The sequence below is a fragment of the Mesorhizobium sp. M2E.F.Ca.ET.219.01.1.1 genome (assembly GCF_004016445.2).
In the GTDB taxonomy this organism is placed as follows: Bacteria; Pseudomonadota; Alphaproteobacteria; order Rhizobiales; family Rhizobiaceae; genus Mesorhizobium.
In genome coordinates this window covers 1,120,407-1,351,092 of the sequence record NZ_SADT02000001.1, presented here as the reverse complement: position 1 = coordinate 1,351,092, position 230,686 = coordinate 1,120,407, and the positions used below count along the sequence as shown (strand labels likewise).

Sequence of the window (230,686 nt, the reverse complement as noted above, 5' to 3'; positions counted from 1 at the left end):
GTGCTGTGCTGCTCGATTTCAGTGTGGCTCGACTGGTCGGCGGGTTCTGCGTCTGCACCACCACCATTGGCAAGGGCCATGGACGACACTCCGATAAAACGCGCGGTGCTCTACGCTTGCTGCAGTGCAATATCAAGTGCCCTGGCGTTAGGGCTCCCATGCGGCCCGTGCACGGGTTTCGGCATACGGAACGGCCAGACCTCTTCATCCGGCAGAAGATCCGGTTTCGTCAGATCGCAACCTGCGTGCCGATCTCGACCACGCGTCCGGTGGGAATCTGGAAGTACTCCGTGGCATCCGCAGCCGAGCGCGCCAGGCTGATGAATAGCCGGTCCTGCCAGACCGGCATGCCGGAATTGGGTGAAGCCTTCAGCGAGCGCCGCGACAGGAAGAAAGACGTCGTCATGATGTCGAACTTCCAGCCCTGCTTGCGGCAGATGGCCAGCGCGCGCGGAATGTTGGGCTGCTCCATATAGCCGAAGGTCAGCGTCACGCGCATGAAAAGCTCGTTGACGGCCTCCAGCTTGACGCGCTCGCTGTCGGGCACCACCGGCTGGGGCGCGGTCACTACCGACAGGATGACGTTTTTCTCATGCAGCACCTTGTAGTGCTTGAGGCTGTGCATCAGCGCCGTCGGCGCGCTCAGCGGATCGCTGGTCAGGAACACGGCGGTGCCCGACACCAGCTGCGGCTTCTTCTTCAGGAGGTTCGCCGCCAGGAAATCGAGCGGGATCTCGTTGCGGCGCGTCTTGTCGAACAGATAGCGGGTGCCGCGGATCCAGGTCCACATGACCAATCCCATGATCGAGGCGACCGTGATCGAGACCCAGCCGCCCTCGACGACCTTGACGACATTGGCCGAGAAGAAGCCGAGATCGATGACGCCGAAGAGCACCACCAGGGCCAGCGCGGTCGCAACCTGCCATTTCCACAGCCAGCGCATGACGACGAACAGAAGCACCGTCGTCATCAGCATCTCGCCGGTGACCGAAATGCCGTAGGCGGAGGCAAGCGCGCTTGAGCTGCCGAAGCCGACGACCAGAAGCATCACGCCGAGCGCGACCAAAAGGTTGACCCTTGGCATATAGATCTGGCCGCTCTGCATCTCGGATGTGTGCTGCACTTCGATGCGCGGCAGAAGGTTGAGCTGCACAGCCTGCCTGGTCAGTGAGAAGGCGCCGGAGATCACCGCCTGGCTGGCGATGACGGTGGCTGCCGTTGCCAGGCCAACCATCGGCATCAGCGCCCATTCGGGCAGCATCTGGAAGAACGGGTTGGTCGGCTTGCCGCCATGCGAGAGCACGAAGGCGCCTTGGCCGAAATAGTTGAGCAGCAGACAGGGAAACACAATCGCGAACCAGGCCATCACAATCGGCTTGCGGCCGAAATGGCCGAGGTCGACATAGAGCGCCTCGGCGCCCGTGACCGCCAGGAACACGGCGCCGACGGTGACGAAGGCGCCTGTCGGCGTGGTGGCGAGGTAGTAGATCGCGTAATACGGATTGATCGCCAGAAAGACGGATGGATCGTCGACGATGTGGTAGACGCCGGCTGCGCCGATCGCCACGAACCATGTCGCCGTCACCGGCCCGAACACCGCCGCCACCTTGCCGGTGCCGAAGCGCTGCACGGCGAATAGCACCGCCAAGATGATCAGAGTGATCGGCACCACGAAGGCATCGAGCGCCGGCGTGACGACCTCCAGGCCTTCGACCGCCGACAGCACCGATATCGCCGGGGTGATGATTGAATCGCCGAAGAACAGCGCGGCGCCGCAAAGGCCAATCACCAGGATGAGCTTGGAACCCGGCGGGTAGGCGCTGCGCGCCAGCGCCATCAGCGACAGCGTGCCGCCCTCGCCCTTGTTGTCGGCCCTGAGCACGAAGGCGACATATTTGATCGTGACGATGATCGTTAGCGCCCAGACGATCAGCGACAGCACGCCGAGCACGTCATTGCGGGCAACCGAGCTCGAAGACGCGTGCAGCGCTTCGCGAAACGCATAGATCGGGCTCGTGCCGATATCGCCATAGACGACGCCCAGCGCCCCAAGCATGAGCACCTTGGTGCTGTGCTGCCGCTCGTTTTCGGCATGGCCCGCACGTTCGAGGGATTCTGTTTCGCCGACGTTGGCTAGCACCATGAACCCCATTTCACCGGATTCGCCACGTTCCGAGGTCGCCGCGACGCGCGGAATGCACCGGAATTGCCGAAACTACGCAAGGCGCCCTACCATCCGCAGGCCTTCAGAAACCGCCCCACCGTCCCGGCCATGCCATACTCCAATGCATCGGCTGTCAACCCATGTCCGATCGATACTTCGGCCAATGCCGGGATGCGCCTAGCCAGCGCCGGCAGGTTCTCTACGGTCAGATCGTGGCCGGCATTGACGCCGAGCCCGGCCTTGAATGCGGCGTCGGCGGTTTTCCCCAGCCTTTCCAACTCTTTCGCCGCCTTTTCGGAATCGGAATGGAAACCTCCATACGGCCCGGTATAGAGCTCGATGCGGTCGGCGCCGGTATCGCGTGCCGCATTCACACCCGCAGGGTCCGCATCGGAAAACAGCGACACCCTGAATCCGCCCCTCTTCAAACGCTTGACGATCGGAGTGAGGAACGCCGCCTGGGCGACGAAGTTCCAGCCATGGTCCGAGGTCGCTTGCGCAGGGTCGTCCGGCACCAGCGTCACCTGTTCGGGCTGGTTCTTCTCGACAAGGGCCAGGAAATCCTCGGTCGGATAGCCCTCGATGTTGAACTCCGCGCAGGGAAACTCATCGTCGATCAGCGCCCTGATCTCCGGCAGGTCGGAATGCCTTGTGTGCCGCTCGTCGGGCCTCGGATGCACCGTCAGCCCGTGCGCGCCGGCGGCAAGGGCGATGCGGCCAAGTCCGGTGACGCTCGGCCACGGCAGGTCGCGGCGGTTGCGCAGCATGGCGACGGCGTTGAGATTGACCGAGAGCTTGGCGGGCATGAGCTGGGGTCCAGTGGGCCGGCGGGCATCTATACCGCCTTTGGTGGGAACAGATAGGGGGTTTCGCGTGTTCCAGGGGATAGTTGGAGGCTAAGATGAGGATTTGCCAGTGAATTTCCTGGAAGCCGTGCCGGCGATCCGCCGCATCGAGACGAACCGCGACGCGCTTTTCGCCATCGATGTCGTCGGCGATGTCTCGCCGGCCGATGCGGAAAACCTGTTCGGCCTGCTCGAGGCCGCCTATGCGCTGCATCCGAGGATCGACGTGCTGGTGCGGCTGACGGACGCGGAAAGCGTCGACTGGGCCAATATTTCGCCCGACACGCTCAAGCAAGGCGTGGCCGACGCCATGGAGCATGTCGTGCGCTGCGCCGTCATCGGCGGAGCGAGTTGGGCCTCCCTCGTCGCCGGCGTCTTCCCGAAAACGCTGCCTTTCGAAGTCAGACGCTTCGATGTCGACGATGAGGAAGCCGCCTGGCAGTGGCTTGGCGCAAGGCCGACCTGATGGCCAAAAACGTCAGCGAACGATGGTCAACCGCTCGGCGGCACGGGTGATTGCCGTATAGAGCCAGCGCTGCCTTGTTTCCTTGAAGGCCCAGCTTTCGTCGAACAGCACAACGTCGTTCCACTGCGAGCCCTGCGCCTTGTGCACGGTCAGCGCATAGCCATAGTCGAAATCGTCGAAGCGCTTCTTCTGCTGCCAAGGGATCTCGGCATCCGGATCCTCGAAGGCCGCCTTGAGCAGCTTGATCTTGGCGACGCCGCGGTCGGGATCGTCCTCCTCCGGCGAGACCAGAAGGTTGATGCCGGGCTTCACCGTCTCGCGCGACGAGGTCATCACCTTCCACAGCGAGCCGTTGAGCAGCCCCTTGGCCGGATCGTTGCGCAGGCAGACCAGCTTGTCGCCGGCCTGCGGAAAGTCGGCGTTGAACCCTTTCAGCTCGCGCAGCCTTTGATTGTAGCGCCGGCGTGTGCGGTTGGTGCCGACCAGCACCTGGTCGGCCTTGAGCACCAGGTCCTGGTTGACTGCTTCCCTGCCGATCACCTGCGCCGTGCCGTAGTCGCCATGCATGAATTCCCGGCCTTCGCGCACGTCGAGCGCGAGCCGGATGATCGGGTTGTCGCGCGCCTGGCGGTGGATCTCGGTCAACAGCACATCCGGCTCGTGTTCGGTGAAGAAGCCGCCGCCCGAGATCGGCGGCAGCTGCGCCGGATCGCCCAGCACCAGGATCGGTGTGCCGAAGCTCTGCAGGTCGCGGCCGAGCTGCTCGTCGACCATCGAGCATTCGTCGATGACGACCAGCTTGGCGCGCGCGATCGGGCTCTGACGGTTGAGTGAAAAGGTCGGCGACATCGAGGTCTTGCCGGTCACCTCGTCCTCGACCGATTCCTCACCCTTCGGTCTGTAGATCAGCGAATGAATGGTGCGGGCGTTGGTCGCGCCCTTGGAGCGCAGCACCTGCGCCGCCTTGCCGGTGAAGGCGGCGAACTGCACCTGGCCGTCGACATGCTCGGCAAAATAGCGCGCCAGGGTCGTCTTGCCGGTGCCGGCATAGCCGAACAGCCGAAAGACCTGCGGCCGGCCCTCCTTGAGCCAGCGCCCGACCGCCTTCAGAGCCTCATCCTGTTGGGGAGAAAATTCCATCTGTCCGACAGACCGGATTCGCAAGCTAAAGACAAGATTGGCCGCCATACCGACCGTTGTCGGCAGCAATAGCCAGCGCATCCGACAACTCAGGCTACCAGCCGCAAACAAGAACGTAAAGAGAACAAAATGATCTATCGCGTTGCGCGCGGATCGTTCTCCAGCAGAATCGGTTTGCCGTGCGGCGTGGCGTGCGCGGCGCGTTCCCAGGCGGCGGCGAGCGCATCGACATCATTCTTGCCGGCGACGCCCTTGGCCGCCAGCAGCTTCTCCAGCGCCGCCAGCCAATGCTCGTAATAATCGTGGCCGTCCGTTGCCGCGCCAGGCTGCTTCACTTCGGCCGACAAAGCCTCTGCCCACTCGCTCCATGAAAACAGGCCTTTATCGTGCAGCGCAACCGTCAGGGCGAAGGCTTCGGCCTGCCAGGGCTCGGCGAAGACGGGCTCGTCGAATCCTACCGGCAAGGCGCCCTCATGCCGGCTCAAGATAGCTCTCCCAGGCATCGATCGAGACGCTGAGCGTCGGGTCGGCGCCCTCGCCCCAGATTTCGGCTCCGTCGAACACCACGGTATAGACCCATTGCGGGTTCTCGCCCCGGCCGTGCGCATTGCTGTCCGGAAAGACGAAGCCGTCGCGAACGGCATCGATCGTCCCAGTCTTGCCGCGCGCGTAGCGCGGCAGGCGCGTATGGCCGGTCGGGTTGAAATTCTTCGTCCGCACCCGGTCGCCCGCTTGGAACCGAGCCGGCGTGGCGACCGGCCGGTCGCACGGCCCGCCCTTGGCGAGCACGGCCGGCACATCAGCAGCCTTCAGCACTCTCTTCGGCGTCGCGGCCGCATCGACTGCCTTGCCGGCGGCAAGGTCGCGCTCGGTGACGAAGCCATGGCGCTTCAGCAGCGTTTCCAGCGCCTTGATCCAGATCTGGTAGTAGCTCGACGAATAGTAGTCGGCGGGATGCAGCGATTCCCGCGCATGTCGGCTTTCGTCGATGTTCCAGGCGCCCATGGAGCCTGCGGTGAGCGTCACGCCCAGCGCCCGCCTCTCCCATGCGGCGTGGAAATAGGGCTCGTCCTTCTCGGGCGCGACCGGCCCGAAGCCCATCTGCCCGCCGAGATCCTGCGGCCCGTTCATGCCGGCTCTCCTTCCGGCTCTCTGGCCAGCGCCGTGCCGATCATCGCGTCGCGGCTGACCAGCTCGGCGAGCTGTTCCTCGCTCCAGCCCTCGGTGCCTTTCGGCCGCATCGGCACCACCAGATAGCGAAGCTCGGCGGTGGAATCCCACACGCGGATCTTCTTCTCCGCTGGCAGCGTCAGCCCGAATTCCTCGAGCACGCCGCGCGGATCGATCACCGCCCGCGAGCGGTAAGGCGGTGCCTTGTACCAGACCGGCGGCAGGCCGAGCACCGACCATGGATAGCAGGAGCAGAGCGTGCAGACGACGAGGTTGTGCGTGTCCTCGGTGTTGAACACCGCCTGCATGTGCTCGCCCTGGCGGCCGGTATAGGAGAGCGATTCGATCGCGGCGGTGGCGTCGCGCTTCAGCCAGTCGGCATAGGCCGGATCGTTCCAGGCTTTCGCCACCACCCGCGCGCCATTGCGTGGGCCGATCTTGGTCTCGTAGGTATCGACGATGACGTCGATGGCGGCCGGATCGATCAGGCCTTTCTGGGTCAGGATCGTCTCCAACGCGCGCACGCGCGCCGCGAACGGATCGAGCTCGTTGTCGTGGTCATGATCGTGGGTCATGCCCCGAGACTAGGATCGGCTGCCGTTGGCCGCCTTGGGCCAGTTTGTTTTCTAAGGCATGATCTTGTCCGAAAAGCTGCAACTTTTCGGGATCATGCTCCTACTCGGCCGCCACCTTCTTCGGCTCTGCCTCGCCGTCGAACAGCGCGCCCTGCTCGCCGCCTTCCACCACATGCAGCGCCGGCTGGCTCTTCTTCGACGAGAAGCTGAGCAGCCAGCCAGAGAAATTCTCGAAATAGACGTAGATCACCGGCGTGACGAACAGCGTCAGCGCCTGCGAGGCGAGCAGGCCGCCGACCACGGCGACGCCGAGTGGCTGGCGCAATTCGGCGCTGGCGCCGGTGCCGAGCGCGATCGGGAACGTGCCCATCAGCGCGGCCAGCGTCGTCATCATGATCGGCCGGAAACGCATCAGGCAGGCCTTGTGGATGGACTCCTTCGCCGACATGCCCTGTCGCCTGAGCTCCAGCGCGACGTCGACCATCATGATGCCGTTCTTCTTGACGATGCCGATCAGCATCAGGATGCCGATCACCGCGATCACCGAAAGATCCATGCCGGCGAAACGCAGCGCCACCACCGCGCCAAGCACCGCCGACGGCAGGCCGGTGAGGATGGTGAGCGGGTGGATGAAGCTCTCATAGAGCATGCCGAGCACGATATAGATCGTCAGGATGGCGCCGCCGATCAGCAAGCCCTGGTTGGCCAGCGAATCCTGGAAGGTCTTGGCGGTACCGGCAAAGCTCGTCGAGATCGCCGTCGGCATGCCGATCTGTTCCTTGAGCTGGTCGATGCGGGTCACCGAGTCGCCCAACGACACGCCCTGCGGCAGATTGTAGGAAATCGTCACCGCCGGCAGCTGCCCAAGCTGGTTGACCGTCAGGGCGCCGGCCGTGCGGTCGACGCGGGCAAAGGCGCCCAGCGGCACCAGACTGCCGCTCGCCGTCCTTACCTGGATGGCCAGCATATGTTCGGGCGACCACTCGATCTTGGGATCGAGCTCGGTGATGACTTGATAGCTGTCGGCCGAACCGAAGATCGTCGAGACCTGGTCGGTGCCGAAGCCTCCATAGAGGGCCGAACGCAGCGTGCTGGTGTCGATGCCGAGCTGGGCGGCCTTGTCGCGGTCGATCACCAGCGATGCCTGCAAGGCGTTATTCTGCAGGTCGCTGGTGACGTCGGTGAACATCGTGTGGTCCGCGGCCATGGCATCATTAAGCTTTTGTGCCCAGACGTCTGTCTGCTTGGTATCGAGCCCCTGAACCACGAGTTGGTAGGCGCTGGCGGACGACCGCGAGCCTAGCCGCAGGTTCTGCACCGGCTGCATATAGGTCTCGATGCCCGCCACGCCGGCCAGCTGGCGTCTCAGATCCGCAAGCACCTTCTCGATGTTGGGGCGCTGGTCCTTGCCCTTGAGCTGGACGAAGAGCTGGCCCTGGTTGAGCGCGTTGTTGCCGCTGCCGGCCGACCAGGCCACATGGTCGACATAGGGCGACTTCGAGAAAACGCTGGCCACCTGGCCCTGCAGCTTCGCCATGGCGTCGAACGAGATGTCCTGGCGCGCGATCGTCGTCACCGAGATCTGGCCGATGTCCTCCTGCGGAAAGAAGCCCTTCGGCGAGACCTGGATCACCCACACCGACGCCGCGGCCGTGGTGATAAAGACCAGGAAGATCAGGAAGGTGTGGCGCAGGCAGAAGCTCAAGAGCCAGTCATAGGCGCGGGTGACGATGTCATGCCTGCCGGCGCCATGCGCCTCGCGATCGGCCTTCGTCACCGACAACAGCCGCGAGCAAAGCATCGGCGTCAGCGTCAGCGAAACGAACATCGAGGCCAGGATGGCGACGGTCACCACGACGGCGAATTCGTTAAAGATGCGGCCGATGACGCCGCCCATCAAAAGCACGGGGATGAACACCGCCACCAGCGAGATCGAGATCGAGATGATGGTGAAGCCGATCTCGCGCGCGCCCTTCAGCGAAGCGTCGAAGGCCGACAGGCCGTCCTCCTCCATGTGGCGGAAGATGTTTTCCAGCATGACGATGGCGTCGTCGACGACGAGGCCGACGGCCAAAGTCAGGCCCATCAGCGAGATGTTGTCGATGGAGAAGCCGAACAGGAACATGGCGCCGAGGGTGGCGATCAGCGAGATCGGCACGGCCACGGCCGGAATGATCGTCGCCGTCACCCTGCGCAGGAAGACGAAGATCACCATCACCACGAGCGCGATGGTCAGGAGCAGCGTGAACTGAACGTCGTCGACGGCCTGACGGATCGAGGTCGAGCGGTCGTTGAGCAGCTTGATCTGGGCGGCGGCCGGCATCTGGTCCTGGAAGGACGGCAGCATCGCCTTGACCTTGTCGACGACGTCGACCGTGTTGGCGTCGGGCTGGCGCTGCACGGCCATGATGATCGCGCGGGTGCCGTCGTACCAGCTTGCCGTCGTGGTGGTCTGCACGGAATCGACGACGCGCGTCACCTCGCCCAGCCGCACCGGGTGGCCGTTCTTGGTGGCGATGATGAGGTTGGAGAAACCGGCGGCGTCGGTAAGCTGCGTGTTGGCGGTGATCGTCAGCTGCTGCTTGTTGTTCTGCAGCACGCCGAGCGGGGTGTTGCTGTTGGCTGAGGCGACGGCCGCCTGCAGTTGGTCGATGGAGATGCCGCGCGCGGCAAGCGCTGTCGGATCGATCTGGATGCGCACCGCGTATTTCTGCTGGCCGAAGATCGAGACCTGCGCCACGCCGTCTATGGTCGACAGCGAGGGCGAGATGACGTTCTCGGCGAAGGCGTCGAGATCGGTCAGCGGAACCGTGTCGCTGACCAGCGACATCAGAAGGATCGGCGCGTCGGCCGGATTGACCTTGCGATAGCTTGGCGGCGAGGTCATTTCCGGCGGCAGCGATTTTTGCGTGCGCGCGATCGCCGCCTGCACGTCGGCGGCCGCCGCGTCGATATCGCGGTTCAGCACGAACTGGATGGCGATCGAGGTCTGGCCGAGCGAATTGGTGGTCGAGATCGAATCGATGCCGGCGATCGTCGCAAATTGCTTGATCAGCGGCGTCGCCACCGATGTCGCCATCGTCTCCGGCGAAGCGCCGGGCAGGCTGGCCGAAACATTGACCACCGGAAATTCGGCGCTGGGCAGCGCCGCCACCGGCAGGAACTTGTAGGCAAAAATACCGCCCAGGATGAGGGCGAACGACATCAGAAGGGTGGCGACGGGCCTGCGAATGCAGAATTCGGAGATCATTGGCTCGCCCCGCCGGCCTTGTCTGCCTCCGCGACCTTGGGCGATGCCTGGTCACCGGATCCGGCAGCCTTGCCTTCATGCACCGCCGCGCCGTTCTTCAACCGTGTCTGGCCTTCGACGACGACCTTCTCGCCGCTCTTGAGACCATCGCTGATGGCGCTGTTTTGCCCCTCCGTCAGCGCCACCTGCACCGGACGCATCTCCACGGTGTTGTCCGGCTTGACGACATAGACGAAGGGACCCTTCTGGCTGGGCTGCACCGCGACCGTCGGAACCGAGGTCATGTGCGGCATCGTGCCGGCCTCGAGCACCACATTCACATATTGCCCCGGCCACAGCGAAAGATCCGGGTTCGGTATGCTGGCCCGCGTGGCGATGGTGCCGGAAGCGGTATCGACGCTGGAATCGACGAAGTCGAGCGTGCCCTTGCCGATCGGCGTGGGGTCGCCGTCCTTGGTCAGCGTCACGTCGCCTTGCTGCGGATCGGCGAGCGCCTTGTGCAGCAGGGCAAGGTTGCTTTCCGGCAGCGTGAAATTCACCTGCAGCGGGTCCATCTGCGTGATGGTGACCAGCGGGGTCGAGCTGCCGGAGTTGCCATTGCTGGTGGTGACGAGATCGCCGACCGAGACGTTGACGGCGCCCAGCCTGCCTGAGATCGGCGCCGAGATGGTAGCGTAGCTCAATTGCACGGTATCGGCGTCGATGGTGGCCTTGTCGGCATCGATGGTCGCGGCGGCGGCTTTCTGTGCCGCCAGCGCCTGATCGTAGGTCTGCTGGGTGCCGGCCTGCTTGGCGACAAGGTCCTTGGCGCGCTGCAGATCGGCCTGGGCGCTGACCAGCATCGCCTGGTCTTTGGTGAGCTGCGCCTGATCCTTGGCGAGCTGCGCCTTCAGCGCGCGATCATCGAGCGAAATGAGCAGATCGCCGGCCTTGACCATCTGCCCGTCCTTCACCGCGATCGACACGATCTGGCTGGAAACCCGGGCATTGATGTTGACCACCTCCGGGGACGAGACGAAGCCGATGGCATAGCGGCGTATCGGAAAGTCGGCGGTCGTCACGGTGGCGGAGACGATCGAGGCCGAACGCGGCCCGCCGCCTTTCGCATTGTCCGGGGCGCTCGCCGTCTTGTCACCGCTCGCCGTCTTGTCAGTGGCGGCCGCGCCGGCCTGCTTGCCCGAAATCAGCTGCTGGACCTTGGTCAACGTCGTGGGCGAATAGTAGAGCCCGGCGCCTGCCAGGCAGGCGACCGCCACAACTGCAAAGGCGATTTTTCCGCGCATCGACAAACAAGCCCTCTACCCGACACGCCGATCCCGGTGGTCTATCCTAGCTCGATCCACGGTCTTTCGCCGCGAATTTCGCCGAATAGATAGGACACGGCTTTGGCGGAAAAGGGCCAAAACGCGGCATTACGATAATTTAATGTGCACTGCACAATTGTCGGGCAGCCGGCTAATACGGCTGTTAACAGCTCCTTGGCTGATCCGAAAGCTGCCCAGATGTGTTGAGATTCAGGTCAGGCCGAGGCGATTGGTCCACCCGCGAGCAGACGAGACGCTGCCATTGGCGAGCTAGTGGCCGCTTTCCATGTAAGATTTGGCGTATTGGCAGGCTACGAAGCTGGCATCGATTTCGCAGGCCTTCTTGAACGCCGTAGTGGCCGCGTCTTTGTCTTTCGCTACACCCTCGCCGTTTTGAAGCGCCGCGCCATACATGGTGCATCCCCACGCATCGCCCTCGCTGCAGCTCAACTTGAAGGTCTCATATGTGCAGTGGTTTGCCGCTTTCTCGTTTCCGAGCAAACTGTCCGGCAATCTGCCGAGGCGCATGCCGGCGCCACGATTTGTGCAGCCGGCCGCGCTGCCGGTGGCGCAGGCTTGGGCGAACATCGCCTCGGCTTTCAGTTGCTGGTCCTCGCCGCCATTCTCCTGGATGACCCTGGCGGTCTCGAAACATGCTTCGGGGTTGCGCCCTTCGAAGCAAAGCCTGGCGCAGGCCAGCGCGTCCCGCTCACAACGGTCGTAGTTCATTTCCGGCAGCACGACGTTGCTGCGCGGCACCGACTTGCGCCAGATGTCCGCCGGGCATCGCTGGAAATACGCATTGGGCGTGCCCCTACGTCCGACCTCCCTCAGCAATTTCGACATCACTCGGGGGTCGAACGTCGGCTCGTCGCCGAGCGCTGCCGTCGCTGTGGCGACGACGGCCACGATGGCCGCCAGAATTGCCGCCCCCTGCGTCATCGTTACATGCCCTGCGGACCGCGGTTCATCGCGGCGACGCCGGTGCGGCAGATCTCGACCAGGCCGAGCGGCTTCATGATGGCGATGAACTGGTCGAGCTTGGAGCCCTTGCCGGTGATCTCGAAGATGAAATGCTCGGTGTTGGCGTCGATGACCGAGGCGCGGAACGCATCCGCAAGCCGAAGCGCCTCGACGCGGGCATCGCCCGTGCCGGCGACCTTGACCAGAGCGAGCTCGCGCTCCAGCGGCCGCTCCTGTCCAAGCTCATGCGAGCGCACGGTCAGGTCGACCACCCGGTGCACCGGCACGATGCGCTCGAGCTGATGCTTGATCTGCTCCATCACATGCGGCGTGCCGCGCGTCACGATGGTGATGCGCGACAGATGCTTCTCGTGCTCGGTCTCGGAAACCGTCAGGCTTTCGATGTTGTAGCCGCGCCCGGAGAACAGGCCGATGACGCGGGCGAGCACGCCCGGTTCGTTGTCGACCAGCACGGAAAGCGTATGGGTTTCCGGCTTCTCGGTTTCCTTGGCGATGAAATAAGCCGAACCGGTCGGCTGAAGCTGTGCGTTCATGACGTGAATCTCGATTTCAGACTTTTGAGCTAATTCTCTGTTTGCGCACGGCTTTCTCGCGACAGCCTCGCCTTTATGGCTGCTTACACCAGTTCCCTACCCTTGGCGTCAATCGCGTTGGCCACCGCCTCGTCGGTCGCCTCGTCCGGCAGGAGCATCTCGTTATGCGCCTTGCCGGACGGGATCATCGGGAAGCAGTTGGCCAAGGTCGCCACGCGGCAGTCGAACAGAACCGGCTTCTTCACCGAGATCATCTCGCGGATCGCGTCATCGAGCTCGTCCGGCTTGTCGCAGCGAATGCCGTGACCGCCATAGGCCTCCGCCAGCTTGACGAAATCCGGCATCGCCTCGGTGTAGGAATGTGACAGCCGGTTGCCGTGCAGCAGCTGCTGCCATTGGCGCACCATGCCCATATACTGGTTGTTCAGGATGAAGATCTTGATCGGCGCCTCGTACTGCACCGCCGAGCTCATCTCCTGCATGGTCATCTGCACCGAGGCGTCGCCTGCGATGTCAATGACCAGCGCATCGGGATGCGCGATCTGCACGCCGAGCGCCGCCGGCAGGCCATAGCCCATCGTGCCCAGGCCGCCCGACGTCATCCAGCGGTTCGGCTTGTCGAAATGATAATGCTGCGCCGCCCACATCTGGTGCTGGCCGACCTCGGTGGTGATGTAGGTGTCCATGTCCTTGGTCAGCGCATAGAGCCGCTGGATCGCATATTGCGGCATGATAACGTCGCTGTTCATCTTGTAGGCGAGCGAGTCGCGCGCGCGCCATTTCGCGATCTGCTCCCACCACGGATAGAGCGCCTTCTTGTCGGTCTTGGCGGTCGCCCGCCACAGACGCACCAGATCCTCCAGCACGCGGCCGACATCGCCCAAGATCCCGATATCGGCATGCACGTTCTTGTTGATCGAGGACGGGTCGATGTCGATGTGGATCTTCTTCGAATTCGGCGAGAACGCGTTGAGACGGCCGGTGATGCGGTCGTCGAAGCGCGCGCCGATGCAGATCATCACGTCGCAATCATGCATCGCCATATTGGCTTCGTAGGTGCCGTGCATGCCGAGCATGCCGACCCAGTTCTTGCCGGATGCCGGATAGGCGCCGAGCCCCATCAGCGTCGAGGTGATCGGGAAGCCGGTGAGGTCGACCAGCTCGCGCAGCAGATGGCTGGCCTCCGGGCCGGAATTGATGACGCCGCCGCCCGAATAGATAATCGGCTTCTTCGCGCCCGCCATCAGCTCGACCGCGGCCTTGACCTTTTCCAGGTCGCCCTGAACTTTCGGCTGATAGCTGGTGCGCGGCGCCGTCTGCGGCGGCACGTAAATGCCCTTGGCGAACTGCACGTCCTTCGGGATATCGACCACGACCGGGCCGGGGCGGCCGGTCGTCGCCACATGGAACGCCTCATGGATGGTGGCGGCGAGCTCGTTGACGTCCTTCACCAGCCAGTTGTGCTTGGTGCAGGGCCGCGTGATGCCGACCGTGTCGCATTCCTGAAAGGCGTCGGAGCCGATCAGCGATGTCGGCACCTGGCCGGTGAGGCAGACCAGCGGGATGGAATCCATCAGCGCGTCCTGCAGCGGCGTCACCGCATTGGTGGCGCCGGGGCCGGACGTCACCAGGAGCACGCCGGCCTTGCCGGTCGAGCGCGCATAGCCTTCGGCCGCGTGGCCGGCGCCCTGCTCGTGCCGGACCAGGATGTGCTCGACATCGTCCTGTTGAAAAATTTCATCGTAAATTGGGAGGACCGCGCCGCCCGGATAGCCGAAGACATGCTTGACGCCGTTGTCCTTCAGCGCCTGCACCACCATTTCGGCGCCCGTCATTTCGCGCCGCTCGTTCTGTCCATTGCTCATCGGTCTGGTCCCGTACTGTCGCCGTTTGGGCGTTGCTGGTCGTTTAGTTGGATTTCAGGCAATAAAAAAGGCCCCCGAGGGAGCCTGTGTGGTGCGCATGGGAGGTTTTCGCCCGGCGGTTACACCGCCTTGCCCACGCGCCAGCCTACGAGAATGAGTGCCGTTTTCATGGGCGCGGACAATAAGGGCGAGAACGCGGGCTCGTCAATGGGGTCGGGCGCGAATTCACCCGCCTGTGAGAAACGGCGCAGTTTCGCGCTACCATAGTACAGTTGAGCGCCCGCCGCCGAGGCACCAGTATGTGCCGATGCATGTCGCCCAGCAGGGTGGAGCGGTTTGGGGCACGACATGCAATGGTGTGACGTTGGCTGCGAGGAGGACGCATGGCTGGCGAACGGGAGCATATCCGCGAGATCGAAGAGGTTCTGTCGGGCGCGCGGTCGGCCCGCGACGATATCGTCGTGCAGTCCTGGCTGCGCTGCATCGACACGCATCGGCTCGACCCCGCACGTCCGACCGAAGCCTACATCGTTCCCGATACCCAGCTGCGCGAGCATCGCGAGCAGTCCGAAAGGCTGATCGCCATTGCCCGCAGCGGGCTGGAGACATTGTTCAAGCAGGTGGCCGGCCAGAACTACGTCCTGCTGCTCGCCGACGCGAAAGGCGTCACCGTCGACTTTCTCGGCGACCCGCTGTTCATGGACCAGCTGCGCACGGCCGGTCTCTATCTCGGCTCGGAATGGTCCGAAAGCCGCACCGGAACCTGCGGCGTCGGCTCCTGCATCGTCACCGGCGAGGCGATGACCATCCACCAGACCGACCATTTCGATACCACCCACACGCCGCTTTCCTGCACCGCCGCGCCGATCTTCGACACCAAGGGCGAACTGACCGCCGTCCTCGACATATCGCTGTTGCGCTCGCCGCAGCCGAAAGTCAGCCAGAACCTTGCCCTTCACCTTGTGACGGCCTCCGCCCGGCGCATAGAGCTCGCCAATTTGATGGCGCAGATGCATTCGGAATGGGTGCTGCGCTTCTCACGCTCGCCCGAATTCCTCGATGTCGATCCGGAGGCAGCCGTCGCGCTCGATGCCTCGGGCCGCATCCTCGGCACCACGCGCGGCGGGGCCCTGCTTCTGGCGCAGGCCGGAGGCGTGGACTGGAGGCTCTCCCCGCCGATCGGTCAGCCGATCTCGCGTTACCTCGACATGGACATCGACGACTTGCCGAATTTGACGCGCGGACGCCCGACCGAGGAGCGACTGGTGTTCGGCCGCAACGGCAGCGCGCTGTTCGCGCATGCCATCGAGCCGCAGCCGTCGAGCGGACTCCGCGCACCTGTCGAGGCGCTGCCGAAACCGATCGCCGAGCTTTCGGGCGGCGATCCAGCCATGGCGGCCATGCAGACGCGGGCCGCCAAGCTGGCGCGCACCACCATCCCGGTCCTGATCCGTGGCGAGACCGGTTCCGGCAAGGAATATCTCGCCCGCGCGCTCCACGACAGCTCGGGGCGCTCCGGCCCGTTCGTGGCCATCAATTGCGCGGCCATTCCTGAACACCTGATCGAGAGCGAGCTGTTCGGGCACGCCGCGGGCGCCTTCACCGGCGCCACGGCCAAGGGACGCAAGGGGCTCATCGAGAGCGCCGACGGCGGCACGCTTTTCCTCGACGAGATCGGCGACATGCCCTACGCGCTGCAATCGCGACTGCTGCGGGTGATCGCCGAGCGCGAGCTGATGCCCGTCGGCGGCATTGCGCCCCGGCCTGTCGACATCAAGATCATCTCCGCCTCGCACCACGACTTGCGCCAGCTGGTTGCCGAGGGCCGTTTCCGTGAGGACCTGTTCTATCGGCTGAACGCCGCATCGCTGACATTGCCGCCATTGCGCGAGCGCACCGACTTCGAATGGCTTCTGGAACGGCTGGTTGGCGAGCGCGCGCGCCTTGCCGATCGGCCAGCAAGACTGTCGCCCGCGGCGCGGCTGGCGCTGATCCGCCATGGCTGGCCCGGCAACATCCGCGAGCTCGTCAACGCCGTGGACCTGGCGGTGGCACTTTGCGACGATGAGACGATCCAGCCTTCCGACCTGCCCGATTTCGCCACGGCCCGCGTGGCGTCACCGGCGCCTTCCGCCAGCCTTGTCGCGCTTCGCGCTGCCTCGCCCGAGGAAGAGCGCGCAGCCCTGCTGGCCGTGCTGGCGGCGACCGGCTGGAACATTTCCGAAGCCGCGCGACGTCTCGGCGTCGACCGCACCACGGTGCATCGCCGGATGAAGCGCCTGCGGCTGGAGGCACCGAACTGATACTGCAGACTGTGGCGCGCCATAGCGCCTGCAACAGGAGCGCAACAGCAAAGGCGACGGAAGAGCGCCCTAACAGCTTGATTCCATTGCATCCATGATGAGCGCTGCGGTTGGCACGCCGCTTGCTGCTCATGCCGCACTCTAGCAAGTGGAGGAGAACAAATGCTCGAGAGAACACCCACCACCAAGGCGCAGGCGCTGCTCGACAAATTCGGCAAGGCGCTGGAAGCCGGCGACATCGACAGCGCCGTCAACTGCTTCCAGGCCGACTGCTACTGGCGCGACCTCGTCACCTTCACCTGGAACCTGAAGACCATGGAAGGCCAGGACCAGGTTCGCGACATGCTGCAGGCGACGCTGGCCAACACCAAGCCGACCGGCTGGGCGGTGGCCAAGGGCGAGGAAGCGAGCGAGGATGGCGGCGTCATCACCGCCTGGATCACCTTCGAGACGAGCGTCGCGCGCGGCTTTGGCCTTGTGCGCTTCAAGGGCGACCTGATCTGGACGCTGCTCACCACCATGGCGGAGCTGAAAGGGCATGAGGAGAAAGCTGGCTTCACCCGTCCGCTCGGCGCCAAGCACGGACACGGCAAGGACCGCAAGACGTGGCGCGAGGAGCGCGACGATGAGATCGCCGAGCTCGGCCATACTAAGCAACCCTATGTCGTCATCATCGGCGGTGGCCAGGGCGGTATCGCGCTCGGCGCCCGGCTGAAGCAACTCGGCGTGTCCGCCATCATCATCGAGAAGAACGAGCGTCCCGGAGACTCCTGGCGCAAGCGCTACAAGTCGCTCTGCCTGCACGACCCGGTCTGGTACGATCACCTGCCCTATATCGACTTCCCGAAGAACTGGCCGGTCTTCGCGCCGAAGGACAAGATCGGCGACTGGCTGGAGATGTACACCAAGGTGATGGAGCTGAACTACTGGTCCTCCACCACTGCGAAGTCCGCCAGATACGATGAGAAGACGAAGGAATGGACCGTGGTCGTCGAACGCGACGGCAAGGAGATCGTGCTCAAGCCCAAGCAGTTGGTGCTGGCGACCGGCATGTCGGGCAAGGCGAACTGGCCGAAATACAAAGGCCAGGACATCTTCAAGGGCGAGCAGCAGCATTCCTCGACCCATCCCGGCCCGGATAAATACCGGGGCAAGAAGGTGGTGGTCATCGGCTCCAACAACTCGGCGCACGACATCTGCGCGGCACTATGGGAAGGCGGAGCCGACGTGACCATGGTGCAGCGCTCGTCCACCCACATCGTCAAATCCGACACTCTGATGGATATCGGGCTTGGCGCGCTCTATTCGGAGCAAGCGGTGGAGAATGGCATGACGACGCGCAAGGCCGACATGATCTTCGCTTCGCTGCCCTACCGCATCCTGCACGAGTTCCAGATTCCGCTTTACGAACAGATGAAGGAGCGCGACGCGAAATTCTACGAAGACCTGGAAAAGGCCGGCTTCATGCTCGACTGGGGCGACGACAACTCGGGTCTGTTCATGAAATACCTGCGTCGCGGCTCCGGCTACTATATCGATGTCGGCGCCTGCGACCTCGTCATAGACGGCTCGATCAAACTGAAGAGCGGACCGGGAGCCGCTGTGCAGGAACTGACCGAAACCGGCGTCAAATTCGTTGACGGCACCGAATTGCCGGCCGACCTGGTGATCTACGCCACCGGCTACGGCTCGATGAACGGCTGGGCCGCCGACCTCATCTCGCAGGAGGTGGCGGACAAGGTCGGCAAGGTCTGGGGTCTCGGCTCCAATACCACCAAAGATCCGGGTCCCTGGGAAGGCGAGCAGCGCAACATGTGGAAGCCGACGCAACAGGAAGCGCTGTGGTTCCACGGCGGCAACCTCCACCAGTCGCGGCACTACTCGCAGTATCTTGCGCTGCAGTTGAAGGCCAGGCAGGTCGGGTTGCCTACTCCGATCTATGGGCTGCAGGAGGTCTATCACAAGGGATAGTTTCTGCTGTGCACAAAGACCCGCGCGGCTTCCGCCGCGCGGGTCTTGCATTCAGGCCCTGAGTGTCACACCCCTCGCCTTGGCCCAGCGCTCGACGATCTTGCGCTCCTCCGGCAAGGCCAGACGGTTGCCAAAACCGCGCACTTGGATCGCGCGGTTTTGCGGATCGAGCTCGATCGTCAGAAGCCGCTCGATCTTGCCCAGCGCCGTGCGCCGCAGCACCCAGATCGAGGCGTTGCCAGCGATGCATTTGGCCGCGTATGTCGAAACGCAGTGATGCATCGCGCGGCTCTCCGCGACCAAGTCCTCGGCCGTCTTCAACTGCCGAACGAAGAAACGCTCGCCGCGCACCTTCGCGTCCTTGGCCGTCGGCTGCCACTCCCAGTCCTCCAGGCGCGAGCCATCCCAGGCTCCGCCCTGCGCCTGCGTTCCGGCGGCACGCTGGTTGCGTCCGGCCGCACGGCGGCGCATGGCCTCGATGCGTTCGATCGCGGCGATGTCGCGATGCCAATCCAACATCTGCCGGCGCAGCGAGAGAAGCGTGCGCCCCTTCAGGCTGTAGGCCGCATCACGTTGATGCATGGCACCGATGTAATCGCACAGATCGTCGATCTCCTCCTTTGAGGCGGGATGTCCGCAGAAGAACCGCACCACCTCGCGCCAGAAGGCCAGTTCGCGGCGCGGCGTGCGCGCGATCTTCGTGCGCGCAAGCCGGGCCGCCAACCCCTGGTCATCCGTGTACGACCGGGCGATCGCCAGCCAGAACGCCTCGGCGAAACCAGTGTCGCCGGACGCGTTGAGGAAGCAATGCACCTCCTTACGCGACAGCCATGCATTGGCGCCGGCCTTGTAGAGCGAGTCGCCACGCGCGACCGTCACATACCAGGACTTGCGAAACGCAATCTCGTTGGCGTCCAGGCCCGTGCTGTCCAGCCAGACGCTCTCAAGCGCGGCCGAAACCGGATAACGCGCGTAGAGATAGCGCGCCGCGGCCAGCCGCAGTCGCGCACGGTCGCGCGTCTTCAGCTTCGGACGCCACAGCGCGCCGTCGCGGATCGCCATGCCCACAAAGCCCGAGCGTGCATCGTCCAGCGCCCGCTCGAAATCCGGAACGGGACGCGTGGCGGCGAAGACCTGCCGCAGCCTTGCATCATATGCTTCAATACGTTGGCGCTCGGCGTCCTGCCTGCGCTGGATCATGGACCTGGCCATGGCCGTTCTTCCCTGTTGGAACCCTGTCCGCCGCACGCATTCCCAGCGTCGGCACGGATCGTGACGATCTGGATTGCGGGATCATTGACAGGTCTCCTCTCGGGATGACGGGTTATGGATGGCGGACTCTCTAGCCTCGGCGCAAAGATGGCGCAAGCGCCATTCTCTCAATGTTTACAATGGCCTGCTTGAGTGTTGCAAAGGCGCATCTGAGACTTTCGGGCAGCCGGCATCGCTCGCGGAAAGCGCTCGGCTCACCGTCGTTTGGTCCCGCACCGTCAACCGCGCGGAAGGATAACTGCCGACCGCAGATTTGCGGTCGGGCGCTCGCATCGTCAGGAAGTTTGAAATCCGCGGCAGCGGGTCAACCGGTCCGTCCGCCGCGAAGGCGCGAAATGCGTGAACAGGATCTCATCGTCGCCTCCATCAAAAGCGTTGTCGGTACCGTGCACGGCCGTTGAAAACCAACTGGCCGCATGTCGGGCGCGGCTAATACATCTGTTCGAGCGCGTCAGCAAGGCGCTGCCCATGCTCGGCATAGCCGGGTCCGAGCGAGGTCTCGGCATTCTGTCCACCCGGACTGGACGCAATTGGATCCGGTACGCGAGCACCTGCGACAGGCAGGCGGTCGCGGCAGCCGTCCGGCCGGTATCCAATCAGGGCGCTTTCGCCGTCGAAGCAAAAACACATGGCTGCATCCTTGTCGGTTATCTTCGGCTAGGCCGCCTTCCCCGCCGCGAACTTTTTCACCACGCGCTCGAGCAGCGGCACGTAGTCGCGAAAAGCCCGCGTCTTCATATCGGCGATCTTGCCGCCCTCATCCCAGATGCGCACGCGCACCGCTTCGTCATGGAAAGGATTGCTGCGGAACTCGGCCACTTCCTCTGCACTCATCGGCCCGCCCTGCAGCGACAGCGTGTGCACCGAGGCCGGCGACAGCTTGCTGAAATAGGTCGGATCGGTGGCGCACAGATAGCGTTTAGCCGAGACGTGGAGCCGCACGCATTCGACGATGACCGGCGGGAAGAAAGGCGCGAGCACCTCGCCGCCCGCCTCGTCATGGTGCTTGTCCTCGACGTCGTCGGGCGAATAGGTGCCGAACTCGCTGGTGTAATGGCCGATGTCGTGAAGCAGCGCCGCCGCCACAAGTTCCTCCGGCGCGCCGTCCTGCTCGGCGAGCCACGCGCCCTGCAGCATATGCTCGGACATCGTGACCGGCTCGCCGAGGTAGGATTCCGCACCACGGCGCTCGAAAATATCGGCGATGAATTCGACGATGTTGCCGGCGTTCAATTCATTCGGCTTCATTCCGCCGCCTCCCTGAAATCATGCTCGATCGCGGCAAGCGTCGACAGCAGGCCGTCCTTGTCGGCGTAGCAGCCTTGCAGCCAACGCTTGCCGCTGCCGGAAAACGCCTTGCGCGCATGCAAGACGCGCGTGTTGTCGACGATGAAGGACTCTCCCGCCCCGAGCTTGAAGGTCACCTCGAAGGCAGTATCCTCGATCAGTTCGGCGAACCGGCGATAGGCCGCGTAGTACTTCTCCATCTCGGCGAAAGGCACATCGACGACCGGCGCCAGCGAGCGGTTGTTGAAGCGGATGCAGATCAGCTCACCATCGGGCCCGAGCTCGATCATCGGCCGCTTGGACTGCAGCCGGACGCCCGACGAGCCGGCATATTCGAAGCGCGCCGGATAGGACGAAAGCAGCCGGAAGCCCTCCGGGTTTTCGGCCTGCAACGCGGCAGCTACGGCGAAACCGTCGACGACGCCGGATTCGCCGCCTTCGACCGTGTTCTCGATGCAGACGAGGATCTGCAGCGTCGGCACCGGGTCGCGGTAGGGATTGTCGGTATGCGCCTGCAGGCCGAGATTGGTGTAGGCGAGATTGTTCGGATTGACCTCGGCCCGCACCTCGAACCAACGCCCGTAATTGGTCTCCCGGATGTACCCGAAGAGGTCGGCCACCTTGCACAGCGCGCCGGATTCCGTGGGTAGGCCGTCCATGACGGCGAAACCATAACTGCGCACCGCGGCCAGCCATTGCCGCAGCACCTTGCTGTCGCGGCTGGCGTCCGCATAGGTCGCGCGCGGCACGGAGTTCTGCATCGTGGCTTTCGTCCAGCGCCTTGTCCCGCTTCCCGTCCAACCCGGCCGCCGGACCTCCCCAAGATCGTACGCATGAGCGCGGAGCCAGCCCGCCGGAAACCCGATGGTCTTGCCTTCAGGGAGGAAGGTGACTTCGAGCTGCTCGCCCTTGATCGAGGCCGCGCCAATCCGTGTCTCGGCCGGAATGTCGAGGATGGTGATCAGCCGCTGGCCGTTGCCGGCGCTGCGCGTCTTGTCGTCCAGCGCATTGTCGCGCAGCCACATGGCGTGGAAGCGATTGCACGCCCCGTCTTTCCAGCCAAGCTCGATCGTTCGTCCCTCGTCGCCCAGCGTCGCTGTCGTCAGCATGTCCCAGAAGCTCCATCTTTACCCGCCGCTGCGGGCATGGATTGCATGCTGACTTTCAAAGAGACATAATTCAAATTATCGTTTTTCGGGCAATGGTCTTAAATTCGTGATGGCTGTAAAAGTATTCGACACGATGCCTCCGCTCGACTGGCTACGCAGTTTCGAGGCTGCCGCTCGCCTGTCGAACTTCACCGCCGCGGCCGCCGAGCTCGGACTTACCCAGGCCGCCGTCAGCCAGCATATCCGCTTCCTGGAAGAGCGGCTCAAGACGCGGTTGTTCGCGCGCCTGGCGCGCGGCGTGGCGCTGTCGCCGGAGGGCGCGGCCTACCTCCCGCATATCCAGTCGGCATTCGCGACCATCGGCAACAGCACCAACGAGCTGTTCGAGCCCCGCGCTGTGCAGACGGTCTCGATCCGGGTTCCGATCTCCTTTGCCCTTCTGGTGCTCATCCCGAGCCTGCCCGACCTGGCGAAGGCGCTGCCGCAGATCCGGCTCGATCTTGTGACCATCCATCGGCCGACCGATTACGACCTGCCGGGCTCGGCGCTCGACATTCGCTTCGGCAACGGGTCCTTTCCCGGCCGCGAAGCCGACCGGCTGACGGTCGAGCGGCTTGTCCCGGTCGCAGCGCCAAGGCTCGCCCTGGTAGGTGGCGATTGGACGTCGTTGCCGCTCCTCCTGGTGGCCGGCGCGCGCGAAATGTGGGCGGAATGGTTTGCCACCGCCGGGCTTGCCGGGCATTCGCGGCGCTCGCACCGCTTCGACAGTTTCGTCGCCGCCATGGAAGCTGCGAAGGCCGGCGCCGGGGCGCTGCTGGGGTCCCGTCCGCTGGTCGATACAGCACTCAAGGAGAAGGCTCTCGTCAGGCTTTCGGATTTCGAGCTGTCGAGCCCATCGGGGCATTTCCTGACAAGACCGTCGTCGTCGCGATTGTCCGGCGCCGAACAGGATTTTCGCCGCTGGCTTCTGTCGCGTATCGCCGGAAGGTCAGGATAGCGCACGGGCTCCCGCTCCTATCCGTTTCCAGTAGATCAGCGTCCCGGTAAGTCCGCCATGCGGCTTCAGCGCAAAGTCCGGAATCTCGCCGGTCAGCGTGAAGCCGAGCTTCTCATAAAGGCCCGCCGCGCCCTCCTCGCTCGCCGTATCCAGCACGAGCAACGTGCGGCCTTTCTCGACGGCGAGTTCCTCCGCGGCCTGCATCAGACTGATCGCGATACCCTTGCCGCGATAGCCCCGGCCGGTCATCAGCTTGGCGATCTCGGCGCGGTGCGGCTGGTTGGGCGGAAGATCGAGCAGCAGCGTGACGGTTCCTGCAAGCACACCATCCCGCCATGCGCCCAGCACCGCCCTTTCGCCGCGCGCCGCCGCGGCAAGCGACTTGCGCCAGAAATCCCGTGCCGCCTCCGGCGATAGTGGATGCATGAAGCTCACCGAGCCGCCTGCGGCTACAGTCTCGATCAACAGATCGGCGAGCATCGCGACCGTCGCCGCATCTTCGGCCAACGCCTGGATTTCAAGTGCGTTCATGCTGGTGTTCTCCATGCGATCAGGCATCGGGAAAAGGTCATTCGAAATGGCTGATCCGCCTGCGCCGACGCGCCCGCCGGATTTCGGCGATCCGGTCGGCGTCGTCCTCGCTGAGATGGCGCCCACGCTCCAGGATCTCGAGCGTATATTCCTCATAGGTCAGCCCGAGGCGCTCGGCTCTCTCCAGCCGCATCAGCATGACAGCCTGGCTTGGCGCCTTCCAGGCCCTGTCGTGGGCGGCGCGCCAGGCGAGGAAGATGTAGGCGTCGCCCTTGCCCCAGGGCGGTCCTTCATAGTCGTCGAGCGGCGGCCCGCCATTGTGCGAGCGTTTTGGTCGTCGAGGCATTTGAGATTAGTCCCTGACCAGCGCCACGAGATATTCCGCCGCTTCCGGTCCGGGAGCATGAAAGACGCAGTCCGCCGGCGCCCCCAGCGCCAGGCAGTCGCCGGGCTCGAGCCGGTGCACCACATCACCCTCGGTGAAATCCAGCCTTCCGTCGATCAGCCATATCTGCTGCTTGATGAAAGCGTAGGAGGCTGCCGGTAGGCTGACCTTGGCGCCCGCCGGCAGGCTGACCCTGATCAGCTCGAGCGGCATCTGGGATGCCGGCGACAGATGCCGCCTTATGTAGCCGGTTGCCGGATCCTGCCACACCGGCTGCTCGTCCCTGCGCGAAACGCCGCCGCCTTGCAGCTCGGCCCGCGCGATCAGCGTCGACAGTGTCATGCCGAAGGCGGCCGCGATGCGCACCAGAAGTGCCGCGGTCGGACTGGTCGTGCCACGCTCGATGGCGCTCAGCATCGCTTTGGACACGTCCGAGCGCGCCGCAAGCTCGGCCAGCGACCAGTCTCTCACCGTCCTTTCGGAACGTATTCGCTTGCCGATCGTAGCGGTGATGTCATTCGATATATCGTCCATTTGTCCAATATATCGGAATTGCGAAATCAGGGAAGAGGCCATTCGATCGAATTGTCGCGGCCGGCTTAACACCGTCTACACCATTCGACCTCACCTCAATTTAACCCCGCCTGGATAGGGTCGACGCTTCAGGGAATGGGACCAGGTCAGTGATGTTTGTCGAACGCGAAGCCTCCGTTGGCGAACCGATTTCGCAGGAGCGCCGCAATGCCCTGCAAAGCGACAAACGCATTCTCGGCAATGTCGTGCAATGCGACGGCGCGCGCGCCACCATCAGCGCCTACGCCGAGGATGCCGAGGGCACGGTCACCGGCCAATGGACGGTCGGCAAGATGATCTCCATCAATCTCGGCACGACGCGCACGGTCGGCCTCGTCTATGAGATCGGCAAATCGGACCGCGCCTGGAGCAATGAGGGTCAGAACCCGATCGAGGTCAGCATCGAATTGATCGGCGAAGTGCGCGACGGCGCGGAGCCCGGCGGCAAGCCGATCTTCGACCGTGGCATCACCGCCTATCCGCATATCGGCGCCATTGCCCACCGTATCCGCAGCCGCGACCTGCAAGCGGTCTACGATCTGGCCGGACGCCATTCGGTCACCATCGGCACACTGTCGCAGGATGAATCGATCGACGCCAACATCGCCATCGACGACACGCTCGCGCGCCATTTCGCCATCGTCGGCACAACCGGCGTCGGCAAGTCCACGGCGGTCTCGCTGCTCTTGCGCAAATCCATCGAGGCGCGGCCGGACCTGCGCGTGCTCATCCTCGACCCGCATAACGAGTTCGCGGCCTCGCTGCCGGAATATTGCGTCAAGGTCGATTCCAAGACGCTTGACCTGCCATTCTGGATGTTCAGGCTGGAGGAATTCGCCGAAGTGCTGTTTCGCGGCCGCGAGACGGTGCCCGAGGAAGTGGATGTCCTGCGCGACCTGATCCCGGCGGCCAAGAACCTCTATCGCAACCCCAGTTCCGGCACCTATGTCAGACGCGGCAGCGATGCGCTGACGGCGGATACGCCGGTGCCTTACCGCATCGCCGATCTCATCAAGCAGATCGATGAGCGCATGGGCCTGCTCGAAAGCAAGAACGATCGCCCGATCCTGAAGTCGCTGAAGACGCGCATCGAATCGGCGGCCGCCGATCCGCGTTATCGCTTCATGTTCAATTCCCGCCTGATCGAGGACACGATCCACGAGACGATCGGCAATATTTTCCGTGTCCCCAACCACGGCCGCCCGGTCACCTGCTTCGAGATGGCGGGCATGCCTTCGGAAGTGGTCAACTCGGTCTGCTCGGTGCTGGCGCGCCTGGCCTTCGACCTGGCCTTGTGGAGCGAAGGCCGGCTGAGGCTGCTCCTGCTTTGCGAGGAAGCGCACCGCTACATGCCGGCTGATCCGCGCCTCGGCTTCGCGCCGACCAGGCATGCGCTGTCGCGCATCGCCAAGGAAGGCCGCAAATATGGCTGCTATCTGGGTGTCGTCACCCAGCGCCCGGGCGAGCTCGACCCGACCATCCTGTCGCAGTGCTCGACCTTCTTCGCCATGCGCCTTGCCAACGAGCAGGACCAGGCAATCATCCGCTCGGCGATCGCCGACTCCTCGGCCTCGACGCTGGCGTTCCTGTCGTCGATGGGGCAGCGCGAAGCCATCGCCTTCGGCGAAGGCGTCGCGACCACCATGCGGCTGAAATTCGAGAAGCTGGCGCAGGAGTTCATCCCCGGAACCGCGAAGAGAGAGCAGGTCGAGCCCTCCGTGGACGGCAGCGACGTCGATCTGGCCATGATCGTCGAGCGGCTCCGCAACGTGCCGAAGCCGCAGCAGGCCATGGCCTTCGCCGAGGCCGTGGACTCGGCCCGGCAGGCCGGCGACCCGGATTACAAGAAACCGGCCACCGCAGCCCCCCGCCCCCAGCCGGACGACGACTTCGACACGCGCTACGGCCTGAAGCCCTCGACCTTCGGCATGCGCCAGTTCAATGACTAACCGCCTGACGTCGGACGGTGAGTAAATTCCGATAGGGAATTCGTCAGGCCGAGTCGGATGGTGTCGTTTGCGAGAACCGGAGCGGAGCGGACATCAAGTCCGTGAGCACCGGAAGCGCAGAAAACGGCGGCATACGACCGGCCTCACGAATTCATCTTCGGAATTTTAGGCGCAGACGCGGTTGCGGCCCTGCTTCTTCGCCTCATAGAGCTGGCGGTCGGCGCGTCGGTAGAAATCCTCGGCGCTCTCCTTATGGTCCCAGACGGCGAGGCCGACGCTGGTGGTGACCTTGAGCCGCACATTGCCCGACAGGATCGACAGGTTGGCGATCGCCTTGCGGATGCGCTCGGCGAATCTGGCAAGCAGCTCGACATCCATGTTGGGCGTGACCACGGCAAATTCCTCACCGCCCAGCCGCGCCACCACATCGTGATAGCGCGTCATGCCTCTCAGGCAGGTGGCGACGGCCCGCAGCACCTCGTCGCCAACGTCATGGCCATGCGTATCGTTGACCTGCTTGAAATGATCGAGATCGAGGATCATCAGCCCGACAGGCCTGTCGATGCGGCGAAACTCCTGGAGATATTCGCGCAGCGCATCGTCGAAATAGCGGCGGTTCTGCATGCCGGTCAGACCGTCGGTGAGCGCGGCCTGCTCGAGCGTCTGGGAACGGGCGCTGAGCGAGACCGTCATGGCCCTGAGCTTGCCCTCTTCCCGCACCTGGCCACGGATCAGCGGGTAGATGAAGAAGGTGCCGAAGAACAGCGCGGTCGCCAGCAGCGCGCCGGTGACGAACAGCAATTTGTTGAGATAGACGATTTTGTCGCCGCGCGATGCGGCATCGAGGTCCGAGGCGATGTCCTGCAACTGACCATAGGCATGGAAAGTCACCAGGCCAGCGGCCAGGATCACAAAGATAAACACGAAAAATGCGGATTCCGCCTTGTGGAAACGCATCTACTCCCCGCGCCACTGTAACCCTTGAGCTTATGCCATAGCGGGCCTTACGGACCGTTAACCCGGACAACCCTGGCGAGAATTAGAACAAAGGATTTTAAGACGCTGATTGAAAAAGGCTTTTAGTCAGTCGTGAACTGCCGCTTCATCGCCCGGCCGCAGCCTGCGCCACTCCGCGCCAAGCTGGTGCCTGAACCAGGTCGACTGGCGCTTGGCATACTGCCGCGTCGCGATCTTGGCCCGCTCGATCGCCTCGGGAAAGCCGGACTGTCCGGCCATCGCCGCCTGCAGCTCGCGCACCCCGATCGCTTTCATCGCCGGCAGGTCCGGGTCGAGGCCGAGCGCCGTAAGCTGCCGCACTTCGTCGAGCGCGCCCTTGTCGAGCATCTGGTCGAAACGCGCCTCTATGCGCCGGACCAGTTGCTCCCGGTCCGGCTCGATGACCAGGAAACGAGCGCTGTCGCGGTCGATCAGCGGACGGCCGCGCGCCGCCTGCCATTCCAGGATCGAGCGACCGGACGCGTCGAGCACCTCGAGCGCCCGCACAATCCGCTGGCCGTCCGTCGGCCTGAGCTGCATGGCCATGGTTGAATCCTCATGCATCAGCAGGCGATGCAGCCTTTCGGCCCCTTGTTCCTTGAGCTCGTAGCGCCAGCGCTCACGGACCGCCGGTGGAATGTCCGGCATATCCGAGATGCCTTCGGCCAGCGCGCGGAAATAGAGCCCGGTGCCACCTACGAAAACAACCGGACGGTCCGACAGCACGCCGTCTTCTATCAATCTCGTCACATCGCGCAGCCAGGCGCCGGTGGAATAGGCCGTGGAGGGATGCACGTGGCCGTACAGGAAGTGCGGGACGCGTGCCGTTTCGGAGGCGGTCGGCCGCGCGGTCAGCACGTCGAGCACCGAATAGCCCTGCATGGAATCGGTGTTGACGATGACTCCGCCAGCGCGTTCGGCAAGATCGAGCGCCAGCGCCGACTTGCCGCTGGCTGTCGGTCCGGCTATCAGGATCGCGTTCTTGACGCGGCCTTCGCCCGCCTGCCTGCCGGAATGTTCGATGCCGCTGATCGCCACTTTAGTGTCCCGTCCTGAAGCCCGCGCCGTGCCGGCCTCGCTTGCGAATATGGCCTTGCGGGCTGCCGGCGCAAGCGCCCTTCATTGGCTGGACGAAGACGTCGCCTGCGATCTCGTTTTGCCGCAGACGCCGGATATCGGCGAAATGACCGCCAATCTGCGCGCCGCGGTGGCTTCCGAGCCGGTCGATATCATCGTGCAGCCTGCCGAAGGCAGGCGCAAGAAGATCCTGCTCGCCGACATGGATTCGACGATGATCGACCAGGAATGCATCGACGAACTTGCCGACGAGATCGGCGTCAAGGACCATGTCGCGGCGATCACCGCGCGCTCGATGAATGGCGAGATCGCCTTCGAGCCCGCCTTGCGCGAGCGTGTCGCCTTGCTGAAAGGCCTGGACACCGCCGTGGTCGACCGCATCATCTCCAACCGGCTGACGCTCGCCGCCGGCGGTCGCGCCCTGGTGCAGACGATGCGCGCCAACGGCGCCTGGACGGCGCTGGTCTCGGGCGGCTTCGACGTCTTCACCAGCCGCATCGCCGCCATGCTGGGCTTCCAGGAAAACCGGGCCAATCGCCTGATCGAGGAAGACGCCACTTTCACCGGCATGGTGGCCGAGCCGATCCTCGGCCGCGCCGCCAAGGCCGAAGCGCTGCTGGAGATTGCCGGGAGGTTCGCGTTGACGACAGAGGATGCCATCGCGGTCGGTGACGGCGCCAACGATCTCGACATGATCCGCCTTGCCGGCACCGGCGTAGCGCTCCACGCCAAGCCGGCGGTGGCCGAGCAGGCGCGGATCCGCATCGATCATGGGGACCTCACCGCGCTGCTCTATCTCCAGGGTTACCGCCGTGACGAGTTCGTCGAATGAAGCCGATCCGCACCGAGCGCCTGATCCTGCGCAACTGGGAGGATGGCGACCGCGAGCTTTTCCACCGCATCAACTCCGATGAGCGCGTGATGGAATTCTTCCCGTTCCGCCGCGACCGTGCCGCGGCCGACGCCAAGATGGAGGAGGTCCGCGCCTGGATCGAAGAGGACGGCTACGGCTTCGCCGCGGCCGAGATTGCCGCGACCGACGAATGCATCGGCTTCGTTGGTTTATCCGGAACGGAAGACATAGACGTGCTGGCACCCGGCACGATCGAGATCGGCTGGCGGCTGGCGCCCGAATTTTGGGGCAAGGGCTATGTCACCGAAGCTGCCGAAGCCTGGCTCGCCTTCGGGTTCGAAACGCTTGGCGTCGACGAGATAGTATCGTTCGCGGTCGCGGCTAACCATCGTTCGGTCGCCGTCATGAAGCGGCTCGGCATGCGAGCCGATCCGGACGCCGATTTCGATCATCCAAGCGTCCCCGACAGCCATCCGCATCTCAAGCGCCATGTCATGTACAGGCTGTCGCGCGAGGCCTGGCAGGCACGAAAAAGGGCGGCTCGCTAGCCGCCCTATTCATTGAAACATCAATCGGTTGCTGAACGATCCGGACTCAATCAATCCGGATCGTCACGAAGCGCAGTTCGCCGGTCTTCGAAGCCAGCATCAGGAGCGCGTTCTTGCGGCCCTGCTCCTTCAGCGCGCCGATCCGGTCCATCACGTCCTTCGGCGTGCCGACCGATTCCTGCGCGATCTCGGTTATCACCTCGCCGGGCTGGATGCCGCGCTCGGCCGCGGCCGAATCCTTGGCGACATCGGTGATGACTACGCCGGACACGTCGGCGGCGATGCCGAACTTCTGCCGCGTCTGGTCGTTGAGCTCGCCGACCGTCATGCCCAGCACCGACGCCGTCGATACCGGAGGCGTTGCCTTGTCGCCACTGCCCTGATCGGTGCTGCCGTTTTCGCCGCTGGCCAATTTCTCGCCATCCTCGAGCCGGCCGAGCGTCACCTTGACCGTCTGCTCGACGCCCTTGCGCACGATGACGACATCGACCGCCTTGCCGACCGGGCTTTCCGCCACGACACGCGGCAGGTCGCGCATTTCATGGATATCCTTGCCGTCGAACTTGATGATGACGTCGCCGGCCTGGACCGTGCCGTTGTCGACCGGCCCGCCCTTGATGACGCCGGCGACCAACGCTCCCTTGGCGGTCGCCATGCCGAGGCTTTCGGCGATGTCGTCCGTCACCGGCTGGATGCGAACGCCGAGCCAGCCGCGCCGCGTCTCGCCATACTGGCGAAGCTGATCGACGACGCCGGCGGCAAGCTGCGAGGGAATGGAGAAACCGATGCCGATCGAGCCGCCCGACGGCGAGATGATCGCCGTGTTGATGCCGATGACCTCGCCCTCGGCGTTGAACAAAGGACCGCCGGAATTGCCGCGATTGATGGCGGCGTCGGTCTGGATGAAGTCGTCATAGGGACCGGAGTTGATGTCGCGGTTGCGCGCCGAGACGATGCCGACCGTCACCGTGCCGCCCAGGCCGAACGGATTGCCGATCGCCATCACCCAGTCACCGACGCGCATCTTGGTGGAATCGCCGAATTTCACCGCGGTCAGCTTATGACCTTTCGGATCAACCTTCAGCACCGCGACGTCGGTCTTGGTGTCGGTGCCGACCAGTGTCGCCTTCAGCGTGATGCCGTCGGAGAAATTGACCTCGATATCGTCGGCATCGGCGATGACATGGTTGTTGGTCACCACGATGCCCTGCTCGGCGTCGATGACGAAACCGGAGCCGAGCGACTGCACTTTCTGCGCAGTTCCTCCCTTGTCGCCGCCACGGTTCTTGAAGAAATCGTCGAAGAAATCCTGGAAAGGCGAGCCCTCGGGCAGTTGCGGCATCGGCACCGCGCCCGGTCCTTCGGTGCCTTTCACCGTCTGCGAGGTCGAGATGTTGACCACCGCGCCGAGCAGCCGCTCGGCGAGATCGGCCACCGAAGGCGGTCCGTCGGAGGCGATCGTCGGCGTGACGAAGGACGGAACGGCAACAATGCCGACCGCGAACGCCGTGGCGCCGGCGAAGACCATACGCCGCGCCGCGCGCAACAGGGTGTCGGATATCATCATGGCCTCCCGGTGGTTCTGAAAAAGGAAAGGCGCATCCGCAAAGGCGCCTGTCCGGCTCATGTTGGCAAGAAATACGGCACGTTTGCGGCCATAGCTACTGGCGAAGGATAAACCGTCAATTGCCGCCGCACCAAGGAATTTCGTCAGCCGCGCACCAGCCAGACAACGGCAACGCCGACGGCGATCGCAACCAGCCCGCCGATGCGCAGCACATTTTCCGGCATCGACAGCATCTCGGCGGCGAGTTTCCGGGCCAAGGCTGGAAACCCACCATAGACCAGCCCTTCGATCACAAGGACCAGGCCGATTGCCGCCAGAAAATCCTGCACCGCCCGCTACTGGGCGGTGCCGGGTTGGGTCGCAGGCGCGGCAGGTGCCGTCGCAGGCGCGGCGGGGGCCGTCGCAGGCGCGGCAGGAGCCGGACCGGGCTTGCTGCCCGGATCGCGGAAGTAGCGGAAGAACTCGGACTCGGGCGAGAGCACCATCGTCGTTCCGGTGTTGTCCAGCGCCGTGCCATAGGCGTTCATCGAGCGATAGAAGTCGAAGAAGGAGGGATCGCGCTTATAGGCATCCGCGAAGGTCGCGCTGCGCTGCGCCTCGCCCTCGCCGCGCAGGATTTCCGATTCCTTCTGCGCCTCGGCGACGATCTCGACGACCTCGCGGTCGGCCCGCGCCCTTATGCGCTGCGCCGCCTCGTTACCGCGCGCCCTCAGGCGCTCGGCTTCCGCCAGGCGCTCGGCCTTCATGCGGTCATAGGTCTGCTGCGAGACCTCGGCCGTCAGGTCCGTCCGGCGGATGCGCACATCCTCGATGTCGAGGCCAAGCGAGGTCGCGTCGGGGCGAAGCTGATCGCGCACCTCGCGCATCATATTGCCGCGCTCCTCGGAGAGCGCGGCCTCGAAGTCGCGCAGGCCGTAGACACGGCGCAGCGCCGCGTCGAGACGCGTCCTCAGGCGGGCTTCGGCCAGTTCCACCTGACCGGACACAGCCGCACGGAACGTACGCGGATCCGAGATGCGGTAGGCGATGAAAGCATCGACCTCGTAGAACTTGCCGCCAGAGACCTGGACGCGGATGTTGTCGAGGTCGAAGCGCATCACGCGCTTCTCGACCATCTGCACGCTGTCGGCATCGAAGAAGGCGAACGGCGCCTTGAAGTAGATGCCGGGCTCGTTCTTGACGTCGATGATCTCGCCGAACCTAAGCACGATCGCCTGCTGGCCGGCATTGACCACGAACACCGAGGAATAGAGCAGGAACAGGAGGACAGCCGCGATGACGGCGATGATGGGAAGACGGTTGGCCATCACTGGTTACCTCCGGTCGTGGCGAGCGGCGACGGCGGCGCTTTCGGCTGCAAAGCCGGCAGCGGCAGGTAAGGCAGCACGCCTTGACCGTTGCCAGGCTCGACGACGACCTTGTTCGAGTCCTTCAGGATCCTCTCCATGGTTTCGAGATAAAGGCGCTTGCGCGTGACGTCGGGTGCCTTGGCGTATTCGTTGTAGACGGAGATGAAGCGCTGCGCCTCGCCTTCCGCCTCCTGAACGACCCGGTTCTTGTAGGCCGCCGCATCTTCGCGGATCTGCGCCGCCTGGCCGCGTGCCTGGCCGAGCTTCTGGTTGGAGTATTGGTTGGCCTGCTCGACGAACTTGTCCTCGTCCTGCTCGGCGCGCTGCACCTCGTCGAACGCGTCGGCCACCTCGCGCGGGGGCGCCGCGTCCTCGATCGAGACCGCGTTGACCTGGAGGCCGGTCTTGTAGCCGTCGAGCGTGCCCTGGATGATCTCGCGCACCCCGGTGGCGATGCCTTGGCGATCATCGCGGAAAATATCCTGGGCCGGGCGCCGGCCGACAACTTCGCGCATAGCGCTCTCGGCGACCTGCGCCAGCATGCCGTCGGGATCGGAGACGTCGAACAGGTAGGCTTTGGGATCCGAGACCTGGTAGGCCACCGAGAACTGCACGTTGACGATGTTCTGGTCGCCGGAGAGCATCAGCCCGGAGCCGCTGCTCGCGCCACCGCCGATGCTGACCAGTTGCTCGGAAATCTTGGCCGTCTCGACCGTTTCGATCGGCCACCAGTGGAAATGCAGGCCAGGCTGCGAGAGCTCAGCCTTCGGCTGGCCGAAACGCAACTCGACGGCGACCTCGTCGGGCTGCACGGTATAGATCGCCTTGAAGGCCCACAGCACGACGAGCGCCAGAGCAATGAGCCCGAGCACCGCCGGGCTGGCGCCGCCGCCGCCCGGAAGCGCGCGCCGCAGCCTGTCCTGACCACGGCGGATGATGTCCTCGAGATCGGGCGGGGAGCCCTGCGGTCCGCTTGGCCCTTTCGGTCCCTGCCCCCAGGGTCCCTGATTGCCGCCGCCGCCCCACGGGCCGCCGCCGCCGCTCTTGTCGTTCCAGGGCATGAATGTCCTTTCGCTTCGGTTCCCTCAGGCCTTGCGGCGCAATCCTAACGCAAGACCCAGAAAACCCATATCGGTTTTCGAAAAGGAATCATGCGCCAAAATCAAAGTATTACGGCGACCTTTTGTACGTCCGGTTGGAACGCGGACCGCTGCAACACCGTTCTTCTATAGGGACGCCTTGACCCGCTTTCAACGCGATGGGTCATCGTCCCCGTGCGATTTGGATCGGTAGCGACCCTTTGTCGTCGTCAACGATCGTCGCGTCGGCGCTCGTAAACCGTATAACGTGTGGCGTGGCTGTCTTTCTCGCCGGCGGGGAAATCCTCGGCGCTGACGACTTGCCAGACGCTCGGGTCGATCGGAGGGAAATGCGCGTCGCCATCGACGCTGGCCAGCACATGCGTCACATGCAGCCGGTCGGCCAGCGGCAAGGCCTGGGCATAGATCTCGCCGCCGCCGACCACGCAGATCTCCTCGGCGCCCGCCATGCAGCGGCCGCGCACCTTGGCCAGCGCGATCGCGTCGTCAAGCGAGTGGGCCACCTCGATGCCGTCGGCGCGCCAGGCCTTGTCGCGCGTCACCACGATATTGAGCCGGCCGGGCAGCGGCCGGCCGATGCCCTCATAGGTCTTGCGGCCCATGATGATCGGCTTGCCCATCGTGTCGGCCTTGAAGCGCTTGAGATCGGTGGAAAGCCGCCACGGCAGGCCGCCCTCGCGGCCGATCACGCCGTTTTCGGCAATGGCGACAAAGATCGCAATATCCATCAGCCGCCGTTCCCGCCATTGTCGGACGGCTCGAGCAGCAGGATGTCGATGTCGCGCTCGGGATAAAAATCCTTCGCGGTGATCTCGAACGTCGTCGGCCCGACCTTTTTGACATTGTCGCCGCAGAAGGAGACGAGGTTTTTGGGGCTGCTCTTGTCGATGGTCAGCTTGAAATTGCCGATGGTGCCGGATGCCCAGTTGCCGCCCGTAGTGAGGATATAGGCGATCCGGCTCTCGTAATATTTCGGATAGCCGTCGGGATTTTCCTTCGCGGCCTTGCGCACCGCGTTGTCGAACGCGCCGTCCATGCAATAGCGGGTCTTGTAGGCACTGTATTGCGGATCCTGGAACTGGCCCTCGGAAAAAAAGCTGACCGAGGAGGTGCCGCCGACGCTTGGCTTATAGCGATGCGAGACACGAACTTCCTTGTTGGCCGGGAAAGTCGAACGCCACCAATAGGTCGAGCGCAATTGCCAGAACGGCACATAGGCGGTCTGCATGCCTGAACCGTCATCGGCCGTATCCTCGATGATGATGCCGCGATCTTCCCAGTCCTTGGTGACATCCTTGGGCAGCTTCGCCAGCGCCGCCTTGGCGGCATCGCCGAACGGATAGAGCGGCACGTTTTGAGCCTTGAGGTCGGCGGTGATGTCGATGCCCAGCGCAAACGCCCTCTGCTCGAGCTGAGGCTTCGCGTCGACGCCGTCGATCGTCACCTCGAAGCCGAGGAAATTGTCGCTCTGCGCCTCCGGGATCGCCGGCATCTCGTTGGGATCGCCCTCGATGTCCGGCATCGGGAAGGCGACGATGGAGCTCACATCCTTGTCGGTGTTGTTGCGGAAGACATAGTCGACCGTCACCTTCTCCGGCGAGATGAAAAGATCCTCGCTCTGCATGGCAACGGCATCGCTGCGCGACAGGATAAGCCCGCCGGTGCCGAGCTCGGCGACGGAATCATTGGCGAAGGCCGGAGCGGCGACGACCGCCAGCGCTGCGGTCAGTACTATGCGTAACATGGACCCCTCCTCTGCGCGCCGCTATACCGGAACCAGCCGGATGCGCATTTCCATCTAGCCGTTTCAAGCTAGCGTTTCAAAGCCCTTCGTCACCGACTACGGGTACTTCTGGACACCGCGCCGCCGATCAGGCAGGAGATCGCCATGCGCAAGCTTCTCGTCATCGGCATCGGCGCCGGCAATCCCGACCACATGACGGTCCAGGCCATCGACGGCCTGAACCGCGCCGACGTGCTGTTCATCCCCGACAAGGGAGCGAAGAAGAACGATCTCGCCGATCTGCGCCGGCAGATCTGCGACCGCTTCGTCACCAACCCGAAATCGCGCCGCGTCGAGTTCGATGTGCCGGTTCGGGCCGAGCCGACGTCGTCCTATCGCGTCACAGTCGACGACTGGCACGAGGCGATAGCAGAGATCTACGAAGCCCTGATCCGCGACGAGCTTGCCGAAGACGGCTGCGGCGCCTTCCTGATCTGGGGCGACCCGTCGCTCTATGACAGCGCGCTGCGCATCCTCGAACGCGTTCGCCTGAGAGGCGATGTCGGCTTCGAGCTCGAAGTCATCCCCGGCATCACTGCGATCCAGGCGCTGGCCGCTGCCCACGCGACCGCGCTCAACCGCATCGGCGATTCGATCCTGGTCACCACGGGCCGCCGGCTGACGGAGGAAGGACTGCCTGCCAATGCCGGCTCGACGGTCGTCATGCTCGACGGCAAATGCGCCTTCAACACGCTTGCCGACAAGGACGTCCTCATCCAGTGGGGCGCCTATCTCGGCACGCCCGATGAGATCGTCATTTCCGGACGCCTGGGCGATGTCGGCGCCGAGATCGAGAAGGTGCGCGAGGAAGCCCGGCGGAAAAAGGGCTGGATCATGGATACTTATTTGCTGAGAAAAGCGGAGTGAGTAGCGAGTAGTCAGTAGTGAATGGTGAATGGTGAATGGTGAATGGAAAACTGAGAGAGCACCGAAGCTTGTGATACCCCCTATTCACTATTCACTATTCACTATTCACTATTCACTATTCACCATTCACTACCCCGCATCGATCTCCGCCTGCAGAGCCTGCATATGCACGGCCGCTGCCGATGAAGCCGCCCGCTCTATGGCCCGGAAGCGGCTGACCACCGCCAGACCCACCGACGTCAGCTGCGCGCCGCCGCCCTTCTTCCCGCCGGTCTGTGCGGCGACCAGCGGCTTGCCGAAAACGCGGTTCATGTCCTCGACCAGATCCCAGGCATGCTTGTAGGACATCTCCATGCCGCGCGCCGCGGCCGAGATCGAGCCGAAGGCGGCGATCTGTTCCAGCAATTCGATCTTGCCCGGGCCGATCCGGCCGTCGGGGTCGAGGTTTATCCGCAAGCTCAGCGATGGCATGACTTGTCCTCCGCGGTCACGTCGACACTAACCCTTCTCCTGCAATATCGCTATTCCAAATCAACATAGCGACATGGCGCTTTCGTCAACCGTCAGCCTCGGCCGGCAGCCCGGCCCCGGTCGTCGCGTTGTCGAAGCTCACCGTCTTGATCACCGCGAAGACCTGCTGGCCGAGCGCCAGGCGAAGGGTGTGTTTGGACTGTTCGGTGATCCGCGCCAGCACGATCGCGCCATTGCAGTCGATGGCGATTTCCACAGTCGGCCCGATGCCCGGCCTGACGGCGGTGATCGTTCCCGCCAGAATGTTGAGCGCGCTGAGACCCGCCGGCCGCTCGGTCGCGATCATGACATCGCGGGCGCGGATGCGAATGCGCACCGGAGCGCCCGCTGCCATCGCCAGTTTCGGCACCCGGATTTCTCCGGCCGGCGAGCCCAGCACCGTCATGCCGAAGGCCTCGTCGTGGCGCAGAACCTTGGTGTCGAGCACTGCCCCGCCCTCACCGCGCTCCTCCGCCGGCAACAGGTCGAGCCGCTGCATGATCGCCTCGGTCGGGCCGGCGGCCGCCACCTTGCCTTGCGCAAGCACCACGACGTCGCTTGCCAGCCGCGCCACCTCGGCGACGGAATGGCTGACATAGACGACCGGGATCTTCGTCTCGTCACGCAGCCTTTCGATGTAGGGCAGGATCTCGGCCTTGCGCGCCTCGTCCAGCGAGGCGAGCGGCTCGTCCATCAGAAGCAGTTTCGGGCTGGCAAGCAGGGCACGGCCGATGGCGACGCGCTGCTTTTCGCCGCCCGACAGTTTCGCCGGCCGCCGGTCGAGCAGATGACTGATGCCGAGCAGATCGACCACCGCGTCCATCTTGGCGTAGCGCTCGGAGGACGGCGTGAACCAGCGGCCGTAACGCAGATTGCCGGCGACGCTTATATGCGGGAACAGCCGCGCATCCTGGAACACCATGCCGATCCGCCGCTTGTGCATCCGCACGAAGATCCGCGCTTCGGTGTCGACCAGCACGCGCCCGTCGACGGCGATGCGGCCCTTGTCTGGGCGGAGCAGGCCCGCGATCAGGTTGATCAGCGTCGACTTGCCCGAACCGGACGGCCCGAACAGCGCCGTCAGCCGGCCCGCGCTCTCGAAACGCGCTTCCACGGCAAAGTCGCCGAAGCGATGGCGGATGTCGACCGAGAGCGTCATTCGATGTCCATCCGCCGGCCGACGCGGCGCGCCAGCACTTCCGAGGCGACGAGCGCGACCATCGAGATGACGATCGAGATCAGCGTCAGCCTGAGCGCGCCTTCGTCGCCGCCGGGCACTTGCGTGAAGGTGTATATCGCCGAAGGCAGAGTCTGCGTTTCGTTGGGGATGTTGGAAACGAAGGTGATGGTGGCGCCGAACTCGCCCATCGCCTTGGCGAAGGAGAGGATCGCGCCGGCGATCAGGCCGGGCAGGATCAGCGGCAGCGTGATGGTGACGAACACCCAGAGTGGATTGGCGCCGAGCGTGCCGGCGGCGGCCTCGATTCTACGGTCGACAGCCTCGATCGACAGCCGGATCGCGCGCACCATCAGCGGAAAGCCCATCACGCCGCAGGCCAATGCCGCGCCCGTCCAGCGGAACGAAAAGACGATGCCGAAATGCTCGGCAAGGAAGACGCCGGCCGGCCCGCGCCGGCCGAAACTGAGCAAGAGCAGGTAGCCGGTCACCACCGGCGGCAGGATCAGCGGCAGATGCACCAGCCCATTGAGCAGGGTCTTGCCCCAAAAGCGCCCCCTCGCGAGCAGCAGCGCAAGCAGGATGCCGGGCGGCAGGCTGGCGATCATCGCCACCGTCGCCACCTTGATCGACAGCCGGACCGCATTCCATTCGTCGGGAGTGAGGTCCAGCAGCCAGTTCATGTCAGTGTTTGCGCGATCTCTCTTAGTTGCTCGGCGCGAGCGACGTGAAACCCTGCTCCTTGAAGAGTTCGGCGGCCTTGGCCGACTCGACGCATTTCAGGAAGGCAGCCGTATCCTTGTCCTTCGAATCGGTGGTCTGGGCAATCGGGTAGATGATCGGCGGATGCGAATCTTCCGGGAAGGTACCAACCACCTTGACGCCCTTGTCCGCATGCGCGTCGGTGGCATAAACGATGCCCAGCGGCGCCTCGCCGGTCGACACAAGCTTCAGTGCTGCACGTACATTCTCGGCCTGCGCGACCTTGCCCTCGACCGACGACCAGACGCCCAGCGATTCCAGCGCCGCCTTGCCGTATTTGCCGGCCGGCACGGCCTTGAAATCGCCCATGGCAAGCTTGCCGTCGCCGACCAGCTTGGCGAGGTCGAAGCCTTTCTCGACCTTGGTCTCGACCGTGGAATCCTTCGGCGCCACGAGCACGATCTGGTTGCCGAGCAGCTTCACTTCGGTATCCGGCTTGGTCAGCTTCTTGTCGGAGAGATATTTCATCCAGTCGAGGTCGGCTGACACGAACACATCGGCAGGCGCGCCGCCTTCGATCTGCTTGGCCAGCGCCGAGCTCGCCGCATAGGAGATGGTGGCGGCTTCACCGACTTCCGGCTCGCAGGCCTTGTTGACCGCGTCGAGCGCGTCCTTGAGGCTTGCCGCGGCAAACACGACGACCTTGTCGTCGGCACTTGCCGCCGTCACCGCCGCCATCAGCATTGCCGTGAAACCTCCAATAGCGATCGCCTTCAACCCGAAACCCGTGCCCGTCATGAAGTCTCTCCCTGGTATCAAAATCCGTTCGGCTCGAAGCCTCAGACCGATATATCCGGATGAACATAACAAGGAAAGGCTTTTCGCCTGTCGTGGCATTGTGTGGGCCGGCATGGTCCCGGTCTACGATAAATCGGAAACAGCGCTGCTCAAGGAGAGACGCATGAAGATCAGCGCCGCCGCTGATGTCGATCCTGACACATGCGAGGTGGTCGCTCCCTTGACGATCTCGGTGACCTTACCCTTCAGGATATTGCGGGCGATCACCGATGAGGCGGTCGCCGACCTTGCGCTCGAGAAAGTCAAGCAGGCCTATGCGGTGATCAAGGCCTCGGATGTCATGGTCGGGATCGACTAAGCGAGTTAAACCGCGATCGGCGCCTTGATATTCGCGTCCGCGAAATAATTCTCGAGGCGGAAATCCTCGAAACGGAAGGCGAACAGGTCCTTCACCTCCGGATTGATCCACATCGTCGGCAGAGCCTTGGGCGTGCGCCGCATCTGCTCGCGCGCCTGCTCGAAATGATTCGAATAAAGATGCGCGTCGCCCAGCGTATGGACGAAATCGCCGGGCTTCAGCCCGGTCACCTGCGCCACCATCATGGTGAGCAGGGCATAGGAAGCGATGTTGAACGGCACGCCGAGAAAGATGTCGGCCGAGCGCTGGTAAAGCTGGCAGGAGAGCCGGCCTTCGGAAACATAGAACTGGAACAGGCAGTGGCAGGGCGGCAGCGCCATCGCCTCGACCTCGGCCGGATTCCAGGCCGAGACGATCAGCCGGCGCGAGTTGGGATTCCGGCGAATCTCCTTCAAAAGGCCCACGATCTGGTCGATCTCGCCGCCATGTCCGTCCGGCCACGAGCGCCACTGCTTGCCATAGACCGGGCCGAGATCGCCATTCTCGTCGGCCCATTCGTCCCAGATGGTGACGCCGTTGTCGTTGAGATATTTGATGTTGGTGTCGCCGGCCAGGAACCACAGAAGCTCGTGGATGATCGACTTCAGATGCAACTTCTTGGTGGTCGTGACCGGAAAGCCGCGCGAAAGGTCGAAGCGCATCTGGTAGCCGAACACCGAGCGCGTGCCGGTGCCGGTACGGTCGCCGCGGTCGACGCCGTTCTCCAGCACATGCTTCAACAGGTCGAGATATTGGCGCATCGGCTCCGCCTCGATTCGGGTTGCAGCCAATCATACCCGACCGACAGCCGGTCGAACACCGCAAAGCGGCCGCGGATGCGGGTCGCATCCAAAAGCCCACGGTGCCGGCACGATTTAGTGCCGGCCGCCGGGTGGCCAGAACTCAGAGAGAGCCGAGTTTGCCGAGATCCTTGGCAACCAGGTAATAGAAGGTCACGCGGCTTTTGGTGTTGTCTGCCTGCATGGCCTTGCAGGTCTTCTCGATCGAGGCATTCGCCTTTGCGGCATCGGCGACGCCGAGCTTCTTGCCGATCCAATTCTCGCGAACGCGATCGAGTTCCTTCGGGTCGGTGCAGGACACCAGCGAGGAATCGCGGTTCCGGAGCGCAATGCCCAGATGCTTGACGATCTTATCGACCGCGTCGGCGCTGGCGCCGGCATCGTATTTCTTCACATCCGCAAGATAGTCGGCCATCAAACTTCCCCTCGTCGGCGCCACGGATCCGGTCGATGAGGGTTGTGGCGCGCCGCGCAACCTTTGCGCTAGGTCAGAGACTCCTCACCGGGAGCGAGATTTGATTGAGTGGACGCGCAAGTCAACCCTTGGCTGCACAGTTTGGCATAACCGGATAAGCGCCGGTTTGGCCTTTCTTTTTCCCTCATCGCTCCCTATATTCGCTTCGTCGGCTTGACCGACTATGGCGATAAACAGGCGATGAAATAAGCCGTTCGGACCCGGGGGCGGTACCCGGCGCCTCCACCAAAAACCGCTCTGGCTGACGGAGCGGCTTTTGCTGGGGGCGAAATAGGATCGACGAAGGTGTAAAGATCGTACTTTTGCCCGGCATTGTACCACCGTCATCGGGCTAAACTTATAGTTGCCAACGACAACTATGCGGAAGCTCGTCTCGCTGCTTAATGCGGCGCGAACGCTTCAAATCAAGTCCTAGCGGTTCGCACTTCTAGGCGGGGTTCGGAGGTACCTGGCAACAGAAACCTCCACCTTCCCCCCTTTTGCTTTTTCCCAATCAACCGAACGGCCAAGGCTCGTCCGGCGCTTGATGCGCGGCACGGCCTTGCCGCTCACCATCCATGGACAAACGATGCAAAACGATTGCGACCGATTCTTCGTCCTGACCGGCGGCCCGGATGTGAAAAAGGCCGGGCGGGCCCGGCCTTTTTCAATGCTTTGATCCGCCTTATTCCGCCGGCGCTTCGACCGCCTCACGCGCGCGGCCGAGCGTCAGCTTGGCCAGTGTGAACGAGATCACCGCGCAAAGCGTGATGCCGGCCACCATCGGCAGCGGCGTGCCGTCGAAGAAGATGCCGGCGACGCCCATGGCAAGCGCGCCGATGGCGAAATGCAGCGTGCCCATCAGCGCCGAGGCGGTGCCTGCAATCTCGCCATGCTCTTCCATCGCCAGCACCGACGTTGTCGGGATGACGAGGCCGAGGAAGCCGTAGCCGACGAAGAGCAGCGCCGCCATCACGTCGAGCCGGTCGACGCCCGAAGCCATGATGGCGAACAGCGCCACCATCACCGTGGCATAGCCGGTGACCGCCACCCAGACGACGCGCTTCAACCCGAAGCGGTCGGCCAAGAGCCCCGTCAGCTGCGACATGCCAATGAAGGCGACCGCGTTGATCGAGAAGAACACGCTGTAGACCGACGGCGACAGGCCGTAATGGTCGATCAGGATGAAGGACGAGCTCGACAGATAGACGAAGAAGCTCGCAATGCCGAAGCCTGCGATCGCCACAAGGCCGAGGAAATTGCGGTCTCCCATCAGATAGCGGTAGCCGGCAAGCGCCGTGCCGAAGGACGACCCGGCGCGCTCCTCGACCGGCCGCGTCTCCTTGAGCGAGGTGGCAAGCAGGATGGTGGCCAAGGCAGCCGCGCCCGTGACGGTCCAGAACACGGCGCGCCAGCCGAAGCTTTCGATGATCTGGCTGCCGGTCAGCGGCGCCAGGATCGGCGACACCGAGAACACCAGCATCAGCAGCGACATAAGCTTGGCAGCCTCGTTGCCGGTGTGCAGGTCGCGTACGATGGCGCGCGGCACGGCCATGCCGGCGCTGGCGCCGAGGCCCTGCAGGAAGCGGAAGGCGATCAGCCACTCGATGTTGGGCGCCATCGCCGAACCGACACCGCCGACCATGAACAGCGCGAGGCCGGCATAAAGCGGCAGCTTGCGGCCGACCATGTCGGAGATCGGCCCGACGACGATCTGCCCAAAGCCCATCGACAGGAAGAAGATCAACAGGCTCATCTGCACGGCGGCGGTGCCGGCATGCAGGTCCTGGCCGATCGAAGGCAGCGCGGGAAGATACATGTCGATCGCGAACGGGCCGATCGCGGACAACAAACCGAGCACGACCGCGATGCGGAGGAATTTGGGACTCATGATAAGGCTCTTTTCGGATCTGGTTGCCGCCGCGAAATACCGGCGTCTGAACCCAGGACGTTCCATCCCGCAGAAACCCGACATCTGAGAACGAGTTTGTTCGTCTCATAAGAACGAACACATCCGTTTCCGCAGCGCGGACTTCCCTTTGTTGTGTCCACAAATTTAGACAGTCTTGTCCAATTCGTCAATCACAGCTATATAGATTTTCATGAAGCACGGCGTTTCTCCTGACACTTTCCCGCCACGCAGCCATGAGGCTAAGCGCGTGTCGGTGGTGGATGCCGCCGCTTCTGTTTTTTGTCGGGAAGGCTATGCCGGCGCCAATATCGACCTGATCGCAGCCGAGGCCGGCGTCTCGCGCCAGACCGTCTACAACCATCACGGCGACAAGGAAAACCTCTTCGTCGCCGTCGTGCGCGACCTGACGGAGCGCTGCAATGCAGGCATATTCGCCACCATCGCCACCTTCCCCGACCAGCCCACGGACCTGGAAGCGGACCTGATCGCCTTCGCGGTGCGCATGAACCGCAACTGCATCTGCAACCGCGACGGCCGTTTCCTGCGCAAGCTGATCCAGGCCGAAGGCGAGCGTTATCCGGAACTGTTTGCCGAATGGCGCGAACAGGGCCCCGGCCGCACCTGGTCGGCGCTTGCCGCCCGCTTCGCCCGGCTTGCCTTCGCCGGCCATCTGTCGATCGGCGATCCCGACGTCGCCGCGCGTCAGTTCCTCGCCCTCGTCAACGCCGAGCTTCAGATCGCCTTCATGCTGGGCGGCACGCCGACCGAGGAAGAGGTGCTGCGCTCCGCCACCAACGGCGTGCGGACCTTCCTCAGCGCCTTCGCCAGGAAGAAGTCGCCAGCCGGCAAACAGGCGGCGCTCGTTCACGCCTGAGCGATCAAATCGTTGACACCCCCTCTTGGCCTCACGGCTTTGCGCCTATATGCGGTTTACGCCGCGCTCAAGCTTGATTACAGCTATGCGGACGATTCAACGGAACCCGACCATCACATGGCCGACGACCACATCCGCTACGACATTCTGGCCCAGGAGGCCCTGCGCGGCGTCATGCGCAAGGTCCTGGCCGAGGTCGCGCGCACTGGCCTTCCGGGCAATCATCATTTCTTCATCACCTTCCTGACCGGCGCGCCGGGCGTGCGCATCTCGTCGAGGCTGCGCGAGCGCTATCCGGAGCAGATGACCATCGTCATCCAGTTCCAGTATTGGGACCTCAAGGTGACCGATGCCGGCTTCGAGGTCGGGCTTTCCTTCTCCGACGTGCCGGAAAAGCTCGAGATCCCCTTCTCCGCCGTGCGCGGCTTCTACGATCCGTCGGTGAATTTCGAGCTCGAATTCGACGTCAAGACGGAAAGCGCCGAAGACGAGGCTGCCGCTCCGGCGCCCGAACCGATCGCCGTCGTTCCTGAGAAGAAGGCGGAAACGAAGAAGAAGGCCGCCGAGACCGAAAAGAAGCCGGCGGTCGCCGATACCGGCGGCAAGGGCGCCGACGTCGTCTCGCTCGACGCCTTCCGCAAGAAGTAGTCCGGCGCCATGGGCGAGGTCGTCAATCTCCGCCAGGCCCGCAAGCAGAAAGCGCGCAGCGAGAAAGAACGTCAGGCGGGCGAAAACCGCGCGCTACATGGCCGGACCAAAGCCGAGCGCGAGCGCGACCGGCTGACATCGGAGAAATCCGAAAAATTCGTGGCCGGCCATCGCCGGGAAAAACCCGACGACCCGGGCAAGCGCTGAGCACCTGCGATGGCCGCGGTCGAAAAACGTTCGGTAACGATCCGCGGTCACCGCACCAGCTTTTCCCTGGAACAGCCCTTCTACGACGACCTCATCGCCATCGCCGCGCAGCGTTCGCTGTCGCTTGCGGCCCTGGTCGCCGAGATCGACGAGACCCGCACGCGCGACGCCAACCTGTCGTCGGCGCTGCGGCTCTATGTGCTGGCTTGGGCGAAGCGCGGCGGCAGCCTGACTTAGAGCGTTCACCGTTTCGCGGAAACGGCGAACCACTTTATCTGAAGCTCAGCCGCCGTCGAGCGATTTCAACAGATTGTCGATCGTGAACGGGTTGGCCTTCGGCTTTACTGGCGCCGGGGTCGAACCGTCATTGACGCCGGGCAGCGACCCGTCGACCTTCCTCGTTTGCTCGGCCGCCTTGCGGGCGGCTTCCAGCTTCGCCTGCTCCGCCTTCTTGCGATCGGCCTCTGCCTGCGCCTTGGCCGCCTCGTCCGCGGCCCGCTGCTCGGCCTCGGCCTTCGCCTGCGCATCGGCCTGGGCTTTAGCGTCCGCCTCGGCCTGCGCCTTGGCATCGGCTTCCGCCTTCGCTCGCGCTTCTTCGTCGGCCTTGGCTTTTGCCTCGGCTTCCGCCTGTGCCTGCGCTTCCGCTTCGGCTTTCGCCCTGGCTTCCGCCTCCGCCTTCTGACGCGCCTCTTCCTCCTGCCGGCGCAACTCCTCGGCCGCCCTGTCGCGCTCCGTCTGCAGCGCCGCGTAATAGCGCACTTCGCGCCGCAGCCGCTGCTTCTCCAGCAGCGCCGCTTGCATCGCCTCGACTCGCTGCTGCTCCTTCTCCAGCGCGCGCTGTGTCAGGAACTGCACCAGCGGACCGCTGTCGAACTGAAGCGCGGACGCTCCGAGCGGGCCGGCCAGGCTGAAATTGACGGCCGGCTCCGAACCGACCAAAGCCTCGTCGCCGGGACGATAGGTCAATGTCCCCTTTGCCGTGACGGTGCTCGTGTTGAGATCGGCGGTCACGTCGGCGGACAAGGTCGCGCCGGGACTGTCGAGGCTGATCGGCGGCGCCCGCAATGTACCGTTGGCGACGGTGAAGGCCACATCCGTGTCGCCGGCGGCGAAGCTGCCCTGCCCGGCGATCTGCGGCGCGAACTCCGCCGTCTTGGCCGCGTCGATGTCGCGCCCGATCGCATCGGCCTTGGCGATGATGGCGGCGAAGCCATCCGGATTGATGCCGTCCACCTTCAATCCCTTCAGCGCCGCGGTGCCGGATCCGGACAGAGCGGCAATCGTGGCGTCGACCGACTTGCCGCTGGTCGACAGCGCCGCCGACAGGTCGCCGCTGCCGCCGATGCCGGCGCCTGGCAGCACGGCGGAGAGATCGCCGCCGGCAAGCCGCATCTGGCCGGAGAACAGGCCGGTGCCTTCCGTGTTCTTCAAGTCGAACAGGCCGGTCAGATCGCCGCCATAGAGCTTCGCCTTGAGGTCGGAGACGTGGATGCCTTCGCGATCGAGCTTCAGCGAGAATGAGGCGTCATGGGCGGTGGCGAAGGGCCCGACTGCCAGCGCCGACGTATTGAGATCGAGGTCCGCGTTGAACGGCAGCGTCGACTTCTGGCTGAACGGCGTCGTCGGCCATCCGCCCTTGGCGGGCGCGAAGGACTGGTCTCCGAACAGCGAGACCACCAGCGGATCGAGGTCGAGCTCGTCAAGCGCCAGCGCCCCGGCAAGATGCGGCAGCCCATCCTTGCCATCGATGTTGATGTCTCCGGACACCGCCGCCTTGTTGATCGAACCGGTGAGACCGCTCAGCACCAGAAGCCCGTTGCCGAAATCGGCATCGGCGGCCAGCGACGCCGACGTCCCGGTTCCCATGCCGGGCAGGCCGACGCCCGTCGTCATCAGCCACGGCTCAATGTCGGCGGCGTCGAGATTGACCTTACCCTTGGCGGTGGCGCCTTGCGCCGTATCGGCGACGGTTCCGTCGAAGCTTGCCCTGAAATCGTCGGCGGTCAGGTTGAAGCTGGTCGCGAGACCGCCGGCGATCGAGCCCTTCGCCGAGACGTCTGTGTTGGCATGGCCGAGCATGCCGAGCGGCAGGGCCGGCAGGCCGTAAAGCGCAAGCAGCGTCGTGGCATTGTCGTTGCGGGCGTTGAAAGTGATCGACACCGGCGCCTCGGTGAGCTTGTCCGCGCTTCCCTTGCCGGAAAGCGACGCCGAGAAGGCCGAGCCGCCGGCATTGCCCTGGGCCGAAAGGGCCAGGCCCGTCGTGCCGTCGCCATTGTCGGCGGCGCTGGTCAACAGATCAATGCGAGCATCCTGGAACAGCTCTGGATAGGCCGCGGCGCGGCTGGCCAGGCCCTTGAGCACGGCATTGTCGGGATAATGCTCGGCCGCGACATCGATCAGCGGCTTCAGGTCCACCGCAACGATGGAGGCGTTGAGCTTGCCGGTCGGGCTTTCTGGAAAATCCTTGACCCGCCCCGTGGCGCTGATCGAGGCGCCGGCAAGGCCGCCGATCGACAGCCGGTCGATCTCGAGCAGGCCCTCGCGCAGCCGCAGCGCCGTGTCGACCGTATCGGCGCTGAGCCCGGCGGCGCTGACCGGGCCCGCCTTGATCTGGAAATCGAGATCGCGATCGGAAAAACGGTTGGCGCCCTTGTCGCTGATGAAGATCGAGGCGAAGGCCGCGAGCCCGTCGAGATCCATCTCACCGCCGGTGAGCCGCATCAGCACCGACGGCTTGGCGCCGTCCGGCTGGCTGGAATCGATGCTGCCGGAAAATTTCGCCTTGCCGAGGATGAGCTCGAGATCGCTGAAGGACTGCCGGTTCTCGCTGAGATCGACCTTGGCCTTGAAGCCTGCGGCGGGCAGCCGGCGGATGGCCTCGTCGACATCCTTCGACAGCCAGGCGGCAAAGCCGGAAGGCTGCCCGACGGCGAGCAGCAACGAGCCGGTGAAGCCGAAATGGTCCTCGACGCTCAACAAGCCTTCGGCTTCGAGCGTCGTGCGGCCCGGCAGCGTCGCGGCAAGCGACTTGACCGACCAGCCGCCTTCGACCGGCTCGGCCGACAGCCGCACGTCGCGCACCGTCGTGTCGCCCGCCACCACCGCCGGCAGCCTGACTTCGAGCGTGCCCGGTATCGTCGGCTTCGGCATGTGCTGCAGCGTCTGCTCGAGGGCCGCGATGCGCTGGTCGAGCGTGAAGCCCGCTCCGGCAGCCCCGCCGACAGCCTCGTCGAACTGGACCTGCGCGCCGCTCGCCTCGACGGCGAAATGCGGCTTCAGGCCGAGATCGACAGAGGCCTTGCCGTCTGCGGTATAGGGATTGTCGAGCGGCCCGGTCTCGAAGCGGAACTCTTCGACATTGAGCTTTTGGTGGTCGAGCGCGAACTTGCCGTTCAGCCGGAAGCCCGGATCGGGCTTGCCGGTGCTGATCTTGACCGGTTCGCCGTCCGTGCCGCGCAGCTCGGCCGAGTTCTTGTCCGCGCCCGAGATCTTGAACTGTCCGGAATAGACCGCCGCGCCCTTGACGATGCCGGCATTGCCGTCGGCTTCGATGATCAGCGGATAGGCATCGGGATCGGCTTTCAGCCTGAGCCGCATCTGGCCGTCCGGCTCCACCTTCCCGGTCGAAGCCGAGACGTCGGTGCGCAGGCCATCGAAGCGCAGCGTGCCGTCCATGCGCCATGGACCGGTGAGCGCTTTGGCGGAAATCGTCGAGTTGATCTCCGAGATCAGGTGTCGGCGTCCGCCGGCGGCGTGGCGCAGTTCGATCTGCCCCTCGGTTATGGTCAACTTTTCGATGGCGATCTGGCCGGGATCGAACGGGCTCGACGGCCGGAGCGCCCAATCGACCGTGCCGTTACCGGCAACGTCGATGGTCGCCCTGGGATGCACCAGCCGCATGTCGAAGATCAGCACCTCGCCGCGCAGGAAGGGCGCAAGCTCCGCATCCATGGAGAAGGTCTCGGCTGTCATCGCCGGCTGGCCATCCGGCCCGCCCGCGACCTCGACATTCGAGAAGGTCACCGACGGAAACGGCAACAGCCGCGCCGTCGCATCGCCCCTCACCGTCACCTTACGGCCGAGGATGGCGCTCGCCTCATGCTCGAAATCGCCCCGGTAACCCGTCCAGTCGATGAAATACGGCACCACCAGCGCCGCGCACAGCACCAGCACGAACAGGCCACCGAAGATCACGAACAGGCGGGCGAGCATCTGTTTCCCAGGTTGAAAGTCAGCCGCACTCTACCCGCATCCGCGTGTCGATAAAGAGGCAATTCCATCGGCGGCGGGCGCAGTCCCGGGCAATGTCAGCTGTTGCACGACCGCTTGCGGTCGCGGTATCTTTTTTCCAACCACCCCTGCCCCCAGCGGTCATGTCCCGGCCGCCCCATCTCAATTCAACATGGAGCGTTCCCGATGTCAGGCAAGAACTGGGATAGAGTGCCGATCGACGCGCAGAGCGTCGACGCTCCACTGTCGACGGCCGCGATTTTCCTCGTCGTCACGGTCGGGAGCGACCAGGCCTCGCTTTCGACCGCTGCCTCGGTGCTGAGCGAGCTGGACGATCTCGTCAAGAATGTCGGCTTCCGCGACCTGTCGGGCCGGCTGTCCTGCATCGCCGGCATCGGCGCCGGACTCTGGAACCGTCTGTCGCCGAACCGGCGCCCGCGCGAATTGAAACCCTTCGCGCCGATCGAGGGCGCGGCTCATTCGGCGCCCTCGACCCCGGGTGATCTCCTGTTCCACATCCGCGCCGAGCGGCCCGACATGTGCTTCGAGCTCGAGCGCATCCTGCTCAACAGCCTGGGTGGCAGCGTGACGGTCGTCGACGAGGTATCCGGCTTTCGCTATTTCGACGCGCGCGACCTGCTCGGCTTCGTCGACGGCACCGCCAATCCGACCGGCCTCGACCTGCCCGCCTCTGCTTTGGTCGGCGACGAGGACGGCGACTTTGCCGGCGGCAGTTACGTCGTCGTGCAGAAATACCTGCACGACATGGCGGCCTGGAAAGAGACGCCGACCCATGTCCAGGAAGAGATCATCGGCCGCACCAAGATCGACAACATCGAGATCGATGACGACGACAAGCCGCGCAAGTCGCACAAGTCCTTGGCCACCATCGAGGACGACGCCGGCAACGAATATGACATCCTGCGCGACAACATGCCGTTCGGTCGCCCCGGGCAGAACGAGTTCGGCACCTATTTCATCGGCTACACGCGATATCTCTGGGTGATCGAGAAGATGCTGCAGCGCATGTATGTCGGCGAGCCGCCGGGCGCCTATGACAGGCTGCTCGACTTCTCGATCCCGCATACCGGCACGACCTTCTTCGCGCCGACGCGGCCGATGCTGCAGAAGCTGGTCGAAGGGGCGGCGGAATAGACCTGCGCGGCGCGTTACCCCGCCGCCGGCAAGATCTTGCCTGGGTTCATGATGTTGAGCGGATCGAGCGCCTGCTTGATCGTGCGCATGACATCGACGCCATGGCCGAGCTCATGGCGCAGGAAGCCGACCTTGCCCTGGCCGATGCCGTGCTCGCCGGTGCAGGTTCCTTCCATGGCGATGGCGCGCATGTTGAGTCTGGCGACGAATTTTTCCGCAAGCGCGATCTCGGCCGGGTTGTCGACATCCATCAGCACCAGCACATGGAAATTGCCGTCGCCGGCATGGCCGACGATCGGCGCGATGAGGCCCATCTCGGCGATGTCGGCCTCGGTTTCGGTGACGCATTCGGCAAGCCGCGAGATCGGCACGCAGACATCGGTCGACAAGCCCTTGGCGCCGGGACGCAGCGTCAGCGACGACCAGTAAGCGTCGTGCCGCGCCTTCCAGAGCTTTGTCCGCTCCTCCGCAACGCTGGTCCACAGGAACGGCCCGCCGCCATTCTCCTCGGCGATCATGCCGAAGGTCTCGGCCTGCTCGGCAACGCCGGCGTCGCTGCCGTGGAATTCGACGAACAGGCACGGGCTTTCCGGATAGTCGAGCTTGGAATAATTCTTCATCGCCCGCATCTGCAGCGCGTTGACCAGCTCGATGCGCGCCACGGGAATGCCCATCTGGATCGTCGCGATCACCGTATTGCAGGCGGCTTCCAGGCTCGGAAACGGACAGACGCCGCCGGAGATCGCCTGCGGAATGCCTTGCAATCTCAGCGTCAGCGAGGTGATGATGCCGAGCGTGCCTTCCGAGCCGACCAGAAGCCGCGTCAGGTCGTAGCCGGCCGAGCTTTTCTTCGGCCGCTTGCCGGTCGTCACCGTCTCGCCGTCGGCCATGACGGCGGTCAGCGACAGCACGTTCTCGCGCATCGTGCCGTAGCGCACCGCGTTGGTGCCGGACGCCCTGGTCGCCGCCATGCCGCCCAGCGAGGCATTGGCGCCCGGATCGATCGGGAAGAACAGGCCGGTGTCGCGCAGGTGCCGGTTGAGGTCCTCGCGCGTTACCCCCGGCTCGACCGTGCAATCGAGGTCCTGTGGATTGACCGACAGTATCCGGTTCATGCGCGACGTATCGATGGAAATACCGCCGCCCGGCGCATTGGTGTGGCCCTCCAGCGAGGAGCCGACGCCGAAGGCGATCACCGGCACGCGGTGAGCGGCGCAGGTGCGCACGATCTCCTGCACCTCCTCGGTCGTCTCGACGAAGGCGACGCCGTCAGGCGCCTGGGTCGGGATATAGGTGGTGGTGTGCGCGTGCTGGCCGCGGATCGCCTCGCCGGTCTGGAAACGTTCGCCGAGGCGCTGCTTGAGGATGCCGAGCACCGCGGCGATGCCTTCCTCGTTGCGTTCGACGGGATTGAGGTCGCTCAAAGCCATGGATTCCTCCGCGAATGGACCAGCGGCCACTCTTGTAAAGCAGCTAGGGATGATGCCTAAAGCAATTCCAGGAAAAGTGTGAAGCGGTTTTCGGTCTGGAATTGCGCCAGAACAACGAGACCTCACCAGCCACGCCCTGTCCAGCGACGATCGAGGAAACCAAGATGACCATCCCCGCCCCCTTCATCTCCGACCCGATGGCCATCGAGAAGGACTGGATCGACTATAACGGCCATCTCAACATGGCCTATTACAATGTCCTGTTCGACCGCTGTTCGGATGTGGCCTTCGAGATGATGGGCATGGGGCCGAACTACGCAAAGGATCGGCGCCTCACCATCTACACGGCGGAAGTCCATGTCTGCTATGTTCAGGAGCTGCATCTCGACCACAAGGTGAAGGTCTCGTTCCAGCTCATCGACCACGATGAGAAGCGGCTCAGAGCCTATCAGGAAATCCGCCATGTCGACGGCTGGTTGGCGGCGACCTCCGAGCAGCTTGCGCTGCATGTCGACATGGCCGGACCGCGGGTCGCGCCCTTCCCCGCCGACGTGATGGCCAAGGTGGACGCCATGCGCGCCGCCCATGCCGCGCTGCCAATGCCGGAACGCGCCGGCCGCTCGATCGGCATCAAACGCAAGAGCGCTTGAAGCACCTCACCGCCGGCGTTAACCTTACCAAGGTTTTAACGTGAACAACCCGCTTGAGTCCGTTGAACGACTCAGTGGCGCGTTTGAAAACCGCCGTACCGGGTTTGCGCGCGGGCGGCTGGCGGAATGCGGTGCGAGGACAGTGCATGAAAACCGACATCAAGGTCGAGGTGGAGCGCTTGGCGGCCGATCCACGCATCACCGACTATGATTTCTGGCGATCGCTGAAGAACGTCAACAACGAGATCTTCCACATCGCCAACAACAACGAGCCGATCCCGTTCGACATGATCCGCTGGCGCGCGATCCTGACCCAGGCGCGCATGCGGCGCGGCCACGCCTGATTCGTCCCCTCCGCCCATCATCCTTACCCCGTCACTTCTGCCTGAACCCACCCAGCGGCGAACGCGGCTCCACCGGTGACGACTGGATGATGGCCGTGTTGGTCATCGCATAGGGAATGATCCGGTCGATCACGCGTTCGAGTTCGCTGACCGAGCCCACATGCGCCAGCGCGATGAAACAGTCCTCTCCTGTCACGCGGTCGCATTGGGCGATTTCCGGCAGGTCGCGAATAATGTCCGCCACCACCGAAAGCTGCCCCGGCACCGGCCTGATCCTCAGCCAGGCCGACAGTTTCAGCCCGAGCGCGGCCGGATTGATCCTGACCGTATAGGCCTCGATCACGCCGTTCTCCTGCAGCTTGCGGATGCGCTCCGCCACGCTCGGCGCCGACAGCCCGACCGCGCGCGCCAATTCCGCGGTGCTGATGCGTGCATCCGTTTCCAGGAGCCGCAGGATCTTCAGGTCCACGGCGTCCAGGCCGGGACTTTCATTTCGAAGGTTTTTCAATTTCTTTATCTTCCATTGGAAGTTAGAAAATCAAAGAGGCCGCTGATCACACATATAAACCGTGCATTTCGCCTGCGATAATGCGCGCATGATCAACCAAATGCAAACTTCCGCTGCAAGCCACGCCACCAGCAGAACCGACGCCCCGCGCCCTATCCTTGCCCTCGGCGGATTGGCCAATGCGCTGCCGCCACATGTCTGGTTCTGCGTCAGCGCCGTGTTCCACTATCTGGGACCGGCTTTCGCGGTGCTGCTTTTCGATCAGGTCGGCGTGCTCGGCATGGCTTGGCTGCGCATCGCCACCGCCGCTCCCATCTTCGCCCCTTTGACCAGGCCCTGGCGCGTCTTCGCGCGCGCCGACCGCGCTCAGCGACTGCTGTTGCTGGCCTTCGGCGCCTGCCTTGCGGTGATGAACTGCTCGTTCTATCTGGCGCTCGATCGCCTGCCGATCTCTCTGGTGGCGGCGATCGAGTTCGTCGGCACGATCGGGGTCGCGCTGGTCGGCCTGCGCAGCCCGCGCAACTTTGCCGCGCTGGCTGTCGCCGTGATCGGCACTTTGCTGCTCATCGACGTCAAATGGTCGAGTGATCCGCTTGGCCTGTTCTGGGCTTTTCTCAACGGCGCCCTGTTCGTCGGCTATATCGTGATCGGCCACCGCATTGCCCAGACCGGCATCGGCATTGCCGGCCTCGGCGCCGCCATGGCGGTCGCATTCTTCATCGTGCTGCCGATCGGCTTCCGCGAGGCGCTGCCCGCCTTCTCGTCGCCGCAACTGCTTGTCGCGGCGATCGGAGTCGGCGTCTGCTCCTCGGTCATCCCCTATATCTGCGACCAGCTCGCCATGGCGAGGCTGCCGCGCGCGAGCTTCGCGCTGATGCTGTCGCTTCTTCCGCTCACGGCAACATTGATCGGGATCATCGTGCTGCGCCAGGTGCCGAGCGCCACCGACTGTATCGGCATTGCGCTGGTCATCGTCGGCGTCGCTTTCCACAAACCGGCACTGGAATAGTCCATCGACGTTGCCATTGAGGCGTGTCGTTTGCAGGCCTGCCTCACCTGAATATCGGCACGCCTCAGGCAAGCTTCTCCTTCAGGAAAGCGACCGTCCGGCCCCAGGCGAGGTCGGCGGCTTTCTTGTCATAGCGCGCGGCCGAGGTGTCGTTGTTGAAGGCGTGGTTGGCGCCCTCATAGACATAGACCTTGTATTCGACATGCGCGGCGTCGAGCGCTTTCTTGTAGGCATCGATGCCGGCATTGGTCCGGCTGTCGAGACCGGCATAGTGAAGGAGCAGCGGCGCCTTGATCTTCGCAGCATCCTCAGCCTTTGGCTGCATGCCGTAGTAGGCGACGCCGGCGCCGAGATCGGGCGCATGGACGGCGAGCTGGTTCACCGCGCCGCCGCCCCAGCAGAAACCGACCGCCCCGACCTTGCCGTTACCATCCTTGAGGCTCTTGAGATAGGCGACCGTCGCCACGCCGTCCGCCGCGACCTGGGCGGCATCGAGCTTGGTGAACATGTCGCGCGCCTTGTCCTCGTCGGACGGCGTGCCGCCAAGCGGCGACAGGAAGTCCGGCGCCAGCGCCACGAATCCCTCCAGCGCCACGCGTCGGGCGACATCGCGGATATGCGGGTTGAGACCTCTGTTTTCGTGGATCACGATGACGGCGCCGAGCTTGCCCGACTGATCGGCCGGCTTGACCAGGTAGGCTTTCATCTCGCCGCTCGAGCCGGGATAGATGATGTCCTCGCCCTTAACGCGGCTATCATTCTCGGCGACGACCGCCGCCTTTGCGGAATTGGCCGCCAGCATCGGGGCGATCGCGGCCGCCGCGGCGCCCGAGCCCGCCAGCCTCGTCAACTGCTCCATGAAGCGGCGCCGGTCGAGCGTCAGATGCGTGTATTCGTCATAGGCGTCGATCATCGCCTGCGTGATGACGGGCTTGGCAACGGGCTCGGTCATGGCTTTCCTCGACGAGAACTGGGAGACGATTGGCAGAGTGATCCGCAAGATAGGGTAGGGATTCAAGCGGTCCAGTCACGTCCGGATGACGATCAAGAGAGCCGCAGCTCGCCCATCACATTTTGGTCATTTCCGAAAGCCTTGATGATGCTGTCACATTAGGAAGGAAAAGCTGCTGGCGCAGCTTCGATCCGATCGACGAAAGGGGAACGCCATGAACATCCAGGATATCATCAACACCGTTTCCTCGAAGGCCGGCCTCGACGAGCCGACCACCGAGAAGGTCGTCGGCACCATCTTTTCCGTGCTCGAGCACGAAGCGGAAGGCACCAGCGTTTCGTCCTTCTTCGCCCAGATCCCCGGCGCCGACGCGCTGGCCCAGAAATATGACGTCATGGCTGCCGGCGCGGCGGCCGGTTCGGGCGGCGGCCTGTTGTCGTCGCTGCAGGGCGCGCTTGGCGGCGTGCTCGGCGAAAAGGCCGGCGCGCTGATCAACGGCGTCGCCGCCCTCAAGGCGTCCGGTCTCGACATGGCGCAAATCCGGCAGGCCGGCGAGACCTTGATCAAGCAGGCCGAAGCCGCCGCCGGTCCCGACCTGACCAACCAGGTGCTGGACCAGGTGCCCAGCCTGCGGGGCCATCTCGGGCTTTGAGGCCCGACGCCTCCCTCACTTGGGCAGCGTGTAGGCCATCACATAGTCGCCCGGCTTGGTGCCGACCGAGCCGTGGCCGCCGGCGACGATGACGACAAACTGGCGGCCGTCGGCCACGGTGTAGGTCATCGGTGTCGACTGCCCGCCCGCCGGCAGCCGCGCCCGCCAGAGCTGCCTGCCGGTGGTGAGGTCGTAGGCGCGCAGATAGTCGTCGACCGCCGCGCTCAGGAAAGCGACGCCGCCCGCCGTGATCATTGGACCGCCTATGCCTGGAACGCCGACCTTGAGCGGCAAGGGCAGTGGCGTCATGTCGTAGACGGTGCCGTTGCGGTGCTTGTAGGCGATGTTTCCCGTCTTGAGATCGACGCCGGCGACATAGCCCCAGGGCGGCGCCTGGCAGGGAATGCCGAGCGGCGACAGGAACGGCCCCATCACCACCGCGTAAGGCGCGCCCTCGTTGCGGTTCAGACCCTGCTCGCTGCCCTTGGTGTTGTCGCCCGGCGGCGGCACGTCCGCGCGCGGAATGAGCTTGGACGTAAAGGCGAGATAGGTCGGCATGCCGAACATCACCTGCCGCACCGGGTCGACCGCGACGCCGCCCCAGTTGAAGACGCCGAAATTGCCGGGATAGATCAGCGAGCCCTGCAGCGAGGGCGGCGTGTAACGTCCCTCATAGCGCAGCTTCTTCAATTCGATCCGGCACGCCAGCTGGTCGAATAGGGTGATGCCCCACATGTCGGCGCCGGTCAGCGGCTTCGGATTGAAGGACAGGTCGGAGGCCGGCTGCGTCGGCGAGGCCTGGTCGCCCTCGATTGCCCCGCCGGGCGCCGGCACTTCCTTCACCGGAATGATCGGCTCGCCGGTGCGCCGGTCGAGCACATAGAGATCGCCCTGCTTGGTCGGCCCGACCAGCGCCGGCACCACGCCGCTCGCTGTGGTGATGTCGACCAGCGACGGCTGCGCCGGCACGTCCATGTCCCACAGATCGTGGTGCACGGTCTGCCGCACCCAGCGCAATTGTCCCGTGTTGAGGTCGAGCGCGGTGATCGAGGAGGAGAATTTCTCGACATTGGCGCTGCGGCCCATGCCGAGCTGGTCCGGCGTCTGGTTGCCCAGTGGCAGATAGAGGAGTCCCAGCTTCTCGTCGGCGCTTGCGGTCGACCACATGTTGGGCGAGTTGTGGGTGTACGTTTGCCCGGCAGGCAGCGGCGTCGTCACATCCGGATTGCCGGAATCCCAGTTCCACAGCAGCGCGCCTGTGTCGACGTCGAAGGCGCGGATGACGCCCGACGGCTCCTCGGTCGAGTAATTGTCGTTGACCGCGCCGCCGACGATGATCTTGCCGCCGACGATCAGCGGCGCCGATGTCGAATAGTAATAGCCCGACTTCGGATAGGGCATGTTGGCCATCAGGTTCAGCGTGCCCCCCTCGGCGAAGGACGGACAGACCTGCCCGTTCGCGGCGTCGAGCGCGATCAGGCGAGCGTCCGACGTCGGCAGATAGACGCGCTGCGCGCATGGTTGGCCGACCGCGATCTTGGCATCGGCATAATAGGACACGCCGCGGCAGGTCTGGTGCTGGCGATTGGGGTCGAGCTTGATCTTCGGATCGTAGCGCCATTTTTCCTTGCCGCTCGCGGCATCGATGGCGATGGCGAAATTATGCGGCGTGCAGATGAAGAGCGCATCGCCCACTTTCAGCGGCGTGACCTGATAGGTCGTCTCGCCGACATCGTCGGGGCCTTTCACGTCGCCGGTGCGGTAGGTCCAGGCCGGCTGCAATTTGGCGACATTGTCCGGCGTGATCTGGTCGAGCGGCGAATAGCGCTGGCCGAAAGGCGTGCGACCGTAGAAGTGCCACTCGCCTGCCTGTATGTCGCCACCGAGGTTGGCAGCCGCCGCCACCTTTTCGGTGCCGAGCGTGCCGCCGATGTCGTGCGGATCGGCGGTCATCGAGTAACCGGCGACGGCAAGCGAGGCGAGCACCGCCAGGATCAGTGGCGCGCGTCCGTCGGGACCGCGCAAGCCGCGCCTTGCCCACGGCGTCAGAAGCCACAGGGCGATGAGCACGATGACGCCGCCGCGCGGACCGAGCTGCCACCAGTCGAAGCCGATTTCCCACACCGCCCAGCACAGAGTGGCGAGCACGAACAGCGCGTAGAGCCAGAGCGAGGTCGACCTGCGCCTGAAGAGCAGCCAGGCGGTGATCAGGAAGACCAGGCCGGCGATCAGGTAGTACCAACTGCCACCCAGCGCGACGAGCCAGATGCCGCCACCGCCGAGAATGAGACCGATGAGGAAGAGGACGAGGGAGGTGATGGTGACAGCCAAGACGGTGCTCCTTCGACTGTTGCCCGCTTCAAGCAATTCCAGGAAAAGCCTGAAGCGGCTTCCAGGCGACGGCGTGCCGTCGCTGCCCTGCCGTTACAGCTTTCCCTTGCCCGCTCCGGCTGTCAAGTTGGTCCGGGACACGCGAAACTAGAACAAAACGTAGACAGTTCTGGTCTTTCGCTGCCGAATCACTACATTCGGGGCGATGTCGGGCTTTTCCGAAGACATGCCTTTTTTCGATGAACCGAATGCGCGGCCCGCGGCGGCCCCGTCCGGCATAGCCGCGCGCGCCATGGCCGCCCGCAGCGGCCAGACCAGCGCGCCCGATTATCTTAAGGGCCTGAACCCGGAGCAGCGTCTTGCCGTCGAGACGACGGAAGGCGCGGTCCTGGTGCTCGCCGGCGCCGGCACGGGCAAGACGCGCGTGCTCACCACCCGCATCGCCCATATCCTCGCCACAGGCAGGGCTTTCCCGTCGCAGATCCTGGCCGTCACCTTCACCAACAAGGCCGCGCGCGAGATGAAGCAGCGCATCGGCCACCTGATCGGTGAAGGCAATGTGGAGGGCATGCCCTGGCTCGGCACCTTCCATTCGATCGGCGTGAAGCTGCTGCGCCGCCACGCCGAGCTTGCCGGGTTGAAGTCGGATTTCACCATCCTCGACACCGACGACGTGGTGCGGCTGATCAAGCAATTGATCCAGGCCGAGGGGCTGGACGACAAGCGCTGGCCGGCCAAGACCTTCGCCCAGATGCTCGACAACTGGAAGAACAAGGGCCTCGGCCCTGACGAGATTGCGGAAGGCGACGCGCGCAGCTTCGGCAACGGCAAGGGTCGCCTGCTCTACAAGGCTTATCAGGAGCGGCTGCAGACGCTGAATTCCTGCGACTTCGGCGACCTGCTCTATCATCCGATCCGCATCTTCCGCGCCTATCCGGACGTGCTGAAGGAATACCACCGCAAGTTCAAATACATATTGGTCGACGAGTATCAGGACACCAACACCGCGCAGTACATGTGGCTGCGGCTCCTGGCACAGCGGCCCCAGGCGGGACGCTCTGCGACTTCCGACTCGGCCGAAGGCCGCAAGCCCGACCGGGCGTCCGAGCCGTTGCGAGGCCACTCCCGCGACGCCGAAGGCGCGCAAAAAAGAGGGGTCGGGCCCGCGCCGGCAGGCGCGGAACAGCCCGTGAGCGTGAATATTTGCTGCGTTGGCGACGACGACCAGTCGATCTATGGCTGGCGCGGCGCCGAGGTCGACAACATCCTGCGCTTCGACAAGGATTTCCCGGGCGCCACCATTATCCGGCTGGAGCGCAACTATCGCTCCACCGCGCATATCCTCGGCGCTGCCTCCCACCTCATCGCCCACAATGAGGGCCGCTTCGGCAAGACGCTGTTCACCGACCGCGACGACCCCGAGGACGACAAGGTGCATGTCCATGCCGCCTGGGACTCGGAGGAAGAGGCGCGTGCTGTCGGCGACGCGATCGAGGCCTACCAGCGGCAGAAGCACAATCTCAACGACATGGCGATCCTGGTGCGCGCGTCCTTCCAGATGCGCGCCTTCGAAGACCGCTTCATCACGCTGGGCTTGAACTATCGCGTCATCGGCGGCCCGCGTTTCTACGAGCGCCTGGAAATCCGCGACGCGCTGGCCTTCTTCCGCGTCGTCGCCAACGGCGGCGACGACCTCGCCTTCGAGCGCATCGTCAACGTGCCGAAGCGCGGCCTCGGCGAAGCCACCATCCGCCAGATCCACGACACGGCGCGCGCGATGCGCATTCCGATGCTGGAGGCCGCCGCGACGCTTGCCGAAAGCGATGAGCTGAAGCCAAAGCCGCGCGCGGCACTCCGCGAGGTCGCGGCCAATTTCGAGCGCTGGCAGAAGGCGCTGGAGACCACGCCGCACACCGAACTCGCAGAGACCATTCTCGAAGAGAGCGGCTACACCGACATGTGGAAGAACGACCGCTCGGCGGAGGCGCCCGGGCGGCTGGAGAACCTGAAAGAGCTGATTCGCTCGATGGAGGAGTATGAATCGCTCCGCTCCTTCCTCGAGCATGTCGCGCTCGTCATGGATGCCGAGCAGAATGCCGAGCAGGACGCGGTCTCGATCATGACGCTGCATTCGGCCAAGGGCCTCGAATTCGAGACCGTGTTCCTCCCCGGCTGGGAGGAAGGCCTCTTTCCGCATCAGCGCGCGCTGGATGAAGGCGGCCGCTCCGGCCTGGAGGAGGAGCGCCGCCTCGCCTATGTGGGCCTGACGCGGGCGAAGAAGAACCTGCACATCTGGTTCGTCTCCAACCGTCAGATCCACGGACTGTGGCAATCAACCATCCCGTCGCGCTTCGTCGACGAGTTGCCGGAAACCCATATCGACATTGCTGAGGGGGGCAATTCCTATGGCGGCTACGGCAACCCCTATGGCGGCGGCGCCTTCGCTTCCGGGCGTGGCGGTGGTCGGCAGAACCCTTACGGCGCCTCGCGTTTCGACAATGTCGGCGCCAAGGACCAAGGCAGCTTCTCCAACACCTATGCGACGCCCGGCTGGCAGCGCGCGCAGGCCAACCGCACCGAGGCGACCGACCGCAACTGGGGCACCCGCTCCGGCCACCAGGTCGAGCGCATCGGCTATGGCGAGACCGACTCAGGCTATGGCGCGGGGCGCACTTCGGTGAAAGGCCGCACAATCGAGGGCGAGCTGGTTGCCAAATCCGTTGCCGACACGCCATCCGCCTTCAATGTCGGCGACCGGGTGTTCCACCAGAAATTCGGCAACGGCAACATCGCCGCCATCGACGGCAACAAGCTCACCATCGACTTCGACAAGGCTGGGCAAAAGCGCGTGCTGGACGGGTTCGTCGCGCCGGTGTGACCCGGCCTCCTCACCTGTACCGTGCCTGGTTCCATTTGTGCCCCAGCAGCGACAGGATGATGATCAGCCCGTTGAAGAACTGCACGTAGAAGCCGCTGAGGCCAGCCGCCACGACGCCGGTCTGGATGAACGACACGGTGACCGCGCCGATCGCGCCGCCGACGACGGTGCCGATGCCGCCCCAGGTCGGCGTGCCGCCGACGAACACCGAGGCGAGCACCGGCAGCAGATAGCCGTCGCCGGCCGTCGGCCACCAGGTGAAGTTGATCATCACCGAGAAGGTGCCGGCGATCGCAGCGCCTATGCCGGTGAAGACGAACACTTTCACCCGCACGAGCTTGACGTCGATGCCCATCTGCTTGGCGCTGTCGGGATTGTCGCCGACCACCTGCACCTGCGCGCCGAAGCGGTGGCGGTTGAAGAGCAGCGCCGAGAACACGACGAAGGCTAAGGCCCAGAAGATCTGCACCGGGATGCCCCAGACCTGGCTGGAGAAGATCTTGTAGGCCCAACTGTCCGCCAGGCTGGTCAGCGCCGTCGACTTGCCCTCGTTGATGATCTGGATCAGGCCGCGCAGCAGGAAATTCATGCCGAGCGTGGCGATCAGCGACGACAGCCCGCCATAGACGACCAGCGAGCCGACCAGGAAGCCGAGCAGCGTGCCGGTGACGAGCGCCGCGGCAATGCCAAGGAATGGATCGTAGCCGGCCTGCACCACCAGCGCGAAGACCCATGAGGCAAAACCCATCGTTGCCGGGAACGACAGGTCGATCTCGCCGCAGGTGACGACGAACACCAGCGGCACCACCACGAACAGCGCGACGGGAAGCGTCGTCAGCACCGAGCTATAGAGATACCAGGTGGTGAACACGGTCGGGTTGGCGAGCATGAACACCGCCATCATGACGATGAAGACGGCAAGTGTGCCCAACGAAGCGCGGTTGTCGAGCACGAAGCCGCGCAGCCAGTGGTTCGACGGATGGCTCCACTCCTTGGCAGCCTGGCCGCTTGTTCTCCTGAGAGGCGTTTGCAGATCGGGTTCCATGGCCTTGCTCATCACGCTCTCTGCTCCGCGCCCTCGTGCAGCCCCGGCAAGCCGCCGGGATGTGCCACGTCTTCCATGAAGTTGATCAGGTCGTCGGCCGACTTCACCTCGTTGCGGTCGGCCGTCAGCGCCACCTTGCCGCGATCGAGCACGACGAAACGGTCGGCGATGTCGAAGACATGGTGGATGTTGTGGCCGATGAAAAGGATCGAGCGGCCGCTCGCCCGCACCTGGCGCACGAAGTGGAACACCTTTGCCGTCTCGGTCAGCGACAGCGCCGTCGTCGGCTCGTCGAGGATGATCAGCTCCGCCTGCTTGTAGATGGCGCGCGCGATCGCCACGCCTTGCCGCTCACCGCCCGAAAGCTGGCCGACGATCGACTGCGGCGTGAACACTTTCGAGGTGAAGCCGATCTCGCGCATCAGCCGGCTTGCCTCCGCGATCTCCTTGTTGACCTTCAGCCAGCCCATGAAGCCGGTGAGCTCGCGGCCCATGAAGATGTTGCGCACGATGGTCTGCTGCACGGCCAGCGCCCGGTCCTGGAACACCGTCTCGATGCCGGCGTCGCGCGAACGCGCGGCGCTCCATCCGGCGACCGGCTTGCCGCGCACGAGGATCTCGCCGCTGGTCGGCTTGACCACGCCGGACAGGATCTTGATCAGCGTCGACTTGCCGGCGCCGTTGTCGCCGATCAGGCCGACCACCTCGCCGCGATCGACGCTGAGGTTGACGCCGCCCAAGGCATAGACCTGGCCGTAGGATTTCTTGATGTCGCGCAGTTCGATGATGCGTTCGCTCATGCGATCCTCGCTTGAATTGCCTGTTATGCCGGCCTCGTCCGCCGGCGGTCCCGCCGGCCGGGTTGGGTCCGGCCGGCGGCCTGGGAGGTCAGCGCAGCGCCTGCTTGGCGAGCTCTGAGACGATCTCGTAGTTCTGCGGCGTGACGAAGCCGGCGCCGGTGTCGACATTCATGGGCGCAAGACCGAGCACGACCTGCTGGCAGAGACTGAGAATCGGCAGGTAGCCCTGCATGAACGGCTGCTGGTCGGCCGTCAGTTGCACCCAGCCGCCCTTGAAGGCTTCGACGATCTGCGGGCTGGTGTCGAAGCCGAAATTGAAGATGTCGCCGGGCTTCCTGCCCGCCGCCTGCATGTAGGTGGCGACATTGCCGAGCATCTGCCCGCCGGGATAGCCGACCGCCTTGACGCCGGGATTGTTGAGCAGCGCCGCAGTGATCGGCGGGATCGCGAGATTGGGATCGGCTGCCCATTCGGTTTGTGAATTGATCTGAACGACATCGACGCCGGCCTCCTTCAGCGCGGCGACCGTCCCACGCTCGCGCGCGCCGCGGCTCTCGTTCTCGAACGGGCCGATCATGATCGCCTTGTCGCCGGCCTTCAGCCCGGCCAGCTTGAACGCCTCGGCGCCGAGCGCGCGCCCCTGCTGCTCCTGCTGCGCGCCGACATAACCGCCGCCGAACGCCGCCACCACGGTCGGCACCGGAACATTCTGGTACATCATCTTGATGCCGTCCTTATGCGCCTGTTCGGCCAGCGGCATGATCGCGGCGTCGCCCGGATGGCCCATCATGGCGATGCCCTGCGGTTTGACGGCGACCGCCTCGCGCAATTGCTGCACCATCTTTTCGACGTCCCAACCGGAAAAGATGTAGTCGACCTTCGGCCCGAGATCGGCCGCTGCCTGCTTGGCGCCATTATAGACGATGGTGCCGAAGGCGTCGCCCTCGGCGCCGCCGACGAAGAAGCGGATGTGGACGTCCTTGCACCATTGGGCGTCAAGCGCCTTTGCCGGCAAGGTGGAAATCGAGGCGCAGAGCGCCGTGGCGGCCGCCACGACGGTCGAGCGCAGAACAGTTCTTCTGGTCGTGATGCTCATGCACGTTCCTCCCTTTTGGTCCCTCGCATCGGAGGGTTTTCAACAGTTGCTCGGATCGGCCGGCTCCTCCCGCCGGCCGGCACTCAAACCGGATTGGGCAGGTAGCTGTTTCCTCCCCGGCATTGCTTGAGATATTCCAGCGCCCGGACCTGCCCGGTGATCTCGAGATCGTTGCGATAGACCGGGTCGTGCCAGCCCTCGATGTCGATGGCGCCCTTGTAGCCGGCCAGCCGCAACTCGCTGATCACGCGCGTCCAGTCGCTGTCGCCGAAGCCCGGCGTGCGCATCTGCACAAAGGGCAGGCGGCCGAACACGCCATGCTCGCGGATGACGTCCCAGCGCACCGTTGCGTCCTTGCCATGAACATGGAAGATGCGCGGCGCCCATTTGCGGATCTGCGGGATCGGATCGATCAGGTAGACGAGCTGGTGGCAGGGCTCCCATTCGAGGCCGAGATTCTCATCCGGCACTTCGTTGAACATCAGCTCCCAGGCATCGGGATTGTGGGCGATGTTCCAGTCGCCGCTCGCCCAGTTGCCGTCCATGGCGCAGTTCTCGAAGGCGATGCGCACGCCCTTATCGGCGGCGCGCCTGGCCAGCGGTCCCCACACCTCACGGAAGCGCGGCAGGCTGTCGGTCAGCTTCTTGCCGCGCAAGCGGCCGGTGAAGCCGCTGACCGTGGAAGCGCCGAACAGATGCGCGTTGTCGATCACCGTCTCCCACGCCGCGAGCACGCCGCGATCGACCTCGCCGTTTTCGAGCGGATTGCCGAACACCCCAATCGACGACACCGTCACATCGGTATCGCCGATCGCCTCCTTGATCTGGCCGGCCAGCCGGGCCAGATTCTTGCCGCCCAGCGTCTGCCAGAAGAAAGGCTGGATGCTCTCGAAGCCAAGCGGCAGGATCTGCCTGACATAGGCGGCCGGATCGTCGAGATTGGCCCGCACCATGGTGCCGATCCTGATATCGAGAAGCGGGTTCGGCATCGTCATCCTTCCTGGGTCGCGATCGCCACGCGCCGTCCGGTCTCCGCGCTTTCGATCGCGCCGAAGACCATGGCGAGGCTTTTGATGTTGTCGGCGCCGCGGGTCTCCGGCTCGGTGCCGCTTTCGATCGCACGCATGAAATCCTGGATGATGCCGAGATGTCCGCCGACGCGGTCGGCCGGGTCGAGCGCCGGCACCTCGATGGCTTGCGTCTTGTCGATGATGCCGTCGCGGCCGGACGCAACCGTCTCCGCCTTCAGCTCGTCATGGCCGTCCCACAAAAGGCTGCCGCGCTCGGCGACGATGCGCCAGCTGCCTTCCCAACTGGTGCGGAAGCCGTCGGCGCACCAGGAGCCGGCATAGGTGAAGACCTTGCCGCCGCCGAGGTCGAAGACGGCGCTGGCCGACGAGCCCTGCCGGTACCAGGAACTGGCCGGCTCCCATTCCTGGCAATAGACGCTGGCCGGCTCGCCGGCGACCATGTAGCGCGCGGCATCGAAGGTGTGGATCGCCATGTCGAGCAGCAGCACGTGCGCCATCTCCTCGCGAAAGCCGCCGAAATGCGGCGCGATGAAGAAGTCGGCATGGATGCTGGTCGGCTTGCCGATGGCGCCGGAATCGAGGAAGCGCCTGATCCGCCGGACATTGGCGACATAGCGCCGGTTCTGGACGACGGCATGCACGCGCCCGGCCTGGCGCGCCGCCGCGATGATGGCCCGCGCATTCTCGGGGCTGTCGGCCAGCGGCTTTTCGGTGAGCAGGTGGCAATGATGGGCAAAGGCCGAAAGCGCGACCTCGCGGCGGGCCGCCGGCACCACGACATCGAACACGGCGTCGGCCTTCGTCTCGTCGAGTACGGCGTCGAGGCTTGTGCCGACGACTGCGTTGGTGAGATCGTATTCGCGCGCCCTCGCCTGCGCCCGCTCGGCATCGAGGTCGACAAGGCCGGCAATGGCGAGCCCGTCGACCTGCCTTGCGGCATCGAGCCACTGCTTGCTCATGGCTCCGCACCCGACCAGGACGACCTTCATCATCCAGCGCTCCTCCTCCGCTCGGCCCCTCCAGCCCGAGTGTCACGGCATTTCCGGCATCACCGTAAACGTTTTTCCGTAAACGTTTACGAGAACACACCCGATGGCGTAGAATGTCAATCACCTGCTCGCGAAAAATCGACATCCACTGCTTGGCCTGAAGGGCGGCCGGTGCTAGCGAGGACAGTGGGGAGAACCGGCCTTGGCGTCCAGCATCCACGATCTCGCGCGTCACCTGAACATTTCGATCGGCACCGTGTCGCGCGCGCTGAACGGCCGCGCCGATGTCAATGCGGAGACGCGCCAGCGCGTGCTCGAGGCAGCCAGGAAGCTGAACTATTCGCCCAACCAGTCGGGCCGCAGCCTGCGTCAGGGCGCCACCCGGTCGATCGCCTTCATGCTGCAACCGCATCCCGGCGACCAGCAATATGGCGAGCCGTTCTTCATCCCGTTCCTGACCGGTCTGCAGGCACAGCTCGCCGAGCACGACCTGGATCTGATGGTCGTCATGGGTGAGCCCGGCCAATATCAGCCGGAGAGGCTGCGCCGCGTGGTTGAGACGCGCCGCGCCGACGCGGTCGTGTTGGCCAATACGCGGCGGGAAGACGATCGGATCGACTATCTCAGCAGGGCCGGCTTTCCCTTCGCCACGCTTGGCCGAAGTCAATCCGGCGGCGACACCTATCCCTCGCTCGATATCGATTTCGAGAGGGCGGGTGAGGAAGCCGTCGACCGGCTGGTCGCGCGCGGCCACCGCCGCATTGCCGCCATCCGCCCTTCGCTCGATCTCAACTTCGGCTACCTGTTCCTCGACGGCTACCGCAAGGCGCTGAGGCGGCATGGCATCGAAGTCGACCCCGGCCTGATCGCCGACGGCTTCATCAACGAGACCGGCGGCTACCAGGTGACGTCGCGCGTAATGCTCTCCAAGGACCAGCCGACAGCCATCATCTTCAACAACGACGCCATGGCGCTCGGCGGCTGCAAGGCGCTGGCCGAAATGGGCATCAGGCCCGGCCACGACATCGCGGTGATCGTCATCGTCGACACGCCGCTCTGCCGCTACTTCTCACCGGCGCTGACCGCCTTCCGACCGTCGCTGGAGCCCATGGGCCGGCGGCTTGCCGAGATGCTGCTGGCGTCGCTTCCCGCCTTCGCTGGTCCTGAGGGCACGCGCATCATCCGCGAAGTCTGGCCGCTGGAGCTGGTCGCGCGAGAGAGCGATTGAGCGCCTTTTCCCACCAGGGGGGAAGGAGAGACCCACCCTGTCATGCAACCATCACGTTCACGTCCTAGACCGCTCGACGGCAAGGGCTGCCCGCATCATCGATGCCGCGCCCTTTTGAGCCAATGGCCGCTCTGCTCGTCACGAAGGGGATATCCATGAAACATCTCAACCGAACCGTCGCGCTCGGCGCGGCGCTTGCCTTGTTCACAGCCATAACGCCCGCGCTCGCCGACGGCGTCGCCTATGTCAACAAGGGGCTTGTCGGCGTCGGCCGCATTCCGGCCAGCCAGAGGGACAAATTCGGCGAGACTTTCGGTTCGGGTTCCGGCATGGCGATCGACACCAAGTCCTGGTCGCGCGACGGCGCAGGCTACAAAGGTTCGCTCTGGCTGCTGCCGGACCGCGGCTACAATGTCGTCGGCACCACCGATTATCGCCCGCGCCTCAACACCATCTCGATCGAACTGACGCCGACCGCTCCCGGCGTCGCCCCCGCCACCGGACGGGAACAGGCCGGCGTCAAGGCGACGCTCGCCGACACCATGCTGTTGACCGACGACAAGGGCGCCGATGCCACCGGCCTCGATCCGCTGAACGGCGTGCGGCCGGCCGCCGGCGACATGCCGATCCTGCCGCAGGCCGACAACGGCAAGCTGGCGCTCGACGACGAGGCGATCGTGCGCCTGCCCGACGGCACCATGTTCATCTCCGACGAGTACGGCCCCAACATCTACCGTTTCTCGGCCGAAGGCGGCTTGATGTCGGCGACACAGCCGCCCGCGGCGCTGGTGCCGATACGCCACGGCAAGCCGAACTTCGCCTCCGACAATCCTGGCCCGGGCGCAGCCGAGCCCGATCCGAAGGATCCCGAGACCGGCCGCCAGAACAACCAGGGCCTCGAAGGCATGTCGATGACGCCGGACGGCAAGTTCCTGATCGCCGTGCTGCAGTCGGCGACCCGTCAGGACGGCGGCGATTCCGGCTCGACGCGCCAGAACACCCGCGCGCTGGTCTATGATGCTTCCGACCTCGCCCGCCTCAAGCTGGCGCATGAATATGTCGTGCCGCTGCCGGTGTTCAAGGACGCCAAGGGCAAGACCAAGGTGGCCGCGCAAAGCGAGATCGTGGCGCTCTCCGACACCAGCTTCCTGATGCTGGCGCGCGACTCGGGCAACGGCCAGGGCGTGAAGGGCGACGAGTCGGTCTATCGCAAGATCAACATTGTCGACCTCTCCGGCGCCACCGATATCGCCAACGGTCCGTTCGACGCGGCCGACAAGCCCGTCGCGCCGAAGGGCGTGGTCGATGCGTCGGTGACGCCGGCGAAGCTGACGCCGTTCATCGACATCAACGACCAGGCCGAGCTCGACCGCTTCGGCCTGCACAATGGCGCGCCGAACGACAGGAACAACCTCTCGGAGAAGTGGGAGGCGATGTCGCTGGCCCCGGTGCTCGATCCAAAACTGCCGGACGATTATTTCCTGTTCGTCGCCAACGACAACGACTTCCTTACCCAGGACGGCTTCCAGGTCGGCGCGCCCTACAAGGCCGAGGATGGCGCCGACGTCGACACCACCTTCCTGGTCTATCAGGTCACGCTGCCCGGCCTTTCCAGCAACACGCAGTAAGTCAGCTGGTCACCTGGCTCGCCCGGAAAAGGGTGCATGTGTCTCGGGCCTGCGATAGCATCGCGGGCCTGACTCATTTCCGGTGCCTGCCATGAACAAAAAGCCTGCCCGCCCGCGCGTCGGCGACCTGACCAGCGGGCCGATCCCGCGCACGCTGCTTTTGTTCGCGTTGCCGGTGCTGGGCTCCAACGTGCTGCAGTCACTCAACGGCTCGATCAACGCGGTCTGGGTCGGCCGCTTCCTCGGCGAGGCGGCGCTCACCGCCACCTCCAACGCCAATCTGGTGCTGTTCCTGATCCTCGGCACGGTCTTCGGCATCGGCATGGCGGCGACCGTCCTGGTGGCGCAATCGGTCGGCGCCCGCGACCTGCCCGAAGCAAAGCGCATCGTCGGCACCAGCGCGACCTTCTTCTTCCTCGTCTCGGTCATATTCGCCGTCTGCGGCTGGATCTGGGTCGGCGCCATCCTCGCCGGGCTCGGCACGCCGGCCGATGCGTTGCCGCTGGCGCGCAGCTATCTGCGCATCATCTTCGTCGCCGTGCCGATGATGAACCTCCTGTCATTCGTCATGACCGTGCTGCGCGGCGCCGGCGACTCGCGAACCCCTTTTGTCTTCATGGCGCTGGCGGTCGTGCTCGACGTTGTGCTCAATCCGCTGCTGATCCGCGGCATCGGCCCCTTCCCCGAGTTGGGCATCGCCGGTTCGGCCACGTCGACGCTGATCGGCCAGACGGTGAGCGTGGCCGCCATGCTGATCGTGCTCTATGTCCGCAAGCACCCGCTGCGGTTGGCCGGCGCCGATCTCGCTCTGCTCAAGCCCGATCCGGCGCTGCTGCGCATCGTCGTCTTCAAGGGCATTCCGATGGGTCTGCAGATGATCGTCATCTCGGCCGCGGCGCTCACCGTGATGGGCATCGTCAACTCCTACGGCTCTCAGGTCGCCGCCGCCTACGGCATTGCCGCCCAACTCTGGACCTATATTCAGATGCCCGCTCTCGCCATCGGCGCCGCGGTCTCCTCGATGGCGGCGCAGAATGTCGGCGCCGGCCGCTGGGATCGCATCGGCAGGGTCGCGGCCTCCGGTGTCGGCTTCAACCTGGTGCTGACCGGCGCGCTGGTTGCGCTGCTCTTCGTCTTCGATCGACCGGTGCTCAGCCTTTTCCTCAGCAACGACAGCGCCGCGATCGACATTGCCGCTCATATCAACAGGGTGGCGTCCTGGTCGTTCATCCTCTTCGGCATCACGATTGTGCTCTTCGCCACGGTGCGCGCCACCGGCGCCGTCATGCCGCCGCTGATCATCCTGATCATCTCGGTGTTGTTCATTCGCACCGGCTTCGCCTATTCCATGCGCAGCGTCATCGGCCAGGAAGCGCTGTGGTGGAGCTTTCCGGCCGGCTCGATCGCCTCGCTCGCGCTCGCCGCGGCGTATTATCGCTTCGGCCGCTGGCGCACGATGCATATGATCGAGGCCCGGCCGGCAGCGGGCGAGCCGCCCGACACCGGCCTCGGCGTGCCGCGCCAGCGTGCCAATCTTGCGCCTGAGACACCGGCCGGTTGAGATCCGCTACCGCGCGTATTTGGCGCCGAAGCCAAGCGCCACCAGCGAGAAGACGATGATCATGCCGGCAAAGGCCAGGCTTGCCACGGTGGCGTTGGCCAGGCTCGACAGGATGCCGATGCCGATCACCGGCAGCGCGTTGCCGCAGAAACAGCAGATGAAGAAGGCCGACACCACTTCGGCACGACGATCTGCCGGCGCGATTTGGTTCACCACTTGCAGGCCGCCGCGATAGCCGAGCGCCGCCGCCGCGCCGCAGACCGCCGTCGCTATGATCATCAGGACCATCGACGCATAGACCTGCGCCGCCACGATCAACGCTGCGGTCGGGATCATCAGCACCAGCGCGGCGAGCATGGTGGAGCGGCTGGTGAGCCATGTGGTGCCGACGATGGTTGCCGCCGCCACGATCGACAGCTCAAAGAAAAGTCCACCTGCCTCGGCGTGATTGGCGACATGCAGCTGCTGCGCCAGGATGCTTGGCGCCAGCGCCGCATAGAAGCCGACCAGCGCCATCGCGCCGAAACCCGTCACCGCCGGCGCGACGAACTGGGCGCGGATCTTCTCGGGCACCGAAAGCCGCGGCCGCAGCGAGACGTCGGAGAAGCGTCCGGGGCTGGAGATCGTTTCGCGCGTTCGCCAGATCAGCAACGTGACCACCGCAAGCAGGACGAGATAGACCGCGAATGTCAGCCTGAGCGGCCACGGCGCATATTGGGCAAGCAGCCCCGAGACCAGAGCGCCGACGCCGAGACCTATGAAATTGGTGCTGGTGGCGATGACGGCGGCGCGCGACTTGTCCTGGCCTTCGATCAATTCGGCAAGCCAGGCGGTGCCGGAGCCTGCGCCGACACCGATGCCAAGACCGCTGAGAATGCGCGCGATGTCGAGCCAGGCGAGATTTTCGGCAAAGAGGAAAAACAGCGCGCTGACCACGGCAACCGCCATCGCGGCGAGCGCGGCGGGACGGCGGCCGACGACATCCGACACCCGGCCGAAAAACAGCAGCGCCGTCAGATTGCCGACGACGTAGATGGCATAAACCAGCGTCAGCGTGATCTGCGAGAAGCCGAAGGCCTGCTTGTAGATCACGTAGAGCGGCGTCAGCGCGGTGCTGCCTGCAAAAAGCGCGGCGATCATGGCGGCGACGGCGGCCTTCGCGGCGTTCCCGCCAAGCTCATTGTCACGCGTCATGGTTTGAGCGTAGCTGGTCATGGCCACCTCCGGGGGTTGCAAGCCCAACGCCTATATAGTGGCGCCGTTCCAGCCACCTAATCCCCTCCTGACAACTCCGGCAGTATGGTCAGGCGCCGCATCCTCTCGTAACGTCTGCCGGCAGCGAGGGAAGAATCATGGGCAAGGGACGGGTCGAGGCATTCACCGATGGCGTCGTCGCCATCATCATCACGATCATGGTGCTGGAGCTGAAAGTGCCGCAGGGCGAGGATTTCTCGGCCCTGGTACCGCTGTGGCCTGTCTTCTTCAGCTATGTGCTGTCCTTCATCAATGTCGGCATTTACTGGAACAATTTGCACAACATGTTCCACACCGTGCAGCGCGTCGACGGGTGGGTGCTGTGGGCCAACCTCAACATGCTGTTCTGGCTGTCACTGATGCCGGTGACGACGGCCTTCATGGGCGAAAACCATTTCGCGCCGGTGCCCGTCGCGGTCTACGGCGTCGACCTGGCGCTCTGCGCCGTCGGCTTCAACATCCTCTCGGCCGCCCTACACCGCCTGCATGACCCGGAAAGTATCTTCGCCAGAGCGTTGGGCAATGACCGCAAGGGAAAGATCTCGTTGGCGCTATACCTCGCGGCCATAGCTTTGACCTTCGTCAACCAGTGGATCGGTGTCGCGATCTATGTGCTGGTAGCCATGATCTGGTTCGTGCCGGACAAGCGCTTCGAGCGGCTGGTCGAGAAATAGCGCTTAACTGCGCATCGCTTTCAGTTTTTCCGCGGCCGAAGCGGCAAGGTCGGCATAGCGCTCTTCCAGCCGTTCCGCCGCCTTGATGATCGGGAAGTCGTGGCCGAACTTCTCCAGCGCCAGCCGCAGCTTCTCGGCGAATTCCGCCTGCTGCTCCAGCGCCGCGAACAGCGTTTTCACCTGCGTCTCGCTGATATCGGGATTGGCGAGCATCTTTGGCACTTCGCGGCCCATCTGGTCACCGTTGACGGTCTGCTCCTTCAGGATTCCGATCCAGTCGGTCAAATGCCGAACTCCTTTTTTCAGGACAACATGCGCGGCAGGCGCCGCGATGGTCAACCCATTACAGAGGAACCGACCTTGCCTCGGCGGCGGCCGGCGTTAAGTTCGGCCGAACCCGAACAAGGATGAAAATGATGACCAGCGACGCCGAAATCCAGACCGCCCTGCCCGCTTTCGCTTCCGGCAATGTCGCCGTCATCACCGGCGGCGCCAGCGGCATCGGCCTTGCCGCCGCGAAACGGTTCGCGGCGATGGGCATGAAGACGGTGCTGGCCGACATAGGCGGCGTGCGGCTCGACCAGGCCAGGCAAGCGGTCGCCGCGATCGCCGGCGACGATGCCGTGCTTCCGGTTCCCACCGACGTCTCCAAGGCCGAAGAGGTCGATCGGCTGGCGGACCTCGCTTACGGCACCTTCGGCGCGGTATCGGTGCTGATGAACAATGCCGGCGTCGGCAACAATCCGGGCAAGCCCTGGGAGAACCGCGATGCCTGGAAGCGGCTGCTGGACATCAATTTCTGGGGCGTCGTGCACGGCACCGAGGCCTTCGCGCCGCGCATGCTCGCCGCCGGGAAGCCGGGCCTGATCATCAACACGGGCTCCAAGCAGGGCATCACCACGCCGCCCGGCAACCTCGCCTACAACGTCTCCAAGGCCGGCGTGAAGACGTTCACCGAAGGGCTCGCGCATGCGCTGCGCAACGAGCCCGGAGCGAAGGTTTCGGCGCATCTGCTGATCCCCGGCTTCACCTATACCGGCCTGACCGAGGGCGCGACGCAAAAGCCTGCCGGCGCCTGGACCGGCGAGCAGGTGATAGACTTCATGCTGGCATCACTCATCGATGGCGATTTCTACATCCTTTGCCCCGACAACGAGGTGGCGCGGCCGACGGATGAAAAACGCATGGCCTGGGCGATCGGCGACATCATCGAGAACCGCCCTGCCCTGTCGCGCTGGCATCCCGATCACAAGGACGCCTTCGCCGCCTTCATGAACCGCTGACGCGACTCAAGCGGCGGCTTTCTTCTTGGCGCCGGTCTTGCCCGAGACGGCCTTCTTGGCCGTTTCCGCGATCTTGCGGTCGTGCCGCTTCGCAGCCGCCTCGCATTTGGCGCGGATCTCCTCGACCTCGGATTCCGTCAGGTGCTCGATGCCGATGAAATGATTGTGGGCGCGGCTGACCCTGATCAGTTCGTCGAGCTTGGCCTGGATCGCCGCGCCGTCGCGATTCTGAGTGTTCTGGATCAGGAACACCATCAGGAAGGTGACGATGGTGGTGCCAGTATTGATGACCAGCTGCCAGGTGTCGGAAAACCCGAAGATCGGGCCGCTTGCCGCCCATATGACCACGATCAGCAGGCAGAGGGCGAAGGTCCACGGCAGGCCGGCCAGATGCGCCACCCGGTTGGCCATCCAGGTAAAAGCCTTCTCGATCATGCAAAATTCCTCGAAAACCGTTGACGCGCAGGCATTTGCGAAGAAACAAGCAGCAGCCGCCTCGGGTTCCAAAGGGTCGAATTTTCGTGACGGGACGGGCTGCAATCAGGCACACGCCAGAAGCGCAGGCGCGTGAAAAAACACCTTATCGGTTTGCTTGCGATAGTGGCGGTGCAGGCAAGAGAGCCTGTTCCTTCCGCTTCACTGCGGTTTACCTCCAGCCCCTTCCGCTGCGCCACCCCCGCATGACGGAAGGGGCAACCGCCTCTGAGAGAAGCCTAACACCCAGACCGCGTCGTCTGCCTGCTGACGGCGTTCTTTGTGTATCAGTGCGTATTGTCTTCCCAGCAATCGAGAAAGGCCTCGATCGGCATGGCCTGCATGTCGGGAATTGCGCTCGCCAGTTTCTCCGGCGCCCAGTCCCACCAGGCCAGGGCATCGATACGCGCCGCAATTGCCGCTGAGAAACGTTCGCGCAACGGCTTCGCCGGAACGCCGGCGACGATCGTATAGGCCGCGACGTCATGCGTCACCACAGCATTGGCGCCGATGACGGCGCCGTTGCCGATCGCGACGCCCGGCATGACGACCGCGCCATGGCCGATCCAGACATCGTGGCCGATGCTGACGGACTTCGCCTGACGCCGCGCGCGAAAAGCCGTGTCAACACCCAGCCAGCGGAAATACTCGTTCGGCCGGTAGCTGATCTTGTGCTGCGTCAGCCGCTCGATCGGATGCTCGAGCGCGTTGATGCGGCTGTTGGCGGCGATCGAGCAGAACTTGCCGATGGTCGTGTAAATCGCCTCGGAATGGCGCTCGAAATAGGAGAAGTCGCCGACGCTCACCTCGCGCAGGATCACCCGCTCGCCGATCGAGGCATAGCGGCCGAGTTTGCATGCCTTCAGCTCCGCGGTCGGATGGATGCGCGGCCCGGGATCTTTCAGGACAAGGTTTTCAGAATGGTCCATGCTCGGGCTTTACGCCCGAGCGATTGCCCCCGCAAGCGGGACAGATAATGGGCTCGAGCCTATTGCGGCTTGCCCTTGGTCCACACCACGTTCTGGCCGTAAAGCGGCACGGTCGTGACCGACATCTTGGCCGAGCCGTTCTGGACCTGGCGCGAATGCGACAGATAGATCAGCGTCTCGTTCTTCTTGTCGTAGATGCGGTTCACCACCTGCTTCTTCCAGATCAGGCTGAGGCCCTGCTTGAACACCTCCTCGCCGCCTTCGCCCATGTCGATGTCGCCGATGGTGATCGGCCCGGTCTGGCGGCAGGAGATCGAGGAATCGGACGGATCCTCGAACCAGTTGCCCTTGTGCAGCCGGTCGATGATGCTGCGGTCGAAATAGGCGACATGGCAGGTGACGCCGTCGACCTTCGGGTCCTTGATCGCATCGATCATGATGTCGTTGCCGACCCAGTCGACACCCACTTTGCCCACCTCGTCGGCCATCGCCGCGCCGGCGCTGAGGACAAGACATGCGGCGAACAAGCCGATCAGTTTTCGCAAAGGTTGCCTCCTGGTTTGGCGTTTGCCGATGTCAGGTGGGACAGGATCGTGGCGTTTGCAAGCCGCCCGACACGGGTTTGTGTTCCCGCCCGCATCTCTGCTTGCGGCAACGCGACATCTTTGCGTGCCCGACGCCGACCCGTTAAGACTGTCGCCAAACTTGCCCCAAGGCAATCACGACGGACATTAACTGATGATGCGTTCAATCCTGGTCGGCATTCTCGTCCTGATGGCGGCGGGTATCGGCTGGCTGACATTCGACTGGTACCGCGGCCATTATGGCGGCGAGCCCTTCGGCGCGCCCTTCACGCTGGTCGACCAGAAAGGCGCGCCGATCACCGAAGCCGCCTTCAGGGGCCACCCGAGCGTCGTCTTCTTCGGCTTCACCCATTGCCCGGAGGTCTGCCCGACGACCCTGTTCGAGCTGGCCGGCTGGCTGAAGACGATGGGCGACAGCGGCAAGAACCTCAACGCCTATTTCGTCACCGTCGACCCGGAGCGCGACACACCGGAGACGATGAATACCTATGTCAGCAACTTCTCCGACCGCATCACCGGCATCACCGGCGATCCGGACAAGGTGCACGCCATGGCCAAGGCCTTCGGCATCTACTGGAAGAAGGTCGACACCGGCGACGGCGACTACACGATGGACCATACGGCCTCGGTGCTGCTGCTCAACGCCCAGGGCGATTTCGCCGGCACCATCGCCTATGGCGAAAGCGCCGACACCGCCGTCGCCAAGCTGAAGCGGCTGGCGGCTGGTGGGCAAAGCTGATGGGCCAGACCAGGCTCCACCTCACCGCCAACAAGATTGAGGCCGACCGCATCTTCGCGGCGCTGGACGCCGCCTTCGAGGACGACGGCCTGCCGATCGCCGTGCTGGAGCTCGACGAGGAAAAAGACATCCATGAGGTGTCGCTCTATGCCGACGGCGACATCGATCCCGTCGAGGCGCGGGTCAGGGATATCCTCGCCGGTCTCGGCCTGCCGAAGCCCGTCGAACGCGAGACCCTCCCCGACATCGACTGGGTGTCGCGCTCGCTGGAAGGATTGAAGCCGGTCCGCGCGGGCCGCTTCCTTGTCCACGGCTCACACGACCGGGCCAAGCGCCACGCCGGTGATCTCGCTATCGAGATCGAGGCAGGCCTTGCCTTCGGCACAGGCCACCACGGCACCACCGCCGGCTGCCTCGAAATGCTGGAGCAGGTGGTGGTGCGCGAACGGCCGCGCAACGCGCTCGACCTCGGCACGGGAAGCGCGGTGCTTGCCATCGCGCTCGCCAAGCTCTCGCATATCCCGGTGCTGGCGACCGACATCGATCCGGTCGCCGTCCGCGTCGCCGCCGCCAACGCCCGCCTCAACCATGTCAGGGCGCTGGTCGAGACGGTGACGGCGCCGGGCTTCCACAACCCGATCTTCGCCAGGCGCGCGCCTTTCGACCTGATCGTCGCCAACATCCTCGCCCGGCCGCTGATGCGGCTCGCGCCCGAAATGGCCCGGCATATCGGGCTCGGCGGCTCGCTGGTCCTTTCCGGCATCCTCGACCGGCAGCGCGACGCGGTGGTCTCCGCCTATGTCGGCCAAGCCTTCCGCCATGTGCGTACCTTGCATCGCGAGGGCTGGGTGACCATCCACCTCAAGCGCTGAAGGGCTTACTCACACATAAAGCGAGTTTGCCGCCTTCTTCAGCTCTTCGCGATCGTAGCCATTGGCGATCAGCGTTTCATCGTCGAGACAAAGCAGCGCACCGTTGACGTAGCGGCTCGCCTCGCGCCGGCGAGCCTCGATCAGAGCGCTCATGGCGTTTCTGAAAAATCCGCGTCTGGCTGGAAGCGTGGACATGACAGTCTCCTTTGCAGGACAACAGGATTCATTCCTCCACATCCGGGAAACTAAGCTCTGCCGACCTGTTTGGAAATCAACGATTCTGCATGGCGTCCATGCGCAAAGACAGGGGGCGCGCGCCTGGCTTGCACGTCAACCCTTCAGCATATCTGGATCATATGGCGCCTGGTGACAGATCCGTTTCAATTGGCGCACGAAATGCTCTAGGTTCGCGACAAGCATCCGAGGAGAGGCCACGATGTTCCAGACCTTTGATTCCGCCGGCGATCCGGCCGTCGGCAAGCCGCGCGTGGCGTTGCTGCGGCAATGGCTGGCCGACAATGGCTTGGATGGCTTCATCGTTCCCCGCGCGGATGAACACCAGGGCGAATATGTCGCCGACCGCTCGGCGCGGCTGAAATGGCTGACCGGCTTTTCCGGTTCGGCCGGCGTCGCGATCGTGCTGCGCGACCGCGCCTTCATCTTCGTCGACGGCCGCTACACGCTGCAGGTGCGAAACGAAGTTGATCTCGGCATCTTCACCGTCGAAAGCCTCATCGACAATCCGCCGTCCAGCTGGATCAAGGACAATCTCGGCAAGGGCGCAAGGCTCGGCTTCGACCCCTGGCTGCATACGATCGGCGAGGTCAAGGCGCTGAAGGCGTCGGCCGAGCAATCCGGCGCGACCTTGGTGCCGCTCGACAGGAACCCCATCGACATCATCTGGAAAGACCAGCCCGAGCCGCCGCGGGCGCCGGTGGACTTGCAAGAGCTCAATTTTGCCGGCGAGCTCGCCAAGGACAAGCTTGTGCGGCTGGCAAGCGCCATCCAGAAGGACGGCGCCACCCATGCGGTGCTGACCGACCCCTCTTCCATCGCCTGGAGCTTCAACATCCGTGGCGGCGACGTGCCGCACACGCCCCTTGCGCTCGGCTTTGCCATCCTCGCCGCCGACGGCAAGCATCAGCTGTTCATGGACCAGCGCAAATTCCCGCGCCAGGTCGCGGCCTATCTCACCCAGCTTGCCGATCTGCATGATCCGGGCGAGTTCGAGGCGGCGATCGCCGATCTGGCAAAGGGTGGAGCCAAAATCGCGCTCGATCCGGTGCTGGCGGCGGACAAGCTGAGAATGCTGACCGAGGACAATGGCGGTACGGTCGTGCTGGCCGCCGATCCGGCCCGCATCCCGCGTGCGACGAAAAACCAGGCCGAGATTGCCGGCAGCCGGGCCGCGCATCGCCGCGACGGCGCGGCTGTCGCCAAGCTGCTGTGCTGGCTCGACCGCCAGAAACCTGGCTCGCTGGACGAAATCGCCGTCGTCACCAAGCTGGAGGAAGTGCGCCGCCAGACCGGCGAGGAAACGCAGATGCCGCTGCGCGACGTCTCCTTCGACACGATTTCCGGCGCCGGCCCGAACGGCGCCATCATGCACTACCGCGTCTCGCGCGCCACCAGCCGCAAACTGGAAAGCAGCGAGCTGTTCCTGCTCGATTCCGGCGGCCAGTATCAGGACGGCACCACCGACATCACCCGCACCGTTCCGATCGGTGAGCCGACGCAGGAGATGCGCGAGCGCTTCACCCTTGTGCTGAAGGGCATGATCGGCATCTCGACGCTGCGTTTCCCCGCCGGCACGCGCGGCTCGGAGATCGACGCGGTTGCCCGCATGGCGCTGTGGAAGCATGGCTGCGACTTCGCCCATGGCACCGGCCACGGCGTCGGCTCCTACCTTGCCGTGCATGAAGGCCCGCAGCGCATCGCCCGCACCGGCACCGAAAAGCTGCTTGCCGGCATGATGCTGTCCAACGAGCCGGGCTACTACAAGGAAGGCGCCTACGGCATCCGCATCGAGAACCTGATCCTGGTCACGCCGGCGGAGCCGATCGAAGGCGGCGACATCGCCATGCATGGCTTCGAGACGCTGACATTGGCGCCGATCGACAAGCGCCTCATCCGCACCGATCTTCTGACGCGCGATGAGTTGCACTGGCTCGACCAGTATCATGCATGGGTGCTGGCCGAGATCGGCCCGATGGTGGACGGCGAAACGCTGGCCTGGCTGGAGAAGGCCACCGCACCGCTACCGCATGACGCGAAGATCTGAGATTAGCTTCTTTCTCCCCGTTCTACGGGGAGAAATGCCCGGCAGGGCAATGAGGGGCAGCGCCGCCATTGAAGATGAAGCGCTAACCCACAAACTGCCGCGCCAGGATCAGCACCGCCGCGCCTGCCAAAAACATCGGCATCAACCCGCCGCGCAGCGACACCAAAGCGGTGACGATCAGCGCCGCCCATTCGGCGGGCCCGGCGCCAAGCACTGCCGGCGCGACCAGCGTCGTCAGCACGGCGGCCGGCACGGCGTTCAGCCCCGCCTCGACGCGCGGATGGATATTCTCGAAGCGCGAGATGACGAGGTGGCCGCCGACCCGGGTCAGATAGGTGGCGATCGCTCCGGCAAGGATGATCCAGAAGGTCGTGCTCACGGCCGCTCCCCTATTCCGCTGTGATGCGGCGGCAGGATCACCGCCAGCAGCACGCCGGCGACTGCGCCGATCGAGACATGCCAGGGCGAGCCGACCGTCTTGTAGGCGATGATCGACGCGGCCGCGCTTGCTGCGACGACGGGTAGCCAGAGCGGCCGCTTGCGGAAACCGAGGACGAGGCCGAGGAAATAGATCGGCAGCAGGAAATCGACGCCCAGCGCGTGGGTATCCGGAATGAGCTTGCCGAACACCGCACCCAACCCGCTTTCGATGACCCAGAACACATAGACCGGCAGGCCAAGTCCAAGATACCAGACGAACCCGACCGGCTTGCCCGACACGGCCCTCGCCTCCGCCACGGCAAACTGCGGGTCGGTCAGGATGAAGTAGCCCAGCGCCTGCTGCAGCAGGGGCCAATGCGCGATGCGCCGGCCGATGCCGGCCGAATAGAGCACGTGGCGAAAATTCACCGCGAAGATGGAAAGCACGATCAGCCATGGCGCGACATGCTGGCCGAACAATTCGATGCCGACCATCTGGCTGGCGCCGCCATAAATCATCGCACTCATCAGGAAGGCCTCAAGCACCGAGAAACCGCTGTCGACGGCGATCGCGCCGAACAGGATCGCGAACGGCGCAGAAGCGACGACGACCGGCATCGACAATCGCACGCCGTCCCAGAAATCGCCGCCGGTTCTGCTCTGAGAGATTGCTTCCGCCGTCATCAACCGCTCCCAATGCATGTCGTTCAGAAGTGCGCAGCGGTTCTGGGACAACGACATAGGTCAAAACAAGAACTTGAAGCGCGTCGCCCGAATCCGTTCCAGCGCGGCGCGCTTCAAGTGGGGCCTGATGTAGGGAGCGTCGCCGTCAATGTCACACCAATTAGCTTGACCCGACGATCAGCGGAACTGATCGCCCCCGCGCCGTGGCCAATGACAAACAGGCAAGCGTTCGAAAGCCTGCCCAAGGGTGTGACCGAATGATGGATTTTCCACCCGCCCCTATTGTCGAGCGATCAAACCAAGTGCCAAGATCGGGACAAAAGAGGGGTAATGAATGGTCGTCTTTGATTTCACCGGCAGGCATGCGGTCGTCACCGGAGCGGGCGGTGGCATGGGCGAAGCGATCGCGCTGGGGCTGCTCGATGCAGGCGCCTCCGTCACCGCCATAGACATCAAGCCGCGCCCGGCATCGCTTGCCTCCTATGACGACGGGCTGACCTTCGCCCAAGGCGATTTGACCGATGCCGCCTTTGTAGAGCGGACCATCGGCGCCGCCGGCCGCGAACGCGGCGGCATCGACTATCTCGCCAATGTCGCCGGCGTTCTGTGGTTCGGTCGCGACAAGTCTGCGCTCGAGATGGATCTCGACGTCTGGGACCAGGTCTTCAATATCAATTTGAAATCCTTCGTGCACACCGCAAGGGCGGTCGTTCCCCATATGCGCGCCGGCGGGCGCGGCGGCGCCATGGTGCATTTCTCGACCATCCTATGGTACCGCGGCGATCCGAAACCGCAGGACGCGTATCAGGCATCGAAGGCAGGCGTCTGCGCGCTGTCCAAATCGCTGGCCATGCAGCTTGCCGGCGACGGCATCCGCTCCAACGCCATCTGCCCCGGCATGGCGCTCACGCCGCTGCAGGCGCGTTGGGACACCGAGGAGAAGCGCGCCGCCGTGGCGAACTACACACCGCTCGGCCGCATCGGCACGCCGCAGGACATGGCCAATGCGGCGCTCTTCCTGCTGTCGGACGCCGCGAGCTACATCACCGGCATCGAGCTTCCGGTCGACGGCGGCCTTTTGATGCGGATGTGAGCTTCTGGCCTCGCCTGCCTCGGGCCAATGCTACCCGAGGTTAGGCCGCCACAGCCGTCCCCTGGATCGCCCTGCCCCAGTCGAGCAGCGGCTTGGCGCCAAGCGTGAAGTCGACGAGATCGTCGACCAGCGCCGGCGAATGGATCGTCGCCGGATCGATGTCGTGCCGGACCACGAAATGCCGGCTCCGCACCGCTTGGGCGAGATCCTCGTCGCCGACGTCCTCGAAACCGCGCGGCGCCCGCTTCAGGCGATCTTCAGCATCGAGTTCCAGGCCAGCTTTCCTGAGCGACGAGACCATGGCGCGGAACGCGGCCGGCTTGGTGACGATCGCCTTGCGCATCGCCTGCAGCAGTTCGGGCGCCGGCTGCCACCAGGCGACGCCGGCGAAGCAGCGCTCAAGCCCGATATGCACGTAGAAGACGCCCTGCTCCATCTTGGTGCCGTCCGGCGACAGGATGGCCGACAGATGCCGGTTGTAGGGCCGCTTGTCCTTGGAGAAGCGCACGTCGCGATTGATGCGGAACAGCGACCTCTTGCGGTCGCCGCGCAAGCCGAGCTTGGCCGCTTCGAAGCGCGTGGTGAGCGCCTCGACCAGATTGCAGAACGGCCCGTGCAATTCGCTTTCGTAAAGGTCGCGGTTCTCCTGGAACCACTCCCGGCTCTGGTGGAAATCGAGAGCCTTCAGGAATGGGATGGCCTTCTGCCCAAACCCCTTGAACGCGCCCGTCATCAGCCAGCCCTGCCGATGCGCTGCAGCCAGGTATCCTCGTCGATCACCTCGATCCCGAGATCGCTCGCGACTTTCAGCTTCGAGCCCGCGCCTGGACCCGCCACCACCAGGTCGGTCTTGGCCGAAACCGAGCCCGCCACCTTGGCGCCGAGCCGCTCGGCCATCGCCTTGGCTTCCGAGCGCGTCATCTTTTCAAGCGAGCCGGTGAACACCACCGTCTTCCCGGAGACTTCGCTGCCGGCCGAGATTTCCATGACATAGGGTTTCGGGTGGACCTGCGCGAGCAACGCATCCAGCACGTCGTCATTGCGCTCATTGCCGAAGAAATCGCGCAGCGCATTGATCACCGTGTCGCCGATGCCGTTGATCGACGGGAAGACGGTATGCGGATCCTCCGCCTTTGCCGTCTCCTTGCCCACGCGGATCAGTTCCTCGATGGTCGAGAACTGACGGGCAAGCACGGCCGCCGTCGTTTCGCCGATATGACGGATGCCGAGCGCGAAGATGAAGCGGTCGAGTTCCGGCTCGCGCCGCGCGTCGATTGCCGCGAACAGCTTGTCGAGGCCCTCATAGTTGCGCTCCTCGATGCTGCGCACATTCTTGCGCGTCTTGCCTGACGCTTCCTCGCGCAGCCGCGCCTGCTCCTCGCGCCGCTCGGCCAGCGCCTTGGTGACGGCCGGGCGGCGATCCTTCAGCGTGAAGATATCGGCGGCGGTCTTCACCAGCCCCGCATTGAAGAAGAGGTCGATATTTTCCGCGCCCAGCCCCTCGATATCCATCGCGCCACGCGACACGAAATGGCGCAGCCTTTCCACGGCCTGGGCAGCGCAGATCAGCTCCCCGGTGCAGCGTCGGCGCGAATCCTCCTTGCCCGTCTTCTCGTTGATCTCGCGCGTTGCCGGCGAGCCGCAGACCGGGCAGGTATGCGGGAATTCGTAAGGCACGGCATTGGCCGGGCGCTTGCCGATAACGACGCTGACGATCTGCGGAATGACATCCCCTGCCCGCTGTATGACCACCGTGTCGCCGATGCGCACGTCGATGCCGTCGCGGATTGGCTGGCCGTTGCTGTCGAAGCCTTTGATATAGTCCTCGTTGTGCAGCGTGACGTTCTCCACCACCACGCCGCCGACCGTCACCGGCGCCAGCCGCGCCACCGGCGCCAGCGTGCCGGTGCGGCCGACCTGGATGTCGATCTTCTCGACCGTGGTCATCGCCTGCTCGGCTGGGAATTTGTGAGCGACGGCCCAGCGCGGCTCGCCGGTGACAAAACCCCAGCGGCGCTGCAGCTCGAGCTGGTCGACCTTGTAGACCACGCCGTCAATGTCGTAGCCCAGCGACGAGCGCAATTCCTCGATATGATGGTACTGCGCGATGAGCTCGTCGATCGACTTCGCCCGGACCATCAGCGGGCTGACCTTGAATCCCCACTCCTTGAACTTCTGCACGGAATCGTACTGCGTCGGAGCCGGATCGGCGGTGGCGTAGCCCCAGGCATAGGCGAAGAATTTGAGGTTGCGGCTGGCGGTGACCGACGGATCCTTCTGGCGCAGAGACCCGGCCGCCGTGTTGCGCGGATTGACGTAATCCTGACCGCCTGTAGCCGCCGAGCGCTGCTTCAGCGCCTCGAATTCGGCATAGGTCATATAGACCTCGCCGCGGATTTCGATGACCTCCGGCCAGCCCGAGCCCTGCAGCTTCTTCGGGATGTCGGCAATGGTCTTCAGATTGGCGGTGATGTCCTCGCCGACCGCGCCGTCGCCGCGCGTCGCGCCCTGCACGAACACGCCGTTCTCATAGCGCAGCGAGGCCGACAGCCCGTCGATCTTCGGTTCGGCGGTGAAGGCGATGTCGAGGTCCTTGTCGCGGTCGAAGAAGCGCCTTCCGCGTTCGATGAAATCGGCAACATCCTGGTCGGTATAGGCCTTGGCGAGGCTGAGCATCGGCACCGCGTGGCGGACCTTGGCAAAGCCCTCCGCCGGCGGCGCGCCGACCCGGCGCGATGGCGAATCATCACGCACGAGATCGGGGAAACGCTCCTCGATGGCGAGGTTGCGTCTTGCCAGCGCGTCATATTCGGCATCCGAGATCGTCGGCGCGTCCTCGGTGTGATAGCGCCGGTCGTGCTCGGCGATCTCCGCCGCGAGCCGCTTCAGCTCCTGCTCGGCCTCGCTTTCGCTCAGCGATTCGACTGGTTTTTCCGACATGGAACGCGGTCCTCGAACAATGCATGTCGCCCAAAAGTGTCGTGCGGTTTTGGGATAACGACATGCATAAAACAACAACCGCCGAGCGCGGCGCGCTTGGCGGCGGGCCACTATAAATCAGGATTCGCCGGCATGAAGTCGGCTTGCGCAAAAATCATTCCTGAACAGCGAGATGCAGCCATCTGCTGACTCAACCTGCAGGCTCGGAGAACCAAGCCCAAGGATGTGTTGAGATTCAGGTCAGGCCGAGTCGAGAAGGGTGGTTTCCGAGAACCGGAGCGGAGCGTACTTGGAGTACGTGAGCACCGGAAGCGCAGAAAACCACCGTTCGCAGACCGGCCTCACCTGAATATCAGCACATTCTAAGCGGCGGCCGTATTCTCGCGCAGCAACCTCTCCGCAGCGGCGCGGGCTTCATCGGTAATGACGGCGCCGGCCAGCATGCGCGCGATCTCCTCCTGGCGCGCGGCTCGGTCCATTTCGGCGATGCCGGTGGCGACGCGGTCCTTGCCGCCGGATTTGGATATCAGGAAATGCGTGGCCGCCCGCGCGGCCACCTGCGGCGCATGCGTGACCGAAAGCACCTGCACGCGCTTCGACAGCCGCGCCAGCCGCTGGCCGATGGCGTCGGCCACAGCGCCGCCGACGCCGGTGTCGATTTCGTCAAACACGAGCGTCGGCGCCGACCCGCGATCGGCCAGCGCCACCTTCAGCGCCAAAAGAAACCGCGAGAGCTCGCCGCCCGAGGCGACCTTCATCATCGGTCCCGGCCTGGTGCCGGGATTGGTCCTCACCCAGAATTCGACCTGGTCGATGCCTTCTTCCATACGGCTTTCGGCATCGCTTCCCATCTCGACGATGAATTCGGCCCGTTCGAGCTTCAGCGCCGGCAGTTCCGCCATGACCGCCTTGGTCAGGCCCGACGCCGCCGCCTGGCGCAGCGAGGAAAGCTGCGCCGCGGAAATATCGTAGGCCTCGCGCCCCGCGGCGGCCTGCTTTTCCAGCGCATGCAGCCGCTCCTCGCCGGCATCGAGGTCGGCAAGGTCGGCCACCATCGTGTCGCGCAGTTGCGCCAGATCGTCCACCGCGACATTGTGCTTGCGTGAAGCGGCACGCAGCGCAAACAGGCGCTCCTCCGCCTTCTCCAGGCGTTGCGGATCATATTCGGTGGCGCGAAGCGCGGCTTCCACGCCGGACTGCGCCGCATCGAGCGAGATCATCGCCTCGTCCAGCGATTTCACCACATCGTCGAGCAGGCCCGCCGCCTCGCCCGACTTGCGCTGCAGCCGGCGCAGCAGGCTGGCAAGCTGCGGCAGCGGCGAGGACGGCCCCGACAGCACATCCTGCGCGTCATGGATCTCGGCGGCGATCTTCTCGACGCGCATCATCTGCGCGCGCAGTTCGGCAAGCTCCGTCTCCTCGCCCGGCTGCGGGTCGAGCTTGGCAAGCTCGGCGACGGAAGCGCGCAGATAATCGGCCTCGCGCGCCGCCGCCTCGACCTTGGCGCGATGCCGGGAAAGCTCCTGCTCGCAGTTTCGCCAGTAGCGCCAGGCTTCGCCCGTGCCGCGCACGGCGCCCAGATGGCCGCCGAAACTGTCCAGCAATTCGCGATGCGCGCCGGGATCGACCAGTGCGCGCTCGTCATGCTGGCCATGAATCTCGACCAACGCGCGGCCGACATCACGCATCAGCGTGACGCTGGAGGGCTGGTCGTTGACAAAGACGCGGGTGCGGCCGTCGGCCGTCTGCACGCGGCGCAGGATGACGTCGCCATCGTCCTCGATGTCGTTTTCGGCAAGCAGCGCACGGGCCGGATGGTTGCGCGGCACGTCGAACACCGCGATGACCTGGCCCTGCGCCGCGCCATGGCGCACGAGCGAGGCGTCGCCGCGCGCGCCGAGCGCCAGCGACAAGGCATCGAGCAGGATGGATTTGCCGGCGCCGGTTTCGCCGGTCAGCACCGAAAGCCCGGGCAGGAAGTCGATGTCCAGCTTCTCGATCAGGACGATATCGCGGATCGACAGTCTGGACAGCATCGCAAGCTTCAGGCGCCGGTGATCATCTTCCCAGCCTTGGAGATCCACGATCCGGCATTCTCGCGCGGCTCAAGCCCGTTGCTCTGCAGGAGCTTGTAGGAATCCTTGTACCACTGGCTGTCCGGATAGTTGGTGCCGAGCACCGCCGCGGCCGTCTGCGCTTCCGAGGTCAGGCCCATGGCATAATAGGACTCGGTCAGGCGCGCGAGCGCCTCCTCGACATGGCGGGTGTTGGAATAGGTTTCGACCACAGTGCGGAAACGCTTCACGGCGGCGATGTATTCGCGGCGCTCGAGATAATAGCGGCCGACCTGCATCTCCTTGCCGGCAAGCTGATCGTTGGCGAAGCGGATCTTGTCCTTGGCGTCGGCGACATATTCGGAATTCGGCCAGCGCGTCACCAGATCCTGCATGGTCTGGATGGTCTGGCGCGCTTCCTTCTGGTCTTGGGTGACGTCCTTGATCTGCCGGTAGTAGCTCAAGCCGATGATGTACTGCGCGTAAGCCGCGTCGTCGGTCGACGGATAAAGCGTCAGATAGCGCTTCGCGGTGCCGATCGCCTCGTCATAATTGCCGGCGCGATAGTCGGCGAAAGCCCCCATCACCATCGATTTGCGGGCGAATTCCGAATAGGGATGCTGGCGGTCGACGGCGTCGAACTTCTTGCTCGCCTCGTCGAGACGGCCGGCATTCATATTGGCCAGGCCCTGGTTGTAGAGGACGTCTGCCGGCTCGGTCTGATCGACATAGGTCGCCAGGTTGACGTCCTTCTCGGAGGACATGCAGGCCGACAGAACGAGCGCGGGAGCAACCACCGACAACGCCAGCAAAACATCCCGACGCGGCGTTACCGATTGACCAACTCGCGAAAAAAACATGTTTGGATTCCGCCCCTTCGGCGTCGTTTCGGTCCGGGCCGAAGCCATAGACCATTATCCCCTTGCCCGGCAACGCTATGTCCGGCCAATCGCACATTTTTGTGGCGGCCCGGCGCTGCGCCCGAGCTTGTGCAATTTCAGCGACTCGTGATGCAATCGTGCAACACAAGCCTGACTACAACGCCAGAAAACGGTTAAAAATCAGATCACCCAGGGTGCGTAGACCGGCCGGCTGACGGCAATCATCTCCGCGACGCGGCCACGCTCGCGGCGCCGGGTCTCGACAATCTCGAAGCCCGTGTGGTCGGAAAGCAGCCGGCGCAACGCGGACGCGTTCATCCGGTGACCGCCGCGATAGGAGCGGAAACAGCCGATGAAACGCGCGCCGGCCAGCGCCAGATCGCCCATGGCATCAAGGGTCTTGTGGCGGGCGAACTCATTGGGATAGCGCAGCCCGCCGACATTGATGACGCGGTTGTCGTCGCCGATGACCAGCGAGTTTTCCAGCGACGAGCCGAGCGCGTAGCCGGCGGCCCAAAGCCTCTCGACATCCTTCATGAAGCCGAAGGTCCGCGCCCGCGCGATATCGCGGCGGAAGATGTCGGGGTTGATGTCGGAGGCGAATTGCTGCCGGCCGATCGCCGGGCTTTCGAAATCGATCTCGACCTCGAACCGCGTGCCGTCATAGGGGCGGAATTCCGCCCAGGACGCGCCGGCTTCCACGCGCACCGGCTTGATGACGCGGATATAGCGGCGCTTCACGGTCAAGGTCTCGATGCCGGCCTGGTCGAAGGCTTCGATGAACGCCATGGCGCTGCCATCGAGTATCGGAACTTCCGAGCCGTCGATCTCGATGATGAGATTGTCGATGCCGAGGCCGAACACCGTGGCCATCAGATGCTCGACGGTGCCGATATGCGCGCCGGTCGGATCGCCGAGCATGGTGCAAAGATCGGTAGCGCCGACTTCCGCGACCAGGGCGCGGAGCTCACGGGTTTCGCCGCCGTTCGAAAGATGGAAGACGATACCCGTGTCGGCGTCGGCCGGCAGGAAATGAACGGTGACGGTCTTGCCGCTGTGGACGCCGATGCCAGCCAGCGTCGCGCGCGATTTCACTGTCGTCTGATAGTCGTGCAAGAGTAACCCCATACGCCCAAAATGCCTGCGTCCGCTCCATCGGCCTTGGGTATCTTGCAGCCAGGTGATCGCCCGGCGCTCGCATGGAATGCGGCAAAATAAGCAAGAGCATGCGGCTCTGTGTGATCGGCAGGCAGGGCTACTCCCCGAATCCCGGCAAACCGACTTTAGTCAGTGGCGAAGATAATGGGCCGCCCTGGAGACTCCAAATCACGGTTTCTTACCCCGTGTAACCGCGGGATTGCGTCAGAAATAAATCATAAGCCGTTGTTTTTAATATATTTTACAAAAGCAACAGGCAGACGATTTCTCGTCTGCCTGTTAACAACCGTTATATATCGTTAACGATCGGCGGCAGGCTGTATCGAGATCAGCGACCCGCCAACGCTCAGTTGGCCTGACGGCGCAGGAAGGCTGGGATTTCCAGCTGGTCGTCTTCCTGGACCGTGCGGGCCTGCGGCGTCAGCCGGCCCTGGTCGTCGAGTTGGCCACGGCGCGGCGCGTAGAGCTGCGGGTCCTGGCTGGCAAGGCGGCGCATCTCGGGCGCTGCCTGGCGCAGCTTCGGTTCGCGCGGCTGCGCCGGCTGGAGCCGGGCCGGCTCTTCCTCGCGGCGGGTCAGGCCGTTGGTCAGCCGCTTGATCAGCCCCATCGGACCGCTGTTCTCATGGTCCGCCGGGCGGGTCTTGGCTTCGACCTCAGCCCTCACCACCGGCGGGAAATCCTCCACGCGTGGCATGCGCTGCGGAGCGGTGGCCACCGGCTGCGGCATCTCGCGCTGCGGCGCGGGCTGCTGCATGACCTGGGGCTGCATCACCGGCTGCGGTTGCGGCTGGGCCGGGGGAGCCTGGAAGATCTTGCTCTGCGGCCGGAAGTCGTCGACCGGCGCAGGGCGCGGCTGCGCCATGGCGGCTGCGTTTGCCTCGGCAAGCTGGATCGCCTCGGCGACCGGGTCGACCGCGCGCGACTCGTAGGCCTGCGGCTGAACCGGAGCGGGGCGAATTTCAGCGACCGGAGCCGCCGCCGGGCGGGCGGCCGGCTTCTGCGGCGCGCGGATCGAGATCGGCGCCGCGGCGATTTCGGCGGCCGACTTGTCGATGCCGGTGGCGACAACCGACACGCGGATCACGCCCTCCAGTTCCTCGTCGAAGGTGGCGCCCAGGATGATGTTGGCGTCCTGGTCGACCTCCTCGCGGATGCGGGTCGCGGCCTCGTCCACCTCGAACAGCGTGAGGTCGCGGCCGCCGGTGATCGAGATCAGCAGGCCCTTGGCGCCCTTCATCGAGGTCTCGTCGAGCAGCGGGTTGGCGATCGCGGCTTCCGCGGCGGCCATTGCGCGGCCCTCGCCCGAAGCCTCGCCGGTGCCCATCATCGCCTTGCCCATCTCGCGCATAACCGAGCGCACGTCGGCGAAGTCGAGATTGATCAGGCCTTCCTTGACCATCAGGTCGGTGATGCAGGCAACGCCCGAATAGAGCACCTGGTCGGCCATGGCGAAGGCATCGGCGAAGGTGGTCTTGTCATTGGCCAGCCGGAACAGATTCTGGTTGGGGATGACGATCAGAGTGTCGACGCATTTCTGCAGTTCCTCGATGCCCATGTCGGCCGTCTTCATGCGGCGCTGGCCCTCGAAGTGGAACGGCTTGGTGACGACGCCGACGGTGAGGATGCCCTTCTCGCGCGCCGCGCGGGCAACGACCGGAGCGGCGCCCGTGCCGGTGCCGCCACCCATGCCGGCGGTGACGAAGCACATATGGGTGTTGGACAGATGATCGATGATCTCGTCGATGCACTCTTCCGCCGCCGCGCGGCCGACTTCCGGCTGAGAGCCGGCGCCGAGGCCTTCGGTGACATGCGCGCCGAGCTGGATCAGCCGCTCGGCCTTCGACATGGTCAGCGCCTGGGCGTCCGTATTGGCCACCACGAACTCGACGCCGCGCAGCCCGGCTGTGATCATGTTGTTGACCGCATTGCCGCCGCCGCCGCCGACACCGAAGACGGTGATGCGTGGCTTAAGCTCGGTGATGTCCGGCTTTTGCAGATTGATGGTCATTGTCTCCGTCCTTTGCCTTTCCCGCCGCTTCGCCGCTGCGGCCGCCTATGGGGCTGTCCCCGTCAAATTAAAAACTGTCTCTCAACCACTGACTCATGCGATGCAGTCTTCCGCCCGTTCCGGTCATCCTGAAACCGGAAAGTCCTTTCGCCGAATGGCTCTCGAAGCTCGCCATCTGCGGATAGATCATCAATCCGACCGGGGTCGAGAACGCCGGTCCCTTGGCCGCCTCCGGCAGGCCCGCCACGCCGAGCGGACGGCCGATGCGCACATTGCGCCCGAGAATGCGGCGCGCCGCTTCCGGCAGGCCGGCGAGCTGGCTGGCGCCCCCGGTGAGCACGACGCGCTTGCCGACGGCATTGCCGTAGCCGGACTTGTTCAGCCGGTCGCGCAAAAGCTCGAGCGTCTCGTCGATGCGCGCACGGATGATGCGCGTCATCACCGAGCGCGGTATCTGCGACGGCACGTCGCCTTCCTCGCCGATCGGCTGGATCGAGACGAGGTCGCGGTCGTCGGCGCTCCCAGGCAGCGCCGAGCCATGCATCACCTTCAGCCGCTCCGCGGCATCGAGCGAAGTCGACAGCCCCTTGGCCATGTCGAGCGTCACATGGTTGCCGCCGATGGCAATGGCGTCGCCATGGATGAACTTGCCTTCCGAGAAGACCGAGATGGTCGTCGTGCCGCCGCCCATGTCGATGCAGGCGGCGCCCATTTCGAGTTCGTCGTCGACCAGCGAGGCAAGCCCGCTGGCATAAGGCGTCGCCACCATGCGCTCGACCGACAGATGCGAGCGGTTGATGCAAAGCTCGAGATTGCGCATCGGCGCCGCGTCGCCCGTCAGCACATGCATGTCGACGCCGAGCGCATCGCCCACCATGCCGCGCGGGTCGCGCATGCCGCGCTCGCCGTCGAGCGAGAAGCCGACGGGCAGCGAATGGATCACCTCGCGCTCGGCCCTGAGCGCCTGCTTGGCGCCGGCGGCGAGCACGCGCTTGATATCGACTTCCTCGACCTGATGACCACCGAGATTGATGGTCGCCGAAAAGGCTTCGCTCTTCAGGCGGCCCGCCGTCATGTTGACGATGAGGGAATCGACCGTGAGCCCGGCCATACGCTCGGCCGCGTCGACGGCAAGCCGGATGGCATGCTCGGCGCGATCAAGATCCACCACGACGCCGGACTTCACGCCCTGCGATTTCTGGTGGCCGATGCCGATCACCTGGATGCGGTGGGAACGTCCGCGCAGCAGCTTACCGTCTTCGTTCGGCTTAAGCTTCGCCACCACGCAGCAAACCTTGCTGGAGCCGACATCGAGCACCGTGAGCGTGCCCGACCGGCGCGAAGATTGATCACCACCGCCGCCAAGCCAACTCATATCTTCGTCCCCGCCTTGCGCTTGGCCAGGTTCTTCGGCTTGTCGCTGAGCGCGGCCTCGCGCTGCGTCGCGGCTTCCGGCGAAAGCTCCACGACCAGCCGGTCGGGGAGCCGCATGTCGACAGCAGCGATGTCGCGCGTCAAAAGTCCGTTGTCATGATCGATCTTGACGAGCTCGGCGATTGCCTGGTCCTCGTCGTCTTCCGGCAGCTTGATCGTGATGCCGTTCTCGAGCCTCAGATCCCAGCGCCGTTCGCCGACCCGGATGTAGCCTTTGACCCGCGCCGAGAGCTCGGGATAGCGCTCGATCTTGGCGAGGAAGGCCGGCGCCATCGCCGGCGCGCCGGTGCCGATGATCAGCGGCAGCTGTGCCTGCTTGCCGCCCGAGAACGGCGCGATCACTTCGCCCGACTTTTCGATGACCGAGACCGAAGCGCCCTGCTGCCAAAGCGCGAAGGGCTCGCGCTCCTCGATGCGCACTTCCAGCGTATGAGGGTAGATCTTGCGCACCGCCGCGCCCTCGACCCAGGGCAAGGTCGCGATGCGCTCGCGCGCGGCCTCGGCATCGAAGCCGATCAGTGACGTCCAGCCGTCGAGGCCGAGCCGGTCGAGCACGTCAATTTCGGACGTCTGACGGTTGCCGACCACCTTGATCTGGTCGACGGCAAAGCCGGTGCGGGCCGTGATGCCCTGCACCACGCTGTCGGAGTAGCCGCCAAGAAAAGCGCCATAGGCGCTGCTCGACGCGATGAGCGCGGCGGAAAGGATTGCCGCCGAAAAGCGCGGCGCCTCGTACTCGCCGCCGCACAGGCGCGCCAGCACACGCACCGGCCGGCGAAGCTGACGCGGCAAGACGAAACGGTCGAACGACAGCGGCACGCCGAACAGCGCGGGACCAGCCGCGTTGCCGCCATTACCCTGTCCCCACCTCAACGCAGACACGAAGCGTCCTCCACCATCCAACTCAACAAATCGCCGAACGAGTGTCCCGCTTGCGCGGCGATTTCGGGCACCAGAGACGTCGGCGTCATGCCCGGCTGAGTGTTGACCTCGAGCCAGACAACCTCGCCGTTTTCGGAGTGACGGTCGTCGTAACGGAAGTCCGATCGGGAGACGCCCCGGCAACCAATGGCAAGATGAGCCTTGAGGGCCAGTGTCTGTATTTTTTGGTAAATATTCGGTGAAATTTTAGCAGGGATTTCGTGTTTTGATCCGCCGGGCACGTATTTTGAATCGTAGTCGTAGAAGGAATGCCCGGTCGGAATGATCTCGCAGACGCCGAGCGCCACATCGCCCATCACCGCGCAGGTCAATTCGCGCCCATGGATGTAGCGCTCGACCATCACGGTCTCGCCATATTGCCACTCGGTTGAGCCGATCACCTGCGGCGGATGCGACTGCCCTTCATGCACGATCACGACGCCGAAGCTCGACCCCTCATTGACCGGCTTGACCACATAAGGCGGCTTCATCGGATGCTTATTCTGAACAGCGAAGCGGTTGACCACCTTTGACTCCGCGACCGGAATGCCGGAAGCCTTGGCAATCTTCTTGGCCTGCTCCTTGTTCATGGCCAGCGCCGAAGCGAGCACGCCCGAATGGGTGTAGGGAATTGCGAGATATTCGAGAATTCCCTGGATGGTGCCATCCTCGCCGAACGGACCGTGCAGCGCATTGAAGGCAACGTCAGGTTTGAGCTCGGCAAGCACAGACCCGACATCGCGCGAAACGTCGACGCGGGTGACCTGATAGCCTTCAGTCTCGAGCGCATCCGCACACGCCTTCCCCGAGGACAGAGACACGGGCCGTTCCGAGGAAAATCCCCCCAGGAGAACAGCCACATGCTTCTTCTTCATTCCCGTCACCCCTCTCACGCCGGGCCTGCAACCGATATTCCCGCACCGCATCCCTACGCATTGAGTCCGAGTCTTCCGGCAGGTTGCCCCCCAGACGGAAAACGCGGCTGAACGCGTCGAACGACTCAAATCAGGAAACGCTTCAGGGCAGAGAATCAGAGAGTTGATTCGCTGGCAAGTGCCTATGATTCCGAGAGATTCACTTTCCGCGAAAACAGTCGAGAAAAGTGTGTTGTTGAGTCTTCGCAGCAACGGTTGACGCCGCCGCAAGGCGCGGATGTTCAAGTGTTACTTGAACTTAACGAGGCCGCTGAGGTGTGTTGAGATTCAGGTCAGGCCGAGTCGAAACGGTGGCATCCGAGAACCGGAGCGGAGCGTACTAAAGTAAGTGAGCACCGGAAGCGCAGGAAGCCGCCGTTTGCAGGCCGGCCTCACCTGAATATCAACGCACCTCAAAGAAGCTGCCCGAGGAACTCCTGCACCTCATGTCCGGGCCGGAAATTGCCGAGACGCTTGATCTCCCAGTGCAGCCGGATGCCGGAATTCTCGAGCACGCGCGCGCGCACCGTCTCGCCAAGATATTCGAGGTCATAGCCGGTCGCCGTGCCGGTGTTGATCATGAAATTGCAATGCATCGGCGACATCTGCGCGCCGCCAATCATCAGCCCGCGGCAGCCGGCCTTGTCGATCTCCTTCCAGGCCGAGGTGCCTTCCGGATTCTTGAAGGTCGAGCCGCCGGTTTTCTCGCGGATCGGCTGCACCGTCTCGCGATGGTTCTGCACGGCATCCATTGCCGCCTTGATCGCTGCCTTGTCCTCCGGAAAGCCTTCGAAGACGGCTGAGGTGAAGATCAACCCTCCAGGCGCGGACGAGTGGCGGTAGGCATAACCCATATCGGCATTGCTGAGCGTGTGGAGATTGCCCTTGCGGTCCAGCGCCGTCACCTCGACGACGCGCTCCCGGGTCTCGACGCCGTTGGCGCCGGCATTCATCCGCAGCGCGCCGCCGATGGCGCCGGGGATGCCGTGGTAGAAATGGAAGCCGCCGATCCCGGCCTCATAGGCCACCGCTGCGAGGCGCTTGTCGGGTGTAGCAGCGCCCACTTTGATCGTCGTCGGTCCGGTGGCCTCGGCCTCACCAAAACCCTTGGCCGAGAGCCTGACGACGAAACCCGGAATGCCGCCGTCGCGCACCAGGAGGTTCGAGCCGACACCGACCACCATGACCGGCACCTCTTCCGGCACCGCGCGCAGGAAGGCGGCGAGGTCTTCCTCGTCGGCCGGCTGGAACAGCGCCTCCGCCAGGCCGCCGGCCCGGAACCAGGTGATCTTGTCCATTTCGGCGTTCGGCGTGATGCGGCCGCGCAGGCCCGAAAGCTTGTCGCCGAGCTTGTTGATGAGATCCTGGCCGCGCATCATGAGGGCGTCCCGCCAAGTTCCTTGGGCAGCGCATAGGCCCATTGCGTTATGTTGCCGGCGCCGAGGAAGACAACGAAGTCGCCGGGCTTGGCAAGCTCGCGAATGGCTGGCGCGATCGCCGCCGGGCCATCGATATAGCGCGCGTCGCGATGGCCGCCGGAACGGATGCGCGCAACCAGCGCATCGGAGGTCACGCCGTCGATAGGCTCCTCGCCGGCCGCATAGACCGGCGCCACCATCACCGTATCCGCGTCGTTGAAGCAGACGGAGAATTCGTTGAATAGATCGTGCAGCCGGGTGAAGCGATGCGGTTGCGCGATGGCAATCACGCGCCCGTTGGTGGCGCTGCGCGCGGCCTTCAGCACCGCCGCGATCTCCACCGGGTGGTGGCCGTAATCGTCGAACACCTCGACACCGTTCCACGAGCCGGTGTGCGTGAAGCGCCGCTTGACGCCGGCGAAGGACGACAGACCCTTCTTGATCGCGTCATCCGACAGGCCGAGTTCGTGCGCGACCGCGATCGCCGCCGTCGCGTTGGAGACGTTATGCTTGCCCGGCATGGGCAGGCGCAGGCCGGTTATCGTCGCGGTGCCGCGCCCCTTGCGGTCGCGGATCACCACGTCGAATTCCGAGGTCGCGCCCAGCATGCGATGGTTGGTGAAGCGCACGTCGGCCTGCGCGTTCTCGCCATAGGTGATGACGCGCCGGTCCTCGATGCGACCGACCAGCGCCTGCACTTCCGGATGGTCGGTGCACATCACGCCGAAGCCGTAAAACGGCACGTTCTCGACGAATTGGCGGAAGGCCTCGCGCACCTTGTCGAAGCTGCCATAATGGTCGAGATGCTCGGGATCGATATTGGTGACGACGGCAATGTCGGCCGGCAGCTTCAGGAAGGTGCCGTCGCTTTCGTCCGCTTCGACCACCATCCACTCCCCATCGCCCATGCGCGCGTTGGTGCCATAGGCGTTGATGATGCCGCCATTGATGACGGTCGGATCGAGCCCGCCGGCCTCGAGCAGCGTTGCCACCATCGAGGTGGTCGTCGTCTTGCCGTGCGTGCCGCCGATGGCGACCGCCTGGCGAAAGCGCATCAGCTCGGCCAGCATCTCGGCCCGGCGCACGATCGGCAAAAGCTTCTCCCGCGCGGCCTTCAGCTCGGGGTTGGATTTCTTGATCGCGGTCGAAACGACGACGACTTCGGCATCGCCGAGATTCTCCGCCTTGTGGCCGACGAAGCATTCGATGCCCTTGTCGCGCAGCCGCTGGACGTTGGCCCCGTCAGCCTGGTCGGAACCCTGCACCTTGTAGCCGAGATTGTGCAGCACCTCGGCGATGCCGCTCATGCCGATGCCGCCGATGCCGATGAAATGCACAAGGCCGATCGTCTGCGGCATCTTCATGCGCGCGTCCTCCTGTAGTCCGAAACCGTTTTGCCGGACGCAATAGCCTCTGTTAGATCGGCGAGCAACCGCGCCGCGTTCGGTTTTCCGGCCGAACGGGCCGCGGCGGCCATGGCCACCAGCCGATCCGGGTCCTGCATCAGCCCGCCGACCAGCTGCGCAATCCGTTCGGCCGACAGCGTCGACTGCGGATGAAGCTCGGCGCCGCCGGCGCCGGCAAGGGCCGCTGCATTCGCCGCCTGATCGTGGTCGAGCGCGTGCGGATAAGGCACCAGCAGCGCCGGCCGGCCGATGACAGCGATCTCCGAAACCGTGGAGGCGCCTGAGCGCGACATCACCAGATGCGCCGCCGCCATGCGCGCCGCCATGTCGGTGAAGAAGGGCGAGACCTGGACGTCGACGCCGAGTTCGGCATAGGCCTCCTTCACCCGCGCCACATCCTCCGCGCGCGCCTGCTGGGTGATCGCCAGCCGCTTGCGCAGGTCTTGCGGCAACAGCGCGACCGCCGCCGGAACCGCATCGGAAAAGAACTGCGCGCCCTGGCTGCCGCCGAACACCAGCAAGCGGAACGGTTCGCCCTCGTTCGACGCTGCATAGGGCGTTTTCACTGCCTCCAGAACCTGCGGCCTGACCGGATTGCCGGTCGTCACCGTCTTTGCGCCGTCGGCGCTCGCGCCTTCCGGCAGGAAGCCGCCGGCAATCGCGTCGACGCGGCCGGCAAGCGCCTTGTTGGCGCGGCCCATGACGGCGTTCTGCTCATGGATCAGTGTCGGCACCTTGCGCCGTGTCGCCGCATAGAGCGGCGGCAGCGTCGGATAGCCGCCGAAGCCGACGACCGCCTCCGGCTTGATCCGAGCGATGATCCGGCTTGCTTCGCGCACGCCCTGCCAGATCTTCCAGAAAGCCGAGATCACGGCGACCGGATTTTTCGAGCCCAGCGTCGCCGACGGGATCGCGTGGATGTCGGCGGCGGGAAACTGTCCGGAATAGCGCTCGGCGCGCCGGTCGGTGGCAAGATGCACCTTCCAGCCGCGTTCGATCAGCTCATGCGCGAGCGCCTCGGCCGGAAACAGGTGTCCGCCCGTTCCGCCGGCTGCAAGCAGGATGACACCCTTCGCCATCCCGCCTCATTCCGCCGGGATTGCGCGCTGCGCGAGGACGAAGCCCATCTGCTTGCGCTTTTCCGGACGCTTGCGCGTCAATGCCAGCACCATACCCATCGAGATGGCGATGGCGATCTGCGAGGAGCCGCCATAGGAGATGAAGGGCAGCGTCATGCCCTTGGCGGGCATCAACTGCAGGTTCACGCACATGTTGATGGCCGACTGCAAGCCGAAGATGGTGACCAGACCGCCCACCGCGTAGCGGGTGAAATCGTCGTGCTCCTTGAGCGCGATGCTCAAGCCGCGCAACACGATGAAGGCGAAGATCGACATGATGAAGAAGCACATGATCAGGCCGAACTCCTCGCCCGCGACCGAGAACACGAAGTCGGTATGAGCATCCGGAACAATGCGCTTGACGGTTCCCTCACCCGGCCCAACGCCGAACCAGCTGCCGTTGATCAGCGCCTCGCGGCCCATATCGACCTGAAACGTATCGCCTTCGCCGGTCAGGAACTTGTTGATGCGCAAGGCGACGTGCGGGAACACCGTGTAAGCGGCGAACAGGCCAGTCGCACCAGTGACGCCGAGGGCCATGATCCACAGCCACGGCAGGCCGGCCATGAAGAACATAACGCCCCAGGTGCCGGTGACCAGCATGGTCTGGCCAAGATCGGGCTGAGCCACCAGAAGAGAAACCACAAGGACCAGAAGCAGGAGGGCGAACAGATTGCCGGGGATGTCGAGCTGGCGCTTATGCTCGGCAAACAGCCACGCGCAGATGATGACGAAGGCCGGCTTCAGGAACTCGGACGGCTGGATGGACAGGCCGGCGAGCGACACCCAGCGCCTCGCGCCCTTCACCTCGACGCCGACGTAGAGCACCGCCACCATCAGCACCAGCATGACACAGATCAGCACCAGCGACATGCGCCTTATCTGCCGCGCCTGCAGGAAGGAGACCGCCAGCATCACGACAAGCGCCGGGATGGTGAAGATGATCTGCCTGGTGGCGAAGTGAAAGCTGCTGAGGCCGATGCGTTCGGCCACCGCCGGGCTGGCGGCGAAGGACAACACGATGCCCAGTCCCATCAGCGACAGGAACGCCGCCAGGAACCAGCGATCGATGGTCCACCACCAGGTGGCGACAGGACTTTTGTCGAGACGGCTTTGCATCAACGTGGCCCTCCGATGGGTTTCACACCATCAATAGCAGTCGCAGCTTGCCTGAAGGCTTCGCCGCGAACTTCGAAATTCTTGAACTGGTCGAAACTGGCGCAGGCCGGCGAAAGCAGCACCACCGCCTCGCCGCCGGCGTCGCTCGCGGCGTCGCGGGCGGCGTGCTCGACCGCAGCTGCCAGTGTTCCTGATATCTCGTAGGGCACGGCCTCGCCGAGCGTCGCCGCAAAGGCGGGCGCCGCCTCGCCGATCAGATAGGCCTTGGCGATGCGCGGGAAGAAGCCGCGCAGCGGCTCGATGCCGCCTTCCTTGGGCAGGCCGCCGGCGATCCAGTAGATGCGGTTGGCAAAACTCGACAGCGCGGGAGCAGCCGCATCGGCATTGGTCGCCTTGGAATCGTTGACGAACAGCACATGGTCCTTGCGGCCGACCTGCTCCATGCGGTGCGCCAGTCCAGGGAAGCTCTCGAGCCCGGCCTGGATCTCGCCGAGCTCGAGCCCGACCTTGAGGCAGGCGGCGACGGCGGCCAGCGCGTTCTGGGCATTGTGCTGGCCACGCAGCGAGCCGATGCCCTCGAGGAAGGCGACGCGGCTGTAGCGGCCATGCACGGCTTCCATCAGATTGGTGCCGTCGGCGAAATAGCCGTCGGTCAGCGGCAGGCGCTTGGAAATGCGGATAACCTGCCGCCCTGCCCGCTCGAGCCGGTCGGCGATCTGGGCGCACCAGGAATCGTCGACGCCGACGATCGCGGTGTCTGAGCCGGCGACCAGCCTTTCCTTGATCGAGGCGTAATGCGCCATCGTGCCGTGCCGGTCGAGATGGTCGGGCGTCAGGTTGAGCAGGATGCCGGCGGTCGGGTTGATCGAGGGCGCGAGATCGATCTGGTAGGACGAGCACTCCACCACATAGTGCCGCTTCGGTTCGGGCGGATCGAGCGTCATGATGGCGCGGCCGATATTGCCACCCATCTGCGTGTCGCGCCCCGCCGACTGCAGGATATGCGCCGTCAGCGCCGTGGTCGTCGACTTGCCGTTGGTGCCGGTGATCGCGATGAAGGGTGCTGCCGGCGCGTCGCTGATGCGCTCGCGGCAGAACAGCTCGATATCGCCGATCACCTCGACACCGGCGCCGCGCGCGAGCTCCACCGTCCAATGCGGCTTCGGATGCGTCAGCGGCACCCCTGGCGACAGCACGAAGGCGGCGAAGCGCGGCCAGTCGGCTGCGCGCAGATCACCCGTCGCGATGCCCGCGGCCGCTGCCCTGGCGACGCTTTCAGGATTGTCGTCCCAGGCCAGCACCTCGGCGCCGCCCGCGATCAGCGCATGCGCGGTGGCGATTCCGGAGCCGCCAAGCCCGAAGAGCGAAACGCGTTTGCCTGAAAAGGAAGCGGCGGGAATCAAGCGGGCATCCTATCTGAGCTTCAGGGTGGAGAGGCCGACCAGCGCCAGGATGACGGCAATGATCCAGAAGCGGATCACCACCTGGCTTTCGGTCCAGCCGAGCTTTTCGAAATGGTGATGGATCGGCGCCATCAGGAAGACGCGCTTGCCGGTCATCTTGAAATAGCCGACCTGGATTATGACCGAGAAAATCTCGACCACGAACAGGCCGCCGACGATGACCAGCACGATCTCGTGCTTGGTGGCGACGGCGATGGTGCCGATCAGGCCGCCCATCGCCAGCGAGCCGGTGTCGCCCATGAAGATCGCCGCCGGCGGGGCATTGAACCAGAGGAAGCCGAGGCCGGCGCCGATCACCGCGCCGAGTACGACGGCAAGCTCACCGGTGCCGGGAACGAAATGGATCTGCAGATATTCGGCGAAGACCGCGTTGCCCGAGAGATAGGCGATGACACCGAAGGACGCGGCCGCGATCATGATCGGCACGATCGCCAGGCCGTCGAGGCCGTCGGTCAGGTTCACCGCATTGCCGGCGCCGACGATGACGAAGCAGGAGAACGGGACGAAGAACCAGCCGAGGTTGATCAGGAATTCCTTGGCGAAGGGGAAGGTCAGAGACGACGAGAACGGCGCCTGGCCGTTATGCATTATCACCCACGCGGCGATGGCCGCTATGACGAATTCAATCGCCAGCCTCGCTTTGCCGGAGAAGCCCAGATGCGACTGCTTGGTGACCTTGAGATAGTCGTCGTAAAAGCCGATCGAGCCGAAGCCGACGGTGACCAGCAGCACGACCCAGACATAGATCGAGGAAAGGTTCGCCCATAGGAGCGACGAACCGATGATGCCGGACAGGATCATCAACCCGCCCATGGTCGGCGTTCCAGCCTTCTTGAAATGCGTCTGCGGGCCGTCGGCGCGGATCGGCTGGCCCTTTCCTTGCCGCAGGCGCAGCGAATTGATGATCGTCGGCCCGAAGATGAAGACAATCAGCGCCGAGGTGATCAGCGCGCCGCCGGTGCGAAAAGTGATGTAGCGGAAGACGTTGAAGAACGAGATCTTGTCCGCGAAATCGACGAGCAGTGTGAACATGGTCCTTCCGTCCCCCGGAGCCGACCTCAAGTCGGTTCAATGTTTGTGGCTTCCGCCGGAAATTTGCCGAGCAACGCCTCGACCAGCTTTGAAAACCCGATGCCTTTCGACGATTTGACCATCACCACGTCGCCGGGCCTGAGTGCTGCGATCACGATCGGCTTCAGCTCCTCGACGCCTGCCCGGTACTCGGTCTGGACATCGGCCGGCAAAACCCCTGCCAGCGCCTGCATTTCCGGACCGCCGAGAAAGACGTTATGCGTGCCCGTGCCGACGATCAGTTCGGCCAGTGCCGCGTGGAGCTTGGCCGAATGGCTGCCAAGCTCCAGCATGTCGCCCAGCACCGCGATGCGCCGGCCCTCGCCCGAGACCGGTGTGGCGTTGAGCAGCGCCATCGCCGCCGCCATCGACGCCGGATTGGCGTTGTAGCTCTCGTCGATCAGCGTGATCGGCCCGTTTGGATGGTGCAGGACATGGCGCCGGCCACGCCCCCGTTCGGCCGACAGGTCGGCAAGCGCCGCCGCGACCTTGTCGAGATCGGCGCCGACCAGTTGCGCGGCGCCGAGCACCGCCAGAACGTTCTGCACGATATGGCGGCCGGGCGCCCCGACACGGGCCGACAGGTCCCTCTTGCCGATCTTGACGGCGATGTCGGAATGGTCGGCATGAAGCTCGCAGTCGACAAGGCGGAAGGCCGAGCGGACATTTTCGCCAAAGCCGAAGACATGCTCGACGCCTGCGTCTTTCGCCATTTTCCCGAGCAGCTTCCAGCGTGGGTCGTCGCGGTTGAGCAGTGCGGCGCCGCCGGGCTCGATCCCTTCGAAAATCTCGGCCTTGGCCATGGCGATCTCGTCGAGATTCTTGAAGAAGCCGAGATGGGCGGCGGCAATGATCGTCACGATGGCGACATGCGGCCTGACCATGTTGACCAGCGGCCTGATCTCGCCCGGATGGTTCATGCCGATCTCGAAGACCGCGTAGTCGCAGTCCTGCGGCATGCGGGCGAGCGTCAGCGGCACGCCCCAATGATTGTTGAACGACTGCGCCGAGGCGTGCACCTTGCCGACCGCCGACAGCACATGGCGCAGCGCTTCCTTGGTGGTCGTCTTGCCGGCGGAGCCGGTGACCGCGATGATCTTGGCTTTCGAGCGGGCGCGGGCCGCCACACCGAGCTTCTCGAGGGCCGCAAGCACGTCCTGCACGACGATCATCGGCGCCGTCAGCCGGCCGAGCGAGGGCAGCTTGCCCTCGGCGACGACCAGCACGGCGGCTCCCGCTTTCACCGCCGCGGTCGCGAAATCATGGCCGTCCATCGTCTCGCCCTTGATGGCGAAAAAGGCGTTTCCCGGCTCCAGGCTGCGGCTGTCGATCGAAATGCCGGTGATGCCTTCCGGCAGCGAGCCGATCGGCCTGCCGCCCATGGCTTCGACCAGCGCTTCCGACGTCCACAGCAGGCTCATGCGGCGCGCTCCTTCAGCGCATCGCGCACTTCCTCATGGTCGGAGAAGTGGAAGGTTTCGCTGCCGATAGTCTGGCCTTCCTCATGCCCCTTGCCGGCGACGATCAGCGTATCGCCGGCGCGCAGCATCGCCACCGCCTTATGGATCGCCTTGCGGCGGTCGCCGATCTCGATGGCGCCGGGCGCCGCGGCGAGAATGGCCGCGCGGATGGTCTCGGGCACTTCCGTGCGCGGATTGTCGTCGGTGACGATGACGATATCGGCGAGCCGTGTCGCGATCTCGCCCATGATCGGCCTTTTTCCCCGATCGCGGTCGCCGCCGCAGCCGAACACCACGACGACGCGGCCCGTGGTGAAAGGCCTGACCGAGGTCAGCACGTTTTCCAGCGCGTCGGGCTTGTGCGCGTAGTCGACATAGACAGGAGCGCCGGCGGCAGTGGCGCCGACAAGATCGAGCCGACCGGGAGCGCCCTTCAATTTCTCCAATGCCGCCAAGCCTTTGCCAGCGGGCGTTCCAGTCGCGATGGCAAGGCCAGCCGAGACCAGCGCGTTGGCGATCTGGAAATCGCCCGCCAAGGGCAGGTCGACCTCGTGCAGCACGCCGTCCGCCAAAATCTCGGCGCGCTGGCGATGGCGCTCATGCTCGACCCGCTTCAGCGTCAGGAAGTCGCCATGGCGACCGACGGTCAGCACTTTCAAGCCAGCCGCCTTCGCGGCTTTGATGGTCGGCTCCGACCAGGGATCGTCGGCGAAGACGATCGCCGGCGCGCCTTTCGGCAGCAGCGTGTCGAACAGGCGCAGCTTGGCGCGGTGATAATCCTCGACGGTCGGATGGTAGTCCATGTGGTCGCGACCGAGATTGGTGAAGGCGCCGGCTGCGAGTTTCACGCCATCGAGACGGCGCTGGTCGAGGCCGTGACTCGAGGCTTCCATCGAGGCGTGGGTCACACCGGCATCCGCCAGTTCCTTCAGCAACCGGTGCAGCGCCACCGGGTCGGGCGTGGTCAGCGAGCCATACTCGTTGCGGCCGGGCGCCACCACGCCGGTCGTGCCGATCGAGGCGGCGGCAAACCCCGCCTGCTCCCAAATCTGGCGGGTGAAAGCGGCGACGGATGTCTTGCCGGCGGTGCCGGTGACGGCGACCATGGTCTCAGGCTGGCCTTCGAAGAAGCGAGCGGCGGCGAGCGCCAGCGCATGGCGCGGATCATCGACGGCAAGAACCGGGATAGACAGGCCGGAAACCGCCGCGCTCTTGCCGGTGACGATCGCGGCGGCACCCCGGCTGGCGGCATCGGCGGCATAGGCCGAGCCATCGGCCTTGCTGCCGGCGAGCGCAAAGAAGACCACGCCGGGTCCTACCTGACGGGAATCGGAGGAAAGTCCGGTAACCTCCAGATCGCGGGAAGCTGTTCCCTCGACAGGCAGGATACCGGCTAGATCTTTTAGATGCATTGAGTCCCGTTCATCGCAACAAAATAGCGCGCAGTTGCCGGCGCGCCCCAAGAATCACTGATACGAAACCAGCGTTGCACCATTTTCATGGCTGAAATCTGGCTTCACGCCAAGCATGGCCGCCGAGCGCCTGATGATATTGCCGGCGATAACCCCCGCATTGTTGGCGGCAACGTCCGTCATGCCGGGCTTTTCCGGATGCGGAGCGTCGGCGATGGTGAACACCAGAAATTGCGGATCGTCCATGGGGAAGGCGGCGACGAAGGTGTTGAAGTTCAATTCCTTGGAATAACGGCCGTTGATGACCTTCTCGGCCGTTCCGGTCTTGCCGCCGACGCGGTAGCCGGGAGCCCTGGCGTTTCTGGCCGAGCCCTTCTCGGCGTTGAGCGTATAGAGATAGCGCATGCCTTCGACCGTCTTGTCGCCGACCACTCTCTTGGCCACCGCCATGGCCTCCTGTTCGCTGCGGACCAGGAATGTCGGCTCGATCAGATAGCCCTGCATCAGCGCCGCGCAGCCGACAGCGGCCTGCAGCGGCGTCGTCGACACGCCATGACCGAAGGCGATGGTGAACGAATTGACCTGTTTCCAGACCTTAGGCTCGGTCGGGCGCGCGACCTCCGGCAGTTCGGTCTGCATCCTGTCGAGAATGCCAAGGCGGTGCAGGAATTCGCGGTGCCCCTCGATGCCGACGAGCTCTGCCTCCCTGGCCGAGCCGATGTTGGACGAATAGAGGAACACCTCCGGCAGCGACAGCACGCGGTTCTTGCCGTGGAAATCGTGGATGGCCTGATGGCCGACCCGGATCGGATGCGACGCGTCGAAGCGGCTGTTCATCGTCGCCTTGCCGGAATCGAGCGCCATGGCCGAGGTGAAGCTCTTGAACGTCGAGCCCATCTCGTAGAGGCCCGCCGACATGCGGTTCAGCCGGTCCTTGTCCTGTGCGTTATACGGATTGTTCGGGTCGAAGTCCGGCACCGAGGCCATCGCCATCACTTCGCCCGTCTTGATGTTCAGCACGACAGCGCCGGCGCCCATGGCGCGATAGCGCTCCAGGCCGGCGGCGATCTCGTCGCGCACCACATGCTGGACGCGCAGATCGATCGAAAGCCTGACAGGCTTGAGGTCCTTGGCGATGGCAAGGCCCGACGCCTGCAGGTCGCTCAGCCCCTGCTCGTCGATATACTTCTCCATGCCGGAGATGCCCTGGTTGTCGATATTAGTCAGGCCAACGACATAGGACGAGGTCTCGCCGCTCGGATAGAAACGGCGCTTTTCGGTGCGGAAGCCGAGGCCGGGGACGCCCAGCGCCATGATGTCGGCCTGCTGCTTCGGTGTCAGCTGGCGCTGCAGCCAGACGAAGCCGGCGCCGCTCTTGAGCTTGCGATAGGTCTGCTCGTAGTCGATCTCCGGCAGCACGGTCGACAATTTCTCGATCGCTTCGTCGGCATCGACGATGCGCCGCGGCTCGGCAAACAGCGACGCCGTCTTGATGTCGGTTGCCAGCACTTCGCCGTTGCGGTCGACGATGTCGGGACGCGATGCGGTGACCCGGCTCTGCGGGCCGTCCGACAGGTCCGGATTCTGCAGGCCGAGATAGACAAGCCGGCCGGCAATCGTCGAATAGAGGGTGAAGAACACCGCCATCGTCATGACGATGCGGGTCCTGGCCTTTCCGCCCGTCGCTTTGCGCGCGGCGTCGACGACGATCGAGCCGTCCTCGGCGATCTTCTTCCGACGCTTTAGCAGGTCACCGATCCTTGGAAACCTGCTGATCATTGCACCGTGCTCCCCGTGACGACCGGGTCCTTGTCGCCCGCAGGTCCATTGCCGGAATTGTCGGCCATGCCGCCAAGCCGTTGCGAGGAGAGGTCCTCGATGGTCAGCGGTTTCACTGGAATGTCGTCAAGACCACCGATCTGGCGGGCGCCGACCGGTTCGAGCCCGAGCTGGCTTTTGTAGACGTCGGCAAGCTTCTGCAGCCGCGATGGCTGGGTAAGCAGGCTCCAATCCGCCTTGAGGAGATCGATCGTGTCTTCCTCGTAGCGGATCTGGGCCTGGATCTTCTGCACGGCCGCCAGTTGCTCCTCTGCCTCGCGCTTGGTCTTGTAGGTCAGGGCCGCGGCCGAGACCATGACGGCGATCAGGACTATGTCGCTGGTACGAAACACGTGCTCACCTCTCCCCCGGCCGTTCGACGGCGGGAAGCTTTGGAAGGCCGAAAATCGAAAAATCGCCCGCGCGCGCCGGGGCATCGGTGCGGATCGCCGCGCGCAGCCTCGCCGAGCGCGCTCGCGGGTTGGCCGCTGTCTCGGCCTCCCCCGGCGTCACGCCGCCGCCGGCCTTGCGGAAAGTCGTGGCGCGCTGGGGCGCGTCTGGCATGTGTCGCGAGCCGCTGGCGGCTTCGGAACGGTCGGCGATGAAGCGCTTGACGATGCGGTCTTCCAGGGAGTGGAAGGTCACGACCGCAAGCCGGCCACCGGGCTTCAGCACCCGCTCGGCCGCCAGCAGCGCCCTTGCAAGCTCGCCGAGCTCGTCATTGACGAAGATGCGCAGCGCCTGGAAGACGCGCGTGGCCGGATGGATCTTGTCCTTCGGCCCTCTCCCGATATGCGTTTCGATGGCGTCGGCGAGATCGAGCGTGCGCTCGAACGGCTTCTTCTCACGCCGGCTCTCGATCATGCGCGCGATGCGGCCGGCATGGCGCTCCTCGCCGAGAAAGCCGAAGATGCGGGCAAGGTCGCCGGCCTTGAAGGTGTTGACGACGTCGGCGGCTGAAAGCCCCGACTGCGCCATGCGCATGTCGAGCGGCCCATCGGCGCGAAAGGAAAAGCCGCGCTCCGCCTGGTCGAGCTGCATGGACGAAACGCCGATGTCGAGCACCACGCCCTCGGCGCCTTCGACATGTTGGTCCAATGTCGAGAACGGCGCCTGGACAAGCCTCAGCCGGCCGCCGGCCTGCCGCTCCAGCGCCCTGCCCGCCTCGATCGCGTCCGGGTCGCGGTCGATGGCAACGACGGAGGCGCCGCGATCGAGGATCGCGCTGGTGTAGCCGCCGGCGCCGAATGTCCCGTCGACGATCGTCTCGCCGGCCTTCGGCGCGAGCGCGTCGAGCACCTCGGCAAGGAGGACCGGAATGTGGCGGGCCGGTCCGCCAACGGCGTGATGATCATCGCCGTGGCCAGCCATCATTCCGATCGCTCCCCGGGCTTCGTCCCCTGCCGAAGCTGCAAAAGCCTGGCGCGCGCCTGCGCCCCATAGGCGGAAAGCCGTCCCGGCTCCCAGATCTGAAAGAAATTGCCGCGGCCGACAAAGGCCACCTCGTTCGAGATGCCCGTATGCTCGCGGATGAAGTCGGTCATGGTGATGCGTCCATCCTGGTCGAGCTTCAGGAATGTCCCGTCGCCGTGGCAGAAGAAGGACATATCGTCCGCCGTCTGCAGAAAGGGATCCTCCAGCGCGATCCGCTGCTCGTAGCGGTCGAGCAGGTCGAGCCCACCGACATCCATGGCGGGCAGATCCAGGCAACGCAGCGCGTAAAGCTCCGAATAGCCGCGTTTCTGAACCACCGCACGGAAATGCGCCGGAACGGAGACCCGCCCCTTCGCATCGATCCTGTTCACCGCGTTTGACAGAAATCGGTCCAATGAACGCTACAGCCGCTTCCGCCGCCGCACCCCTTCCCATGTTGTTCTCCGCGCCCTCGCCGCACTCGCGGCAAATCGCTTCATTCACCGGGGCGAAAACCGGCAAACGCGCAGCCGCCGCGGCTGCCCGATTGGCGTACGCTTCACCCTGACGCGGAACGAAAGCTTGATGATGTGAACGGGATATCATGGGGTACTATGGGCGTCAACGGGAACAGGCATCACAAACATCGGCGCCACAACCCAAAAGCGCAGGCTGAAGGCACGTCTCGTCTTTATCCTCCATTAAGCCTAACGAAGGGTTTAGAGGCCTCTGGCCCAAAAGGACGCTTCTTGCCGCGAACAGCCGCCACGCCTAGCGTCGCGGGCAACTGCATACAGCCGGAGGGATGAAGCCTGATGTCCGAAACAGCGAAGTCCCGCGCCGCGGCGCTTGCCCATTTGCGCAGCCACGATTTCGCCAAGGGCGACCCGATCCCTCTGCCGCTGACCATGGCATCGATCTTCCACACGCCGGGCGCAGAGGCCGGCTTCGATCAGTATGGCCGCTACGACAATCCGACCTGGCGCGCCGTCGAGCACGCGCTCGGCCACCTCGAAGGTGCGCAATGCGTCGCCTTTCCGTCCGGAATGGGCGCGATCTCGTCGGTGTTTTTCGCGCTGCTGAAATCAGGCGACCGCGTGCTTCTGCCGTCAGACGGCTATCACGCCACGCGCGCCATGGCCGAGCGCTTTCTCAATCCCCTCGGCATTGCCTGCGACACTAGGCCGACGCCAACCTTCCTTGACGGTGGCTTCGACGGTTATCGGCTGGTTTTTGCCGAGACGCCGTCCAATCCCCGGCTGGACATTTGCGATATCGTGGCGGTGGCCGAAGCCGTCCACGGGCAGGATGGGTTGTTGGTCGTCGACAACACGACGATGACGCCCTTCGGCCAGCGTCCGCTCGACCTCGGCGCCGACATCGTCGTCTCCGCCGACACCAAGGCGGTGAACGGTCATTCCGATGTGCTCTTCGGCCATGTCGCGAGCCGCGATGCCGACCTCATCGCCAAGGTGGCCGACTGGCGCAGCCTGGTCGGCGGCATCCCCGGCCCCTTCGAGGCTTGGCTTGTCCATCGCGGGCTGGAAACGCTGGAGGTGCGTTTCGACCGGATGTGTTCCACGGCCGAAACGATCGCGCGGCGGCTGAAGGATCACCGCGCGGTCAGCGGCCTGCGCTATCCCGGGCTCGAGGGCGATGCCTCGCACAATCTGGCCCGCGCCCAGATGGATCGCTTCGGCTTCCTGATCTCGTTCGAACTCGCCTCCGAGAAACAGGCCGAGGCGTTCATCGACAATTGCACGCTGATTGAATCGGCGACCTCTTTCGGTGGCGTGCACACGTCGGCCGAACGGCGCTCGAAGCGCGGCGACGCCGTGCCGCCCGGCTTCGTGCGCTTGTCGGTGGGTTGCGAGCCGGTCGAGGAGTTATGGCAGGCGATCGAGGCGTCGTTGGACAAAGTCACCAACTGAACGGCTAGGGTCCCAGATCCTCTGTCTCGATCCTGCGCCGGCCGTGCAGCACGCGCAGGATTTCGATCGCATCGCCGCCAATTCGATAAAACGTAAGATATTCCCCGACAACAACGTGGCGAATGCCCGGCAGGATGTCATCGCGTGGTGCGCCTGATCGTGGATGGAGAGTTAGCAAGTCCCATCGCCGCCGAAGAGTTTCCACAAAACGGATTGCGGCATTAGGATTGTGGGCGGCGATATAGTCGCCGATAACTTCGAGGTCGATCAGTGCCTGTGGAAGCAGGCGGTACTTCACTCATCAGCGCCTTTGGCTTCCGCCATCTTCGCATATCTGGCGCGCAATCGCTCCATTAAGGGGGGGCCGTCCAGCGCCGGTCCGCTATCGATCCCCTCCTGCACCATTTCCCGCAATTCCTCGACAGTGTAGCCGAGGAGGTCGCGGCGCTCCTTCCACTGCCTGAGCGCATCGCGGATCACCTCGCTCGCGGAAGCATATTCTCCGGCGGCGACCACATCGTCGACAGCCTGCGCCAGTTCCGGCGAAAGCGTGATGCTTCGTTTGTCGACCTGGCCCATGACGTGCTCCTATCCTTTCTTGGAAGGTACGATTTAATCGCACCGGCTTCAAGGATGCGTTTTGATCACGTCGAGGCGGCTGTTTCGCAGAAATGCTTGAATCGAAGGTCTCGCCCATCGGCGTAACCTCCTGATCCCGTTCAGCTATCGCGACGAGAAAAATGCCAGCTGGCCTGTAAGCCGGGTTCTGTATGGCCCTCGCCTTGCGGCGAGAACGTGGCGGCCATTCATCTTGGGCGCATGTTGCCATGCGCCTCACGCAACCTACCCGGACGGTGGGCCGGAAACAGCCCTCGAAGGTTTCCCTTCGCACCGCCCCTATTCGGTTTTGCTCCCGGTGGGGTTTGCCCTGCCGCTCCTGTTGCCAGTCGCGCGGTGGGCTCTTACCCCACCCTTTCACCCTTGCCGCGGCCGAAGCTTCGGCGGTTTGCTTTCTGTGGCACTTTCCCTGGGGTCGCCCCCGCCGGCCGTTAGCCGGCACCGTGTCTCCATGGAGCCCGGACTTTCCTCACCCGCAACCTTTCGGTTCCCGCGGGTGCGGCCGCCCGGCCAGCTGGCAAGCGCGTATAAAGGGATTCCCGCCTGAAAACGCAAACGAAAAAGCACTTAGTCCCGAATGCGCGGCGGTTTGGGGCAACGACCTGCATAAAGCGCGCGCGTTGCCCAAATCCGCCGCGTTAGCATCAGGCCGGCGAGCCCAGCGCCACCATCTGCACCTTCACCTTGCTGCAATAGGCGGCGGAGACAGGGTTCATCCGCGTCGCTCCGTGGCCGGCATTGTATTTCAGGATCGTGCCGCAGGTGGTGCCGCCGCCGAGGTCCCGCGCCATGGCGAGGTATTTCATGCCGTATTTGATGTTGGTGTCAGGATCGAACAATCCCTTGGCCGAACCGGTATAACCCATCATGCGGGCCGTCGCCGGCTTGATCTGCATCAGGCCGATCTCGCCGGCGCCGCCGACCATGTTCGGCCGGTAGTTGCTTTCGATCTTGATGACGGCCTTGGCCAGCGACACCGGCACGCCGTAGCTCGCGGCATAGCGGGCAATGATCGCCGAATATTGGCCGTCGCCCGTCGTTGAGGACGACAACGCGGGCTTCTCAGGGTGGATGGAAGCTGTCGCGGTCAGGTCGATAGTCTGCCTGTTGCGCTTCGAATTGCGCCTTGCCGTTCTTTTCGCCGCTTTGGCTGCGGCGACCTTCTCCACTTTGGTCGAGGTGGTTCTCTCGACCCTTGAACCCTTGGCGGTCGGGCTTGCCTTCGGTGCCGCGGGCGCGGCGGCGAAGCCGTTGTCTGCCCGCAAGCTCAGAGGGGCACTGTTCGCTGGATTTAAGGCAAGAGTCATCACTCCGGCAGCAACGGCTGCCGCTACAACGGTCAATCTTTGCATGTAGTCCTGTTCTGTTAGAGCTGCGCGAAGAACTTCGCGCAGTTGGGTCAACTCAACATCGGGTGTCTTGGGGGGATAGACGCCCGACAACTTGCGGGATGGGCATTTGCAGTCGGAATTGGCGGCAATGAAGGCGGCGCAATTCACTTTGAGTGACAGATTGTAATTTAAGGATCCCGGCGCGACTATTTGATGGTGGTTGCCTTTACGGAAGCCAGGAGCCGTTCCAGCGTGCGGATCGTCGAATTGTCCGCCACGCCATCCACCAGTCGCCGCCGGAAATGCCGCTGGAACGCCGCCACCACGATTTCCGTCTGCCGATCACAGACACCCGATATCTCGGCGCCATAGCCGTAGAGCGCCAGCATCGACTGCAGTGCTTCAACGTCGGCTCCGGCATCCCCGGCCTTCAGCGCGGCGCCCGCCTTTATCGGCGCCGCCGGCACGAGGTGGCCGACACCGGCCGCGAACAGCGCCTTCCAGGGGAATTTCTCGCCCGGATCGACCTTGCGGCCCGGCGCCACGTCCGAATGTGCGAGCACCCTTACAGCGGGAATGGAATGGCGCCCCGCGATACCCGCGCACAACTCGATCACGGCGCCGATCTGCCGCCGCGGGAAGGCCTTGTAGCCCAGCGTGTGCCCGGGATTGACGATCTCGATGCCGACCGAGCAGGAGTTGATGTCGGTTCGCCCGAGCCAGGAACTCTTGCCGGCATGCCAGGCGCGATCGCTCTCGCGCACCATTTGCACGATACGGCCATCCTCGTGAACGAGGTAATGCGAGGACACCTCGCTTGCCGGATCGCATAGCCACGCCTCGGCGCCGGCGCCGCTTGCCATGCCGGTATAGTGCAGCACGATCATGTCGGGCCTCAGCGTCTCGCGGCGCGGGCCGAAATTCGGCGAGACCCGGACCTCCGCACCTGGCTGGTCGGGCAGAAAACCGCTCATGCGTGCCTGAGGCCCCGCTCGATCATCTCATAGGCGGCATTGATCGCGGCGACCCTGGTCGTGGCGATCTTGATGAATTCCTGTGGCAGGCCGCGCGCGATCAACCTGTCCGGGTGATTGTCGGAGATCAGCTTGCGATAGCGTTTCCTGATCTCCTCGAACGGCTTGCCACGTTCGATGCCCAGAACGACGTAAGGATCGGCGGCGCCGAGATTGACGTGCCGCGACAGGATCGCCTCGTAATGCGCCTCGTCGATGCGAAAAATCTCGGCGATCCGATGCAGGAACTGGCCTTCCCGCTCATGGATGAGCCCATCCGCCTTGGCGATGTGGAACAATCCGTCGAGGATGTCTTCCAGCATCATGCAGTTGGCATGGCCGGAGCCGCAGAGCTGCGCCATGCGCTGGGCATAGGTCTCGAACCCAGCGACATCCTTCTTGGCGATGTCGTAAAGCCGCGCCACGTTGCGCGTCTCGCTCGGCGGCACTTCGAAGATTTCCTGGAAGGCGCGCACCTCGTCCTGGGTGACGATGCCGTCGGCCTTGGCCATCTTGGCCGACAGCGCGATCATCGCCACCGAGAAGGCCACGCGCCGGCGCAGGTCCGGATCGCCGGAAAACACGGTGCGCACGGCTTCGACGACATCCGCGACGCCCGAGGACGCCGACGACGAAACACGAGCGATGAAGTCGCCAAGGCGGTCCCAAATCGACATGCCGGCTTCATAGAGCGAACCGGGCGGTTCTATCAAGCCTGGACATTGCCGCAGGTGATCGGCGAGCTTCGGGATCGATGGGGCAAAAGGAAGGCCGGCATTGCCGGCCTTCCCTGAATCTATCGGTCGGCTCTTACTGCGCAGGCGCGGCAGGAGCCGGATTTGTTGCCGGAGCCGGTTCAGCGGGCTTCGAAGCGTCGGGCGAGGCCGGCTTCATCGGCTGCTCGTTGGCCGGCGGATTGGTGCTCTGGGTGGTGGTCTTATCGGTGCCACTGTCGCTGCACGCCGCGACCCCCAGCAGGGCGAGCGCCGATAAAGACGCCAGAATGAGCTTCTTCATGGTATCTCTCCTTCAACAGAACGCTCACGTTTCGGTGAGCGATCGCAGGGGAAATGCATCAGCAGGCTCGCCGGTTTCGTAACGTTGCATTTCGATGTGTAACATCAACTTGCAATTGCTGGCGCCGAAATCCCGAACTAACAGAACATGCGCTCGAAGACACAGTGGATAAGCAGAATGCCGGTAGCCGCGGAAACACAGAAATGGGATTTTTGGATCGACCGCGGCGGCACCTTCACCGACATCATCGGCCGTGATCCGCAAGGCCGGCTGCACCCTCGAAAACTCTTGTCCGAGAATCCCGAGGCTTATGCGGACGCTGCCATCCAGGGCATCCGCGACCTGTTGGGTTTGAAAGCCGGCGATGCCATTTCCGCCGACGCGATCGGCGACGTCAAAATGGGTACGACCGTTGCCACCAATGCACTGCTCGAACGCAAGGGCGACCGCGTGCTGCTGCTGATCAGCAAGGGTTTTCGCGACGCATTGCGCATCGCCTATCAGGCGAGACCAGACATCTTCGCCAAGGAGATCATCCTGCCCGAGCAACTCTACGAGCGGGTGATCGAGGTCGATGAACGCGTGCGCGCCGACGGCGGCGTCGAACGTCTGCTCGACATCGCAGCCTGCCGCCCGGCGATCGAACAGGCGAAGGCCGACGGTATCGAAGCGGTCGCCATCGTCTTCATGCATGCCTGGAAATACCCCGATCACGAAAAAGCCGTGGCAAAAGTCTGCCGCAAGATCGGCTTCAGCCAGATTTCGGTCTCCCACGAGGTCTCGCCGCTCATCAAGCTGGTCGGCCGCGGCGATACCACAGTGGTGGACGCTTATCTGTCGCCGATCCTGTCTCGCTATGTGCAACGTGTGGCGGGAGAGCTGGGCGCCGGCCCGCGCCTGATGTTCATGATGTCCTCGGGCGGCCTGACCGCCGCCGACATGTTCCAGGGCAAGGACGCGCTGCTGTCCGGCCCGGCCGGCGGCGTCGTCGGCATGGTCGAGACGGCGAAGCTCGCCGGCTTCGACAAGGTCATCGGCTTCGATATGGGCGGCACCTCGACCGACGTTGCCCATTACGACGGCGACTATGAGCGCGCCTTCGACACCGAGGTCGCCGGCGTGCGCATCCGCGCGCCGATGATGCGCATCCACACCGTCGCCGCCGGCGGTGGCTCGATCCTCCATTATGAAGCCAGCCGCTTCCGCGTCGGCCCGGATTCCGCCGGCGCCAATCCCGGCCCGGCAGCCTACCGGCGCGGCGGGCCGCTCGCCGTCACCGACGCCAATGTCATGCTCGGCAAATTGCAGCCCGATTTCTTCCCGGCGATTTTCGGCGCCGGCCAGGACCAGCTGCTCGACGCCGGCATGGTTCGCGAGAAATTCGCAGCACTTGCCGCTCAGATCGGCGACGGCCGCTCGCCCGAGGCGGTCGCCGAGGGCTTTGTCACCATCGCCGTCGAGAACATGGCCAACGCCATCAAGAAGATCTCGGTACAGCGCGGCTACGACGTCACGGAATATCTCTTGAATTGCTTCGGCGGCGCCGGCGGCCAGCATGCCTGCCTGGTTGCCGATGCGCTGGGCATGGAAGCCGTGCTCATCCACCCCTTTTCGGGGCTGCTTTCGGCTTACGGCATCGGCCTGTCGTCGGTCTTCGCCTCGCGCCAGCAGGGTCTGCTGCAGCCGCTCGCCGAGGAATCCCGATCGGCGATCGAGGCTCTCATCGCGACCTTGCGTGGCGACGTCATCGGCGAACTCGGCGAGCAAGGCATTGCCGAGGACGTCGTTTCAACGAGGCCTGTCCTGCACATCCGCTATGACGGCACCGACACGGCGCTGCCGGTGAATTTCGAACACGGCTCGATCTTCCGCGCCAAGAGCGACTTCGAGGCTGCGCACAAGGCGCAGTTCGGATTCGTCTATGACGACAAGCCGATCGTCGTCGAAACCGTCGCCGTCGAAGGCATGGAAGCCGCTCGACAGGACAGGGCTGAAGCCTCCGCCCCTACCGAGCTGGCAGGAGTAGAGCCCAAGCCTTCGGAAAGCCGGCGCATCTATACCGAAGGCCGCTGGCACGAGGCCGGCGTCTACCGCCGTGAAAACCTGCGGCCATCCAACACGGTCGCCGGCCCCGCGCTGATCATCGAGCCGAACCAGACCATCGTCGTCGAGCCCGGCTGGCGCGCCGAAATCACCAGTCTCGACCACGTCGTGATCCGCCGCACGGAAAGAAAGGCACGTGCCGCGGCACTCGGCACCGAGGCCGATCCGGTGATGCTGGAGGTCTTCAACAATCTCTTCATGTCGATCGCCGAGCAGATGGGCGTGACGCTGCAGAACACCGCCTATTCGGTGAACATCAAGGAACGGCTCGATTTCTCCTGCGCCGTGTTCGACCGCCATGGCGCGCTGGTCGCCAACGCGCCGCACATGCCCGTGCATCTGGGCTCGATGGACCGTTCCGTCGAAACCATCATCCGCCTGAATTCCGGCGATATTCATCCGGGCGACGTCTTCGCGCTCAACGCGCCCTACAATGGCGGTACGCATCTGCCCGACATCACGGTGGTGACGCCTGTCTTTGACGATGCGCTGAACGAGATCCTGTTCTGGGCGGCCTCGCGCGGCCATCACGCCGATGTCGGCGGCACCGCGCCCGGCTCGATGACGCCGCTTGCGACAACGGTCGATGAGGAAGGCGTGCTGTTCGACAATTTCCGCATCGTCGATCGCGGACGCTTCCGCGAGAAGGAGCTGGAGACGCTGCTTACCGACCATCCCTACCCCGCGCGCAACCCAACTCAGAACATCGCCGACCTCAAGGCGCAGATCGCCGCCAACGAAAAGGGCGTGGCGGAACTGCGCAAGATGGTCGCGCATTTCGGCCTCGATGTCGTCGAGGCCTATATGGGCCATGTCCAGGACAACGCCGCCGAGAGCGTGCGCCGCGTGATAGAGCGGCTTCCCGACAGCGCGGCGTACGAATATCCCACCGACACCGGTCAGGTGATCAGGGTGAAGATCACCGTCGACCGGAAAAAGCGCGAGGCGACCGTCGATTTCACCGGCACCTCGCCTGTCATGAAGAACAATTTCAACGCGCCGGAGCCGGTCGCCCGCGCCGCCGTGCTCTACGCTTTCCGCGTCATGGTCGAGGACATGATCCCTATGAATGCCGGCTGCCTCAGGCCGATCAACATCGTCATCCCCGACGGCTCGATGCTGAAGCCCGCCTACCCTGCCGCTGTCGTCGCCGGTAATGTCGAGACCTCCCAGCATGTCACCAATGCGCTGTTCGGCGCGATGGGCGCCATGGGCAATGCGCAAGGCACGATGAACAACCTCACCTTCGGCAACAAGAAATACCAGTATTACGAGACGATCTGCTCCGGCTCGCCGGCCGGCCGGATGAATTCGGGCCGCGGCTTTGCCGGCACCTCCGGCGTCCACACCCATATGACCAACTCGCGCCTTACCGATCCGGAGGTGCTGGAACTGCGCTTCCCCGTCGTGCTGGAAGACTTCCACATCCGTGAAAACTCCGGCGGCAAGGGCAAGTGGAATGCCGGCGACGGCACTAGGCGCACCGTCCGCTTCCTCGAAAAGATGGAATGCGCAATCCTGTCCTCGCACCGCAACCGGCCCCCCCAGGGCCTCGACGGCGGCGGCGACGGCGAGGCCGGCTCGACCAAAGTCAGGCGCAATGACGGATCGGTCGACGTCCTGAAGGCCTGCGACCAGACCACGCTCGACGCCGGTGAAGCGGTCATCGTCACCACGCCGACGCCCGGTGGATTCGGAAAGGCTTAAGAATTCGTGACGGCCTCCCGTCAACAAGCTGTCACCTGCCTGTCATGACGCTGCGCTACCCGCTTGCGCCAACGCAAACGGGGAATCACCTTTCCATGTCGGACGTATCCGGAGAACTCGTTTACCGTCGAGGCAAGGAAGTCGGAAAGGCCGTCTACCAGAACCGGGCATTGTCGAAGGACGGCATTTCCGAGCGGCTCTTCGCCTTCCTGTTCTCCGGCCTGGTCTATCCGCAGATCTGGGAAGACCCGGATGTCGACATGGAGGCCATGCAGCTGGGCGCCGGTCACCGTGTCGTCACGATCGCCTCGGGTGGCTGCAACATTCTGGCCTACCTGACCCGCTCGCCGGCCAGGATAGACGCCGTCGATCTCAATGCCGCGCATATCGCGCTGAACCGCATGAAGCTGGAAGCGGTGCGCCATCTGCCGTCGCAGGGTGACCTGTTCCGCTTCTTCGGCGCCGCCGACACCAGCCACAATTCGGATGCCTATGATCGCTTCATCGCGCCGCATCTCGATGCGGTGAGCCGACACTACTGGGAGCGCCGCAACTGGCGCGGCCGCCGCCGCATCTCGGTCTTCGACCGCAACTTCTACCAGACCGGCCTGCTCGGCCTCTTCATCGCCATGGGTCATCGCGTCGGCAAGCTGTTCGGTGTCGACCCGGCCGGGATCATGGAGGCTGAGAACATCGGCGAGCAGCGCCGCTTCTTCAACGAGGAACTGGCGCCCGTCTTCGACAAGAAGCTGCTGCGCTGGGCGACGTCGCGCAAGGCTTCGCTGTTCGGCCTCGGCATCCCGCCGGCGCAGTACGATTCGCTGATCACCTCCGGCGACGGCTCGATGGCGAGCGTCTTGAAGGCACGGCTGGAAAAGCTCGCCTGCGACTTCCCGCTCAAGAACAATTATTTCGCCTGGCAGGCCTTCGCCCGCCGTTATCCTCAACCCGGCGAGGCAGCGCTGCCCGCCTATCTGGAACAGCGCAATTACAAGACGATCCGCGACAACATCGACCGCGTCGCCATCCATCACGCCAACCTGATCAAGTTCCTGGCCGCCAAGGACGCGGGCACCGTCGACCGCTTTGTCCTGCTCGACGCGCAGGACTGGATGACCGACGACCTGCTCAACGCGCTCTGGACCGAGATCACCCGCACGGCTTCCGTGGGTGCTCGCGTCATCTTCCGCACCGCGGCAGAACCCAGCCTGCTGCCTGGCCGGGTTTCCGGCTCGCTGCTCGACCAGTGGGCGTATGAGGCCGACGCCTCGCGCGAATTCTCGGCCATGGACCGCTCGGCGATCTATGGCGGCTTCCACCTTTACGTGAAGCGCGCCGCATGAGCACGACGGAGCTGCCGGCCAGCCATGCCGAACTGATGGACGGCGTCTATCGCTGGCAGCGCCACATCTACGACCTGACCCGCAAATACTATTTGCTCGGCCGCGACCGCCTGATCGACGGGTTGGACGTGCCGCAAGGCGGCACTGTGCTGGAACTCGGCTGCGGCACCGGCCGCAACATCGTGCTTGCCGCCCGCCGCTACCCGAACGCCCGCTTCTTCGGTCTCGACATCTCGGCCGAGATGCTGGAGACGGCGTACGCGGCCGTCGCTCGCGACGGCCTGTCCGGCAAGGTCAATCTTGCGCGCGGGGACGCCACCGATTTCGACGCCAAGGCACTCTTCGGAGTCGAGCGCTTCGACCGCGTCTTCGTCTCCTATTCGCTGTCGATGATCCCCGGTTGGGAAAAGACCGTCTCGGCCGCGCTTGCCGTGCTCGCCCCCGGCGGCTCGCTGCACGTGGTCGATTTCGGCCAGCAGGAAGGCCTGCCGCGCTGGTTCCGATCCCTCCTGCGCGGCTGGCTGCGCAAATTCCATGTTTCGCCGCGCGCCTCGCTGCGCGATGTGCTGGAATCGGAATCGCAGCGCGCCGGCACGACCTTCCGGTTCAGAACGCTTTATCGCGGCTATGCATATCTCGGCGTGATCGGATCTTCCAAATAGCAGGCGCTACTAATGCAGCTCCTTGACCAGCGCGCCGACCATCGCTTGCGGACGATAGCCGAGCTTGGCCGGCGTCAGTCCAAGCCGCACCACCACCAGCTGCTCCGAGGGAATGATCGCCACCGTCTGGCCGTCATGGCCCTCCATCCAAACTGTGTCCTTGGGCAGGCCGGCGGCGGCGCCCGCGCCGGGCTTTTCCTCATCGCCTGGTCCCTCGATCCATAGCTGACCCCTGCCGTAGACCTTCGAGGCCGGCGCAGGCTCGCGCATCCAGTCGACGAAACCGGTGGGCAGGATCTGGTTGCCGTTCCAGACGCCGCCCTGCACCAGGAACTGGCCGAAGCGTGCCCAGTCATGCGCCGTTGCATAGAGATAGGACGAGCCGACGAAGGTGCCCTGCTCGTCGGTTTCGAGCACCGCGCTATGCATGCCGAGCGGCTCGAACAGCGCGGTGCGCGGCCAGGCCAGCGCCTTGGCCTTGTCGCCGATCGCATCCTGCCACAGCCGCGACAGCATCACCGCCGTGCCGCTCGAATAGGAAAACACTTTTCCCACCTCGCCGGTCAGCGATTGGGCCGCGGCGAAACCAGCCATATCCGGCTCGAGATAGAGCATGCGCGTGACGTCGGCGACATCGCCATAATCCTCGTTGAACGCCAGCCCGCTCGACATCGCCATCATGTCGGCAAGGCTTATGGCGGCGCGGCCGTCGGCCTTCCACGCCTTGAATAGACCCTTGTTGTCGATGGCGATCTTGCCGTCCTTGACCAGCGTGCCAACGATCGCGGCATTCACCGTCTTGGTCATCGACCAGCCGAGCAGCGGCGTCTTCGCCGAAAAGCCGTCGCCATAACGCTCCGCGACGACGCGGCCGTTCTTCACCACCACGATGGCGCGCATGCCGGTGCCAGCCATCGCGGCATCGTCGACGATTTTCGCGACCTCGGGATTTTGCGAGGCATCCACGCGCTCGCCATCGGGCCAGAGCGCGTCCGCCTGCGCTGGCGTGGAGGCCGCCCCGCGCAGCGAGGTCTGCCGCGCCTTGCCGGTATCGCCGTCGGGAACCGAGGCACAGCCGACGCCATCGCGTTCCACCGCGACGCTCTTCCCCAGCACCCACAGCAGGCCGGCGGAGACAAGTCCCCTCTCCTTGTCGACGGAGACTTTCATCAGCCTGAGCAGCGGATGGCCGGGCGCCTGCACATCGACGGCCAGAACCTGGTTGGCGTCGCGGCCGGCAATGAAGACGTTCGAGCAGACGATCTTGGCCGAATAGCCGGAGCCGACCCGGATCAGTTCCGGCGGCGCGAAATAGAACCAGGCGAAGAGCGCGACCACCGCCAGGATCACGAGGCCAAGCAGCCACTTGATGAACTTCACCACAGCCCGCATCTTTTCCGCCTTTGGATTCGCCGGCTCGATTTATGTCATCGATTTGCCGCCATTGCTCCCGCAAAATCATCGGTGTCGTCGAGCATCGTCAATGGATTATCAACCATGTTCGGCGATCAACGATGGAGACGGATGATCTCGTGGGGCGATCCATCCGGCAGGGGGGCGCAGATTAGCGACCACCATCGTTAAAGGACCCATCAGCGGCCGGCTGAACCCGGCTCGGGGAATATCATGCGCCGTCTTGCGGCCATCCTGATGCTGACGCTGCTGGGCGCCTGCTCGACCGTCGACGATCTTTCGCCGTTGTCGCCATCGTCGCAGACGGTTGCCGTGCGCGCGCCCAAATTCGAGGATTCCAAGCCGCACGAATGGGACAGCGGCGCGCCGTGGAACTACGCCATCCACGGCACGGATGTCTCCAAATACCAGACCTCGGTCGACTGGCCCGCGGCCAGGGCCAGCGGCATCTCCTTCGCCTTCATCAAGGCGACGGAAGGCGGCGACCGCTTCGACGACTATTTCAACGAGCACTGGACGCGCACGAAGGCTGCCGGAATTCCGCGCGCCGCCTATCATTTCTTCTATTTCTGCACGCCGGCCGAGACCCAGGCGCGCTGGTTCATCGCCAATGTCCCGAGAGACCCGTCGGCCATGCCGCCGGTGCTCGACATGGAATGGAACCCCAAATCGCCGACCTGCAGGCTGCGCCCCGATCCAGCCACCGTGCGCAGCGAAATGACCGTCTTCCTCCAAATGGTCGAGCGCTATTACGGCAAGAAGCCGATCATCTACACCTCGCTCGACTTCTTCGACGACAACCAACTGGCGACCTTCCGCGGCTATCCGTACTGGCTGCGCTCGGTCGCAGGCCACCCGCGTGAGAAATACGGCAGCCATCCCTTCACCTTCTGGCAGTACACCGGCACCGGCATTGTGCCCGGCATGACCGGGAAGTCCGACATCAACGTCTTCAACGGCTCGGAAGCCGCCTGGAAGAAGTGGCTGCGGCAGAACACCCGTTGACATCGGCCTTCCCGCCTGCTTTTCGACACGGCGGGCGGCGAAACATGCAACCGCTGGTAATCCGGAGCGGCGCACTCGTGCGAGTGCCCGGCGTCTCCTGAGCTTTGAAATCCCCGCATGCGCCTGTCCGAGCCCGTTCCGGGGTCACGATGGGGCCATGCGCTGGTCTCGAAAGGAAAGCGATGCGATTGCGCGTTGAAATCCTGGCGGCGCTGTTTGTCGGCGTGTTTGCATTGCCCGCCGCGGCACAGGACTGCGGCGGCGATTTCGAGGCCTGGAAACAGGGCGTAGCGGCCGAAGCCAAGGCGGCCGGCGTCGGCGCCGTAGGGCTCGACGCGCTGGAGGACGCCACGATTGACGAACGGGCGCTGGCGCGCGACCGCGCCCAGGGCGTCTTCACCCAGACTTTCACCGAATTCTCCAACCGGATGATCTCGGCCTACCGCCTGAAGCAGGGCGCGGCCAACCTGAAGAAATATGCCGAAATCTTCGACCGCGCCGACAAGCAGTTCGGCGTCCAGCCGGCCGTCATCACCGCCTTCTGGGGGTTGGAGACCGACTTCGGCGCCGTGCAGGGCGACTTCCATACGCTGAATGCGCTGGTCACGCTTTCGCATGACTGCCGGCGCCCGCAGCTCTTCCGTCAGCAATTGGTGCCTCTTTTGACGCTCATCGACCGCGGCGTGCTGCCGGCCGACGTCAAGGGCGCTTGGGCCGGCGAGATCGGCCAGACGCAGATCCTGCCGACCGACTATCTGGCGCATGGCGTCGATGGCGACGGCGACGGCAAGGTCGACCTCAGGAACAGCGTGCCCGACGTCATCATGACGACCGCTAGCAAGATCCAGTCGCGCGGCTGGAAGCGCGACCAGCCCTGGGTCCAGGAAGTGCGCGTCCCCGACGAAATGCCATGGGACCAGACCGGCCGCGCCAACAAGCTGCCGCTGTCACAATGGGCTGAGTGGGGTGTCACCGAACCCAACGGCAACCCGCTCATCGACAATGGTCTGAAAGCCGGCCTAGCGCTGCCGATGGGCCGCAAGGGTCCGGCCTTCCTCACCTATGACAATTTCGACGTCTATCTGGAATGGAACCAGTCCTTCACCTATGCGCTCACCGCGGCGGTCATGGCGACGCGGTTTGCCGGCGCGCCGCAATTCGACCCGCGCACGCCCGAGCAGGGCCTGAGCGGCGACCAGATGAAGGCGCTGCAGACCAAGCTCGAAGCCAAGGGCTACGACGTCGGCACGGTCGATGGCATCCTCGGCACCAACACGCGCGAAGCGATCCGCAAGGAGCAGATGCGGCTTGGCCTGCCGGTAGATGGCTGGCCGACGCCGGAGCTGCTGGCCAAGCTGTAAGAAGAGCGAATAACCAGTAGTGAGTAGTGAGGGCGTGTCGGAGACAACGCTCCCTACTCCCTACTCTTCCTCAGTACGAAATCTATGAATGCGCGCAACGCTGGCGGCACATGCCGCCGGCTTGGATGATAAAGATAAAAACCCGGAAAGCTCGGCGACCACGTTTCGAGAAATCGGACTAACCGGCCTTGCTCGATCCATGGCTGGACTTGATAGTCGATCATGTAGGCCACGCCCGCTCCCCCGAGCGCCGCGTTGAGCATCAGTTCCGTGTCGTTCACAACAAGGCTGCCCTGGACGGCGATTTCCAGCGAGCGCCTGCCGCGAGAGAACTCTCACCGGTAGATATTACCACCGCCCGGCCATTGGAAATTGATGCAGCGATGCTGGTGCAAATCCTGCGGGTGGCGTGGAATTGAACGCCCTTCGAGATAGGCCGGAGCGGCAACCGCTGCCATTTGCAGTTCGTCGCTGAGTTTGACCGCGACCATGTCCTGTTCCAGCCGTTCGCCGAGCCGGATACCGGCATCGAATCGACCTTCGACGATATCGGTCAGCACCTCGTCGACGATGACCGTCAGAGCGATATCGGGATAAGCGACCTGGAAATCGCCAAGGATTGGTGCGACAAACCGCATCGCCGCGACGCGCGGGACATTGATACGGAGCGCGCCCGCAGGCTGATCGCGCCCGGCCTGGACTTCAGCAAGGGCGCCCTCCAGCTCGCCGAACACCAGCGCGAGTCGGGCAAACAGGGTTTCGCCGGCTGCGGTTGGCGAGACGCTGCGCGTGGTGCGATTGAGCAACCTGGCGCCGAGACGCGCCTCCAACCGACGGATCGTCTGGCTGAGTGCGGGCGGCGACACCCGCAGCCGCGCGGCGGCGCTAACGAAGCTGCCCTCTTCGACGATTGCCGAAAATGCCTTCAACTCAGCGAATTCAGAGCCGCGCATTGTGTATCCTGCGATTAATAGACCAGTCAGATAGTAGGTCATTATCCAATCGATTGCAGGTCGCTATTTCTCACCCAACGGCCACGCTACGGACAACCGGCGAAGGTGAAGGAAATCGATCATGTCTCAATCACTGCAAGGCAAAACCGCAATTGTAACCGGCAGCTCGCGCGGCATTGGCCGCGCCATCGCCGAAGGACTCGCAGCCAAGGGCGCGGCCGTCGTCGTCAACTATGTCGGCAACAACAAGGCGGCGGATGAGGTGGTGGCCGCCATCACCGACAAAGGCGGCAAGGCGGTTGCCATACAAGCCGACATTTCCGTTCTCGCCGATGTTCGCCGCCTCTTCGACGAGACCGAGCGCCGGCTGGGCAAGATCGACATCGTGGTCGCCAATGTCGGCGTCGCCGTCATCAAGCCGCTCATTGAAGCGACCGAGGCCGATTTCGACCTGGTCTTCGGCACCAACGCCAGAGGGACGTTCTTCACGCTTCAAGAGGCGGCCAAACGTGTCCGCGACGGTGGTCGCATCATCGCCGTCTCGACCGGCGGCACCAAGATGTTCTTCACCCAGACGGCGCTTTATCTCGGCAGCAAGGGCGCGGTCGAACAGTTCGTGCTCTCGCGCGAGTTGGGACCGCGAGGCGTCACCGTGAACGCGCTGTCGCCAGGCTTCACCGATACCGATCTGTTGCCGGAGCGCGATCGCGCCGTGGCCGCCGGCATGTCGCCGTTCGGCCGGATCGGTGCCCCGCGCGACGTTGCCGATGTCGCCGTCTTCCTGGCCAGCGATGAAGCGCGCTGGCTGACCGGCGAAAACATCCAGGCCGGCGGTGGCGTGGCGTAAAGGATAGGCAGTAGGCAGTAGGCAGTAGGCAGTAGGCAGTAGGCAGTAGAAAAATACCGAGGCGATATTCAAAGGGATAGGGATAATTAACGCTCTCTTCTTTCTACCTCCTACTGCCTACTTCCTAATCCGCCATCGTCTCCAAACTCGCGAACCCCTGCGGCGCGTCGCCCTCGTCGAACGGCGTCGTCACTTCCACGAAGGTGTCGGGGAAGAAACCGTTGAAGCGGGTTCTCAGCGACAGTGAGTAGGCGCCGATATGGCCGATCTCGATCCAGTCGCCGGTGTCGACCGTTTCCGGCAGCCAGAATGGCCTGGACAGGATGTCGACGGAATCGCAGGTTGCGCCGCAGACCTTGAACGGCACGATGTTTTTTTCCGCGCCATTGCGCGTGCGGATCGCCGGATCCGGGATGAATCGGGCCGGCAACGTGATCTTGCCGGTCCATGAATCCGACAGCGATGCCCAGATGCCGTCATTGATGTAGAGCCGCTTGCCCTTGCGCAGCAGCACCCGCACGATCAGCGATAGGCAGCGCGCCACGATCACGCGGCCGGGCTCCGCCACCAGCGGCATCTGGTCGAACTGGTACTCCTTCAGGTCGCCGGCAAGCCGCGACATCAGCTGGCCGAGCGACGGCATCTCGACCAGCTTGCGGTTCGGATCGTGGCCGTATTCAGCGGGGAAGCCGCCGCCGACATCGAGCCCGGCGATGTCGAAGGTCAGGCGGTTGCGCACCCAGTCGGCCGAAGCGAGCGCTCGCTCATAGGTGTCGGGATCCTCGATCTGGCTGCCGACATGGAAGCAGAGCCCCACTTTGTAGCCGGTGCGGTTGAGGCGCTCGGCAAGCTCGACCGCGTTGGCCGGCCCGGCGCCGAATTTCTTCGACAATTCGTAAGCCGCATGACCCTTGGTCTGGATGCGCACGAAGACGGTGATGGCGCCCGGGTCGATATCGAGCGCCCGCACCACGCGCGTCAGCTTGGTGATCTCGTCCTCATGGTCGAGCGAGATCACCCGGATGCCGTATTTCTCCAGCGCCAGCTTGATGTCCGACTGCGCCTTGACCGGGTGCATGTAGAGCATCTCGGCATCCGCCGAGACCGCGCGCACGGCGGCGAACTCTCCCGGCGAGGCGACGTCGAAAGTGCTGACGCCGGCTTCCACCAGCGTCCTCAGCACGATCTGCTCGCCATTGGTCTTCACCGCATAAGCGGTCTTGCCGGGAAACATGCCCATGAACTGCAGCGCATCCGCCTTCAGCACCTGCGGGCGAAAACAGTAGACCGGATCGTCGGGACGAAGCGCCAGTGCCGCGTCACGGGCATTTTCGAATCGCTGCATGGACGAATCCTCAGGTCTGGAGCGCGCACAATTAATCCTAGCTAGCCGCCAAAGAAAACAGTTCTGTGTCTGGCGACCCGGAGCGGCCGGCTGCACATTTTGCCAACGCTAAACCACCAGTCAGGTTTCGGGTGGCCCTTGCCTGCGAACGCATTATCGGTTGGTGAGGTGTGAAGGCTGAGATTGCGATCAGCCTGGGGAGGAAAGACATGTCGATTACGGCCGCCGCCGCGCCAACGCGCGGACCGATGACGCTCAAGGATTGGGCGCAGCTTCTCCTGCTCGGCGCGATCTGGGGCGGCTCGTTCTTCTTTGCCCGCATTGCCGTGGCAGAGATCCATCCTCTGGCGCTGGTGCTGTTCCGCGTCGCCATCGCAGCGGCAGCACTCCAGCTCTATCTGGCGATCCGCGGCCCATCCTTTCGTCTCGCCTTCCCGCATGCCGGCCTGTTCTTCCTGCTGGCGCTCACCAACAATGTCGTGCCCTTCTCGCTGATCTTCGCCGGCCAGACTGAGCTCGGCGCCGGCGTCGCCTCGGTGCTCAACGCCACGACGCCGTTCTGGACGCTGGTGCTCGCCAATGCGCTCACAACCGACGAGAAGCTGTCCTGGAACAAGCTGGCCGGCATCGCGCTTGGCGTAGCCGGCACCGCGGTGATGATCGGCCCGGGCCTGCTTGCCGGGCTGGGCGGGCCGGTCTGGGCCAAGTTCGCGCTGATCGGCGCCTCGGTGTCCTATGCGATCGCCTTGATGATCGCGCGCCGCTTCAAGGGCGTGCCCTCGCCGGTCATCGCAACCGGGCAACTGACCGCCTCGACCATCATCATGATCCCTATCGTGCTCATTGCCTATGGGCCGACGGGCTTGTTCTCGGCCTCGCCGCCGGTCTGGGCCGCGGTGCTGGGGCTGGCGCTGCTGTCCACCGCCTTCGCGTATATCCTGTATTTCAACCTCGTCGCCTCGGCCGGCGCCACCAATGCCTCGCTGGTCACCTTGATCGTGCCGGTCAGCGCGGTTCTGCTCGGCTTTCTCTTCCTTGGCGAACGGCTTGCGCTGTTCGAAATCTGTGGCATGGCGCTGATCGGACTCGGCTTGATCACCATCGACGGACGGCTGTTCGGCCGATGGTAGCGGTGTCATGCCACATCACCGCCACAATTTATTCACAACCGCGGAGCCGGCTTTTGCCGAAGAGTTTCAACGGCTAACGGCAAATTCGAAGTCGCAAATTCCACAATCATGTCGCAATGCAGCACGTTTTCCGCTTGCCTGTGGCACAAATGACCCTAGACTCCTGCCATAGCTCTGAAGAGGAGGCTATGGCATGGGACTGACGAGGCCAATCAACGCTTTGATGATTTGTGCCGCATTCGCATTCATCGGTGCCCTTATCATAGGCGTTCTTCCCTGACCCGCCAAAGCCGGGAAGACCAGCACCGAGAGTAGTCCAACAGTTCGAAAAGGCCGGGTTCTAAGCCGGCCTTTTCCATCACAGCCTGACCTCGCTCGCAGCCTGCCTCATGCCGCGGCCGAACCAGCCGCCGCCTCCGCCTCATGCGAACGGATGCCGATCATGTGGCAGACGGCAAAGACGAGGTCGGCACGGTTCATCGTGTAGAAATGGAAGTCGCCGACGCCGCGCTCGACAAGGTCGAGCACCTGCTCGGCCGCCACGGCCGAGGCGACCAGCGCATGCGTCTGCGGGTCGTTCTCCAGCCCCTCGAAACGCTCGGCCAGCCATGCCGGCACCAGCGCCCCGCAGCGCGACGAGAAATTGGCGACCTGCGTGAAATTATGCACCGGCAGGATGCCGGGCACGATCGGGATGTAGATGCCGGCGCGGCGCGCCCGCTCGACATAGCGCTCATAAAGGTCGTTGTCGAAGAAGAACTGGGTGATCGCCCGCGTCGCGCCATTGTCGACCTTGCGCTTCAGCATGTCGATGTCGGTGGCGAAATCCGGGCTCTCCGGATGCTTTTCCGGATAGGCCGAGACCGAGATGTCGAAATCGCCGACGCTCTTCAGCGCGCCGACCAGTTCGGCGCCGTTGGCGTAGCCGTCCGGATGCGGCCTGTAGACGGTCCCGACGCCTGCGGCCGGATCGCCGCGCAGCGCGACGAAACGGGTGACGCCAAAGTCGACGAATTCCCGGATGACGGCGTCGACCTGGTCACGCGCCGCGTCGACGCAGGTCATATGCGCCGCCGGCGTCAGCGACGTCTCGTTGAGGATGCGCTTGACCGTGCGCGCCGTGCGCTCGCGGGTCGAGCCGCCGGCGCCATAGGTCACGGAGACGAATTTCGGCTTGAGCGGCTCCAGCCGGGTGACCGTATCCCACAACCTTGCTTCCATCTCGTCATTCTTCGGCGGGAAGAACTCGAACGACACCCGGACCTTGTCGCCGATGTCGGGGCGGCGGGAAAAGCGGAACTGGTTCATCAGGCTGTTTCCCTCACTGGCAAGGAATCGTTGGACGGATCGGCGATCTGCAGGCGGCGGTCGCGGCCGAGCCAGAGTTTTACGGTGAGCCTTGCCTCATTGCCGCCGCGCGGCTCGAATTCCTGGCTGTCCTCCAGGTCGAGGCCGGCCTCGGCGAACCAGTCGGACATCTGCCTGTCGGAGAAGCCGAGCCGCATATGGGCGTGCTGGTCGCGCAGGAACTCGAGATTATGCGGCGCGAAGTCGACGACGATCAGCCGGCCCGAGGGGCGCAGCAGCCGCGCCGCTTCGGCGATGGCCCGCGCCGGATCGTCGAGATAATGCAGCACCTGGTGGATGGTGACGAGATCGAAGGCATTGCGCTCGACCGGCGGTGAGAAAATGTCGCCCTGGCGAACCTGCGCATTGGCGATGCCGGCCTTGTCGAGATTGGCGCGCGCCACCGTCAGCATCTCGCGCGACATGTCGATGCCGACGCCGCGCCGGTAGAGCGGCGCGAAGATTTCGAGCAGCCTGCCCGTGCCGGTGCCGAGGTCGAGCATCGATTGGAACGGCCGCTTGCCGACGAGCTTGATGAGTGCGGCTTCCACCGCGCGGTCCGGCGCATGCAGCGAGCGGATACGATCCCAGCTTGCGGCGTTCTCGGAGAAATATTCGGCGGCCCGGTCCTGCCGCTTGCGCTTCACCGCCGCCAACCGCTCCAGATCGCGCACCACCTGCGGGTCGCTTTCGCTGATGCCTGAGACGAGGCGCTGCACGAAATCGCGCGAATTATCCGTATCGGTCAGCCGGAAGAAGGCCCAGGACCCTTCCTGGTAGCGGCCGATCAGCCCGGCATCGAGCAGCAGCTTCAGATGGCGCGAGACGCGGGGCTGCGACTGTCCGAGGATCTCGGTGAGATCAGAGACAGTGAGATCGCCCCGCGACAGCAGCACAAGGATGCGCAGCCGGCTGGATTCGGCCGCCGCCTTCAATGTATCTACCATTGTATCGAGCGAGACATGCATGAGCGGGCTCTCGTTGAAAGATATAAAGATATGTTTATGTCGATTTTGAAACCCTGGCAAGCGCTATGTCGCTTCCGGACAAGAAAATGGCGCAGCCGTGATCCGCGCCTGGCAGACGGTTCTTGCGCGGAGTGAAGAGGATGTTCGAGATGCGCGAAGGTGAAACGCTGCTTGCAGCCGATCCGGCGGGGTTGGGGCCGGACGGCCATGTCGTCTTTATCGGCCGCATCGTCTCGCCCTGGATCAGTCGCGAGGACTGCCCCAAGAACATGCGCGCCGCCCGCGAATCCGGGCGAACCGCGGAAGTTCTGATCGACCAACCCTATCGCCCGGGCCTGCAAAACCTGGAACGCACCAGCCACGTCGTCATCCTGTCCTGGCTGCATCACGCGCCGCGCAATCTGATCGTGCAAAAGCCGCGCCATGCATCTGAACCGAAAGGCGTTTTCTCGCTGCGCTCCCCTGCCCGGCCGAACCCCGTCGGCCTGCATGTGGCGAAGCTGGTCGCGCTCGACATCGAGGCCGGCCGGATCGAGATCGACGCCATCGACGTGCTCGACGCCACGCCGGTTATCGACATCAAGCCCTACTACGCTTCGACCGATGCCTTCCCCGAAGCAACCATCGTCGGGCGCGACGACAAATGAGCGCTCCCACCGGCCGCCGCCGCGCCATCGCCAAGGCGCTGACCGCGCTTTTGCCGCTTGCGCCTTATGCCGACATGGAAAAGATTCGCGCCGACGCCGGTTCCGTGCACATGAAGACTCTGCCGCCGACGATCGCGGTGTGGCTTGCAACCATCGCCCATGTCCGTCACGCTCATACCGACTATGAAAAGCTGCTAGCCGAAGGCTACGACCGGGATTCGGCGCGTTTCTTCGTCATCGAACAGACCAATGTGGTGCTCACCCGCTGGCGCGCGACACGGTTGCTGGAGGAAGACGACGAGGACGAATGAGGCCAAGCAGCGCTGCCTGCCTGGCTCTACTGCATCCGCAACCGGACGCTAGCCTGCCTCGCCGGAACGCACGAGGAGGAATGAAATGAGCCAGGCCGCCGTCACGCCAGCCAAACCGTTCCCCTTTCTCTCCGAACGCCATCTCGACCCGCACGCCTATCCGGACGGCGTGGCCTTCCTCGACGGGCAATATCTGCCGATGTCCCAGGCCAAGATCTCGGTGCTGGACTGGGGCTTTCTGCATTCGGACGCCACCTACGACACGGTCCATGTCTGGGACGGCCGCTTCTTCCGCCTCGACCTGCATCTCGACCGGTTCTTCGGCGGGCTGGAGAAACTGCGCATGACGATCCCGTTCGATCGCGATGGCGTCGCGGGGATTCTCCACAATTGCGTCGCGCTCTCCGGCCACCGCGCGGCTTACGTCGAGATGCTGTGCACGCGCGGCGCCTCGCCGACCTTCAGCCGCGACCCGCGCCAGGCGATCAACCGGTTCATGGCGTTCGCCGTCCCCTTCGGCTCGGTCGCCAGTGCCGAGCAGTTGCGGAGCGGCCTTCATGTCGCGATCAGCGACAAGGTGCGCATTCCGCCGGCCTCGATCGATCCGTCGATCAAGAACTACCACTGGCTCGATCTCGTCCGCGGCCTTTACGACGCCTATGACCGTGGCGCCGACACCGCGCTGATCCTCGACTTCAACGGCAATGTCGCCGAAGGCCCGGGCTTCAACGTCTTCTGCGTCAAGGACGGCAAGCTGTCGACACCCGCCGTCGGCGTGCTGCCCGGCATCACGCGCCGCACTGTGTTCGACCTGTGCGCCGAGGCTGGCCTTTCGGCGATCGCGACCGAAGTCAGCGTAGCCTCGCTGAAAGAGGCGGACGAGGTCTTCATCACCTCGACCGCCGGTGGCATCATGCCGGTCACCAAGATCGACGGCGCGCCCGTCGCTAATGGCAAGGTCGGCGCGACAACCGAGCGCCTGATGGCGCTCTATTGGAAGAGGCATGAGGACCCGGCCTGGTCGAGCGCGGTGCGCTACCCCTGACGGGCCAGCCAAATAAATCCGGCGGCGCCTCTGGAAAATCGCCGAAAGCGCCGTACATGCAGCAAGCGGAGTAACCTCCGCTTATATCCGGAATACATCGCCCCTAAGGCAATCCCAGGAACAGCGCATAGCCGTTTTCCGTCCGGAATTGCGCAAAACAAACACTTGGAGTGCCCGGCGATCCTGAGAGGCGCCGCCCGCTCCAAGGGCAAGGATCACACATCATGACTGATAAGGTTTGGTTCATCACCGGATCGTCGAAGGGCTTCGGCCGCGTCTGGGCCGAGGCCGCGCTCGCTCGCGGCGATCGCGTCGCCGCCACTGCCCGCGACGCCGGGACGCTTGCAGATCTCGTCGAGAAATATGGCGACAACATCGCCGCCTTGAAGCTCGACGTGACCGACAAAAAGGCTGTCGAAGCCGCGATCGCCGAGGCGCACAAGCGCTTCGGGCGGCTCGACGTCGTTATCAACAATGCCGGCTACGGGCATTTCGGCGCCATCGAGGAGGTCACCGAGCAGGAGGCGCGCGACCAGATCGAGACCAACGTCTTCGGCGCGCTTTGGGTGACGCAGGCGGCGCTTCCCATCATGCGGGCACAGCGCTCCGGTCACATCATCCAGATCTCGTCGATCGGCGGCGTCAACGCCTTTGCCTCCATCGGCCTCTACCACGCCTCGAAATGGGCGCTGGAAGCCTTCAGCCAGTCGCTCAGCCTGGAAGTCGCCGGTTTCGGTATTCACGTCACCCTGGTCGAGCCGGGCGGCTTCTCGACCGATTGGGCCGGGCCGTCGGCCAAGGTCTCCAAGCCGATGGACGTCTATGATCCGGTCCGCGCCGCGATGGCGGAGCGCCGCAGCCGCTCGGTCGCCGGCGATCCGGAAGCGACCGGCCCGGCAATGCTGGCCATCGTCGATGCCGCCGAGCCGCCGCTCCGGGTCTTCTTCGGCGACGCCGGCCTGCCGATGATCAAGCAGGAATACGCCAATCGCATCGCCACCTGGGAAAAGTGGGATGATGTTTCGGTCATGGCGCAAGGCGCCAACAAGAACCGTAAGGCAGCCTAATCCCAAAAACACTCGGCCATGTCGCCTTGCGCGGCATGGCCTCCCGTCACCGATAGATCCACTGCTCCGGCACCCGCACGGAAATCTCTTCGCCGACGGTGATCGTGCCCGGCTTTTCGACCCACGCGACCAGGCCGCGTAGCCGTTTCGCCTCCTTCGGGAAGAGCAGCGCGGTGGCGTCGGGATCCGCGGCGCCGACGTGCTCGGCGATCGACTGTCCGGCAAAGCGGCAGGGCTTGTTCTGGCCGTCGACCTTGAGCGTCGCGCCACCCTTGAAGAACATCAGCGAGCCGGCCGGCAGCATCGAAAGATGCGGCACGCCATCGATCACCAGATTGGCGCCGATCCATTCCGGCCTGATTTCCGCGAGGCCCATGCGCTGCGCGACAATGGTGAGCTCGTCCGCTGCGACAAGCGACAATTGTCGCTCGTTGCGCATCTCGGTGCCGCGCGGATACCAGGGCTCGCGCCCGCCTGAATGCCGCGTCGTCCCGCCATGGAAGTCGCCGGCGATGCCATCGAAGCCAAGCCGCAGTTCATCGACCGCCCTCGTCTCGAAATGATCGTGCGGGGCGGCATAGAGCGCCGCCGCCTTGGCCGTCAGCTTGCGGCCCGGCACGATTTCCACCGCCGGTTCCGCCACGGGAAAAAGTTCGAGGTTCGTTCCCTGCATGCCGTTGGTCTAAAGGTGCCGGAGAATGCGGTCCAGTCGAAAGCGCTGATGATCCGATCACGCCGCTTGATGGCGATCACGATCTTCTTACCGCAAATCGCTTTCGCCAACCTCTGCGAACCGCAATGCTGCCGCGCCGGCGGCATAGACGACTGCGCGCGCAACCGGGAAGGTTCGATCATGCAGGTTGGACACGCAATCGCGGCGCTTTGGCTGTTCTGGGTGGTATCCTGGGTGCTTGCCGCTGCCTGGGCGGATCCGGCGCAAAAGCGCGCCGATCTCAAGTCGGAGGCGCGCTATCGTGTCCTTTGGCTGGCCGGCACCGTGCTGCTGTTCGTGCCGGCGCACGGCTATGCCGGCCGGCTGCGGCTCTGGACGCCGACGCTCGCCGAGGCCTGGATCTGCGTTGCCCTGATCGCGATCGGCATCGCCTTCGCATGGTGGGCGCGCCTGCATCTTGGCCGGCTGTGGTCGGCCAACGTCACCGCCAAGGCCGATCATCGCGTGGTCGATACCGGCCCTTATAGCCTCGTCCGCCACCCGATCTACAGCGGCCTGCTGCTGTCGATACTCGCCACCATGGCGGTCAAGGGCACGGTCTGGGGCGTTGCCGGCGCGGCGCTGCTGCTTGTCGGCGTTGTCGTCAAGGCGAGGCTGGAAGAAAGCTTCCTGCGCGGCGAGCTCGGCCCAGCCTACGACGATTACGCCAGGCGCGTGCCGATGCTGGTGCCGTTCGCGCCAGCGTGAAGGCCGGCTACAGCATTCTCAGCAAGGCGCCACCAATCGAATAGCCGGCGCCGAAGGCGCAGATCAGGCCGAAATCGCCGGCCTTCATGTCGGCATGGTTCTCCGACAGCGCCACGATCGCGCCGGCGCCGGCCGTGTTGCCGAGCCGCTCCAGCACCATCGGCGCGCGATCGTGATCGACATCGTGGCCGAAGGACAATTTCAGGATCATCGCATTCATGCGCGCATTGGCCTGATGCAGCCAGAACCGGCGGATCCCCTGCGGCGTCAGCCCATGCTCGGCCAGGAACTCGACGATGAACTTTTGGCCGGCGACGGTGACTTCCTTGAACACCTTGTTGCCGACCTGCTTGATGAGATTGCCTTCCAGGTTGATCATGTAGGGATCGTCCTGGGCGGTGCGCGTGTGATAGCCGAGATTGGTGCGGATGTTGTTCGACATCTGCGTCCAGGTGCGCGTGTCGAGCACCTCGAAACGCCCCGGCCGCTTTTCGCCCTGCGCCAGCCCCTCGACGACCATGGCGACCGAGGCGTCGCCGAAGATGAAATGCGTCTGCCGGTCGCGGAAGTTGAGATGGCCGGTGATGATTTCCGGCGTCGACACCAGGACGCGCTTGTGCGCCCCTGCCCTCACCAGGTTGACGGCGACATGCAGCGCGGCTGCGGCCGAAGAGCAGCCCAACCCCATGTCGAAGCCGGCGCCCTTGGTGCCGAGCGCTTCCTGCATCTCGATGGCGATGGCCGGATAGGGCCGCTGGTGATGCGAGGCCGAGCAGATGACCAGATCGATGTCCGACCCGTCGACCCCGGCATGGGCAAGCGCTTTCCTGGCCGAGGCAATGCCGAACTCAGCCTCCAGCGACAGCGCGTCGTCCGGCCGCGCCGGAATGCGCGGCGTCATGCGGGTCGGGTCGAGAATGCCCTCGCGCTCGATGACATGGCGGCTCTTCACGCCCGAGGCATGCACGATGAAGTCGCTGTCCGATTTTTGCAAAAGCGTTTCGCCGGTGTTGGCGCGGCGCGCATTCTCGGTGTCAACCCAGCTGTTGAAGCTGGCGACCAGCTCTTCATTGGTGATGACGGGTTCAGGGATTTCGGCGCCGATGCCGCTGATGATCACGCGATGCATGTTCGATCCGTCTAGAGCAATTCCAGGAAAAGTGGGGACCGGTTTTCCGTTCGGAATTGCGTTGAACAAATGCCCCGGCGTAACGGGCCTGATGTGGGCGCGGAAATGGCCTGGCGCAACCCTTGTCGCATTTGGCCGGTTTATGCCAGCTTAAATCGACAACCCTCGCTGGCATCGCGGCGAAACGCGATAGCCGGAATTTGCTCAGGCGCGTTTGGCGACGATGAAAATCCGCGGGAAGCGCAGCAGCACCTTGCCATTCGCCGTCTTCGGATAGGCCTTGGCGATCTTGGCGGTATAGCTGTCGAGGAACAGCTTCTTCTCATCCGGGTCGAGCGGATCGAGGAAGGGCTTCAGCCCTGTCGACTTGACCCATTCGACGATCGCTTCGGCGTCGGCCAGCGGATGATTGTAAATCGTGTGCCAGATGTCGAGCCGGTCGGCGAGCGGCGACAACAGATCGTAGTAGAACGACACCGGCGGCAGCGGCCCGCGCGCGGCGCCCTTGAGCTTGGCCGCGAACGGCACTTCGGCCGCCGTCTCGCGCATCAGTTGGTGCGAGGGCTCGCCCAAATTGTCGGGCATCTGGATGGCCAGGGCGCCGCCCGGCGCCAGAAGCCCCATTAGCCGCTGGAACACCGCCGGGTGTTCCGGCAGCCACTGGAAGACGGCGTTGGCGAAGATGACATCGACGGGATGCTCTGGCTGCCATGCGGCGGCATCCGCCAGCTCGAAATTGACGTTCGGCAGCCGCGCCCTCGCCTTCTCGATCATGTCGGGCGAGGTGTCGAAGCCGCTGACCCGGGCATCCGGCCAGCGCGCGACCAGAAGCTCGGTCGAGTTGCCCGGACCGCAGCCGATATCGACGACACGGCGCGGAAAATCGACCGGCACCTGCGCCACGAGATCGCGCGCGGGCCGCGTGCGCTCATCCTCGAACTTCAGATATTGGGCGGCGGACCAGTCAGCCATGTGAGAACCTCGCCCTGTTCGCCGCTCCTTCGGACCTTATGCTACCGCGTCAGCCGCTTGTGCGTCATGCGGTGCGGGGTCGCCGCTTCGGCGCCCAGGCGCCGCAGCTTGTCCTTCTCGTATTCCTCGAAATTGCCCTCGAACCATTCGACATGCGCGTCGCCCTCGAAGGCGAGCATGTGGGTGGCCATGCGGTCAAGGAACATGCGGTCGTGGCTGATGATGACGGCGCAGCCGGCATAGGCTTCGAGCGCGTCTTCCAGCGCGCCCAGCGTTTCGGTGTCGAGGTCGTTGGTCGGTTCGTCGAGCAGCAGCACATTGCCGCCGCCCTTCAGCATCTTGGCCAGATGCACGCGGTTGCGCTGGCCGCCCGACAGGTTGCCGACCTTCTGCTGTTGGTCGCCACCACGGAAGTTGAAGGACGAGCAGTAGGCGCGGCTGTTGACCTCGTGCTTGCCGAGCTTGATGACCTCGGCGCCGCCGGAGATTTCTTCCCAAACCGTCTTGTTCGGATCGAGCGCGTCACGGCTCTGGTCGACATAGCCAAGCCGCACCGTCTCGCCCTTGCGGATCGTGCCGGCATCCGGCGTCTCCTGGCCGGTGATCATTTTGAACAGCGTCGTCTTGCCGGCGCCGTTCGGGCCGATGACGCCGACAATGCCGCCCGGCGGCAGCCGGAACGACAGGTTCTCGATCAAGAGCTCGTCGCCAAAACCCTTGTTGAGGCCTTCGACCTCGATGACGACATTGCCGAGGCGCTCGCTCGCCGGGATGACGATCTGCGTGTCGGTCGGCTTGCGGTTCTGCGACTGCTCGACCAATTCCTCATAGGCCTTGATGCGCGCCTTCGACTTGGTCTGGCGCGCCTTCGGCGAAGACTGGATCCACTCGCGCTCGCGCCAGATCGACTTCTGGCGCGCGTCGTCCTCGCGGCCTTCCTGGATCAGGCGCTTGGCCTTGGCGTCGAGATATTTGGTGTAGTTGCCCTCGTAGGGGATGCCGCGGCCGCGATCGAGCTCGAGGATCCAGCCGGTGACGTTGTCGAGGAAGTAGCGGTCGTGGGTGATGATCAGCACCGAGCCCGGATAGTCGCGCAGGTGCTTTTCCAGCCATTGCGTGGTTTCGGCGTCGAGATGGTTGGTCGGTTCGTCGAGCAGCAGGAGGTCGGGCTGTTCGAGCAGCAGCCGGCACAGCGCCACGCGCCGGCGCTCACCGCCCGACAGGTTGGTCACCTCGGAATCCGGCGGCGGGCACTGCAGCGCGTCCATCGCCATCTCGACCTGCTGCTCGAGGTCCCACAGATTGAGGCGGTCGATCTCGTCCTGGAGCTTGGCCGACTCGTCCGCCGTCTCGTCGGAATAATTCATCATCAGCTCGTTGTAGCGCTCGATGATGGCGGTCTTCCGGGCAACGCCGTCCATGACGTTTTCACGCACGGTCTTGGTGTTGTCGAGCTGCGGCTCCTGCGCCAGGTAGCCGACGGTGGCGCCCTCGGCCAGCCACGCCTCGCCCTGGAACTCCTTGTCGAGCCCGGCCATGATGCGCAGGATCGTCGACTTGCCCGAGCCGTTGGGGCCAAGGATGCCGATCTTGGCGTCCGGATAGAAGGACAGGTGAACGTTATCGAGCACCTTCTTGGTGCCGTAGGCCTTCGACAGGCCTGACATGTGATAGATGAACTGGCGAGCCACGCGCGCTTTCCCTGGAAACTAGTTGTCAAGGTGATGGGGGTTGCGCGCTATGTAGGCGATGAAGCGCCGAACGGCAATCGCTTTCGGCGCCACGGCGGCCAAACGGTGCGCATTCTGCGGTTTGCGCCGCCAGTTCGTCGATCCAGGTCCGTCAACAGCTTTTCGCTGCTCCGCGATCGCGCGAAAGATGCGGCTAACCATTCGCCTTCAAAACGATGCTAGATTGGGAAATCGCGGCCAAGCCGCGATTTCGGGGAAGAACGGCCGTCCAAAGAACTCCAACCTACTGGAATCCGATCGCGTCGACCGTGCCTTTCGGACAACCGGCCTTGCCTGTCGGCGCGGACGCCATCAAGAGATCGGCAAGCTTGCTGTCGGGTCCGATCGGGCCTGACAGGCCGAGCGTGATCTCGCCGATCAGGCGCCGGCCGCTCGACGGGTCGACCAGGCAGGACACGCGCACGCGGTCGCCGGCGCCGGCGCCGAAGGCCGCGTTGAAGGCACTGCGGATCTGATCCGAGGTCAGTTGCTTGCCGATGTTCTTGGTGAAGAGATCGCGCACCGCCGAGGCGTTCACCGCCCGCATCAGGTTGAGCGCGTCGGAGAAATACTCCTGCTGGCTTTTGCCGTAGCAGGTGCCGTGCTTGATCCATTCGTGCCGCTCCAGCTTGGAGGCCGTGCCAGGCATCACCTGGTCGAGCTCGGCGCGCGTGTTCGCATCGAGCTTTACCGGCGGCAAATCTCCCCAATGCGCCGGATTGTCATTGGCTTTGTCGGCCGCCGGCACCTGGCAATAGAAATTGCCGTTAGGCTGCGGCCACAGGCCGTGCAGCGTGAAGTGCGAGGCATCGAACTCGGTCGGGTTCTGCGCCTTGCATTCGGGCTTGCTTGCCTTGGTCTCGCAGAAGGCCGGCTGCCAGCTCAGCGCAAAGACATATTCAGGTTTTCCGGAGGCTGACGACGGCTTGGCCTGACCGGCAGGCGCCGGGGTCGTCGCCGCGCTGCCGCCGGTGACATGGCCGCAGCTGATCTTCACCCAGCGCCGCTCGGGGTCGGCGCCCGGCACCTGGATGAGGTAGTGGGTGGGCTCGTCCTTGTTGCCGGCAAGTAGCTCATAGCTCTTGCCCGTCTCGGTCGAGATGTTGCCGGGGCTCTTGCCGCTCTTGATGGCCTGCGTCGCCGGACAGGCGCTGTCGGCCACGAAAGTACCGCTCATCTTGACGTCGGCATTAGCCGCGCCGGCGCCGGCGAGAGCCAGCACCATCGAACCCCACAATACCCAAACCCGCATCCCGCTCTCCCGGCGATCATTGAACCGTATTGGATTCGTCACACTAGAACAGGCGACGTGTCAGAATTGCGATCTTTTTCATCGTGCGAAAGAACAATCCCCAACTGAGCGCACCATCCGCGTGCTCGCAAGCGCGCTCGTCCACTTGACGCCGGCAAAGCCCTCGCCCAACAGTCGCCGAGGGAGCGAGACATGCCATTCGATAAACAGACCAGGCTGGCCTCACCGACCGGGGCCGAGCTCAACCTCTATGTGAAACACGCGCAGGCGAAGCCACGCGCCGTGGTCCAGATAAATCACGGCCTGGCCGAGCATGCGGCGCGCTATGCCCGCTTCGCCGACTACCTCGCGCCGCGCGGCTTCCAGGTCTACGCCCATGACCATCGCGGCCATGGCGCGACGAAGGCACCCGACGCGCCGCTCGGCAAGTTCGCCGACAGCGGCGGCATCGCCAAGGTGATCGCCGATGTCGACGCGGTGCACGACCTGATCGCGGCCGAGCATCCGGGCTTGCCGGTGATCGTTTTTGGACATTCGCTCGGCGCCTCGATAGCGCTCAACTTCGTGCTGCGCCATTCGCAACGCGTCCATGCCGCCGCTATCTGGAACGGCAATTTCTCGCAAGGGCTTCTCGGCCAATTGGCGCAGCTCATCCTGGGCTGGGAACGGATGCGGCTGGGCTCCGATGTGCCGTCGCGCCTTCTGCCCAAGCTCACCTTCCAGGCCTGGGGCAAGGCGGTGCCCAACCACCGCACCCTGTTCGACTGGCTGTCGCGCGATCCGGTCGAGGTCGACAAATATGTCGCCGACCCGCTCTGCGGCTGGGGTGCCTCCATCTCGATGTGGCGCGATGTCGTCACTATGGCGCAGCACGCCGGCAAGGATTCGAGTTTTGCGACCGTACGCCGCGACCTGCCCGTCAACCTCATCGGTGGCGAGAAGGATCCCGCATCCGATTACGGCAAGGCGGTCCATCATCTCGCAAAGCGCATGCGGGCGATGGGCTTTTCGAATCTGGTTTCAAAGGTTTACCCCGACACCCGCCATGAAAGCCTGAACGAGATCAATCGCGACGCCGTCATGAACGATTTTGCCGCCTGGGCGGACAGCGTGTTGAAATCCTGACGCGGTGGCCTATCGCATGGGTCGTGACACAGGCCGCCCCGATTGCTAGAGGCTGCGCTTTGTTTAACCACGGTGATCCATGGCCGAACCTCCGCTGAAAGGCATCCGCGTTATTGAACTCGCCCGCATCCTGGCCGGCCCCTGGGCCGGGCAGTTGCTGGCCGATCTTGGCGCCGATGTCATCAAGGTCGAAAGCCCGGACGGCGGCGACGACACCCGCAAATGGGGCCCGCCCTTCGTCATGAGCCATGACGGCGAGAACCTCTCGGCCGCCTATTACCATTCCTGCAATCGCGGCAAGCGGTCCATCGCCATCGACTTCTCCAAGCCCGAGGGTGCCGAGACGCTGCGCATGCTGGTCGCCACCGCCGACGTGCTGATCGAGAACTTCAAGCTCGGCGGCCTCAAGAAATACGGCCTCGATTATGAAAGCCTGAAGGCGATCAATCCGCGCCTCGTCTATTGCTCGATCACCGGCTTCGGCCAGGACGGTCCCTATGCGCCCCGCGCCGGCTACGATTTCATCATCCAGGCCATGGCCGGCATGATGTCGATCACCGGCGAGCCCGGCCGCGAGCCGCAGAAGGCGGGCGTCGCTATCTCCGACCTCTTCACCGGCCTTTATTCGGTGATCGCCATCCAGGCAGCACTTCGCCATGCCGAAAAGACCGGCCAGGGCCAGCACATCGATATGGCGCTCTACGACAGCCAGATCTCGGCGCTCGGCAACCAGAACCTCAACTATCTGGTCTCCGGCAAGTCGCCGGTCCAGATGGGCAACGCGCATATGAACATCGCCCCTTATGAGGTCCTGCCGGTCAGGGACGGCCACATCATCCTGGCGGTCGGCAATGACGGACAGTTCGGCAAGTTCTGCGCCGTGGTCGGGCTCACCGACCTGCCCACCGATCCGGATTTCGCCACCAACCCCGCGCGGGTCGCCAACCGCGTGAAGCTGCGGGAGCGGATCATCGAGACGCTGAGCACGTGGGACCGCGATCCGCTGCTGGCGAAGCTGGAAGCCGCCGGCGTGCCGGCAAGTCCGATCAACACGATCGGCCAGATGTTCGCTGACCCGCAGACCATCGCGCGCGGCATGCGGCTCGACCTCGACGACGGCCATGGCAACCGCCTGCCCTCGGTGCGCGCGCCGATGGTGATGTCGGGCACGCCGCTCGTCTATGAGCGCCCCTCGCCGCGTCTCGGCGAGCACACGCAAGAAATCCTTGCCGAACTGGAGAGAGCAAAATGAAGACCGGCGGACAACTGATCGTCGAGGCGCTCGAGGCGAACGGCACCGACCGCATCTTCTGCGTTCCGGGCGAATCCTATCTCGCGGTGCTCGACGCGCTGCATGACTCTTCGATCCGCACCATCGTCTGCCGCCAGGAGGGGGGCGCCGCGATGATGGCCGACTGCCAGGGCCGGCTGACCGGCAAACCCGGCATCTGCTTCGTCACCCGCGGCCCCGGCGCCACCAACGCCTCGGCCGGCGTCCATATCGCCATGCAGGATTCGGTGCCGATGATCCTGTTCATCGGCCAGGTCGCCAGCCACGCCAAGGAACGCGAGGCCTTCCAGGAGGTCGACTACAAGCGCTTCTTCGGCGACATCGCCAAATGGGTGGTGGAAATCGACGATGCTTCGCGCATCCCGGAATTCGTCACCCGCGCCTTTGCGGTCGCGACCTCCGGCCGCCCCGGCCCGGTCGTCATCTCGCTGCCCGAGGACATGCTGACCAGCGAGGTCGAGGCGCCGAAAGCGCTGCCGCACACGCCGGTCGAGACACGTCCTGGCGAAGCCGAGCTCGACGCGCTGCAGATGCTGCTCGCCAACGCCAAGCGGCCGTTCGTCATCCTCGGCGGCACCCGCTGGAACGAGGAAGCCGTGGCGCATATGCGCACGATCGCTGAGGCCTGGTCGCTGCCGGTCGGCTGCTCCTTCCGCCGCCAGATGCTGTTCGACCATCTCCATCCCAATTACGCCGGCGATGTCGGCATCGGCATCAATCCAAAGCTTGCGGAGCGGATCAAGCAGGCCGACGTGGTGCTTCTGATCGGCGGCCGCTTGGGCGAGATGCCGTCGTCCGACTACACGCTGCTGAAAAGCCCCTACCCCGACCAGGCGCTGGTGCATATCCATGCCGATGCCGGCGAGCTTGGCCGCGTCTACCGGCCGACGCTGGCGATCAATGCCTCCCCCGCCGCCTTCGTCGAGGCCTTCGCCAAACGCAAGCCCGCCGCTGGCCCTTCCTGGGCTGCCGAGATGGAAAAGGCGCATGCCGCCTATCTCGAATGGTCGACGCCGCCGCAGACCGGCCCGGGGGCCGTCCAGATGGGTCCGATAATCGAACATCTGGGAAAAGTCCTGCCGGAAGACGCCATCATCACCAACGGCGCCGGCAACTACGCCACCTGGGTGCACCGTTTCTACCGAACCCGCCGCTACGGCACACAGGCCGCGCCCACCTCCGGCTCGATGGGCTACGGCACGCCGGCCGCGGTCGCCGCCAAGTCATTGTTCCCGGATCGCACCGTGATCGCCTTCGCCGGCGACGGTTGCTTCCTGATGAACGGCCAGGAGTTCGCGACGGCTGTCCAGTATGACCTGCCGATCATCGTCATCGTCGTCAACAACGGCATCTACGGCACGATCCGCATGCATCAGGAGCGGGAATATCCGAGCCGCGTCGTCGCCACCGAGCTCAAGAATCCGGACTTTGCCGCACTTGCCCGCGCCTATGGCGGCCATGGCGAGACGGTGGAAAAGACCGCCGACTTCGCGCCGGCCTTCGAACGCGCGCTGGCCAGCGGCAAGCCGGCGATCGTCGAGATCAAGCTCGATCCCGAAGCGATCACGCCGACCCGCACGCTGACGCAGATCCGCAACAAGAGCTGAGCAAACGGGGCGGCTTGACGCCCCTTTCCTGGTTTACATCGCCTTCTCGATCTGGCCGCGGATCTCGCCGTCCTTGTTCTTGGCTGTGTGGATGTTGACGTAATATTTGCCGGCCTCCAGATCGGATACCTGCGCGTCGGTCAGCGTCGCCGACCCCTTGATCGGGCTCTTCAGCTTCTTGAACGGGATGACGGGGTCCGCATTCGCGCCCTTATCCGCCGGGCCATGGATGTGACCGGCCACGGCAGGCCCGCTGAGACCGGAGTATTTGACGTTCCAGCTGAGCTTCTTGCTTGTCGTATCGAAGGTGAGAGTGGCGGTTCCCTTCCCCTTGGTGGTCACGGGCGGGCTCTGCTGGCTGCCGTCGAGCGTCGCCGTGAACTTCATCGTCTCGGCCATGGCCGGCGATGCGAGAAGCAAGGCGGTCGAAACGGCCAAAGCCGAAAGCATCGGCACGGATAGGATGCGCATGAAGAACCTCCGTTGATTGCAGCATCCTGCGCGGCTCCCCAACGCGCGGATGCGCCAATTAACGGTTGGGCGGCCGGATGTATCCCGACACACGAATATTTTACCGCGGCAAAGAAAAAGGGGCGGTCGCCCGCCCCTTTCAATGTCGGTTGTAAAGACCCAAGCTTACTTGATCGCCTTGTCGGTGATCGCGGTCGTGTAGGCGCCGCTCGCCTCCTTGCTGATGATCTTCTGGTCGAGCAGCGCCTTGGCGGTGCGCTCGTAAGCGGCCGGGATCAGCTTGCCGTCGGCATTGTCCACCAGCTTGGCCACTTCCTTCATCATGAACTTCTGGTGGTTCTCGTCCTGGCCGCCGGCGTCGACGACGATTTCGGCCGCCTCGTCGGTGTTCTCGGTGGCGTATTTCCAGCCCTTCATCGAGGCGCGGACGAAGCGCACCATCTTGTCCTCGAAGGCCGGATCCTTGAGCTTGTCCTCGAGCGTGTAGAGCCCGTCTTCCAACAGGTCGTTGCCCATGGCCGAGTAGTTGAAGACGATCAGGTCTTCCGGCTTGTAGCCGGCATCCAGCACCTGGCCGTATTCGTTGTAGGTCATGACCGAGATGCAGTCGGCCTGCTTCTGGATCAACGGCTGCACGTCAAAGCTCTGCTTCAGCACGGTGACGCCGTCCGGGCCGCCATCGGTCTTGAGACCGATCTTGTTCATCCAGGCGTAGAAGGGATATTCGTTGCCGAAGAACCAGACGCCGAGCGTATGGCCCTTGAAGTCGGCTTCGGTCTTGATCGGCCCGGCCTTGGGGCAGACCAGTTCCATGCCGGCTTTCTTGAACGGCTGGGCGATGTTGACGAGCCCCACGCCCTTGTCACGGGCCGCCAGCGCGCCGCCCATCCAGTCGACGATGACGTCGGCTCCGCCGCCGGCGATCACCTGCTCGGGCGCGATATCCGGGCCGCCCGGCTTGATCTCGACGTCGAGGCCTTCGGCGTCATAGAAGCCCTTGGCCTTGGCGACATAATAGCCGGCGAACTGGGCCTGCGTGACCCATTTCAATTGCAGTGTCACCTTGTCGGCGGCCATCGCCTGGAAGGCGGCCAGCGACATGGCGCCGGCCAAAGCGGAAATCAGCAGTCTTTTCATGTTTTTACCCTCTGAAGTTAGTACCCAAACCCACCGCCCCTATCCACCTCGGACAGAGGGGTGCCAAAACGTGACGGCTCTTTCGATCAGAGCGACCACGCCATAAAAGACCGAACCCGCCAGTGCTGCAACTGCGATTTCGGCCCACACCATGTCGATGTTCATCCGCCCGACTTCCGTCGAGATGCGGAATCCCATACCCACGACAGGCGTGCCGAAGAACTCCGCGACGATGGCGCCGATCAGCGCCAGCGTCGAGTTGATCTTCAGCGCATTGAAGATGAATGGCATTGCCGCCGGCAGCCTTAGCTTGAGCAGCGTCGGCCAATAGCCCGACGCATAGGTGCGCATCAGGTCGCGTTCCATGTGGCCGGAGGCGGCGAGACCCGCGACGGTGTTCACCAGCATCGGGAAGAAGGTCATGATGATGACCACCGCGGCCTTGGACGGCCAGTCGAAGCCGAACCACATGACCATGATGGGCGCCACGCCGATGATCGGCAGCGCCGAGACCATGTTGCCGATCGGTAAGAGCCCGCGCCGCAGGAACGGCACGCGATCGGCGAGGATGGCGACGGCGAAGCCGGCGAGGTTGCCGGCGACATAACCGATCAGCACCGCTTTGAAGATCGTCTGCCGCACATCCGAGCCCAGGATCGGCAGCGAGTTGGCGATGCGCGCGCCGATGGCGCTGGGCGGCGGCAAGAGGATGAACGGGATGCCGGCCCCGCGCGTCACCGCTTCCCAGATGATCAGGATCCAGGCGCCGAAGATCGCCGGGATGATCAGGCGCAATGCGATCCGTGCCCACTTCTCAGTAGGCTGCAACGAGGACAGTACTGCCACACCGCGCCAGGCAAGCAGCCACGCGCTTGTCAGCAGCAAAAAATATGGCGCCAGCATCGCAAGGTTGATCCCAAGGACCCAGGCAGCAATCAACGCCACGAGGTATGGAATCAACACTTCGCCTTCGAAACTGCCAATCCCGCGGATCAACATCCAGGCGACGAGATGTGCACCGATAAGGAGTATTAGGGCTTCCACGACCGGCGCCAACCTGATCATCGAGATCAAGCTGGCCAACACGGCTAAGCCGATCATCGGCCCCCAGCTTTGCCAGTAATTGAAACCGGCATTCGGGTCCTTAAAGACAACGGCAATCATGCACAGCGCAATCGCCAGCACCGCCTGCCAAGAGGGTTTCAACCAGGTCATGCCGGCCTCCCGCCCATGGCGCGATCGACGAGGCGGCCGGCAATACCGACCACCATCACCAGCAGCGCCGCGACGATGGAGCCCGCAACCAGCGCCGACCAGATATCGATGGTCTGGCTGTAATAGGCGCCGGCGAGCAGCTTGGCGCCGATGCCCGCGACCGCGCCCGTCGGCAGCTCGCCGACGATGGCGCCGACCAGGCTCGCCGCCACAGCCACCTTCATCGAGGTGAACAGGAACGGCACCGAGGCCGGCACCCTGAGCTTCCAGAAGGTCTGCGAGGCGCTGGCACTGTAGGTATGCATCAGGTCGAGATGCATGAGCTCGGGCGAGCGCAGGCCTTTCACCATGCCGACGGCAACGGGGAAGAACGAGAGATAGGTTGAGATCAGAGCCTTCGGGATCAGGCCGGTGATGCCGATCGCCGCCAGCACCACGATGATCATCGGCGCCACCGCCAGGATCGGAATCGTTTGCGAAGCAATGATCCACGGCATCAGGCTGCGGTCGAGCGTCGCCACATGTACGATGCCGACCGCGATGACGATGCCGAGTGCGGTGCCGAAAGCGAAGCCGAGCAGCGTCGAGGACAGCGTCACCCAGGCGTTGTAGACGAGGCTGCGGTTCGAAGTGACGGACCGCAGGAAGGTGTTTTCGAAGAAATTCACCGCCACCTGGTGCGGCGCCGGCATGGTCGGCTTCGGCTGCGACAGCGTCTTGCCAATGAACTCGACCGTGCTGGGCGTCTCATTGCCTCGTTGATCGAGATCGCGCTGGAACGGCGCGTTGAGGATCACGGCAAAGACGTACCAAAGCACGACCACGCCAGCGAGGATGGTGGTGACGGGGATGATTTTGGAACGGAAGCTATCCATGGCGTTGCCCTCGCGGGCCGTGCGCCTTCGTCATCCTAGGGCGAAGCAGGAGCGTAGCAGCCTGCGCGACTGGAGCCGCCCACCGTGATCTCGTCATCCTAGGGCGGAGCAAGGAGCGTAGCGACGCAGCGCAGACCCTAGGATCCATGCCGTTACTTCTCCGCTCCGCAGCGGTGCAGAACAGGGCTTTTTGTGCCGAGCCCCGGGCGGATATTCTCGACCGCTTACGCCCTTCGACCAGCGTCACGGCATGGATCCTAGGATCTGCGCTCCGCTTCGCGTCGCTCCGCCCTAGGATGACGAAATCGCGGTCGCCGGCTCCCTTCACGCGCGCGTTGGCGCCTCTGCTCCGCCCTAAGATGACGAAGGCGCGGGGGGACGTCCCCTCACCCGGCCTCCGCTTCGCTCCGGCCACCCTCTCCCCGGTGGGGAGAGGAGGGCGCATATCCTCATCCGCCTCAATCATCATAGCTGTGCCCAGCCCTTAAGCCGTCCCGCACGCGCGCAGCGATCGCCAAAAACTCCGGCGTCTCGCGGATGTCGAGCGGCCGCTCCTTCGGCAGCGTCGATTCGATGATGTCGGTGACGCGGCCCGGCCGCGGCGACATCACCACGATGCGGGTCGACAGATACACCGCCTCGGGAATCGAATGGGTGACGAAGCAGATCGTCTTGTTGGTCCGCGCCCAGAGGTCGAGGAGTTGCTCGTTCAGATGGTCGCGCACGATCTCGTCCAGCGCGCCGAACGGCTCGTCCATAAGCAGCAGGTCGGCATCGAAGGCGAGCGCGCGTGCGATCGAGGCGCGCTGCTGCATGCCGCCGGAAAGCTGCCAGGGATATTTCTTCTCGAAGCCCGAGAGGTTGACCAGCGCCAGCGTGCGCTTGATGCGCTCCGCCTGCTCGGCCTGGCTGAGCCCGATGATCTCCAGCGGCAATGCCACATTGCGCTCGATGGTGCGCCACGGGAACAGAGCCGCGGCCTGGAAGACATAGCCGTAGGCGCGCTTCTCGCGCGCCTGCTCGGGCGTCATGCCGTTGACGGAGATCGTTCCGGATGTCGCCCTTTCCAGATCGGCGATGACGCGCAGCAAGGTCGTCTTGCCGCAGCCGGACGGGCCGATGAAGGAGACGAACTCTCCCTTGCCGATGATGAGGTCGACATTGGAGAGCGCCTGCACCGGACCGTCATTGGTTTGGAAAGTGAGGCCGAGCTTGCTTGCCGAAACGACGGCTGGCGTCTGTTCGCTCATTGGCTGCAGCCTGCCTTTCGCAGCCGCTGCCGCGCCGTCCGCAATCCGGTTGATTTTATGATAGCGTTGCTTTCCACTCGTCTTGTCCCACCCGATCGACGCCGCCCGGAGCTTTGCCGATGTCGCCTAAACCCACCTGTCATCTCGTTCGCCCCGAAAGCACCTATCAGGGCAAGCAGGGGCTGAGCTATTTCGCCGGCATCGCCGCCGAGACCGTCGGCTCCTCCGGCATCTGCATGCATCTTCTCACCATGCCGCCCGGCGCCCGCGCCAAGGCGCATATGCATGAAAGCCACGAGACGGCCATCTACGTGCTGTCCGGCGAAGTCCACACCTGGTATGGCGACCGGCTCGAGCACCACATCGTCGTCAAGGCCGGCGACCTCTTCTACATCCCGGCCGGCGTGCCGCATCTGCCGGCCAATCTGAGCGGGGCTCCGTCCTCGGCGGTCATCGCCCGCACCGATCCCAACGAACAGGAAAGCGTCGTCCTGCTGCCGGAACTGGATGGCCTGGTTGATTGACCCTGACGGGATCGCCGTCATTTGCATCGCGCGACTTCGCCCATCACATGGCCGTCCTCGTCGGCCACCACCAGCTTCTTGGCATTCTTTGCGCTGCGCTTGATGGTGAATTTGGTCGGCGCCTGTCCTTCTTCGCCTTCCGCCTCGCATTTCGCCGTTACCACCAGCGAGCCGTCGGCCTGGGGCTGCTTGTCGCTGAAGGTGCAGGCGCTGGCCGCCGTGATCAGTTCCTTGTCGGTCAAAAGCAGCATCTTGTCGGCGGCGACCTCCTGGCCGTTCCGGTTGATGCAGCCATATTTATCGCCATAAGGTTTTGAGAGATCGATGCCGGCGGCCCATGCATGGCCGGCCGCAAGCACAAAGGCCGCGCCCAAAAATAGTCCCCCGCGCCCCATCTCAAACCCCCGTCGCCGGAATGCCTGTGCGCTCCACCTTGCGCGGCGCGGAAATCTCCTTCCAGGTCGACAGCGCCCGGTTGACCGCCGCGTTCGGCTCACGCGCGACGAACTCTCCATGGCCGGCCTTGGCCTTGACGTCCGCTTCCTCGATCGAGAGCTCGCCACGCGAGAAGACGAAGCGCGGCAGGCCGGTCACCTCGAAACCTTCGAAGACGTTGTAGTCGATCACCGACTGCTGCTTCTTGGCCGAGATCGTCTTCTTGCGCTTCGGGTCCCACACGATGATGTCGGCATCCGCGCCTTCGACGATCGCGCCCTTCTTCGGATACATGTTGAGGATTTTTGCGATGTTGGTCGAGGTCACCGCGACGAACTCGTTCATCGTCAGGCGGCCGGTGTTGACGCCGGTTGTCCACAGCACCGGCAAGCGGTCCTCGAGCCCGCCCGTGCCGTTCGGGATCTTGGTGAAGTCGCCGACACCGTTGCGCTTCTGTTTGGTGGTGAAAGAGCAGTGGTCGGTCGCCACCACCTGCAGCGAACCAGCCTGCAGGCCGGCCCAGAGCGAATCCTGGTGCCACTTGCTGCGGAAGGGCGGGCTCATCACGCGGCGCGCCGCATGGTCCCAGTCCTTGTTGAAATATTCGGTTTCGTCGAGCGTCAGATGCTGGATCAGCGGCTCGCCGAACACCCGCATGCCCTTCTGCCGGGCGCGGCGGATAGCCTCGTGGCTCTGCTCGCAGGAGACATGCACGACATAGAGCGGCACGCCGGCCATGTCGGCGATCATGATGGCGCGGTTTGTCGCCTCGCCTTCCACTTCCGGCGGACGCGAATAGGCGTGCCCCTCGGGGCCGTTGTTGCCGGCGGCTAAAAGCTTTTGCGACAGTGCCGCGACTACGTCGCCATTCTCAGCATGCACCAGCGGCAGCGCGCCGAGATCGGCGCAGCGCTGGAACGACGCATACATCTCGTCGTCGTCGACCATCAGCGCGCCCTTGTAGGCCATGAAGTGCTTGAACGAGGTGATGCCGCGGTCGACCACCGTCGCCATCTCGTCGAACACCTGCTTGCTCCACCAGGTGATCGCCATGTGGAAGGAATAGTCGCACGACGCCTTCGAAGTCTTGTTGTCCCACATCTGCAGCGCCTCGAGCAGCGACTGCTGCGGCGCCGGCAGGCAGAAATCGACCACCATCGTGGTGCCGCCGGAGAGTGCGGCGCGCGTGCCGGATTCGAAATCGTCGGCCGAATAGGTACCCATGAAGGGCATTTCGAGGTGAGTGTGCGGATCGATGCCGCCCGGCATGACATAGCAACCCGTGGCGTCGAACTCATGGTCGCCATGCAGGTTGGAACCGATGGCGACGATCTTGCCGTGCTGCATCAGCACGTCGGCCTTCCACGTGCGGTCGGCGGTGACGACGGTGCCGTTCCGGATAACTTTGGTCATATCTGTTCCCCTGTTCTTTCGCGCTTCTTTGCGAGCGGCGTTGCGAGGTGATTTGTCTAGTCGGTCATTCGACGATTCCCGCCGTTTCGACCACCGCGTGGAACAGAACGTCGGCGCCCGCCGCGGCCCATTCCTTGGAGATTTCCTCGGCCTCATTGTGGCTGAGACCGCCCACGCAGGGGCACATGACCATGGTCGCGGGCGCGACCTTGGCCGCCCAGCAGGCATCGTGGCCGGCGCCCGAAATGATGTTCATGTGGCTGTAGCCCAGCTTTTCGGCGGCGGTGCGCACGCGGCCGACCAGCGTCGGGTCGAAGGTTATCGGATCGAAATGGCCGACCGCCTCCACCGAGCACTTGACGCCGAGCGCCTCGCAGATCTTCGGGGCTTCCTTCTCGATGCGGGCGCGCATGCCGTCGAGCTTCGCCTGGTCCGGCGAGCGGATGTCGACGGTGAAGACGACGGTGCCCGGCAAAACGTTGCGCGAATTGGGTGTAAACTTGACCTGTCCGACGCCGCCGACGGCGCCCGGCTGGTTCTCCATGGCGACCGTCTGCACCATCTCCAGGATACGGGCCATGGCAAGGCCTGCATTGACGCGCATGTTCATCGGCGTCGAGCCCGTATGCGCCTCCTTGCCGGTCAGCGTGAATTCCAGCCACCACAGGCCCTGGCAATGCGTCACCACGCCGATCTGCTTGTTCTGCGCCTCCAGGATCGGTCCCTGCTCGATGTGGTACTCGAAATAGGCATGCATCTTGCGCGCCCCGACCTTCTCGTCGCCGACCCAGCCGATCCGTTTCAGCTCGTCGCCGAAGGTCAGGCCGTCCAGATCCTTGCGGGCATAGGCGTAGTCCTGTGTATGCACCCCGGCGAACACACCGGAGGCAAGCATGGCCGGGGCGAAACGCGCGCCCTCCTCATTCGTCCAGTTGGTGACAACGATCGGGTGCTTCGTCTTGATGCCGAGATCGTTGAGCGAACGCACGACCTCGAGACCCGAGAGCACGCCGAGCACGCCGTCATATTTGCCGCCGGTCGGCTGGGTATCGAGGTGGGAACCGACATAGACCGGCAGCGCGTCCGGATCGGTGCCGGCGCGCGTCATGAACATGGTGCCCATCTGGTCGACACCCATCGAGAGCCCGGCCGCATCGCACCAGGACTTGAAAAGCGCGCGGCCCTCTTTGTCGGAATCGGTGAGCGTCTGGCGATTGTTGCCGCCGGCGATGCCGGGGCCGATCTTCGCCATCTCCATCAGGGAGTCCCACAAACGGTCTGAATTGATTCGCAGATTTTCGCCGGGTGCGGCCATTTGCGGTTCCCATTTTCACCAGGGGTCTTGTCGCCCCTTGAGTGGTTTGCATCCTGACCGTATGGTCAGCTTTCAGACTACACAAGCTGACCAAGCGGTCAACGAGAATCTTGGGGGAGACATGACCGAATCCACCCGTCCGATGCGGCGCCAGGACATAAGGCGGGAGAATGAAAAGGCCATTCTGCTCGCCGCCGAAAAGGTTTTCGCGGAAGCCGGGTTCGGCGGCGCCACGATGCAGCTGATTGCCGATCTGGCGGGGCTGCCCAAGGCAAATCTCCACTACTATTTCGCCACCAAGGAAGAACTCTACCGGTCCGTCGTCCAGAACATTTTCGAAATCTGGCTGCAGGCGGCCAATTGCTTCGACGCGGCGCGCGGGCCGATAGACGGCATCAGCGCCTATATCGACGCCAAGATGGAAATATCACGCCGCCACCCCGATGGCTCGAAGGTCTGGGCCTCGGAGGTGATGCACGGCGCGCCGGTGCTTCAGGACTATATGGAATCGACGCTTCGCGAATGGACCGACGGTCGCGTCGAGATCATCAGGCGCTGGATCGACGAGGGTAAGATGGACCCGGTCGACCCGCGACATCTGCTCTACATGCTCTGGGCCACGACCCAGCACTACGCCGATTTCGGCCACCAGATCGAGACGCTGAACGGCGGCAAGTCGCTCTCGGACCGGCAATGGCGGGAAGCCAAGGAGAACATCAAGCGGGTGATCCTGACCGGCATCGGCGCGCAGCCTGCCTGAACCGCACCCCTATCGAGGTCGGCGCTTCTTGGCCGACCTCGCCCAGCCGCTTCACGGACACCCTCCCCTCGGCGGAGAGGATGTCCGCACCGGCTTATCAGTCAATCGACCTCAGAACATCGCGCACATGGTCGATCAGTTCGTTGATCTGGCCCTTGGTGATGATCAGCGGCGGCGACAGCGCAATGATGTCGCCGGTGGTGCGGATCAGCGCGCCGCGCTCGAAGGCCTTGACGAAGGCCGAGAACGCCCGCTTGGTCGGGCTGCCGGCGATCGGCGCCAGCTCGATCGCGCCGATCAGGCCGATGTTGCGGATGTCGATGACATGCGGCTCGCCCTTGAGCGAATGCAGCGCGTCTTCCCAGTACGGCGCCAGCTCTTCGCCGCGCGTCAAAAGGCCCTCTTCCTTGTAGGTGTCCAAAGTGCCGAGCGCGGCGGCGCAGGCGATCGGATTGCCCGAATAGGTATAGCCGTGGAAGAACTCGATCATGTGCTCGGGGCCGGTCATGAAGGCGTCGTGGATCTCCTTCTTGACGAACACCGCGCCCATCGGAATGACGCCGTTGGAAACACCCTTGGCAGTGGTCATGATATCCGGCGTGACGCCGAAATAGTCCGCCGCGAAAGGCGCGCCGAGGCGGCCGAAGCCGGTGATCACTTCATCGAAAATCAACAGTATGCCGTGCTTCGTGCAGATTTCCCGAAGTTTTTGCAGATAGCCCTTCGGCGGCAGGATGACGCCGGTGGAGCCAGCGACCGGCTCGACGATGACGGCCGCGATGGTCGAGGCGTCATGCAGCGTGACGAGACGCTCGAGCTCATTGGCGAGTTCCGCGCCATGTTCCGGCACGCCCTTCGAGAATGAGTTCTTCTCCGGCAGATGCGTGTGCGGCAGGTGGTCGACGCCGCCGAGCAGCGTGCCGAACATCTTGCGGTTGGTGACGATGCCGCCGACCGAGATGCCGCCGAAATTGACACCATGGTAGCCGCGCTCGCGGCCGATCAGCCGGGTGCGCGAGCCCTCGCCCCTGGCGCGGTGATAGGCGATCGCCATCTTCAGCGCGGTCTCGACCGATTCCGAACCGGAATTGGTGAAGAAGACATGGTCCATGCCCTTCGGCGCGATGTCGACCAGCCGGTTCGCCAGCTCGAAGACAATGGGATGGCCCATCTGGAAGGCCGGCGCATAGTCGAGCTCGGCAGCCTGGTGCTGGATCGCCTCGGTGATCTTCGGCCGGCAGTGACCGGCGTTGACGCACCAGAGGCCAGCGGTGCCGTCGAGCACCTTGCGGCCGTCGCTGGTGGTGTAATGCATGTCCTTGGCGGACACGAACATGCGCGGCGCCTGCTTGAACTGACGGTTTGCCGTGAACGGCATCCAGAATGCGCTGAGATCGTTCGGCGTGACTTTCAGCCGGTTGGACATAGCCAAGACTTCCCCTTGTAACCTGTTTCGGTGCGGCCAACGCTTGGTCTTTGCTGCGTTTTCGTGCTACGCAAATTTTTGACCGGTTGGACAAACGTTAGCGCCGCCTGTCGGCGGTCAGGGGATTACTAGCGGAAATGCGGCATAAAAAGCGCGCTCCACAGCCCAAGGAAAAACTGGTCCAGACAATTGGTCCAGATAGTCACCGCGGCGGCCTGCAAGGATGACGGACACGATGGAAGGCTCCGCTCCCCGCCGCACCCGCATCCAACAAGAAAAGCGCGAGCTGATTCTCGAAGCCGCGCTCGAAGTCTTCTCTGCAAACGGCTTTCGCGGCTCGACCATCGACCAGATCGCCGAAGCCGCCGGCATGTCGAAGCCCAACCTTCTCTATTATTTCCGCCGCAAGGAAGACATCCACGAGACATTGATGCAGCGCCTGCTCGACACCTGGCTGGCGCCGCTGCGCGAGCTGGACGACATCGGCGACCCGCTGACGGAGCTCAGAAGCTATATCCGCAGGAAGCTGCAGATGGCGCGCGACTTCCCGCGCGAAAGCCGCCTCTTCGCCAATGAGATCCTGCAGGGCGCGCCACGCATCAAGCCGATGCTGGAGGGCGAGCTGAAGACGCTGGTCGACGAGAAAGCCGCCGTCATCAAGGGCTGGATGCGCGCGGGAAAAATCGCCCGCACCGATCCCTGGCACCTGATCTTCTCGATCTGGGCGACGACGCAGCACTATGCCGATTTCGACGTCCAGGTCCGCGCCGTGCTCGGCGCCGATCGCGGCGGCGACGGCCGCTTCGAGGACGCGGCAAGGTTCCTCGAGCAGTTGTTCCTGGATGGGCTGAAGCCGAAGGGTTAGCGAAGCGTCAAAAGGGTAAAGCGGATGACGCTGACCTACCAACCGCTTGGCTGTGCTGACGCTGGCGATTGGCCGAAACCCCTCAGCTTCGTCATCCACGGGCGGAGGGGCTGCCGCCACCCTGCCTATCTCAGGCGCTGCGCCGCTCGGTTGGAAGCTCGTCGAGCAGTTTCTTCAGCTTGGCGACCGAGTTCTGCTCTGCCAGTGGCGTGTAGACGATCAATCGCATATCCGAACCGTCGTCAATCGACAGGCTCATATGCTCGAACGTCATCGCGCCGGCGAGCGGATGGCGCAGACGCTTCATGCCAGACAGACGATGCACCACATCGCGCTGCGGCCACCATTCGCGAAACTCCGGGCTTGAGCGCATCATCAGCGCGATCAGCCGCTCGAAATCCGGATCGCCCGTGTATTTCGCGCTCTCGGCGCGGAACGCAGCGAGCGTTGCGCGGGCTACTTGTTCCCAGTCGACCAGCAGATGCCGCCGATGCGGATCGGTGAACACGCCGTGGATGATGTTGCGGGCATCGCCCTCCAGCCGGCCGTAATCGCCGAAGACGGCGACGGCCGCGTCGTTCCAGGCCAGCACATCCCACCGCGGGCCGACGACATAGGCGGGCTGCAGGACCAGGCTTTGCAACATGTGCAGCAAGGGCCCCTCGACCTTTCCGGCAACGATGCGCCGCCGCTCCGGCTGCTGGCGGCCGGCCAGCGTGAACAGATGCCGCTGCTCGGCGGCGTCGAGCCGCAACGCCTGGCAGAGCGCCGACAGCACCTCGACCGAGGGCCGCACGTCCCTGCCCTGCTCCAGCCAGGTGTACCAGGTCGTGCCGACGCCGGCGATCATCGCCACTTCCTCGCGCCTTAAGCCCGGCGTGCGCCGCCGTGCGCCGCAAGCGATGCCGGCGGCATCAGGCGAAAGCCTTTCGCGGCGGGAACGCAGGAACGCGCCGAGCTCGCGCCGGCGGTGATCTTCGGGGGAATGAGCGATGGCATCCATGCGTCTATTATAGCAGTATTGATACCAGGATAAAGTTTGAACTGTTTGAGACGCGCGCCGTGTCCCATCTTTGCGTTCAGAGCAGCGCAAGGAGGGTCTGGACATGGAACTCAAGGACAAAACCATTCTCGTCACCGGCTCGACCGACGGCGTCGGCCGGGTGGTCGCCGAAAGGCTCGGCGCCGCCGGCGCCCGCGTGCTGGTGCATGGCCGCGACGAAACTCGCGGCAAGGAAGTCGTTGCCGCCATCGAGGCCAAGGGCGGCAAGGCGGAATTCCTCGCAGCCGATCTCGCTTCGCTGTCCGAAGTGCGCAGCCTCGCCGAAGCCGTGCGCGCAAGAACCGACCGGCTCGACATCCTGATCAATAATGCCGGCGTCGGCACCGGCGGGCAAAGCGCCAAACGGCAGGTCAGCGCCGACGGCTACGAGCTGCGCTTCGCCGTCAACTATCTCGCCGGCTTCCTGCTGACGTCGGAGCTTTTGCCTTTGCTCAAGGCAAGCGCGCCGGCGCGCATCGTCAATGTCGCGTCGGCCGGCCAGCAGGCAATCGATTTCGACGACGTCATGCTGACGCATGGCTATAGCGGCGTGCGCGCCTACTGCCAGAGCAAGCTGGCGCAGATCCTGTTCACCGTCGATCTGGCGGAACAGCTCGACGGCACCGGCGTCACCGTCAACGCGCTGCATCCGGCAAGCTACATGGACACCACGATGGTCCGGCAGGCGGGCGTCACGCCATGGAGCTCGGTCGAGACCGGCGCCGACGCCATCCTCAACCTCGCGACATCGCCGGCACTCGAAGGGCGCAGCGGCCGCTATTTCGACGGCCAGCGGGAATCGCGCGCCGACGCCCAGGCCTATGACGAAAAAGCCCGCCGCCGATTGCGGGCGCTGAGCCTCGAACTGATCGGTCACCCATCACCAACATCCAGGGAACAGCACTCATGAGCGAGACCATCCAACATTGCGTCATCATCGGCGGCTCGTCCGGCATCGGCCTCGCCACGGCCAGGCGGCTTGTCGGCCCCGGCATGAAAGTCACGATCACCGGCCGCAACGAGGAGAAGCTGAAAAGCGCCTGGAAGAGCCTCGACGGCACCGTCGGCAAAGCGGCATTCGACGCCACCAAGCCGGATGAAGTCCGGCAGTTCTTCGAGCGTCTCGGGCCGTTCGATCATCTGGTTCTGGCCGCGAGCGGCGGCAAGGGGCTGGGACCGTTCGCGACGCTCGACCTCGCCGATATCGCGAGCGGCGTCGACGAAAAGATCCGGCCGCAACTGTCCTGCCTGCAGGCGGCTTTGCCGACCTTGAACAAAGCCGGATCGGTCACCTTCATCTCGGCCGTTTCGGCGCAGATCGCGGCGCCCGGCGTCGCCGGCATCGGCGCCATCAACGGCATGCTCTTGACCGTCGCGCCGATCCTGGCGGTCGAGCTGAAACCGCTGCGCGTCAACGTCGTGGCGCCCGGCGTCATCGACACGCCCTGGTGGGACTTTTTGCCGGACGAGCAGCGGCGGGCGGTGTTTGCCGAATATGCCGGCAAGACACCGGTCGGCCGGATCGGCCGCGCCGAGGATGTCGCCGAGGCGATCGCCTTCCTGGTCTCCAACGGCTTCATGACCGGCCAGGTGCTGACCTGCGACGGCGGTCTAAGGTTCGCGGCGTGAGTGGTAGTGGGCGAAAACCCGACGTCAGCGCTGCCCCTCATCTGGCTGCCGTCATCTTCTCCCCGTAAACGGGGAGAAGGGGTTCGCGTCAGCGATTTCGCCAATCTCCAAGCTTGCAGAAGGGTGCGGACGCCGCGACCAGCCCTTCTCCCCGTGAACGGGGAGAAATGCCCGGCAGGGCAATGAGGGGCAGCGCCAACATCAGAAAATAGCTCGCCGACAACTGAAACGCCCTCGCGCCGCCCCGTTCGCTCAGGCGGCCTTCGCCTTCTCGACCGGATGGACGGAGCGGAAGGGTATGGCGAGGCGATTCCACATATTGATCATGCCAACCAGCACGGTCAGCTTCACAAGTTCCTCCTCGGAAAAATGCTCCAGCGTGGCGGCGTAGAGATCGTCCGGAACGCCGTTGTCGGAAATGTTGGTCACCGCCTCGGTCCAGGCGAACGCCGCCCGCTCGCGCTCGGAAAACAGCGGCGATTCCTTCCAGGCGGCGACCAGATAGAGGCGCTGCTCGGTCTCGCCGTCGCGCCTGGCCTCACGGCTGTGCATGTCGACGCAGTAGGAGCAGCCATTGATCTGCGAAGCCCTGAGCTTGACCAGATGGATCAGGCTGGCCTCCGGCCCGCTCTCCTCGACAGCCGTGTTGAGCTCGGTCACTGCCTTCATGAGAGCCGGCGCCTTGGCATAAAATTGAAGTCTCTGTTTCATCGTCTTTGCCTTTCCACATTGTCTGGCGGGTTAAGTCTGTTTGGGTGAACCGGATTTCTGCGGCCGCTGGTGGCGCTCGACGAAAGCGCAGCTCGCGGCATAGGACCGCGGATCGCCTTCGGCGGCGTATTCGGCCACGACGTCGGACAGCTTCACTTCGGCAAGCGCCGCCCGATAGGCGCGTTCCGCCTTGAGCATCGCGGCATTGATGCCGCAGGGCTTCACATAAGCCGAGGCGTCGATCTTGACCGGGCCGCGCTGCCGAATTTCGCCGCACCGAAAAGCAGGCTCCCGCCCCTCGACCGCCAGCACGATATCCAGCAGCGTAATCTGTTCCGCCGCCCGCGCCAGCCGGTAGCCGCCCGCCGGTCCCGGCACCGATTCAAGAATCCGCGCCACCGTGAGCTGATTGAGATGCTTCGACAGATAGCTCGGCGACAGCCCGAAACACTCGGCCAGCGCCGCGCCGGGCATGGTGCTGTTGCCATCGAGGCTGGCCAGCGTCGCCGCACAGTGGATGGCCGCCTCAACGCCATCGCCCAGTTTCATGGTGCCGATCTCCTATTCTTGGATATCTCTTATCGTGGATATTTTTTATCTGCAATAGGAAAATGAAATTCCAGCGCTAAGTCACAACGGTAATTTGAGAGAACGGCGCCTTCGCAGAACTTGGGTTCCTCGCACCCCGCGAAGCGGGGGAGAGGTGGCCCGGCGAAGCCGGGACGGAGAGGGGGACGCCCTCCGCTAGGTCAAAGCCGGTCAACGCCGAGGCGCGAGGAAGGCAAAAGGCAGGTCAGGACCTCCGGCCGTTTCCAGCCGCCGCCAAGGCCCCTCTCCGGCCTGGCTTCGCCAGGCCACCTCTCCCCACTCTCGTGGGCGAGGAACCTAAATTCTGCGAAGGCTCCCCTACTCCGCCGCCACCTTGGCCATCGGATTGTTGGGGTGCGTCGTCCAGTTGGCGTAGATCGGCGACACTGGCTTGCCGGTGCGCTCGTCCATCGCGCCGGCCGCCAGCGGCTCCATGGTGATGCACCCCTCCACCGGGCAGACATTGACGCAGAGATTGCAGCCGACGCATTCGGCTTCGATCACCTCGAAATGCCGGGTCCCATTGACCATGCTGGTGATCGCCTGGTGCGAAGTATCCTCGCAGGCGATGTGGCAGCGGCCGCATTTGATGCAGGCGTCCTGGTCGATATGCGCCTTGGCGACATAGTTGAGGTTGAGATACTGCCAGTCGGTGACGTTGGGCGTGGCGCGGCCGATGATGTCGGACAGCGAGGCGTGGCCCTTCTCGTCCATCCAGTTTTCCAGGCCGGCGATCATCTCCTGCACGATCTTGAAGCCATAGGTCATCGCCGCCGTGCAGACCTGCACATTGCCGGCGCCGAGCGCCATGAATTCGGCAGCGTCGCGCCAGGTGGTGACGCCGCCGATGCCGGAGATCGGCAGGCCGTGGGTTTCGGGATCGCGCGCGATCTCGGCCACCATGTTCATGGCGATCGGCTTCACCGCCGGACCGCAATAGCCGCCATGCGAGCCCTTGCCGTCAATGGTCGGCTGCGGCGCGAAACTGTCTAGATCGACGCCGGTGATCGAGTTGATGGTGTTGATCAGCGACACCGCGTCGGTGCCGCCGGCATGCGCGGCCCGCGCGGGCTTGCGGATGTCGGTGATGTTGGGCGTCAGCTTGGTGATGACGGGCATGCGCGTGTACTGCTTGCACCAGCGCACCACCATTTCGATATATTCCGGCACCTGGCCGACCGCCGAGCCCATGCCGCGCTCGCTCATGCCGTGCGGGCAGCCGAAATTGAGCTCGATGCCGTCGGCGCCGGTCTCCTCGACCAAGGGCAGGATCGCCTTCCAGCTTTCCTCCACGCAAGGCACCATGATCGAGGCGATCAGCGCCCGGTCGGGCCAGTTCATCTTGACCTGCTTCATCTCGCGCAGATTGGTCTGCAGGTCGCGGTCGGTGATCAGCTCGATGTTGTTCAAGCCCAGCAGCCGTCGGTCAGCGCCCCAGATCGCGCCGTAACGCGGGCCGTTGACGTTGACGACCGGCGGGCCCTCTTCGCCCAGCGTCTTCCAAACCACGCCGCCCCAGCCCGCCTTGAAGGCGCGCTCGACATTGTAGGCCTTGTCGGTCGGCGGCGCCGAGGCCAGCCAGAACGGGTTTGGCGACTTGATGCCGATGAAATTGTTGCGGATGTCTGCCATGCTCATGCCCTCCCGTTAGAGGTCAGTGCCCGGTGGATGCTCTCGGCCGCGTCGCGCCCTTGCGCCACCGCCGAGACGGTGAGGTCGTCGCCGCCGAAGATGCAGTCGCCGCCGGCCCAGACTTTGGCCAGCGAGGTGCGGCCTTCCGCATCGACCTTGATGCGGCCGCCTTCGAGCTCGATCGCTTCGCTGCTGCCGTTGAGATGCGCCGGCACAAAACTCTGGCCGATCGCCTTGAACACCTGGTCGGCAACGAGCGTGAGCCGTTCGCCGGTGCCGGCGAGCTTGTCTCCGCTCATGGCGGTGTATTCGAGCTCGATCGCCGACACCTTGCCGTTCTCGGCAATGACGCGCTTCGGCTGCAGCCAGTGGCGGATGGTGACGCCGTTGGCGGCGGCCAGATCCTGCTCGAAGCCGGAAGCGTTCATATGCTCCTGGCCACGGCGATAGCAGATCGTCACCTCTTCAGCGCCGAGCAGCTTCGACTGCACCGCGGCATCGACCGCCGTCATGCCGCCGCCGATGACGACGACGCGCCGGCCGACGGGCAGGCTGGAGAGATCGCTTGCCTGGCGCAGTTCGGCGATGAACTCGACCGCATTGGCGACACCGTCGGCGTCTTCGCTCTCGGCGCGCAGCGCATTGACACCGCCGAGCCCCATGCCGAGGAACACCGCATCATAGTTGCGCATCAGGTCGGCCAGCTGGAAGTCTCGGCCGAGCGCCTTGCCGTTCTGGATATCGATGCCGCCGATCGCGGTGACGTAGTCGACCTCGGCCTGGGCGAAATCGTCGACGCTCTTATAGGCGGCGATGCCATATTCGTTGAGGCCGCCGGCCTTCGGCCGCGCCTCCAGGATCGTCACCTCATGGCCGTGACGGGCAAGGCGATGCGCCGCCGCCAGCCCGGCCGGCCCGGCGCCGACCACGGCAATGCTCTTGCCCGTCGCTTCGGTGCGCTTGTAGAACTGCTTGCCCTCGCTCATCGCCACATCGGTGGCATAGCGCTGCAGCCGGCCGATCTGCACCGGCTTGCCTTCGGCCACCTCGCGCACGCAGACCTCTTCGCACAGCGTCTCGGTCGGGCAAACGCGGGCGCACATGCCGCCGAGGATGTTCTGGTCGAAGATGGTCTTGGCCGAGCCCAGCGGATTGCCGGTGGCGATCTGGCGGATGAACAGCGGGATGTCGATCGAGGTCGGGCACGCATTCATGCACGGCGCGTCGTAGCAGAAATAGCAGCGATCGGATTCGACCAGCGCCTCGTGGTGGTCGAGCGGCGGATGCAGGTCGGAAAAATTCTCGGCGTATTGCTCGGAAGACAGCCGGCCGCCGGCAATGCCTTCGATGAAATGACCAGTCGCCATTCCAGTTCCCCTTGTTGTCGTTTTGGGGAAGGCTAGCACGTTTTATTTTTTTATCAATTGGTCAATTTTCGGCCAAGCCGCTGAAATGGTTGAGTAAAAACATGACAAATGAAGTCATGTTATGGCTACTTCGGTAACCTCTGCGGTGTCGTGGCTTTTGACCCTGTGGCCGTGGATCGACCGTATCTCGTCCGCCACCAGTTCCTGCAGCCGCCACAGATTGCGGTCATGGATGCCGAAGGTCTCGAGATGGCTGACGGTGTTGTAGAGGTATTCGGCGCCAGAGCCGACATGGCCGCACGCGCGCGCCAGTATTTGCGCTACCCTTTCCAGCGGCTGCCCGAGCGACGTCCCCCTGCCGGTCACGCCGACCCAGAAGCCCAGCGCCCGCACCCGACCTTGCGCCGTCCGCACCGGAACCCATCTGACGGAAGCGACGCTCTCATGGTCGTCGATCTCGCGTCGCAACAGCCTCTCGATCTGGGCCGGCTTTTCGCCGTCCGGCAGGCGGTAGATGACGCCGTCGCAACGCCCGCCGCGTTCCAGAGCCATCATCAGCCCCGGCTGCGCGGCGCTGCCTCGCCAGCGGACCATGTCGAGACAGAAGGAGCGATGCCAGCCATGCGCCGAGGCGCGCTGCTGCTCGACGGACTCGAAGGCCGGCTTCCAGATCAGCGAGCCATAGGCGAACACCCAAAGCGGTCCCTCGTCGGCTTCGCCGGCAAGACGCGTGGCGAGCGCGCCGAAATCGTCGTCGCTGAGCTGCGTCCACTCCCCGCTCGGACCGGGATCGATCTCCTCGCGATGGCAGAGCGCGACAAGCTCAGGCGTGAGCGACATCTGGCGCATGGGAAAACGCGAACCCCTCTTTGACGGCAGCAAAGTCGAAAAGTGCTGGCTATGCAAGATCAGGGGAGCGCAGCGCCTTGCCGACCGGGATTTTCGGCCCATGTCGGATTTCTGTCGCCAGGATCGTCCTAAGGTGTGTTGAGGTTTAGGTCAGGCCGCGCCGAAAACGGCGATTTTCGAGAACCGGAGCGGAGCGTACTTAAGTACGTGAGCACCGGAAGCGCAGGAAACCACCGTTTGCAGGCCGGCATCACCTGAACCTCGACATACCTTAGGATGGATCGAACAACGATCGCTGCCTGAAACGGTGAGGAGACCAACCATGCCGAAATCCCCGCAACCTTTCTTCTGGTACGAATTGATGACCACCGACCTCGACGCCGCCGAGGCCTTTTACACTGCCGTCGTCGGCTGGAAGGCCGAGCCCTTCGACAAGGCGCCCGGCATGCCCCGCTACATCGTGGTGAATTCAGACGTGCGCGGCGTCGGCGGTCTGATGACGATGCCGGAAGAACCCGCCAAGAGAGGCATGCCGCCGGCCTGGCTAGGCTACATCTACACCAAGGATGTCGACGCTTCGACCAAGGCGCTGCAAGATGCCGGCGGGGCGGTCCATCGCGCGCCGGACGATATTCCTGGCGTCGGCCGCTTCGCCGTCGTTGCCGACCCGCAGGGCGCAGCCTTCATGTTCCTTCAGCCCAACCAGCCCGACCAGCCGCCGGTTCCCGCGACCACGCTTGGCCATGTCGGCTGGCATGAGCTCTACACCTCGGACTGGAAGGCGGCCTTCGATTTCTATTCCAGCCAGTTCGGCTGGACGAGCGCCGGCGAATTCGACATGGGCGAGATGGGTATCTACAAAACCTTCGGCGCCGGCCCCGAATCCGGCGGCGGCATCATGAACAAGCCGCCGCAGATTCCGGTTCCCGTCTGGCAGTTCTATTTCAACGTCGACGCCATCGATGCCGCCGCCAAGCGCGTCACCGACAAAGGCGGCAAGGTCATCATGGGACCGATGGACGTGCCGAGCGGCCAGTGGATCATCCAGTGCCAGGACCCACAAGGCGCGCATTTCGCATTGCTGGCACCGGTGCGGTAGAATTCTCTGTCCCTCGGGCGGGTAATCGCATATGGCGCTCCCCCTCTCCGTCTCGGCTTCGCCGAGCCACCTCTCCCCCACTTTGTGGGGGCGAGGAACCCAGGCTTTTCAAGGCCGCGACATCCTCAGTTAACGTCTCCTCGCCCCCACGAAGTGGGGGAGAGGTGTCCGCGCAGCGGACGGAGAGGGGGCAGCGCTGCCGTCTGCGATTGCCCTTCCTCTTGGGAGATGTGCGATCGGCCTTTCCCAACTGCTGCGAAGGACGGAGGGAACAGAGGCGCTATCCGCCGCCCCGTCTCTTAAACTGATCACTCCGGCGTCAGCACCGCCAGCTTCAGATCGGCCTTTTTCGCGCCGCTGACCTGGATGATCGCGGCACCACCAGCGAGCTTGAAGCGCACGCTCTTGCGGATTCCCGGACAGGTCTTCACGCCGCTGAAAGCCCCCGATTTCACGGTCTTGCCATCCTGTACCACATCGATCCAGGCCTCATCGGACAGGCTGAGCTGCAGTTCGCCCCCGGGCGGCACGGTCACGCTGGCCGTCGCGCCGAATGTGCCGTCTGCCGGCGCACGCTCCGGCGGTACCTCAAAGCTGACCGTGTCGGCCGCCGCGAGCGTGAGATCCACCGCTTCCCCGACCGTCAGCGTGGCGCCTGTTTGCGCGGCGGGCGCCTCCGGAAACAGCGCCTGCTCGCGTTCAACCGGCCATTTGAAGGCATCGCAGCCGGTATCGGCGGCCATGGCGAAGCTGGTGCCAGCAAGGATTGCGATGAGGCCGATGATGACTTTTCTCATGATGAAGGGACTCGCGTGGGTTCGGTGCATCAGACAGAGATACAACTATAAGGATATATTTGCAACCATGGCGAGAAGAAATATCGGCGATTGAAACCACCTCCACTCACCGATTGTTGATGGTTGGCCAAGGGGAAGTGAGTGGTCCGTCGCCGGGCGATAATTTAAGGCCCCGGGCGGGGGAAAATTGGAGTTCAGATGAAGCTTTTCGAAAGCCTTGCCCAGTACCGGCCTCAGGCGCTGGGCATATTGCGCGTCATGACCGCCCTGCAGTTCATCGAACATGGCTCGCAGAAGCTGTTCAACTTCCCGGTGAGCGCGGAGCCGCATGCCCTCACCGGATTGACGACGGCTGCCGGCATTCTCGAATTCGCCGGCGGCATCCTTCTGGCGCTCGGCCTCTTCACCCGTCCGGTCGCCTTCCTGCTCGCCGGCGAAATGGCCATCGCCTATTTCATGGCGCATTTCCCGCGCGACTTCTTCCCGGCCAACAACGGCGGCGACGCAGCCATCCTGTTCTGCTTCGTCTTCCTCTATCTGTTCTTTGCCGGTCCGGGCGCCTTCGCGGTGGACAATCGCGACAGCGCCAGGGCTTGATGTCAACATGCGCGCCTGGAAGCTTTTTGTTTTGACGCAATTCCGGACGGAAAACCGCTTCGCACTTTTTCCTGGAATTGCTTTAGCCGCGCATCCGCTCGAAATTGGCGTCGAACAGCGGCGCCGGCTGGATGCGCGCCGCATGGCGCTTGCCGAGGATCTCGATCTCGAAACCGTTCGGTCTGTCGGCGATCTCCTTCGGCACATAGCCTAAGGCGACCGACTTCTTCGCATTGTGCGCGTAACCACCGGACGTGACCCAGCCGCGCACGACGCCGTCATGCCAGATCGCCTCGTCGCCGATCACATCGGCATCGGCGGTGTCGACGATGAAGCTGCGCAGCCGAAGCTTGCCGCCCTCTCTGCGCTCCGCGAGCGCGGCCTCCTTGCCGATGAAATCGGCGTCCTTGCCATAGGCGACGAAGCGGTCGAGCCCGGCCTCGACCGGCCCGTAGATCGGCCGGTATTCGCGCGCCCATGAGCCGTAATTCTTCTCGAGCCTGAGCGCATTGAGCGCGCGCGAGCCGAACAGGCCGATGCCGAATTCCCCTCCCGCGGCGACCAGCGCCTGGTAGGCGGCGCGCTGGTATTCCGGCGCCACCCAGATCTCGTAGCCGAGATCGCCGGTGTAGCTGACGCGGCCGACAAGGCACGGCGCCATGCCGATATCCATCCGCGCGACCGCCATGAAGGGGAATGCCGCGTTGGAAGTGTCGGCGCGGGTGACCTTGGCCAGAACCTCCCTCGCCTTCGGTCCGGCAATCGCAAGGCCAGTGAGCTTCTGGCCCAGCGCTTCGATCCACGCCGAGCCATCCTTAGGCAGATGCGCCTCGAACCAGCGCATATGGTACTGCTCGGCGATGCCCGAGCCGGCGATGAACCATTCTTTGTCGTCGATATTGGCTAAAGTGAAATCGCCGATCAGCCTGCCGTCGTCCTTCAGCATCGGCGCCAGCGTCATGCGGCCGCGCTTGGGCAGCTTGCAGGCGAAGATGCGGTCGAGCCATCCAGCCGCGTCCTCGCCCGTCACCTTGTATTTGGCGAAGTTCGAGATTTCCGACAGGCCTACGCCGTTGCGCACCGCCGCGACTTCCTTGGCGACATGCTCGAAGTCGGTTGAGCGCCGCCAGGAGAACTCATCCTTGACGCCCTCCGGCGCATACCAGAGCGGCACTTCGAGCCCATAGGACACGCCCCATTGCGCGCCCTTGGCGGCAAGCGCGTCATAGAGAGGCGTCGTCTTCAGCGGACGCCCGGCCGACAGCTCCTCGTTGGGGAAGCGGATCGAGAAGCGGCGCGAATAATTCTCGCGCACCTTGGCGTTGGTATAGGCCATCGTCGCCCAGTCGCCATAGCGCGCCACGTCCATCGCCCAGATGTCGGCGCCGGGATCGCCCTCGATCATCCAGTTGGAGAGCGCCAGTCCGACGCCGCCGCCCTGGCTGAAGCCGGCCATCACGCCGCAGGCGACCCAGAAGCCGGGCAAGCCTCGCACCGGACCGACCAGCGGATTGCCGTCGGGGGCGAAGGTGAAGGGGCCGTTGATGATCTGCTTGATCCCGGTCTTCTGGAAGGCCGGGAAATGGCGGAAGCCGACTTCCAGCGACGGCGCGATGCGGTCGATGTCCGGCTCCAGCAATTCGTGGCCGAAATTCCATGGCGTGGTGAACTCCGACCACACCTTGTTGGCCTTCTCATAGGTGCCCATCAGCATGCCGCCGCGCTCCTGACGCAGATACAGCTCGCCATCGAAGTCGACCGCGTGGATGATCTCGGTGCCGGTCTTCTTGTTCCAGTCGGCTACCTCCGGCATGTCCTCGGTGATCAGGTACATGTGCTCCATCGCCAGCACCGGCAATTCGAGCCCGACCATGCGGCCGACCTCGCGCGCCCACAGCCCGCCGGCATTGACCACATGCTCGGCAATAACATCGCCCTTGTTGGTGATGACGCGCCACAACCCGTCGGGACGGCGCACGATATCCTCGACCTTGGTGAAGCGCTCGACCTCGGCGCCCAGTTTCCGCGCCGCTTTGGCATAGGCATGCGTCACGCCGGACGGGTCGAGATGGCCGTCCTCCTTGTTGCGAACCGCGCCGACGAACTGGCTGGGGTCGATGAGCGGCATCAATTCCGCCGCTTCCTTGGCCGAGATCACTTCGAGGTCGATGCCGAGATAGCGGCCCTTCGAAACCACGCCGCGCAGCCAGTCGAGCCGCGCCTCGGTCGCGGCCAGCAGCACACCGCCGGTGAGATGCACGCCGGTCGCCTGTCCGGAAAGCTCCTCGATCTCCTTGTAGAGCGAGATCGTGTATTTCTGCAGCTTGGCGACGTTGGGATCGCCATTGATCGTGTGCATGCCGCCAGCCGCATGCCAGGTCGAGCCCGAGGTCAGCTCGTCGCGTTCCAGAAGCACGACATCGGTCCAGCCATGGCGGGCAAGATGGAACAGCACCGAGCATCCGACGACACCGCCGCCGATGACCACGACCTTTGCATGCGACTTCATGGGTTTTCTCTAATATCAGGATGTTAGACGGTTAAGCGGATTCAGGATGGTAGGGCGTTGACTCAAAATGGGAAGCATCACGGCTCGCCCTGCCCGATCGCTTCCTTGCGGCGCGCCATATAGGCTTCGAGCGCCTCGCGCACGGCGGGGTCCATGGCCGGCTGGACATATTCCTCCAGCGCCTTCTTCCACAGCCGCGTCGCGCGCGCCGTCGTGTCGAGCCCGCCTGCCTCCTGCCAGGCCTCGTAATTCTGCCAGTTGGAAAGCATCGGCTGGTAGAAGGCGGTGGCGTAGCGCTCCAGCGTGTGCGGCTCGCCGAAGAAGTGGCCCCCGGTCGGCACCGCGCCCAGCGCCTCGACCGCGAGTTCCGCCTCGTCGACAACGATCGGGCGCAGGAATTCCATCATGTGCTGGATCATCTCGACATCGATGATGAGCTTTTCGAACGAAGCCGTCAGCCCGCCCTCCTGCCAGCCGGCCGCATGGTAGACGAGATTACCGTGGCCGAGCACCGCGCCCCACAGCGCCATCATCGTCTCATAGGCACCTTGCGCATCTGCTGCGTTGGAGGCCGATCCCGGCGTGGTGCGGTAGGGCAAGTTGTAGCGCCGCGCCAACTGCCCGGAGGCGATATTGGCCTTGGTGTTTTCCGGCGTGCCGAAGGCCGGCGCGCCCGACTTCATGTCGACATTGGAGGTGAAGGCGCCATACATCACCGGCGCGCCGGGACGCACCAGCTGCGTAAGCACGATGCCGAACAGCGCCTCGGCATTTTGCTGTGCCAGCGCGCCGGCCAGCGTCACCGGGCTCATCGCGCCCATCAGCGTGAATGGGGTGACGGCCACCGACTGGCCGTATTCGGCCATGGTCATCAGCCCCTCCGCCATCATCTCGTCGAAGCGGCGCGGCGAGTTGACCGAGATGATGGTGGTGACGCCGGGGTCCCGGGCCATCTCATCCAGCGTCAGCCCACGCGCGATCGCCATCATCTCGATGCCGTCGAGCGCCCTGCCCCGCCCGATCGCCGAGACATGAAAACATTTGTCGGTCAGCGTCAGATTGGCGAAATAAGTGTCCATATGCCTTGTGTTCGCCGGCAGCTCGATCGGCGCGCAGACCTGGTTGCCGAGCATATGGATGCAGTTGAAATGCTGCGCCAGCCGCACGAGGTCCGAATAGTCGGCGAGATTGCCGGCGCGGCGGCCGCGCTCCATGTCGTGCACATTGGGCGGGCCGGCCACCAGCGTGAAGTTGATCGTGCTGCCGCCGAGATGGATGGCTCGAGCCGGATTGCGCGGGGTAAGCGTGTAGCTGCTGCGCGTCGAGGTCAGCGCTTCCTCGACCATGCCGCGGTCGATGCGTACATTCATCGACCCGTGGTCGACCTTGGCGCCGGCGCGCTCGAACAGCGACATCGCCCGCGGGCTCATCACCTCGATGCCGAAATTCTCCAGGATATGCATCGATGCCTGGTGGATGGCCTCGATCTGGTCGGCCAAGAGCAGCGCCATCGGCGAGTAGGGATTCTCCACCCGCCGCGGCGGCAGTTGCGGGATAGCGGCTGGCCCGCGGTTGCTGGTGCGCTCGGCGCCTCGCTTGCGTCTTGGTTCGCTCATGCGCGCATCAGAGCGCCGGCATCAGATACGAGCTGTCAGGAATTCGCCATTTGCCGGCGTGATTTTAGCCAAGGCGGCATTTTTGAAAATCGATGAACAGAATAGCGACCTATATGGTCGCAATATCGATACTCGGCTTTTCGCGCCGTCCGCGTCCGCGTTAAGGAACCTCGCAAGACTCCTTTTATGATTTCGGCCTATTCGTCTTCCAATGCGTAGGTCGAGTTTTAGTAAAATTGTCGCTGTTTCCGTGCTGCTGGCGCTGTCAGCCTGCGCGACGGCGCCCAGCCACATCAACAATGTCTGCGCCGTTTTCGACCAGAATGACGGCTGGTTCGACAACTGGCAGTCCGCCGCCGAGCGGACCGAGCAGAAATACGGCATTCCCGTTCCCGTGCTGATGGCGACGGTGCGCAAGGAATCCGGCTTCAAGAGCAATGCCCGCCCGCCGCGCACAAAGCTGCTCGGCTTCATCCCGTGGACGCATGTCTCGAGCGCCACGGGCTACTCGCAGGCGCTCGACGGCACCTGGTCGCAATATCAAAGCGAGACCGGCAACTGGGCGGCGCGCCGCACGCGCTTCGCCGACGCCATCGATTTCGTCGGCTGGTACCACTCCAAGACCGCCGACACGTTCGGTGTCGCCCGTAACGACACCTATAATCTCTATCTGGCCTATTATCTCGGCTGGACCGCCTATGGCCGCGGCAATCGCGGCGACGCCGGCGTTCAAAGCTACGCGCGCGCCACCGACCAGATGGCCCGCGACTACGCAGCGCAGCTACGGCAATGCGGCAGTTGACCCTTCGCTTGGTCTAGTGCCGCCTTGTCGTGTCCTTGGGCCTTGGGACACCGGTTTCCGAATCCTCGTCGCGCACTTCATGGCGACGGGCTCGCATGCCAGCCTCGCCCTGCTCCACGGCATCTCCGATCTCATCGGCTGCAGCGCTGCCTGTTTTGCCACGCGGCCGCTTGGGCGCCGTTCCGGCAGGGCCCGGCCCCGCGACATGCGGCGCGTCATCCGGCACGCCTTCATGCGCGGCATGCTCCTTGTCGAACTTGATGACCTGCTCCATCTTGGCAAGCACATCGTCCGAAAGCCAGCACAGGCTCGTATGGCCGCCGCCGAGATTCTTCACTGGCGGCACCTTCGTCTCGCATAGATTGTCCGGCACCAGCTTCTTGTAGCCACAGCGCGTCTGGAACGGGCAGCCGGTCGGCGGGTTCATCGCCGACGGGATGTCGCCCTCGAGCACGATGTGCTTCTTGACCACGCTGGTGTCGGCGATCGGGATCGCCGACAGCAGCGCCTCGGTATAGGGGTGGTAGGGCGGCGAGAAGATCTGGTCGGTCGTGCCCTGCTCGACGATGTAGCCGAGATACATGACGACGACGCGGTCGGCGATGTAGCGCACCACCGACAGATCGTGGCTGATGAACAGCATCGTCGTCTTGTTTTTGCGCTGAATGTCCATCAGCAACTCGGTCACCGCCGCCTGCACCGAGACGTCGAGCGCCGAGACCGGTTCGTCGGCCACCACCACCTTGGCATCGCCGGCAAAGGCGCGCGCGACACCGATGCGCTGCTTCTGTCCGCCCGACAGCTGGCGCGGCTTGCGGGTCTCGAAGGCCCTGGGCAGCTTCACCAGGTCGAGCAGCTCCAGCATGCGCTGGCGCCGCTCGGCGGCAGTCTTGCCGACATTGAACTTTTCCAGCGTGCGGATGATCTGCGAGCCGACGCTGTGGCTGGGGTTCAGCGTGTCGAACGGGTTCTGGAAGACCATCTGGATCGACGAGACCGTATCGACGCCGCGGCTCTCGATACCTGTCGACTGGATTTCCTTGTTGGCCAAGGTCACCGTGCCGGAGCTGGCGGTCTCGAGGCCGAGCAGCACCTTGGCCAGCGTCGACTTTCCGCAGCCGGACTCGCCGACGATGGCCACCGTCTCGGATTCGCGCGCGGTGAACGAGATCGTCTCGTTGGCCTTGACGACGCGGCCTTCGCTGGAGCCGAACACCTCGCTGCCGCCGACCTTGTAGTATTTCTTGAGGTCCTGGATCTTCAGCACCGGCGCGCCGGGCTCGACCTTCTCGTTGACCTTCTTGGCGCCGGGCGGCAGCGCCTCCCAGTCGATTTCGTTGAAGCGCACGCAGCGCGAGAAATGCCCCTCATGGCCCTCGACCGGGACCATCGGGATTTCGGCGGCGTTGCAGACGCCCTCGACGAAATGGTGGCAGCGCGGCCCGAAATTGCAGCCCTTCGGCCGCTCATGCGGCAGCGGCAACTGGCCGGGGATCGAGATCAGCGGCCGTGAATTCTTGTCGGCGCCGGGCAGCGGGATCGAGCGGAACAGCCCCTGCGTGTAGGGATGGCGCATCCGGTCGAACACGTCCTCGATCTTGCCGGTCTCGACCGCTTCGCCGGAATACATCACCGTGATCTTGTCGCAGGTCTCCAGGATGAGGCCGAGGTTGTGCGACACGAAGATCATCGAGGTGCCGAACTTCTCGCCCAGACCCTTGACCAGCTCGACGATGCCGGCCTCGACGGTGACGTCGAGCGCGGTGGTCGGCTCGTCGAGCAGCAAGAGCGCCGGCTTCGACAACAGCGCCATGGCGATGACGATGCGCTGCTGCTGGCCGCCGGAAAGCTGGTGCGGATAGGAGCGCATCATGCGCTCGGGATCGGGCAGCTTCACCGCCCGCACCATCTCCAGCGCGCGGTTATACGCCTCTTCCTTCGACACCTTGTCGTGGATCAGCGGCACTTCCATCAGCTGCTGTCCGATCTTCATCGCCGGATTGAGGCTCGCCATCGGCTCCTGGTAGATCATGGCGATCTTGTTGCCGCGGATGGCGCGCAGTTCCTCGTCGGACATCTCGCCCATGTCCCGGCCCTGGAACTTGATGCGCCCGCCGACGATCTTCCCGATGTTGGAGAGGTCGCGCATGATGCCGAGCGACACGGTCGACTTGCCGCAGCCGGATTCGCCGACGATGCCCATCGCCTCTCCGGGCATCACCGTGCAGGAAAAATCCATTACCGCCGGGATCTCGCCCTTGCGGGTGAAGAAGGAGATCGAGAGGTTCTCGATCTCGATGATTGGTTGAGCTGGATCTCGAACTGCCTCGTTCATGGGTCGCTCCAATCCTAAATTGTTCCAGCAGGTAGGGCCTGAGCCCCAGCCATCAATCCTTCATCGACTGTTCGCGCAGCGAGTCCGCCAGAAGATTCAGCCCCAGCACGAACGACATCAGGGCGATCGTCGGCGGCAGCGCCGGGTGGATGAAGGAACGCAGCAGCCGGCTGGCGTCCTTGATCGCGGTGCCCCAGTCGGGGCTTTCCGGCGCCAGGCCCAGGCCGAAATAGCCGAGCGTTCCGAGCAGGATCGTCGTGTAGCCGATGCGCAGGCAGGCATCGACGATCAGCGGACCGCGCGCATTGGGCAGGATCTCCCACAGCATGATGTACCAGGGCGATTCACCGCGCGTCTGCGCCGCCGCCACATAATCGCGCGTCTTGATGTCCATGGTCAGGCCGCGCACGATGCGGAACACGCCGGGGCTGGAGGCGAACACCACCGCCACGAAGATGTTGAGCTGGTTCGGATCGATGTGGACGATGTGCAGCGGGTCCCTGTCGAAGACCAGGCCGACATAGATCCAGCCGCCAAGGACGAGCGTGATGCCGAGCAGGATATAGAGCCGGTCCGGCCGGTTCTTGAACCGCGTCCAGAACAGGACGCTGAAGAAGATGATCGGGAACAGGAAGAACAGCCCCGCCATCGCATAGGGGATCGGCGTGTCCATGATGCCCGGTGTCACTAAGAGGTAGAACAACAGGATCACCGGGAAAGCCAGCACCAGATTGGCGAGGAAGGACAAGAGCGTGTCGATCCTGCCGCCATAGTAACCGGCCGGCAGGCCGAGTGTGATGCCGACCATCAGCGCGAAGCCGGTGGCGGCAGGCGCGATGATCAGCACGATCTGGCTGCCATAGACCATGCGCGAGAACACGTCGCGTGCCAGCTTATCGCCGCCGAAATAATAGATCAGCTTGGACGTCGGCTCGACCGCGCCGGGCAGCGCGTCCTTCATGATCGAGACCTGCGCCAGGGGATCGAAAGGCGAGATCGTCGAGGCGAAGATTGCCGTGAACAGCCAGAACAGGCAGATGAACACGCCGGCAATGCCGACGCCGCTGTCGAAGAGCTGGCCGTAAAGGCCAAGCCGCTTCTTGTAGGCGAAGCTGACACCCATCACCAGGATCAAACCGATCCACACCGGCCAGAAGCGCCAAAGCACGCCGACAACGATGTCGAAGGCATTGATATACTCGGTCTGCATCGGCCCTGCCCCTTATTGAACCCTGATACGCGGATTGAGGAACGCGTAGCCGACATCCGAGATGAGTTGCGTGATCAAGACGATGAACACCGAAACCAGCGAGCAGCCGAGCAGAAGGTCGATGTCGTTGTTGCCGGCAGCCTCGACCAGCGTGTAGCCGAAGCCCTGGTAGCGGAACATCACCTCGACGATGACGACGCCGGTAAGCAGCCAGGGAAACTGCAGCATGATGACGGTAAACGGCGCGATCAAAGCGTTGCGCAGCGCGTGCTTGACGACCACGCTGCCGAAGGACAGGCCTTTGAGGCGGGCAGTGCGGATGTATTGCTGCGTCATCACCTCCACCATCGAGGCGCGCGTCATACGCGCGATATAGCCTATGCCGTAGATGGCCAGCGTCATCACCGGCAGGGTGAAATTGTAGAATGTGAGGCCCTGGCTCGCCGAGGCCGCCGAGCCGTTAAGCCAGCCCAGCCACGAGGCGAAGATAACGGTGAAGATGACGCCAGACACATATTCGGGCGTCGCCGTCGAGGCGATCGAGGCGACAGACAGCGTGCGGTCGGTGCGCGAGCCCTCGCGCATGCCGGCAAGGATGCCGATCAACAGCGAAATCGGCACCATCACCGCCAGCACCCAGAACATCAAAAGCCCGGTGGCGCCGAGCGCCGGGAAGAGCTTCGAGGCAACGGTCGTCTTGAATTTGGTCGAGCAGCCGAAGTCGCCTTCAAGCACACCGGAGAATGTCGGCACGACCGGGTCGTTGCAGAAGGAGAAGCGCTGCGCCGGCTTTCCGGTCGCCGGGTCGGTGATCGGCTGCTTGGGCAGGACCCCCAGCCACTGGCCGTAGCGGACGAAGAAATTCTGGCGGTAGCCATGTTCGACCAGCCAGTTCTCAAGCTGCTCGGCGGAGGTATGCATCTCGGTCTGGCTGATCGCCAGCTTCTTCAGATTGGGACCGAGATTGATCAGGAAGAAGACGATCAGCGTCAGGCACAGCATCGTCAGCGCCATGGTGCCGAGACGTCTCGCAATGAAAGAAAGCATGGCGGGCCCCTGCCGATGGGTTGGGGAGCCTCTCTGCCCGATATCCCACCGCGAGGCGGAACAAGCCGGCAAACAGACGTCCGAATGCGATCAACCGTGTTTATTGCATGAGCCTGCTCGACGAGTCCGCAACTTTTTTGCTGCAGCGGCTCTCCGGTTCCGGCTCATGCAAAGGAAGGGGACAAAGGAGCGGAGCGCCCCTTTGTCCATTCGCTCGGATCAGGCCTCGTCGAGCCAGATCTTGCCGTAGTCGCGCTCGAAGGTCGGATGCATCTTGTAGTTCTTAACAGCGGCAACCGAATGGCTGTAGAGCTTGCGCCAGTAGGGCTGGATGATGATGCCGGAATCCTGCAGGATCTGCTCGATATCCTTCATCATGCCCTTGCGCTTGGTGGCGTCGGCGACCGACAGCGCGGCGTTGAGCTTGGCATCCCAATCGGGATTCGACCAGGCGGTCTCGTTCCAGGCTTCGCCGGTGCGGTAGGCCAGAGCCAGAACCTGGACACCGAGCGGCCGCATGTTCCAGTTGGTCATCGAGAGCGGATACTTGGTCCAGTCGTTCCAGAAGGTCGAGCCCGGCAGAACCGTGCGCTTTACCTTGATGCCGGCATCGCGCAGCTGCGCCGCGATCGCGTCGCCGGTGTTCTTGTGCCAGTCCTCGTCGACGGTGATCAGCTCATGCTCGAAATCGGCCTGGCCAGCTTCCGCCATCAACGCCTTCGCCTTGGCCGGGTCGCGCGCGATCTTCGGCAGTTCGTAGTATTCTGGATGAATCGCGCAGACATGGTGGTTCTCGGCGACGGCGCCGGCACCGCCATAGCCGAGCTGCAGGACGACCGCATTGTCGACGGCGAGTTGCAGGGCGTTGCGAACCTTCTGGTTGTCGTAAGGCTTGTTGTTGACGTTGGAGCGGCAAACGATGGTGGCTGCGGTGACCACTTCCGACTTGACCAGCTTCATGCCGTCGAGGATCGACACATAGTCGGCCGACGTCTCGAAATTGGTGTGCACTTCACCCGCCTCGAAAGCGCTGACCATTGCTGCCGGATCGGTGCCGTAGTCGATGAACTCGACGCCGTCGAGGAACACCTCGCCGTCCCACCACTTGTCGTCGGAACGGCGCTTGTAGACCACCTTCTGGCCGACGTCGTAAGAGACCAGCTCGAACGGACCAGTGCCGATCGGGCAGGCTTTGAAGTCGCCACCCTTTTCGTCGAATGACTTGTGGACGAGCAGAGCAACATAGTCGCAAATGCCGGGAATGATCGTGATGTCGGGCTTGGTCAGCGATAGCTTGACCGTCATGTCATCGACCTTGGTGACCGCGCCTTCACGGAGCTTGCCGGTCTTGTCGTCAAACAGCGTGCCAAGACGGCCGGGCATTGAATTGCCTTCGGCGGCCTTTTCGCCCCAACGGTTGAAGTTGTGCACCACGTCGTCGGCAGTGAAGGCATCGCCGTTGTGCCAGGTAACGCCCTTGCGCACATGCAGCACATACTCGGTGGCATCGTCATTAACGTCCCAGCTCTCGAGCAGATAGGGACGGAACGTGTATTCGGTAGTGTATTTGACCAGCGGCTCAAGCGCCTGACGCTCGGCGTTGGCGATCTCCGACCAGTCGGACTTGCGCGGGTCCTTCGGATCCTTGACCCACTGTGCGACCTTCAGGACGCCGCCCTTCTTGCCCTGCACGTCCTCGGCCCTGGCCGGGGTCGGATCGGCGAGGCCGATCAGGCCGTAGGCCATCGCCGTGGACGCTCCGAAAACGCTGGCGAGCGCCAGGAATTCGCGACGATCCACCTTTCCCGCCTTGGCTTCTTCGGCCATTTTCAGGATGTGATCCGGAACGCGATCACCGTTGCTTGTATAGATTGCCATGACTTGCTCCCATTGTTGGCTTTCCGCCTTTTAACATTCCGCATCCAGACCGCCTTGTCAAAGACGGTTTGGGCTAGGAACATGTTAGGGAATGTGCATCTTTGGATGCAACCCGGTTCGCGCGATAACGACAGTCTTGGCGCAAATTTGCTAGCGCGACGCGATTTCCAAAAAATCGTCGCGTGCGATTAAATCAATACATTTGACAACGATAAGGGCGCCGCATTCGCAGCGGGCAGCCGGTCGACAGGTCGGGAAAGCGCGGCGCAACCTCAATATTCGCGTTCGTAAAAGACGCCGCCTTTTGCTTCGCCGGCGTCGTTGGCCTCGCCGCGCAGCTTGACGCCCTTCCCGACATTGAGGTCGATCGTCGCCTTGCCGGAGCCTGGCTTGTCGCCCTTTTGTATGGTCACATAGGTGCGGTCGTTGAGGTACTTGCCGGCCGAAACCGCCGTGCCGCCCTTCTCGTCCGTCGTCACGTCGAGATCGTCGACGCCGATGGCGCTTTGCAGGTTCTCTAGCAGCGAGGTCGAACCGCCGACGCCTGCCAGTTGCGCGGCGGCGCTCGCAAGTTGTGCGATCTGCAGCGGCGACAACTTGGACATGGATTGACCGAAGATGAGCTGTGCCAGGATCTCGTCCTGAGGCAGCGCCGGCACGGAGGAGAACGTGAACTTCGGATTGGTCGCCTCGCCCGAGACGGCGACCGTGACCGTGGCGGTGCTCGTCGTCGTGGTCGCCGTCATGTTCAGATAGGGCACCAGTGAACCCTGGAACCCGATCGTGCCGTCGGTGAAGGTCAGGCGCTTGGAAAGGATGATCAGCCGTCCGCGCTGCAGGGCGAAGGTGCCGATCGCCCTCGGCGCCGAAGCCGGGCCTGTCAGCTTCAGCGAGCCGCCGAGTTCGGCATCGACGCCCCTGCCCTGGATGAAAATCTGGTTCGGCGCGTTCACCGTCACGTCGAGCGTCAGGCCGCTGCCGCTGTTGCTGCTGCCGCCGGACGTCGCCGGGCGCAGCGCCTTGTCCTGCGCCCGCACGGACGCCGGCGCGTTCTTGTGCTTCACATCCAGCGCCGAAAGCGAACCCGGCAGCTTTTCAGGGACGGTGATGACTGTCCTCGCCAGGTTGATCGTGCCGGCGATCACCGGCGCGGAGACGAGCGGCCCCTTGACGGTCAGGTCACCGCCGAGATTGGCGGTCACCACCCGGCCGTCAGTATAGCGGCCGTCGGTGAGCTTGATCGACAGATCGGCCGGGAAGCCCTGCGCCGGCGTGATGCCCACGGTGCCGCTCGCCGACAGGCTGCCGCGCGTCGACAACGTTCCGGTCAGGCGGTTTATCCTGGCCACCCCGCCGCCGATCGAGACGTCGGCGGCGACATCGTTCACTGCCAGGCCGGAGCGGGCATCGATCAGGCGCGCACCGGATGTCGTGACTTTGCCACTGATAACCGGCGCAGATGCTGGACCACGCACCTGCACATCGACATTGGCGGTGCCGTTGAGCGCCAGCCCTTGCGCGGCGAGCTTTGCGGCCAGGAAGGAGAACGGCACCTTGCCGTTGAAGTCGAGCGCCAAGGTTGGGGTGCCCGCCGTCGTCACCGAGCCGCCGCCCTTGAGGCCGAGGCCCGCGCCGTCGCTGATGTTGGCGTCGAAAGCGAGCTTGTTGCCGGCAAAGGTTCCCGACGACGAGACATTCATGCCGCCGAGTCCGGCGCTGCGCGTCTGCGAGGTCTGCACACCGGAAGCATCGATCTTGAAGGCGACCGACGGGCTGGCCGGTGCGCCGGCGACCTTGACCGTGCCCGAGATCGAGCCGGCCGCGTCGAGGCCTGGCGAGAAACTGTTGGCGAGCGAGATCGGCACTCTCGCGAGATTGGCGTTGATGTCGAGCGCCTGCGCGACCTTGCCCGTGACCGTCGCCGTGCCGCCGCCGAGGTTGAGCACCAGCCGGTCGAGCGACGTCACGCCATTGGCGATGGTCACGGTCGAGGCCTGGGCGATCGCGGCCTTGATGCCTTGCACCGTCGCCTGGCCGGAGGCGAGCTCGATGGTCGTCGTGCCGTTCGCCACTTTCACCCGGCCGGCCGCCCTGGCCGGAATGTTCTTGACGGTGGCCCCGCCGGAAAAACCGGTCCAGTCGCCGTCGCGCTTCAGATCGACATCAATGCCGGTGACGGCGGTGCCACCCGAAGTGACACTCTCGGCACGCACCGTGCCTTGAATGACGGGGGCGGCCATGTAGTTCGCTATCTGCGCGTCGATGGCGACATTCCTGGCGGAGAGATCGCCGCGCTTGATCTGCGAGGTGTTCGCTTTCACCGCGACATTCGGCCCGCTGGCCGCCTTGGTAAAGGCGATCGTGCCGCGCACATTGCCCTCGGCCTTTTCCAGGGCGAGCGCGGCCAGCGGTCCGATATCGGGCAGGTCGAGCGAAACGGTGCCGACCGGCACGAAAGCATCATCGAGCACGAGATCGCCGGAAATCTTGTTCGGGCCGAGCGACAGCAGAAGCCCGTTGATCGCGCGGCTTCCATTGGTCGTGGCAAGCACCGCGCTGCCTTGCAAATTCTGCCCGGCGACATTGCCGGTGAGCTGCACATTGGCTGCCGGATTGGCGGCATCGGCCTTGCCGGTGGCCGTCAGCTTCAACCCGGTGATCTCGCGCGCCGCCACGAGGAGCCGGTCGCTGTCCACCGTCATCGACAGGTCGGGCGCGGTGACCGGGCCTTGCGCGTTGAGGGCAAAGGCGATGGCGCCCTTGGCGTCTTTCGAGAGCCCCGAAACGTCGCTCAACGCGCCCCTGATCCCGGCGGCCAGCTTGCCGTCGGCAAGGCTCGCCTGGCCATCGGCGCTGAGCGCCCCCGAATTGAGCTTCAGGCCGTCGATATTGACATTGCCATTGGCATCGCGCTTCAGCCCACCGCTCAGTTGCGCGGTCTCGCCAAGCACGCCGCGCACCGCCGCCGGCAAGGCGGAAGAGACGACATCGGCCTTCATATTGAGGTCGACGGCGCCGTCGCCCAGCGATATCCGGCCGGCGATCTGGCTGTTGAGCGCATCGCTGGTCAGCGAGCCGCTGTTGACGGCGACGGCATCGGGAGCCAGTCGGCCATTGACCTTGGCGATCACCTTGCCAGCGATCAGCGGTGCCAGCATGGGATTGTCGAGGCCGATCCTGTCCACCGAGACCGTGCCGGAAACCGGACCCGCCCGCCCCTTGAGGTCGAAGGCATCCGAATGCAGCGCCAGGGTGAGACCGTCCACCTTCGCCTGGCTCGCGGCAATGGAAGGCAGGATTGCGGACACATCGAGCCGCGCTTGCGTGCTTTCGCCCGCCATCTTTGCCGACAAGGACTGAACCGCGATCTTGACCGGGCTTTCGGCGCTGCCGACCGTCAACGGCAGGCTGGCCCCGGACGAGGTAAGATCGAGGGAGAAGTCGCTGGCGCCATTGGGATTGAGGGTGCCGGCGGCCTTGCCTGAAATCCCTTCGCCCGAGAGCGTGGCGTGGTCCAGGGCGACGCCGCCCGCCAGCGTGTAGCTGCCGGCAGCGTCCAGATCTAGCGGCCCGAGCCCCGCCTGCCGGGTCTGGCTGGTCTCGGCGCCCGCCACCTTCGCGTTGAACTGCACGTCGGGGTTGGACGATGGACCCGTGACGTGCGCCGTGCCCTCAAGCGTTCCGGCCCCGTCGAGGCCGGGCACGAAATCATTGGCGAGCGCCAGCGGCAGGTTGGCGAGGTTCGCCGTCAGGTCCAGGGTCTCACCGGCGCTGCCGGAAACCGTCGCCGAGCCGCCGCCGAGATTGAGCGCGAGCTTCTCGATTGCGGTCACGCCATTGGCGATGGAGAAGCTGGAAGGCTCGGCGATGGCCGCCTTGATGCCGCGCACCGTCGCCTCGCCGGACATGATTTCCACGCTCGTCGTGCCGTTGGCGATCTTCACCCGCCCGGTGGCGGTGGCCGGAATGCCGGACGCCGTGGCGCCGCCGGCAAAGTTCGTCCAGTCGCCGTCGCGCTTCAAATCGATGCCGATGCCGCTGATGACCGTGCTGCCGGAGGTCACATTGTCGGCCTTGATCGTGCCCGAGATCGCCGGCCCTTTCAGGTAGTTGGCGATCAGCGCGTTGACGGTGATGGCTTTCGCCGCCAGATCGCCGCGCGCGATCGAGGTGCTCGCCGCATTGATGGTGACGGTCGGCGCCTCGCCCTCCTTGGAGAAGGCGATCGTGCCGTTGATGTCGCCGGTGGCGGTCTGGTTTGCCAGCGCGGCGAGCGGCCCGATATCGGGCACGGCTAGCGTCAGCGTGCCGAGCGGGAGGAATTTGTCGTCGAGCGCGAGATCGCCCGAAACCTTGTTGTCGCCGAGCGCCAGACTGAGCCCATTGATCGAACGCTTGCCGTCGGCGGTCACCAGCGAAGCCTCGATGTCGAGCGCCTGCCCCTCGGCATTGCCGGTCAACGAGAGGTCAGCGGTTGGATTGGCGACATCGGCCTTGCCCTTGGCCGAGAGCTTGATGTCCTTCACCGTTCGGCCCGCCGCCGTCAGGCTGGCGCTGTCTGCCGACACCGTGAAATCCGGCGCAAGGCGCGAACCGCTTGCGCTCAGCGCGAAATTGATCCCACCGGCGAGCGGCGTGCCGGCGAGCGACGACAGCGGGGAGACATCGCCCAACGTGCCCTTGACGCTGGCCTGGAGGTCCGATCCCTGCATGCTGCCGGTGCCGCTGGCGCTGAGCGAACCGGAGCTGATCTCCAGCGAGTTGGCGGCGAACGCGCCTTGCGGATCGCGCGTGGCGGTGGCCGAGAATTTCACACGCTCGCCGAGCAGCGAGCTGATCTGCGGCGGCAACGCCTTCGAGACGGCGTCGGCATTCATCTTCAGCGTCATCGACAGGTCGGCCAGCGCCACATTTGCCGTCAGCCCGGCATTGAGCGCATCGCTGCGCAGGCTGCCCTTGTCGATGGTGACGGTCTCGCGGCTGATCGTGCCGGAAAGATCCGCCGCGAGCTTGCCGGTCACCAGCGGCGCCAGCGTCGCCACATCGGTCTTCAGCCCGGCGGCGGCGAGCTTGATGCTGACCGGTCCGCTGCGGTTTTCGATGTCGAAGCCGTCGGAATGGACCTCACCCGTAATGTTGTTGAGCTGGGTGCCGCCGACGGCGACCGACGTGAGCGACGTGCCGATATCGACCATCGGCGCTTTGCCGTCGCCGAAGGCGCGCACCGTGGCCTTTTCGACCGCGACCAGGATCGGAACAGCGCTGTTGCCGACATCGACGGTGACCGGCTTGTCCTTGGCGGAGAGCTCGACCGACAGGTCGCTGGCGCCCTTCGGATCGACATTGCCGGTCGCGGCCCCGTGCACCGAGTCGCTCTCGATGGTGGCCTGCTCGATGTCGACCCCGCCCGATGCGGTCGCCGTGCCGGCGAGGTCGAAGCTCGTCTTGCCGGCAAACAGCGCCTTTATCTTCTCCGGCAGGAAGGGCTCAAATTCGCCGTCGCCCTTGGCCTCGATGCGGCGGCCCTTGTCGGTCAACTGGTGCCGGCCAGTCAGCTGGCTGACGATCCGGCCGTCGACCATGAAGGTGCCGACGCCGCTCCAATTGCCCAACGGCCCGCTGCCGGAAACGACGATGTTGACGGGCGGCCCGTCCGGCAGCTTGAGCAAATTGGCGATGATGCCGCCCGCCGGCTCCGACGCCTTGAGATCGAGGTCGAGCTTGTTGTCGGCCGGCGCGAAGTGGATCTTGGCGTCGACATTGCCTTGCTTGCCGTTATGGCGGGAGACGTTCAGCACGCTCTCGATCGCCAGCGGCGACGGATCGGCCTTGAGCGAGCCCTTGGCGGCCAGCTCGGCGATGCCGCTGCCCGCCAGCTCTTGTCCCAGCGCGATCTCCGGCAGGTCGATCTGCTTCACGTCGATCGACACCGGCAGGCTGGACGAGCCGCCCTGCGAAGGCTGCTGGCTCGGCTGCGGCAGCCGCGCCAGCTCGATGCGTTCGGCGGCGAAGCGGTCGGCATTGAAATTCCGGGAGAGCAGCGCCGTCGGCGACCAGTCGAGCGCCACCTTGCGCGCCACCATCCAGGGGCCTGCACGATCTTCCAGCACGACATGGTCGACCCTGAGCGCGCCCGACCAGATGCCTTCGATGCCGGCGACCGTAACCTTTCGGTCCTCGTTCGAAGCCATTTTGGAAATGAGGCTCGCGAGGTTCTGGCGGCCGCCTTCGGTGCCGGTCAGCACGAACAGCGCGCCGATCGCCACCACCAGCAGCAGAAGCAGCGTGTAGATCAAGATGCGGAGGATGCGCCAAAAGATCTTCATCGTCAGAACGCCTGGCCGATGCCGGCATAGATACCGAAATGCGGATCGCCCGGATCCCGGTTGAGCGGCACGGCCGCGTCGATGCGCAGCGGGCCGAACGGCGTAATGTAGCGCAGACCAACGCCGGCGCCGACCTTCACATCCGAGAAATCGGGGAAGGATTTGGTCGAGACCGTGCCGGCATCGACGAAGGGCACGATGCCGATCGTGTCGGTGACGCCGATGCGCATCTCGACCGAGGTTTCGAAGAAGGAGAGACCGCCGATCGGCTGGCCGTCAACGTCCTTGGGGCCGATGCCCTGGTAGGAATAGCCGCGCACCGAGCCGCCGCCGCCGGAATAGAAGCGGCGGTCGGCGGGCACGTTCTGCAGCCCGGTGCCGACGATCGAGCCCAGCGTCGCGCGTTCGGCGAGCACGAACCGGCTTGCCGTGTCGAGCGACTGGTAGGTGTAACCCTCGCCCTTCAGCTTCAGGAAGGTCGCCCCGTTCAATATGTCGTAGCTCGGCTCGGCATAGGCGAGGAAGCGGAACCCTCTGGTCGGGTTCAGCTTGTTGTCGCGGCTGTCATAGACATATTGCAGCGGCACGCTGGCGATCAGATAGGTATGCTTGCCGAAGGCGTCGGTGATCCGCGAATAATCGAGGTCGAATTCGGCCGAGACCCGCTGCTTCTTGTCGAGGTCGTAGGAAACGCCCACGTCACCCTTGACCGAGAAATGGTCATAGGCATCGGGGTGCTCGAACACCGTCTTGATACCGGTGAAGAATTTCGACGTCGGCCCCAGCACGCCCGGCTTCTCGAACATGACGCCGGCATTGTAGTTGAGCGCCGAAATGCTGTTGCTGCCGATGCCGCTGATCGAACCGTCGATGCGCAGCTTCTCGGCCTGGCCGAACAGGTTGCGGTGTCCCCAGTAGCCTTCGAGCCCAAGCCCTTCCGTGTTCGAGAGGGTGCCGCCGAGGCCGAAGAAGCGCGGCATGCGCTCGCTCACCTGGACGTCGATCGGGATATTGCCGTTGGCGTCGAGGCTGTCGGCTTCCTTGATGGTCACGCTGTTGAAGACTTCGAGCCCGAGCAGCCGGTCGCGGGCATCGTCGATCTCCTGCGGCGAATATTGCTGGCCCCGCTTCAGCCCGGTCATATATTCGGTGAAGTCGCGATCGACCTTCTCCGTGCCCTCGACCGTCGTGTCGCCGTAACCGGCGATCGGGCCGGCGGCCACCGTCAGCGTCACGTCCAGCGTCGAGCTGGAGTGCTCGGCGACGATCTCGCGGTCCGTGACCTTGGCCAGCGGCCTGCCCTCATCCTTCAGCGCTCGCACGATCAGCGCTTCGGCCTTGAGCACGGCGCCGGAGCTGGCATCGCCGCTGGCGATCAGCCCGAAATCGGCGCTCGCCAGCCCGGCGGCATCGCCCTTCAGCCGGATATTGCCCAGTGTGAATTTCGGCCCCGGCGCGACGCTGACGACGACCGGAATGGGCTGCGGCCCCTTAAATTCGGCATCCGGCGGCAACTCGTCGATCGACTTGCCTTCGATCGTTATGGTGACCACGCCTTCATAACGGGCATCGGCGTAGAGCGCGGCGACCAGTTGCTCGCGGTCGCTGCGCGCCTTGGCCATCAAGCCGAGCGATCCCGACACCGGGTGATCCTCGTCGTTTTTCAGCGCGGAGGCGTTTTCGAGCCTTTTTAACAGGTCTTTATCGGCATCTGGCGCATCAATGGTCACCGAATAGCGCAGCGGATCGACGATGTCGGCGTCCTCGTCCTTGGATGAGCCCCAAAGCTTGATGCCGAAAATCTCGAAAGCGGCCGCAGGCCGCATCTCCCCGGCCAGCACGGTCGAGCAGACGAGCGCAAAAAGCAGGGCGCGCGGAAGCCCGCGCCCTGGCGCGAACCCTCCTGACATCTGCGTTTCACGCGCCGGCATTAAGACAACCTAGTCGACAAAACTAAAATTGGAATGAAGTTCCGAAACGTTCGTAAAGGGGCCACAATCCAATTGTCTGAAATAGACCGGGCTTGGAATTCACACCTTTTGCATTTTGGCAAGAAAGTGTGATCCGTCTCACAGAGGTTCTGTCGAAATACCGGCCTTTGGCCGGCATGGAAACCGTTCGCGGGTGAAAAACCTGCGGCGCTCCGGCGTTGACAAGCCTGCACGAAGCTTGATCATGCCCGGACGCTGGCGATGTCTGGAGGGTGGTATGGCAATGCGCGCGGCTCGTGGTCTCTCTTTCCTTCTCCTTATCTTTTTCACCCTGGGCGGGGCGGCCCTTGCGGCCGAAGCCCGGCGAATCGTCACGACCGACAATTCCGACTATTTCGGCTTCGACCTGAGGTCGGAGCAGAATGTCAGCCTCGACCAGTGCAAGACCACATGCCTCGGCGATACCGCCTGCCGCGCCTTCACCTACAACACCAAGGCGAAGTGGTGCTTTCTCAAATCCGACTATAATCAGTTGAAATCCTTCACCGGCGCCGTCGCCGGCAAGATCGCGAACGTCGATGGCGACCCCGATATCGGCGCTCCGCCGGCACTGGCCTTCTTCCCGAACTGGATGGCGGACCAGGCCCAGCAGTTCCGCAATAAGCTGACCGACCCGGCCTACGACAAGCCGACCGAGGGCCTTGCTGCCCTGCAGGCCGAAGCCGAGCAGGCCTCGCTGACCGGCGACCATCGCCTTGCCATGCAGAAATACCAGGCCGCGATCTCCGTTCTGCCCGATGACGGCGAGCTCTGGCTGGCGCTGGCGCATGAGATACTGGCCGTGGAGCCGGCTTCGAACACCACCGAACCCGCGACGTTCCCGATGAACGCCACCTCGGCGGCCTTCAACGCCTACAAGCTGGTGCGCACGGCAAAGACCCGCGCCGAGGCGCTGGCGCTGCTTGCCGCCGGCCTCGACAAGCGCGACCTCTACCGTCCGTCGCTTCAGGCCTATGAGGCGAGCCTTGCGCTGGTGAACTCGCCCGCCGTCCAGGCCGACTATGCCGACCTCAAGGCGCGCAAAGGTTTCCGCGTCGTCGAGCACACCGTCGATGCCGATTCCTCCTCGCCGCGCATCTGCGCCCAGTTCTCCGAGGAACTGGTCAAGACCGGCGTCGACTATGCGCAGTTCGTGACCGTCGACAACGCGGCACCCAAGGCCGTCGAGGCCAAGGACAAGCAGATCTGCGTCGAGGGTCTGGAACACGGCCAGCACTACGACATCACCTTCCGCGCCGGCCTGCCGGCCGCGGTCGGCGAGACGATCGCCGCGCCCGTCGTGCTGTCGATCTATGTCCAGGACCGCGCTCCGTCCGCCCGCTTCACCGGCGACAGCTTCGTGCTGCCGGCCGGCGCGCGCCGCGGCATTCCGGTCGTCACCGTCAACATGAACGCCGCCAAGATGACGCTCTACCGCATCGGCGACCGTTCACTGGCGCAGCTTCTGTCCGGATATCAGTTCCTGCATCAGCTCGACGGCTATGACATTTCAACCATTTCCGACCAGATGGGCGCGCCGGTCTGGTCCGGTACGCTCGACATCGCCAATGATCTCAACAAGGAAGTGACCACCTCTTTCCCGGTGGATGAGGCGATCCCGCAACGCAAGCCCGGCGTCTATGTGCTGACGGCGCAGCCGGTCGACGACAAGAGCGATGACTATGGCTCGCGCGCCACGCAGTGGTTCGTGGTCTCCGACATCGGCCTCTCCACCTATACCGGCCAAGACGGGCTCAACGTCTTTGCGCGTTCGCTGGGCTCGGCCAAGCCGATTTCCGGCGCCGAACTGACGCTACTCGCCAAGAACAACGAGATCCTCGGCACGGCGACCACCGACGCCGAGGGCCACGCCGTCTTCAATCCGGGCCTTACCCGCGGCGAAAACGGCATGGTGCCGGCCGTGCTGATGGCCAAGCAGGGCGACAACGACTTCGTCTTCCTCGACATGGGCAAAGCCGGCTTCGACCTGTCGGATCGTGGCGTCGAGGGGCGCGCCTCGCCGGGCGCGCTGGACGTCTATGCCTGGACAGAGCGCGGCATCTACCGCGCCGGCGAGGACGTGCATGTCGCGGCCCTTGCCCGCGACGGCGCCGCCAAGGCGGTCGATAACCTGCCGCTGACCTTCATTTTCACCCGACCCGACGGCGTCGAGAACCGCCGCGTGGTCAGCAACGGCGAGTCCGCTGGCGGCCACGCCGTCGACCTGCCGCTCGAGGCCAATGCCATGCGCGGTACATGGACGGTGTCGATCTACACCGATCCCAAGCAGTCGCCGGTCGCCAGCCAGATGTTCCTGGTCGAAGACTTCGTGCCGGATCGCATCGAGTTCGACCTGACCGCCGACAAGAAGGAGATCGCCCAGGGCGAAACCGCCAACGCCACCGTCGACGGCCGCTTCCTTTACGGCGCGCCGGCCGCGGGCCTTGCGCTCGAAGGCGAGATGACGCTGTCGACCACCAGCAGCTGGGACAGCTTCAAGGACTTTACCTTCGGCCTCGCCGACGAGCAGTCGAGTGAGCCGACCGTGACGCCCCTCGCCAATCTTCCGGTCGTCGGCGACGAGGGCAAGGCGACGTTCCCGATCACCATCGATCAGCTGCCCTCGACCACCAAGCTGGTCAACGCCAAGGTCACCGTGCGCATGCGCGAAGCCGGCGGCCGCGCCGTCGAGCGCTCGCTCGACATCGGCGTTCGCCCGCCGCGCGACGTCATCGGCATTCGCCCCGATTTCGAGGGCGATGAGGTGCCGCAAGGCGGCATCGCCAAGTTCAGCATCATCGCCGTCGATCCGAACGGCAAGCGCGAGGACCTGAAGGGCGTCCAGTGGTCGCTGGTCAAGGTCGAGCGCAATTATCAGTGGTACCGTTCCAACAATTCCTGGAACTACGAGGCGGTGAGCCTCACCAAGGCGGTGGCAAACGGCGCGGTCGACCTGAAGGCCGATGGCGAGGCGACGGTGTCGCTGCCCGTCGACTGGGGCCGCTATCGGCTCGAGGTCGAGACGGCTGACCCGGATGGTCCGGCGACCAGCTATGATTTCGATGCCGGCTGGTATGTCGCCTCGACCACCACCGAGACCCCCGACGGCCTCGAGATCGCCCTGGACAAGGATACTTACGCCGCCGGCGAAGTCGCCAAGCTGAAGGTCTCGCCGCATTTTGCCGGCGAACTTCTGGTCACCATCGGCGCCGAAAAGCTGTTGAAGACCGTCACCGCTTCGGTGCCGGCCGGCGGCAGCACCGTCGACATCCCGGTCGGCGACGACTGGGGCGCCGGCGCCTATGTCACGGCGACACTGTTCCGGCCCGGCGACGCGCAGGAATCGCGCATGCCGGCCCGCGCCATCGGCATCCAATGGCTGTCGGTCGATCCGGGCTCGAAGAAGCTGGCGGTCTCGCTGACCCCGCCGGAAAAGACCCTGCCGCGCCAGCAGCTGTCGATCCCCGTTGCGGTCAACGGCGCCCAACCGGGCACCAATGCCTATGTGATGGTGGCTGCCGTCGATGTCGGCATCCTCAACCTCACCAACTACAAGGCGCCCGATCCTGAGGACTGGTTCTTCGGCCAGCGCATGCTGGGGCTGGAGATCCGCGACCTCTACGGACGCCTGATCGACGGCTCGCTCGGCACAATGGGCAAGATACGCACCGGCGGCGACGGCGCCAACATGCAGGCGCAAGGCAGCCCGCCGACCGAAAAGCTGGTCGCCTTCTTCTCCGGCCCGGTCGAGCTCGACGCCAACGGCAAGGCGCGCATCGACTTCGACATCCCGCAGTTCAACGGCACCGTGCGTGTCATGGCGGTCGCCTGGACCAAGGAAGCCGTCGGCCATGCCCAGACCGACGTCATCGTGCGCGATCCGGTGGTGATCACCGCCGCCCTGCCGCGCTTCCTGGCGCCGGGCGACGCCGCAACCATGCGGCTCGACATAGCCGACACCGATGGCCCGGCCGGCGACTATGCGCTGTCGGTCACCACGACCGGAGATCTCACGACCGGCGACAAGCCGTTGCCGGAAAAACTGACGCTCGCCCAGGGCAAGCGTCAGTCGCTCACCTTCCCGCTGGTCGCCAAGACCGCGGGCGATGCCTCCGTCACCGTCAAGCTTGCGCATGCCGACGGCACCCAGGTCGAGCAGACGCTTTATCTGCCGGTGCGGCCGGCGCAGCTTCCGGTCACCAACCGTATGGTTGTCGACCTGAAGCCGCATGGCGGCTCGCTGCGGGTCGACAAGGAGCTGCTTGCGGCCAGCGTGCTCGACGGCGCTTCGGTCAGCGTCGGCGTTTCGCAGTCGTCCGCGCTCGACGTGCCGTCGCTGCTGATGAGCCTCGACCGCTACCCCTATGGCTGCGCCGAACAGACCACCAGCCGCGCCATGCCGCTGCTCTATGTCAACGACATGGCCAAGAGCATCGGCATGGAAAGCGATCCGGACCTGCATCAACGCATCCAGGACGCCATCTACAAGGTGCTGTCCTATCAGTCGGCAAGCGGCAGCTTCGGCCTCTGGGGACCGGGTTCCGGCGACCTGTGGCTTGACGCCTATGTCAGCGAGTTCCTGACCCGGGCGCGCGAGGAGAAGTATGATGTTCCCGCGCTGGCGATGAACCAGGCGCTGAACAACCTGCAGAACTCGCTCGGCTACGACCAGGACGTCCAGGACAAGGGCAGCGATATCGCTTACGCGCTCTATGTGCTTGCCCGCAACAAGAAGGCCTCGATCGGCGATCTGCGCTACTACGCCGACACGCAGCTCGAAGCCTTCTCCAGCCCTATGGCGGTCGCACAACTGGCGGCGAGCCTAGCGCTCTACGGCGACACGCAGCGTTCGGAAGCCACGTTCCAGACGGCGCTCAGGCTGGCGCAGGCTGAAACCGACTACGACTGGTACCGCTCGGACTATGGCTCGCGGCTGCGCGACGGCGCGGCGATACTGGCGCTGGCGGCGGAATCGAAGCCGGCGCCGAGCATCATGCCGCAACTGATCAAGCTGGTGGGCGTGGCGCGCGCCGATGCCCGCTGGACGAGCACGCAGGATGAATCCTGGATGCTGCTTGCCGCAAGGGCGCTGAAGGAAGGCAATGATTCCATCACGCTTTCCGTCAACGGCGCGCCGCATTCGGGCGGATATTCCGACCAGGTCGCCGGCAGCGACCTCGTCGACAGTCCGCTCACCATCGCCAACACCGGCGCGACGCCGCTGCAGGCGGTGGTGACCGCGGTCGCCGCGCCGGTCGATCCGCTGCCCGCCGGCGGCGACGGCTTCACCATCGACCGCACCTACTACAAGCTCGACGGCACAGAAGCCAACGTCACCGAAGCCAGGCAGAACGAGCGCTACGTGGTCGTGCTCAAGGTCTATGAGCAGAACAAATGGCCGTCGCGGCTGCTGATCACCGATCTGTTGCCCGCCGGCTTCGAGATCGACAATCCGAGCCTGGTGTCCAGCGCGCAATTGTCGAACTTCTCCTGGCTGGCGCAGACCGACGCCGCGCATCTGGAGTTCCGCGACGACCGTTTCGTCGCCGCCTTCAACCCGAACGAAGGCGACGGCGACCGCAACATCACGCTGGCCTATGTCGTGCGTGCCGTGACGCCGGGCACTTACGCCCATCCGGCGGCAACGGTGGAGGACATGTACCGGCCGCAATATTCGGCCCGCACCGCCACCGGCGTGATGGAGGTGAAGGCGGAGTAAGCGGCTTGATAGACATAGCGATGGCGCTGCCCCTCATTGTCCTGCCGGACATTTCTCCCCGTATAGTGACGGGGAGAAAGGGGCTTGCGCCGACGCTTTCGCCAATCGGCAACGTCGCAAGACAGAAGCCGACATCGCAGCCAGCCCCCTTCTCCCCGTCACTATACGGGGAGAAGGTGCCGGCAGGCGGATGAGGGGCAGCGCCATGCTCTCCAAGAAATTTCTCCGTCGAACAGGCATCGCCGCAGCTTCACTCGCGGGGTTTGCGGCGATCGCCGCAGCCACCCTTTGGGAGCTCGACCGCGCCTTCCCGCCGCCGCTGCCGGCAAAGCTGACGGTCTCGACCGAGGTGCAAGATCGCGACGGCCAGCTCCTGCGCGCCTTCGCCACGCCGGACGGCTACTGGCGGCTCGAGACCCGCCTCGACCAGGTCGACAAGCAATTCGTCGACATGCTGGTCACCTATGAGGACAAGCGCTTCTGGGACCACCGCGGCGTCGACCTCCTGGCGCTTTGCCGCGCCGCGGGCCAGCTCGTCACAAGCGGCCATATCGTGTCGGGCGGTTCGACCTTGTCGATGCAGCTTGCCCGGCTGATCGAGCCGCGCGACAGCCGCAGCCTCGGCTCCAAGCTCAAGCAGATGCTGCGCGCCATGCAGATCGAGCGCCGACTCTCCAAGCAGGAAATCCTCGAACGCTATCTGACGCTGGCGCCCTATGGCGGCAATCTCGAAGGCGTGCGCGCCGCCTCGCTCGCCTATTTCGGCAAGGAGCCGAAACGGCTCACCGTGTCGGAAGCCGCCCTTCTCGTCGCGCTGCCGCAATTGCCGGAAAGGCGCCGGCCCGACCGCAATCTCGACATCGCGCATGCCGCGCGCGACCGCGTGCTCACCCGCATGGTCTCGGCCGGCCTGCTCGGCGAGCGCGAAGCGCAGCGCGCGGCGCTGGACGACGTGTCCGGCCTGCGCAGAAAACTGCCGGCGCTGGCGGCGCACGCCTCCTACGCCATGCTGCCGAGGGCCGTGCCCGGCAAGCCGCTGCAGCTCACCATCCGCAAAAGCGTGCAGCAGGGGCTGGAGCAGGTCGCAAGGGATGCCGCCAGAAAGCTCGGCCCCAAACTTTCCATCGCCATGGTGATGGCCGACGCGCGCACCGGCGACATTCTCGGCGAGGTCGGCTCGGCCGATTTCTTCGACGCCAGCCGCTCCGGCTGGATCGACATGACCAAGGTGGTGCGTTCCCCCGGTTCGACGCTGAAGCCCTTCATCTACGGCTTGGCCTTCGAGCAAGGGCTGGTGGCGCAGGAGATGATCATCGAGGACAGCCCGGCCGATTTCGGCGGCTACCGTCCGAAGAATTTCGACATGGGCTACCAGGGCGACGTCTCGATCCGCCAGGCGCTGCAATTGTCGCTCAACGTGCCGGCGATCCGCGTGCTCGACGCCGTCGGTCCGGCGCGGCTGACGGCGCGCTTCCGCCAGGCCGGCGTCACCCCGGTCCTGCCGGTCAACGAGGCACCGGGCCTGGCGATCGGGCTTGGCGGCGTCGGCGTGACCTTGCGCGACCTGGTGCAGCTCTATACGGGGCTCGCCAATGGCGGCAAGATGCACACGCTGCATGACGGCACCGAGCCGGCCAATGCCGAACGCACCACAGCCACCGTCCTCGACGACCAGGCGGCCTGGCAGATCAACGACATACTGTCCGGCGTGAAGCCGCCGGAAGGCGCCATGCAGCGCGGCATCGCCTATAAGACCGGCACCTCGTATGGCTATCGCGATGCCTGGTCCGTCGGCTTCGACGGCCGCTACGTCCTGGGCGTGTGGGTCGGCCGCGCCGATGCGAGCCCTGTCCCGGGCCTGTCGGGCTATGTCTCGGCGGCACCTATCCTGTTCGAGGGTTTTGTCCGTTCCGGCCTTGCCAGCGTGCCGCTGCCGAGCCGGCCGCCGGGCGTGTTCAATCCCAAGCGCGAGGAGCTGCCGGTGACGCTCGCCCGTTTCGGCGCCGGCGCCGACGGGCTGGTGCAGGCCACCGCCATCGAGCCCGCGCCGACCATCATCTTCCCGCCCAATGGAGCCCGTGTGGATCTTGGCACCAACTCCGCCGGCGCCACGCCGCTGGTGCTGAAGCTGCAGGGCGGCCGCGCGCCGTTCCGCTGGCTCGCCAACGGCAAGCCGCTCGCCGGCATCGACCGCCGCCGCACCGCGACCTGGCAACCCGACGGCACCGGCTATTCGACGCTGACCGTCATCGACGCAGCCGGCCGCGCGGCGAGCGTGAAGGTTTTCGTTGAATAGGATGGGGATTGCGCTTCTTAAGGATTCGGCGCGCGGAGCTTCTCCCCTGATGTATGGCGCGAGGTCCCCCTCTCTGGCCTGCCGGCCATCTCCCCCTAAAGGGGGGAGATTATTCGCTTCGCGGCTTTCGCCAATCTTCAACGCAGGAAGGATGGATGCGGCGCCGACACCGCCAATCTCCCCCCTTGAGGGGGAGATGCCCGGCAGGGCAGAGAGGGGGGCCTCGCGCCGACCTCTGTTGGGGGTGTTCTTCGCAGCGCTTGCACTAGTAACGCCTTGCCCTCTCCAGGCCCGCGCCGATCCCCTGCCCGCCGGCTTCGTCAGGCTCGCCAATATCGACCAGACCATCCACCAGGACATCCGCTACGCCGGCCGCGAAAACTTCCTGCGCCGCAAGGTCGACGGCTATGACGCGCCTGTCTGCATCTTGACCGCGCAAGCGGCGAAGGCGCTGTCCAGCGTCCAGAGAACCATGACCGCCAAAGGCCTGACGCTGGTCGTCTTCGACTGCTACCGGCCCGCGCGGGCCGTCGCCGACATGGGCCAATGGACGCGAGAAGGCGGCCCGCCGGATCCGCAATGGTATCCGACGGTCGAACGCGGCGATCTCATCGCCAAGGGGTATGTCGGCGAGTTGTCCAGCCATTCGCGCGGCTCGACCGTCGATCTCGCCATCGCCGACCCAGGCAAGGGAAGCGATGTTCATCCGGCCTGCGGCACTCCTGACGTCGGGACACTCGACTTCGGCACCGGTTTTGATTGCTTCGATCCGATGAGCGAGACGGCGCACCACCCTCTTCCCGCCGGAGCGGCAGCGAACCGCAAGCTGCTGCTTGCCGCCATGCGAGCCGCCGGCTTCCGCAACTATGCGCGCGAATGGTGGCACTTCACGCTGGCCAAAGAGCCTTTTCCAAAACAGCGCTTCGATTTTCCGGTCACCGCGCCTTAGCCGCAAGCCTTCCAGCCCTGCCCAAATCATCGTCGGTTCTAATTAGCCCGGCGGCGAGGATTCATGGTCTCGCCAGCTGGAGGAAGATATTTCTTCGATCCGCGGACATACGGCGAAAAATTGCTTCGAGGAGGCGAAAAAGGCAACATTCAATGCATCTAATTTCTATAAACTCGCTAGAGTTCGCAGCAGTTCAACGGAGGCGGGAATGACCAAACCCCATTTCAGGAAACTGCTCGGCGCGCTGGTCGCCACATCTGTCCAGTTCGGCACGCTCGGTTTCGCGTTCGCCGATACGACCATTTTGAACGTGTCCTACGATCCGACACGTGAGCTCTATAAGGCCTATGACGAGGCCTTCGCCGCGCATTGGAAAGCCGAGACCGGCGAGACGGTGACCATCCAGCAGTCACATGGCGGATCCGGCGCCCAGGCCCGCGCCGTTATCGACGGCCTTGACGCCGACGTGGTGACGCTGGCGCTCGAAGGCGACATCAACGCCATCGTCTCCAAGTCGAAGAAGATCAATCCCGACTGGCGCAAGAAATTCGAAAACAATTCAGCGCCTTACACCTCGACCATCATCTTCCTGGTGCGCAAGGGCAACCCCAAGGGAATCCATGACTGGAGCGACCTGGTGAAGGACGGCGTCCAGGTGATCACGCCGAACCCGAAGACCTCCGGCGGCGCGCGCTGGAACTATCTCGCGGCCTGGGCCTATGCCAATGCGCAAGACGGCAATGACGAGGCCAAGACCAAGGAATTCGTCAGCAAGCTCTATGCCAACGCGCCGGTGCTCGACAGCGGCGCCCGCGGCTCGACCGTCACCTTTGCTCAGAAAGGCCTGGGCGACGTGCTGATCGCCTGGGAGAACGACGCCTATCTGGCCCTCGACGAATTCGGCGCCGACAATTTCGACATCGTCTACCCGCCGACCTCGATCCTGGCCGAACCGCCGGTCGCTGTAGTCGACGCCAATGTCGACGCCAAAGGCACGCGCAAGGTGGCCGAGGCCTATCTTTCGTGGCTCTATTCGAAGGAAGGCCAGACCATCATTGCCAAGAACCACTATCGCCCGGCCAAGCCCGAACTGGTTCCGGCCGAGGACCTCGCCAAGCTGCCGCAGATCAAGCTGGTCACCATCGACGACCCGCAATTCGGCGGCTGGAAGAAGGCACAGCCTTACCATTTCGGCGACGGTGGTATATTCGACCAGATCTATAAGCCGGCCCAGTGAGAGGCTGAACCTCGAAAACTGGCGACTGCAATCTGGTTGAGTAAGAAGGGACGATCCAGAACAGCATGACCACAGCACCCGCTCATGCGGGGTGGCGATTCAGACAGCCGAGTGTCATTCCGGGTTTCGGACTGACGCTCGGCTTCTCGCTTGCCTACCTCACGCTCATCATCCTTATCCCGCTCTCGGGGCTGATCTGGCGTTCGGCCGCGCTCGGCTGGACCGATTTCTGGGCTTTGGCCACCGACCGGCGCACTCTCAAGGCGCTTGAAATCAGCTTCGGCACCGCCTTCATCGCGGCCGCCGTCAACGTCGTGTTCGGCACGCTCGTCGCCTGGGTGCTGGTCCGCTACCGTTTTCCCGGCCGCCGCGTCGTCGACGCCATGGTCGACCTGCCTTTCGCGCTGCCCACCGCGGTCGCCGGCATTGCGCTGACCACGCTCTATGCACCAACCGGCTGGCTCGGCAAATTGCTGATGCCGCTCGGCCTCAAGGTCGCCTACACCCCGCTCGGCATCATCGTGGCGCTGGTGTTCATCGGCCTGCCCTTCGTCGTGCGCACCGTTCAACCGATCATGGAAGAGCTCGACAAGGAGGTCGAAGAGGCCGCCGCCACGCTCGGCGCCAGCCGTTTCCAGATCATTACCCGCGTCCTATTTCCGGGGCTGGCGCCAGCCGTCATCACCGGTTTCTCGCTCGCCTTCGCGCGCGGTGTCGGCGAATACGGCTCGGTCATCTTCATCGCCGGCAACCTGCCCTACAAATCCGAGATCGCGCCGCTTCTGATCGTCATTCGGCTGGAGGAGTACAATTATCCGGCCGCGACCGCGATTGCCGCGATCATGCTGGCGCTGTCCTTCGCCATGCTGCTCCTCATCAACCTCGTGCAGACATGGAGCCGCAAGCGTTATGGCTGATCCCGAGATCAAGTCCTATGAGCCGCACCACGAGAGCCAGTCGGCGGCGGTCACGGAAAGCCGTCCCGTCCGCGTCGCGCTGACGACCGTCACGCTCGTCTTTCTCGGCGTCTTCCTGCTGTTGCCACTGATCATCGTGTTCAAGGAGGCTTTTGCCAAGGGCGTCGGCGCCTATTTCCAGTCCCTGGGCGATGCCGACACGCGCTCCGCCATCCGCCTGACGCTGCTGGTGGCGGCGATCTCGGTGCCGCTCAATCTCGTCTTCGGCCTTTCGGCCGCCTGGGCCATCGCCAAGTTCGAGTTCAAGGGCAAGGCGTTCCTGACCACGCTGATCGACCTGCCCTTCTCGGTCTCGCCGGTCATTTCCGGCCTGGTCTATGTGCTGCTCTTCGGCGCGCAAGGGCTGCTCGGCGAATGGCTGAAGGCGCACGGAATCCAGATCCTGTTCGCGGTGCCGGGCATTGTGCTCGCCACGGTCTTCGTCACCTTCCCCTTCGTCGCGCGCGAGCTGATTCCGCTGATGCAGGAGCAGGGCAATGGCGACGAGGAGGCGGCGCTCTCGCTTGGCGCCAACGGCTGGCAGGCCTTCTGGTATGTGACGCTGCCGAACATCAAATGGGGGCTGCTCTACGGCGTGCTGCTCTGCAATGCCCGCGCCATGGGCGAGTTCGGCGCTGTATCCGTGGTCTCCGGCCACATACGCGGCCTCACCAACACCATGCCGCTGCATGTCGAGATCCTCTACAACGAGTATAATGCCGTCGGCGCCTTTGCGGTCGCTTCGCTGCTCGCCGGCCTGGCGCTGGTGACGCTGGTCTTGAAAACACTTCTCGAGATGCGCTACGGCGCCGAGATCGCCGCGACACGCGGACACTAGATGCATGTCACCCAAAAGTGCGTAGCGGTTTTGGGATAATGATATGCATCAAAGAACTGAGGGATTTGCATGGAAGTTCGCGTCGTCAACGTGCGCAAGGAGTTTGAGCGGTTTCCGGCGCTCCACGACGTGTCGCTTGACATCAAGTCGGGCGAGCTCATCGCGCTGCTGGGGCCGTCGGGCTCCGGCAAGACGACGCTGCTGCGGCTGATCGCCGGGCTGGAGCGGCCGACCAAGGGGGCGATCTTCTTCGGCGACGAGGACGCTTCGCAGAAGTCGATCCAGGAGCGCAATGTCGGCTTCGTCTTCCAGCATTACGCGCTGTTCCGCCACATGACGGTCGCCGACAATATCGGCTTCGGCCTGAAGGTCCGGCACGGCGCTGCACGGCCGCGGGCGCAGGAAATCCGCCGCCGGGCATTGGAGCTGCTCGACCTCGTCCAGCTGTCAGGCCTGGAAAAGCGCTATCCGGCGCAGCTCTCCGGCGGCCAGCGCCAGCGCGTGGCTCTGGCGCGCGCCATGGCGATCGAGCCCAAGGTGCTTCTGCTCGACGAACCCTTCGGCGCGCTCGACGCGCAGGTGCGCCGCGAGCTGCGCCGCTGGCTGCGCGAGATCCATGACCGGACCGGCCACACCACCGTCTTCGTCACGCACGACCAGGAGGAAGCGCTGGAACTCGCCGACCGGGTCGTCGTCATGAGCCAGGGCCGCATCGAGCAGGTCGGCACCGCCGACGACATCTACGATACGCCGAACTCGCCCTTCGTCTATTCCTTCATCGGCGAGTCGAGCTCGCTGCCGGTCAAGGTCGAGAACGGCGAGGTCTGGATCGCCGATCGGCCGATCGGCCTGGAGGCGCCGCATGCGCCGCCTGGGGAGGCGGTTCTCTACTTCCGCCCGCACGATGTCGACCTGCTCGACGGCTGCAGCGGCTGCATCGCCGGCACGGTCGCCGCCAGCCGCCGCGTCGCAGGCACCAGGCGCGTCGAGCTGGAGATCGGCGGCGAGCGCCAGCGCGTCGAGATCGAGCTTCCGATCGACCATCCCGCTGCGCAGAAGAGCCGCGTGGCGTTCAGGCCGCGGCGCTGGAAGCTTTTCCCGGCGGCCTGAGCTATCTTTCACTCTGACTCCTGCTCCGGCGCGCCAGCCTGGGGCTGTTCATGAATCAGCGTGGAAGGAAATCCTAGCAAAGAGCTGTTTCGGCGAGATATTTTCCAGACCTTCGCCCGCCTCTCGGAGTGCGTGCCTCGTCGCTTCGGGCTTTCCCGACTATGGTCTCGCCATAGCTTGATCCATCTCCAAGGAGCCTGTTTTCATGAAGCGTCTGTTGCTCGGCATAGCGGCTGCTGCCGGTCTCGTCCTCGCATCCTCCCAAGCCTGGTCGGCCGACAAACTCTTGAACGCCTCCTATGACGTCGGCCGCGAATTGTTCGCCGACATCAACAAAGCCTTCGTCGCCAAGCACCCCGGCGTCACCGTCGATCAGTCGCATGCCGGCACCTCGGCGCAGGCGCGCGCCATCGCCGAAGGTCTTGCCGCCGATGTCGTCACCTTCAACCAGGTCACCGACGTCGACTTCCTGGTCAAGAAGGGCCTGGTCTCGGCCGATTGGCAGAAGGATTTTCCGGACAACGCCTCGCCCTTCTATTCCCTGCCGTCCTTCCTGGTGCGCGCCGGCAATCCCAAGCACATCAAGGACTGGAACGACCTGGTGCGCGACGACGTGCAGGTGATCTTCCCCAACCCGAAGACATCCGGCAATGCGCGCTACACCTATCTCGCTGCCACAGCCTACGCCAAGGAAGCCTTCAAGGGCGACGATGCCAAGGTGAAGGAGTTCATCACCAAGCTCTTCAACAACGTGCCGATCTTCGACACCGGCGGCCGCGCCGCCACCACCACCTTCGTCCAGCGCGAGATCGGCGACGTGCTGATCACCTTCGAGTCCGAGACGCGCGGCATCCGCAAGGAATATGGCGACGACAAGTTCGAGCAGGTCACCCCTTCGGTCAGCTTGCTGGCCGAGTTCCCGGTCGCGATCGTCGACAAGGTCGCCGACGAGCACGGCAGCCGCGATCTCGCCAAGTCCTATCTCGACTTCCTCTACACGCCGGACGGCCAGGAGATCGCCGCCGAGAACGGCTTGCGGACTCGCTATGCAGCGGTCGTCGCCAAGCACAAGGCCGACTTCCCGGACGTCCGCCTGCTGACGGTGGATGAGGTGTTCGGTGGTTGGGACAAGGTTCAGAAAGAGCATTTCGCCGCAGGCGGGCTGCTCGATCAGGCCTATGGCACCCGCTGAAAGGCCTCCACAATCAGGAAGCGCAAGGAGGCCGGCTTTGCCGGCTTTCTTATTACAAGCGGGTTGCATGAGTTCGCAGGGGAAATCCCGGCCCCAACGTGAAAAACGTTACGAAGAATCAACGCGTTTGTGCCTAAGCTACACCGGCAAATTGTTGGGCCAGAGGGCGTTCGACGGTCAAACTGTCATGATTTGCACACAAACAACCGCCAGATGCAGGGCGATTGGGGTTTGATGAATTGAATCGGGCATGCTGACCAAAAAAGGCAAATACGGCCTCAAGGCCCTTGTGCATCTTGCCAGCCTGCCGGCTGGCCAGCTTGCATTCGTCAACGACATTGCGGTCGCCAACAACATCCCGAAGAAATTCCTGGATGCGATCCTGGGCGAGCTGCGCAATGCCGGCTTCGTCCAGAGCCGCAAGGGCAAGGAAGGCGGCTATCGCCTTGCCCGGCCCGCTTCCGAGATCAAGATCGGCCATGTCGTGCGTGTGCTCGACGGACCGTTGGCGCCGATCCCTTGCGCCAGCCGCACGCAATATCAGCGCTGCGAGGATTGCGACGAAGCGACCTGCCAGGTCCGCCACATGATGCTGGAAGTGCGCCAGGCGATCGCCGAGGTGCTCGACAACCGCAGCCTCGCAGCCATGCGCGACGCCGACAACGACGATTTCCCGGCCGAGCTCACGTCCCAGATCTGAAGCGGCCTCGCCCTGACCGCAGTCCGATTGGTTGCTTGTCTGCTTTCCAGGCAGTAAATCGGCTGGAGATGGAACAGGGCTCTGACGCATGAGGCTGCCTTGGCTTGGCAAATCCCGCAGGGCCAGCCGGCAGCCAACGTCGAACGACATCTATCGCACCGAGATCATCGCCGATGTGCCGGTGCCGGAGCGCAACGAAACCGTTCGCTTCTTCAGCCGCAAGGTAATCCGCCCCGGAAAACTGCGCCGCTTCGCCAACAGGGACCTGCGCGAGAGCCTGCTTTCCTGTTTCTATCTCGGCGTCGCGGCGGTTCTGCCGGTCTCCTGGTGGGGACCCATCTGCGGCTGGGTGTCGGGGCTCCGGCGCAAGCGCCATTTCCGCAAGGAGTTCGCCCGCTACGACATCGCGGTGAAGGCAGTGCTCGGCAATGCCATCGACACGTGCGGCATGTTCGAAGCGCAACTTGCCGCCGTTCATCGCCGACGACTGACGCTTGCGGCGCATCTCGTGGCCGGGTGGCGCTGGTCGCCGGCGATCCGGCTGGAAGGCCTCGAGGGACTGCAGCAAGCCGTGCGCAACGGGCGCGGTGTCATCATATGGTGCGACCAGTTCACGGCGCAGACGATCATGGGCAAGCGCGCCCTGCATCAGGCCGGCGTCGATGCCCATCAGGTAAGCGCGCGGTACCACGGCTTTTCGCCAAGCGAGTTCGGCTTCCGCGTGATCAACCCGCCATTGGTCAAACTCGAGAACCGTTTCCTGAAAAGCCGGATCGTCTTTGAGCGCACCGACGCCTATCAGGTCACCGCGCGCATCCAGAAGGTGCTGAAGGCAAACGGCGTGGTGCTGATGACCAACACCATCTATGCCGGCTCGGCCTTCGCCGAGGCCGCCATGGGCGAACGCGGCTGGACCCACCTCGCCTCGGCGCCGGCAAACTTCGCCGCGCGCGCGGGTGCTGCGCTCTTTCACATGGCGACGATCGAGACGATCCCCTTTCGCGAGTATCGCGCAATCGTCAGCGAACTGAGCGCGGGCACGCAAGTCCCCGCGTCGCCGGCAAAGGACACGGCGGCGAAGAACCTCGCCGTTCAAGCGGGATACATCCTGTCGAAACGCGACCATATGCTGGAAACGCTCAAACTCTGCCCGGAGCAGATGATGGCCTGGTCGAGCGCCGTGCGGCTGACCGAGCGGCCAACCGAGGCCGCGATCGGCAACGAGGGCGCATGAATACCAACTGACCTATAGCGTTTCACCGTTTCACGGAAACGGCGAACCGCTCTAACTCTTTATTTTTGCGCAATTCCGGACGGAAAACCGCTCTCACTTTTCCTGGAACGCTCTATCGGATGATCTCTTTCACGATCCCGGCGACACTTCGCGTTCCGTCGACCGTCACCGCCCGTTCGTCGGCGGCAGGCTCTTCCAGCGTGGCGAACTGGCTGTCGACCAGGCTTGCGGGCATGAAATGACCCTTGCGATTGGCGACCCGTCGCCAGGCGGTCTCGCGATCGATCTTCAGGTAGAGGAAGACGACCTCCGGACAGAAGCGGCTCAGCCGGTCGCGGTAGCTGCGTTTCAGCGCCGAGCAGGCCGCCACCGCTTTCCGTCCGCCGGCAACGGAACTCGCGATACGCTCGCCGATGGCGTCGAGCCAGCCCTCGCGCAGCGCATCCGTCAGCGGCTCGCCGCGCGCCATGCGCGCCACATTCTCCGGTGGATGCAACCGGTCGCCTTCGATGAAGTCGGCGCCGAGAGCCCCGGCAAGCGCCTCGCCGACGGCCGTCTTGCCGCAGCCGGCAACGCCCATCACGACGATGGCCGGCGCCGTCCGAAAATCGGTCATGCGAAACTGTGGTCTTGGGCTCGCCTCATCCACGGTCAGCGGCTTGCCGGCGCGCGCCCGTAGAGCAGAAGCATGGCGACGATGACGACGCCATAGATGATCTGCCGCCCCGCCTCGGGCATCTGCATGACCGAGAGGATGGATTGCAGGAGCGTGATCAGGATCACGCCCGCCACGGTGCCGAGATACGAGCCGCGCCCGCCGAGGATCGACGTGCCACCCAGCACGACAGCGGCGATCGACGGCAGCAGATAGGCATCGCCCATCGATTGCGCCGCCTTCGACGCATAGCCGGCCAGAAGCACGCCGCCAAAAGCCGACAGGCCGCCGGAGACGGCGAAGGCGATCAGCACGATACGGCGCGTGTCGATGCCGGAAAGATAGGCGGCGCGCTCGCGATTGCCGATGCCGTAGACCGCGCGGCCGAAGCTGGTGCGGGTCAGCACGAAGACCATCGCGGCGCCGATCAGCGCCCAGATGATGACGGCGTTGGGAACGCCCGGAATGGTGAAACCGGTTGCCAGATAGCGCATCGCCGCCGTCGCTGAATCTTGTGGCGAGAAACCGCCCGTATAGACCACCATCAACCCTTGCGCCACGGCATTGGTGGCCAAGGTGATGATCATCGAGGGAATGCGCAGATAGGCGACGCCGATGCCGTTGACGAGGCCGATCGCGACACCGCACAGGACCCCGAAAGGAATGGCCAAAGCGACGCCGACTGGCCCGTAGGCGGCCGCCGCGCAGGCCATCATCGCGCCTGTAGCCACGGACCACGGCACGGACAGATCGATCTGGCCGAGCAGGATCACCAGCATCATGCCGGTGGCGATGACGCCGAGGAAGGACGCGACCTTCAATTGCTGCAGCAGATATTCCGGCGAAAGGAAGCTGCGCGAATAGAGGCTGCCGAGCAGGAGCAGGATCACGATGCAGGCGAAGGCGGTGACAACGGCCGGATCGGCGCGTCGCAGAAATTTGGGCATGCGACCGGCGATGCCGCCGAGTGTCGTCTCGCTCACAGGAACCACTCCAGCCGGTTGCGCACCCGAAACAGCGCGAAAGCGCCGAGGCTGACCGCGATCAACAGGATAACGCCCTGGAATAGCGGCTGCCAGAGCGGATCGAAGTCGAAGACGAACAAGAGATCGCCGATGGTGCGGAAGGCGAGCGCGCCGAAGATGGCGCCGATGGCGCTGCCCTTGCCGCCGAACAGCGACACGCCGCCAAGCACGACGGCGGCGATCGAGAACAGCGTATAGGCGTTGCCGCTCGCATAAGCCGCCTCGCCCGTATAGGTGAAGAAGGTCAGGAACAGGCCGCCGATGGCCGCAAGCAGGCCGGCAAGCGTGTATGCCAGAAACTTGCCCCTGCGGATCGGCACGCCCGACATGTAAGCCGCCGTCTCCGATGAACCAGCGGCATAAGCGGCGCGCCCGAATTCGGAGCGGCTGAACGGCACCCAGACGACGAGCACGATGACGAGCAGCGCCACGAGGCTCGCCGGCACCACGCCGAAGAAGCGCCCGGTCAGGAAATCCGCAAGGTCCTCATTGACCGAACCGCCGGGAACCGGTCGCAAAAGCAGCGCCAGACCGAAAAAGACGGCGCCCGTGGCTATGGTGGCGACGATCGGCTGCAGCCGGCCGTAGATGACGATGGCGCCGTTGACCGCGCCGCAGACGAGCCCGGTGCCGAGCACCGCCAGCACGCCAAACGCCGTCTCCAGGCCGGTGCCGATCACCAGCCATGAAGCCATGCAGTTGGTGAGCGTGAAGATCATGCCGACCGACAGGTCGATGCCGGCGGTGATCACCACCAATGTCTGAGCCATGGCGACGAAGGCCAGCAGCACGCCCTTGTTGGCCGCCGTCTGCACGACATTGGCGGTGAAGCCGGCCGGATGGTTGCCGCTGTAGATCGCGAACATGACGATGAAGATGCCGAAGGCCAGCAGCGTTCCGCGCTGCTCGGCCAGCCAGTAGCGCCAGTCCTTCACGCGCCCACTCCCTGCTTCGGCCCGGCACCTTCGCCATGGATGTTGAGCGCGCTGGCGATCAGCGCGTGCTCGGTGATCTCGGCGCCGACCAGCTCGCGCTTGACCGCGCCGTCATAGAGCACCAGCACGCGGTCGCAGCAGCCGATCAGCTCGTCATAGTCGGTCGAATAGAACAGGATCGCGGCGCCCGCATCCGCCAGCTTGCGCATCAGCTGATAAAGCTCCTGCTTGGTGCCGACATCGATGCCGCGCGTCGGATCGTTGAGCAGGATGATGCGCGGCTGCCGCATCAGCCATTTGGCGATCACCACCTTTTGCTGGTTGCCGCCGGAGAGCGCGCCGACCGGGATATCGAGACCCGCCGTCTTGATGGCCAGCAGCCCGACCATGTCGTCGATCAGCCGCTGCTCGGCGGCGCGATCGATGATGCCGCCTTTCGACAGCCTGTCGAGCGCCGCGAAGGACAGGTTCTCGCGCACCGTCATCGGCAGCATCAGCCCTTCGGTCTTGCGATCCTCGGGGATCAGCGCCATGCCGATGCGGCCATGGCTGGCCGCGGTCGGGCTGGCGATCGAAACGGGCTTGCCGTCGATCAGGATCTCACCTGAGAGGCCGCGCAGCACGCCGAAAAAGGCAAGCAGCAATTCGCGCTGTCCCTGCCCGTCGAGACCGCCGAGGCCCACGACCTCCCCGGCCTTGACACTCAGCGAGATGTTGTCCAGCCGGTCGGCCCAGGAGAGGTTGCGCGCTTCGAGAACCGTCGTCGCGGCCGCAGTTGGACCGGGTTTCGGCGGGAAGATATGGCTGTATTCGCGGCCGATCATCAGCTCGACCACCTCATTGTCGCTCTTCGAGCCCGCGGGGTAGCTGGCGACGTTGCGGCCGTTGCGGAACACGGTGCAATGGTCGGCGAGCTCGGCGATCTCGTTCATGCGGTGCGAGATGTAGAGCAGCGCCAGTCCTTCCGACCGCAGCCGCTTCAGCACTTCGAAGACCTTGGCGACATCCGCCGCCGTCAGCGCCGAGGTCGCCTCGTCGAGGATCAGGATGCGCGGTTTCCGGGCCAGCGCCTTGGCGATCTCCACCATCTGCCGGCGCGACAGCGGCAGATCCTTGACCAGGGCACAGGGATGGATGTCGGAAGCCCCGGCGCGTGCCAGCGCTTCCTCCGCGATGCGCCGCTGCGCCTTGCGGTCGATCATGCCGAAGCGTTTCGGCGGATCGGAAATGACGATGTTGTCGGCGACGCTCAATTCCGGGATGAGCGATAGTTCCTGGAAGATGCAGACGATGCCAGCCTGGTTGGCAGCCGCCGGCGAGGCGAAGCTCACTTCGCGGCCGTCGAGCGTCATCGTGCCTTCGTCTGGCGCCACGACGCCCGCCATGACCTTGATCAGCGTCGACTTGCCGGCGCCGTTCTCGCCCAGAATGGCGTGGATGCCGCCGGCGGTGACCGTCAGGTCGGCCTTTTCCAGGGCCCGCACGCCGCCATAACGCTTGGAGATGCCTTCCATGCGGAAGAGCGGAGCCGCGCCGTCCATCAGCCCTCCCCTGGCCGTTTCGAGTTGAGAACAGGAGGACGGTGCCGCGAACGCGCCGCGGCACCGTCCGGTCAGACTATTTGTTTTCCTTGGTCTGGCCCATGATTTCCTGCGCGGTGAAATTGATGCCGCAGGTCGGGAAGGAATTGCCGACGAAGAAATTGTCGGACTGGTCCGGGAAGTAGTCCTGGCCGGCCTTGAAGTTCGGGTCCTCCACGATAGCCAAAGGCAACTTGACCGATTGCGGCACGACATTGCCCTCGAGCGCCGAGATCGCGGTCTTGATGGCAACCGCCACCTGTGCGGGGCCGGTGCCGGCGGACGAGCATTTCAGTCCATCGGCGGCATGCGCGGCGCAGAATTTGCGGAAGCCGTTTTCCGTCTCGCCGCCGAAGGGCACGAAAGGATGCTTGGCGTCGATCATCGCCTGCACGATGCCGGTGTCGCCGCCCTGCCCGGTAACGCCGTCGAACGGCCCGCTGGTGGCAATGGCATCGGCCGTGGCCTTTTGCGCCACGCCGTCATCCCACTTGCCGACGACCTCGGTGACGTCCCACTTCTTGCCCGACCCATCGAGCACCTCGTGGATGCCGTTGTGGCGATCGGTGTCGACCGAGGTGCCGGCAACGCCGCGCACTTCGAGCACCTTGCCGCCATTCGGCACATGCGCGACCAGCCACTTGCCCCAGAGCTCGCCGAGGCCCTTCTGGTCGACATTGACGTTGATGGCATCCTTGGTGTCGAGGATGTTGTCGAAGGCGACGAGCACGACGCCGGCTTCCTTGGCGCGCTTGATGACTGGCCCGAAGGCGGTCGGATTCTGGGCGTTGACGACGATCGCATCAAAGCCGGAATCGATGAAGTTGTTGATCGCCGAAATCTGCGCCGGCACATCCTCGCCGGTCGACACGACCTTGAATTCCTTGAGCTTCTTGGCGACATCCGGCTGCGCCGCGTAGGCCTTCGCCGTCTGGATCATCTGGATGCGCCAGGTGTTGGCGATGTAGCCGTTGGCAAGCGCGATGCGGTAAGGACCGTCTTTCTTCGGAAACTTGAAAAACTGCGTGTCGGCCGCCCATGGCGCGAAGCAGTCCGGCTCTGCCGCAGGTCCCTTGACCACTTCAGGTCCGGCGATCGCCGACGAACTCAGCATGACAAATGCAGTGGCGGCAACGACGCCGCCAACGAGTGACTTGATCATCGATATTCCTCCCAGTTGCAGTTCTGCTTGTGATGAATCATGGCGCTACCGGCCGGCATCCTCCTCCGAACCGAACGCGCTCACAGGGACGCCCGCGTCGCCTGATCCTCCTCCCCCCTCAGCTTCCTGGCAATTTAGAAAACTATCATATTATACATAATAAACAAGATCGGACTGTTGCTTATGTATAATAAACAGCCTCCCTACCTTGCCGGATGTTGATTTTACAGACAAATGGTAGCGCTACCATGATTGAGTGTAAAGCGCCGCCTTCGACATTTTCCGGACTTTCAGCGCGCTGTGCTTTCCCGCCGCACGAGCTCGAAACCGAGATCGACGACGCGCTGTTCCGGTGGGTTTCCGGCAATCGCCGCAAGCGCCATGGCGACGGATCGGGTGCCGATTTCATAGCGGTGCGTGCGCACGCTGGTAATCGAGGGAAACGACACCTGCATCATGTCGAGGTCGTTGAAGCCGACAACGCCGATCTGCTTCGGCACGTCGATCGACGCGCGATGGCATTCGAACAGGACGCCGAGCGCGATATCGTCATTGTTGCAGAACACGCCGTCGAGCGTCGGCATCTTGGCCAGCGCATCACGGAACAGCTCGCGCCCGAGGCTCACGCTTGACGGCACCGGCGTCGTGGTGACCAGCCGCGGATCGAACAGCCCGGCAGCCTCCATGGCGGCGCGGTAGCCGGCAAGGCGCCGCTGCGAGCGCGGATCCATCCTGGCGCCGATGAAGCCGATCTTGCGGTAGCCGGCCTGCAGAAGGTGCTCGGTGGCTGTCCTGCCGCCGTCGAAATGCGAGAAGCCGACCATCATGTCGACCGGGTCAGGCCCGGTCTCCATCACCTGCACCACCGGGCAGCCGGCATTTTCCAGCAGTCGTCGCGCGCTGGGCGTCTGGTCGATGCCGGCCACGATCAACGCCGCCGGGCGTTGCGATCCGAAAACCTGCAGCAGCCGCTCCTCCTCCAGGCCGGAATAATGCGTGTTGCCGATCTGGATGCGGAACGGGCTATCGGAAAGGCTGTCATAGATGCCGCGCACCACCTCGGCGAAGACGTTGTTGGTGAGCGATGGCACCAGCACGCCGAACACTTCGGCGCGCGCCGAGGCCAGCGCGCGCGCGTTCGGGTCGGGCACGTAGCCGAGTTCGTCGACCGCGGCCTGTATCTGCCGGCGAAGGTCTTCCGACACCCGTCCGGGCTCGCGCAGCGCACGTGACACGGTGATCGCGCCGACGCCCGCCTTGCGCGCCACATCGGCAATCGTCGGACGGCCGCCGCCACGGCGGGAGCGCGGCCTGGTCAAGGGCGGGCCTCACGCGGCAAATCCCGCCCGCTGCGTTCTCGCAATGCCATCGCTCTTGGTATCGCCATGTCACAGGCCCATGCCACGTCCATTGGCCCTGGCGTCGCGCAGCCGCGATTTGTTGTCAAGCCGAGGCGTTTCCTGCGGAAGCGGCGTGGACCGTCAGGCCGCGACGACGTCTCTGCGTCTTGCCTTCCAGAACACCAGAACCATCACCAGGATGTTGAGCAGGTTCCAGGCAATCCCGTTCAGGAAGGCGGCCGAATAGGAACCAGTGAGGTCGTAGATCCAGCCCGACATCCAGCCACCGATAGCCATGCCGAAAATGGTCGCCATGATGACGATGCCGACGCGTTGGCCAGCCTCCTTGGCGGGCATGTATTCACGCACGATGATCGCATAACAAGGCACGATGCCGCCTTGCGACAGGCCAAATACCAGCGAGACGACGTAGAGCGAGGCGAGCCCGTCGAAGGGAATGTAGAAGAACAGCGACAGGCATTGCAGAACCGAACCGATCAGCAAGGTCCTCACCCCGCCGATCCGATCGGCGACGAAGCCGGAAGCGAGGCGGCTGACGACGCCGGCGGCCATCATGATCGAAAGCATGTCGGCGCCATGCGCGACGCCATAGCCGAGGTCCAGGCAATAGGCGACGATATGCACCTGGGGCATCGACATCGCCACGCAGCAGCCTAGACCGGCTATCACAAGCAGCACCTGAAGTGCCGCCGGCGACAATGCAATCGGCTGGACCAGGCGCGTGCCTGGCGAGCCTGCCACAACCAATGGGGCACGCCGGCGCAGCATCAGAATCAGCGGCACCATCGTCACCGGGCACGCGATGCCGATTGCCAGATAGGTGAAGCGCCAGCCCTCCGCCCGCATCAGCGGCGGTATGATCGCCGGCCAGACCGTTCCGGCGAGATAGCTGCCGGACGCAGCCGCAGCCACCGCAACGCCGCGCCGACGATTGAACCAGTGCGAGATGTCGGCGATCAGCGGTCCGAAAATCGCCGATGTCCCCAACCCGATCAGCAAGCCTTGAGCGACGGTGAATTGCAGGATCGAACTGGAGAGCGACGCCAGCAGGAAACCGACAGCCAGCGCCGTTGAGGAAACAAGCGCCGGGATCCAGTAGACGACACGATCGATGGCGCGCCCGACCACCACATTGCCGGCCGCAAAGCCAACCATGGTCGCGGTGTAGGGCATCGAGGCGGCGGCGCGGTCGACGCCGAACTCGGCCTGGACCGCCGGCAGAACGACGACCACCGCCCACATGCCGACGCCCCCTATGGTCGCCAGCAACACGGAAATGGCCAACCTAGTCCAGGCATAGGCGCTGTCTATGCCTGGGGCCGCTGCATTGCTGGAGATCGTCGTCAAGGCGTTCCTGTCCGCTGTTCTCGAAGTCGGCGGTTCGGCCTCCACTATCGGCGCATTTGCCGGGCCGAGCAGCGCCACGACCGGCCAATCCGTGGCACCAGAACCGGGAACCCCTCTCATTTCCTGGAGTTTTGCCTCAGAGCAATTCCAGGAAAAATGTCTAACGGTTCTCGGTCCGGAATTGCTGGAAACAAAAAAGGAGTTTCGCCATGACCGCAAAGAAGAAATGGTCGGCCGATGTGACCGAGCACAGCGATGCGCTGGACCTCGAGGAGCACGTCTTCGAATCCGACGACGCCAGGAAAATCGCCGCCTCGCTGAAGCGTTCGGCCGAGCACAGCGACCGCCGCAAGGCCGAGCCGTTCCAATCCGCCATGTCGATGTTGAATTTCTACATCAACCGCGCCGGCAAGAACCTGCCCGAGGAGCGTAAGAAGGTGCTGGAAAAGGCGAAGGACGAGCTGCGCGTCGCCTTCGGCCGCGAGAAGCAGGATTGAAGGTTGCTGAGATCCGGCTAGCACCAGTTCCTCAACACAGGAACCTGGAAAGATTGCAGGCTTGTCCAGGCAGGCTATCAACGTCCGTATGGGGTAGTCAGCGCAAACGCTGGCGATGAGCTGAGGGCTCCTGAACCTCGTCATTCTAGGGCGGAGCTACGCGAAGCGGAGCGCAGACCCTAGAATCCATGCCGTTACATCGACCGAAGTGTGCAACGGTGCAGAATTCTGGACCGCCGCGGCGCTTCCAAGTCACGGCATGGATCCTCGGGTCTGCGCGCGTCGCTTCGCTCCTTGCTCCGCCCGTGGATGACGACCGCGATAGGCGACTCGGCTAATCGCCAAGGCATGGGATCTGCCAACGCACGCATGGGCAGCGGTCAAAGTTTCTGTGCTGGAGTACTATCCAGTACAAGGCCTTAGCGCGATTGAATGACTTCGTCGGTATTGGCCAGCAGCTTGCGGACCGCGCTGCGCGCCGCATCCGGCCTTTTCAGGCGGATATTCCTCTCGATGGCCTCATGCAGCTTCTGAACATGCTGCAGATCGTCCAGCTCGCGCGTCGTGTAGGCGAAGAGGTGGTCGAAGGCGGATTCGATCAGCACGCCCAACGGCACCAGGAGGTCGTTGCCCGAGGCCCTCAGGATGGCGAGGTGGAAGCGCGTGTCGGCGCGGGTTCGTTCCTGCAGATTGGTGGCTTCGCCCATCTCACGGCAGGCCTGGCTGATCTCGGCCATCTGCTCGTCGGTACGCCGCATCGCCGCGAAGGCCGTCGCCTCCGGCTCGATGATGTGGCGGAATTCCTGCACCGTCTTGAGGAAAACCTCGCGGTCCGGCGACGTCGCGTACCAGGACAGCACGTCGCGGTCGAGAAGGTTCCAGCGTTCCTTCGGCTCCACCCAACTGCCGATCTTCGGCCGCGACGCCAGAAGGCTCTTCGCCATCAGCATCTTGATCGCCTCGCGCACCGCGGAGCGGCTGACGTCGAAGGTCTCCGACCATTTCGCTTCATTGGGCAGGATGGTGCCCGGCGGATAGTCGCCGCGCACGATGCGAAGCCCGATCTCGCTGGCCAGCGACGTATGCACGCTGGCACCAGGGATGCGTGGCGCGTCTGCCCGGCGGAAGCCGGCCGGACGCTCCGCGGCCGCCGTCTTCATCGGCTTTTTTTCGTTGTTCGGCTTAGCGTCCCGCATAGGTCCACAAAATCCCGTTTTCAGAGCCTGTCAAGCATGGCAAACCCGCTTTGCCACAACCTGCTGAGATGTGCACAGATCAGCCGGCTCTTGGCCCCGCCTTAGGCCGTTTTGACGTATTTGCGCCAGCTGTGCTCAGGCCGGAAGCCGAGCATGTCGCGCGCCTTGCGGTTCGAGAGCAGCGTCTCATATTCGCCGAGTTCGGCCTTGACCGGCACGCCCGGATAAAAGCGCTTCAGAAGCTCAGCTGTCGGCAGGTCCGACGAGGTATCGTCATTGGCCGCGTTGAACACCTGGTAGCCCAGGCCATCCTTCTCGATGGCGCGCAAGGTGATCTGGCCGAGGTCGCGCGCGTCGATGTAGCTCCAGGCGATGCGCTTTCGGAAACCCGGATCGGCGAACCATTTCGGGAACAGCGAATATTCATGCGGCTCGATGACATTGCCGATGCGCAGCGCATAGATGTCGAAGCCGCTGCGCAGCGCGAACGCCCGCGCGGTCTTCTCGTTGACGATCTTCGACAGCGCGTAGGAGTCCATCGGGTCGACGTCATAGTCCTCGTCGAGCGGGAAATGCGTCGGATTGCGCGGCTCGTTGGCGAAGACCAGCCCGTAGGTCGTCTCCGAAGAGGCGATGATGACCTTGCGGATGCCGAGCTTCACCGCCGCCTCGATGACGTTGTAGGTGCCCATCGCGTTGATCCGGAACACCTCGTTGTCCGGCGTGATCATGATGCGCGGGATCGCCGCGAAATGCACCACGGCGTCGACCGGCTGGGCCCTCAGCGACGGATCGAATTCGTGCAGGCCCATATAGCTCGACAGGGCGTTGAACACCTGCCCGCTGTCGGTGATGTCGGTGATCAGGGTGCGTACCTTCGGATTGTCGAGCGGCTTGGTGTCGATGTTGAGCACCTGGCAGCCATGTTCGACCAGATACTGAACGACATGCCGGCCGGCCTTGCCGCTGCCGCCGGTGAACATGATCCGCTTCGTCATTTTACTCTCCACAAGGCTCAGGAATTATGTGTATTGTCAGACAATAGGATATTCCGCAATCGCTTGCCAACCGCGATCCGCGGAACCCTTCTCGGCAAATGCCCGCTGCGCGGGCGCCCATCACCACGAAAGACAGGGAAGAGACGACATGAGCACCACCGCTGCCCGCGAGAACATCGGTTTCATCGGCCTAGGCCTGATGGGGCACGGCATCGCCAAGAACATCGTGGACAAGGGCTATCCGCTTACCTTCCTTGGCCGCAAGAACCGCAAGCCCGCGGAAGACCTTTTGGGACGCGGCGCCAAGGAAGTGGCCACCTCCAGGGAGGTGGCTGCGGCTTCCGACATCGTCTTCATCTGCGTCACCGGCTCGCGCGAGGTGGAGGCGATCATCCGCGGTCCCGGCGGGCTGAAGGAAGGTCTGAGGAAGGGGTCGGTCGTCGTCGACTGCTCGACTTCCGATCCGGTCTCGACCGTGGCCCTGGCCGCCGAGCTCAAGGCGCTCGGCGTCGATTATGTCGACGCGCCGCTCAGCCGCACGCCGAAGGAGGCCTGGGAAGGCACGCTCGACGCCATGGTTGGCGCGCCGGACCCGGTGTTCGCCAGGCTGAAGCCAGTGATCGAGACCTGGGCCGGCCGGATCGTCCATATCGGCGACACCGGCGACGGCCACCGTATGAAGCTGCTCAACAACTTCGTCTCGCTGGGCTATGCGGCGATCTATTCGGAGGCTCTGGCGCTGGCGCAGAAGGTCGGCATCTCGCCGGCGCGCTTCGACAGCGTCATCCGCAACGGCCGCATGGACTGCGGCTTCTACCAGACCTTCATGCGCTGGACTCTGGAGGGTGACCGCGACGCGCACAAGTTCACCATCGCCAATGCCTTCAAGGACCTGACCTATCTGGAGTCGATGGCAGGCGCGGCCGGCATCGCCAACCCGCTCGGCAACGCCACCAAGAATTCCTTTGCGACGGCCCATGCCGCCGGTCCCGCCGAGCAATATGTGCCGATGCTCGCCACCCATATCGGCAAGCTCAACGGCGTCGACCTGATGCCTTCGAAGGACGGCGTTAAGCAGAAGATCTGAGGCCAATTCCTGAAAAAGCGAGGGGGCGCCTTGTGGGCGCCCCCTCGTTTTTTCGACGGTTCCGATGCAGCCTACTTCTGGATGCAGGTGTCGGCGGTTTCCTTGGTGCATTCGTCAAGGCCGGTGAAGACCGGATCGTCGACCTTCTTGCCACCGATGAGGTCGAGCATCACCGCAGGCGCCTTGTAGCCCATTTCGAACGGCCGCTGGCCGACCAGCGCGGTGACGAGACCTTCCTTGGCGATCGCCACCTCGTCGCCGATCGTGTCGGCTGCGCCGATGACGAACTCGTTCTTGGCGATCTTGTCCGCCATCGGCTTGAACAGGTCGCGATAGGGCTGCGGGGCGCCGAACAGCGGCCAGCCGCCCATGATGCCGAAGGCGTCGAGCTTCGGGTTGGCGGCAAGGATGTCGGTCATCGCCTGCACGCCCTTGGCGCCGTCGTCATTGGTGAACACCGGGCAGCCGGGGGCTTCGGTCCAACCGCCTTCGCCGGCAAGTGCCGCCAGGCCTTCCTTGCCCGTCAGCGCATCGCGCATGCCTTGCGCGCGGCGCAGGATGTTGTCGGCCGCCGGATTGCCCTCGATGGTGCAGACCGTGCCGCCATTCGGCTTGGCCTTCTTGATATATTCACCGATCTTCTTTCCCATCAGGTAATTGTCGGTGCCGAGATAGGTCTTGCGAAGGGCGGCGTCTTCCTTGGCAAGGTCGGCGTCGACCGTCATGATCGGGATCGACGGATTGGCGCTCTTGATCGTCTGCGCGATCAGCGGCGCGTTCGACGGCGAGATCGCCATCGCGACTGTGTCAGGCTTGCTCAGCATGTCCTGCACGATCTGCGCTTCACCGGCCTCGTCCGAGGTCGATGCCGGGCCGGTATAGAAGCATTCATATTCCGAGCTGGCGTTCTCCTTGTTCCACTTCTCGCAGCCCTGATGGATGGCTTCGAAGAATGGATTGTCGAGACCTTTCACGACGATGACGAGCTGTTTCTTGGCCAAAGCCGGCCCGGCGCCCAACGCCATCGCGGCGACGGCGGCAAGCAAAAGTGTTTTCCTCATATCAGTCCTCCCTTGAAACAAACGGACACCGCGTGCCCGCCACACCGATCAGACCGGATACGCAAGAACGATGCCGAGCATCTTCCCAATGCTCGTGTCCATGGCCGGGCTGATAAGCATTTGCCGATCCGTTTGCCCCAATACCGGCGCAGCCGAATCCTTGATCGTCAAGCCATTTGCCCCGTTCCGCCCTATGCGCTCGATGGGCAAATTATTCCTCCGAGGCTAGCTAATATCGGCTTTTCGCCGACGGTCAATTCCTATTTGTCCTACAAAACCGATTTTTTGTCGAGTCTCGAAATTAATCGTCAGACAATTGATTGACGGCTTTGCCGGCTTTTGCCTAAATGCATGTATCGTGCCGTTCGTGAGGAGATGGACGGGCGGAACGCAAGCGCTGCTGGCAAGCCGGCAAACTGCTGCGTCAACAAATGGGGAGGCTTAAGGCTGGTGTCGGTTCTCGAACTCGCCAACATCTCGAAACATTTCGGCGCCATCCAGGCGGTCAACGACGTCTCGTTCTCGCTGGAGGCCGGCGAGGTCGTCGGCCTGATGGGCGACAACGGCGCCGGCAAGTCGACGCTGGTGAAGATGATCGCCGGCAATTTCCGCCCGAGCCATGGCACCATGCATCTGGAGGGCAAGGAGATTGTCATGCACAAGCCGGCCGAGGCCCGCCAGCACGGCATCGAGATCGTCCACCAGGACCTGGCGCTCTGCAACAATCTGACGGCCGCGGCGAATGTCTATCTCGGCCGCGAGCTGCGCCGGGGCGTCGGCCCGTTCCGCATCCTCGACTACGCCGCGATGTACAAGCGCGCCGGCCAGCTCTTTGCCGAGCTGAAGTCCGAAACGCGGCCGCGCGACCTGGTCAAGCAGATGTCGGGCGGCCAGCGCCAGGCGGTGGCGATCGCCCGCACCATGCTGTCGCAGGCCAAGATCGTGCTGATGGACGAGCCGACGGCGGCGATCTCGGTCAGGCAGGTGGCCGAGGTGCTCAACCTCATCCGCCACCTGCGCGACCAGGGCATTGCGGTTGTGCTGATCAGCCACCGCATGCCCGACGTGTTCGACGTCGCCGACCGCGTCATCGTCATGCGGCGCGGCCGCAAGGTGGCCGACAAGAAAATCGCCTCGAGTTCGCCCGAGGAAGTCACCGGGCTGATCACCGGCGCCATCGAACAGGTTGCGTAATCGCGTGGATCGAGCGTCATACCTCTCAGGAAAGATCGATAATGGCAGTCACCCTTGACCAGACGATCGCGCAGAAGCAGCACACCTTCCTGTCGCGGCTCCTCGCCAACCAGACATTCTGGGTGGTGATCGCGGTCATTCTCGCCTGCCTGTTCCTCTCCTTTGCAACCGATTCCTTCGCCACGTCGAAGAACCTTTTCAACATCACCCGCAACGTCACCTTCGTCGCCATCGTCGCGCTCGGCATGACCTTTGTCATCATCACCGGCGGCATCGATCTGTCGGTGGGCTCGGTGCTTTGCCTGTGCTCCATGGTGCTCGCCGTCACCATGCATGCCGGCTATTCGATCGAGATCGGCATCCTGGCCACGATCGTCACCGCGCTCGCCATCGGCGCCTTCAACGGCGTGCTCATCGCCTATGTCGGCTTTCCGCCTTTCGTGGTGACGCTCGGCATGCTCTCGGTCGCGCGCAGCCTTGCCATGGTCGCCTCGAACAACACCGTGGTCTTCCAGTTCGGGCCGGACCACCAGAAGCTCCTGGCACTGGGCGGCGGCGCCTGGGTGTTCGGCATCGCCAACCCAGTGCTCTACATGATCATCCTGGCGCTGATCACCGGCTTCATCCTGCGCTGGACCAAGTTCGGCCGGCACATCTTCGCTATCGGCGGCAATGAGCACGCGGCGACGCTGACCGGCGTTCCGGTCAAGCAGATCAAGGTCGCCGTCTACATGATCTCGGCGCTGTCCGCCGGGCTCGCCGGCATCATCCAGACCGGCTGGCTGGGTGCTGTCACCACCAATCTCGGCACCGGCATGGAACTGCAGGTCATCGCCGCCACCGTCATCGGCGGCGCCAACCTGGCCGGCGGCGTCGGCACCGCGCTCGGCGCCATCGTCGGCGCCGCGCTGATCGAGGTGATCCGCAACAGCCTGGGCCTGCTTGGCATCAATGCCTTCTGGCAAGGCACCTTCATCGGCGGCGCGATCATCCTGGCGGTGCTCTTCGACCGCATCCGCAATTTCAGGCGCAGCGACTAGCTCCTATTTCTTCCTTCTCCCCTTGTGGGAGAAGGTGGATCAGCGCGCAGCGCCGAGACGGATGAGGGGTGTTCCAGCGGAGTGAGACGCTGGCTTTCCCTGGAGCACCCCTCATCCGGCCGCTTCGCGGACACCTTCTCCCACAAGGGGAGAAGGTGTCGCCGCCCCTATCGCTCAGTCTGAAAATCCGCCCAGGCGCTTTGTGCGCAAGTTCCGCCGCGTCCGCCTGCCTTGACGCGGCCGCACCCCGGCCGCACTATCCTTGGGCAGGCGAAGGGAGGCCAGTCGCCCGCGGGAGGAACGATACCCATGACGGACGCGATCAGGCTCTATTGGGGCCGGTTCGGACATGTTTCCGTGCTGAATGTCGCCAACGACTTCGTCACCCATGCCCATGGCGAGGCGCATCTCATCATCTGGCTGGAAGGCACGGCCGGTGAAATGACCATCGGCCGCGAGACGGTGCGGCTCGGACCAGGGACCGCGGCCGGCATCAACTCGTTCCAGCCGCACAGCCACGCGCTGTCGCATGACGGCAGGCCCGGCCTGTTCCTCGCCTTCTACATCGATCCCGATTGGGCGCGCCGGCGCCGCGACCTGCCCTCCTCGGCGCCGCTGTTCACGCAGGCCGCGATCGCGCTGGAGCCTTGGCTGCACAAGGCGGCGGCCAACCTGCTCGATCACCTGACCGACAATGAGAGCATCGACGACGTCGCCAATTACGAGATCGAGCGTTTCATCGACTCAGTGCTCGACGCAGCGGACGCTTCGTCGCCGCAGATAGCCCGTGCGCGCATCAACACGATGCTCGACTTCCGTGTCCGCAAGGCGATCCAGCTGATGAAGGCCAATGTCTGCGAGCGCATCTCCTTCGACGATGTCGCCCGTTCGGTCGGGCTCTCCCGGCCGCATTTCTTTGCGCTCTTCAAGGAACAGACCAACCTGACCCCGAACGTCTACTGGAACACGCTGCGCATGGAGGAAGCCGTGCGCCAGCTGCAGTGGTCGCAGGAGCCGCTGATTTCGGTCGCCTGCAATCTCGGCTTCACCACCCAGGGCAATTTCTCGCGCTTCTTCCGCGACCATGTCGGCGTGCCGCCGACGCTCTACCGCGAAGCAGCGCGGGCGACGGCCTGAGGCGCCTGTTTTTCCGACTAGTTGATACGCGCTCAAGACGCATTGATAAGCGCCGGCTCGTTAGCCGCCGTAGCCTTCTCCCGGTCTTTGCAGGGGAACCAGTCTATGGCGAAAGTCACCATTTCCAGCGTCATCGACGCGCCGGTCGAGCAGGTCTGGGCGCGCATCCGCGACTTCAACGGTTTGCCCGGTTGGCATCCGCGCATGGTGGAAAGCCAAATCGAGGACGGCAAGGACGCCACCACGATCGGCTGCGTGCGCAATTTCAAACTGGTCAGCGGCGCGACATTGCGTGAAAAACTGCTCGACTTCTCCGACGAGAATTTCCTGGTCAGCTACTCCATCCTCGAAACGCCGCAGCCGCTCACCAATCACAAGGCGACCCTGCAATTACGGCGCGTCACCGACGGCAACCGCACCTATGCCGAATGGACGGCGAGCTTCGACGCCGCGCCGGAAGACGCCGACAAGCTGGCCGAGGGCATGGGCGCCAATGTCTTTCAGGGCGGCTTCAACGCCCTGAAAGCCCATTTCGCCGGCCAGAGCTGACGGGATCGCGCCATGTCGCTTGCGCTGCAGACTTTTTCGAGCGTGAAAGATGCGAACGCCGCCTTGCAGGCCGCCGGCACGCGCTATCTCGGCGGCGGCACGCTGGTGGTCCGCGCTGCCAATGAAGGCGATGTGTCCACATCCAGCCTTGTCCGCGTCACCGATCCTGGCCTCTCGCGGATCGCTGTTGCCGACGGCGACGTCCGGCTAGGCGCCTCGGTCACCATGGCAGCGATCGCACGCCATCCAGAGCTTGCCGCACTCGCGCCGGCCGCGCGCGCCGTCGGTGGGCCGGCGATCCGCAACATGGCGACCGTCGGCGGCAATCTGTTCGCCCCTGCCCCCTACGGCGATTTCGCCGTGGCTTTGCTGGCGCTGGACGCGACCATCGTCACCGAAGACGGCGAGACGCCGATCGAGGCCTTCCTGGCGAGCCGCGACACCAGCCGCGCCATCATCACCGCTGTCGGCTTTGCATTGCCCAAGGTGGAGAGTTTCCGCTTCCTGAAAGTGTCGCGCGTCAAGCCGAAGGGTGTGTCGGTGCTGAGCATCGCCGTGGTCCTTGAGCGCACGGCCGACGGCACGGTGAGCTCGGCGCGGATCGCTTTGGGCTGCATGGCCGACCGGCCGATACGCGCCATCGCGGCGGAGAAGGCGCTGCTCGGCTGCAAGCTCGCGCCGGGAGAAATCGCGCCGGCGCTTGCAGCCGCAGGCGAAGGCGTCGCGCCGATCACCGACCCGATCGCCAGCGCTTGGTATCGCGCCGAGGTGCTGCCGGTCCATCTCGGCCGGCTGCTGCTCGGTTGAACATCCGTGGGGACGCGCGTCCGTCCGGTTCATCCGGGCAGGCGCGCAGGGAGGAAAAATGGCGAAGGTCCCGGTTCAATTCACGCTCAATGGCGCTGAAAAAGCCGAATTCATCGAAAGCGGCACGACGCTGCTCAACGCATTGCGTGACAAGATCGGCGACACCTCGCCTAAGGGCGGCTGTCACCAGGGCACCTGCGGCGCTTGCTCCGTCATCATCGACGGTGAGCTGAGGCTATCCTGCCTGACGCTGGCCGAAACCTGCAACGGCGCCGACATCAAGACCACCGCCGGCCTTGCCGAAGGCGGCGTGCTGCATCCGCTGCAGCGCGCTTTCCTCGATGCCTTCGCCACGCAATGCGGCTTCTGCACGCCGGGCATGATCATGGCGGCAAAAGTGCTGCTCGACCGCACGCCGAATCCCAGCCGCGAGGACGTCGTCGAGGCGCTGTCCGGCAACATCTGCCGCTGCACCGGCTACGAGCCGATCATCCAGGCGGTGCTGGTTGCCGCGCGCGCCAACTCGCAGAACGCCGCCTGAGGGGACGAGCCATGGAACTGCGCAAGGATTATTTCGCCGATGTCCGCAAGGACGGCCTGCATGAGATCGGCCAGCCGCGCCCACGGCTCGATTCGCCGGGACATGTCACCGGCAAGACCGCCTATTTCGCCGACCGGAACTTCCCGGGCATGCTGCATCTGAAGATGGTGCGCAGCCCGCACCACCATGCCCGCATCCGTTCCATCGATACGTCCGAGGCGGAGAAGCATCCGGGCGTCGTGCGCGTGCTGACCGCCAGGGACGTGCCGCACAATGTCTACACAATCCTGATCCTGATCCAGATCGGTCCCGAGGACGAAACCGTGCTTGCCGACGGCAAGGTACGCTGGAAGGGCGAGGCCGTGGTGGCGGTGCTGGGCGAGACCGAGCGCGCCGCGCAGGAGGCCGCCGCCAAGGTCAAGGTCGACTATGAGGTGCTACCCGCGGTCTTCGACATGGAGGAGGCGCTGAAGCCCGGCGCGCCTTTGGTCAACGAGTATCACGGCCAGAACTACTATCTCTATGACAGCGGCGAGTGCCGCAAGGTGCGCTTCGGCGACGTCGAGGCGGGCTTTGCCCAGGCCGACCACATCCTCGAGCAATCCTATCAGTCCTCGCCGATCGAGCACGCGCCGACCGAGACGACCGGCTGCGTGGTGGCGCCCGAGGGCAATGACCGCTTCACCTGCTACACCAACACGCAGGCGATGTTCTTCACCCTCGACAACGCCTCGATCATCCTGCAGATGCCGGGCTCGAAGCTGCATTTCGTCGGCGGCACGGTCGGCGGCGGTTTTGGCGGCAAGGTCGATGTCATCGTCGAGCCGATCGCCATTCTCGGCGCCAAGCTCACCGGACGCCCGGTCTCCTTCGTCTACAGCCGCGAGGAGGAGATGCAAATCTCCTCGCCGCGCGCGGCCGAGAAAGTCGTCATCAAGGACGGCGTGATGAGGGACGGCCGCATCGTCGCGCGCAAGGTGACCGGCTACACCGATGCCGGCGCCTACTCGCGCCATTCCCCATATGGCGCGCAGAAGGGCGCCGCGCATTATCCCGGGCCCTACACGATCCCGAATGTCTGGATCGACACTTACTGCGTCTACACCAACCGCACGCCTTCGTCGGCCATGCGCGGCTTCGGCGTCACCATCGGCGACTTCGCGCTGGAAGTGCAGATGGACAAGCTGGCGCGGCTGATCGGCATGGACCCGCTCGAATTCCGCTTCATCAATGCCTATCGCGACGGCGACATGAAGGCGCATCGCCAGCCGACCGAGGGCGCCGCGCTGATCGAATGCATGCAGGAAGCCTCGCGCGCCGCCAACTGGCCGGTGGCGGAGAAATACATGGCGATGTCCTCCTACAGGAAGGGAGCCTGAGATGGCGATCCGGCGTGGACGCGGCGTCGCCGCGATCAACTATCCGACCGGCATGAACCTTGGCGGCGACCCGACGCAGGCGCTGGTCCATTCGACGCCGACCGGCAATTTCATGGTGACGCTCTCCAGCGTCGATCTTGGCCAGGGCATGAAGCAGATCATGGCGCAGATCTGCGCCGAGACGATCGGCGTGCCGACCGACCGCGTCGTCGTCGACACCGCCGACACCGACACCGGCCCGCACTGCATGGGCACCTTTGCCTCGCGCGGCACGCACCGCGCCGGCAACGCCGTCATCCAGGCGGCCAAGGAGGCGCGGCAGGTGATGCTGGAAGTGGCGGCCGAGGAACTCGAGGTGAACGCCTCCGACCTCGAAACCGACGGCCAGGGCAACATCCAGGTGAAGGGCGCGCCGCAGAAATCGATCTCGATCTTCGATGTCGCGCTGTCGGCGCATTTCAAGCGCGGCCGCTCGATCTCGGGCCGCGGCATGTTCCTGATCCCGCGCTCCTATCCGGAAAAGGAAACCGGCGCGATGAAGCCCTCGACCTGCTACGCCCACGCCTGCACCGTGGCCGAGGTCGAGGTCGACGACGAAACCGGCGAAGTGACGGTGCTGACGGTGAAGAACGTGTTCGAGATCGGCCGCGCGCTCAACCCGAAAATGGTCGAGCAGCAGCTCGTCGGCGGCTCCTGGATGGGCATCAGCCACGCGCTCTACGAGACGACTGAGCCCTATTATCCGAACCGTGACCATGGCGGCACCGACTTCAACCAGTATCTGATGCCCGGCCCCGGCGATTTGGCGCAGACCGAGATCATCGTACTTGAGCGCCCCTCCGCCGACGGTCCTTTCGGCGCCAAGGGTCCGGGCGAGATGTGCGCCAACCCGCAAATCCCGGCCGTCGCCAACGCAGTCTTCGACGCGGTCGGCGTGCGCATCGACACGCTGCCGATCACGCCCGAGCGCATCCTGCGCGCGCTGAAGGCGCAGACCACGGGCTGAGGGAGAGATGACCAACGCCGACGCCGTTGCGGTCGCGGCTTCGCCGGAGGCGATAGCCGCGCGCCTTGCCGCCTCGCGCTACCTGGCTGACGACAGCCTCGCCACCGCGATCTTCCTGGCGATCCGGCTCGGCAAGCCGCTGCTGCTTGAAGGCGCACCCGGCGTCGGCAAGACCGAGGCCGCCAAGGCGGTCGCCGAACTGCTCGGCCGCGAACTGGTGCGCCTGCAATGCTACGAAGGCATCGACGCCGGGCATGCGCTGTATGAATGGAACTACCAGCGGCAATTGCTCGCCATCCGCCATGCCGGCGAGCACGAGATCGACATCTATGACGACCGTTTTCTCATCGCCCGGCCGCTGCTGCAGGTGTTGCGCGCACCTGAACGGCGCGTACTGCTGGTCGACGAGATCGACCGTTCGGACCACGAGTTCGAGGCGCTGCTTCTGGAATTCCTCTCCGACTTCCAGATCAGCATTCCGGAACGCGGCACGATCCGCGCCGCGACGCAGCCGATCGTCATTCTGACCTCCAACCGCACGCGCGAGCTGGCCGAGGCGTTGCGCCGGCGCTGCGTCTATCACTGGATCGGCTACCCCGACGCCCAGCGCGAGGCCGAGATCATCATGCTGCGCTCTGGCCATGTTGCGGAGGCGACCGCGCGAGCCGTGGCGAATGCCGTGCAGCAGATCCGGGCGCGGCCCCTTGCCAAGCCGCCGGGTATCGCCGAAGCCGTCGAATGGGCGAATGCCGCGACCATCCTCGAAAAAGGCGGGAGCCCGTGGCCGGAAGCCTTCCGCCGGGCCATTGGCGTGCTGATCAAAGACGAGGAGGATCTGTCGGCAGTTGCGCCGGAGCTGGGGAGGATTGTCGAGGAGGCGCTGGCGTGATGAGCAATCGCAACGCGCTAGCGCGATACCTCAGCTCCAATGCGCAGCGCTGGCGGGACAGCACCCCCCTCTGGCCTGCCGGCCATCTCCCCCGCAAGGGGGGAGATCGGACGTCACGCGGGCTTTCGCCAAACCTCAACGTCGCAGCATCGAGCGAAGCGTCGAAACTGCCAATCTCCCCCCTTGCGGGGGAGATGTCCGGCAGGACAGAGGGGGGTGTGAAGGAATGAGGCGCCCGGAAAACCTGCGCCCTGCCGCCGCCCCTTTTCTCGGCTTCGCCCGTTTGCTCCGTGATCACGCCTTTCCTATTGCCCCAGAACAGACCACCAGCTTCATGCAGGCGGTGACGCTGCTCGGCCCGCGCTCCATGGACGACATCCATGAGGCAGCCCTAGCCACGCTTGCTCCCTCGCCCGACCGTCGCGGCGAATTCGAGGCGCATTTCCGCGCCTATTTCTATGGCGACGCCAAGCCTATGACCGAAGGCGAGGAGGACGACGAAACCCGCGTCATGGACGATTGCGGCACGCGCGAGGAAGAGACCCAGATCGCGCGCCAGGAGAAAGGCGGCGAACTCTCCTCGGCACTCGAGCAACTGAGCAGCCGCGATTTCCCGGGCGACGCCGATGGTCTCGGCCAGTTCCGCCGCAAGCTCGCCGCCACCCTGCCCGCCCGCCGTTCCTTCCGCACCGTGCGCACTCGCTCGCGCGGCACGCTCGACCTTCGCCGCTCGCTCAGCGAAATCGTCAGCGCCGACGGCGACATCCCCTCGCCATTGCTGCGCCGCCGGCAGACGGTGGCGCGAAAACTGCTCCTGCTTATCGACGTTTCCGGGTCGATGAAGCTGCATACCGCCGATTATCTCAAGCTGGCGCACGCGGCGGTGCAAGGCGCGGATCGCGCGGAAGTCTTCACCTTCGGCACCCGCCTCACCCGCATCACCTCGGCGCTGCGCATCCGCGATCGCGAGCAGGCGCTCGCCCGCGCCGCGGCGCTCGTCGACGATTGGGACGGCGGCACCCGCATGGGGCCGACATTGCTCGCCTTCCTGTCCGTGCCGCGCTTCTCCGCCTTCGTGCGCGGCGCCTGCGTCGTCATCCTCTCCGATGGCCTGGAACGTGGCAGCCATGCCGAACTGGAGATCGCGATGCGCCGGTTCAGCGCCCGCGCCTTCCGGCTGTCGCTGGCGACGCCGCTCGCCGGCGATCCGCGCTTTCGCCCGGCGACGGCCGCACTTCGCGCCATCCTGCCGGTGCTTGACGATCTGGTCGACGGCTCGTCGCTGAAGGGCCTGTCCGACTTCATCCTGTCGCTCGCCCGCCCAGCGCCTGCGGCCGAGACCATTTGGAAAAGGGTATCGTGATGCAGAAAGCCATCGACGCGCATTTCCACATCTGGCGCCAAAAGGACCAGCCCTGGCTGGTCGGCCCGATGGTGCCGCGCATCTTCGGCCCCTACGAGCCGATCCGCCGCGATTACCCGATCACAGAGTTCCTCGAAGACCAGAAAGGCTCGGGCGTCGAGAAGGCCGTCTATGTCCAGACCAACTGGGCCAAGGAGGATTTCGAGAAGGAAGTCGCCTTCCTGCAAAAGACGGCGCAAGAAACCCGCTGGCCGCACGCCATCGTCGGCTATGCCGACATGACGGTCGACGACGTCCGCCCGCAGATCGATCGGCTGATGAAATACCAGCTGCTGCGCGGCGTGCGCATGCAGTTGCACTGGCACGAGACGCCCGCCTTCCGCTTCGCCGCCTCGGCCGACCAGGTGATCGATCCGAAGGTGCGTGCCAATGTGGCGCGGCTGAAGGATTACGGCCTCTCCTTCGACCTGCAGCTTTTTCCCGCGCAGATGAAGGACGGGCTGACGCTGGTCGGCGAGAACCGGGAGACGAATTTCGTTCTGACCCATGCCGGCATGCTGACCGGCATGGAGCCCGAAACCACGGAAGCATGGAAGGCGGGTCTCCGCACGCTTTCGGCAGCGCCCAACTTCTACGCCAAGCTGTCGGGACTCGGCACGTTCGTCCACCGCAACGACCCGGAACTGATCGCCTATATCGTCGACAACGCGATCGAAATCCTCGGCAGCGACCGGCTGATGTTCGGCTCGAACTTCCCAATCGAGAAACTCTGGACCAGCCATGCCGAGCTGATCAAGGCGCACCGCGCGGCGGTAGCCAGGCACGGCGCGCAAGCCGAGGCGGACATCTTCTGGAATACGGCGAAGAGAGTTTACCGGCCGGTTTAACGCGGCTTCTTCCTTCTTCCCTTGTGGGAGAAGGGAAAGTCGGCGCTTCACTTCACCTCGAATTGCGGATCGAGCGGAATCTGCATCGCCGTCACGAGGTGGTTGGTCTGGCCGGCGAGGCCGATGATCGACACCAATTCACCATGCTGCGCGTCGGTCATGCCCTTGGCCCGCGCGGCGGCCGTATGCGAGTGAATGCAATAGGAGCAGCCGTTGGCGGTCGAGACCGCGATATAGATCATTTCCTTGGTCAGCGGATCGATGGCGCTGTCGGCGACCATGACAGCCTTGAGCTGCTCCCACACCCGCTTCAGCGCTGCCGGATCGTTGGCCAGCCCGCGCCAGAAATTGTTGACGAAATCGGACTTCCGCGTCGCCCGAATATCGTCGAACACGGCCTTCACCGCCGGGATCTTTTGGACCTCGGCATCGCTGAGCAGTTTTGTGGTGGCCATGGAACATCCCTTCGTTGAATCGGTGGATCAGGTCTTTGAATCAAGTGTCGAGCATAGACGGCTAAGCGGATTATCCGATTCAGTTTTTAGCTCGAAACAGCACACTGCCGCATAGGCCGTCGAAGCACCTCAGCCTCGTCATTCTAGGGCGGAGCAAGGAGCGAAGCGACGCAGCGCAGACCCTAGAATCCATGCCGTGACCTCGCGCGAAGGGTGCAGCGGAGCAGAATTCTGGGCAGCTGCGCATACGGCGAAGGTAACGGCATGGATCCTCGGGTCTGCGCGCGTCGCTTCGCTTCTTGCTCCGCCCGTGGATGACGAAGGGATCGACGATTCGGCAAATTGTCGAAGTAGCCACCAGCCAGCATCCTAATGCACCGCCGCATACATAATCTTCTCCTCCGTCGCCTCCGCCGGCGAGAACTCCTCGACGATGCGGCCTTGCCGGCAGACCAGGATGCGATCGGACAGGTTCATGATCTCGGGCAGGTAGGACGAGATGACGACGACGGCGAGACCTTCGTCGGCCAGCCGGTTGATGATCTGGTGGATCTCGGCGATGGCGCCGACATCGACGCCGCGCGTCGGCTCGTCGAGGATGACGATGCGCGGCTGCTGCACCAGCCCCTTGCCGATCACCACCTTCTGCTGGTTGCCGCCGGAGAGCTCGACCACGCGCGCATTGTCGTTGATCGCCTTGATGTTGAGTGTCTTCGTCCATTCGGCCGAGAGCTGGCGCATCTCCTGCTGGTTGATCACCCAGGCCTTTTCACGGCCGGCGGCGAGCAGCCCGCCGAACAGGTTCTCCGCGATGCCCATCGTCTCGAAGATGCCTTCGCTCTTGCGGTCCTCGGTGACGTAGACGATGCCGTCGGCCACCGCCTCCGCCGGCACGAGGTAGCGCACCGGCTTGTCGTCGAGCTCGATCGAGCCGCCACGCAGGAAGTCGCGCTTGTAGATGCCCGACACGATCTTGAACGTCTCGGTGCGGCCGGAGCCGATCAGCCCGAATACGCCGGTGATCTGGCCTTCGAAGATCGAGAAGGAATTGTTGCGAACGATGTTGCTCATCGAGATGTCCTGCACCGACAGAACTTTCTTGCCGGCCTTGCGCAATTTCGCCTCGTCGCGCTGGCGGTAGATCTGTCCCGACAGCGAACGGCCGACCATGGCGGCGACGATCCTGTCGCGGTCGAAGGCCGATGTCTCGTCGGTGATCACAAGCTCGCCGTCCCGCAGGATGGTGATGCGGTCGGCGATCATCAGCGCCTCTTCCAGCGCGTGGCTGATGAAGACGATCGACACGCCCCTCGCCTTTAGCCGGCGGATCAGCGCGAAGAAGTGCCGCTTCTCCTCCGGCGTCAGCGTCGCCGTCGGCTCGTCGAAGATGATGATCTCGGCATTGTGGTGGACCGCGCGCGCGATCTCCACCATCTGCCTTTTGGCGGCACCGAGCGTCGCCACCATCGCATTCGGGTCGACGGGAAAGTTCAAAGACTGCAGGAATTGCTGCGCCGAGATGTAGGTGCCCCGCAACCGGTTGAGGAACTTCTCTGTGCCGAGATAGAGGTTCTGCGCCACCGTCATCGACGGCACCAGGCTGGTCTCCTGGAACACCATGGCGATGCCGGCTTCAAGTGCTGCATGCGGTGACGCATACGCCGTCTCGACGCCCTTGTGGAACATCTTGCCCGAAGTCGCGTCGACGACGCCGGCGATGATCTTGGTCAGCGTCGACTTGCCGGCACCGTTTTCGCCGAGCAGCGCGTGGATCTCGCCTTTCCTCAGATCGAAGCTGACGTTCTTTACCGCCGGCACGCCGCGATAGGTCTTGGTGACGTTTTCCAGTCGGACGATCGGTTCCATCAGAAACCTCCCGTATCGATTGCCAGCACGCAGTCGCCGCCTTTCGCGGCGACGAACAGGCGGCCATCCCGTTCGGCCACGCTGCAGATGCCGTGGCGCGTGCCGTTGGCGCGGCTGTGCAGGCTGAATTGCGGCTGCAGGGTCCGGTCGAGTTTCACGACGAGCCCGTAGGAGCGGCTGGGCGACCACGGCTTGTGGATGCCCATCGTGCGGATACCGCCGCATTGCAGCGGCTCGAGGAAGCTGCGGTTGGAAGCCAGCGCCGGCGCGATCCAATAGGCCGGCGGCAGCTGGTCGATCATGTCCTGGCAATAATGCGTTTCCTGCAGCACGAATTCGATCAGCCGGTTGCGCGGCGCAAACAGCGTCAGCCAAGCGCCACCGTCGCCGGCCGGCGAAAGCCGCGCGGGATAGCCGGGCAGATGCGTCAGCACCGTCGACCGGTTTCCGCTCGCGGCGTCGAAGCGGACAAGCTGGTGGCGCCAGCTTTCGCTGACCAGCACGTCGTTGCCGATCGGGTGAAGCCCATAGGGAAAGGCGACGTCGCCGGCGATCCGCTGGAAGCCGATACCCCCCGGCCCGCAGCGCCACAGCGACCCGGACGCGCCCTTCTTCATCAGGTCGGCCGCCCATTGTGACGGCGCATGCTCGGCGGAACCATTGGCCAGCCACAGCGTGCCGTCACTGGCATAGGCAAGCGCGGTGATGCACCGGACTTCGGCAGACAACGAGACTTCCTTGCCGGCGATCAGTAGCTTGCCGTTTTCGAGCCCGACGGTCAGATCGCCTGATGGTGACAGGGCCAGCGCGGCGACGGAGGATTGAAAGGTCTCGACCACGACCGGTTCGGAACCGGCCGCGACCGCAAGGACGGCGTTGCCGCTGGAGACGAGCAGCCGGCCGTCGGCCGCCAGCAGATTGTCCGGCTCGCTCAATTCGGCGAAGGCCGGCGCATCGTCCAGCCGCGTGTTGGGACGGAACGCGCCGTCGAGCGGCGGGATGGTGACCGCCTTGCCGCGGAAGACATCCAGGATCGGATCGAGGATCATGGCTTGCCTCCCCAATAGGAAGCGGGGCTCGTCCAGTTCGGGTGGGCGCCCGAAATCTTGTAGCGCCCGATGCGGTTGTTCAGGATGCCGCCGACGAACAGATAGCCCTTGTGCTCGCGCATCGAAGTGACCATCGGATGCGCGTTGCCCGAGAGATCGCCGAGCGTCTCGACGATGCCGCCCTTCTCGTTGAACTTCACCACGCCGCCTGTGTTGATGTTGGGAAACAGCCATTCGTCCTGCGGCAGGCGCCGCGTCATGCGCTTGCGCATGTCGGGGTGGCGCAGCGACAGGTCGAAGCTCGGCGTGCGCATGCCGAGCCAGGCCATCCAGTAATTACCGTCGGAGGCGCGGTTGATGTTGTCGGGATAGCCCGGCATGTCGCGGATGACGCATTCGGCGGTGCCGGCCTTGGGCCCTTCCAGCCAGTAGCGATGCACGCGGCAGGCCCAGCTCTCGGCGAAGAACAGCGACTTGCCGTCATGCGCCATGCAGACGCCGTTGGTGTAGCGGTAGCCGTCCAGCAGCGTCTTCGTCGAGCCGTCCTTCGGGTCGTAGACCAGCAGACGTCCGGTGGCGCGGTTCTCGATCGAGTCCAGCGCCCAATCATGCGCGTCATAGCGCTTGGTCGAGTCGGTGAAATAGATGCGGCCGTCCGGCGCGATGTCGCAATCGTTCGGGTCGCGCAGGCGCGCATCGTCGACGATCGAGGTCCAGGAGCGCGCCGTCTCGGCCGAGAGGCGCTTCACCTCCCGCTCCGGCGAGACCGAATAGAGCCCCATGGCGCCGACGCAGCTGATCAGATTGCCTTGCTTGTCGAAGGCAAGACCCAGCGGAAAGCCGCCGATATGGGCAAAGACTTCCGAGCGCTTGTAGTCGGGCGCGAAGAAGCGAACGATCTCGCCATGGCGCGTGCCGCAATAAAGATGATCGTCGCGATCGAGGATGACGTCCTCAGGACCTTCCAGCTCGCCGAGCCCTATATGGTCCGCCGCCGAGAGCCGGTTGTCGAGCTCGTAAGGCGTGCCGGAGCCGGGCGCGGCCGATTGCGTCTCGCCCATCTTGAGATAGACCGGCGCGACATAGACCTCGTTCAGCACCTTGTGGCGGTTCTTCAGCCAGCGGATGTCGATGGTGACGGCGACCGCGAGCAGGATGCCGAGCACCATCTGGTTGGTGCCGGTGCCGTAGCCCAGCCGGATCAGGCCATTGGTCATGGTGAGCACGATGATGGCGCCCATCAGGCCCTTGACCACTGAGCCGCGCCCGCCGCCAAGGCTGACGCCGCCCACCACTGCCGCCGTCAACGCCATTATTTCCAGGTTGAGGCCGGTGCCCGGGCCCGCCCCGCTCAGCCGGCAGGCGATGAGGAAGCCGCCGATCGATGAGCAGAAGCCGGAAAAGACATAGGTCATGAACACGGTGCGGCGCACGCGGATGCCGGCATTGTGCGCCGAGCGGCGAGAGCCGCCCACCGCCAGGACATGCCAGCCCGGTCGCGATCGCGTCAGCGCGATGTGGGTGACGATGGCGAGGATGACGGCCAGCCAGACCGAGACCGAGAGCCCCCAGAATGTGCCGTCGCCGATGAAGTCGAGCACGTCGGACGAAGCCTGGGAAAGCTGCACGTCGGCGGCATAGGTGCTGACCAATATGTCGAACAGCGCCCGCCCGAAGATGAAGGTGACCAGGGTGGTGAGAAAGGCGCGCAGCCTGAGATACCCAACGAGGTACCCATTGATGGCGCCGAAGACGAGGCCGGTGGCCAACGCGGCGGCCAGGGCCAGCCATATCGACTGTTCGAGGATGAAGAAGGCATAGACGGCGGAGAAGCAGGACAGCGCGAAGATCGAGCCGACCGAGAGGTCGATGCCGCCACCCAGCATCACCACGGTCATGCCGATG

201 protein-coding genes, 2 other RNA genes and 1 pseudogene (2 of these 204 only partly in view) are annotated in these 230,686 nt (G+C 64.3%); 76 read left to right on the top strand and 128 right to left on the bottom strand.

The window, feature by feature from the left end:
- The 3 genes from EN862_RS06330 to EN862_RS06320 all read right to left on the bottom strand — a co-directional run.
- Positions 1-80, bottom strand: partial view of a potassium transporter Kup gene (locus EN862_RS06330; protein ID WP_127863305.1) — the beginning only. The gene continues 1,843 nt to the left of window position 1, outside the view; the window shows 80 of its 1,923 coding nt (coding positions 1-80); its start codon is at positions 78-80; its stop codon lies beyond the left edge, outside the window.
- Between the two features lie 149 nt (positions 81-229).
- Positions 230-2,143 (bottom strand): potassium transporter Kup, encoded by a 1,914-nt coding sequence (locus tag EN862_RS06325; protein WP_127863304.1) that lies wholly within the window; start codon positions 2,141-2,143, stop codon positions 230-232.
- An 86-nt stretch (positions 2,144-2,229) separates the two neighbouring features.
- Positions 2,230-2,970: a pyridoxine 5'-phosphate synthase gene (locus tag EN862_RS06320; RefSeq protein WP_127863303.1), complete on the bottom strand. Its 741-nt coding sequence runs from the start codon at positions 2,968-2,970 to the stop codon at positions 2,230-2,232.
- 109 nt (positions 2,971-3,079) lie between these two features.
- On the opposite strand from EN862_RS06320, the gene EN862_RS06315 reads away from it, so the two are divergent.
- Positions 3,080-3,475: an STAS/SEC14 domain-containing protein gene (locus EN862_RS06315; protein ID WP_127863302.1), complete on the top strand. Its 396-nt coding sequence runs from the start codon at positions 3,080-3,082 to the stop codon at positions 3,473-3,475.
- 12 nt (positions 3,476-3,487) lie between these two features.
- Here EN862_RS06315 and EN862_RS06310 read toward each other — a convergent pair whose 3' ends face one another.
- From EN862_RS06310 to EN862_RS06270, 9 genes are all read right to left on the bottom strand, one after another.
- On the bottom strand, positions 3,488-4,615 hold the full coding sequence (locus EN862_RS06310) for an ATP-dependent RecD-like DNA helicase (RefSeq protein ID WP_127863301.1): 1,128 nt from the start codon (positions 4,613-4,615) through the stop codon (positions 3,488-3,490).
- 134 nt (positions 4,616-4,749) lie between these two features.
- Positions 4,750-5,100: a nitrile hydratase accessory protein gene (locus EN862_RS06305; protein ID WP_127863300.1), complete on the bottom strand. Its 351-nt coding sequence runs from the start codon at positions 5,098-5,100 to the stop codon at positions 4,750-4,752.
- Positions 5,087-5,746 carry a nitrile hydratase subunit beta gene (gene nthB, locus EN862_RS06300; protein ID WP_127863299.1) on the bottom strand — a complete coding sequence of 220 codons (660 nt, stop codon included), beginning with the start codon at positions 5,744-5,746 and terminating at the stop codon, positions 5,087-5,089. The genes EN862_RS06305 and nthB overlap by 14 nt, the downstream gene beginning before the upstream one ends.
- A complete protein-coding gene (gene nthA, locus EN862_RS06295; protein ID WP_127863298.1) occupies positions 5,743-6,360 on the bottom strand; it encodes a nitrile hydratase subunit alpha in 618 nt (205 codons plus the stop codon). Before nthA ends, nthB begins: the two co-directional genes overlap by 4 nt.
- Positions 6,361-6,460: 100 nt before the next feature.
- Positions 6,461-9,610, bottom strand: a complete 3,150-nt coding sequence (locus tag EN862_RS06290; RefSeq protein ID WP_127863297.1) for an efflux RND transporter permease subunit — start codon at positions 9,608-9,610, stop codon at positions 6,461-6,463.
- Positions 9,607-10,893 carry an efflux RND transporter periplasmic adaptor subunit gene (locus tag EN862_RS06285; RefSeq protein WP_127863296.1) on the bottom strand — a complete coding sequence of 429 codons (1,287 nt, stop codon included), beginning with the start codon at positions 10,891-10,893 and terminating at the stop codon, positions 9,607-9,609. The genes EN862_RS06290 and EN862_RS06285 overlap by 4 nt, the downstream gene beginning before the upstream one ends.
- A 291-nt stretch (positions 10,894-11,184) precedes the next feature.
- A complete protein-coding gene (locus tag EN862_RS06280) occupies positions 11,185-11,856 on the bottom strand; it encodes a sel1 repeat family protein (protein ID WP_127863295.1) in 672 nt (223 codons plus the stop codon).
- Between the two features lie 2 nt (positions 11,857-11,858).
- The gene (ilvN, locus tag EN862_RS06275) at positions 11,859-12,431 is read right to left on the bottom strand and encodes an acetolactate synthase small subunit (protein WP_042644054.1); all 573 of its coding nucleotides are present in this window, start codon (positions 12,429-12,431) and stop codon (positions 11,859-11,861) included.
- Positions 12,432-12,514: 83 nt separating this feature from the next.
- Positions 12,515-14,296, bottom strand: a complete 1,782-nt coding sequence (locus EN862_RS06270) for an acetolactate synthase 3 large subunit (RefSeq protein ID WP_127863294.1) — start codon at positions 14,294-14,296, stop codon at positions 12,515-12,517.
- A gap of 383 nt (positions 14,297-14,679) precedes the next feature.
- Here EN862_RS06270 and EN862_RS06265 point away from each other — a divergent pair, with 383 nt between their 5' ends.
- Positions 14,680-16,599 carry a sigma-54-dependent Fis family transcriptional regulator gene (locus EN862_RS06265; protein WP_127863293.1) on the top strand — a complete coding sequence of 640 codons (1,920 nt, stop codon included), beginning with the start codon at positions 14,680-14,682 and terminating at the stop codon, positions 16,597-16,599.
- Positions 16,600-16,761: 162 nt separating this feature from the next.
- The gene (locus tag EN862_RS06260; RefSeq protein WP_127863292.1) at positions 16,762-18,570 is read left to right on the top strand and encodes an NAD(P)/FAD-dependent oxidoreductase; all 1,809 of its coding nucleotides are present in this window, start codon (positions 16,762-16,764) and stop codon (positions 18,568-18,570) included.
- Between the two features lie 51 nt (positions 18,571-18,621).
- Here the strand turns inward: EN862_RS06260 and EN862_RS06255 are convergent, their stop codons facing one another.
- From EN862_RS06255 to EN862_RS06245, 3 genes are all read right to left on the bottom strand, one after another.
- Complete coding sequence (locus EN862_RS06255) at positions 18,622-19,782, bottom strand: PcfJ domain-containing protein (protein ID WP_127863291.1); 1,161 nt, start codon at positions 19,780-19,782, stop codon at positions 18,622-18,624.
- Between the two features lie 717 nt (positions 19,783-20,499).
- Positions 20,500-21,090, bottom strand: coding sequence for an HD domain-containing protein (locus tag EN862_RS06250; protein ID WP_127863290.1), 591 nt, complete (start codon positions 21,088-21,090; stop codon positions 20,500-20,502).
- Positions 21,087-22,238 carry a gamma-butyrobetaine dioxygenase gene (locus EN862_RS06245; RefSeq protein WP_127863289.1) on the bottom strand — a complete coding sequence of 384 codons (1,152 nt, stop codon included), beginning with the start codon at positions 22,236-22,238 and terminating at the stop codon, positions 21,087-21,089. The genes EN862_RS06250 and EN862_RS06245 overlap by 4 nt, the downstream gene beginning before the upstream one ends.
- A gap of 109 nt (positions 22,239-22,347) precedes the next feature.
- On the opposite strand from EN862_RS06245, the gene EN862_RS06240 reads away from it, so the two are divergent.
- Positions 22,348-23,235, top strand: coding sequence for a LysR family transcriptional regulator (locus EN862_RS06240; protein ID WP_245519509.1), 888 nt, complete (start codon positions 22,348-22,350; stop codon positions 23,233-23,235).
- Here EN862_RS06240 and EN862_RS06235 read toward each other — a convergent pair.
- From EN862_RS06235 to EN862_RS06225, 3 genes are read right to left on the bottom strand one after another with little or no spacing between them, the layout of a single operon-like run.
- Positions 23,227-23,766 carry a GNAT family N-acetyltransferase gene (locus EN862_RS06235; protein WP_127863288.1) on the bottom strand — a complete coding sequence of 180 codons (540 nt, stop codon included), beginning with the start codon at positions 23,764-23,766 and terminating at the stop codon, positions 23,227-23,229. The two genes, EN862_RS06240 and EN862_RS06235, sit on opposite strands and share 9 nt — an antisense overlap.
- Before the next feature lie 37 nt (positions 23,767-23,803).
- Positions 23,804-24,112: a hypothetical protein gene (locus EN862_RS06230; RefSeq protein WP_127863287.1), complete on the bottom strand. Its 309-nt coding sequence runs from the start codon at positions 24,110-24,112 to the stop codon at positions 23,804-23,806.
- A gap of 6 nt (positions 24,113-24,118) precedes the next feature.
- Positions 24,119-24,685, bottom strand: a complete 567-nt coding sequence (locus EN862_RS06225; protein ID WP_127863286.1) for an XRE family transcriptional regulator — start codon at positions 24,683-24,685, stop codon at positions 24,119-24,121.
- A 152-nt stretch (positions 24,686-24,837) separates the two neighbouring features.
- On the opposite strand from EN862_RS06225, the gene EN862_RS06220 reads away from it, so the two are divergent.
- Positions 24,838-26,673 (top strand): ATP-binding protein, encoded by a 1,836-nt coding sequence (locus tag EN862_RS06220; RefSeq protein ID WP_127863285.1) that lies wholly within the window; start codon positions 24,838-24,840, stop codon positions 26,671-26,673.
- Positions 26,674-26,838: 165 nt separating this feature from the next.
- On the opposite strand, the gene EN862_RS06215 is transcribed toward EN862_RS06220, so the two are convergent.
- Positions 26,839-27,630, bottom strand: coding sequence for a GGDEF domain-containing protein (locus EN862_RS06215; RefSeq protein ID WP_127863284.1), 792 nt, complete (start codon positions 27,628-27,630; stop codon positions 26,839-26,841).
- 126 nt (positions 27,631-27,756) lie between these two features.
- Complete coding sequence (gene miaA / locus EN862_RS06210; RefSeq protein WP_127864001.1) at positions 27,757-28,701, bottom strand: tRNA (adenosine(37)-N6)-dimethylallyltransferase MiaA; 945 nt, start codon at positions 28,699-28,701, stop codon at positions 27,757-27,759.
- Here miaA and serB point away from each other — a divergent pair.
- Positions 28,691-29,578, top strand: a complete 888-nt coding sequence (gene serB, locus EN862_RS06205; protein WP_127863283.1) for a phosphoserine phosphatase SerB — start codon at positions 28,691-28,693, stop codon at positions 29,576-29,578. The two genes, miaA and serB, sit on opposite strands and share 11 nt — an antisense overlap.
- Entirely contained in the window at positions 29,575-30,147 is a 573-nt protein-coding gene (locus EN862_RS06200; RefSeq protein ID WP_127863282.1) for a GNAT family N-acetyltransferase, read from the top strand. The genes serB and EN862_RS06200 overlap by 4 nt, the downstream gene beginning before the upstream one ends.
- Positions 30,148-30,193: 46 nt before the next feature.
- Here EN862_RS06200 and EN862_RS06195 read toward each other — a convergent pair whose 3' ends face one another.
- The 6 genes from EN862_RS06195 to EN862_RS06170 all read right to left on the bottom strand — a co-directional run bounded on the left by EN862_RS06195 (position 30,194) and on the right by EN862_RS06170 (position 35,907).
- Positions 30,194-31,711 (bottom strand): DegQ family serine endoprotease, encoded by a 1,518-nt coding sequence (locus EN862_RS06195; RefSeq protein ID WP_127864000.1) that lies wholly within the window; start codon positions 31,709-31,711, stop codon positions 30,194-30,196.
- Positions 31,712-31,857: 146 nt separating this feature from the next.
- The gene (locus EN862_RS06190; protein ID WP_127863281.1) at positions 31,858-32,043 is read right to left on the bottom strand and encodes a DUF2065 family protein; all 186 of its coding nucleotides are present in this window, start codon (positions 32,041-32,043) and stop codon (positions 31,858-31,860) included.
- 6 nt (positions 32,044-32,049) lie between these two features.
- Positions 32,050-33,021: a protease modulator HflC gene (locus EN862_RS06185; protein WP_127863280.1), complete on the bottom strand. Its 972-nt coding sequence runs from the start codon at positions 33,019-33,021 to the stop codon at positions 32,050-32,052.
- The gene (hflK, locus tag EN862_RS06180) at positions 33,021-34,124 is read right to left on the bottom strand and encodes an FtsH protease activity modulator HflK (RefSeq protein WP_127863279.1); all 1,104 of its coding nucleotides are present in this window, start codon (positions 34,122-34,124) and stop codon (positions 33,021-33,023) included. The genes EN862_RS06185 and hflK overlap by 1 nt, the downstream gene beginning before the upstream one ends.
- Positions 34,125-34,372: 248 nt before the next feature.
- Positions 34,373-34,891: a dihydrofolate reductase gene (locus tag EN862_RS06175; protein WP_127863278.1), complete on the bottom strand. Its 519-nt coding sequence runs from the start codon at positions 34,889-34,891 to the stop codon at positions 34,373-34,375.
- Complete coding sequence (locus EN862_RS06170) at positions 34,891-35,907, bottom strand: DUF4424 domain-containing protein (protein ID WP_127863277.1); 1,017 nt, start codon at positions 35,905-35,907, stop codon at positions 34,891-34,893. The genes EN862_RS06175 and EN862_RS06170 overlap by 1 nt, the downstream gene beginning before the upstream one ends.
- Positions 35,908-36,051: 144 nt before the next feature.
- On the opposite strand from EN862_RS06170, the gene cobF reads away from it, so the two are divergent.
- Positions 36,052-36,813: a precorrin-6A synthase (deacetylating) gene (gene cobF / locus EN862_RS06165; RefSeq protein ID WP_127863276.1), complete on the top strand. Its 762-nt coding sequence runs from the start codon at positions 36,052-36,054 to the stop codon at positions 36,811-36,813.
- A 129-nt stretch (positions 36,814-36,942) separates the two neighbouring features.
- Here cobF and EN862_RS06160 read toward each other — a convergent pair whose 3' ends face one another.
- From EN862_RS06160 to modA, 4 genes are all read right to left on the bottom strand, one after another.
- Complete coding sequence (locus EN862_RS06160; protein WP_042644082.1) at positions 36,943-37,284, bottom strand: winged helix-turn-helix domain-containing protein; 342 nt, start codon at positions 37,282-37,284, stop codon at positions 36,943-36,945.
- An 85-nt stretch (positions 37,285-37,369) separates the two neighbouring features.
- On the bottom strand, positions 37,370-38,482 hold the full coding sequence (gene modC, locus EN862_RS06155; RefSeq protein WP_127863275.1) for a molybdenum ABC transporter ATP-binding protein: 1,113 nt from the start codon (positions 38,480-38,482) through the stop codon (positions 37,370-37,372).
- The gene (modB, locus tag EN862_RS06150) at positions 38,479-39,183 is read right to left on the bottom strand and encodes a molybdate ABC transporter permease subunit (protein ID WP_127863274.1); all 705 of its coding nucleotides are present in this window, start codon (positions 39,181-39,183) and stop codon (positions 38,479-38,481) included. The genes modC and modB overlap by 4 nt, the downstream gene beginning before the upstream one ends.
- 22 nt (positions 39,184-39,205) lie before the next feature.
- The gene (gene modA, locus EN862_RS06145) at positions 39,206-40,000 is read right to left on the bottom strand and encodes a molybdate ABC transporter substrate-binding protein (RefSeq protein ID WP_127863273.1); all 795 of its coding nucleotides are present in this window, start codon (positions 39,998-40,000) and stop codon (positions 39,206-39,208) included.
- Positions 40,001-40,163: 163 nt separating this feature from the next.
- Between modA and EN862_RS36765 the strand changes: the two genes are divergently transcribed.
- Positions 40,164-40,358, top strand: coding sequence for a transporter (locus EN862_RS36765; RefSeq protein WP_245519508.1), 195 nt, complete (start codon positions 40,164-40,166; stop codon positions 40,356-40,358).
- A 5-nt stretch (positions 40,359-40,363) separates the two neighbouring features.
- On the opposite strand, the gene EN862_RS06135 is transcribed toward EN862_RS36765, so the two are convergent.
- Both EN862_RS06135 and EN862_RS06130 read right to left on the bottom strand, forming a co-directional pair.
- Entirely contained in the window at positions 40,364-41,158 is a 795-nt protein-coding gene (locus tag EN862_RS06135; protein WP_127863272.1) for a thymidylate synthase, read from the bottom strand.
- A gap of 142 nt (positions 41,159-41,300) precedes the next feature.
- A complete protein-coding gene (locus EN862_RS06130) occupies positions 41,301-41,612 on the bottom strand; it encodes a DUF2853 family protein (protein WP_040982174.1) in 312 nt (103 codons plus the stop codon).
- A 168-nt stretch (positions 41,613-41,780) separates the two neighbouring features.
- Here EN862_RS06130 and ssrA point away from each other — a divergent pair.
- Positions 41,781-42,141: a transfer-messenger RNA gene (gene ssrA / locus EN862_RS06125) on the top strand.
- Between the two features lie 195 nt (positions 42,142-42,336).
- Here the strand turns inward: ssrA and EN862_RS06120 are convergent.
- Positions 42,337-43,542, bottom strand: coding sequence for a multidrug effflux MFS transporter (locus tag EN862_RS06120; RefSeq protein WP_127863271.1), 1,206 nt, complete (start codon positions 43,540-43,542; stop codon positions 42,337-42,339).
- A gap of 211 nt (positions 43,543-43,753) precedes the next feature.
- On the opposite strand from EN862_RS06120, the gene EN862_RS06115 reads away from it, so the two are divergent.
- The 4 genes from EN862_RS06115 to EN862_RS06100 all read left to right on the top strand — a co-directional run bounded on the left by EN862_RS06115 (position 43,754) and on the right by EN862_RS06100 (position 45,529).
- Positions 43,754-44,437 carry a TetR/AcrR family transcriptional regulator gene (locus EN862_RS06115; protein WP_127863270.1) on the top strand — a complete coding sequence of 228 codons (684 nt, stop codon included), beginning with the start codon at positions 43,754-43,756 and terminating at the stop codon, positions 44,435-44,437.
- Positions 44,438-44,554: 117 nt separating this feature from the next.
- Positions 44,555-45,085, top strand: a complete 531-nt coding sequence (locus tag EN862_RS06110) for an SspB family protein (protein WP_127863269.1) — start codon at positions 44,555-44,557, stop codon at positions 45,083-45,085.
- A 9-nt stretch (positions 45,086-45,094) separates the two neighbouring features.
- Positions 45,095-45,292: a DUF4169 family protein gene (locus EN862_RS06105; protein ID WP_127863268.1), complete on the top strand. Its 198-nt coding sequence runs from the start codon at positions 45,095-45,097 to the stop codon at positions 45,290-45,292.
- A gap of 9 nt (positions 45,293-45,301) precedes the next feature.
- Positions 45,302-45,529 carry a ribbon-helix-helix domain-containing protein gene (locus tag EN862_RS06100; protein WP_095815611.1) on the top strand — a complete coding sequence of 76 codons (228 nt, stop codon included), beginning with the start codon at positions 45,302-45,304 and terminating at the stop codon, positions 45,527-45,529.
- A gap of 45 nt (positions 45,530-45,574) precedes the next feature.
- On the opposite strand, the gene EN862_RS06095 is transcribed toward EN862_RS06100, so the two are convergent.
- Positions 45,575-49,504 carry an AsmA family protein gene (locus EN862_RS06095; protein WP_127863267.1) on the bottom strand — a complete coding sequence of 1,310 codons (3,930 nt, stop codon included), beginning with the start codon at positions 49,502-49,504 and terminating at the stop codon, positions 45,575-45,577.
- A 204-nt stretch (positions 49,505-49,708) separates the two neighbouring features.
- On the opposite strand from EN862_RS06095, the gene EN862_RS06090 reads away from it, so the two are divergent.
- Positions 49,709-50,677 (top strand): Dyp-type peroxidase, encoded by a 969-nt coding sequence (locus EN862_RS06090; protein WP_127863266.1) that lies wholly within the window; start codon positions 49,709-49,711, stop codon positions 50,675-50,677.
- A gap of 14 nt (positions 50,678-50,691) precedes the next feature.
- Here the strand turns inward: EN862_RS06090 and EN862_RS06085 are convergent, their stop codons facing one another.
- Positions 50,692-52,107 (bottom strand): FAD-linked oxidase C-terminal domain-containing protein, encoded by a 1,416-nt coding sequence (locus EN862_RS06085; protein ID WP_127863265.1) that lies wholly within the window; start codon positions 52,105-52,107, stop codon positions 50,692-50,694.
- A gap of 164 nt (positions 52,108-52,271) precedes the next feature.
- Between EN862_RS06085 and EN862_RS06080 the strand changes: the two genes are divergently transcribed.
- Together EN862_RS06080 and EN862_RS06075 are read left to right on the top strand one after the other, a co-directional pair.
- Positions 52,272-52,757 carry a thioesterase family protein gene (locus EN862_RS06080; protein ID WP_127863264.1) on the top strand — a complete coding sequence of 162 codons (486 nt, stop codon included), beginning with the start codon at positions 52,272-52,274 and terminating at the stop codon, positions 52,755-52,757.
- 146 nt (positions 52,758-52,903) lie between these two features.
- Positions 52,904-53,101, top strand: a complete 198-nt coding sequence (locus EN862_RS06075; RefSeq protein WP_095815615.1) for a hypothetical protein — start codon at positions 52,904-52,906, stop codon at positions 53,099-53,101.
- Between the two features lie 31 nt (positions 53,102-53,132).
- On the opposite strand, the gene EN862_RS06070 is transcribed toward EN862_RS06075, so the two are convergent.
- Complete coding sequence (locus EN862_RS06070) at positions 53,133-53,609, bottom strand: Lrp/AsnC family transcriptional regulator (protein ID WP_127863263.1); 477 nt, start codon at positions 53,607-53,609, stop codon at positions 53,133-53,135.
- A 100-nt stretch (positions 53,610-53,709) separates the two neighbouring features.
- Between EN862_RS06070 and EN862_RS06065 the strand changes: the two genes are divergently transcribed.
- Positions 53,710-54,618 (top strand): DMT family transporter, encoded by a 909-nt coding sequence (locus EN862_RS06065; protein WP_245519507.1) that lies wholly within the window; start codon positions 53,710-53,712, stop codon positions 54,616-54,618.
- Between the two features lie 64 nt (positions 54,619-54,682).
- On the opposite strand, the gene EN862_RS06060 is transcribed toward EN862_RS06065, so the two are convergent.
- Entirely contained in the window at positions 54,683-55,570 is an 888-nt protein-coding gene (locus tag EN862_RS06060) for a dienelactone hydrolase family protein (protein ID WP_127863261.1), read from the bottom strand.
- Between the two features lie 214 nt (positions 55,571-55,784).
- Between EN862_RS06060 and EN862_RS06055 the strand changes: the two genes are divergently transcribed.
- Positions 55,785-56,222, top strand: a complete 438-nt coding sequence (locus EN862_RS06055) for a hypothetical protein (protein WP_127863260.1) — start codon at positions 55,785-55,787, stop codon at positions 56,220-56,222.
- A 15-nt stretch (positions 56,223-56,237) separates the two neighbouring features.
- On the opposite strand, the gene EN862_RS06050 is transcribed toward EN862_RS06055, so the two are convergent.
- A complete protein-coding gene (locus EN862_RS06050; protein ID WP_127863259.1) occupies positions 56,238-58,553 on the bottom strand; it encodes a glucose/quinate/shikimate family membrane-bound PQQ-dependent dehydrogenase in 2,316 nt (771 codons plus the stop codon).
- 205 nt (positions 58,554-58,758) lie between these two features.
- On the opposite strand from EN862_RS06050, the gene EN862_RS06045 reads away from it, so the two are divergent.
- Positions 58,759-61,431: a UvrD-helicase domain-containing protein gene (locus EN862_RS06045; RefSeq protein WP_127863258.1), complete on the top strand. Its 2,673-nt coding sequence runs from the start codon at positions 58,759-58,761 to the stop codon at positions 61,429-61,431.
- Positions 61,432-61,441: 10 nt separating this feature from the next.
- On the opposite strand, the gene EN862_RS06040 is transcribed toward EN862_RS06045, so the two are convergent.
- From EN862_RS06040 to EN862_RS06020, 5 genes are all read right to left on the bottom strand, one after another.
- Positions 61,442-62,488, bottom strand: a complete 1,047-nt coding sequence (locus EN862_RS06040; protein ID WP_127863257.1) for an ABC transporter permease — start codon at positions 62,486-62,488, stop codon at positions 61,442-61,444.
- Positions 62,488-63,276, bottom strand: a complete 789-nt coding sequence (locus EN862_RS06035) for an ATP-binding cassette domain-containing protein (protein WP_127863256.1) — start codon at positions 63,274-63,276, stop codon at positions 62,488-62,490. Before EN862_RS06035 ends, EN862_RS06040 begins: the two co-directional genes overlap by 1 nt.
- An 88-nt stretch (positions 63,277-63,364) precedes the next feature.
- Complete coding sequence (locus EN862_RS06030) at positions 63,365-64,372, bottom strand: substrate-binding domain-containing protein (RefSeq protein ID WP_126060124.1); 1,008 nt, start codon at positions 64,370-64,372, stop codon at positions 63,365-63,367.
- Positions 64,373-64,455: 83 nt separating this feature from the next.
- On the bottom strand, positions 64,456-65,361 hold the full coding sequence (locus tag EN862_RS06025) for a sugar phosphate isomerase/epimerase (RefSeq protein ID WP_189400923.1): 906 nt from the start codon (positions 65,359-65,361) through the stop codon (positions 64,456-64,458).
- Positions 65,362-65,363: 2 nt separating this feature from the next.
- Entirely contained in the window at positions 65,364-66,395 is a 1,032-nt protein-coding gene (locus EN862_RS06020) for a Gfo/Idh/MocA family oxidoreductase (RefSeq protein ID WP_127863254.1), read from the bottom strand.
- 199 nt (positions 66,396-66,594) lie between these two features.
- Here EN862_RS06020 and EN862_RS06015 point away from each other — a divergent pair, with 199 nt between their 5' ends.
- The 3 genes from EN862_RS06015 (at position 66,595) to EN862_RS06005 (ending at position 70,809) form a co-directional block, all read left to right on the top strand.
- Positions 66,595-67,620 carry a LacI family DNA-binding transcriptional regulator gene (locus EN862_RS06015; protein WP_127863253.1) on the top strand — a complete coding sequence of 342 codons (1,026 nt, stop codon included), beginning with the start codon at positions 66,595-66,597 and terminating at the stop codon, positions 67,618-67,620.
- A 155-nt stretch (positions 67,621-67,775) separates the two neighbouring features.
- Positions 67,776-69,248: an esterase-like activity of phytase family protein gene (locus EN862_RS06010; protein ID WP_127863252.1), complete on the top strand. Its 1,473-nt coding sequence runs from the start codon at positions 67,776-67,778 to the stop codon at positions 69,246-69,248.
- A gap of 91 nt (positions 69,249-69,339) precedes the next feature.
- A complete protein-coding gene (locus tag EN862_RS06005; protein ID WP_127863251.1) occupies positions 69,340-70,809 on the top strand; it encodes an MATE family efflux transporter in 1,470 nt (489 codons plus the stop codon).
- Between the two features lie 6 nt (positions 70,810-70,815).
- Here EN862_RS06005 and EN862_RS06000 read toward each other — a convergent pair whose 3' ends face one another.
- On the bottom strand, positions 70,816-72,024 hold the full coding sequence (locus EN862_RS06000; RefSeq protein ID WP_127863250.1) for an MFS transporter: 1,209 nt from the start codon (positions 72,022-72,024) through the stop codon (positions 70,816-70,818).
- A 137-nt stretch (positions 72,025-72,161) separates the two neighbouring features.
- Here EN862_RS06000 and EN862_RS05995 point away from each other — a divergent pair, with 137 nt between their 5' ends.
- A complete protein-coding gene (locus EN862_RS05995) occupies positions 72,162-72,737 on the top strand; it encodes a TMEM175 family protein (protein WP_127863249.1) in 576 nt (191 codons plus the stop codon).
- Positions 72,738-72,740: 3 nt separating this feature from the next.
- Here EN862_RS05995 and EN862_RS05990 read toward each other — a convergent pair whose 3' ends face one another.
- A complete protein-coding gene (locus tag EN862_RS05990) occupies positions 72,741-73,022 on the bottom strand; it encodes a hypothetical protein (protein WP_127863248.1) in 282 nt (93 codons plus the stop codon).
- Positions 73,023-73,153: 131 nt separating this feature from the next.
- On the opposite strand from EN862_RS05990, the gene EN862_RS05985 reads away from it, so the two are divergent.
- Positions 73,154-74,020: an SDR family NAD(P)-dependent oxidoreductase gene (locus EN862_RS05985; protein WP_127863999.1), complete on the top strand. Its 867-nt coding sequence runs from the start codon at positions 73,154-73,156 to the stop codon at positions 74,018-74,020.
- A gap of 6 nt (positions 74,021-74,026) precedes the next feature.
- On the opposite strand, the gene EN862_RS05980 is transcribed toward EN862_RS05985, so the two are convergent.
- The 3 genes from EN862_RS05980 to EN862_RS05970 all read right to left on the bottom strand — a co-directional run bounded on the left by EN862_RS05980 (position 74,027) and on the right by EN862_RS05970 (position 75,911).
- A complete protein-coding gene (locus tag EN862_RS05980) occupies positions 74,027-74,455 on the bottom strand; it encodes a low affinity iron permease family protein (protein ID WP_189400925.1) in 429 nt (142 codons plus the stop codon).
- 326 nt (positions 74,456-74,781) lie between these two features.
- Positions 74,782-75,423, bottom strand: coding sequence for a DapH/DapD/GlmU-related protein (locus tag EN862_RS05975; RefSeq protein ID WP_127863247.1), 642 nt, complete (start codon positions 75,421-75,423; stop codon positions 74,782-74,784).
- A gap of 59 nt (positions 75,424-75,482) precedes the next feature.
- Positions 75,483-75,911: a CreA family protein gene (locus tag EN862_RS05970; protein ID WP_112100036.1), complete on the bottom strand. Its 429-nt coding sequence runs from the start codon at positions 75,909-75,911 to the stop codon at positions 75,483-75,485.
- Between the two features lie 250 nt (positions 75,912-76,161).
- Between EN862_RS05970 and EN862_RS05965 the strand changes: the two genes are divergently transcribed.
- Together EN862_RS05965 and EN862_RS05960 are read left to right on the top strand one after the other, a co-directional pair.
- Positions 76,162-76,746, top strand: coding sequence for an SCO family protein (locus tag EN862_RS05965; RefSeq protein WP_127863246.1), 585 nt, complete (start codon positions 76,162-76,164; stop codon positions 76,744-76,746).
- On the top strand, positions 76,746-77,618 hold the full coding sequence (locus tag EN862_RS05960; protein ID WP_127863245.1) for a 50S ribosomal protein L11 methyltransferase: 873 nt from the start codon (positions 76,746-76,748) through the stop codon (positions 77,616-77,618). Before EN862_RS05965 ends, EN862_RS05960 begins: the two co-directional genes overlap by 1 nt.
- A gap of 9 nt (positions 77,619-77,627) precedes the next feature.
- Here the strand turns inward: EN862_RS05960 and EN862_RS36045 are convergent, their stop codons facing one another.
- Positions 77,628-77,813: a hypothetical protein gene (locus tag EN862_RS36045; protein ID WP_127876788.1), complete on the bottom strand. Its 186-nt coding sequence runs from the start codon at positions 77,811-77,813 to the stop codon at positions 77,628-77,630.
- Between the two features lie 241 nt (positions 77,814-78,054).
- On the opposite strand from EN862_RS36045, the gene EN862_RS05955 reads away from it, so the two are divergent.
- Positions 78,055-79,899, top strand: coding sequence for an aminopeptidase P family protein (locus EN862_RS05955; protein WP_127863244.1), 1,845 nt, complete (start codon positions 78,055-78,057; stop codon positions 79,897-79,899).
- 82 nt (positions 79,900-79,981) lie between these two features.
- Here the strand turns inward: EN862_RS05955 and EN862_RS05950 are convergent, their stop codons facing one another.
- Together EN862_RS05950 and EN862_RS05945 are read right to left on the bottom strand one after the other, a co-directional pair.
- Positions 79,982-80,278: an AzlD family protein gene (locus EN862_RS05950; RefSeq protein ID WP_127863243.1), complete on the bottom strand. Its 297-nt coding sequence runs from the start codon at positions 80,276-80,278 to the stop codon at positions 79,982-79,984.
- Positions 80,275-81,003: an AzlC family ABC transporter permease gene (locus tag EN862_RS05945; RefSeq protein WP_127863242.1), complete on the bottom strand. Its 729-nt coding sequence runs from the start codon at positions 81,001-81,003 to the stop codon at positions 80,275-80,277. The genes EN862_RS05950 and EN862_RS05945 overlap by 4 nt, the downstream gene beginning before the upstream one ends.
- A gap of 334 nt (positions 81,004-81,337) precedes the next feature.
- On the opposite strand from EN862_RS05945, the gene EN862_RS05940 reads away from it, so the two are divergent.
- Positions 81,338-82,096 carry an SDR family oxidoreductase gene (locus EN862_RS05940; protein WP_127863241.1) on the top strand — a complete coding sequence of 253 codons (759 nt, stop codon included), beginning with the start codon at positions 81,338-81,340 and terminating at the stop codon, positions 82,094-82,096.
- Between the two features lie 40 nt (positions 82,097-82,136).
- On the opposite strand, the gene EN862_RS05935 is transcribed toward EN862_RS05940, so the two are convergent.
- The 21 genes from EN862_RS05935 to mraZ form a co-directional block, all read right to left on the bottom strand.
- Complete coding sequence (locus EN862_RS05935; RefSeq protein WP_127863240.1) at positions 82,137-82,829, bottom strand: TIGR02453 family protein; 693 nt, start codon at positions 82,827-82,829, stop codon at positions 82,137-82,139.
- Positions 82,829-85,036 (bottom strand): NAD-dependent DNA ligase LigA, encoded by a 2,208-nt coding sequence (gene ligA, locus EN862_RS05930; protein WP_127863239.1) that lies wholly within the window; start codon positions 85,034-85,036, stop codon positions 82,829-82,831. The genes EN862_RS05935 and ligA overlap by 1 nt, the downstream gene beginning before the upstream one ends.
- Before the next feature lie 362 nt (positions 85,037-85,398).
- Entirely contained in the window at positions 85,399-87,072 is a 1,674-nt protein-coding gene (gene recN, locus EN862_RS05925) for a DNA repair protein RecN (RefSeq protein ID WP_127863238.1), read from the bottom strand.
- 8 nt (positions 87,073-87,080) lie between these two features.
- On the bottom strand, positions 87,081-87,950 hold the full coding sequence (locus EN862_RS05920; protein ID WP_127863237.1) for an outer membrane protein assembly factor BamD: 870 nt from the start codon (positions 87,948-87,950) through the stop codon (positions 87,081-87,083).
- 201 nt (positions 87,951-88,151) lie between these two features.
- On the bottom strand, positions 88,152-89,099 hold the full coding sequence (lpxC, locus tag EN862_RS05915; RefSeq protein ID WP_127863236.1) for a UDP-3-O-acyl-N-acetylglucosamine deacetylase: 948 nt from the start codon (positions 89,097-89,099) through the stop codon (positions 88,152-88,154).
- A 376-nt stretch (positions 89,100-89,475) separates the two neighbouring features.
- The gene (gene ftsZ / locus EN862_RS05910) at positions 89,476-91,137 is read right to left on the bottom strand and encodes a cell division protein FtsZ (protein WP_127863235.1); all 1,662 of its coding nucleotides are present in this window, start codon (positions 91,135-91,137) and stop codon (positions 89,476-89,478) included.
- 67 nt (positions 91,138-91,204) lie between these two features.
- A complete protein-coding gene (ftsA, locus tag EN862_RS05905; protein ID WP_112127201.1) occupies positions 91,205-92,512 on the bottom strand; it encodes a cell division protein FtsA in 1,308 nt (435 codons plus the stop codon).
- Entirely contained in the window at positions 92,509-93,453 is a 945-nt protein-coding gene (locus tag EN862_RS05900) for a cell division protein FtsQ/DivIB (protein ID WP_127863234.1), read from the bottom strand. Before EN862_RS05900 ends, ftsA begins: the two co-directional genes overlap by 4 nt.
- Positions 93,441-94,367: a D-alanine--D-alanine ligase gene (locus EN862_RS05895; protein WP_127863233.1), complete on the bottom strand. Its 927-nt coding sequence runs from the start codon at positions 94,365-94,367 to the stop codon at positions 93,441-93,443. Before EN862_RS05895 ends, EN862_RS05900 begins: the two co-directional genes overlap by 13 nt.
- Before the next feature lie 452 nt (positions 94,368-94,819).
- On the bottom strand, positions 94,820-95,785 hold the full coding sequence (gene murB, locus EN862_RS05890; RefSeq protein ID WP_127863232.1) for a UDP-N-acetylmuramate dehydrogenase: 966 nt from the start codon (positions 95,783-95,785) through the stop codon (positions 94,820-94,822).
- Positions 95,782-97,188, bottom strand: a complete 1,407-nt coding sequence (gene murC, locus EN862_RS05885) for a UDP-N-acetylmuramate--L-alanine ligase (protein WP_127863231.1) — start codon at positions 97,186-97,188, stop codon at positions 95,782-95,784. Before murC ends, murB begins: the two co-directional genes overlap by 4 nt.
- Positions 97,185-98,309, bottom strand: coding sequence for an undecaprenyldiphospho-muramoylpentapeptide beta-N-acetylglucosaminyltransferase (gene murG / locus EN862_RS05880; RefSeq protein WP_127863230.1), 1,125 nt, complete (start codon positions 98,307-98,309; stop codon positions 97,185-97,187). Before murG ends, murC begins: the two co-directional genes overlap by 4 nt.
- A gap of 6 nt (positions 98,310-98,315) precedes the next feature.
- Positions 98,316-99,467, bottom strand: a complete 1,152-nt coding sequence (gene ftsW / locus EN862_RS05875) for a putative lipid II flippase FtsW (RefSeq protein ID WP_127863229.1) — start codon at positions 99,465-99,467, stop codon at positions 98,316-98,318.
- Positions 99,467-100,870, bottom strand: a complete 1,404-nt coding sequence (murD, locus tag EN862_RS05870) for a UDP-N-acetylmuramoyl-L-alanine--D-glutamate ligase (RefSeq protein ID WP_127863228.1) — start codon at positions 100,868-100,870, stop codon at positions 99,467-99,469. The genes ftsW and murD overlap by 1 nt, the downstream gene beginning before the upstream one ends.
- A gap of 9 nt (positions 100,871-100,879) precedes the next feature.
- Positions 100,880-101,962, bottom strand: a complete 1,083-nt coding sequence (gene mraY, locus EN862_RS05865) for a phospho-N-acetylmuramoyl-pentapeptide-transferase (protein ID WP_042637735.1) — start codon at positions 101,960-101,962, stop codon at positions 100,880-100,882.
- Between the two features lie 26 nt (positions 101,963-101,988).
- Positions 101,989-103,422, bottom strand: coding sequence for a UDP-N-acetylmuramoylalanyl-D-glutamyl-2,6-diaminopimelate--D-alanyl-D-alanine ligase (locus EN862_RS05860; RefSeq protein ID WP_127863227.1), 1,434 nt, complete (start codon positions 103,420-103,422; stop codon positions 101,989-101,991).
- Positions 103,419-104,873 (bottom strand): UDP-N-acetylmuramoyl-L-alanyl-D-glutamate--2,6-diaminopimelate ligase, encoded by a 1,455-nt coding sequence (locus EN862_RS05855; protein ID WP_127863226.1) that lies wholly within the window; start codon positions 104,871-104,873, stop codon positions 103,419-103,421. Before EN862_RS05855 ends, EN862_RS05860 begins: the two co-directional genes overlap by 4 nt.
- 54 nt (positions 104,874-104,927) lie before the next feature.
- The gene (locus EN862_RS05850) at positions 104,928-106,652 is read right to left on the bottom strand and encodes a penicillin-binding protein 2 (protein WP_127863225.1); all 1,725 of its coding nucleotides are present in this window, start codon (positions 106,650-106,652) and stop codon (positions 104,928-104,930) included.
- Positions 106,649-107,044 (bottom strand): hypothetical protein, encoded by a 396-nt coding sequence (locus EN862_RS05845; protein WP_095815656.1) that lies wholly within the window; start codon positions 107,042-107,044, stop codon positions 106,649-106,651. Before EN862_RS05845 ends, EN862_RS05850 begins: the two co-directional genes overlap by 4 nt.
- A 4-nt stretch (positions 107,045-107,048) precedes the next feature.
- Positions 107,049-108,065 (bottom strand): 16S rRNA (cytosine(1402)-N(4))-methyltransferase RsmH, encoded by a 1,017-nt coding sequence (rsmH, locus tag EN862_RS05840; RefSeq protein WP_127863224.1) that lies wholly within the window; start codon positions 108,063-108,065, stop codon positions 107,049-107,051.
- Entirely contained in the window at positions 108,062-108,520 is a 459-nt protein-coding gene (mraZ, locus tag EN862_RS05835) for a division/cell wall cluster transcriptional repressor MraZ (RefSeq protein WP_095815658.1), read from the bottom strand. The genes rsmH and mraZ overlap by 4 nt, the downstream gene beginning before the upstream one ends.
- A 399-nt stretch (positions 108,521-108,919) precedes the next feature.
- Between mraZ and EN862_RS05830 the strand changes: the two genes are divergently transcribed.
- Complete coding sequence (locus EN862_RS05830) at positions 108,920-110,035, top strand: cystathionine gamma-lyase (protein ID WP_127863223.1); 1,116 nt, start codon at positions 108,920-108,922, stop codon at positions 110,033-110,035.
- Between the two features lie 4 nt (positions 110,036-110,039).
- Here EN862_RS05830 and EN862_RS05825 read toward each other — a convergent pair whose 3' ends face one another.
- The 7 genes from EN862_RS05825 to EN862_RS05795 form a co-directional block, all read right to left on the bottom strand.
- The gene (locus EN862_RS05825) at positions 110,040-110,333 is read right to left on the bottom strand and encodes a type II toxin-antitoxin system RelE/ParE family toxin (RefSeq protein ID WP_127863222.1); all 294 of its coding nucleotides are present in this window, start codon (positions 110,331-110,333) and stop codon (positions 110,040-110,042) included.
- A complete protein-coding gene (locus EN862_RS05820) occupies positions 110,330-110,614 on the bottom strand; it encodes a type II toxin-antitoxin system ParD family antitoxin (protein WP_127863221.1) in 285 nt (94 codons plus the stop codon). Before EN862_RS05820 ends, EN862_RS05825 begins: the two co-directional genes overlap by 4 nt.
- A gap of 160 nt (positions 110,615-110,774) precedes the next feature.
- An RNA gene (gene rnpB / locus EN862_RS05815) (RNase P RNA component class A) lies at positions 110,775-111,171 on the bottom strand.
- A gap of 126 nt (positions 111,172-111,297) precedes the next feature.
- Positions 111,298-112,005, bottom strand: coding sequence for a transglycosylase SLT domain-containing protein (locus EN862_RS05810; protein ID WP_127863220.1), 708 nt, complete (start codon positions 112,003-112,005; stop codon positions 111,298-111,300).
- Positions 112,006-112,190: 185 nt separating this feature from the next.
- Positions 112,191-112,958 (bottom strand): N-acetylmuramoyl-L-alanine amidase, encoded by a 768-nt coding sequence (locus tag EN862_RS05805; RefSeq protein ID WP_127863219.1) that lies wholly within the window; start codon positions 112,956-112,958, stop codon positions 112,191-112,193.
- Positions 112,955-113,674 (bottom strand): DnaJ family molecular chaperone, encoded by a 720-nt coding sequence (locus EN862_RS05800; protein ID WP_127863218.1) that lies wholly within the window; start codon positions 113,672-113,674, stop codon positions 112,955-112,957. The genes EN862_RS05805 and EN862_RS05800 overlap by 4 nt, the downstream gene beginning before the upstream one ends.
- Before the next feature lie 133 nt (positions 113,675-113,807).
- Positions 113,808-114,014, bottom strand: coding sequence for a hypothetical protein (locus EN862_RS05795; protein ID WP_127863217.1), 207 nt, complete (start codon positions 114,012-114,014; stop codon positions 113,808-113,810).
- Between the two features lie 177 nt (positions 114,015-114,191).
- On the opposite strand from EN862_RS05795, the gene EN862_RS05790 reads away from it, so the two are divergent.
- Genes EN862_RS05790 through EN862_RS05780 form a run of 3 tightly spaced genes read left to right on the top strand, consistent with a single transcriptional unit; the run spans position 114,192 to position 119,829 of the window.
- Positions 114,192-117,824, top strand: coding sequence for a hydantoinase B/oxoprolinase family protein (locus EN862_RS05790; RefSeq protein WP_127863216.1), 3,633 nt, complete (start codon positions 114,192-114,194; stop codon positions 117,822-117,824).
- 44 nt (positions 117,825-117,868) lie between these two features.
- On the top strand, positions 117,869-119,167 hold the full coding sequence (locus tag EN862_RS05785; RefSeq protein WP_127863215.1) for a DUF3419 family protein: 1,299 nt from the start codon (positions 117,869-117,871) through the stop codon (positions 119,165-119,167).
- The gene (locus tag EN862_RS05780) at positions 119,164-119,829 is read left to right on the top strand and encodes a class I SAM-dependent methyltransferase (RefSeq protein WP_127863214.1); all 666 of its coding nucleotides are present in this window, start codon (positions 119,164-119,166) and stop codon (positions 119,827-119,829) included. Before EN862_RS05785 ends, EN862_RS05780 begins: the two co-directional genes overlap by 4 nt.
- Positions 119,830-119,838: 9 nt before the next feature.
- On the opposite strand, the gene EN862_RS05775 is transcribed toward EN862_RS05780, so the two are convergent.
- Positions 119,839-121,221, bottom strand: a complete 1,383-nt coding sequence (locus EN862_RS05775; RefSeq protein ID WP_127863213.1) for a serine hydrolase — start codon at positions 121,219-121,221, stop codon at positions 119,839-119,841.
- A 234-nt stretch (positions 121,222-121,455) separates the two neighbouring features.
- Here EN862_RS05775 and EN862_RS05770 point away from each other — a divergent pair, with 234 nt between their 5' ends.
- Both EN862_RS05770 and EN862_RS05765 read left to right on the top strand, forming a co-directional pair.
- A complete protein-coding gene (locus tag EN862_RS05770) occupies positions 121,456-122,247 on the top strand; it encodes a GH25 family lysozyme (RefSeq protein ID WP_127863212.1) in 792 nt (263 codons plus the stop codon).
- 182 nt (positions 122,248-122,429) lie between these two features.
- A complete protein-coding gene (locus tag EN862_RS05765; protein ID WP_127863211.1) occupies positions 122,430-123,608 on the top strand; it encodes a lytic murein transglycosylase in 1,179 nt (392 codons plus the stop codon).
- Between the two features lie 53 nt (positions 123,609-123,661).
- Here EN862_RS05765 and EN862_RS05760 read toward each other — a convergent pair.
- Positions 123,662-124,561, bottom strand: a pseudogene (locus EN862_RS05760) (LysR family transcriptional regulator).
- A gap of 121 nt (positions 124,562-124,682) precedes the next feature.
- Between EN862_RS05760 and EN862_RS05755 the strand changes: the two are divergent.
- Entirely contained in the window at positions 124,683-125,408 is a 726-nt protein-coding gene (locus EN862_RS05755; protein ID WP_127863210.1) for an SDR family oxidoreductase, read from the top strand.
- A gap of 124 nt (positions 125,409-125,532) precedes the next feature.
- On the opposite strand, the gene EN862_RS05750 is transcribed toward EN862_RS05755, so the two are convergent.
- Positions 125,533-126,753 carry an alanine racemase gene (locus EN862_RS05750; protein ID WP_127863209.1) on the bottom strand — a complete coding sequence of 407 codons (1,221 nt, stop codon included), beginning with the start codon at positions 126,751-126,753 and terminating at the stop codon, positions 125,533-125,535.
- A gap of 209 nt (positions 126,754-126,962) precedes the next feature.
- On the opposite strand from EN862_RS05750, the gene EN862_RS05745 reads away from it, so the two are divergent.
- The gene (locus EN862_RS05745) at positions 126,963-127,883 is read left to right on the top strand and encodes a DMT family transporter (RefSeq protein ID WP_127863208.1); all 921 of its coding nucleotides are present in this window, start codon (positions 126,963-126,965) and stop codon (positions 127,881-127,883) included.
- Positions 127,884-128,270: 387 nt separating this feature from the next.
- Here EN862_RS05745 and metF read toward each other — a convergent pair whose 3' ends face one another.
- Together metF and EN862_RS05735 are read right to left on the bottom strand one after the other, a co-directional pair.
- A complete protein-coding gene (metF, locus tag EN862_RS05740; protein ID WP_127863207.1) occupies positions 128,271-129,191 on the bottom strand; it encodes a methylenetetrahydrofolate reductase [NAD(P)H] in 921 nt (306 codons plus the stop codon).
- On the bottom strand, positions 129,191-130,198 hold the full coding sequence (locus tag EN862_RS05735) for a metalloregulator ArsR/SmtB family transcription factor (RefSeq protein ID WP_127863206.1): 1,008 nt from the start codon (positions 130,196-130,198) through the stop codon (positions 129,191-129,193). Before EN862_RS05735 ends, metF begins: the two co-directional genes overlap by 1 nt.
- A gap of 140 nt (positions 130,199-130,338) precedes the next feature.
- On the opposite strand from EN862_RS05735, the gene tsaA reads away from it, so the two are divergent.
- From tsaA to EN862_RS05715, 4 genes are all read left to right on the top strand, one after another.
- Positions 130,339-130,845 (top strand): tRNA (N6-threonylcarbamoyladenosine(37)-N6)-methyltransferase TrmO, encoded by a 507-nt coding sequence (tsaA, locus tag EN862_RS05730; protein ID WP_127863205.1) that lies wholly within the window; start codon positions 130,339-130,341, stop codon positions 130,843-130,845.
- Complete coding sequence (locus EN862_RS05725) at positions 130,842-131,156, top strand: DUF2293 domain-containing protein (RefSeq protein ID WP_040988087.1); 315 nt, start codon at positions 130,842-130,844, stop codon at positions 131,154-131,156. The genes tsaA and EN862_RS05725 overlap by 4 nt, the downstream gene beginning before the upstream one ends.
- Positions 131,157-131,241: 85 nt before the next feature.
- On the top strand, positions 131,242-132,201 hold the full coding sequence (locus tag EN862_RS05720; protein ID WP_127863204.1) for a D-amino acid aminotransferase: 960 nt from the start codon (positions 131,242-131,244) through the stop codon (positions 132,199-132,201).
- Positions 132,202-132,425: 224 nt separating this feature from the next.
- The gene (locus EN862_RS05715) at positions 132,426-133,268 is read left to right on the top strand and encodes an SDR family oxidoreductase (RefSeq protein ID WP_127863203.1); all 843 of its coding nucleotides are present in this window, start codon (positions 132,426-132,428) and stop codon (positions 133,266-133,268) included.
- Between the two features lie 46 nt (positions 133,269-133,314).
- Here EN862_RS05715 and EN862_RS05710 read toward each other — a convergent pair whose 3' ends face one another.
- Positions 133,315-133,941: an MOSC domain-containing protein gene (locus tag EN862_RS05710; protein ID WP_127863202.1), complete on the bottom strand. Its 627-nt coding sequence runs from the start codon at positions 133,939-133,941 to the stop codon at positions 133,315-133,317.
- Between the two features lie 48 nt (positions 133,942-133,989).
- Here EN862_RS05710 and EN862_RS05705 point away from each other — a divergent pair, with 48 nt between their 5' ends.
- Positions 133,990-134,688: an isoprenylcysteine carboxylmethyltransferase family protein gene (locus tag EN862_RS05705; protein ID WP_245519506.1), complete on the top strand. Its 699-nt coding sequence runs from the start codon at positions 133,990-133,992 to the stop codon at positions 134,686-134,688.
- A 7-nt stretch (positions 134,689-134,695) separates the two neighbouring features.
- Here the strand turns inward: EN862_RS05705 and EN862_RS05700 are convergent, their stop codons facing one another.
- The 4 genes from EN862_RS05700 to EN862_RS05685 all read right to left on the bottom strand — a co-directional run bounded on the left by EN862_RS05700 (position 134,696) and on the right by EN862_RS05685 (position 139,771).
- Positions 134,696-135,817: a beta-ketoacyl-ACP synthase III gene (locus tag EN862_RS05700; protein ID WP_127863201.1), complete on the bottom strand. Its 1,122-nt coding sequence runs from the start codon at positions 135,815-135,817 to the stop codon at positions 134,696-134,698.
- A 204-nt stretch (positions 135,818-136,021) separates the two neighbouring features.
- On the bottom strand, positions 136,022-136,789 hold the full coding sequence (gene tam / locus EN862_RS05695; protein WP_127863200.1) for a trans-aconitate 2-methyltransferase: 768 nt from the start codon (positions 136,787-136,789) through the stop codon (positions 136,022-136,024).
- Positions 136,790-136,830: 41 nt separating this feature from the next.
- Positions 136,831-138,480 (bottom strand): energy-dependent translational throttle protein EttA, encoded by a 1,650-nt coding sequence (gene ettA, locus EN862_RS05690; RefSeq protein ID WP_127863199.1) that lies wholly within the window; start codon positions 138,478-138,480, stop codon positions 136,831-136,833.
- 283 nt (positions 138,481-138,763) lie between these two features.
- Positions 138,764-139,771, bottom strand: coding sequence for a ribonuclease (locus tag EN862_RS05685; protein WP_127863198.1), 1,008 nt, complete (start codon positions 139,769-139,771; stop codon positions 138,764-138,766).
- A 192-nt stretch (positions 139,772-139,963) separates the two neighbouring features.
- Here EN862_RS05685 and EN862_RS05680 point away from each other — a divergent pair, with 192 nt between their 5' ends.
- From EN862_RS05680 to EN862_RS05670, 3 genes are all read left to right on the top strand, one after another.
- Positions 139,964-140,896: an alpha/beta hydrolase gene (locus tag EN862_RS05680; protein ID WP_127863197.1), complete on the top strand. Its 933-nt coding sequence runs from the start codon at positions 139,964-139,966 to the stop codon at positions 140,894-140,896.
- 79 nt (positions 140,897-140,975) lie between these two features.
- A complete protein-coding gene (locus EN862_RS05675) occupies positions 140,976-142,148 on the top strand; it encodes a CaiB/BaiF CoA-transferase family protein (RefSeq protein WP_127863196.1) in 1,173 nt (390 codons plus the stop codon).
- Positions 142,145-143,794 carry a thiamine pyrophosphate-binding protein gene (locus EN862_RS05670; RefSeq protein ID WP_127863195.1) on the top strand — a complete coding sequence of 550 codons (1,650 nt, stop codon included), beginning with the start codon at positions 142,145-142,147 and terminating at the stop codon, positions 143,792-143,794. Before EN862_RS05675 ends, EN862_RS05670 begins: the two co-directional genes overlap by 4 nt.
- Positions 143,795-143,827: 33 nt before the next feature.
- On the opposite strand, the gene EN862_RS05665 is transcribed toward EN862_RS05670, so the two are convergent.
- The 5 genes from EN862_RS05665 to EN862_RS05640 all read right to left on the bottom strand — a co-directional run bounded on the left by EN862_RS05665 (position 143,828) and on the right by EN862_RS05640 (position 148,742).
- On the bottom strand, positions 143,828-144,265 hold the full coding sequence (locus tag EN862_RS05665) for a CHRD domain-containing protein (RefSeq protein ID WP_127863194.1): 438 nt from the start codon (positions 144,263-144,265) through the stop codon (positions 143,828-143,830).
- A 165-nt stretch (positions 144,266-144,430) separates the two neighbouring features.
- Positions 144,431-145,402, bottom strand: coding sequence for an ABC transporter substrate-binding protein (locus EN862_RS05660; protein WP_127863193.1), 972 nt, complete (start codon positions 145,400-145,402; stop codon positions 144,431-144,433).
- Positions 145,403-145,441: 39 nt separating this feature from the next.
- Entirely contained in the window at positions 145,442-146,617 is a 1,176-nt protein-coding gene (locus EN862_RS05655; protein WP_127863192.1) for an ABC transporter permease, read from the bottom strand.
- Complete coding sequence (locus tag EN862_RS05650) at positions 146,614-147,492, bottom strand: ABC transporter permease (protein ID WP_127863191.1); 879 nt, start codon at positions 147,490-147,492, stop codon at positions 146,614-146,616. Before EN862_RS05650 ends, EN862_RS05655 begins: the two co-directional genes overlap by 4 nt.
- Positions 147,493-147,950: 458 nt before the next feature.
- Positions 147,951-148,742, bottom strand: a complete 792-nt coding sequence (locus EN862_RS05640; protein WP_127863189.1) for an ABC transporter ATP-binding protein — start codon at positions 148,740-148,742, stop codon at positions 147,951-147,953.
- A gap of 113 nt (positions 148,743-148,855) precedes the next feature.
- Here EN862_RS05640 and EN862_RS05635 point away from each other — a divergent pair, with 113 nt between their 5' ends.
- Positions 148,856-149,266, top strand: coding sequence for a cupin domain-containing protein (locus tag EN862_RS05635; RefSeq protein ID WP_189400928.1), 411 nt, complete (start codon positions 148,856-148,858; stop codon positions 149,264-149,266).
- 17 nt (positions 149,267-149,283) lie between these two features.
- Here the strand turns inward: EN862_RS05635 and EN862_RS05630 are convergent, their stop codons facing one another.
- The 3 genes from EN862_RS05630 to EN862_RS05620 all read right to left on the bottom strand — a co-directional run bounded on the left by EN862_RS05630 (position 149,284) and on the right by EN862_RS05620 (position 152,429).
- Positions 149,284-149,661, bottom strand: a complete 378-nt coding sequence (locus tag EN862_RS05630) for a hypothetical protein (RefSeq protein WP_127863187.1) — start codon at positions 149,659-149,661, stop codon at positions 149,284-149,286.
- A 1-nt stretch (position 149,662) separates the two neighbouring features.
- A complete protein-coding gene (hydA, locus tag EN862_RS05625; protein ID WP_127863186.1) occupies positions 149,663-151,114 on the bottom strand; it encodes a dihydropyrimidinase in 1,452 nt (483 codons plus the stop codon).
- A gap of 64 nt (positions 151,115-151,178) precedes the next feature.
- Positions 151,179-152,429 (bottom strand): Zn-dependent hydrolase, encoded by a 1,251-nt coding sequence (locus EN862_RS05620; RefSeq protein WP_127863185.1) that lies wholly within the window; start codon positions 152,427-152,429, stop codon positions 151,179-151,181.
- A gap of 121 nt (positions 152,430-152,550) precedes the next feature.
- On the opposite strand from EN862_RS05620, the gene EN862_RS05615 reads away from it, so the two are divergent.
- The gene (locus tag EN862_RS05615) at positions 152,551-153,189 is read left to right on the top strand and encodes a TetR/AcrR family transcriptional regulator (RefSeq protein ID WP_112127153.1); all 639 of its coding nucleotides are present in this window, start codon (positions 152,551-152,553) and stop codon (positions 153,187-153,189) included.
- Between the two features lie 97 nt (positions 153,190-153,286).
- Here the strand turns inward: EN862_RS05615 and EN862_RS05610 are convergent, their stop codons facing one another.
- On the bottom strand, positions 153,287-154,615 hold the full coding sequence (locus EN862_RS05610; RefSeq protein WP_127863996.1) for an aspartate aminotransferase family protein: 1,329 nt from the start codon (positions 154,613-154,615) through the stop codon (positions 153,287-153,289).
- 235 nt (positions 154,616-154,850) lie between these two features.
- Here EN862_RS05610 and EN862_RS05605 point away from each other — a divergent pair, with 235 nt between their 5' ends.
- A complete protein-coding gene (locus EN862_RS05605) occupies positions 154,851-155,480 on the top strand; it encodes a TetR family transcriptional regulator C-terminal domain-containing protein (protein ID WP_127863995.1) in 630 nt (209 codons plus the stop codon).
- A 130-nt stretch (positions 155,481-155,610) separates the two neighbouring features.
- Here the strand turns inward: EN862_RS05605 and EN862_RS05600 are convergent, their stop codons facing one another.
- A complete protein-coding gene (locus tag EN862_RS05600; protein ID WP_127863184.1) occupies positions 155,611-156,483 on the bottom strand; it encodes a helix-turn-helix transcriptional regulator in 873 nt (290 codons plus the stop codon).
- Between the two features lie 103 nt (positions 156,484-156,586).
- On the opposite strand from EN862_RS05600, the gene EN862_RS05595 reads away from it, so the two are divergent.
- A complete protein-coding gene (locus EN862_RS05595; RefSeq protein ID WP_127863183.1) occupies positions 156,587-157,432 on the top strand; it encodes an SDR family oxidoreductase in 846 nt (281 codons plus the stop codon).
- Positions 157,429-158,151 (top strand): SDR family oxidoreductase, encoded by a 723-nt coding sequence (locus tag EN862_RS05590; protein ID WP_127863182.1) that lies wholly within the window; start codon positions 157,429-157,431, stop codon positions 158,149-158,151. The genes EN862_RS05595 and EN862_RS05590 overlap by 4 nt, the downstream gene beginning before the upstream one ends.
- Positions 158,152-158,403: 252 nt before the next feature.
- On the opposite strand, the gene EN862_RS05585 is transcribed toward EN862_RS05590, so the two are convergent.
- The 5 genes from EN862_RS05585 to EN862_RS05565 form a co-directional block, all read right to left on the bottom strand.
- Positions 158,404-158,862 carry a carboxymuconolactone decarboxylase family protein gene (locus EN862_RS05585; protein ID WP_127863181.1) on the bottom strand — a complete coding sequence of 153 codons (459 nt, stop codon included), beginning with the start codon at positions 158,860-158,862 and terminating at the stop codon, positions 158,404-158,406.
- A 30-nt stretch (positions 158,863-158,892) separates the two neighbouring features.
- The gene (locus tag EN862_RS05580) at positions 158,893-159,411 is read right to left on the bottom strand and encodes an Rrf2 family transcriptional regulator (RefSeq protein ID WP_127863180.1); all 519 of its coding nucleotides are present in this window, start codon (positions 159,409-159,411) and stop codon (positions 158,893-158,895) included.
- A 357-nt stretch (positions 159,412-159,768) separates the two neighbouring features.
- Positions 159,769-161,082 carry an NAD-dependent dihydropyrimidine dehydrogenase subunit PreA gene (gene preA, locus EN862_RS05575; RefSeq protein ID WP_127863994.1) on the bottom strand — a complete coding sequence of 438 codons (1,314 nt, stop codon included), beginning with the start codon at positions 161,080-161,082 and terminating at the stop codon, positions 159,769-159,771.
- 2 nt (positions 161,083-161,084) lie between these two features.
- On the bottom strand, positions 161,085-162,449 hold the full coding sequence (locus tag EN862_RS05570) for an NAD(P)-dependent oxidoreductase (RefSeq protein WP_127863179.1): 1,365 nt from the start codon (positions 162,447-162,449) through the stop codon (positions 161,085-161,087).
- Between the two features lie 114 nt (positions 162,450-162,563).
- Positions 162,564-163,298 carry a gamma-glutamylcyclotransferase gene (locus tag EN862_RS05565; RefSeq protein WP_127863178.1) on the bottom strand — a complete coding sequence of 245 codons (735 nt, stop codon included), beginning with the start codon at positions 163,296-163,298 and terminating at the stop codon, positions 162,564-162,566.
- A gap of 322 nt (positions 163,299-163,620) precedes the next feature.
- On the opposite strand from EN862_RS05565, the gene EN862_RS05560 reads away from it, so the two are divergent.
- Positions 163,621-164,397: a VOC family protein gene (locus EN862_RS05560; RefSeq protein WP_127863177.1), complete on the top strand. Its 777-nt coding sequence runs from the start codon at positions 163,621-163,623 to the stop codon at positions 164,395-164,397.
- A 308-nt stretch (positions 164,398-164,705) separates the two neighbouring features.
- Here the strand turns inward: EN862_RS05560 and EN862_RS05555 are convergent, their stop codons facing one another.
- Positions 164,706-165,194: a hypothetical protein gene (locus EN862_RS05555; RefSeq protein ID WP_127863176.1), complete on the bottom strand. Its 489-nt coding sequence runs from the start codon at positions 165,192-165,194 to the stop codon at positions 164,706-164,708.
- A gap of 198 nt (positions 165,195-165,392) precedes the next feature.
- Between EN862_RS05555 and EN862_RS05550 the strand changes: the two genes are divergently transcribed.
- Positions 165,393-165,791, top strand: coding sequence for a DoxX family protein (locus EN862_RS05550; protein ID WP_127863175.1), 399 nt, complete (start codon positions 165,393-165,395; stop codon positions 165,789-165,791).
- 82 nt (positions 165,792-165,873) lie between these two features.
- Here the strand turns inward: EN862_RS05550 and EN862_RS05545 are convergent, their stop codons facing one another.
- Positions 165,874-168,300 (bottom strand): FAD-dependent oxidoreductase, encoded by a 2,427-nt coding sequence (locus tag EN862_RS05545; RefSeq protein ID WP_127863174.1) that lies wholly within the window; start codon positions 168,298-168,300, stop codon positions 165,874-165,876.
- Positions 168,301-168,377: 77 nt separating this feature from the next.
- Positions 168,378-169,916 carry a trimethylamine methyltransferase family protein gene (locus tag EN862_RS05540; protein WP_127863173.1) on the bottom strand — a complete coding sequence of 513 codons (1,539 nt, stop codon included), beginning with the start codon at positions 169,914-169,916 and terminating at the stop codon, positions 168,378-168,380.
- Positions 169,917-170,127: 211 nt separating this feature from the next.
- Here EN862_RS05540 and EN862_RS05535 point away from each other — a divergent pair, with 211 nt between their 5' ends.
- Positions 170,128-170,718 (top strand): transglycosylase SLT domain-containing protein, encoded by a 591-nt coding sequence (locus tag EN862_RS05535; RefSeq protein WP_041012174.1) that lies wholly within the window; start codon positions 170,128-170,130, stop codon positions 170,716-170,718.
- Between the two features lie 13 nt (positions 170,719-170,731).
- Here the strand turns inward: EN862_RS05535 and EN862_RS05530 are convergent, their stop codons facing one another.
- From EN862_RS05530 to EN862_RS05505, 6 genes are all read right to left on the bottom strand, one after another.
- Complete coding sequence (locus tag EN862_RS05530) at positions 170,732-173,053, bottom strand: ABC transporter ATP-binding protein (protein ID WP_127863172.1); 2,322 nt, start codon at positions 173,051-173,053, stop codon at positions 170,732-170,734.
- A gap of 52 nt (positions 173,054-173,105) precedes the next feature.
- The gene (locus tag EN862_RS05525; RefSeq protein WP_127863171.1) at positions 173,106-174,263 is read right to left on the bottom strand and encodes an ABC transporter permease; all 1,158 of its coding nucleotides are present in this window, start codon (positions 174,261-174,263) and stop codon (positions 173,106-173,108) included.
- Positions 174,264-174,275: 12 nt separating this feature from the next.
- Positions 174,276-175,310, bottom strand: a complete 1,035-nt coding sequence (locus EN862_RS05520) for an ABC transporter permease (protein WP_127863170.1) — start codon at positions 175,308-175,310, stop codon at positions 174,276-174,278.
- Positions 175,311-175,529: 219 nt separating this feature from the next.
- Complete coding sequence (locus EN862_RS05515) at positions 175,530-177,188, bottom strand: ABC transporter substrate-binding protein (RefSeq protein ID WP_127863169.1); 1,659 nt, start codon at positions 177,186-177,188, stop codon at positions 175,530-175,532.
- A 272-nt stretch (positions 177,189-177,460) separates the two neighbouring features.
- A complete protein-coding gene (locus EN862_RS05510; RefSeq protein WP_127863168.1) occupies positions 177,461-183,514 on the bottom strand; it encodes a translocation/assembly module TamB domain-containing protein in 6,054 nt (2,017 codons plus the stop codon).
- A gap of 2 nt (positions 183,515-183,516) precedes the next feature.
- The gene (locus tag EN862_RS05505) at positions 183,517-185,445 is read right to left on the bottom strand and encodes an autotransporter assembly complex family protein (protein WP_127863167.1); all 1,929 of its coding nucleotides are present in this window, start codon (positions 185,443-185,445) and stop codon (positions 183,517-183,519) included.
- A 277-nt stretch (positions 185,446-185,722) separates the two neighbouring features.
- Here EN862_RS05505 and EN862_RS05500 point away from each other — a divergent pair, with 277 nt between their 5' ends.
- From EN862_RS05500 to EN862_RS05455, 10 genes are all read left to right on the top strand, one after another.
- Positions 185,723-191,203 carry an alpha-2-macroglobulin family protein gene (locus EN862_RS05500; RefSeq protein WP_127863166.1) on the top strand — a complete coding sequence of 1,827 codons (5,481 nt, stop codon included), beginning with the start codon at positions 185,723-185,725 and terminating at the stop codon, positions 191,201-191,203.
- Positions 191,204-191,408: 205 nt separating this feature from the next.
- Complete coding sequence (pbpC, locus tag EN862_RS05495) at positions 191,409-193,499, top strand: penicillin-binding protein 1C (RefSeq protein WP_245519504.1); 2,091 nt, start codon at positions 191,409-191,411, stop codon at positions 193,497-193,499.
- Positions 193,500-193,695: 196 nt separating this feature from the next.
- Positions 193,696-194,448, top strand: a complete 753-nt coding sequence (locus EN862_RS05490) for a M15 family metallopeptidase (RefSeq protein ID WP_245519503.1) — start codon at positions 193,696-193,698, stop codon at positions 194,446-194,448.
- Between the two features lie 208 nt (positions 194,449-194,656).
- Positions 194,657-195,685 (top strand): sulfate ABC transporter substrate-binding protein, encoded by a 1,029-nt coding sequence (locus EN862_RS05485; RefSeq protein ID WP_127863164.1) that lies wholly within the window; start codon positions 194,657-194,659, stop codon positions 195,683-195,685.
- 65 nt (positions 195,686-195,750) lie between these two features.
- Positions 195,751-196,602 carry a sulfate ABC transporter permease subunit CysT gene (gene cysT / locus EN862_RS05480; protein WP_095815724.1) on the top strand — a complete coding sequence of 284 codons (852 nt, stop codon included), beginning with the start codon at positions 195,751-195,753 and terminating at the stop codon, positions 196,600-196,602.
- Positions 196,595-197,479 (top strand): sulfate ABC transporter permease subunit CysW, encoded by an 885-nt coding sequence (gene cysW / locus EN862_RS05475; protein WP_127863163.1) that lies wholly within the window; start codon positions 196,595-196,597, stop codon positions 197,477-197,479. Before cysT ends, cysW begins: the two co-directional genes overlap by 8 nt.
- Before the next feature lie 69 nt (positions 197,480-197,548).
- Positions 197,549-198,589, top strand: a complete 1,041-nt coding sequence (locus EN862_RS05470) for a sulfate/molybdate ABC transporter ATP-binding protein (RefSeq protein WP_127863162.1) — start codon at positions 197,549-197,551, stop codon at positions 198,587-198,589.
- A gap of 205 nt (positions 198,590-198,794) precedes the next feature.
- Positions 198,795-199,781, top strand: coding sequence for a sulfate ABC transporter substrate-binding protein (locus tag EN862_RS05465; RefSeq protein ID WP_127863161.1), 987 nt, complete (start codon positions 198,795-198,797; stop codon positions 199,779-199,781).
- Positions 199,782-200,031: 250 nt separating this feature from the next.
- Complete coding sequence (locus EN862_RS05460; RefSeq protein WP_040970141.1) at positions 200,032-200,481, top strand: Rrf2 family transcriptional regulator; 450 nt, start codon at positions 200,032-200,034, stop codon at positions 200,479-200,481.
- A gap of 88 nt (positions 200,482-200,569) precedes the next feature.
- The gene (locus EN862_RS05455; protein ID WP_127863160.1) at positions 200,570-201,715 is read left to right on the top strand and encodes a hypothetical protein; all 1,146 of its coding nucleotides are present in this window, start codon (positions 200,570-200,572) and stop codon (positions 201,713-201,715) included.
- A 112-nt stretch (positions 201,716-201,827) separates the two neighbouring features.
- On the opposite strand, the gene EN862_RS05450 is transcribed toward EN862_RS05455, so the two are convergent.
- The 7 genes from EN862_RS05450 to EN862_RS05420 all read right to left on the bottom strand — a co-directional run bounded on the left by EN862_RS05450 (position 201,828) and on the right by EN862_RS05420 (position 209,780).
- Positions 201,828-202,331, bottom strand: a complete 504-nt coding sequence (locus tag EN862_RS05450; RefSeq protein WP_245519502.1) for a gluconokinase — start codon at positions 202,329-202,331, stop codon at positions 201,828-201,830.
- Between the two features lie 35 nt (positions 202,332-202,366).
- Positions 202,367-203,353: an ABC transporter permease gene (locus tag EN862_RS05445; protein WP_127863159.1), complete on the bottom strand. Its 987-nt coding sequence runs from the start codon at positions 203,351-203,353 to the stop codon at positions 202,367-202,369.
- A complete protein-coding gene (locus EN862_RS05440) occupies positions 203,350-204,330 on the bottom strand; it encodes an ABC transporter permease (RefSeq protein WP_127863158.1) in 981 nt (326 codons plus the stop codon). Before EN862_RS05440 ends, EN862_RS05445 begins: the two co-directional genes overlap by 4 nt.
- A complete protein-coding gene (locus tag EN862_RS05435; RefSeq protein WP_127863157.1) occupies positions 204,327-205,871 on the bottom strand; it encodes a sugar ABC transporter ATP-binding protein in 1,545 nt (514 codons plus the stop codon). The genes EN862_RS05440 and EN862_RS05435 overlap by 4 nt, the downstream gene beginning before the upstream one ends.
- Positions 205,872-205,947: 76 nt before the next feature.
- Positions 205,948-207,072, bottom strand: coding sequence for a sugar ABC transporter substrate-binding protein (locus EN862_RS05430; RefSeq protein ID WP_095815733.1), 1,125 nt, complete (start codon positions 207,070-207,072; stop codon positions 205,948-205,950).
- 290 nt (positions 207,073-207,362) lie between these two features.
- Positions 207,363-208,391, bottom strand: coding sequence for a LacI family DNA-binding transcriptional regulator (locus EN862_RS05425; RefSeq protein WP_127863156.1), 1,029 nt, complete (start codon positions 208,389-208,391; stop codon positions 207,363-207,365).
- Positions 208,392-208,553: 162 nt separating this feature from the next.
- Positions 208,554-209,780: an MFS transporter gene (locus EN862_RS05420; protein WP_245519501.1), complete on the bottom strand. Its 1,227-nt coding sequence runs from the start codon at positions 209,778-209,780 to the stop codon at positions 208,554-208,556.
- Between the two features lie 209 nt (positions 209,781-209,989).
- On the opposite strand from EN862_RS05420, the gene EN862_RS05415 reads away from it, so the two are divergent.
- Positions 209,990-210,277 (top strand): DUF3175 domain-containing protein, encoded by a 288-nt coding sequence (locus tag EN862_RS05415; protein WP_127863154.1) that lies wholly within the window; start codon positions 209,990-209,992, stop codon positions 210,275-210,277.
- 419 nt (positions 210,278-210,696) lie between these two features.
- Here EN862_RS05415 and EN862_RS05410 read toward each other — a convergent pair whose 3' ends face one another.
- Both EN862_RS05410 and EN862_RS05405 read right to left on the bottom strand, forming a co-directional pair.
- The gene (locus EN862_RS05410; RefSeq protein ID WP_245519500.1) at positions 210,697-211,437 is read right to left on the bottom strand and encodes a FadR/GntR family transcriptional regulator; all 741 of its coding nucleotides are present in this window, start codon (positions 211,435-211,437) and stop codon (positions 210,697-210,699) included.
- A 137-nt stretch (positions 211,438-211,574) separates the two neighbouring features.
- Complete coding sequence (locus tag EN862_RS05405) at positions 211,575-212,471, bottom strand: NAD(P)-dependent oxidoreductase (RefSeq protein ID WP_127863152.1); 897 nt, start codon at positions 212,469-212,471, stop codon at positions 211,575-211,577.
- On the opposite strand from EN862_RS05405, the gene EN862_RS05400 reads away from it, so the two are divergent.
- Entirely contained in the window at positions 212,455-213,558 is a 1,104-nt protein-coding gene (locus tag EN862_RS05400; RefSeq protein WP_348632066.1) for an NAD(P)-dependent oxidoreductase, read from the top strand. The genes EN862_RS05405 and EN862_RS05400 overlap by 17 nt on opposite strands.
- Positions 213,559-213,629: 71 nt before the next feature.
- Here EN862_RS05400 and EN862_RS05395 read toward each other — a convergent pair whose 3' ends face one another.
- Together EN862_RS05395 and EN862_RS37335 are read right to left on the bottom strand one after the other, a co-directional pair.
- Positions 213,630-214,619, bottom strand: a complete 990-nt coding sequence (locus EN862_RS05395; RefSeq protein WP_127863150.1) for a sugar-binding protein — start codon at positions 214,617-214,619, stop codon at positions 213,630-213,632.
- Between the two features lie 48 nt (positions 214,620-214,667).
- On the bottom strand, positions 214,668-214,790 hold the full coding sequence (locus EN862_RS37335) for a hypothetical protein (protein WP_281035837.1): 123 nt from the start codon (positions 214,788-214,790) through the stop codon (positions 214,668-214,670).
- A gap of 279 nt (positions 214,791-215,069) precedes the next feature.
- Between EN862_RS37335 and EN862_RS05390 the strand changes: the two genes are divergently transcribed.
- The 11 genes from EN862_RS05390 to EN862_RS05335 all read left to right on the top strand — a co-directional run bounded on the left by EN862_RS05390 (position 215,070) and on the right by EN862_RS05335 (position 225,411).
- Positions 215,070-215,813 carry an ATP-binding cassette domain-containing protein gene (locus EN862_RS05390; RefSeq protein ID WP_095815741.1) on the top strand — a complete coding sequence of 248 codons (744 nt, stop codon included), beginning with the start codon at positions 215,070-215,072 and terminating at the stop codon, positions 215,811-215,813.
- 41 nt (positions 215,814-215,854) lie between these two features.
- Positions 215,855-216,853, top strand: a complete 999-nt coding sequence (locus EN862_RS05385) for an ABC transporter permease (RefSeq protein ID WP_042637227.1) — start codon at positions 215,855-215,857, stop codon at positions 216,851-216,853.
- A gap of 309 nt (positions 216,854-217,162) precedes the next feature.
- Entirely contained in the window at positions 217,163-217,990 is an 828-nt protein-coding gene (locus EN862_RS05380) for an AraC family transcriptional regulator (protein WP_127863149.1), read from the top strand.
- A 105-nt stretch (positions 217,991-218,095) separates the two neighbouring features.
- Positions 218,096-218,539 (top strand): SRPBCC family protein, encoded by a 444-nt coding sequence (locus EN862_RS05375; RefSeq protein ID WP_127863148.1) that lies wholly within the window; start codon positions 218,096-218,098, stop codon positions 218,537-218,539.
- Positions 218,540-218,551: 12 nt separating this feature from the next.
- Positions 218,552-219,346 (top strand): FAD binding domain-containing protein, encoded by a 795-nt coding sequence (locus EN862_RS05370; protein WP_127863147.1) that lies wholly within the window; start codon positions 218,552-218,554, stop codon positions 219,344-219,346.
- A gap of 58 nt (positions 219,347-219,404) precedes the next feature.
- A complete protein-coding gene (locus tag EN862_RS05365; protein ID WP_126059994.1) occupies positions 219,405-219,887 on the top strand; it encodes a (2Fe-2S)-binding protein in 483 nt (160 codons plus the stop codon).
- A gap of 11 nt (positions 219,888-219,898) precedes the next feature.
- Positions 219,899-221,266: a xanthine dehydrogenase family protein molybdopterin-binding subunit gene (locus tag EN862_RS37330; RefSeq protein WP_127863146.1), complete on the top strand. Its 1,368-nt coding sequence runs from the start codon at positions 219,899-219,901 to the stop codon at positions 221,264-221,266.
- 1 nt (position 221,267) lies between these two features.
- Positions 221,268-222,272 carry a molybdopterin cofactor-binding domain-containing protein gene (locus tag EN862_RS37325; RefSeq protein ID WP_127863145.1) on the top strand — a complete coding sequence of 335 codons (1,005 nt, stop codon included), beginning with the start codon at positions 221,268-221,270 and terminating at the stop codon, positions 222,270-222,272.
- Positions 222,273-222,279: 7 nt separating this feature from the next.
- Positions 222,280-223,161 carry a MoxR family ATPase gene (locus EN862_RS05350; protein ID WP_127876786.1) on the top strand — a complete coding sequence of 294 codons (882 nt, stop codon included), beginning with the start codon at positions 222,280-222,282 and terminating at the stop codon, positions 223,159-223,161.
- 226 nt (positions 223,162-223,387) lie between these two features.
- Positions 223,388-224,524 (top strand): VWA domain-containing protein, encoded by a 1,137-nt coding sequence (locus tag EN862_RS05340; RefSeq protein ID WP_127868690.1) that lies wholly within the window; start codon positions 223,388-223,390, stop codon positions 224,522-224,524.
- Complete coding sequence (locus EN862_RS05335; protein WP_189401071.1) at positions 224,524-225,411, top strand: amidohydrolase; 888 nt, start codon at positions 224,524-224,526, stop codon at positions 225,409-225,411. The genes EN862_RS05340 and EN862_RS05335 overlap by 1 nt, the downstream gene beginning before the upstream one ends.
- 47 nt (positions 225,412-225,458) lie before the next feature.
- On the opposite strand, the gene EN862_RS05330 is transcribed toward EN862_RS05335, so the two are convergent.
- From EN862_RS05330 to EN862_RS05315, 4 genes are all read right to left on the bottom strand, one after another.
- Complete coding sequence (locus tag EN862_RS05330) at positions 225,459-225,866, bottom strand: carboxymuconolactone decarboxylase family protein (RefSeq protein WP_127868688.1); 408 nt, start codon at positions 225,864-225,866, stop codon at positions 225,459-225,461.
- Between the two features lie 369 nt (positions 225,867-226,235).
- A complete protein-coding gene (locus tag EN862_RS05325) occupies positions 226,236-227,732 on the bottom strand; it encodes a sugar ABC transporter ATP-binding protein (protein ID WP_127868687.1) in 1,497 nt (498 codons plus the stop codon).
- Positions 227,732-228,781, bottom strand: a complete 1,050-nt coding sequence (locus EN862_RS05320) for a hypothetical protein (RefSeq protein WP_127868686.1) — start codon at positions 228,779-228,781, stop codon at positions 227,732-227,734. The genes EN862_RS05325 and EN862_RS05320 overlap by 1 nt, the downstream gene beginning before the upstream one ends.
- Positions 228,778-230,686, bottom strand: partial view of an SMP-30/gluconolactonase/LRE family protein gene (locus EN862_RS05315; protein ID WP_127868685.1) — the 3' portion only. It continues 215 nt past the right edge of the window; only the last 1,909 of its 2,124 coding nucleotides appear in the window; the start codon falls outside the window, past its right edge; it ends in the stop codon at positions 228,778-228,780. The genes EN862_RS05320 and EN862_RS05315 overlap by 4 nt, the downstream gene beginning before the upstream one ends.

Coding starts and splice junctions, on each gene's coding strand:
- EN862_RS06325 (WP_127863304.1), bottom strand. CDS start 2,143: ATGGTGCTAGCCAACGTCGGCGAAACAGAATCCCTCGAACGTGCGGGC.
- EN862_RS06320 (WP_127863303.1), bottom strand. CDS start 2,970: ATGCCCGCCAAGCTCTCGGTCAATCTCAACGCCGTCGCCATGCTGCGC.
- EN862_RS06310 (WP_127863301.1), bottom strand. CDS start 4,615: ATGGAATTTTCTCCCCAACAGGATGAGGCTCTGAAGGCGGTCGGGCGC.
- nthB (WP_127863299.1), bottom strand. CDS start 5,746: ATGAACGGGCCGCAGGATCTCGGCGGGCAGATGGGCTTCGGGCCGGTC.
- nthA (WP_127863298.1), bottom strand. CDS start 6,360: ATGACCCACGATCATGACCACGACAACGAGCTCGATCCGTTCGCGGCG.
- EN862_RS06290 (WP_127863297.1), bottom strand. CDS start 9,610: ATGATCTCCGAATTCTGCATTCGCAGGCCCGTCGCCACCCTTCTGATG.
- EN862_RS06285 (WP_127863296.1), bottom strand. CDS start 10,893: ATGCGCGGAAAAATCGCCTTTGCAGTTGTGGCGGTCGCCTGCCTGGCA.
- EN862_RS06280 (WP_127863295.1), bottom strand. CDS start 11,856: ATGACGCAGGGGGCGGCAATTCTGGCGGCCATCGTGGCCGTCGTCGCC.
- ilvN (WP_042644054.1), bottom strand. CDS start 12,431: ATGAACGCACAGCTTCAGCCGACCGGTTCGGCTTATTTCATCGCCAAG.
- EN862_RS06270 (WP_127863294.1), bottom strand. CDS start 14,296: ATGAGCAATGGACAGAACGAGCGGCGCGAAATGACGGGCGCCGAAATG.
- EN862_RS06265 (WP_127863293.1), top strand. CDS start 14,680: ATGGCTGGCGAACGGGAGCATATCCGCGAGATCGAAGAGGTTCTGTCG.
- EN862_RS06260 (WP_127863292.1), top strand. CDS start 16,762: ATGCTCGAGAGAACACCCACCACCAAGGCGCAGGCGCTGCTCGACAAA.
- EN862_RS06255 (WP_127863291.1), bottom strand. CDS start 19,782: ATGGCCAGGTCCATGATCCAGCGCAGGCAGGACGCCGAGCGCCAACGT.
- EN862_RS06250 (WP_127863290.1), bottom strand. CDS start 21,090: ATGAAGCCGAATGAATTGAACGCCGGCAACATCGTCGAATTCATCGCC.
- EN862_RS06245 (WP_127863289.1), bottom strand. CDS start 22,238: ATGCTGACGACAGCGACGCTGGGCGACGAGGGACGAACGATCGAGCTT.
- EN862_RS06240 (WP_245519509.1), top strand. CDS start 22,348: ATGGCTGTAAAAGTATTCGACACGATGCCTCCGCTCGACTGGCTACGC.
- EN862_RS06235 (WP_127863288.1), bottom strand. CDS start 23,766: ATGAACGCACTTGAAATCCAGGCGTTGGCCGAAGATGCGGCGACGGTC.
- EN862_RS06230 (WP_127863287.1), bottom strand. CDS start 24,112: ATGCCTCGACGACCAAAACGCTCGCACAATGGCGGGCCGCCGCTCGAC.
- EN862_RS06225 (WP_127863286.1), bottom strand. CDS start 24,685: ATGGACGATATATCGAATGACATCACCGCTACGATCGGCAAGCGAATA.
- EN862_RS06220 (WP_127863285.1), top strand. CDS start 24,838: ATGTTTGTCGAACGCGAAGCCTCCGTTGGCGAACCGATTTCGCAGGAG.
- EN862_RS06215 (WP_127863284.1), bottom strand. CDS start 27,630: ATGCGTTTCCACAAGGCGGAATCCGCATTTTTCGTGTTTATCTTTGTG.
- serB (WP_127863283.1), top strand. CDS start 28,691: ATGCCGCTGATCGCCACTTTAGTGTCCCGTCCTGAAGCCCGCGCCGTG.
- EN862_RS06200 (WP_127863282.1), top strand. CDS start 29,575: ATGAAGCCGATCCGCACCGAGCGCCTGATCCTGCGCAACTGGGAGGAT.
- EN862_RS06195 (WP_127864000.1), bottom strand. CDS start 31,711: ATGATATCCGACACCCTGTTGCGCGCGGCGCGGCGTATGGTCTTCGCC.
- EN862_RS06185 (WP_127863280.1), bottom strand. CDS start 33,021: ATGGCCAACCGTCTTCCCATCATCGCCGTCATCGCGGCTGTCCTCCTG.
- hflK (WP_127863279.1), bottom strand. CDS start 34,124: ATGCCCTGGAACGACAAGAGCGGCGGCGGCGGCCCGTGGGGCGGCGGC.
- EN862_RS06175 (WP_127863278.1), bottom strand. CDS start 34,891: ATGGATATTGCGATCTTTGTCGCCATTGCCGAAAACGGCGTGATCGGC.
- EN862_RS06170 (WP_127863277.1), bottom strand. CDS start 35,907: ATGTTACGCATAGTACTGACCGCAGCGCTGGCGGTCGTCGCCGCTCCG.
- cobF (WP_127863276.1), top strand. CDS start 36,052: ATGCGCAAGCTTCTCGTCATCGGCATCGGCGCCGGCAATCCCGACCAC.
- EN862_RS06160 (WP_042644082.1), bottom strand. CDS start 37,284: ATGCCATCGCTGAGCTTGCGGATAAACCTCGACCCCGACGGCCGGATC.
- modC (WP_127863275.1), bottom strand. CDS start 38,482: ATGACGCTCTCGGTCGACATCCGCCATCGCTTCGGCGACTTTGCCGTG.
- modB (WP_127863274.1), bottom strand. CDS start 39,183: ATGAACTGGCTGCTGGACCTCACTCCCGACGAATGGAATGCGGTCCGG.
- modA (WP_127863273.1), bottom strand. CDS start 40,000: ATGACGGGCACGGGTTTCGGGTTGAAGGCGATCGCTATTGGAGGTTTC.
- EN862_RS36765 (WP_245519508.1), top strand. CDS start 40,164: ATGAAGATCAGCGCCGCCGCTGATGTCGATCCTGACACATGCGAGGTG.
- EN862_RS06135 (WP_127863272.1), bottom strand. CDS start 41,158: ATGCGCCAATATCTCGACCTGTTGAAGCATGTGCTGGAGAACGGCGTC.
- EN862_RS06130 (WP_040982174.1), bottom strand. CDS start 41,612: ATGGCCGACTATCTTGCGGATGTGAAGAAATACGATGCCGGCGCCAGC.
- EN862_RS06120 (WP_127863271.1), bottom strand. CDS start 43,542: ATGAGTCCCAAATTCCTCCGCATCGCGGTCGTGCTCGGTTTGTTGTCC.
- EN862_RS06115 (WP_127863270.1), top strand. CDS start 43,754: ATGAAGCACGGCGTTTCTCCTGACACTTTCCCGCCACGCAGCCATGAG.
- EN862_RS06110 (WP_127863269.1), top strand. CDS start 44,555: ATGGCCGACGACCACATCCGCTACGACATTCTGGCCCAGGAGGCCCTG.
- EN862_RS06105 (WP_127863268.1), top strand. CDS start 45,095: ATGGGCGAGGTCGTCAATCTCCGCCAGGCCCGCAAGCAGAAAGCGCGC.
- EN862_RS06100 (WP_095815611.1), top strand. CDS start 45,302: ATGGCCGCGGTCGAAAAACGTTCGGTAACGATCCGCGGTCACCGCACC.
- EN862_RS06095 (WP_127863267.1), bottom strand. CDS start 49,504: ATGCTCGCCCGCCTGTTCGTGATCTTCGGTGGCCTGTTCGTGCTGGTG.
- EN862_RS06090 (WP_127863266.1), top strand. CDS start 49,709: ATGTCAGGCAAGAACTGGGATAGAGTGCCGATCGACGCGCAGAGCGTC.
- EN862_RS06085 (WP_127863265.1), bottom strand. CDS start 52,107: ATGGCTTTGAGCGACCTCAATCCCGTCGAACGCAACGAGGAAGGCATC.
- EN862_RS06080 (WP_127863264.1), top strand. CDS start 52,272: ATGACCATCCCCGCCCCCTTCATCTCCGACCCGATGGCCATCGAGAAG.
- EN862_RS06075 (WP_095815615.1), top strand. CDS start 52,904: ATGAAAACCGACATCAAGGTCGAGGTGGAGCGCTTGGCGGCCGATCCA.
- EN862_RS06065 (WP_245519507.1), top strand. CDS start 53,710: ATGCAAACTTCCGCTGCAAGCCACGCCACCAGCAGAACCGACGCCCCG.
- EN862_RS06060 (WP_127863261.1), bottom strand. CDS start 55,570: ATGACCGAGCCCGTTGCCAAGCCCGTCATCACGCAGGCGATGATCGAC.
- EN862_RS06055 (WP_127863260.1), top strand. CDS start 55,785: ATGAACATCCAGGATATCATCAACACCGTTTCCTCGAAGGCCGGCCTC.
- EN862_RS06045 (WP_127863258.1), top strand. CDS start 58,759: ATGTCGGGCTTTTCCGAAGACATGCCTTTTTTCGATGAACCGAATGCG.
- EN862_RS06040 (WP_127863257.1), bottom strand. CDS start 62,488: ATGAGCAAGGCCATGGAACCCGATCTGCAAACGCCTCTCAGGAGAACA.
- EN862_RS06035 (WP_127863256.1), bottom strand. CDS start 63,276: ATGAGCGAACGCATCATCGAACTGCGCGACATCAAGAAATCCTACGGC.
- EN862_RS06030 (WP_126060124.1), bottom strand. CDS start 64,372: ATGAGCATCACGACCAGAAGAACTGTTCTGCGCTCGACCGTCGTGGCG.
- EN862_RS06025 (WP_189400923.1), bottom strand. CDS start 65,361: ATGCCGAACCCGCTTCTCGATATCAGGATCGGCACCATGGTGCGGGCC.
- EN862_RS06020 (WP_127863254.1), bottom strand. CDS start 66,395: ATGATGAAGGTCGTCCTGGTCGGGTGCGGAGCCATGAGCAAGCAGTGG.
- EN862_RS06010 (WP_127863252.1), top strand. CDS start 67,776: ATGAAACATCTCAACCGAACCGTCGCGCTCGGCGCGGCGCTTGCCTTG.
- EN862_RS06005 (WP_127863251.1), top strand. CDS start 69,340: ATGAACAAAAAGCCTGCCCGCCCGCGCGTCGGCGACCTGACCAGCGGG.
- EN862_RS06000 (WP_127863250.1), bottom strand. CDS start 72,024: ATGACCAGCTACGCTCAAACCATGACGCGTGACAATGAGCTTGGCGGG.
- EN862_RS05995 (WP_127863249.1), top strand. CDS start 72,162: ATGGGCAAGGGACGGGTCGAGGCATTCACCGATGGCGTCGTCGCCATC.
- EN862_RS05985 (WP_127863999.1), top strand. CDS start 73,154: ATGACCAGCGACGCCGAAATCCAGACCGCCCTGCCCGCTTTCGCTTCC.
- EN862_RS05980 (WP_189400925.1), bottom strand. CDS start 74,455: ATGATCGAGAAGGCTTTTACCTGGATGGCCAACCGGGTGGCGCATCTG.
- EN862_RS05975 (WP_127863247.1), bottom strand. CDS start 75,423: ATGGACCATTCTGAAAACCTTGTCCTGAAAGATCCCGGGCCGCGCATC.
- EN862_RS05970 (WP_112100036.1), bottom strand. CDS start 75,911: ATGGCCGACGAGGTGGGCAAAGTGGGTGTCGACTGGGTCGGCAACGAC.
- EN862_RS05965 (WP_127863246.1), top strand. CDS start 76,162: ATGATGCGTTCAATCCTGGTCGGCATTCTCGTCCTGATGGCGGCGGGT.
- EN862_RS05960 (WP_127863245.1), top strand. CDS start 76,746: ATGGGCCAGACCAGGCTCCACCTCACCGCCAACAAGATTGAGGCCGAC.
- EN862_RS36045 (WP_127876788.1), bottom strand. CDS start 77,813: ATGTCCACGCTTCCAGCCAGACGCGGATTTTTCAGAAACGCCATGAGC.
- EN862_RS05955 (WP_127863244.1), top strand. CDS start 78,055: ATGTTCCAGACCTTTGATTCCGCCGGCGATCCGGCCGTCGGCAAGCCG.
- EN862_RS05945 (WP_127863242.1), bottom strand. CDS start 81,003: ATGACGGCGGAAGCAATCTCTCAGAGCAGAACCGGCGGCGATTTCTGG.
- EN862_RS05940 (WP_127863241.1), top strand. CDS start 81,338: ATGGTCGTCTTTGATTTCACCGGCAGGCATGCGGTCGTCACCGGAGCG.
- EN862_RS05935 (WP_127863240.1), bottom strand. CDS start 82,829: ATGACGGGCGCGTTCAAGGGGTTTGGGCAGAAGGCCATCCCATTCCTG.
- ligA (WP_127863239.1), bottom strand. CDS start 85,036: ATGTCGGAAAAACCAGTCGAATCGCTGAGCGAAAGCGAGGCCGAGCAG.
- recN (WP_127863238.1), bottom strand. CDS start 87,072: ATGCTGTCCAGACTGTCGATCCGCGATATCGTCCTGATCGAGAAGCTG.
- EN862_RS05920 (WP_127863237.1), bottom strand. CDS start 87,950: ATGTTTTTTTCGCGAGTTGGTCAATCGGTAACGCCGCGTCGGGATGTT.
- lpxC (WP_127863236.1), bottom strand. CDS start 89,099: ATGGGGTTACTCTTGCACGACTATCAGACGACAGTGAAATCGCGCGCG.
- ftsZ (WP_127863235.1), bottom strand. CDS start 91,137: ATGACCATCAATCTGCAAAAGCCGGACATCACCGAGCTTAAGCCACGC.
- ftsA (WP_112127201.1), bottom strand. CDS start 92,512: ATGAGTTGGCTTGGCGGCGGTGGTGATCAATCTTCGCGCCGGTCGGGC.
- EN862_RS05895 (WP_127863233.1), bottom strand. CDS start 94,367: ATGAAGAAGAAGCATGTGGCTGTTCTCCTGGGGGGATTTTCCTCGGAA.
- murB (WP_127863232.1), bottom strand. CDS start 95,785: ATGATGCGCGGCCAGGATCTCATCAACAAGCTCGGCGACAAGCTTTCG.
- murC (WP_127863231.1), bottom strand. CDS start 97,188: ATGAAGATGCCGCAGACGATCGGCCTTGTGCATTTCATCGGCATCGGC.
- murG (WP_127863230.1), bottom strand. CDS start 98,309: ATGGCGAAGGGTGTCATCCTGCTTGCAGCCGGCGGAACGGGCGGACAC.
- ftsW (WP_127863229.1), bottom strand. CDS start 99,467: ATGCAAAGCCGTCTCGACAAAAGTCCTGTCGCCACCTGGTGGTGGACC.
- mraY (WP_042637735.1), bottom strand. CDS start 101,962: ATGTTCACACTGCTCGTCGATTTCGCGGACAAGATCTCGTTCTTCAAC.
- EN862_RS05860 (WP_127863227.1), bottom strand. CDS start 103,422: ATGAGCCTGCTGTGGACGTCGGAAGCGCTGGTCGAAGCCATGGGCGGC.
- EN862_RS05855 (WP_127863226.1), bottom strand. CDS start 104,873: ATGCATCTAAAAGATCTAGCCGGTATCCTGCCTGTCGAGGGAACAGCT.
- EN862_RS05850 (WP_127863225.1), bottom strand. CDS start 106,652: ATGATCAGCAGGTTTCCAAGGATCGGTGACCTGCTAAAGCGTCGGAAG.
- rsmH (WP_127863224.1), bottom strand. CDS start 108,065: ATGATGGCTGGCCACGGCGATGATCATCACGCCGTTGGCGGACCGGCC.
- EN862_RS05830 (WP_127863223.1), top strand. CDS start 108,920: ATGTCCGAAACAGCGAAGTCCCGCGCCGCGGCGCTTGCCCATTTGCGC.
- EN862_RS05820 (WP_127863221.1), bottom strand. CDS start 110,614: ATGGGCCAGGTCGACAAACGAAGCATCACGCTTTCGCCGGAACTGGCG.
- EN862_RS05810 (WP_127863220.1), bottom strand. CDS start 112,005: ATGCAAAGATTGACCGTTGTAGCGGCAGCCGTTGCTGCCGGAGTGATG.
- EN862_RS05805 (WP_127863219.1), bottom strand. CDS start 112,958: ATGAGCGGTTTTCTGCCCGACCAGCCAGGTGCGGAGGTCCGGGTCTCG.
- EN862_RS05800 (WP_127863218.1), bottom strand. CDS start 113,674: ATGTCGATTTGGGACCGCCTTGGCGACTTCATCGCTCGTGTTTCGTCG.
- EN862_RS05795 (WP_127863217.1), bottom strand. CDS start 114,014: ATGAAGAAGCTCATTCTGGCGTCTTTATCGGCGCTCGCCCTGCTGGGG.
- EN862_RS05790 (WP_127863216.1), top strand. CDS start 114,192: ATGCCGGTAGCCGCGGAAACACAGAAATGGGATTTTTGGATCGACCGC.
- EN862_RS05785 (WP_127863215.1), top strand. CDS start 117,869: ATGACGCTGCGCTACCCGCTTGCGCCAACGCAAACGGGGAATCACCTT.
- EN862_RS05780 (WP_127863214.1), top strand. CDS start 119,164: ATGAGCACGACGGAGCTGCCGGCCAGCCATGCCGAACTGATGGACGGC.
- EN862_RS05775 (WP_127863213.1), bottom strand. CDS start 121,221: ATGCGGGCTGTGGTGAAGTTCATCAAGTGGCTGCTTGGCCTCGTGATC.
- EN862_RS05770 (WP_127863212.1), top strand. CDS start 121,456: ATGCGCCGTCTTGCGGCCATCCTGATGCTGACGCTGCTGGGCGCCTGC.
- EN862_RS05765 (WP_127863211.1), top strand. CDS start 122,430: ATGCGATTGCGCGTTGAAATCCTGGCGGCGCTGTTTGTCGGCGTGTTT.
- EN862_RS05755 (WP_127863210.1), top strand. CDS start 124,683: ATGTCTCAATCACTGCAAGGCAAAACCGCAATTGTAACCGGCAGCTCG.
- EN862_RS05750 (WP_127863209.1), bottom strand. CDS start 126,753: ATGCAGCGATTCGAAAATGCCCGTGACGCGGCACTGGCGCTTCGTCCC.
- EN862_RS05745 (WP_127863208.1), top strand. CDS start 126,963: ATGTCGATTACGGCCGCCGCCGCGCCAACGCGCGGACCGATGACGCTC.
- metF (WP_127863207.1), bottom strand. CDS start 129,191: ATGAACCAGTTCCGCTTTTCCCGCCGCCCCGACATCGGCGACAAGGTC.
- EN862_RS05735 (WP_127863206.1), bottom strand. CDS start 130,198: ATGCATGTCTCGCTCGATACAATGGTAGATACATTGAAGGCGGCGGCC.
- tsaA (WP_127863205.1), top strand. CDS start 130,339: ATGTTCGAGATGCGCGAAGGTGAAACGCTGCTTGCAGCCGATCCGGCG.
- EN862_RS05725 (WP_040988087.1), top strand. CDS start 130,842: ATGAGCGCTCCCACCGGCCGCCGCCGCGCCATCGCCAAGGCGCTGACC.
- EN862_RS05720 (WP_127863204.1), top strand. CDS start 131,242: ATGAGCCAGGCCGCCGTCACGCCAGCCAAACCGTTCCCCTTTCTCTCC.
- EN862_RS05715 (WP_127863203.1), top strand. CDS start 132,426: ATGACTGATAAGGTTTGGTTCATCACCGGATCGTCGAAGGGCTTCGGC.
- EN862_RS05710 (WP_127863202.1), bottom strand. CDS start 133,941: ATGCAGGGAACGAACCTCGAACTTTTTCCCGTGGCGGAACCGGCGGTG.
- EN862_RS05705 (WP_245519506.1), top strand. CDS start 133,990: ATGATCCGATCACGCCGCTTGATGGCGATCACGATCTTCTTACCGCAA.
- EN862_RS05700 (WP_127863201.1), bottom strand. CDS start 135,817: ATGCATCGCGTGATCATCAGCGGCATCGGCGCCGAAATCCCTGAACCC.
- tam (WP_127863200.1), bottom strand. CDS start 136,789: ATGGCTGACTGGTCCGCCGCCCAATATCTGAAGTTCGAGGATGAGCGC.
- EN862_RS05685 (WP_127863198.1), bottom strand. CDS start 139,771: ATGCGGGTTTGGGTATTGTGGGGTTCGATGGTGCTGGCTCTCGCCGGC.
- EN862_RS05680 (WP_127863197.1), top strand. CDS start 139,964: ATGCCATTCGATAAACAGACCAGGCTGGCCTCACCGACCGGGGCCGAG.
- EN862_RS05675 (WP_127863196.1), top strand. CDS start 140,976: ATGGCCGAACCTCCGCTGAAAGGCATCCGCGTTATTGAACTCGCCCGC.
- EN862_RS05670 (WP_127863195.1), top strand. CDS start 142,145: ATGAAGACCGGCGGACAACTGATCGTCGAGGCGCTCGAGGCGAACGGC.
- EN862_RS05665 (WP_127863194.1), bottom strand. CDS start 144,265: ATGCGCATCCTATCCGTGCCGATGCTTTCGGCTTTGGCCGTTTCGACC.
- EN862_RS05660 (WP_127863193.1), bottom strand. CDS start 145,402: ATGAAAAGACTGCTGATTTCCGCTTTGGCCGGCGCCATGTCGCTGGCC.
- EN862_RS05655 (WP_127863192.1), bottom strand. CDS start 146,617: ATGACCTGGTTGAAACCCTCTTGGCAGGCGGTGCTGGCGATTGCGCTG.
- EN862_RS05650 (WP_127863191.1), bottom strand. CDS start 147,492: ATGGATAGCTTCCGTTCCAAAATCATCCCCGTCACCACCATCCTCGCT.
- EN862_RS05640 (WP_127863189.1), bottom strand. CDS start 148,742: ATGAGCGAACAGACGCCAGCCGTCGTTTCGGCAAGCAAGCTCGGCCTC.
- EN862_RS05630 (WP_127863187.1), bottom strand. CDS start 149,661: ATGGGGCGCGGGGGACTATTTTTGGGCGCGGCCTTTGTGCTTGCGGCC.
- hydA (WP_127863186.1), bottom strand. CDS start 151,114: ATGACCAAAGTTATCCGGAACGGCACCGTCGTCACCGCCGACCGCACG.
- EN862_RS05620 (WP_127863185.1), bottom strand. CDS start 152,429: ATGGCCGCACCCGGCGAAAATCTGCGAATCAATTCAGACCGTTTGTGG.
- EN862_RS05615 (WP_112127153.1), top strand. CDS start 152,551: ATGACCGAATCCACCCGTCCGATGCGGCGCCAGGACATAAGGCGGGAG.
- EN862_RS05610 (WP_127863996.1), bottom strand. CDS start 154,615: ATGTCCAACCGGCTGAAAGTCACGCCGAACGATCTCAGCGCATTCTGG.
- EN862_RS05605 (WP_127863995.1), top strand. CDS start 154,851: ATGGAAGGCTCCGCTCCCCGCCGCACCCGCATCCAACAAGAAAAGCGC.
- EN862_RS05600 (WP_127863184.1), bottom strand. CDS start 156,483: ATGGATGCCATCGCTCATTCCCCCGAAGATCACCGCCGGCGCGAGCTC.
- EN862_RS05595 (WP_127863183.1), top strand. CDS start 156,587: ATGGAACTCAAGGACAAAACCATTCTCGTCACCGGCTCGACCGACGGC.
- EN862_RS05590 (WP_127863182.1), top strand. CDS start 157,429: ATGAGCGAGACCATCCAACATTGCGTCATCATCGGCGGCTCGTCCGGC.
- EN862_RS05585 (WP_127863181.1), bottom strand. CDS start 158,862: ATGAAACAGAGACTTCAATTTTATGCCAAGGCGCCGGCTCTCATGAAG.
- EN862_RS05580 (WP_127863180.1), bottom strand. CDS start 159,411: ATGAAACTGGGCGATGGCGTTGAGGCGGCCATCCACTGTGCGGCGACG.
- preA (WP_127863994.1), bottom strand. CDS start 161,082: ATGGCAGACATCCGCAACAATTTCATCGGCATCAAGTCGCCAAACCCG.
- EN862_RS05570 (WP_127863179.1), bottom strand. CDS start 162,449: ATGGCGACTGGTCATTTCATCGAAGGCATTGCCGGCGGCCGGCTGTCT.
- EN862_RS05565 (WP_127863178.1), bottom strand. CDS start 163,298: ATGCGCCAGATGTCGCTCACGCCTGAGCTTGTCGCGCTCTGCCATCGC.
- EN862_RS05560 (WP_127863177.1), top strand. CDS start 163,621: ATGCCGAAATCCCCGCAACCTTTCTTCTGGTACGAATTGATGACCACC.
- EN862_RS05555 (WP_127863176.1), bottom strand. CDS start 165,194: ATGAGAAAAGTCATCATCGGCCTCATCGCAATCCTTGCTGGCACCAGC.
- EN862_RS05550 (WP_127863175.1), top strand. CDS start 165,393: ATGAAGCTTTTCGAAAGCCTTGCCCAGTACCGGCCTCAGGCGCTGGGC.
- EN862_RS05545 (WP_127863174.1), bottom strand. CDS start 168,300: ATGAAGTCGCATGCAAAGGTCGTGGTCATCGGCGGCGGTGTCGTCGGA.
- EN862_RS05540 (WP_127863173.1), bottom strand. CDS start 169,916: ATGAGCGAACCAAGACGCAAGCGAGGCGCCGAGCGCACCAGCAACCGC.
- EN862_RS05535 (WP_041012174.1), top strand. CDS start 170,128: ATGCGTAGGTCGAGTTTTAGTAAAATTGTCGCTGTTTCCGTGCTGCTG.
- EN862_RS05530 (WP_127863172.1), bottom strand. CDS start 173,053: ATGAACGAGGCAGTTCGAGATCCAGCTCAACCAATCATCGAGATCGAG.
- EN862_RS05525 (WP_127863171.1), bottom strand. CDS start 174,263: ATGCAGACCGAGTATATCAATGCCTTCGACATCGTTGTCGGCGTGCTT.
- EN862_RS05520 (WP_127863170.1), bottom strand. CDS start 175,310: ATGCTTTCTTTCATTGCGAGACGTCTCGGCACCATGGCGCTGACGATG.
- EN862_RS05515 (WP_127863169.1), bottom strand. CDS start 177,188: ATGGCAATCTATACAAGCAACGGTGATCGCGTTCCGGATCACATCCTG.
- EN862_RS05510 (WP_127863168.1), bottom strand. CDS start 183,514: ATGAAGATCTTTTGGCGCATCCTCCGCATCTTGATCTACACGCTGCTT.
- EN862_RS05505 (WP_127863167.1), bottom strand. CDS start 185,445: ATGCCGGCGCGTGAAACGCAGATGTCAGGAGGGTTCGCGCCAGGGCGC.
- EN862_RS05500 (WP_127863166.1), top strand. CDS start 185,723: ATGGCAATGCGCGCGGCTCGTGGTCTCTCTTTCCTTCTCCTTATCTTT.
- pbpC (WP_245519504.1), top strand. CDS start 191,409: ATGCTCTCCAAGAAATTTCTCCGTCGAACAGGCATCGCCGCAGCTTCA.
- EN862_RS05490 (WP_245519503.1), top strand. CDS start 193,696: ATGCCCGGCAGGGCAGAGAGGGGGGCCTCGCGCCGACCTCTGTTGGGG.
- EN862_RS05485 (WP_127863164.1), top strand. CDS start 194,657: ATGACCAAACCCCATTTCAGGAAACTGCTCGGCGCGCTGGTCGCCACA.
- cysT (WP_095815724.1), top strand. CDS start 195,751: ATGACCACAGCACCCGCTCATGCGGGGTGGCGATTCAGACAGCCGAGT.
- cysW (WP_127863163.1), top strand. CDS start 196,595: ATGGCTGATCCCGAGATCAAGTCCTATGAGCCGCACCACGAGAGCCAG.
- EN862_RS05470 (WP_127863162.1), top strand. CDS start 197,549: ATGGAAGTTCGCGTCGTCAACGTGCGCAAGGAGTTTGAGCGGTTTCCG.
- EN862_RS05465 (WP_127863161.1), top strand. CDS start 198,795: ATGAAGCGTCTGTTGCTCGGCATAGCGGCTGCTGCCGGTCTCGTCCTC.
- EN862_RS05460 (WP_040970141.1), top strand. CDS start 200,032: ATGCTGACCAAAAAAGGCAAATACGGCCTCAAGGCCCTTGTGCATCTT.
- EN862_RS05455 (WP_127863160.1), top strand. CDS start 200,570: ATGAGGCTGCCTTGGCTTGGCAAATCCCGCAGGGCCAGCCGGCAGCCA.
- EN862_RS05450 (WP_245519502.1), bottom strand. CDS start 202,331: ATGACCGATTTTCGGACGGCGCCGGCCATCGTCGTGATGGGCGTTGCC.
- EN862_RS05435 (WP_127863157.1), bottom strand. CDS start 205,871: ATGGACGGCGCGGCTCCGCTCTTCCGCATGGAAGGCATCTCCAAGCGT.
- EN862_RS05430 (WP_095815733.1), bottom strand. CDS start 207,072: ATGATCAAGTCACTCGTTGGCGGCGTCGTTGCCGCCACTGCATTTGTC.
- EN862_RS05415 (WP_127863154.1), top strand. CDS start 209,990: ATGACCGCAAAGAAGAAATGGTCGGCCGATGTGACCGAGCACAGCGAT.
- EN862_RS05410 (WP_245519500.1), bottom strand. CDS start 211,437: ATGAAGACGGCGGCCGCGGAGCGTCCGGCCGGCTTCCGCCGGGCAGAC.
- EN862_RS05400 (WP_348632066.1), top strand. CDS start 212,455: ATGATCCGCTTCGTCATTTTACTCTCCACAAGGCTCAGGAATTATGTG.
- EN862_RS05405 (WP_127863152.1), bottom strand. CDS start 212,471: ATGACGAAGCGGATCATGTTCACCGGCGGCAGCGGCAAGGCCGGCCGG.
- EN862_RS05395 (WP_127863150.1), bottom strand. CDS start 214,619: ATGAGGAAAACACTTTTGCTTGCCGCCGTCGCCGCGATGGCGTTGGGC.
- EN862_RS05385 (WP_042637227.1), top strand. CDS start 215,855: ATGGCAGTCACCCTTGACCAGACGATCGCGCAGAAGCAGCACACCTTC.
- EN862_RS05380 (WP_127863149.1), top strand. CDS start 217,163: ATGACGGACGCGATCAGGCTCTATTGGGGCCGGTTCGGACATGTTTCC.
- EN862_RS05375 (WP_127863148.1), top strand. CDS start 218,096: ATGGCGAAAGTCACCATTTCCAGCGTCATCGACGCGCCGGTCGAGCAG.
- EN862_RS05370 (WP_127863147.1), top strand. CDS start 218,552: ATGTCGCTTGCGCTGCAGACTTTTTCGAGCGTGAAAGATGCGAACGCC.
- EN862_RS05365 (WP_126059994.1), top strand. CDS start 219,405: ATGGCGAAGGTCCCGGTTCAATTCACGCTCAATGGCGCTGAAAAAGCC.
- EN862_RS37330 (WP_127863146.1), top strand. CDS start 219,899: ATGGAACTGCGCAAGGATTATTTCGCCGATGTCCGCAAGGACGGCCTG.
- EN862_RS37325 (WP_127863145.1), top strand. CDS start 221,268: ATGGCGATCCGGCGTGGACGCGGCGTCGCCGCGATCAACTATCCGACC.
- EN862_RS05350 (WP_127876786.1), top strand. CDS start 222,280: ATGACCAACGCCGACGCCGTTGCGGTCGCGGCTTCGCCGGAGGCGATA.
- EN862_RS05340 (WP_127868690.1), top strand. CDS start 223,388: ATGAGGCGCCCGGAAAACCTGCGCCCTGCCGCCGCCCCTTTTCTCGGC.
- EN862_RS05335 (WP_189401071.1), top strand. CDS start 224,524: ATGCAGAAAGCCATCGACGCGCATTTCCACATCTGGCGCCAAAAGGAC.
- EN862_RS05330 (WP_127868688.1), bottom strand. CDS start 225,866: ATGGCCACCACAAAACTGCTCAGCGATGCCGAGGTCCAAAAGATCCCG.
- EN862_RS05325 (WP_127868687.1), bottom strand. CDS start 227,732: ATGGAACCGATCGTCCGACTGGAAAACGTCACCAAGACCTATCGCGGC.
- EN862_RS05320 (WP_127868686.1), bottom strand. CDS start 228,781: ATGATCCTCGATCCGATCCTGGATGTCTTCCGCGGCAAGGCGGTCACC.